Origin of the sequence: Pseudomonas sp. KUIN-1 (assembly GCF_009176725.1) — a bacterium.
In the GTDB taxonomy this organism is placed as follows: Bacteria; Pseudomonadota; Gammaproteobacteria; order Pseudomonadales; family Pseudomonadaceae; genus Aquipseudomonas; species Aquipseudomonas fragariae.
Map to the genome: position 1 here is coordinate 1,198,627 of NZ_AP020337.1, position 230,686 is coordinate 1,429,312.

Genomic DNA, 230,686 nt, shown 5'->3' on the forward strand with positions numbered 1-230,686 from the left:
AGCGCGCCGCTCAAGCGTCTGGGCTCAAGCTTCGAAAGCCAGACTCGCGACCTGATGCATCAGGCGTACGGCCTGGCGATCGGCAAACCGCTGGTACAGCGCGAGCTGTTGCGCTGGATGTTCGTGGTGCTGGAAATCGGCCACGCCATTATCGAGCTGCGCCATGAACAGGCGATTCTGCCAATTCACCCTGCCTACGCCGAGTACCAGCCCTGGCGCATCGCGCTGCGAGTCATGGGGCGCGCCTTGGTGCGCCTGTTCATCCAGCCTGACGCGATCAATCTGCAGCGCTGTCTGCTGGCCGTCGATCAGGCCATCAAACGGGTGCAGGAGGCCGATGAACCCTTCGCCTCGCATTTCGATACGTCGGTGCTGCGCCGGGTAAAAAGCTACCTGCACTTTATCCGCACGTCGCTGCTGGACCCGCAATCGCCGCTGGCCGCTTACAGCGTTGCGCGAACCGCTTCAGGAGTCGTCCATGCCGCCGCGTGAAATAGCCTTCCACGGCCTGTACATGCCGACCCTCACGCTGATCTTTCTGCTGGCCGTGGTTCTGGCATGGGCGCTGGATCGACTGCTGGCCGGTTTTGACCTGTATCGGCATTTCTGGCACCCGGCCCTGCTGCGTCTGAGTCTGTTTATCTGCATCTTCGGCGCGTTGGCGCTGCCCCTTTATCGTTGACGCCTGAGTCGGGAAAAATCTCTGGATGAAAAAGTTCTTCAGTCTGTTTGCCACGTTGCTGGTGCTGGCAATCGCGCTCTGGATCGGTCGCGCGTTATGGGTCGACTACATGGATACGCCCTGGACCCGCGATGGTCGGGTACGCGCCGACATCATCAACGTGGCTGCCGATGTGTCCGGCACCGTGGTCGATGTCCCGGTGCATGATAACCAGTGGGTAAAGCGTGGCGATCTGCTGATGCAGATCGACCCGGAGCATTACCGGATCGCCGTGAAGCAGGCGCAGGCGTTGCTGGCTTCACGCAAGGCGACCTGGGAGATGCGCAAACTGAATGCCAGGCGGCGTGCCGATATGGATGAGCTGGTCATCTCGGCAGAAAATCGTGACGACGCGAGCAACGTTGCCACCTCGGCCCTGGCCGATTACCAGTTGGCCCAGGCGCAACTGGAGGCGGCCGAACTCAACCTGTCCCGCACGCGGGTACTGGCGGCGGTGGACGGTTACGTCACCAACCTCAATGTGCATCGTGGTGACTATGCGCGCATCGGCGAAGCGAAGATGGCCGTGGTCGACATGAACTCGTTCTGGGTCTACGGCTTCTTCGAGGAAACCAAGTTGCCGCACCTGAAAGTGGGTGATCCTGCGGACCTGCAACTGATGAGCGGCGAGGTGCTCAAGGGCCATGTCGAAAGCATCGCCCGCGGCATCTACGACCGTGACAACCCGCAAAGCCGCGAACTGATCGCCGACGTGAACCCGACCTTCAACTGGGTGCGTCTGGCCCAGCGCGTGCCGGTGCGTATCCATCTCGATCAAGTACCGCAGGATGTGTTGCTGGCGGCGGGGATGACCTGCACGGTGATTGTCAGGCCGGTAGACGGCTGATACTTGAGGACGCAGAGCGTCCAGAACGGCATGCCAACGCGGAGCATTGGCACGATAGTGACAAGGCTCGGCTACAGATCAGCGTTCAGCCCAAAGCGTTTTCTCAGGCCCATATCCAGCAGCCCTTTGGGCAGCAACCACGCCATCAGCGGCAGCAGACGTGAGCCGTTGCCCAGGCGCAGCAGGCGTGGCGGATGGGTGTGTTGCACGGCTCTGAGCAGGTCGCGAGCGAATTCGGTGACGGGAGTAGGATTGTCCAGAGAAGCCCTGGCGCGTGCACGAATGCCTTCGCGAATCGGCCACCACGGCGATTGTTCGCTGATCAACTGCTCGGCTTCGTGGCTGGCGTTCTGTGCAAAGCTCGACGCGATCGCGCCGGGCTGAACCTCCATCACCTGTACGCCGAACGGCGCCAGTTCCAGACGCAGTGCATCACTGAGCGCATGCACCGCCGCCTTGGAGGCGCAATAAGCCCCCGCGAACGGCGTGACCAGCACGCCGGATACGCTGCCGATGTTCACCACCAGACCCTTGTTGCGGCGCAGTGCCGGAAACAACGCCCGGGTCACCCCCACCACGGAAAATACATTGGTTTCGAACTGCCGCTGCAAGGCCTGCACACCGCCGTCGAGCAGGGGACCCATCGCGCCATAGCCCGCGTTGTTGATCAACACATCCAGGCCGCTGTGCGCCAGACCGGCGGCCAGTTGCTCCAGCGCCAGGCTGTCGTTGACGTCCAGTTGTACGGCGATGAAACCGGCTGCACTGAGTGCCGCGACATCGTCGGCTTTGCGCGCAGTGGCCCAGACTTCATAGCCGGTGGCCTTGAACGCGTCGGCCAGAGCACGGCCGATTCCGCTGGAACAGCCTGTAATCAAAGCGATGGGCATGGGAGATCCTTGTGGTCAGTCCGAGAAACTGCCTTGTAGATGTTCTGCGCGAAATTCCAGGGTTTGCGGGCGGTACCCGTTGCGCAGTGCCGGCACCGGCACGCAATCCTGCCACGTGCCATTGGCCTGAAGTTCACCGGGGCCGCGATAGCGTGCGGACGCGTAGGTGTTGTCGGTCAGATTCACCGAATCCCCGGGCGCATAGGCCGCGATCCGCCAACGCAGTTCCTGCAGGGTGACCTGATTGGTATTGGTGATGCTGACCTGCAACGGACGATCTGCCGGGCAGCCTTGCGGATCGTAACTCAGGCGGATATCCAGACGCTCAAGCTGGCGTGTTTCCCGACTGTCCTGCCAGATGACGATGGCCGCCACCGCGCCGAGCGCGACCGCCGCAGCCAGCGAGACGGGCAGGGCCTTCGCCGGATAACGGAGCAGAAGGATCAGCCAGGTGAGGATTAACAGGATGCCGATCAACATGCGGCGGGTCTCCAGCAAGATGCAATGTCAGAGATACTACAGACATTGGGCAGGCGTTGACCAATGGGCAAGGCATCGGCGCGGAGAGCGCTGCAGTCTGCCCTTGTTGTTCCACTGTCATAAGTGTCAGTAGGCGCTACGGCCCCACTTATCTAGAGTGTGGGACAGCGCGGAATCTTCCAGCTTCGTCGGACTTATGCAGGTGCCAGTCATGGTTGAACGCTCGATTGCCCTTCATCAGCACACGCCGGCATTACAGTTGGTGGACCCGCGTGGCTTGCCTGTGGCGTCGATTTTGCTGCATCGCTCAAGCATCGACCACGAGCCGGAACTCCGTACCAGCCAGGCGTCATTCGACCTTGCCAGTCGACCTGTCAGCCATTGGGATCCGCGCCTGTGGGCTGATCGGGCACCTGCCAATCTCAGCGTCATTCATTCGCTCGGCGGTCGGGTTCTGGCCAGCGACAGTGTGGACGCTGGCTGGCGAGTGTTGCTGGCGGGGGAGGCCGGGCAGGTAGTGGAAGCCTGGGACGCTCGGGGCGTTGTGCGACGTACTCAGTACGATGCGCTGCTAAGGCCCACCGAAGTTTTTGAAGATGAGCACTGCGTTGAGCGCTTGCTTTATGGCGGCCCTGACTCGACCGCATATAACCAGTGCGGTCAGTTGATTCGTCATGATGATCCGGCAGGTACGCGGCTTGACGATGCGTATGGTCTTTCGGGAAGTGTTATTCGTCAAACGCGGCGCTTTCTGCACTCTGCCAATGAGCCTGACTGGCCCGCGTCGCTGGCCGGGCGTGATGCCTTGCTGGAACCCGGCGACGGCGCAACCACCTGCTGGCACTACAACCCGTTGAACGAAACAATTCGGCAAATCGATGCGCAGGGCAATGTTCAGTTGCTGGATTACACCGTTGCGGGGCAGTTGAAAAACAGTCGTTTGCAACTGAACTGTCAGGCTGAACAGGTTTTGGTCAGTGCCATTCAATACGACGCGCAGCAGCGGGTGGTGTCGGAAACGGCTGGTAATGGTGTGATCAGCACGGCGCTCTATGCCACTGAAGACGGTCGTCTACTGGAGTTGAATGCCAGGCATGGCAATGGGCCGATGTTGCAGGACTTGCTCTACGGCTACGATCCCGTTGGCAATGTCATCCGTATCGAGGACCGCGCTCAGTCAACGGCTTATAACCGCAATCAGCGCATCGACCCTGTTTCGGCCTATGGCTACGACACGCTGTACCAACTGATCGAAGCCACAGGTCGGGAATCAGCGGTCGTCAATCACGGTCCGGTGTTTCCGGGTTTTCAAAGCCCTGCCGACCCTGCGCAACTGGCCAATTACACCCAGACCTACCGCTACGACGCGGGTGGCAACCTGCAACAGCTTACCCATACAGGCGCGCAGTCCCATTCGCGAACGCTGGTGACTGCGCGTTACAGCAACCGCAGTCTGCCGGTGATCAATGACCATATACCCGGTGAAGCTGAAATTGCTGCAGCCTTCGACGCCAATGGCAATTTGCTCGCCCTGCAAGCCGGGCAAGATCTGAGTTGGGATCGACGCAACCAGCTGCAGCAAGTGCGTCCAGTGGTTCGTGAATCCGGCAATGATGACAGCGAACGCTACAGCTACGACGCCAGCGGCCAGCGCCTGCGCAAGGTGCGTACCACGCAGGCCAAAACCATTACCCATACGGCCGACGTGCGCTACTTGCCAGGGCTGGAAGTGCGCACCGATAGCGTCACTGGCGAAACCCTGCACGTTGTTGTGGCCCAGGCCGGTCGCAATAACGTGCGCGTGCTGCATTGGGCGTCTGGAAAGCCCGACGTGCTTGAAAATGATCAGACTCGCTACACCCTGAACGACCACCTGGGGTCCGGCACGCTGGAACTGGACGGGCAGGCGCAGCGTGTCAGTCAGGAAAGTTATTACCCGTTCGGCGGCACGTCATGGTGGGCGGGGCGCAGTGCGATCGAGGCGAGTTACAAGACCGTGCGTTACTCGGGCAAGGAACGCGATGCGACGGGGCTTTATTATTACGGGATGCGGTATTACGCGCCGTGGTTGCAGCGCTGGATCAATCCGGACCCGGAGGGCGTTGAAAGCGGTTTGAATTTTTTTAATTTCAGTGCCAACAGCCCGATTGTGTTTGTCGATATCGGCGGGTTGACACCATTCCCTTTTGAAAAACTAAATAATCCGAAGGTATTGGCAGCAATCCGCAGCGGCTCCTATTTAGAGGCTCAAACTCTAGCTCGTGATGCGCGAGCTTTCAACGATGTAGCATCGATAAATGAGTGGCTGGTTTCATTGATGAGGGTTACAAAAATAAGTGATGCCAAAAGATTTGATAATAGGCTTAATAATACGCTATTGACAATGGATGTGCCGGATAGCAGTATTAAGTTAATCATTAAAAAAGTAAATTTTAGTACGGGCGCTCAGCGTGAGGAGTTGGCTTTTATAGTAAGTCATAAATTAAAGCTAAACCTTGTTCCTCCCACCATCGCCAAGGCAAAAATAGCGGTTCAGCAAATGATCGTAGGTGGGAAAAAAAACACAACTTCGGGAGTTAAGTTTCCGGAAGATGCCAAATTTTTTTACTACCTGGTGAATCAAATAGATGACAATTCAGGTAATCAACTTTGGCGGCAGGACGGCAGTGTGTATCTGATAGATCACGAATCGACGTTCTCAACAATAAACAATCAGGCGTACACGCTTGAAAATATAGACCTTCTGAGCGTTTTTGATGTGGACCGATGGGCCGCATTTAACAGTATTGGAGGGGAGGAGTGGCGGAAGATTATTGCTCAGTCGGGTTCGACATTGAAGGACACGGAAATAGACGCTTTTTTACACCGTGTTGCACAAACAAAAATTTCTGTGCAAAAACATATTGATCAAGGAACGGCTTCTTTTGGGAAAAAGCGAAGTCTTATGCAGCGGGTGCTTAATAAAAAAACCGCCGGATAGCGTTTCTACTACGCGGTGAAGTTTGAGAATGAAATAAATTAAAAACCCTCAACACCTCTCTGTGCATATCAATATACACAAAGAGCCGTTGAGGGCTGTCTCACTTGCAGCTAAAAGCGTCTGTTAGCGAGCGATAGTCTGGGTCTTCACACCCGCTTCCAGCGCGTTCGAACGACCGTAGCTATCTTCGAAACGCTCGATATCGTCTTCGCCCAGGTAGCTACCCGATTGCACGTCAATGATTTCCAACGGGATCTCGCCCGGGTTGTGAGTCTATGTGCCGAGTCAATCGTGATGGTTTCAAGCTGAAAAAGTATTCAGTGCACTACCTGGCAAGTCGGATCAAGGATGACTGAACCATGAATGCTACGAGCGCTGTCCTGCACCGTTACACCCCGCATCTACAGGTGGTAGATCCGCGTCGGCTGCTGACCGGTTCAGTCGTGTTCTGCCGTCTGAAGCCTGCTGAAGAACCGCAGGCCAGGCACAGTCATACGGCCTTTGATGTCGCGGGTCGTCCGTCGATGAGCTGGGATCCGCGCCTGTGGGCTGATCGGGCACCTGCCAATCTCAGCGTCATTCATTCGCTCAGCGGTCAGGTTCTGGCCAGCGACAGTGTGGACGCGGGCTGGCGGGTGTTGTTGGCGGGTGAGGCCGGGCAGGTGCTGGAGGCCTGGGATGGCCGGGGCATTGTGCGACGTACTGAGTACGATGCGCTGCTCAGGCCCACCGAGGTTTTTGAAGATGAGCACTGCGTCGAGCGCCTGCTTTATGGCGGCCCTGATTCGACCGTGTATAACCAGTGCGGTCAGTTGATTCGTCATGATGATCCGGCAGGCACGCGGCTTGATGATGCGTACGGTCTTTCGGGAAGTGTTATTCGTCAAACGCGGCGCTTTCTGCACTCTGCCAATGAGCCTGACTGGCCCGAGTCGCTGACCGGGCGTGATGTCTTGCTGGAACCCGGCGACGGCGCAACCACCTGCTGGCACTACAACCCGTTGAACGAAACAATTCGGCAAATCGATGCGCAGGGCAATGTTCAGTTGCTGGATTACACCGTTGCGGGGCAGTTGAAAAACAGTCGTTTGCAACTGAACTGTCAGGCTGAACAGGTTTTGGTCAGTGCCATTCAATACGACGCGCAGCAGCGGGTGGTGTCGGAAACGGCTGGTAATGGTGTGATCAGCACGGCGCTCTATGCCACTGAAGACGGTCGTCTACTGGAGTTGAATGCCAGGCATGGCAATGGGCCGATGTTGCAGGACTTGCTCTACGGCTACGATCCCGTTGGCAATGTCATCCGTATCGAGGACCGCGCTCAGTCAACGGCTTATAACCGCAATCAGCGCATCGACCCTGTTTCGGCCTATGGCTACGACACGCTGTACCAACTGATCGAAGCCACAGGTCGGGAATCAGCGGTCGTCAATCACGGTCCGGTGTTTCCGGGTTTTCAAAGCCCTGCCGACCCTGCGCAACTGGCCAATTACACCCAGACCTACCGCTACGACGCGGGTGGCAACCTGCAACAGCTTACCCATACAGGCGCGCAGTCCCATTCGCGAACGCTGGTGACTGCGCGTTACAGCAACCGCAGTCTGCCGGTGATCAATGACCATATACCCGGTGAAGCTGAAATTGCTGCAGCCTTCGACGCCAATGGCAATTTGCTCGCCCTGCAAGCCGGGCAAGATCTGAGTTGGGATCGACGCAACCAGCTGCAGCAAGTGCGTCCAGTGGTTCGTGAATCCGGCAATGATGACAGCGAACGCTACAGCTACGACGCCAGCGGCCAGCGCCTGCGCAAGGTATGCACCACGCAGGCCAAAAGCATTACCCATACGGCCGATGTACGTTACCTGCCCGGGCTTGAAATCCGTACCGATACGGCCACTGGCGAAACCCTGCACGTTGTTGTAGCTCAGGCCGGGCGCAATAACGTGCGCGTGCTGCATTGGGCGTCTGGAAAGCCCGACGTGCTTGAAAATGATCAGACTCGCTACACAGTGAACGATCACCTAGGGGCCGGCACGCTGGAACTGGATGGACAGGCGCAGCGTGTCAGCCAGGAAAGTTATTACCCGTTCGGCGGCACGTCATGGTGGGCGGGGCGCAGTGCGATTGAGGCGAGTTACAAGACCGTGCGTTACTCGGGCAAGGAGCGGGATGCGACGGGGCTTTATTATTACGGGATGCGGTATTACTCGCCGTGGTTACAGCGCTGGATCAATCCGGACCCGGCTGGGCTTGAAGACGGGCTTAATCTATACGGTATGTTGAGAAACAATCCGCTCACCTTCATCGACGCTGCGGGAGAAGTCGCTGAAATCCCCAAGCATATTCATTACATCTGGTTGGGCGCTGCGGAACCACTGATGAAGCACCTGGGAGGGATTGAAAACACTTCTGTGCTGAACCCTGACTATCAATTGACGCTGCATCTGCATCTGGACCTGCGAAAGGGTGATGAAACGGAAATAGTTGCAGCGCTGCGCGGGCGAAGGAACGTCCATATTTCCGATCTCAGGGAAGAAGAATTTTTCAGAAAATTCCAGAAAACCCCGTCGTACGAGATTTATAAGGATTTGTATGGGGATGACCCTCGACACTACTCTGCAGCCAGTGACGTGCTTCGCTACAGCTTGATCAACCATTATGGCGGTATTTATTCGGACACGGACGACATGTTCAAGCGCGGTGTCAGGGATACCGATTTCATTCCCAAGCCCAAGAGGATTTTCACGATGCGCCCGACGGACACACCTTGGAACCGGGATGAAATCGTGATTAACAATAATTCGTTCGCGTCACCTGCCAACAATCCGGTGCTGAGCACCTTGGAAAAGGAGATCGTCGACCGGTACAGCGTTTATCGTGAGACTGGCCTTGGCGCAGTGCTCAGTAGCACCGCCGATGTGAATGACAGGATGAGAATCGTTTCTGCTGTCACGGGGCCCAGGGTGTTCACAGAGGTATTGCTTAAAGAGGGGCGCGGGCTGAGCAAGCTGTTTTCAACGATGATCGATCACCATATTAAAGGTAAACCATTAAAAAACCCGAAGCGTTATCAGGCAGAAGCCCAAAAAAGAATGCCACTCTCGAACTTCATAAACATGGGAGGCAGCCACTCATGGAAATAGCGCCGGTGAGGCCGTATGAGCAACCTGAATATGAGAACCATCTGTTACAGGGCAATGATGGTCTGGATCTCACGATAAAAAGCCCTCGACAACACGTTGCGGGTAAGGCTACGCAACGTGTTGCCGAGGGCTGTCTCACTTGCAGCTAAAAGCGTCTGTCAGCGAGCGATTGTCTGTGTTTTCACACCCGCTTCAAGCGCGTTCGAGCGACCGTAGATGTCTTCGAAACGCTCGATGTCGTCTTCGCCCAGGTAGCTGCCCGATTGCACTTCGATGATTTCCAACGGGATCTTGCCCGGGTTGCGCAGGCGATGGACCGAGGCGATCGGGATGTAGGTGGACTGGTTTTCAGTGAGCAGGAACACGTTCTCGTCACAGGTGACCTGCGCAGTACCGGATACCACGATCCAGTGTTCGGCGCGGTGGTGATGCATCTGCAGCGACAGGCAGGCGCCCGGCTTGACGGAGATACGCTTGACCTGGAAACGACCGCCCATGTCCACCGAATCGTAGGAGCCCCACGGACGGTACACTTCGAGGTGGTTCTGGGTCTCGGTGCGGCCCTGTTCGTTCAGGGTGGCGACCATCTGCTTGACGCCCTGGACCTTGTCCTTGTGGGCAATCATCATCGCGTCCTTGGTTTCGACGACCACGATGTTGTCCAGACCGATCACCGACACCAGTTTACCGTTGCCGTGGATCATGCAGTTGCGGCTGTCCTGGATGACGACGTCGCCCTTGGTGACGTTGCCGTTGGCGTCCTTGGCGTTGACTTCCCACAGCGACGACCAGCAGCCGACATCGCTCCAGCCGGCCGACAGCGGTACAACGCAGGCGCGCTGGGTTTTTTCCATGACCGCGTAGTCGATGGAGTTGTCCGGGCAGCAGGCGAAGGTCGAGGAGTCGATTTCAAGCGCGTCGCCGTCCTGCACGCTGCGCTCGAGGGTCAGCAGGCAGGTGTCGTAGATGTCCGGATCATGCTTTTTCAGCTCTTCGAGGAAGCGGCTGGCGCGGAACAGGAACATGCCGCTGTTCCAGTAGTAACCACCGGCTTCAACGAACTCCTTGGCGCGTTTTTCGTCAGGTTTTTCGACGAACTGCGACACGCGGCTGACGCCTTCCGGCAGCAGGGCATCGGCGGTGGACTTGATGTAGCCGTAGCCGGTTTCAGGCTTGTTGGCCGGTACGCCGAACAGCACCATTTCGCCGCGTTCTGCGGCGACGGTTGCCAGTGCCAGTGCACGTTGCAGGGCTTTCTGGTCTTCGATGACGTGGTCGGCTGGCAGCACCAGCATCAGGCCGTCATTGCCTTCATTGACCAGCTTCATGGCGGTCAGTGCAACGGCGGGTGCCGTGTTGCGGCCGAACGGTTCCATGAGGATCGCCTGGGTTTCCAGGTTCAATGCAGCGAGCTGCTCGTTGACGATGAAACGGTGGTCCTTGTTGCAGACCACGATAGGCTCCTGCATGCCCTCGAACACCAGACGCTCCAGGGTTTGCTGGAACAGGGTGTGCTCGCCGGTCAACGCCAGGAACTGTTTAGGGAATTGTTTACGCGAAAGCGGCCAGAGTCGTGAACCACTACCGCCTGACAAGATAACTGGAATCATTTTGTTTCTCCAAAAGCATTCAATTAGGGCTGTACGAGGTGTCTGTCGTTTCTGTCTTGTTCTTGTTCCGCGCGGGCCGGTTCAGTGCTGATGCCCTGAACCGGCCGGCATAATCCGTATTAGCGGGTTGCGACCGGTGGCTTGACCCACACTGGCGAGAGGCTGCTGCCGCTGCCGGTGATGTAGAGCACAGCGGCTTCGCCACGCTCCAGTGCCACAGGTTTCACATCGGTGACTTTCTTGTCGCCGTCGTACAGCGCCAGGCTGACCTTGACCGGGTTGATTTCACGCTCGCCGGTGCCTTTTGCCGCTACAGCCTTGACCACATCGGTCTTGCCGTCAGCGGTTTTCAGGGTCAGGGACTTGTCGCTCAGGTTCTGCACACGAACCAGGGATTTCTGCTTGTTCTTGAACGGTGGCTCTTCGACCAGCTGTGGTTTGCCGCTGGCGTTGTTGACGATGGTGTAATAGTGATCACCGGCCAGTTTCACCGGCAGGCTCTGGCTGCCCAGCTTGGCGGTGTAGTCGCCCTGCGGCATGAAGCTGAACGCAGTGCTGCCCAGTGGCGCCACTTCGTTGAGGTTGGTGTTGCCAACGGTGGCGTTGATTTCGGCGTTGCTGGCGTTGTAGACACGCACGAAGGTCGAGCCTTTTGGTGCGGTCGGGCCGTACAGGGCGGAGTCGCCGGCGAAAGCCTGCAGGGACATCAGGCCCAGACCTGCGGCCATTGCGCAGGTTTTGAACAGGCGTTTTGCGGCCGAACGGTTGGCAGTAGTGTTGAAAGTCATGAGTCAGTCCTCTCAGTTTTGCGCCCGGTTGGGCGACTCGGATTGTTTGGCGTTGAGCGCCACGTTTTCTTGGGTGTCACGCGATTTCTTCAGCTCGGCGATCCACTTCGGATCGAACTCGCCAAGATCGTTGTGTGCCGGCAGGTAGCGCTCCGGGAATTCCCAGATCACCACTTGCGGCGGGGTGTTCTTGAAGGCATCGGTCTGCAGGTACTTGAGCATCGGCAGGATCGGGCCATGGCCGTCTTCGGCGTAGTTGACGACATCGCTGCGCAGCGCTTCTTTCAGGGCGCCGACGAAGTTCCAGTTAGGGTTGGCGCTGTAGCTGGTGCCCACCAGACCCACCGGGATGTCGCTGTCTGCGAACAGTGCTTCACCGCCTGCCGCTTCGCCTGCTACCGGATCGGTACTGCGTTTCTGCAACTCGTCCGGCTTGGGCAGCATGTTGCTGAACAGCGGATCGAGCGGCAGGAATGTAGTCAGGTCACCTTTGTAGGCTTCGGTTCCTTTGGCTTGTGTGACGAACTGCTCAGGTTCGCCTTCCAGTGGCGTTTTCTGGGCAATCGCGGCGCTCAGTTGCTGCGCGGCGACTTCGGCACCCATTGGCGTCCAGTGCGTGTCGGTACGCAGGAAAACCTGGCCCTGTTGCTTGGCAGCTTGCAGCGGCGCCAGCAGGTCCGGGGCAAAGATCCCGGCCTTGGCCACCTGGGCGTGGAACTGCTGATACAGGTCGGCGTGCAGGCTGGCAGGCTTGGTGTTACCGATGTGTTCCGGGTACAGACGGGTCTTTGCCGGAACGATCGCCAGGACCAGCTTGGTGCCCTGTTTTTCCAGTGCGTCACGCACACCCTGAATGATCGCCAGGTTGTCGGCTTCGTTCTGCTCGCCGTTGGCAACCGCGTCGAACTCTTCGTCGGTGTACAGCCACTGGTCCTTGCCGAGCACGACGCCCGGACGACCTTCGTTGAACAGTTTGAAATCCAGCGCCGCCCAGAGGTTGGTGCCCAGGCGCTTGATCGGGAACTCATCGTCGTAATGAGTTTCCGCCGCCTTGGTCCACTTGCCGTTGAGCACAGTGGTTTCCGCCGACGTCGAGAAGGTGCTGAAACTGCGCAGCGACCAGATCCCGAGGACCAGCAGAATGCCCAGAAAGAGGGCGATATAGAGGATTCGTAATGAACGGGTCATATCAGGCTCCTCAGAACTGGAAGTAAAGGAACGGCGAGAAGCTTTGCGCCGAAAGTTTGAGAATCGAAGCCACGAACAGCAGCAGGATCAGTGCGCGCATGGCGTAACGTGGCCAGTCGGCTTCCCAATAGGCCGGTTGCACCTGAGCTTCGCTGCCCACGGTGTAGCCAGGCATATGCAGGCTACCAGGCGCGTCGCCAGGAACTGCCTTGATGGTGCCCGGTTGAGCGGTTGCAGGACCGTCGGCCTTGGTGCTCTTGCCGGTGTCTTTTTCGCGGTTCTGGTAGAAGTCGCGCAGACCGAAGAACGCCAGCGTCAGATAAGCCACCACCAGCGTTGCCACTTGCAGACCGGTCAGGCTGGCGCGGTTCAGTTCCGACAGCTGCCATTCGCCGAAGCTGAACATGGCGCCGTACATACGACCGGCAACGTGCAGGTTTTCAGCGCGGAAGATGACCCAGCCGATGATCACCAGCAGGAAGGTCAGTGCCCAGCGAATTACATTGAAGCTGTAAGGCTTGGTGTTGATACCGACCGCTTTTTCGATCGCCAGCCACATGCCGTGCCAGGCACCCCAGATGATGTAGGTGACGTTGGCACCGTGCCACAGACCGCCGAGCAGCATGGTCAGGAACAGGTTGCGGTAGGTCGCGACCTTGCCGCCACGGTTGCCGCCCAGGGTGATGTACAGATAGTCACGCAGCCAGGTGGACAGGCTGATGTGCCAGCGACGCCAGAACTCGGTGATCGACTGGCTGATGTAAGGCTGTTTGAAGTTTTCCATGAAGCGGAAACCCATCATCAGACCCAGGCCGATGGCCATGTCGCTGTAACCGGAGAAGTCGAAATACAGCTGCGCGGTGTAGGCCAGCGCACCCAGCCAGGCATCGCCAGTGGTCGGGTTCTGCAGGGCGAAGCAGTGGTCGGCGACCACGGCCAGGGTATCGGCGATGAACACTTTCTTGATGAAGCCCTGCATGAAGCGCGTGGCACCTTCGGAGAACTTGTCCAGCGTGTGGGTACGGTTGTTGAACTGGTCGGCCAGATCACGGAAACGCAGTACAGGGCCGGCGATCAGGTGCGGGAAGATCGCGACGAATGCAGCGAAGTCGATCAGGTTGCGCGTGGCCGGGGTGTCGCCGCGGTACACATCGATGATGTAACTGATGGACTCGAAGACATAGAACGAGATACCGATCGGCAACAGCACGTGAGTCAGGATGAACGGTTCCAGACCCATCGAGGTCATGGCTGCGTTGATGCTGTCCACGCCGAAGTTGGCGTATTTGAAGTAGCCCAGAATACACAGGTCCACAATCACGCCAAGCAGCAACCACTTCTGTGCCGGCTTGGTCCGCACACCTGCTGCGCCCACCTTGAGACCGATCCAGTAGTTCCAGACCGTCACGCCGATGAACAGCGCCAGAAAGTCCACTCGCCACCAGGCGTAGAAGATATAGCTGGCAATCAGCAGCAGCAGATTGCGATAGCGTTGCCCGCTCAGGTAGTACAGGCCGAGGAAGATCGGCATGAACAGGAACAGGAACACGTTGGATGAGAAAACCATCCTTATCTCTCCGTTTGTCCAACATTCAAGGGCTCAAAGCCCCCCAAACCCCCGTTGAAATTGGGGGGTAAAACACGTCGCGTTACGGCTTGTCGGTGAAGCAGCTCAGGCGAGGTCCGGTCTTACGGATTTAGCGCCTGGGCGTGCCTCTTCGCGAGCAAGCTCGCTCCCACAAAGAACTCTGTGAATCACGAACCGTCGTTATCGCCCTTGTCGCCTTTCTCGTGCGAGGGGTCGTAGACCTTGGTCAGGTCACCGCCCAGGCGGAACGTCTTGAACGGCTGCTTTTCGTGTTTCTCTTCCAGCACATCCGGGCTGCAGGTGTAGAGCGAGCAGTACGGTTCGAGCCAGGCGAATTTCGGATCTTTCTTCAGGTCCGTCATGTCCTGTTTCTCGCCGTTGTGTTCAGCGAATATCGAAGGGTCTTTGACGCCGGCCAGAACCCGGTCACCCAGACGCTTCAGGGCGCCATTGTTTTCCGGACGCAGATCCACGCCGTTGGCCTGGGCGAAGCTGGCAATCATCGCGAGCGGTGGCAATGCGTAGTTGTGATACGACAGTGCACGCTGACGACGCTTCATCTCGTTGGGCAGGAAACCGTCCTTGTCCACTTGATTGGCAGCGACCTTGTATTCCTTCACGGCCCAGTCGAACAGGTCCTGACGATTGGTGGCGACAGCGGTTGCCATCACTGACCAGGCAGCCCAGTACGAGTGGTTGTTGATCTTATCCAGCGGCAGATTGCTCCAGTCGCTGACCACCTGATCGGCCAGTTTGCTGAACCAGGCTTCGATGATCTTCGCGTCCTGCTGACGATTGGCCAGCGGGTGCGACTCGGAGAACTTCAGGCGCAGGTAGGCGGAGGACATGCTGCCCAGAGCCCATTTGCGCATGGATTTACCGGTGTGGTTGAACTCGCGCGACTCCAGCGCATCGGCCTTGGCCCAGGTGGTCATCATGTTCAGCGCGCAATCGAGTTGTTCCGGACGACCGTCGCGCATGTACTGCATCACGACTTTGCTGACGCCACGCTCAAGGGTGGTGATGTCCTTGGTCGCATCACGGAACGCTTCTTCGGATACCGCATTGAGCGTTGCGCGTGCCTTGTCCGAACCCTCGTACTTGCTGCGGAAGACCAGCTTGTCGGTGTAGGGCTTTGGAATGGCTTCACAACTGAAGTTGTGATCGCCAGTCTTGATTTTTTCGATCGGGGCGTCATAGCCCTTGGGTGGAACCAGTGCGGCGGATGCGCCCGTGGCCCAGGCCATCGATGACAGGATTGCCATCGACAGCAGGGTAGGGCGAATCAGTTTAGGAGTCTGCATAAGTCACCTCATAGTCCGGCTTGAGCGGTGTGTGTCGCAGCGCTCGGGAACACGTTGCGTTTGCATACTTTGGCTTCGACTTTTTGTGGTGCCGTGCCTGCTTCCGGTCCCTGGATTTCCAGCGCCAGCAGTTGCTGGTTGGCCCAATCCTCATCCTCGCGCAATTCAAAGGCGAAGCGTCCATCGGTGTCTGACGTTTCCGGTTTCTCGATTTTCAGATCCTCGTGGCGACCGTTCATGTACCAGAGCCTGGCCTGAAGGACTTTCACCGAGGTGTCGTCAAACTTGATGTCGATCTGATTGCTGCCGTTGCGAATGTCCTTGATGCCATTCTTGCCGTTGACCAACACTTCGTTGGTGCCCGGCTTGAGGGTGGTGCTGGCGCTCATGACGGCAGGCTTGCCTTCACAGCCGTTGTCCAGCAGCGACATCATCTGGCGATAGATGGTCTCCTGATCCAGGCGATACAGCGGCGAGAATTCCCAGATGAGAATTTTCGGCGGACGCTTCTGGAAGTCTTCACTGCCCAGGTACTGCAGCATCGAACCTTCCAGGCCACCACCAGGGAACGCCACGTTCAACACGTCAGCGCCCATGTATTCCTGGAGGAAGCCAGCGAAGTTGTAGTTCTTGCCGCTGTGGCTGGTACCGACCAGGGTGATTTCCGGGTTACCGGAATCGCCGAACAGGTCGCCGTCGCCTGCCTCACCCTTGGGCTCGGTGGTGAACTGGTCCATGTACTGGATCGCGTAGCTGGTGCCGCACAATTGACCCGCCATATTGTGCAAAGTGCCCGTCTTGCCCATGCGTCCGGAAATATGACTTTCGAACTCACGCTTGGGGATGTCGCTGTAACCCGGAACTTTCTTCACGGTTTCGGCAACGATCTTCGCCGTACGCTGCGCGCCATACGGCGTCCAGTGCTGGTCACCGCGGAAGTAGAAATCATGCGCCTGCTGCTCGTTGGTCAACGGCGACAGGTCAGGGACCCAGTAGCCCATCTTGCTGAAGCGGCCGAGCATGGCCTGATAGTTTTTCAGCGCCTTGTCGTAGTCGAACTTGTCGCGTTCGGCCGGGAACAATTTGTTGCGATCCACCAGACCACGGGTCGGCTGATACACCACGACCAGCTCGACGCCTTTGCTCTTGAACGCATCGTGCAGTTCTTTCATGCGGCGATAGCCGGCAGGCGTGGTGTCGAACTCGGTGCGCAGGTCTTCCTGAGTCCGGAACAGCCAGTCGCCCTGGGCCTGGACCAGCGTGGTGAAGTTCTGCTGATAGCGCGTGGTGTAGTTTTTCGCGTCATGCGCGGCCGGGCACAGCGAGCAGCAGGGCTCGGCCTTGAACGTCGGTGCTTGCGAGTCGTCTGCCCGAGCGACACCCGCGGCGGCCATCAAGGCGGCGGTGAGGCTGGACAGGCTCAACAGCTTGATCAGATGTGCGTGCATAACAATACCCTTCCTCATTCCCGCAGCTCGGTCTGGCTTTCGACGGGGTCGATCAATACGGCTTTCTTCTGGCGTACCAGCAGGTCGAGGATTTCGTCCTGGCGCTCACCGAGGACGCCGTTGAGGCTGATACCGACTTCTTTGGTAGGCATCAGCATCGAGACGCGATACAGCTCGACACTCAGTGGCGAGTCGATGGACAGCGGGCCGGAGCCATTGCTGGACAGTTCGCCGCCGACCATGATCAGCGAGACCTGAGCGTCGAACGGATCGAGCTCGATGTCGCGGTCGGTGTCGCTCAGGTCCTTGATGTGGCCGTAGACGCCCATCAGGCCGTTGCCCATGGCGACGTTCTCGTACAGCTTGATGTTCACACTGTTACGTACGCGGATACCGTGGCGGCGGTTGGCGATCACGCGATTGCCCCACAGCAGGTTGTTGCCGCTTTCGTACAGGGTGATGCCGTCGGTGTGGTTCTGGTAAATCTCGTTGTAGGCGACGATGTTGCCGACGCTGTTACGGTCCAGAACCACGCCGGACAATTTGTTGTTGTGGCTCTTGTTGCGGAAGATGAAGCTGTTGTCCACTTCCCGGGAAATGATGATCCCGTGCTTCTTTTTGGTCCCGTAAACGTCGTTTTCGGCGATGATCAGACCGTGCGAGCGGTCGTGCGGGTCAATGCCGTAAATGATGTTGTCGCGGTAGGTGTTGCCCTTGACCACGAAGTCGCGGGTTTCATAGCAGTAGAAGCCGTACCACATGTCCGAGAACTCTGAATCGATGATCCAGCCCGTCGGTTCGGGACGCTTGAGCACCTTCGCGGTGTTGGGCGTGTACTGGGAAATACTGATGCCGTAGGACTTGCTCTGGTCGTAACCCAGGCTCGCCATTTTGGTATTGGCGATCCAGGTTTCCGAGCCACCCCAAGTCAGCAGGAAAGGGCGAAACTCGTCAGGCTTGCGATAGGTCGCCAGGCTGTTGCGGGTTTCACTCCAGCCATTGACCTGAGTGTGAGTGATCAGCATCTTGCCTTCACTGACGATGAACGAGCCCTTTTCCTGAGACAGACGCAATTCCTTGGTCTTGCTGTCGATCTCGAAGGTCCCGGTTTCCTTGATCAGGATCGGCAAGCGCGCCACGTAGACACCTGGCGAGACCTCGTTGAGGAACTGCTTGGGCACCTTCTTGGCCAGGTCCTGCAGGTTCACGTAGCCGTCGGAAATCATGATCGCTTGCGGGATACCGCGCTGACGGTTCACCCATTCGGCCATCTTGTTGTCACCGCCGATGAATTCCTTCAGGCCGGTTTCTTCCATCATCCGCGAAACAGTGACCTTGCCCGGCTTGTTGCGCACGATCTTTTTCAGGGCGGCTTCGGCGGTGTAGCCCTTGAGGTCGGGCAACACCGGCTTGGCCATTTCCAGCGGCGCGGTCGGCGGGCTGGTGATGGTGTAGGTCTTGGCCTGATGCAATTCCTTGACCAGCGCCTTCTGTGCGTCGGGTACGACAGGCGCGTTGGCCAGCGCCACACCGCTGGCCATCAGCAGGGCGCTGGTCAGCAGTGCGCTTTCGAGCAGGGCGTGCGGCCAGTGCCGGCTACGCCCGTTGCTTGTATGACTGTTCATCTCTGGCACTCCTTTGGCGGTTCGCATCAGAAGCGCCAGATGACGTCGACAACAGCGCGGTGCATGTAGCTGTCCACGTTGCTCTGATACGCGTCGCCTGGCTTGAAGACACCTGCGCGCAGGCGCACCAGTGCCGAAGGTTCATCGAACGACTGGCTCAACGAGGCTGGCAGCAGGCCTTGCTTGAAGTACTTGGTCACGACCAGGTCCATTTCCTGACCCAGGTCCTTGCTGCCGTCTTCCAGTGGCAGCGAGCTGAAGGTACCGTCCTGATTGTCGTTCACCGCATTGATGCCCGAGCCGCCGATACCAGTATTGCCGTCCACGCGACGGAACTTGTGGTAGATCAGCGACGCGTCGTATTCCTCGTTCATCTGCCAGGAGGCGAACAGCGAGCCGGTTTCCACGTTGGCCATTTCGCCCTGGAAGGCTTCACCGAAGCGATGGATGCGCGAACGCGTGCCGGTCCAGTTGGAGCGGTTACTTTCCAGACCGTTCTGGACGTAGTCTTTGCTGGCGCGCGAGTAGGCGGCGCCGACTTGCCATTGCGGGTCCAGACGCAGGCGCAGGCCCAGGTCGGTGGCCCAGCCATTCATGTCACGGCTGTTCTTTTCGCCGGCGATGAACTGGTCGTTGGGAGCAGAGGTCACGCCGATTTCGTCGCGCGTTCCGTTCAGCCAGGTCAGGCTGCCCCAGTAGTTGAGCTGATTGGTGTTGCTGCGATAGTTGTAGGCATCGCTGTCAGCCTGCAGGCCGACCCAGGTCAGATCGCCATTGGACGTCTTGTCCAGATCATCCAGCACCTGACCCTGAGACTTGAGCTTGCCGTCGTCAGCACTGTGGTGAGCGCGGATACCGGCCCAGTTGCCTGGTGTCCACTGATAGCTGACCGAGCCGAACAGGTGTTTGCGATCTTCATCGTCAGGTGCCAGTTCGGTCAGGTCGGTGCGGTATTCGCTGAAACGCTGGGCAGCACCCAGTTCAGCGCGCAACAGTGTGGTATCGAACGACCAGTTGATGGCCTCGATGTTGGTGTCGTGCCATTGACCGTCGTCGTTGCGCAGACGCTGACGACCGATTTTCAAAATCTCGCCAGGGTAGGGCGTGAAACCGCTGTAGCCGATCCAGAACTCACGCAGTGCCGCGTAGGTTTTGTCGGCTTCGCGCTCGCTGGCGGTGCCACGCGAAGTCTGGGTGCCGCTGCCGTCGCTGTTGCTCTGCTCCAGCGGGTCGGTCTGAATGATGTCGGTGGCGGTGACCACCTGGCCCATCGCGTAACCGCTCCAGTCGCCGCGCTCGCCATAGACCCAGGGACGCAGGTCCAGGCCCACACCGTTGACGTCGCCGCCCGAACGGGTGCCCAGATCGCGATCATCCTCGGCCTGCGCCGTGGCTTTGATTTCGATACCGAAATTCTGCGGTTGTTCGGTCAGCGCTGCCAGCGTCGGGCAGGCCCACAACAGGGTGAAGCCAAGGCCCATGCCGGCGGCCATCAGGGGATTCAACTTCATAATGCTTCCTCACCGTCTTTTTCTTCTTGCAGGGCCTGCAATGCCATCGCGTTCTGAGTGGCGGTAGCGCCCCGGACTTTTTGCTCGCGTGCCAACAGGTCTTTGGCGGTGGCGAGCTTTTCAGGCGGCAGTTGTGTATTGAGGGCTTCGGCAAGCTCGGTCGCTTGCGGGGTCTGACTGGCCAGCGCCAGTTGCGCGAACACCCAGGCGTTGACCGGGTCGGGCATAGTGCCCTTGCCCTGCGAGAACAGTTGCGCAAGGGCGAAGTCGGCGCTGTTCTGGCCACCACGGGCGGCGGTCAGCAACTCGTCCACGGCCTTTTGCGAGTAGACCTGGCCCAGGTAGCCGCGACGGTAGATCTGACCCAGGTAGTAATGGGCAGAGATTTCCGTTGCGGTGGCTTTCTTCAGGTGCTCCTCGGCCTTGACGGCATCGGGCGTGACCCATTTGCCCTCGTAGTACAGGCGTCCGAGCAGCAGCTCTGCGCGTGGCTGGTCCGCCGCGCGGCCGTTGTTCAGGTATTCCATCATCTTGTTGACGTCGCCCAGTTCGGGGAAGTCGTAAAGCAGTTTGGCCAGCGTGACCCATGAGATCGGGTAGCCCGGCGCAACGCTTTCCAGCAATTGCTGAGCGGTCTTTTCGTCCGGCGTACCGATGGTGGAGTCACCCAGTACGCGCGCGACGCTGTCCACTCGTTGTGCATTGACGCGGCCAGCGGCGTATTCGCTCTTGAGCTTTTCGATCAAGGCCGTGCGTTGCTCGGCCTGGCCGCGTGTCTGGTAGACAGTGGCCAGTTCGACGTAGCAGATATCCGTGGCCGACAGTGCCTGTTTGCAGATGCTCTCGACCTCGTCGAGGTGTTGAGCATAAGTGCCCTGGGTGCGATACAGCAGCACCTGAGCCAGACCTGCTTCCGGATAACCGGCGGCGCGCCACTCGCTGATCTTCTGCTGCGCATTCACTTCAGGGAAGGTGTGCGGGTACTGCAGATACAGCATGGCCAGCGGGATCAGCGTGCCGGATTCGCCATTGGCGAAGGCCTTCTTCAGCAGGCCTTCGGCTTCGCGGTGTTCGGCTTCTGTGGCATCGGGCTTGGCCGCCAGCAGACGGCCCAGGCGCGACTGCGCACGAGGCGACGTCTCTGCTGCAGCACGATAAGTGGCCTCGGCCTGCTTGAGCTGAGCGGGGTCGCGAGTCGCGACCTGAATATCGGCCAGGCCGACTTGCGCGTCGCTATAGCCCAGGTCCGCCAGCTGCCGATAGTTCTGCTCCGCCAATGCCGTGTCGCCGTTTTTCAGGGCTTCATTGGCAAGGCGTTGATCAGGCAGGCCGGCACAGCCGCTCAGGCCGAGCGCGACGGCGAGGCTCAATAGCGTGGGGGTCGACAGGCGTCGTAGTGGGCTGTTCATGGTTACAGACCCGCAGCCATGGCTTTATCGATCAGCCAGTTCACGGACGGGCCGCGATCGCTGACCACTTCGACAGGGCGACCGGCAAGCGAGCTGCTCAGGCTTTCGTCAGGCTTGATCTGCACGCGGATGTCGGTAGACAGGTCGGCGTCGCTCAGGTTAGTGCTGCTGACGATCTGGCCGGTGCGCAGTTTGTCTTCGCCAGCGATCTGGAAGCTGACACGTGTGCCTGGCTTGACATCGTTGAACTGGCGATAGGTGAAGCGTGCTTCAACCGTGGCCGGCGCGTTGCGTGGCACCAGTTGGAAGATCACCTGACCCTTGGACGCGAACTGACCGTCGGCCACCAGTTGGCGAGCCACGACGCAATCGCACGGGCTGGTCATGGTGCCGCTCATCTGCTTGCCATACAGCTCTTCGATCTTGGCCGGCTGCAGGTCTTCACCCGTCAGGCTGCCCTTGAGCATTTCCAGCATGCTGGTGTTGAAGGAGGCCAGCGGGGCGCCTTTGGCAGCTTCGCCGTTCTGGGCGACCAGGCTTTGCACGGTACCTTCACGCGGCATGGTCACGTCCATGCTTGGAATGGTGACCAGGCCGGCCGATGCATGGCTGACGAAGTACAGGCCATAGATCGTCTTGAAGATGAAGCCGAAAGCGGCCAGACCGACAATGAACACGCCCAGGCTGAACGTTACGGCGCGCAGGCGACCCATGGCGCTCATGCCGCCGTCCTTGCCCTTGACCTTGCGTGCCTTGGTGAAGTTGTCGCGCTGCAGCGTGGCCAGCACTTCGCCCAGGGTGACGACTTCGCCGGACAGGTGCGAGGTGATCAGGTGGCGCAGGGTTGCGATGTCCTGAGGTTCCAGGTTCTGGAACTGGCAACCGATGCGGTTGCTGGTGTTGTCGATCGAGCGCACTTGCAGATCGACGTCCATGGCCAGGCCAAGGTTGTCGATGATGAATTGCAGGCGTCCCTTGACGATCTGACCTTCGCTGAATTTCTGCCCGGATGGAGCAACGAAGCTCAGGCCACCGGCCGACAGGTCTTCGACACGTACCAGTGGCGCGTTGGGCTGATCATTCAGCAGGCGCAGCTTGGCAGGGATCTTGATCCGCGCGTGTTGGCGCTGGGCTTCGGATTCATGTACGACGTTCGCATTCACGGCTGTATTCATGGCTATTTTTCCTACTTAAGCAATTAATCCGTTGGCCCGGTCAAACCATCGTCAACAGCACGGCGACGAAGATGGTGCCAGCCGAGAAAGTCATGGTTCGGGACGACCACGTGTTGAACCAGCCCTGAAAGCTGGCCATGTCGCGGCTTAGTTTGGTGTCCTGGCGAGTCCAGGACTGGCGGTCCAGGCGGAAGAAGACATAGATCTTCATCAGCGCACCGACGATCTGGTTGTAATAGAGAATGATCGGGTAGGCAGGCCCGATCCTGTGTCCCGAGAGGGACAGCAGTAGGGTGAGGATCAGGCGGGTCATGCCGATCCACAGCAGATACATCAGCAGGAACGCGCCGCCATACTTGAAGCTGGCGATCAGGGCGACGGTCAGACCGAGAATGGAGGTCCACATCGACACACGCTGGTCAAACAGCACGATGCTGGTGAAGATCCCCAGGCGACGTACGCCCAGACCCAGTGCACGCGAGTTCTGACGCAGGTTGTTGCCGTACCAGCGATACATCAGCTTGCGGCTGGCCTTCAGGAAGCTCTTCTCGGGCGGGTGTTCCACGGTGTTGATCGCTGCGTCCGGCACGTAGAACGTGTCGTAACCCAGGCGCATCAGGCTGAACCAGCTGGACTTGTCGTCGCCGGTCAGGAAGCGGAAGGTGCCCAGACGCCAGTGATTGAGCGAGTCGCTTTCCACGTCGGCAATGAACTCGGGGTCGGTTACCACGGTTGCGCGGAACACCGACATGCGACCGGTCATGGTCAACACGCGTTTGGACAGGGCCATCGAGCACATGTTGATGTGACGCTGAGCGAAACGCAGCTTGTGCCACTCGCTCATGATGTAGCCGCCACGCACTTCACAGAACTCGTTGGTGGTCAGGCCGCCGACATTGTCGAACAACTGGAACCACGGTACGGTCTTGGCGACCACACCTTCGTTGAGCACGGTGTCACCGTCGATCACCGCAACCACGGCACGGCTGTCAGGCAAGTGACGCGAGATGGCACGGAAGCCATAGGCCAGGCCATCGCGCTTGCCGGTGCCCGGAATGCGTACGAAGTCCAGCTTGACGCGCTCTGGCGGATTGAACTTGGCCCACATGCTCTTGACCAGCAGCTCATCGGACATTTCCACCAGCGAGCAGACGATCGTCGTCGGCAGGCCGCAGTCGATGGCTTCGCGGATAACCGAGTTGTAGACCTGTGCGGTGGTCAGCGCGTCGATACGAAAGCTGGTGACCATCAGAAACACATGGGACGGGTCTGCTGCGCTGCCCAGCTTGCGAACCTTGCGGCGCAAGTGCGGGTACACGATGTACAGGAAAATCATCCCGCGCACGAAGTGCGTGATCCCCATCGAGTAGCGCCAGATGCCAACGGCGCCAATCAGGAATATAAAGTTCTTCGACTGTGAGTCGAAGATACTGGTAGGCAATGCCGCGGCAAGGCCCATGAGTAAACTTAAATAGAACAGCCAACCTGCGGCCTGTAACAGGCCGTGCTTGAGCCTCTGCATAATCGTATCCCTAAGTCAGTTGCGAGCCTCAAGCCCCAGGCTGCAAGCACATTGCTTGAGCCTGTGGCCTGGAGCCTGGCGCTTGTGGCTTGCGGCTGATTTACCAGCAGATACCTTCGGCACGACCGTCTTCGCTGGTGGCGTTGGCCATGAAGCCCACCAGATCGATGACGCGCTTGCCTTCAGGGGTCTTGTTGGCGAGGGCGCGGAAACGCTCATCGCGGTTGCCGAGGATAATGACATCGGAGTCATTGATGACCTGGTCGAAGTCCGAGTTCAGCAGCGAGGAAACGTGCGGAATCTTGGATTCGATGTAGTCCTTGTTGGCACCGTGAACGCGTGCATATTCAACGTTGCTGTCAAAGATGCTCAGTTCGAAGCCCTTGCCGATCAGCATTTCGGCCAGCTCTACCAGCGGGCTTTCACGCAGATCGTCAGTGCCGGCCTTGAAGCTCAGACCCAGCAGTGCAACCTTGCGGGTGTCGTAGCTGGCAACCATGTCGAACGCGTTCTGCACTTGCGAGGTGTTACTGCGCATCAGCGAGTTGAGCAGGGGGGCTTCAACGTCCAGGCTGCTGGCGCGGTAGGTCAGGGCGCGAACGTCTTTCGGCAGGCACGAGCCGCCGAATGCGAAGCCAGGGCGCATGTAGTACTGGGACAGGTTCAGCGCCTTGTCCTGGCAGACCACGTCCATCACTTCACGGCCATCGACGCCGACAGCCTTGGCAATGTTGCCGATTTCGTTGGCGAAAGTAACCTTGGTGGCGTGCCACACGTTGCAGGTGTACTTGATCATCTCGGCAACGGCGATGTCCTTGCGGATGATCGGTGCATCGAGTTCTTCGTACAGCGATTGCAGAACGTCGCCCGACGCTTTGTCGAACTCGCCGATGACGGTCATTGGCGGCAGGTCGTAGTCCTTGATCGCAGTACTTTCGCGCAGGAACTCAGGGTTGACGGCGACACCGAAGTCAACACCGGCTTTCTTGCCGGAGCAGTCTTCCAGAATCGGGATAACGACGTTGGCAACAGTGCCCGGCAGTACGGTACTGCGAACCACGATAGTGTGGCGGGTGGCTTTGTCACGCAGGACATAACCGATTTCGCGGCACACCGACTCAATGTAATCCAGTTCCAGATCGCCGTTCTTCTTGCTCGGCGTACCGACGCAGATCATCGACAGATCGGTGGCGCGAATGGCTTCGGCGAAGTCTGTAGTGCCGCGCAGTTTTCCGGTACTGATACCTTTCTGCAACAGCTCTTCCAGACCCGGTTCAACGATAGGTGATTTGCCGTTGTTGATCAGGTCGATCTTGGTGCTGGAAATATCCACACCCACTACTTCGTGACCGCGGGCAGACAGGCAACCGGCACAGACTGCACCGACATAACCCAAACCAAATATGCTGATACGCATCGTATTCTCCTCGATTTTTCACGCCATAGATTGGCTGGATATTAATTTTGGCCAGCAGATGTCACGCGCTATCCCTTACGGCTAACAACGCCGTAGAACTAACGCAGGCATATTTAATGAGTGAGTGCCCAAAACAAGTAAGGCGAACTCAAATGACACTAAGTGCAAGCGGCAAGTAACCTGTCCTTTCGGTCAGGGCCCTGCTCTCCTTGGATGCAGTAAACCACTCCTTGTTCGACGATTGACGGCGGACCTCGGTGAGACTGCCTCTGGCGCTAGCCAGGGCCGTCCTGTTCGAATCCTGCGCGTCGCACCGGGCCGGCGCTTCGCCTGTCTACAACATCAACTAGTGATGTGAGTTTAGTTCTGGTACCTGACACCAGGGTCACCTGGACCTGGCTTCCTTGTCGGTAACTTCCCGTTTCCCAAGGCGACCTGTAAGTGATCTCTTACACGTCAGCCCAGAATTGTTACGGGATGTAGGAGCGTACGAATTCGCATTTAGTTCCTGGCCGCTCGTCCTGATTTGCGAATTTTGGTGTATCCGTTCTGTGACATACGCAGTATCGAGGTGATGGCTTTTTTCTTAAAAGCCTCGAATTGTAAGGGGTTTGGAGGGGTGGCAGTTGAAGTGCCACTACTGCAAAAATCTGAAATGCCACTACTTAAAAAAGTGGAATTTTTTTTTGGAAAAAATTGCACGCCAGTTAAGAGTCGAAAACTTGACGTTTGTCTGGCGTCATGAAGTTGGCATTCGGTGTTGGATCGTAGGACAGGTCGTGTAACAGCGCTCCGTTACACGACGGTTACAGCCTCTAGTCTTCTGCGATGTTGCGCAAAAACACCAACTTGTCGGGGGTCGACTGTTCGCGGTTGTAACGGTAGCCCTGTACATCGAACGCTTGTAATGCTTCGGGATCGTTGATGCGCTCTTCTATAACGAAGCGGCTCATCATGCCGCGAGCCTTTTTCGCATAGAAGCTGATGATCTTGTACTGCCCGTTCTTGAAGTCCTTGAACTCGGTGTCGATGATTCGCGCCTTGAGCGACGAACGTTTGACGGCAGAGAAGTATTCGGTAGAGGCCAGGTTGAGCAGCAGGTCGTCGCCCTGGTCAGCCAGCGCCTCATTCAGCCATTCGCTGATTCGCGTGCCCCAGAAGGCGTAGAGGTCCTTGCCCCGAGCGTTGGCCAGTCGGGTGCCCATTTCCAGGCGGTAGGGCTGCATCAGGTCCAGCGGGCGCAACAGGCCGTACAGACCCGACAGCATGCGCAAGTGCCCCTGCGCGTAGTCGAGCTGCGCTTCGCTCAGCGTTTCCGCTTCCAGGCCCGTGTAGACATCACCCTTGAAGGCCAGCAGTGCCTGCTTGGCGTTGTCGAGGGTGAAGTCCGGGTTCCAGCTGCCAAAGCGCGCCGCGTTCAATCCGGCCAGCTTGTCGGACAGGTGCATCAGTTCGCTGATCTGCGCCGGCGTCAGTTCACGCAGCTGGTCGATCAGCTCTTGGGAATGGTCCAGGTACTGCGGCTGAGTGAAGCGGCCGGTCGTGGGCGGTGTCTCGAAATCGAGGGTTTTTGCCGGGGAAATCACCATCAGCATGAAGTCGTCTCCTTTTATCGTCCGTGGATTCTAGGGGCTGACAGCCTGCGACTCCAGCTATGGTGGCGATAGAGGTCGCTCCGCCGGAGATGGCAGCAGGACCTGCAGCTTTGTATGCGCGCCGACATAAGAAGCCAGGCACATATCAGCTATAGTGGCGCGCTGGTCATGACGTTAATGGTTGATCGAGAGGGCATCGGGTTTGCGTATCGTTTTAGCAGTGTGTGCAGGTCTGTTCTGGCTTCAGGCGCAGGCGGCAGCGCCGGTCATTGCCACCATTGACCGCAGCGTCTGGCCTGAGCGGCTCGAGACGCCGGGGTTGTTCGACGTCGCATCGCGTGCGGAGATCCTCGCCTTTGCCCACGAGCTGTACCTCAGCGAAAAGCTCGACGAGGAAGGCCTCAAGCAGCGCCTCGGCCTGCGCTTCGTCAACGTGCCGTCGTTGAACGTGGTTCGTCATCGGCTGTGGCTGCGTTTGCTGGAGAACTACCAGAACGCGCAAAAGAGCTGCGAGCAGGACGCCAATTTCTGTGTGCTGGTCGAGGACATGGACCAGTTGCGACAGCGCGCCGAGGAATATCAGGTATCCAACGATTCGTTCTATGCCAATTGGGCCAGACCCGGCGCCGCATTCCACCAGCGTTATCTGAACGAGCTGCTGTTCATGGCGGCCCTGTTTCCGCAGACCAGCAGCGAGATCGAGCGTTACAACTCCGATGAGATGAGTGGCGACGAGATGCCGGATCGCACGTTCATGCTCAACTTCGAAAGCGGCCCGAGCCCGGCCGACGGTGGCACCGACTGGCTGGCCGACTTCATGCGCCAGCAGAAAATGACCGCCACTTTCTTTGTGCTGGGCAAGAGCCTTCAGGAGCGTCTCGACAGCACGTCGGTTGCAGGTGTGCAGGCGCTGTATCGCCAGCAGTGTGTGGGCATTCAGGGCTGGGAGTACCGCTCGCACAGCCAGTGGCTGGACTGGCAGGACTCGGTGCGACGCAGCGCGGCATTGGTTCAGCAAGTGTTGCCGGACAACTTCGTGCCGCTGTTTCGCCCACCTTATGGCCATCGACGTGCCGACAGCGGCGACTTCTTCCGCACCGAGCATTTGCGCGTGTCATTGTGGAATATCGATGCTGAAGACGACACCGGACGGCTTTCTGCAGAGCAGGTGGGCGACCGTGTACTGACCCTCATGCTGCTCTGGCGCAAAGGGACGGTGGTATTCCACGACGTGGCCAACAAGGCGCAGTCGGCGCTGCCATTGCTGCTGGCCAATACCGCGCAAAGCGAGTTGATCTGGGACGATTGCCGGAATATCTCTGAAGCGCCCGAGGAACAAGGGCTGCAGAGCAGTGAAGAGCCTGCGCCGGAAGCGGAATGAAGGCAGATTCGGCGTGGGCGGACTTCCGACTTTAAACGTGCCGGGTACGTCCGCCAAGCCCTATTCGTCAGGCTGTGAAATAAACTTCAAAAAACTGTCAAAGAGCTTTTTTCTGTCATCCCTTTTGCTGTATTACGAATACAGACCGCCGAAACCTGCAACACAGGTGGCGTCTTCCAAGACCCACCTTGAGCGACATTTCTGCCCTGCCTGAAGGGGAGAATCCGGCGGCCTTTTCGTGGCGCAGTACTGTCGTGGTTCTGCGTCGCCCGGCTTCTACAAAGGTGAGCGAGTATGGATGACCACGGACGCACCCCTTCCACCAACCAGCCAATCCTTTACGTGCTCGATACCAACGTATTGATTCATGATCCAAACGCACTGCTGAACTTCGAAGAACACCACGTCGCCATCCCCATGACGGTTCTGGAGGAACTGGACAAACTCAAGGCCGGTAAGCATTCGGTTGCTGCCGAATGCCGCCAGGCCATCCGCCTGATCGACAAGACCCTGGGCGAAGCTTCGCCGGAGGAAGTCGAGAAGGGCGTGCCCATCGACCGTGGTACAGGCGTGCTCAAGGGCTACCTGTCGATTTTGATGAGCAAACGCGAGGAACCCAACAGCCTGCTGCCCGAGCACCTGAACGACAACATCATCATCAACCAATTGATTGACCTGCACGCGCGCAACAAGGACTTGAGCGTCGTGCTGGTGACCAAAGACATCAACATGCGCCTCAAGGCGCGCGCTTGCGGCATTGCTGCCGAGGATTACAGCACCGACCAATTGGTCGATGACGTTTCACTGTTGTCGCGTGGCTACCATGACATGACCGGTTCGTTCTGGGACCGCGTCAGCAAGGTCGACACCCGTCAGGAGCGCGGCCGTACCTGGCACCGCGTGCAGCTCACTGAAATGCTGCCGGCGGTTCATATCAACGAGTTCATTGTCGATGAGCAGGGCTTCGTAGGCTGGATCAAGGGCGTCAAGAACGACGAGCTGCTGATTCTCGACATGCACCAGGAGCCTTTGCTGCATCAGGAGGCCTGGGGGCTGAAGCCACGCGACATCTATCAGGGGCTGGCGCTGTTCGCGCTGCTCGACCCGGATATTCATCTGGTCAACCTGTCAGGCGCTGCTGGCTCGGGTAAAACCATTCTGGCCCTGGCCGCTGCCATCGAGCAGACCATGGTCACCAAGCGCTATCGGCGCATCATCGCCACCCGCAGCGTTCAGGGTCTGGATCAGGAAATCGGTTTCCTGCCCGGCACCGAGGCGGAGAAGATGGAGCCATGGCTTGGCGCGATCACCGATAACCTCGAAGCGTTGCACATGGATGACGAAAACACCCATGGCAGTGTCGACTACATCCTCAGCAAGGTGCCGTTGCAGTTCAAATCCCTCAACTACATTCGAGGTCGCAGCTTCCAGCAAAGCCTGATCCTGATCGATGAATGTCAGAACCTGACCCCGCACCAGATGAAAACCATCATCACCCGTGCCGGCGCCGGTTCCAAAGTGGTCTGCCTGGGCAACCTGGCGCAGATCGACACCCCTTACCTGTCGGCCACCAGTTCCGGGCTGACCTACCTGACGGAGCGCTTCAAGGACTTCCCTAACGGCGTGCACATCACCCTGCAAGGCGTGCCACGCTCGATACTGGCCGAATACGCGGAGAGTCATCTTTAGCTGAAAAGCAGCTTTAAGTGGCAAGCTGCAAGCTGCAAGTGGGGAACTACGGTGTAAGTGGGGCCCTCGCTTGTAGCTTGTAGCTTGTAGCTTGTAGCTTGTAGCTTGTAGCTTGTAGCTTGCAGCTTGCAGCTTGCAGCTTGCAGCTTGCAGCTTGCAGCTTGCAGCTGCCACACTTCTTGCTTCTGCCAAGGAGTAACGTTGTGCTCACTCATCTCGATTCCCAGGGTCGCGCCAATATGGTCGATGTCACGGATAAAGCCGTGACGTCCCGAGAGGCGGTGGCCGAAGCTTTCGTACGCATGCTGCCGACGACGCTGCAAATGATCGTCAGCGGTGGTCATCCCAAGGGTGACGTGTTTGCCGTCGCGCGAATCGCCGGCATTCAGGCGGCGAAGAAAACCAGCGATCTGATCCCGCTTTGCCATCCGTTGATGCTCACCAGCATCAAGGTGCACCTCGCCGCCGAGGGTGATGATGCCGTGCGCATCACCGCGAGCTGCAAGCTGGCCGGGCAGACCGGTGTGGAAATGGAAGCCCTGACGGCTGCCAGTGTTGCCGCGCTGACCATTTACGACATGTGCAAGGCGGTAGACCGCGGCATGGTCATCGAGTCGGTCCGGCTGCTGGAAAAGCTGGGCGGCAAGAGCGGTCACTTCATTGCCGATCAGGCACAGGTTTCCTCATGAAGGTTCAGGTTCAGTATTTTGCCCGTTACCGTGAAGTCCTGGGCCTGGACAGCGAGTCCGTTGAAGGCGAGTTCGCCACGCTGGACGCGTTGCGCCAGACGCTGCTGCAGCGCGGCGAGGTCTGGCAAGTGCTTGCCGAACAGAACCTGATGTGTGCTCGCAACCAGGAGCTGTGCAAGCCGACCGAACCATTGGCCGATGGCGATGAAGTCGCGTTCTTTCCGCCCGTGACCGGAGGTTGATGATGAGCGTTCGTGTCCAGGCAGAGGCTTTCGACCCCGGCACTGAAGTCAACGCGCTGCATGCCGCGAATCTGGGCATCGGCGCGGTGGTCAGTTTTGTCGGCTATGTTCGGGATTTCAATGAAGGGCGTGAAGTGTGCGGCATGTTTCTCGAGCACTATCCGGGGATGACCGAAAAGGCACTGGCAAAAATCGTTACCGAGGCCGAACAGCGCTGGCCGTTGCTGCGCGTTGACGTACTGCATCGGGTTGGCGCGCTGGAGCCCGGCGAGCCGATCGTATTCGTCGGCGTTGCCAGCGCGCACCGTCAGGCGGCGTTCGAAGCCTGTGATTTCGTCATGGACTACCTCAAGACCCGCGCGCCGTTCTGGAAGCGTGAAAACACGTCAGAAGGCACGCGCTGGGTCGAAGGTCGTCACAGCGATCACCAAGCGGCTGATCGCTGGAAGTAAGCATCAGGCGTTGCTGCGCACCACGGCCCTGAGCAGATGAGTCGGCGGCGTCTCGCAACTGATCTTGCGGCCCAGTTTTTCCTCGATGGCGGGCAACTGGTAAGAGTCATCCTCGCCGGCAAAACTGATCGACACGCCATCGGCGCCAGCGCGACCGGTACGGCCGATGCGGTGCACGTAATCGTCCGGCACTTCGGGCAGGGTGAAGTTGATCACGTGGCTGATGCCGTCGATGTGAATGCCGCGACCGGCCACATCGGTGGCGACCAGCACGCGGATCTTGCCTTCGCGGAAGCCTTCAAGGGTCTTGATGCGCTTGTGCTGAGGCACATCGCCTGACAGCTGCGCCGCGTTCACGCCATCGCGCACCAGGCGCTCTTCGATGCGTCGGACTTCGTCCTTGCGGTTGGCGAAGACCATCACCCGTTCCCAACCGTTGTCGGTCACCAGGTTGTAGAGCAGCTTGTACTTGTCGGCACCGGCGACGGCATAGATATGCTGTTCGACGTTGTCGCTGGCAACATTCAACGATTCGATCTCGACGATGGAAGGGTCCGTCGTCCACTGCTTGGCGAGGTTCATCACGTCTTCGGTGAAGGTCGCGGAGAACAGCAGGGTCTGGCGCTCACCCTTGTGCGGCGTCTGACGAATGATCTGGCGTACCTGCGGGATAAAGCCCATGTCCAGCATGCGATCGGCTTCGTCGAGGACCATCACTTCGACCATGTCCAGATGCACTTCGCCGCGCTGGTTGAAGTCCAGCAGGCGGCCTGGCGTGGCGACCAGGATGTCGCAGTGGCGTGCTTCGAGTTGTTTGAGCTGCTTGTCGAAGTCCATGCCACCGACGAAGGTCATGACGTTCAGGTTGGTGTACTTGGTCAGGTCGGCGGCGTCCTTGGCGATCTGCACCACCAGCTCGCGGGTCGGAGCGATGATCAGCGCGCGCGGTTCACCCATGTAGCGTTCTGCAGGCGGCGGCGTCTGGGTCAGTTGCTCGATGATCGAGATCAGAAACGCAGCAGTCTTGCCGGTGCCGGTCTGGGCGCGTCCGATCGCATCCTTGCCCTTGAGGGTGAAGCCCAGTACGCCCGCCTGGATCGGTGTGCAGTACGGGAAACCCAGGTCCTGAATCGCGTGCATCAGTTCAGGCGCGAGGTTGAAGTCATGGAAGCGGGTCTTGCCTTCCTGCGGCTCGACGACGAAATCCTCGAGTTTCCATTCCGGGGCGGGCGGTTTGGCTACGCGTTCGCGGCGCGGGCGCTCGGCCCTTGGCTTGTCGGTGCGCGGCGCTCTGGCTTTGGAGGGCTCGCTGGTCGTGTCCAGAGCCTGAGTCTGGACAGCATGATCCGGTGTGTCGCCTGTGGCAGCGGGAGAGGCGGGAATAGAGGTTATCGGAGTAGGCGCAGGCTGCTCAGCCTCGCTCTTACCGAACATCTTTTTAAGTGCTTTGAGCACGGTCATCTCATCAATTGGTTAAGGAATGTACGCCGAGCAGTGTAAAGCAAGAACCGTGCTCGGCGTAGTGCCATCCATGGCGAGCTACAAAAGCGGTCCGTCGCAAGGGGTTCAGAGCGCTTCAGCGAAGCCTTTCAGCCAGCCAGACGCCGATGTCGCGAATTTCCTCCGGTAACACTTGATGCTCCATTGGGTATTCCTGCCATTCAACGGTTACACCCTGGGCGGTGAGATGGTCGTAGACGGCGCGACCCATCGGATAAGGCACCACCGCGTCGTGCTTGCCGTGCAGGCAGTAGGCCGGGATGCGTTGCTGACTCGCTGACAGGGTCATCTCGTTGCTGAATGTAGGGGCATAAGTGGACAGCGCGAGTACGCCGCCCAACGGACCCTGCCAGCGGCGGTAGCCGGCATGCAAGACCACCGCGCCACCCTGGGAAAAGCCGGCCAGGAAGATTCGTGCCGGGTCGATGCCGCTGTCGCGCTGCTGCTCGATCAGGTCCAGCACCTTCTGCGCCGAGGCTTCCATCTGATCATGGTCAATGGCCCTGGCCTCTGAACTCATGGACTTGATGTCATACCAGCTGGGCATTGCATAACCGCCATTGACGGTCAAAGCGCGTGTCGGTGCCTGAGGCAGTACGAAGCGGGTGGTGCGCAACGACTCCTGCAGTGCTTCGGCGACCGGCAGAAAATCATAGCGGTCGGCGCCCAATCCATGCAGCCAGATAACGCAGGCGTCGGCGGGGCTGGAAGGTTCAATGATCAAGGAATCGCTCATGACTGCTCCATTTGTGTGCGCGGGCTCTTTTTGAGCGCATTAATAAGGTGCGCAGGTAGATTAAAAATGAAAGAAGATGTCGCAAGGTTACAAGTTTTTGTCTTGACCTGTCGCTAATTCGACTTAGCCAGCATGCTGGTACGGGCTTTGCTACAGCAGCATTGGAGTCGAGTCGCTCACATCGTTCGGTAACACTATAAGGCTATTACTTATAGCGATCGAAAAGCAGCTCGGGAGTCCATGCGTCAGGATTCGCGGCACGATTCAACCTGTACCGCTCAGGTCCGGGAAAATCATGGGGTTTCAGTCCACGGGGCCGATTCTGAATCATGAAGACGAATGACGGGATGATCCTGCAGGCAATTCATGATTCAGGCCCAGCGTCGCATGACCCAAAAATAAGCCAGCACGGGTCATTAGCGCCTCACAAAGGTGCGACGCGACTGAAACACCTACACAACAAAGAGCAAACTGGAGGTTTTGAATGAAGATGTTGAAATCCACCGTGGCTGTCGTCACTGCCTTGGCCGCATTTGGTGTGATCGGGGCTGCAAACGCCGGTACCACCCTTGACGCTATCAAGAAGAAAGGTTTTATCCAGTGCGGCGTCAGCGATGGCCTGCCAGGGTTTTCCGTTCCAGACTCCACCGGCAAGATCACCGGTATCGATGCTGACGTCTGCCGCGCAGTAGCCGCCGCAGTATTCGGCGACGCCACCAAGGTCAAGTTCAGCCAGCTGAACGCCAAGGAGCGCTTCACCGCACTGCAATCGGGCGAGATCGACATCCTTTCGCGTAACACCACCTGGACCAGCTCCCGCGACGCGGGCATGGGCCTGGTGTTCACCGGCGTGACTTACTACGACGGTATCGGCTTCCTGGTAAACAACAAACTCGGCGTCAATAGCGCCAAGGAACTGGACGGTGCAACCATCTGCATCCAGGCCGGTACCACTACCGAGCTGAACGTCTCCGACTACTTCCGCTCGAACGGCCTGAAATACACCCCGATCACCTTCGACACCTCCGACGAAAGCGCCAAGTCGCTGGAAGGCGGCCGTTGCGACGTACTGACTTCCGACCAGTCGCAACTTTACGCGCAGCGCAGCAAGCTGGCCAAGCCGGACGATTACATCGTGCTGCCTGAAGTGATCTCCAAGGAGCCTCTGGGCCCTGTCGTGCGTAAAGGCGACGAAGAGTGGTTCTCGATCGTGCGCTGGACCCTGTTCGCCATGCTCAACGCCGAAGAAGCCAAAATCACTTCCAAGAACGTCGAAGCTGAAGCCAAGTCGACCAAGAACCCTGACGTAGCCCGTATGCTGGGTGCTGACGGTACTTATGGTCAGGACCTCAAGCTGCCGAAAGACTGGGTCGTGCAGATCGTCAAGCAGGTCGGCAACTACGGCGAAGTGTTCGAACGCAACCTGGGCGAAGGCACCCCGCTGAAAATCAAGCGTGGCCAGAACGCTCTGTGGAATGCCGGTGGCATCCAGTACGCTCCACCTATTCGTTGATTGACCCGGCGCCCGACAGGCTTCCCAGCCTGTCGGGCGTTGTTCTGTTGGATTTTTCCTGGGGCATTTCATGGAAAAGCAAATCGTCGCACCCAAGCAAAAGCTCTCTCTGAGCGATCCGAAAGTGCGCGCGTGGTTATTTCAGATCATCACTGTCGTGGCGGTGATCGCGTTGGGCTGGTTCATTTTCGACAACACCCAGACCAACCTGCAACACCGTGGTATTACCTCGGGTTTCGGTTTTCTTGAGAACAGTGCCGGTTTCGGTATCGCTCAGCACCTGATCGACTACAGCGAAGCGGACAGCTATGCCCGTGTGTTCGTCATCGGCCTGCTGAATACCTTGCTGGTGTCGGTTATCGGTATCGTCCTGGCGACCTTGCTGGGCTTTGTCATTGGTGTCGCTCGCCTGTCTCCGAACTGGATGATCAGCAAGCTGGCCACCGTGTATGTCGAAGTCTTCCGCAACATTCCGCCATTGCTGCAGATCCTTTTCTGGTATACCGCCGTATTCCTCACGCTGCCTGGTCCGCGTCAGGCGCATGGCTATCTGGACATGTTCTTCGTCAGCAGCCGCGGGCTCAACATGCCCAGAGCATTGCCTGCCGAAGGCGCCTGGGCATTCCTGATCAGTCTGGTGGTTGCCGTGATCGCCATCGTGATGATGGTGCGCTGGGCCAACAAGCGCTTCGAAGCCACCGGCCAGCCGTTTCACAAGTTCTGGGTCGGCCTGGCGTTGTTGCTGGTTATCCCCGGTCTGAGCATGCTGATCTTCGGCAGCCCGGTGCATTGGGAGCTGCCGCAGCTGAAGGGCTTCAATTTCTCGGGCGGCTGGGTGCTGATCCCTGAACTGATCTCCCTGACCCTGGCACTGACTATCTATACGGCGGCGTTCATCGCTGAAATCGTGCGTTCCGGCATCAAGTCGGTCAGCCATGGCCAGACCGAAGCTGCTCGCTCATTGGGCCTGCGCCCTGGGCCGACGCTGCGCAAGGTGATCATCCCGCAGGCGCTGCGCGTGATCATTCCGCCGCTGACCAGTCAGTTCCTGAACCTGGCGAAGAACTCTTCGCTGGCAGCCGCCATCGGCTACCCGGAAATGGTTTCCCTGTTCGCCGGTACGGTGCTCAACCAGACCGGGCAGGCCATTGAAGTCATTGCCATCACCATGAGCGTGTACCTGGCGATCAGTATCAGCATTTCCCTGCTGATGAACTGGTACAACAAGCGCATTGCGCTGATCGAGCGGTGAGGAAAAGCGCATGACAACTCATACTTTCAAACCTGATATGCCACCACCGGGCAAAGTGTTCGGCCCGATGGCGTGGATGCGGCAGAACCTGTTCTCCAGCTGGATCAACACCCTGCTGACCCTGTTCTCCCTGTATCTGATTTATCTGGTCGTACCACCGATCATCAGTTGGGCCCTGCTGGACGCCAACTGGATCGGCACGACCAAGGCGGACTGCACCAAGGCGGGCGCCTGCTGGGTGTTCATCGAGCAGCGCTTCGGTCAGTTCATGTATGGCTACTTCCCCAATGAACTGCGCTGGAGGGTCGACCTGACCGCCATCCTGGCGATCGTCGGCGCTGCGCCGCTGTTCATCTCGAAGTTTCCGCGCAAGGCTGTCTACGGTATTGCCTTCCTGGTGATCTACCCGGTTGTCGCGTTCTACCTGCTGCATGGCGGCGCGTTCGGTCTGACCAACGTACCGACCAGCCAGTGGGGCGGTCTGATGCTGACCCTGGTGATCGCCACCGTGGGTATCGTCGGTGCCTTGCCGCTGGGTATCCTGCTGGCGCTCGGTCGTCGTTCCAACATGCCGGCCGTGCGTGTGGTATGCGTGACCTTCATCGAGTTCTGGCGCGGCGTGCCGCTGATCACCGTGCTGTTCATGTCGTCGGTGATGCTGCCGCTGTTCATGCCTGAGGGCATGAACTTCGACAAGCTGCTGCGTGCGCTGATCGGCGTCATCCTGTTCCAGTCCGCGTACATCGCTGAAGTGGTGCGTGGCGGCATGCAGGCCATTCCCAAGGGCCAGTACGAAGCAGCCTCGGCGATGGGCCTGGGTTACTGGCGCAGCATGGGTCTGGTGATCCTGCCGCAGGCGTTGAAGATGGTCATTCCCGGCATCGTCAACACCTTCATTGCCTTGTTCAAGGACACCAGTCTGGTGATCATTATCGGTCTGTTCGACCTGCTCAACAGCGTCAAGCAGGCTACCGCCGACCCGGCATGGCTGGGTATGGCCACTGAAGGCTACGTCTTCGCGGCCCTGGTGTTCTGGATCTTCTGTTTCGGTATGTCCCGCTATTCCATGCATTTGGAACGTAAGCTGGACACAGGCCACAAGCGTTAGGAGTTTTGTGATGAGTGAAGTTATCAATAAGCCTCTGGGCGCTGAAGGCATGATCCGCATGGAGGGCGTACACAAGTGGTACGGCCAGTTCCATGTACTCAAGGACATCAACCTGAATGTGCGCCAGGGTGAACGTATCGTGCTGTGCGGCCCGTCGGGCTCGGGCAAGTCGACCACCATTCGCTGCCTCAACCGTCTGGAAGAGCACCAGCAGGGTCGCATCATTGTCGATGGCACCGAACTGACCTCGGACCTCAAGCAGATCGAGACCATCCGCCGCGAAGTGGGCATGGTGTTTCAGCACTTCAACCTGTTCCCGCACCTGACCATCCTGCAGAACTGCACCTTGGCACCGATGTGGGTGCGCAAGATGCCGAGGAAGAAAGCCGAAGAAATCGCCATGCACTATCTGGAGCGTGTGCGGATTCCGGAGCAGGCCCACAAGTTTCCGGGTCAGCTTTCCGGTGGTCAGCAGCAGCGTGTGGCGATTGCCCGTGCCTTGTGCATGAAGCCGAAAATCATGCTGTTCGATGAACCGACGTCGGCCCTTGACCCGGAAATGGTCAAGGAAGTGCTCGACACCATGGTCGGTCTGGCTGAAGAAGGCATGACCATGCTGTGCGTGACCCACGAAATGGGCTTTGCCCGTACCGTGGCAAACCGGGTGATCTTCATGGACAAGGGCGAAATCGTCGAACAGGCCGCGCCGAACGACTTCTTCGATAACCCGCAGAGCGACCGTACCAAGCTGTTCCTCAGTCAGATCATCCACTGAGTGGACTTCTGCTGAACAAGGAAACCGGGCCCTGTGCCCGGTTTTTTTATGCCTGTCGTTGCTGTGTGGGTTGTATGCAATTGATCTGAACCTTGTATTCGCGATGATTCTCCAACAGGATACCGCCCCCCTGAAAAGGGTCGACATACTTGATGACCGAGAAACTGATGACTGCCAAGGCTCAACTCAGCCCCCAACCGACTGCCGATCAACCTCATTCTGCCTTGAAGCGCCCCTGGCTGTTGCTGCTGGGTCTGGTGCTGGTCGCCCTCAACCTGCGCCCGGCGTTGTCCAGCATTGCGCCGCTGCTTGACACGGTGTCCGACAGCCTGGGCATGTCCGCTGCCGAGGCCGGACTGCTGACCACCTTGCCGGTTTTGTGCCTGGGCCTGTTCGCGCCGCTCGCACCGATCCTCGCCCGCCGGTTTGGCAGTGAGCGGGTGGTCATGGTGGTGCTTCTGACACTGGCTGCAGGCTTGGCAGTGCGCAGTCTGTTTGGTCAGGTCGGGCTGTTTGGCGGCAGCCTGCTGGCGGGTGCGAGCATCGGAATCATCGGCGTGTTGCTGCCGGGTATCGTCAAACGTGATTTTCCGCACAAGGCCGGAGCCATGACCGGTGTCTACACCATGGCCTTGTGCCTGGGCGCGGCCATTGCAGCCGGTTCGACGGTGCCGCTCAGTCAGTACGTGGGTGGCAGTTGGCAGATTGGCCTGGGTTTCTGGCTGGTTCCGGCACTGATTGCCGCCGCATTATGGTTTCCGCAGGCGCGTGAAGTGCATGGCACGCATCGCGATGTTTACCGGGTCCGTGGTTTGTTGCGTGACCCGCTGGCCTGGCAGGTCACGCTGTACATGGGCCTGCAATCGTCGCTGTCGTACATCGTCTTCGGCTGGTTGCCGTCGATCCTCATCGGTCGCGGCCTGACGCCCACCCAGGCCGGCCTGCTGCTGTCCGGCTCGATCATTGCGCAGGTCATCAGCGCGCTGGCGGTGCCTTATCTGGCCACACGCGGCAAGGATCAGCGTCTGGCGATCATGCTGGTCATGTCGCTGACCCTGATCGGTCTGTTCGGCTGCCTGTATGCGCCGCTTGGCGGGCTGTGGGGCTGGGCGATCCTGCTGGGGATCGGGCAGGGCGGCACGTTCAGTCTGGCGCTGGCCTTGATCGTCCTGCGCTCGCGCGACTCACATGTCGCCGCCAACCTGTCGAGCATGGCGCAAGGCGTCGGCTACACCATCGCCTCGACCGGCCCGTTTGCCGTGGGCGTGGTGCATGACATGACCGGCAGCTGGAGCGCGATTGGCTGGATCTTCGCGGTACTCGGGCTGGGCGCCATCATCGCGGGCATGGGCGCCGGTCGGGCGCTGCAGGTGCAGGTCAGTAGCGAGAAGGTTTGATGTTCGATGATTGATGATCGTGCGACCCGGGCTTGAGTTGCTTCAGGTCTGGGTCAGATTGGCCCGTGCCCATTGTTCGGCACGGGTGACGCTCAGCCCTGATTTCGCGTTGTAGGTACTGGCGACGTCCCATGCCACGCCTCGGCCCATGGCAAAGACTGCCCGGTATTTGCGCAGATTGTCATCCGGCATTTCCGTCAGATCAGCTTGCAACTGCGCAACACTCCATACGTGCCGCTCGATGTCGCGCCCCGTGACACGCTCCACCAGATCGGCCAGCCCGGCGTACGTCAATGTGTCGCCAGCGGTGTACACCACCTGATTCACGATGCGCGGCTCGTGCATCACGATGGCAGCAGTCAGCCTGCCAATGTCCTCTGCGGTCGTGACTGTCACGGCAGTATCGAGGCTGCCCAGCGCATTGATCCGCCCGCCTTGCAGATCGACGACACCGAACGCGGGATCGAACAGGAAGCTTGTAAACATGCCGGTCGAAACGATCACCCATTCGGTGCGCTGCTGGGCGCGCAGCTTTTCTCGCACATCGAGTTGTTCATCGAACAGATCCTGAGGGCTGCCCCGGCCGATAAGGTCGTAGTCAACGCCGAACTGCCAGGGCAGGTAGCGTTTTATGCCGGCCTTGAGCGCTGCATCGGTCAGTTTGCGTTGAGTGCCCCGGCCAGCGGCAAACCCCGCACAGCTGATTACCGTGTCGTAGCGCGTCATGACAGTGGCAAGTTCGTCCACGCTGGCAACGGCCAGATCGGCTGTTTCGATGGCAATGTCCAGCGCGCGGATTTCTTCGATTTCCACACGCTTGGCAGGCGCCTGAGTGCTCAAGCTGCTCTGGCGTAGCAGCACGGCAATGCTCAAGCCATGTGCCCCGGCTTTCTCGACCAGCCCTCGCAACACCGCGAGCCCAAGCTCTCCTGCACCTATTACCAGAATGCGTTGTTTGACGTTTGCGTTATCGGCTTGCATGGTGATCCCTTTGGACAGCCTTTCAATTCAGGCGGGAGAGATGCTGGCATGCCTGTCGACATACAAAAAGTAGGCACATCGGTGATACCGGGCGGGCTGGACGCGCAGGAAGTGGTCAGACGCTCCGAAGCGGCCTGTGCTGCGCTCAGCGATGATGAGGATGGTCTCAAGCGTGACATTCTCGGCCACGCCGGTAATCGCTGGTCATTGGGCGTGGTCCATGCCCTTGGCGTCAGCAGCCCTTTGCGCCACGCCCAATTGCGCCGAAAACTGCACGGTGTCACCCAGCGCATGCTCACTCATACCTTGCGCCAGCTCGAACAGGACGGGTTGATCACCCGCCACGACTACCGCGAGAAGCCGCTCAGGGTGGAATATTCGTTGACCGACCTGGGCATGGGGCTGCTGGTACAGATGATTCCGCTGTGGACTTGGGTGATTGAAAATTCGGAGGCGTTCAGTGCGGCGCGAAATCGTTATCTGGACAGGTAAACGTGATGGCTGATGCGCCATCAACCCCTCGCCATTTTCTTCGGCGCCGCTTATCGTGCACGAATAATTCGCCAAGGGATGTGCACGCATGAACTACGAAGAACAAAGTCAGGCCAACAGCGCACTGATCACCCGGTTTTATGAGGCGTTTGCGCAGCTGGATGCCGAGGCGATGAGTGCCTGCTATACCGATGACGTGTTGTTCAGCGACCCTGCCTTTGGTGAATTGCGCGGTGCTCAGGTCGGTGACATGTGGCGCATGCTGACTTCCCGGGCAAAGAATTTTTCGGTGGTCTTCGATCAGGTGCGAGCCGATGACCAGACTGGCAGTGCGCACTGGGTGGCGACGTACCTGTTCAGTCAGACCGGGCGCACGGTGGTCAACGATATTCAGGCCCGTTTCGTGTTTCGTGATGGCAGGATCTGCGAGCATCGCGATCATTTCGATATGTGGCGCTGGTCGCGCCAGGCCCTGGGTTTGAAGGGCCTGTTGCTTGGCTGGACGCCTTTGGTGCGCAACGCCGTCAGGGCTCAGGCGCTCAAGGGCCTGAAGACCTTTTCAGAGAGCCGCCGTGCCTGAGGTCGCCTGCACCGCCAGTGCGTCGACTGCCGAACAGGCGGTCGGCAAACCCTGGTTTGTCTATCTGGTGCGCGCTGCCAACGGCTCGCTGTACTGTGGCATCAGTGATGATCCGCAGCGGCGGTTCGCTGCGCACCAGAGCGGCAAGGGCGCGCGCTTTTTCTCTTCGAGTCCGGCAATGGCGCTGGTCTACGTTGAACAATGGCCCAGCAAGGGCGAGGCGTTACGCCATGAGCGGCTGATCAAGAAGCTCAAAAAAAGCGCCAAAGAGGCGTTGGCTGCCAGCTACGTAATGTCACCGATCCATGCGCGTGATGGTGTCCCATCAGTTTGAGGTCGTGGGCGGCCAGGGTACTGCGGGTTAAGCTGTGTTTTTCCCATGTGCACAGAGGCTGAACATGTCCGAGTTGATCCTTCACCACTACCCCACGTCGCTGTTCGCCGAAAAAGCCCGTCTGATGCTGGGTTTCAAAGGCCTCACATGGCGTTCGGTGACTATCCCTTCGATCATGCCCAAGCCTGACCTGACTGCATTGACCGGCGGTTATCGCAGAACCCCGGTATTGCAGGCCGGAGCGGACATCTACTGTGATACGGCACTGATGGCGCGGCGTCTGGAGCAGGAAAAAGCCTCGCCAGCGTTTTACCCGAAGGGGCAGGAGTTCACGGTTGCCGGCCTGGCCGCCTGGGCCGATTCGGTGCTGTTCATGCATGCCGTGAGTCTGGTATTTCAGCCTGAATCAATGGCTGTGCGCTTCGCCAAGGTGCCGCCAGACGCCGCCAAGGCCTTCGTCGCCGACCGTTCGACGCTGTTCAACGGCGGCACTGCGTCGCGCCCGCCTGTGGAGCAGGTCAAACACCAATGGCCGACCCTGATGTCGCGCCTGGAGCTGCAACTCTCGCACGGCGGCGATTTCCTGTTCGGCGTACCGTCGATTGCCGATTTGTCGGTCGCTCATACATTGTGGTTTCTCAAGCAGACGCCGGTGACCGCACCCTTTGTCGATGAGTATCCGAGTGTCAGGGCCTGGCTTGATCGTGTGCTGGGTTTTGGTCATGGCACGTTCAGCGACCTGAGCTCGGCAGATGCCATCGAAATCGCCAGAAACGCCACGCCTGCGCCATTGCCCGATGAAACTCTCGTCGATCCAAATGGCTTCAAGGCAGGTGACAAGGTTGCGGTTTCTGCGGTCGACTATGGCGTCGAAGCGGTTGAGGGCGAGCTGGTATTTACCGGCCGCGAAGAGCTGATCCTGCGCCGCGAGGACGAGCGTGCCGGTGTCGTGCACGTACACTTCCCGAGAATGGGCTATCGGATCGAGAAGCGCTGAGGTTCAACGATGCTCTGCGTCGCAAAGAGGACGCTGAGCGTTGGCACGCTAGCCAGGCGGGTTACTTCAACGCCGCCAGTATCTGGTCCGGGTCAAACCCCCGGATCAGTGTGCCGTTGACGTCGATCAGCGGGATGCCTCTGCCACCCAGCGCTTCATAGGCCTTGCGGCCTTCTTCCGACTTCTCGATGTCGAACTCCTGATACGCAATCCCCTTGCTGTCCAGAAAACGCCGGGTCTGCTTGCAGTAGCCGCACCAGTCAGTGGCGTACATCACCACTTTCGCCTGGCTGTAGCTCTGTGCGACGTCTGCCGGGGGCGGGTTGACAAAGTGCTCGATCCTGCCCCAGTTCTGGTAAATCACGACCACCAGCATGATCAGGGCAAACTTCTTGAGGGTACGCAGCAGCATCTCGGTTACCGTCGCTTCAACTGGTCGGTCAGTTGCGTCGGCAGCCCTTTGATGATCAGGGTACCGGCGCTTTCGTCGTATTCGATCTTGTCGCCCAGCAGGTGCGCTTCAAAACTGATCGACAGGCCCTCGGCGCGGCCGGTGAAGCGGCGGAACTGGTTGAGGGTGCGCTTATCCGCCGGTATTTCCGGGGACAGGCCGTAATCCTTGTTGCGAATGTGATCGTAGAAGGCACGCGGACGCTCTTCGTCGATCAGCTCGGACAGTTCCTCCAGGCCCATCGGTTCGCCCATCTTGCTCTGACTGCTGGCGTAGTCGACCAGGGTCTTGGTCTTCTCGCGGGCCGATTCTTCCGGCAGGTCTTCGCTTTCGACGAAATCACTGAACGCCTTGAGCAGCGTGCGGGTTTCGCCGGGGCCATCCACGCCTTCCTGGCAACCGATGAAGTCGCGGAAGTACTCGGAAACCTTCTTGCCGTTCTTGCCCTTGATGAACGAGATGTATTGCTTGGACTGCTTGTTGTTCTGCCACTCGGAAATATTGATTCGGGCGGCGAGGTGCAACTGGCCAAGGTCCAGGTGCCGGGACGGGGTCACGTCCAGTTCGGCATTCACTGCCACGCCTTCGCTGTGGTGCAGCAGGGCGATGGCCAGGTAGTCGGTCATGCCTTGCTGATAATGGGCGAACAGCACGTGGCCACCCACTGACAGATTGGATTCTTCCATGAGCTTTTGCAGGTGCTCGACTGCCATTCGGGAGAACGCCGTGAAGTCGCTGCCGCCGTCGATGTATTCCTTCAGCCAGCCACTGAATGGATGTGCGCCGGACTCGGGATGGAACAGGCCCCATGCCTTGCCCTGTTTGGCGTTATAGCTTTCGTTGAGGTCGGCCAGCATGTTCTCGATGGCCTGGGACTCAGCGAGTTCGGAGTCGCGTGCATGGAGAACAGCGGGCGTACCGTCGGGTTTCTTCTCGATCAGGTGGACGATGCAGTGACGGATCGGCATGGGCTTCTCGGCTGAAAAAGGTGAAGAGCGTGCAGCTCGTTGCAAGATGCCCAGTGTAACGCACGCATGCGCCTGATGGCCCCGGACGGGCTGGTTTTCGCCAGCAGCGAGTGTTTGCTGGATGTTTTTTGTGCAATTAACATTAAAACCTGACCAAAAGGATAGGTAGAGGCGGATATTTGCCCGGCTCTGTGCTAGTTTTGCGCGGTCTTGCGCACTTAGCGCGTCAAGCGTGCAGTTAGCGCACACGTAGGTCGAACCATTACCCGGTTTCAGTATCTACACTTTCGCGATTAATCGTGGCTGCTAGCGGGTGGCCAGGTTCGTTGCCTGGCCACGGGCCGACGTTGCGCTCTGCAATCCAAATGAATTTGATAGGGAAGGAACACCACCATGGCTCTTACTAAAGACCAATTGATCGCCGATATCGCTGAATCTATCGAAGCGCCAAAAACCACCGCGCGTAATGCTCTTGAGCAATTGGGCCAAATTGTTGCCGACCAATTGGAAAACGGCGTGGAAATCACTTTGCCAGGTATCGGCAAACTGAAAGTTGCAGAGCGTCCAGCTCGCACTGGCCGCAACCCTTCGACTGGCGCTGCCATCGAAATCGCTGCCAAGAAAGTTATCAAGTTCGTACCAGCCAAAGTGCTGACCGACTCGATCAACAAGTAAGCAACCGCTTGCTGTGAAAAAGCCGTGCACCGGTTAACCGGGCACGGCTTTTTTGTGGGCGCCTGATTGGACACCTCCCGCAAAGTCGGACGCAGAGCGTCCAGAACGGTCCTCCAGACGCCTATCGTTCCTCACGCTCCACAGCGTGGGAATGCCTTGCGTGACGCTCCGCGTCACAGATCTGTGCCGCACTGCATACTCAAGAGAGGACGCAGAGCGTCCAGAACGGCATGCCGACGCGGAGCGTCGCACGATAGTCGAGATTACGGCATGCCGACGCGGCGTCGCACGATAGTTGAGATTATCGTTCCTCACGCTCCAGCGTGGGAATGCCTTGCGTGACGCTCTGCGTCACAGATCTGTGCCGCACTGCATATTCAAGAGAGGACGCAGAGCGTCCAGAACGGCATGCCGACGCGGAGCGTCGCACGATAGTCGAGGTTAAGGCATGTCGCTGCGGAGTCGCACGATAGTCGAGATTACGGCCTGCCGACGCGGCGTCGCACGATAGTTGAGATTATCGTTCCTCACGCTCCAGTGGACTGCCCCCCGAAAGTTGGACAGTTTTAGCTCGCCGCCTGAGCCCTGTATTTTACGGGGCTCAAGCCGTTTAGCTTCAGCTTGATGCGGTCATTGTTGTAGTAGCGGATGTACTCATCCAGACCTGCCTTCAGCTCTTCTATGCTTTCAAATCGTTTCAAATAGAAAAACTCGGACTTCAGCGTACCAAAGAAGCTTTCCATTGCGGCATTGTCCAGGCAATTTCCCTTACGCGACATGCTTTGCTTCACGCCCTTGACCGCCAGCTTTTGACGGTACTGCGCGTGTTGATACTGCCAGCCCTGATCCGAGTGCATCACAAGCTTCGGCTCGTCCTGCAACTGCTGGAGAGCCTTGTCCAGCATATTGGTGACCAGCTCAAAGCACGGCCTGGTAGACACTTCGTACGCCACGATCTCACCGTTGTACAGGTCCATCACGGGCGAGAGGTACAGCTTTCGATTGGCCACTTTAAACTCGGTCACATCGGTCACCCATTTCTGGTTCGGGCGTTGCGCCGTGAACTTGCGCTCCAGCAAATTCGGCGCAATTTTCCCGACGGTGCCCTTATAGGAGCGGTACTTCTTGGGTCGCACAACTGATCTCAGGCCCAGTTCAGCCATCAATCGCTCCACAACCTTCTTGTTGACCAACGTGCCTGAGTTGCGAATGACCGCCGTGATACGCCGAGCCCCATAAAGACCTCTCTCCTCGTGATAAACACGCTCTATCTCCTGCTTCAGAGCTGCATCTGGATCGGGTCTGGATTGCACCTGAGCCTGATAGTAAAACGTGCTGCGCGCCAGGCCCGCCAGCGTCAGAAGGGCGCACATCGGAAACCGGTTCCTCAGTTGTTTGACGATCAGGGCTTTTTCTTTTGCCGTCGTTGCTGCTCCTTCAACTCTTCCAACTTTTTTAGGTAAGCGTTCTCCATGCGCAGGTATTCAAGCTCGGCCATTAACTGGTCGCGTGTCTTGTGCGTATCGTCAGCGGTTACGGGTTCGGTGGGATAAGGCTTCTTGGGCATGGCAGCAGGCTTTCTTCTTGTGGGAACACGCGGGGCTAGACCGTCACTGTAATGCTGCTGTTCCCAAATGACTATTTGGCCAGGATCACCAATACCAAAATGCGCTGCGGTCTGGCGAAGCGACAGCCCGTGCTCGCGCTTGTGCTCAAGCACTGAGCGTTTGAAGGCTTTACTGTACCGAAGACCAGGCTTGCGATGGCCTGTGTGCCCATGGCTCTTGTAATTGGCGACCCAGCGTCGAAGCAGGCTGAAATCGATCGAGAACTGACTGGCCACCTTGCGAAAGCCGATGTTGCCTTCAAGGTACGCTTTGACGACGGGGAGTTTGAATTGCTCTGAATACTTGGCCATTTGAACACCCCCATTAGGTCGGATTGGTGTCCAACTTCTTGGGGGCAGTCCACAGCGTGGGAATGCCTTGCGTGACGCTCTGCGTCACAGAACTGTGCCGCACTGCATACTCAAGAGAGGACGCAGAGCGTCCAGAACGGCATGCCGACGCGGAGCGTCGCACGATAGTCGAGGTTAAGGCATGTCGCTGTGGAGTCGCACGATAGTCGAGATTACGGCCTGCCGACGCGGCGTCGCACGATAGTCGAGATTAGGCGCTTGTTCACGATAGTCGAGTCAGCCTGGTGCGCGCTGTGCCTTGTCGAGGAAGGTCCAGGCCACAAAACGGCTTTGCTTCTGGCCCTGGCCCATTTCCACTACCTTCACTTCCAGCGCGCCGGCTTTTTTCAGGGCGCTGTGGATCGGCGGCAGGTTGGAGGCCTTGGACACCAGTGTGCTGAACCACGCCACCTGGCTCGGCAGCAAGGCGCTTTCCTGGATCAACTGCGTTATGAAGCCGATCTCGCCGCCGTCGCACCACAACTCCTGCGACTGTCCACCGAAATTGAGCACCGGCAGCTTGCGCTTGGGATCAGCCTTGCCCAGCGCCCGCCACTTGCGCTGGCTGCCACGCTGCGCTTCTTCCAGCGAGGCATGGAAGGGCGGGTTGCAGAGGCTGACGTGGAAGCGTTCGCTGCTGTCGAGCAGCCCGAGCAGGATCTGCTTGCGATTGGCCTGCTGGCGCACGCTGATGGCCTTGCTGAGGCCGTTGGCCTTCACAATCGTGGTGGCTGCGGCGATGGCGGTGCTGTCGATGTCCGAACCCACGAACTGCCAGCCATAGTCGCTATGCCCCAGCAACGGGTAGATGCAATTGGCGCCAGTGCCGATGTCCAGCGCCTTGATGGAGGCGCCGCGTGGTATCACGCCTTCGTTATCTTCGGCCAGCAGGTCGGCAAGGAAGTGCAGATAGTCCGCACGCCCCGGAATCGGCGGGCACAGGTAATCGGCCGGAATGTCCCAATGGGCGATGCCATAGAACGCTTTGAGCAGCGCGCGGTTGAACACCCGTACCGCCTGCGGATTGGCGAAGTCGATGCTTTCCTTGCCGTAAGGATTGAGGATCACGAAGGCTGCCAGCTCGGGGCTGGATTTGATCAGCTTCGCAAAGTCGTACTGGCCCTGATGCCGATTGCGCGGGTGCAAGGTGGCCTTTTCACGCGGCGCAGCAGGTTTGGCTGGCCGCTGAGGCTTCTTGCGCGGTGGTTTGCGGGTATCGGTCATGGGTTCGATGTCAGCCGTGAGGTTGAGTTGCCTGGCTTATTCGCGAGCAAGCGCAGCGTCGCCTTTGGCGTAGTACGCGTTGCTCGCGAATAAGTCAGTACAGAAGTTCAGATAACAAAAAGCCAGCCCATGATCGGGCTGGCTTTTCTGGCCACCTTACAGGCTGGCGATGCGTGCGTGTTGCTCGGCCAGCTTGCCCAGTGCCTGTTCGGCTTCGGTCAGCTTGGCGCGTTCCTTGGCGATGACTTCAGGCGGTGCCTTGTCGACGAAGGCGGCGTTGGACAGCTTGCCGCCGACGCGTTGCACTTCGCCTTGCAGGCGCTGGATTTCCTTGTCCAGGCGCGCCAGCTCGGCCCCTTTGTCGATCAACCCGGCCATCGGCACCAGCACTTCCATGTCACCGACCAGGGCGGTGGCGGACAGCGGTGCTTCTGCGCCTTCGGTCAGTACGGTCATGGATTCGAGCTTGGCGAGCTTCTTGAGCAGGTAATCGTTTTCGCTCAAACGGCGCTGGTCTTCGGCGCTGACGTTCTTGAGGAACAGTTGCAACGGCTTGCCCGGACCGATGTTCATCTCGCCACGGATGTTACGCACGGCGAGCATCAGGCCCTTGAGCCATTCGATGTCGTCTTCGGCCGCCTGATCGATGCGTGCGTCATTAGCCACCGGCCAGGGTTGCAGCATGATGGTCTTGCCTTGCGCACCGGCCAGCGGCGCGAGGCGCTGCCAGATTTCTTCGGTGATGAACGGCATGAACGGGTGCGCAAGACGCAACGCCACTTCCAGAACGCGAACCAGTGTGCGGCGTGTGCCGCGCTGACGCTCGACCGGCGCTGTCTCGTCCCACAGTACCGGCTTGGACAGTTCCAGATACCAGTCGCAATACTGGTTCCAGATGAACTCGTACAACGCCTGGGCGGCGAGGTCAAAGCGGAACTGATCCAGCTGGCGGGTCACTTCGGCTTCGGTGCGTTGCAACTGCGAGATGATCCAGCGATCAGCCAGTGACAGTTCGACCGCTTCGCCGTTCTGGCCGCAGTCTTCGCCCTTGTCCAGTACGTAGCGCGCCGCGTTCCAGATCTTGTTGCAGAAGTTGCGGTAGCCTTCGACGCGGCCCATGTCGAACTTGATGTCGCGACCGGTGGACGCCAGCGAGCAGAAGGTAAAGCGCAGGGCATCGGTGCCATAGCTGGCGATGCCGTCGGCGAATTCCTGGCGGGTCTGCTTCTCGATCTTTTTCGCCAGTTGCGGCTGCATCAGGCCACTGGTGCGTTTCTCTACCAGCGTTTCGAGGTCGATACCGTCGACGATGTCCAGCGGGTCAAGCACGTTGCCCTTGGACTTGGACATCTTCTGGCCCTGGCCATCGCGCACCAGACCATGCACATAGACAGTCTTGAACGGGACTTGCGGCGTGCCGTCCTCGTTCTTCACCAAGTGCATGGTGAGCATGATCATCCGGGCGACCCAGAAGAAAATGATATCGAAGCCGGTGACCAGCACGTCGGTGGAGTGGAAAGTTTCCAGTGCCTTGGTCTTTTCTGGCCAGCCGAGCGTGGAGAAGGTCCACAGGCCCGAGCTGAACCAGGTGTCGAGTACGTCGTTGTCCTGCTGCAGCGCGATTTCCGGGCCCAGATTGTTCTTGGCACGCACCTCGGCTTCGTCACGGCCGACGTAGACCTTGCCGGACTCGTCGTACCACGCCGGAATGCGGTGGCCCCACCAGAGCTGACGGCTGATGCACCAGTCCTGGATGTCGCGCATCCACGAGAAGTACATGTTTTCGTATTGCTTGGGCACGAACGCGATGCGGCCGTCTTCGACAGCGGCAATCGCAGGTTCGGCCAGCGGCTTGGTGGAGACGTACCACTGATCGGTCAGCCATGGCTCGATGATGGTGCCGGAACGGTCGCCTTTCGGCACTTTCAGCGCGTGATCATCAACGCTGACCAGCAACCCGGCGGCGTCGAACGCGGCAACGATCTGTTTGCGCGCTTCGAAGCGATCCAGCCCGGCATAGGCTGCAGGCAGCCTGCCGTCGACGCTTTCGTTCAGCGTGCCATCGAGGTTGAACACCTGAGCGGCGGGCAATACGTTGGCATTCTTGTCGAAGATGTTCAGCAGCGGCAGGTTGTGGCGCTTGCCGACTTCATAGTCGTTGAAATCGTGGGCCGGGGTGATTTTCACGCAGCCGGTGCCGAACTCGGGATCGCAGTAATCATCCGCGATGATCGGGATGCGGCGGCCTACCAGAGGCAATTCGACGAACTTGCCGATCAGCGCCTTGTAGCGCTCGTCCTGCGGGTTCACCGCAACGGCGGCATCACCGAGCATGGTTTCCGGGCGCGTGGTGGCCACGATCAGGTAATCCAGACCTTCGGCGGTCTTTGCGCCGTCAGCCAGTGGATAACGCAGGTTCCACAGATGACCCTTATCGTCGTGGTTCTCCACTTCGAGGTCGGAAATGGCGGTGTGCAGCTTGGTGTCCCAGTTGACCAGGCGCTTGCCACGGTAGATCAGGCCGTCTTCATGCAGACGCACGAAAGCTTCCTTTACCGCTTCGGACAGGCCGTCGTCCATGGTGAAGCGCTCGCGGCTCCAGTCGACGGACGAGCCCAGGCGGCGGATCTGGCGGCTGATGTTGCCGCCGGACTCGGCTTTCCATTCCCAGATCTTGTCCAGAAACTTCTCGCGGCCCAGTTCATGACGGCTTACGCCTTGCGCTTCGAGACGACGCTCGACCAGCATCTGCGTGGCGATACCCGCATGGTCGGTGCCCGGTTGCCACAGCGTATTGCGGCCCTGCATGCGACGGAAACGGATCAGTGCATCCATGATCGCGTTATTGAAACCGTGGCCCATGTGCAGGCTGCCGGTGACGTTCGGCGGCGGGATCATGATGGTGTACGAGTCACCCACGCCTTGCGGAGCGAAGTAGTTCTCGGACTCCCAGGTCTGGTACCAGGAAGTTTCGATGGCGTGCGGCTGGTAAGTCTTGTCCATGCGCGGCGGGAACCTGTGGCATTGATTCGGAAACCGGTAAGTATAGACCTGACGGCCAGCGACAAGCCACAGGAGCAGCTGTGAGCTTCAAGCTTCAAGCTGCAAGCTGGTAGTTCTGTCAGTAGGCGGCGTGTCTTCCAGACGGCATGATCGGTATTCAGACTTTACCTGCAGGGCGGACGCTGCCATGGACGATACGCCTGAAGGCAGACGCGTGCTGTGTCGATATCGCTATGACGCGCTGGACCGGGTTGCGGTTGTCGATCCCGATGCACAGGAAGCAGTGTCGCGGTTCTATCAAAAGAAACGTTTGACGGTCGAGATACAGGGTGCAATGCGCCGTCGTGTGTTTCTCGGTGAAGACCGTTTGCTGGCGGAATATCAGGTTGACGGCGCTGCCGAGCGAGTGGACCTGCTGGGCACCGACAGGCAAAGCAGTGTGCTGCATGCCCTGAGTTCAGAGGGGCGGCAGCCGCTGGCTTATAGCCCTTACGGACATCGCGCGCAGGGCGGCCCGTTTTCCGGCTTCAACGGCGAGCGCGCGGACCCTGTGACCGGGCATTACCTGCTGGGTAACGGCTACCGCGCGTTCAACCCGGTGCTGATGCGTTTCAACCGACCAGACTCGCTGAGTCCATTTGGACGGGGAGGCCTGAATGCGTATGCCTACTGTCAGGGGGATCCGGTTAATCGGAGTGATCCGGGTGGGCACGTCGGGGTCCACATACTCTTTCTCGACAAGTTACCGGACCTGGCGCTTGGCAGAATATTCAGGCACTTGTCTTTCAAGGATATGGCCGCAGTGAGTGGAGCGTCTAATACATTGAATGAGAGAGGAGCCGGGCTGATAGCCTTGCAGTTAAATAAGCGTTTTGTAGACGCCAGTGACCCAGGCGTACTGTCGAACCTTCGCAGCGCTATAAAAAGCGAAACGGGTGTTTTGCCCAGTGTATTCAAGAGTGAAGACTTCAAAACACGATTTGATGAGGTCGTGGCGAACGCCAGCCAAAAAATGAGTGATCGAATCAAGGAGGCCAAGCATGCCGAGCAATCATTCTCTGATAAATTCACGGGTAAACCCAATACCAGTTACGACGATTTCAAGAAAGCATTGGTTAGTAAGCGCAAGGAGCACGAAGGGTCTCTCGAAATGCTGCTAAATATTAATAGAGATGTGGCTAGACGCACGACGCTCATGGGAGCCTGGTACACCCAAATTGGTCTCAAGGGGAAAATGGAGCGGCGCGTAGCAGATATCCGCTCCCTATTGAATACTCCCTGACAGCGTCTCTATGTGCGTGTATTCCGGACTCCTGATCACACGCTCACTTCTGCTGCTGCGCCAATAACCGCTCCAGCCTTGCCTCCAGCCGGCGTTTGATTTCGTTTTCGATATGCGGGGCGAAGTCGTCGATGACGTCCTGCATGATCAATCGCGCGGCTGCGCGCAACTCGTTGTCCAGGTGCAGCAGTGCATCAGGGTTGGGCAGCGCTTGCGGCTGGGCTGCCTGCTGCGCCTGCGGGGCGGGTGCTGTGTGCGCATCAGGTGTCAGCGTCGGGATGTCGTCTTCGTCGAAGTCCTGTTGATAAGCCGCGTCGGGGCGAGCGCCGACAACATCGAACAACAGGGGAATCTGACCTTCGGGACGAGCTGTGTCGTTCGACTGGGGGGAATGTGCGGGGTCATCGCCGAGCAGTTGGCGGATCGACTCGAGGTCGTTCAGCAAGTGCGCGGATTCAGCTTTTTTTGAAGTATCCATCGTGTCCTCAAAGGCGCTGCAGTCGGTGATCTTGCGGAGGATAGCCCTGTTCGCGGTAGGAACGGAAACTCTCGCGTGCGGCAAGACGTATGGCCGGGTCTTCGACAACGACTTCGGCCACGCGGGCGAAACGTTTGAAGAAGGCCGGAATGCTCAGGTCGAGATTGACCAGCAGGTCGCTGTGTTCGCCCGAGTCGTCGCCCAGACCCAGTACCACGGCCGCATCGTGATCGCTCTCGGCGTCGCCATGGGGCAGGAACACTTCGCCTCTGAAACGCCAGAGCCGGGCATCGAGGTCCTCACGCTGCGCAGCATCGCTGCAATGCAGATAGACCTTGTGACCCAGGCGCCAGGCCTTTTCCGTCAGCTTGCAGGCAAAATCCAGGCGGGCCGCAGGATCGGCGCTGGGCAGGATGTAGAAGTCGACTTGAGTCATGTGGGTTCCAGAACCGGAGGCGTATCGACTGTGCAGCCGATACGCCAGGGTCTCTTTCTTATACGCCGGCGCGGTCGAGCAGGTATTGGGTCAGCAGCGGAACCGGACGCCCGGTGGCGCCTTTTTCCTTGCCGCCGCTCAGCCATGCAGTGCCGGCGATGTCCAGGTGAGCCCAGTGGTAGGCCTTGGTGAAGCGCGACAGGAAGCAGGCCGCGGTGATGGTGCCGCCTTTCGGGCCACCGATGTTGGCAATGTCGGCGAACGGGCTGTCGAGCTGCTCCTGGTACTCATCGAACAACGGCAGCTGCCAGGCACGGTCATCGGCCTGTCTGCCCGCGTCGAGCAACTGATTAATCAGCGCGTCGTTATTGCCCAGCAGGCCGGAGGTATGGCCACCCAGTGCAACGACGCAGGCGCCGGTCAGGGTTGCGATATCGATCACCGCCTGCGGCTTGAAACGCTCGGCGTAGGTCAGTGCATCGCACAGCACCAGACGGCCTTCGGCGTCGGTGTTGAGGATTTCGACGGTCTGGCCGCTCATGGTCGTGACGATGTCGCCCGGACGTGTCGCAGTGCCGCTCGGCATGTTTTCGGCACAGGCCAGAATGCACACCAGATTGATCGGCAGCTTCAATTCGAGCACCGCACGCAGGGTGCCGAACACGCTGGCTGCGCCGCACATGTCGAACTTCATCTCGTCCATGCCCGAGGCAGGCTTGATGCTGATGCCGCCGGTATCGAAGGTGATGCCTTTACCGACCAGCACGAATGGCTGGTCGCCTTTTTTGCCACCCTGGTAGTTCATGACGATGAGGCGCGGCGGCTGGGCGCTGCCCTGTGCTACCGCGAGGAACGAACCCATGCCCAGATCGGCCAGTTTCTTCTCGTCGTGGACTTCCACTTTCAGGTTCTTGTGTGCCTTGCCCAGTGCCTTGGCTTCTTCGCCCAGGTAGGTCGGGTGGCAGATGTTCGGCGGCAGATTACCCAGGTCGCGGGTCAGCGCCATGCCAGTGGCGATTGCCTGAGCGTGAGTCGAAGCGCGTTCGACGTCGGCCGCCTTGACCTTGTCGGTCAACAGGGTGATTTTCTTCAGGGCACGAACTTCGGCTTTCTGGGTCTTGAAGCGGTCGAAGACGTATTCGCCGTCGGCCAGGGCTTCGACCAGCAGACGAGCCATGCCATAGGTGTCGCGGTTTTTCACCGACAGGTCATCGAGCGCAATCGCTGCATCGGTGCCGCCCAGGCCCTTGAGGCAGGTGAGCGCTGCGCCGACGATCTTTTTCAACTGACGGTCCGACAGCTCGTCTTCCTTGCCGGTGCCGACCAGCAGAACGCGCTCGGCCTTGATGTTGGGCAGATTGTGCAACAGCAGGCTCTGGCCGACCTTGCCGGCCAGATCGCCGCGCTTGAGGATCAGCGAAACGGCTCCGCCGCTGAGAATATCCACAGTTCTGGCAGCACCGGCCAGTACACGGCTTTCACCGACGGTGACCACCAGCGTTGCGGTTTTCAAGGTTTCTGGGCTTACGCTTTTAACAACCAATTCCATGTGGGGTCCCCGAATAGACGATGAGAGTCGCAATATGAATGTCGTACGCAGCATGGCCCGAGTGTTTTCAGGGGCGATGCCTGCGCTAAGCCTTGCAGTTTGACCCCGCTGCACGACTGCTGACAACCCCGCAGAGCTGCCTGTCTGGCGTCTATGTGAGAACTATCCCCGGTGCGCAGTGACAGAAACACACAATCACAGGATAATGCCGCATATTTTTTGAGGCCCACGCCTTTTGTCGGCGTGAAGCTCTGGTTGCCGTGGCTCACAAATTTTCCCTGTTTGGCTGCCTGAGCCTGACAACTCTGGAGTGTCTGGTTTGATTGTCTTCCGTTATCTGTCCCGAGAAGTGCTGCTTACCTTGAGTGCGGTCAGCGCCGTACTGCTGGTGTTCATCATGAGCGGGCGCTTCATCAAGTACCTGGCGCAGGCCGCGTCCGGTGCGCTCGATCCTGGCGTACTGTTCCTGATCATGGGCTTCCGCCTGCCGGGCTTTCTGCAGGTTATCCTGCCGCTGGGCCTGTTCCTCGGCATCCTCATGGCGTACGGACGGCTGTACCTGGAAAGCGAGATGACCGTGCTGGCCGCAACCGGCATGAGTCAGCAGCGCCTGCTGGCTATCACCATGGGGCCGGCCACGCTGGTGGGTCTGCTGGTCGCCTGGCTGAGCTTCAGCCTGGCTCCACAGGGTGCCACACAATTTTCGCTGCTGATCAATCAGCAGGACGCCATGACCGAGTTCGACACGCTGGTGCCGGGCCGTTTTCAGGCGCTGCGTGACGGTACGCGTATCACCTACACCAAGGAGCTGTCGGAAGACCGCTCGCAACTGGCCGGCGTGTTCATCTCGGAAAAGCGCATGTCCAGCGACAAGAGCAAGGACAACGGCATCACCGTGCTGGTCGCGGAGAAGGGCCACCAGGAGGTACGGCCCAATGGCAGTCGCTTTCTGATCCTCGAGAACGGCTATCGCTATGACGGCAATCCGGGGGCTGCCGACTACCGCGTGATCAAGTACGACACCTACGGGGCGATGCTGCCCAAGCCGGAAATCAGTGAGGAAATCACCGACCGTGAAGCCATTCCGACCAGCGAGCTGATCGGCAACCCGGCACCGCGTTCCGTGGCCGAGCTGCAGTGGCGTATTTCGCTGCCGCTGTCGGTGTTCATCGTGACCTTGATGGCCATCCCGCTGTCGCGGGTCAATCCGCGTCAGGGCCGTTACCTGAAACTGCTGCCGGCGATCCTTCTGTATATGTCTTACCTGGCCATTCTGATTTCTGTGCGCAGTTCGCTGGAGAAAGGCAAGCTGCCGCTCAGCCTGGGGATGTGGTGGGTGCATGCCATCTACCTGTCCATCGGCCTGCTGTTGTTCTATTGGGAGCCTCTGCGCCTGAAGATGGCGAGTCGTCGCAGCGTCACGGAGGTGACTCGTGGTCAAGCTTGATCGATACATTGGCAAAAGCGTCCTGCTGGCGATTCTCGCGGTTCTGGGCATCATTCTGGGGCTGGTCTCGCTGTTCGCGTTCATCGACGAGATGGGCGATATCAGCGACACCTACACACTGGCGGATGCGCTCAGCTACGTCATGCTGACGGCGCCACGTCGCGTCTACGACACCTTGCCGATGGCCGCCCTGATCGGTTGCCTGATCGGTCTGGGTACGCTGGCCAGCAGCAGTGAGCTGACCATCATGCGTGCGGCGGGCGTGTCCATCGGGCGCATCGTCTGGGCGGTCATGAAGCCCATGCTGGTGCTGATGATCGCAGGCGTGCTGGTCGGCGAGTACGTGGCCCCCTATGCCGAGAACCAGGCTCAGGCCGCGCGCTCGCTGGCCCAGGGCTCAGGTGATGCGCAGAGTGCCCGTCATGGTCTGTGGCACCGCCAGGGTGATGAATTCATCCACATCAACACGGTTCAGCCCAATGGCCTGATGCTCGGTGTGACACGTTATCGTTTCGACGACCAGCGCCACATGCAGACCTCCAGCTTTGCCAAAGAAGCCAACTTCAAGACCGATTACTGGGAATTGAAGGACGTCACCACCACGCACTTCAATGACGGCCGCACCGAGGTCATCAACACCCCGGTCGAGCGTTGGGACGTGGCGTTGAGCCCGCAACTGCTGAGCACGGTAATCATGCCGCCCGAGTCGCTGTCCATCAGCGGCCTCTGGAGCTACGCGCATTACCTGGCTGATCAGGGCTTGAGCAATGGCCGCTACTGGCTGGCGTTCTGGACCAAAGTCCTGCAACCGGCGGTGACCGTCGCGCTGGTGTTGATGGCGATCTCGTTCATCTTCGGCCCGCTGCGCTCGGTTACGCTTGGGCAGCGCGTGTTCACCGGTGTAGTGGTGGGCTTTACCTTCCGCATCATTCAGGACCTGCTCGGCCCATCGAGTCTGCTGTTCGGTTTCCCGCCGTTGCTGGCGGTGCTGCTGCCAGCTGCCGCCTGTGCGCTGGCCGGAGTACTTCTGTTACGCCGAGCCGGATAATGCATCAGCCGGACTGAAAAAGCCGACCCCTGGGTCGGCTTTTTTATGGGCGCTTGCTAATCCCGCATGCAAAAAAGCCTCTGGCATCGCTGCCAGAGGCTTTCTTGTAAATGCGTGGTGCGTCGTTCTCAGCCTTCGGCTTGAACTTCGTCAGCCTGCATGCCTTTCTGGCCCTGAACTGCAACGAAGGTAACTTTCTGGCCTTCTTTCAGGCTCTTGAAGCCGTTACCCTGAATAGCGCGGAAGTGTACGAACAGATCCGGCCCGCTCTCAGGAGTGATAAAACCAAAACCTTTTTCGTCGTTGAACCACTTGACGGTACCGCTCTGACGTTCAGCCATTTTCTTATTTCCTTGACGCTTGACTTGAATTGGTTACAGCCTCTTTCGCATGAAAGAGCACTGGGGCTGGTTGCAGGAAGTAAGAAACGTAGAACGGGTTGTAGCAAACCTAGAGCTACTGCCCAGGTCCAGATTCGGCGACCCATGCAAACACAGTCCGGAAACTCTACGCCAACTCTCGTTGCAAATACAACCCCCTTGCCTGGCTCCCTGTTTTCGGGGCTTTGGCCTTATACCTGCAGGGTTTGCATCGCGTGCACGGTGTTTGATCCGTCATAACATTTTGCACTTTATAGGTGCATTTTTTGCATATATGACAGGCTGTTCATGCGGCTGAAATACTCACGAAACACTGCAGGGGAACAGTGCCCCAGCAACACCGAAGTGTTGCTGTTTTTTTGACGCCGCTATTTAGCCGCGGAAGTAACGTTGCGCAACGAAAGGCATTTTTGCGACGAGCATCGGTACTTTCTTGCCGCGCACCATTGCCCAGACAGGTGTATTCAGCGTTGTGTAATCGTTATGCAGATAACCCATTGCCAGTGGGCCAGCCAGCGAAGGGCCAAAACCGCCGCTGCATACCGTGCCGATAACCGCGCCCTGTTCATCGACGATCTCGGTACCTTCGCGCACGGGCGTGCGCTCCTGCGGAAGCAGGCCGACTCGCTTCTTGCTGACACCGCTCTGTTGCTGGGCAAAGATGCGCTCGGCTCCCGGGAAGCCGCCTGCACGCGCACCGTCGGCGCGACGCACTTTGGAAATCGCCCATAGCAGACTGGCCTCGATCGGCGAGGTCTGCGTGTCCATATCATGGCCGTACAGGCACAAACCGGCTTCCAGTCGCAGCGAATCACGTGCGCCCAGGCCAATAGGCGCCACTTCCGGTTCTTCCAGCAGGCGGCGTGCCAGGGCTTCAGCCTGTTCGGCAGGCACCGAAATTTCATAGCCGTCTTCGCCGGTATAGCCCGAGCGACTGACATAGCATTTGACGCCCAGCAGCGTGACGCTGGTGAACTGCATGAAGGTCATTTTGGCGACTTCCGGGGCGAGGCGTGCCAGTACGGTCACAGCGGCCGGCCCTTGCAGCGCGAGCAGGGCGCGTTCTTCAAACAGTGGTTCGATCTTGCAATGCCCGGCCAGGTGCCTGCACAAGTGCGCCAGGTCCTGATCCTTGCAGGCCGCATTGACCACCAGCATCAACTGGTCGTTACCGAGATTGGCAACCATCAGGTCATCGAGAATGCCGCCGTTCTCGTCGGTGAACATCGCGTAACGCTGCATGCCGACCGGCAGGTCAATGATGTCTACCGGCACCAGGGCTTCCAGCGCCTTGGCGGCGTCTGCACCGGTGAGGCGAATCTGGCCCATGTGCGAGACATCGAACAGACCGGCCTGAGCGCGGGTGTGCAGGTGCTCTTTCATTACGCCCGCCGGGTATTGAACAGGCATGTCGTAACCGGCGAAGGGCACCATCTTCGCGCCGAGTTCGCGGTGCAGGGCGTGCAGGGGAGTGGTCAGCAGTGATTCTGTGGACATGTTCGATTCCTTGTTGAGCGGGTCATACCGGTGGCACTGCCTGTGCGTGCAGCGCAATCAGGCAGTGCCAGGCAGCGGCTGTCACGCTTCCTGATAGTTCTCGATGGACGGGCAGGCGCAGACCAGGTTGCGGTCGCCGAAGACGTTGTCGACACGACCGACCGGAGGCCAGTACTTGTTCTCGATCAGTGAATCGACCGGGTACACCGCCTGTTCGCGGCTGTAAGGATGGCTCCACTGGCCGACGATTTCGGCAGCGGTGTGCGGCGCGTTTTTCAGCGGGTTGTCATCCTTGTCCAGGGTGCCGTTTTCAACTGCGCGGATTTCTTCGCGGATCTTGATCATGGCATCGCAGAAGCGGTCCAGTTCTTCTCGGGATTCACTCTCGGTCGGCTCGATCATCAGTGTTCCGGCGACCGGGAACGACATGGTCGGGGCATGGAAGCCGAAGTCGATCAGGCGCTTGGCCACGTCGTCGACGCTGATGCCGCTGCTGTCCTTGATCGGGCGCAGGTCGAGAATGCACTCGTGCGCGACCAGGCCGTTGCTGCCGGTGTAGAGCACCGGGTAATGCTCCTCCAGACGGCGCGAGATGTAGTTGGCGTTGAGAATCGCCAGTTGCGAAGCGCGCTTGAGGCCTTCACCGCCCATCATGCGGATGTACATCCAGGTAATGGGCAGAATGCTGGCGCTGCCGAACGGTGCCGCGCAGACCGCGCCTTCCTTGCGCTCCATGCGGGCATGACCGGGCATGAACGGGGCGAGATGGGATTTCACGCCGATCGGGCCAACGCCCGGGCCGCCACCGCCGTGGGGGATGCAGAAAGTCTTGTGCAGGTTGAGGTGCGACACGTCGCCGCCGAACTTGCCCGGTGCGCACAGGCCAACCATGGCGTTCATGTTTGCGCCATCGATATAGACCTGGCCACCGTTGTCATGAACGATGCCGCAGATTTCGCGAATGCCTTCTTCGAACACGCCGTGGGTCGACGGGTAGGTGATCATGATCGCCGCAAGCTGGTCGCGATGCTGAACGGCCTTGGCGCGCAGGTCTTCGATGTCGACGTTGCCACGTGCATCACAGGCGGTCACCACGACGCGCATACCGGCCATGTTGGCAGTCGCCGGGTTGGTACCGTGCGCCGAGGAAGGGATCAGGCAGATGTCGCGATGTTCGTCGCCACGGCTCTGGTGATAGGCGCGGATCGCCAGCAGCCCGGCGTATTCGCCCTGCGAGCCGGCGTTCGGTTGCAGCGAGATCGCGTCGTAACCGGTTGCGGCACAGAGCATGGCCTCCAGCTCATCGGTCAGTTGCTGGTAGCCGGCGCTTTGCTCGGCCGGAGCAAACGGGTGCAGGTTGCCGAATTCGGCCCAGGTCACCGGGATCATTTCGCTGGCGGCGTTGAGCTTCATGGTGCACGAGCCCAGCGGAATCATGGTGCGATCCAGCGCCAGGTCCTTGTCGGCCAGCTTGCGCAGGTAGCGCATCAGCTCGGTTTCCGAGTGATAGCGGTTGAACACCGGGTGGCTGAGGATCGCTGACTGACGCAACAGCCCGGCCGGCAGGCGTGACTGCACGCTGTCTGCCAGCGCGGCGAAGTCCGGCAGGCTCTGGCCGTCGCTGGCAAAGATTGCCCACAGCGTTTCGACGGCCGACTGCGAGGTGGTCTCGTCCAGTGACAGACCCAGACGCTGGTCATCGATTTCGCGCAGATTGATGTGCCTGGCGCGTGCGGCGGCATGCAGTGCAGCGGTTCTGTCGCCGGTGTGCAGGGTCAGGCTGTCGAAGAAAAATGCCTGCTCGGCCTTCAGGCCCAGCGCGCTCAAGCCTTCGGCAAGAATCGCGGTCAGCTGGTGAACACGATTGGCGATCTGTGTCAGTCCGCGTGGACCATGGTAGACGGCGTACATGCTGGCGATGTTGGCCAGCAGCACCTGTGCGGTGCAGATGTTGCTGGTGGCCTTTTCGCGACGAATATGCTGTTCGCGGGTCTGCATGGCCAGGCGCAAGGCCTGCTTGCCGTGACGGTCCACCGACACGCCGACCAGACGGCCCGGCATGTCACGTTTGAACGCATCGCGGGTCGAGAAGTAGGCCGCATGCGGGCCACCGAAGCCCAGTGGCACACCGAAGCGTTGCGCGCTACCAATCGCCACGTCAGCGCCGAATTCGCCTGGCGGGGTCAGCAGGGTGAGGGCCAGCAGGTCGGCAGCCACGGCGACCAGTGCGTTGGCCGCGTGGAAGCGTTCGACCAGTTCGCGGTAATCGAACACGTCGCCATTGCTGGCCGGATATTGCAGCAGTGCGCCGAAGTAATCGCCGACATCGCCCAGCTCGTGCTCATCGGCCACGACCACGGTAATGCCCAACGGCTCGGCGCGGGTACGCAATACATCCAGGGTCTGCGGGTGGCAGTGGCTGGACGCGAAAAACTGTTGGCTGGCCTTGTTTTTGCTCAAGCGTTTGCAAAAGGTCATTGCCTCGGCGGCGGCGGTGGCTTCGTCGAGCAGAGAGGCGTTGGCAATCGGCAGGCCGGTGAGGTCGCTGATCAGTGTCTGGAAATTGAGCAATGACTCCAGGCGGCCCTGGGAAATCTCTGGCTGGTAAGGCGTGTAAGCGGTGTACCAGGCCGGGTTTTCCAACAGGTTGCGCAGAATCGGTGCTGGCGTGTGGGTGTTGTAGTAACCCTGGCCGATGTAGGTCTTGAACAGCTGATTCTTGCTGGCGATGGCCTTGATGGACGCCAGCGCATCGGCTTCGCTCTGCCCGGCAGGCAGGTTCAGAACGCTGGTGCCCTTGATGCTTTCCGGGATAACGCTTTCGCTCAGCGCTTCGATGGAATCGAAACCCAGTGTTTGCAGCATGGCCAGCTCGTCAGCCGCGCGCGGGCCAATGTGACGGGCAATGAATTCGTTGGCAGTGGTCAGTTCGATACGGTCAGTCATGGCGTGCTCCTCAGGCTTCGGCGTTGGCTTTGATCAGGCGGTCGTAGGCGTCCTGATCCAGCAAGCCGTGAATGGCGTTGGCGTCTTGTGGAACGAAGCGAAAGAACCAGCCCGCACCGAGGGCATCTTCATTGACCAGCTCCGGCGTGGCATCGAGGGCGGAATTGACCTCGACGACGTCACCGTCCAGCGGCATGTTGATGCTGCTGGCGGCCTTCACCGATTCCACCACCGACACTTCAGCGTGTTGAGTGTAGGCCTGTAAATCCGGGAGCTGCACGAAGACCACATCGCCCAGCGATTCCTGTGCGTAGGGCGTAATGCCGACCGTCACGCTGCCGTCGGTTTCGGCACGCAGCCATTCATGGTCAACGGTGAATCGCAAATCGCTCATACAAACTCCTCGGAGAACAGGGCTCGCGCAGCACGCGAACAATATGAGCCATGACCTAGCAATTTAGCGGCCATGTTTTATTTTTCTTTTTAAATCAATGGTTTGTATGTTATTTGGCTACGCTTGACGATATCGGGTGTAGCGAAAACGCTACGGTCGTCAGGTATTTGAAAATACCTGACTGATCAAGGCCTTGATGCGTGGGGAGTGAGCTGTTTTGGAGCGAAATCGTTACGTTGGAGCGTTTTCGTTACGATCGGGCCGGCATGATTGCACCCGGCTACCAATGGCTATCACCCGGAACCCGTCGCTAGCGCGTCGGCAGTTACCCGACGCGGCTTGCCGGTGAGCACAAAAACGCTTCGAGCTCTTCAAGCGGCAGTGGCTTGCTGATCAGATAGCCCTGAATTTGATCGCAATGGTTTTCGCGCAGGAACGCCAGTTGCTCTGGGGTTTCAACCCCTTCGGCGATCACCTGCAGGTCGAGGCTGTGAGCCAGCTCGATGATGGCTCTGGCGATGGCCGCGTCCTGTGGGTTGCTGGTCACCTCGCGAATGAATGCGATGTCGATTTTCAGCTTGTCGATAGGGAAGCGGCGCAGGTACGCCAGGCTTGAATAGCCGGTGCCGAAGTCGTCGATGGAAATACTCACGCGGTTGGCTCGCAGTGCTCCCAGGGTGGCGATGGTGTGTGCGGTATTTTCCATCAACGAACTTTCTGTCAGCTCGACCTCAAGCCACTGCGGCGCAACATTGTGTTTTTCGAGGGCCTGACGGATGTCGGCAACCAGGCTGCTGCTGGAAATCTGTTGCCCGGAGATGTTGACCGCGACCTGAAAAGAGCCCAACCCGGAGCGTTGCCAGCGCGCAATCTGGGCGCAGACGCTGTCGACCACCCAGTTGCCGACTTCACCGATCAGGCCGAGGCTTTCCAGTACGGGGACAAATACGGCAGGCGAAACGCCTGGATGACCAGGGCGTGGCCAGCGCAACAGCGCCTCAAGTCCGCAGATACGGTCGTTGTTCAGGTCCAGCTTGGGTTGGTAGACGATTTCGAAGGCCTGGTTGCGCACCGCTTCGCGCAGCGCGGCCTCAAGGTCCAGACGGGCCGAAACGTCGGCGTTCATCTGCGGCGTATAGAACCGGTAGTTGTCCGGGCCGATCTTTCGAGCGCTGTTCATGGCGGTGTAGGCATGTCTGATCAGCTCGCGCGAGTCTTCGCCATCCTCCGGGTACAGGGCAATGCCGATGCTGGCGGTCATGACCAGGCTCTGGCCTTCTATGCGGAAGGGCGCTCGCAATGCGTTGCGGATGCGTTCGAGCGTTTGCCGGGTATCCGCCTGGCCGGGACGAAGCATCAGAATCAGGGCGAACTGATCGCCGTCCACGCGGCCGAGGGTGTCGCTGGCATTCAGGCAGTTCGACAGTCGGCGGCTGACTTCCAGCAGCACCTCATCGCCCAGCACATGCCCCCAGGTTTCGTTGATGTTCTTGAAACCGTCGATATTGACTGTCAATGCCGCCAGCTTCCAGCGACTGATGGCCGCCTGGGTCATGCCCATTTGCAGGCTGGTAAAAAACAGATCCCGGTTGGGCAGGCCGGTCAGCGTGTCGTAGTGGGCCATGGTCAGCAGGCGCTGGTCGCTTTCCTTGCGCCGGGTGATGTCGCGCACGATGCCGACGATGACCCAGTCCTCGCCGGTTCGGTAGGCCTGGCGATGGATTTCGACCTCGACATCCCGGCCGCTCTTGTCGCGAATCTGGGTTTCCAGCGGTTCGCTGGGGCCTTTGCCGGCGATGATCTGGTCATACACGACCTCAAGCTGCTCCATGGACGTCTCGCCCAGTTCCGCAGGTGTCTTGTGCGACAGCTCCTCGGCGGTGTAGCCCAGCAACTGGCAGGCCCGGCGGTTGAATTCGATCAGGCTCATGGTGTTGCGGTTGATCAGGAAGATCGCGTCTTCGGAGGCGTCCATTACCGTGCGAAAACGCTCGAGATCGATGGTGCGCTGCTGCAACTGATCTTCGAGGATCAGGCTGTGGCTCTTCAGGTAGTCGCCGAACGCCTTGAGACGCAGCAGGTTACGCACGCGCAGCCACAGTTCGGCGCTGTCCACAGGCTTGTTGAGGTATTCCTCGGCCCCCGCTTCCAGCCCTGAAAGACGGGAACTCTGGTCGTCGAGTGCCGAGAGCATGATGATCGGTATATTGGCGGTGCCCTTTTCGGCCTTGAGCTGGCTGGCGACTTCATAGCCGTCCATGCCCGGCATCATGATGTCCAGCAGGATCAGGTCGGGTGCCTGTCGTTTGACCATGGCCAGCGCCAGCTCGCCTGATTCCGCCGTCAATGTCCGGTAACCCTGGTTCTGCAAGAGAACCTCCAGCAGGTCCCGGACATGGACGTCGTCATCGATAATCAGGATGGTCGCGGCGCTCTCGGTCATATCGAATGCTCAGGTAATGGGCTGTTGAGGCAGATTTTTTTCCAGCAGGGTGTCGATGACCCGGTACAGCTCCTTGTAGCGCAACGGCTTGATGACATAAGCGTTGCAGCCCGCCAGGCGGATCTTCTCCTTGTCTTCCTTCATGGCCATCGCGGTCAGTGCGACCACCGGGATCGCGGCGGTGCCGGCGTCTTTCTTCAACAGCGCTGTGGCGGTCAGGCCGTCCATTTCCGGCAGATGGATGTCCATCAGGATCAGGTCGGGCTGACGTTCGCGAGCCAGTTTCAGGCCGGTTTCGGCATCGACGGCCGACAGCACAGTGTGCCCGGCGCTGGTCAGCAATAGCTCTGCCAGACGCATGTTCGCCGCATTGTCTTCAATGATCAGGATCTGGGCCATCGCGCCTCCGCTGATTCAGGTGAGCGGATGGGCAGCCAGACCACGAAGCGTGCGCCGAGGTCCTTCACGCTGGCGACCGCGACGCAGCCGCCATGAAGTTCGGTCAGTTGCTTGACCATCGCAAGACCCAGTCCGGTGCCTTCGAATTTGCGTGCCAGGCCGCTGTCGATCTGGCTGAACGCCTTGAACAGCTTGTTCATGTCGCTTTGGGCGATGCCGATTCCGGTGTCGCTGACACTCAGTTCCAGAAACTGCTCACAGTCACCGGACGCAAGCGCAAACCCGTAGGTCGGCCAGTCGCCATCGATAAGACCTGCCTGGGAAGCCGGCACCAGTCGCACCGCCAGCGTCACCCAGCCACCGGGCTCGCTGAATTTCACGGCGTTGGCCAGCAGGTTGTAGACGATCTGCTTGGTCTTGCGTCGATCGAGCTCAAGCTCACCGAATTCGGCCTCTGTTTCCAGTTTCAGCTGAATGTGTTGCAGGGCGGCTTGCTCACGCACGATCAGCAGGCTGTTGCTCAGCAGTTCGTCCAGATCGACCGACTCGAGCTCCAGCGTCATCATGCCGGCCTCGACCTTGGACAGGTCAAGGATGTCGTTGATCAGCGACAGCAGGTGCTGGCCGCTGTTGAAGATATCGCCGATGTAGCGTCGCTGGGCATCGGTCATGTCGCCGACCATGCCGTCCCTGAGTGCCTCGGAGAAACCGATCACGGCGTTGAGCGGGGTGCGCAGCTCGTGCGACATGGTGGCAAGAAACTCGGACTTCATGTGGCTGGCGTGTTCCAGCTCGATATTCTTTTCTTCCAGCGTTCGCTCGAAACGCTTGCGCTCGGTCACGTCACGGGCTGCGGCGAAGACCCCCTTGAGCTTGCGGTCACGGTCATGAAAGGTCGCGGCGTTGTAGGACACCACGGTTTCAGTGCCGTCGTAGGCGCGCACGGTGAGTTCGTAGTCACTGACCTTGTGCTCGCTGAGCACGCGCTTGATGGCGGCATCGGCACTCGCCGGGTCGGTGAAGAAGTTCTTGCAGGGCGCGCCGATCAATTCGTCGCGGGTGCGCCCGGTCAGCGCCATCATCTGCTTGTTGACGTCGGAAATGATGCCTTGCGGGTCGGTCATCATCAGCGCATCGATGTTCGATTCGATCAGCGAACGGGTATAGAACTGTTGGTCCCGCAAGCGCTGATCGAGCAAGGCCTGAGCTTCTTCCTCCTGCTTGCGCGCGGTGTTGTCGGTGCCGATCAGCAGATAACCGATGATGGTTTCGGCGCTGTCGCGCAGTGACGTGACCGAGACCATGGCCGACAGGCGGCTGCCATCCTTGCGGATGTAGGTCAGTTCGTAGATGTCTTCGATGCCGCGCGAAGCCTTGAATACCAGGGCTTCGAAACCCGGCGTGATGGGCGTGTTGAGTTCATGGCTGAGGGCCGCCGCGCGGATGATGAGCTCGGCGGGGTCGGAGATGTCCGCAGGTGTGATCTTGTCGACCACGTCTTCGGAGTGATAGCCGAGCATCCGTTCGGCGCCGACATTGAATATCTGGATAACGCCGTGCTCATCGGTTGCGATGCTGGAGAAGTAGGCGCTGTTGAAAATTGCGTCCTGCAGCGCGCCGGTCTTGAGAAGGATTTTCTGACGGCGAGATTCGACGATTTTTTCAGCGCGAGACTGAGCGTCGACAAGCGGGCGGTCCACTGGCGAGGTTGGCATATGACTTCCCGGTACTACCTGACCTTTTTGCCATTACGGCCGTAATCACACTACGGACATCCATTCAAATGGATGATAAGAGGTTCATGGACGATACCAGATCGTTATCGGCAAACTAGTTATTAAATGAATCCTTTCGGAATATATTTTCGATGAGCGACTTCAATCGACTAACGCTTGCCAGGAATTCCATATTTTCGCAGGCGATGAGCGATGGCGGTGTGCGAAGTATGCAGGCGATTGGCCAGTTGGCGGGTGGAAGGGTAATCCGCGTAAAGCTTTTCCAGCAGATTCCGCTCGAAGGCTTCGACGGCATTTTCGAGGCTGTCGATCGGGCTGTCGTTCTGGCGCGCCACTGCGGTGCCGGCGATATCCAGGTCGCCTATATCCACTTGAGTGTGTTCGCAGATGGCAGCTGCGCGAAAAATCACATTCTGTAATTGCCGCACATTGCCTGGCCAGCGGTTGCCGAGCAGTGCAGGGTAGGTGCCGGGTGCAAGTCTGCAGACCGGGCGCTGAATCTGTGCGCATGCCTGCTCCATGAAGTATCGGGCCAGCAGCAGAATGTCCTGACCGCGCTCGCGCAACGGTGGAACCTCAAGATTGAGGACATTAAGGCGGTAGAACAGGTCTTCACGGAAGGTGCCTTCGCTGACCATCTTTTCCAGATCGCGGTGGGTGGCGCTGAGAATGCGCACATTGACCCGTACTTCGCGATCGCCACCGACGCGCCGGAAGCTGCCATCGTTGAGAAAACGCAGCAGTTTGGCCTGCAGATAGGGTGACATTTCGCCGATTTCATCGAGAAATACGCTGCCCTGGTTGGCCAGCTCCATCAATCCCGGTTTGCCGCCACGCTGTGCCCCGGTAAACGCTCCCGGGGCGTAGCCGAACAGTTCGCTTTCGGCGAGGTTCTCCGGCAACGCCGCGCAGTTGAGGGCCAGAAACGGTTCGCCGTGGCGTGCGCTGCTGGCGTGACAGGCCCGGGCGACCAACTCTTTGCCGGTGCCGGTTTCGCCCTGAATCAGCAGCGGTGCGTCCAGCGCCGCCACCCGTTGCGCGCGTGCCTTGAGAGTGCGGATGGCGGCCGAGTCGCCGAGCAGAGCGTCGAAACCTTCGGCGTGATCATGGTGCAATGCCGACAGGCGTTCGCCGATTCGGCTGGGCAGGTACAGGGTAATCAGCGCACCGGCCTCGGTGATCGGCGTGGCATCCAGCAGCAGTGCTTCACCATTGAGGGTGATCTCGCGCAGCGGCAGGCGAAAGCCGTTTTCCAGCAACGCGGCGTGCAGACTGGGGTCACTGAACAGCTCACCGATCGATTCACCCGCTGGCTCCCTGCCGATCAGTGCAATGAGTGCCGGGTTGGCCAGCAGCACGTGCCCGGCGCTGTCCAGTGCCAGCACCGGATCGGTCATGGCGGCGAGCAACGCGTCCAGCTGCAAGTGGCGACGCTGACCCGGAAGGATGTCGACCACGGTGATCGCTTCCACACCACGGACCCGAAACAGCGCGTCCTTGAGCTCTTCGAGCATTTGATGGCTGAGCGTCGGCGCATCGATGTACACGTTGGGCGGTACCATCTCCACCGCGTCCAGATTCAGATTGCGTCCACCCAGAATCGCCAGCACTTCCTGGGTGATACCGACGCGGTCGATGAAGCTGACATGGATGCGCATGAGGCGTTGACGGTTCGCGAATGAGAAGGCGGCAAGTATGCCTTGTGGCGGCCGGTTTGGTGAAATCTGCTGGTGTCCTTGCAGACACCTGTCACTCCTCACGCTCCTGCAGGCACCTATCGTTCCTCACGGCCCAGTGGAATGCCCTTCGTGACGCTCTGCGTCATGGATTTATGCCATGCCGCCTATTCAGGCGAGGACGCAGAGCGTCCAGAACGGCATACCCACGCGGAGCATGGGCACGATGGTGTTTTCCGATGCCTGATTCCTCCCGTGACTGCCCGTTGGTGTCCTTGCGCACACCTATCGTTCCTCACGCTCCAGCGTGGGAATGCCCTTCGTGACGCTCCGCGTCATGGATTTATGCCATGTCGCCTATTCAGGCGAGGACGCAGAGCGTCCAGAACGGCATACCCACGCGGAGCATGGGCACGATGGTGTTTTCCGACGCCTCATTCCGCCCGCTACTGTGCGCTGGTGTTTTTGCGCACGCCTATCGTTCCTCACGCTCCAGTGGACTGCCCCCAAGAAGTTGGACACCAATCCGACCTAATGGGGGTGTTCAAATGGCCAAGTATTCAGAGCAATTCAAACTCACCGTCGTCAAAGCGTACCTTGAAGGCAACATCGGCTTTCGTAAGGTGGCCAGTCAGTTCTCGATCGATTTCAGCCTGCTTCGACGCTGGGTCGCCAATTACAAGAGCCATGGGCACACAGGCCATCGCAAGCCTGGTCTTCGGTACAGTAAAGCCTTCAAACGCTCAGTGCTTGAGCACAAGCGCGAGCACGGGCTGTCGCTTCGCCAGACCGCAGCGCATTTTGGTATTGGTGATCCTGGCCAAATAGTCATTTGGGAACAGCAGCATTACAGTGACGGTCTAGCCCCGCGTGTTCCCACAAGAAGAAAGCCTGCTGCCATGCCCAAGAAGCCTTATCCCACCGAACCCGTAACCGCTGACGATACGCACAAGACACGCGACCAGTTAATGGCCGAGCTTGAATACCTGCGCATGGAGAACGCTTACCTAAAAAAGTTGGAAGAGTTGAAGGAGCAGCAACGACGGCAAAAGAAAAAGCCCTGATCGTCAAACAACTGAGGAACCGGTTTCCGATGTGCGCCCTTCTGACGCTGGCGGGCTTGGCGCGCAGCACGTTTTACTATCAGGCTCAGGTGCAATCCAGACCCGATCCAGATGCAGCTCTGAAGCAGGAGATAGAGCGTGTTTATCACGAGGAGAGAGGTCTTTATGGGGCTCGGCGTATCACGGCGGTCATTCGCAACTCAGGCACGTTGGTCAACAAGAAGGTTGTGGAGCGATTGATGGCTGAACTGGGCCTCAGATCAGTTGTGCGACCCAAGAAGTACCGCTCCTATAAGGGCACCGTCGGGAAAATTGCGCCGAATTTGCTGGAGCGCAAGTTCACGGCGCAACGCCCGAACCAGAAATGGGTGACCGATGTGACCGAGTTTAAAGTGGCCAATCGAAAGCTGTACCTCTCGCCCGTGATGGACCTGTACAACGGTGAGATCGTGGCGTACGAAGTGTCTACCAGGCCGTGCTTCGAGCTGGTCACCAATATGCTGGACAAGGCTCTCCAGCAGTTGCAGGACGAGCCGAAGCTTGTGATGCACTCGGATCAGGGCTGGCAGTATCAACACGCGCAGTACCGTCAAAAGCTGGCGGTAAAGGGCGTGAAGCAAAGCATGTCGCGTAAGGGAAATTGCCTGGACAATGCCGCAATGGAAAGCTTCTTTGGTACGCTGAAGTCCGAGTTTTTCTATTTGAAACGATTTGAAAGCATAGAAGAGCTGAAGGCAGGTCTGGATGAGTACATCCGCTACTACAACCATGACCGCATCAAGCTGAAGCTAAACGGCTTGAGCCCCGTAAAATACAGGGCTCAGGCGGCGAGCTAAAACTGTCCAACTTTCGGGGGGCAGTCCACAGCGTGGGAATGCCCTTCGTGACGCTCCGCGTCATGGATTTATGCCATGTCGCCTATTCAGGCGAGGACGCAGAGCGTCCAGAACGGCATACCCACGCGGAGCATGGGCACGATGGTGTTTTCCGATGCCTGATTCCTCCCGCTACTGCCCGCTGGTGTTCTCCAGGCCTCGGCTGCGCTGGCTTACTCCAGATGCTCCGGTTTAACCGGGTCGCCTGACTTGGCGTGGAGTTTGTCGCGAATGTCCGCGAACATTCGGTCATAGTCCTTGTGCTGGGCGATGGGCAGTGCGGCCGAGTTGGGCAAGCCGTGCCTTATCGCGATGCGACTCGCGTCATGGGCGAAGTTGAAGGCAAGGTCACGGGGCAACTGGAATTGCTCCTCGAACGGCTTGCCGTTGATTTCGCCCTGCATGGTGAAGTGCATGGACGTGCCTTGCTTGGGATCTTCCTCCACGTTGTAGCGCAAGTGGATGTCATAGCTGATATCCGACGGTTGAAGCGCCACGTGGGTGAGGTGCAGATGGCCTGGCTCGTACATGAAGTGACTCCATCAAGGGGTGAGTGTGCTCAGTCTGACACTGACCGAGACAGGACGGTTCAGCCTTGCGCAGGGTGCCACGCGCATCATGCCTGCGCTCAACGCTCTATCTTGTCCGGCTCCGGCCTCGACCAGATCCATAGATTGCCCAGCGCCATCCCCGTGAGTGCCAGGTACAGCCACCAGGCATGGCCGATCAGGCTCAGCATCACCACGGCACAGACAAGCATGCTGATGGTAGCGCTGATCTTGGCCTTGCGCGCGACCAGTCGGCCGTTACGCCAGTTGTACAGTATCGGTCCGAACACCCGGTGATTTTCCAGCCAGGCGTTCAGTCGCGGCGAACTGCGTGTTGCCGCCCAGGCGGCCAGCAGAATGAACTCGGTGGTTGGCAGGCCGGGAACGAAGATCGCAACGATGCCTATGCCCAGCGCGGTGTAGGCGAGGATGCCGTATAAAAGGCGTGAAAGTCTTGAGCCGGGTGGTTTGTACGTCATGGTCTCTACAGGCAGGTTCGGGGAGCCCGGCCAGCTTAACAGCACCGGGCGCTTTTTCATGCCTGTGCCATGTCTGTAACGGGAGCATCGGCGTAGGCGCACTGCAGCAACACGTTGAAACGCTCGAATGCGGCGATGGCGCCGCGATCGAGTTCTGCTTCCTGTTCGGCAGTCAGTGGCAGTTCATCAAGCGTTCGGACAAAGGCTTTCCAGCCTGCAGCCCGGCCTCCGGCAGGCTCGCCCAGGTGCCGCGCGCCGAAGCTGTCGCTCAGGTTCAGGGCCTGGGCACGTTTGATCAGGAATGCTGCACCAAGCTTGGAGCCCTCGGAGACGAACAGCCAGCCGAGCGCTTCAGCGCTGCTCGGCTTTTGTACCGCGCCCGCCACCGGCAGGGGAAGGTCCATGTTCAGGTCGGCAAGGTCTGCTCTGGCCTGTTCGGCCCGGCAGCGGGCCGGCAGGTCGCTGATGATCGTTTGAAGTGTGGGGTCGCTGTACAGGGGTTGCAGCTCTTTCTGGAACAGGTACTGGGCAACCACGAAGCGCGAATAGCTGGCCAGGGTGTCAAACGGCGCATGTGCCTTGACCGCCTTGTCGAGCTGTTCATGCAGCGCGTGGGTGATCTGGCTCAGGCGTTGCGAACGCAGGGTCGGTCGGTTCTGATCAAGGGGCATCGTAGTCTTCCTTGCTGAAAAAAGGCTTGTTGAATAGACGAACAGTCAGGCCCGAAAGCGTAAAAAAAGCCTGCCGCTCGATCATCCAGCGGCGGGCTTTCAGAGACGTTCGGGCTCAGATGTCCCACACCACGTTGACGCTGAAATTGCGTCCCGGCTGGGTCAGGCGATCGAGGTTGGCGGGTGCGGTTACGCCGGCTTCTCCCACGCCGTCGTAGCCGCGCACATCGTCCCAGCGCCAGTATTTTTTATCGGTCAGGTTGTACAGGCCTGCGTTGACGGTCACGTCATCACTGACCTTGTAGTAGCCGGTCAGGTCCAGAATGCCGAAGCCCGGTGTCCTGAACTGGCTGGAGGTGCCGTCCGGCGTGTGGAAGTTGCTGTCATCCACGCGGTTCTTGCGCTTGACCAGAGTCCAGCTCAACAGACCGCCGTAGTGATCGCGGTCATAACCGAGCCCCATGACACCGGTCAGCGGGTTGACGCTGTTGAGCGGCTCGCCCGTGTCGTCGTTGCGGCCGTGCAGATAGGCGACCGAGGCCTGGCTGTAGAGACCGTTCGGCGCACCCAGGCTGTCGAGGTTCAGACGGCCTTTGAGTTCGGCGCCTTTGAGGGTGGCGTGGCGTATGTTGTTGGACTGGAAGGTGAGTTCGCTGTAGCCGGGAGTGATGGCGTCTTCGTTGATGAAGTCGCGGTACTTGTTGTAGAACACCGCGATGTCGAACGAGCCGGACTCGAAGCGACCGCGCAGCCCGGTTTCGTAACTTTTACTCGTTTCGGGCTTCAGGTTCGGATTGGGCTCGACCACGTACCCGGCGGTCGGGTTTGCGAAGCGTCCGTACAGTGACTTGGCTGAAGGCGTGCGGAAGCCCTCGGCATACTGGCCGTACCACGTGTAGGCATCGCTGAGTGCGTACGTCACGCCCAGCTTGGGCGACAGGCGATGCCAGGTTCGCGTTTCATCGTTCGCCTGGTCTGGGTCGGTCAGGCTGACCGACCTGAGGAATTGCGAGGTGAATGTCGGATCAAGCCGGGTGTGGTCGTAACGCACGCCGGGCAGGAAGGTCCAGTCATTCCAGCTGATCTGATCCTGCGCGAACAGCGCGTAGCTGGTGATGGTCGGGTCGGGGAAATCACTCGTTGCGGCCAGCCGGTCGCTCGGGCTGTCTGCACCGACAGCGCGGCAGGAGCCGAAGACTCGCGCACAAGTGCCGCTGCCGCTGCGCAATCCGGTCACTTTCTGGCGCTTGATCGTTGTCCCGTAGGTCAGCACGTGGTCGGTGCTGGCAACGGAGAATGCCTTGTCCAGCTGGGCATCGAACACCCACTGCTTTTCCTGATACTGCGTGTCGCGTTCACGAATGACATCGCGGGAGAACGGAAAGTAACGTTCCCGGGTGCTCTGATCGGTTTTCGCGATCTGGTAGTTCAGGCTCCACTTGACGTTGTCGACCAGCAGGCTGCCGAGTGCAAAGCTGTTTTCGATCCCGAAGCGTTCGCGGGTGATGGTGTCGTTACCCTCGCGCGACTGATACATCCCCAGGCCGCTGCCGTTGGTGAATGGACCGCCGACTGCGCTTTTCAGATTGCTGTCGCGGTCGTCCTTGTACTTTTCATAGGCCAGCGCCAGACGCGAACCGTCGCCGTAATTCCAGCCCAGTTTGCCCAGCACATTGGTACTGCGCGCATCCTCAGGGTTGGCTTGCGCGCGGCTCAATCCGCTACCGCCGGTGCTGCCATAGGATTCGGTTTCATGGCCATTGCGCTGGCTGAGGTGCAGCAAGCCGTCGAACTCGCCCTGACGGCCTGCGACGGTGGCCGAGTTGAGCCAGCTTTCGTCTGCCGAGCTGTAGCCGGTTTTCAGCCGCGCGCCGACATTCCTGCCGGGCTTGATGATGTCGTCCGGGTCCAGTGTGTAATAGCTGACCACACCACCAATGGCGCTGCTGCCGTACAGGGCCGAGGCGGGACCGCGGAGGATTTCCACGCGTTTGACGATCTCCGGGTCCACATAGTTGCGGTGAGTCTGTGCATAGGGACCGGTGAAAAAGCTGTCGGGCACCTCGACGCCGTCGACCTGGGTCAGGATCCGGTTGCCGTCGATGCCGCGAATGTTATAGCCGGTCGTGCCCGCACGCTGGCCTGCGCCACCCACCGAGACCCCCGGCTCGTAACGCACCAGGTCGCGGAGCGTGTTGACGTTGTCGCGGTCCAGTTCCTCACGGGAATGTACGCTGACAGTGCTCGGCACCGTGGCGACATCCTGGGCCTGGCGTGTGGCGCTGACAGTGATCTGATCCAGCGCCATGACGCCAGCGGTGGGCGCGCGTTTTTCCAGCACGATGCTGTTGTTGCCCAGATTGCGGTAGCTCAGCGAGCTTCCGGAAAGCATGCTGTCCAGCGCCTGGGCAGCGCTCAGTTCCCCGCTGGCCCCAGGGGAGATGACGCTTTGGGCCAGGCCCGCCGACATGCCTGCCTGCCAGCCGGTCACGCGGCTGAACTCGTTCAGCGCCGACACCAGGGGTTGCTGACTGATCGAGAAGGGGTAGGTGCCCGCCGGGCGTGTCGCATGAGTACTTTCACTGGCAGCACTGGCGTTTGTCAGCTGCAGACTGGCGCCCAGTACCGCAAGCGTAAGCAGAGAAAGCGTAAGCCTTGCGCGTTGTCGGGCGACAGGCGTGAACGTGGATGACATCGGTAGCGCTCCCTGGGGTGTTGCTCGTCATAGTGTTTACAAGCTGTTTCACAATGAGAATCAGTTGCATTGGCTATGACTAGACGAACGGCCAGTCGCTATCGAGTAAAAAAACTTTTCTTCAGTTGAGAATCACCAGCGCGGGCATTTCGTGAATGCTTGCCGACGTGATCTGCGCCAGCGAACGCACCACGTCGAGCGGGTTGTCCAGGCGATAATTGCCGGTTACGGCAACACGGTCCAGTTGCGCATTGGTGCTGACGATCCAGCCTGGGTAGTAACGGCGCAGCTCAGCCAGTACGTCGCCCAGCGGGGAGTTGTCGAATATCAGTCGGCCCTGCACCCAGGCCAGGTCCCGGGCCGGGTCAAGCTTTTCACGCTGCCCAAACCCGTCAGGCCCCACGCGAACGCTGTCTCCAGCGCCCAGACTGAGGCTGGAGTCGCCATGGCTGGCGTGCACGTCGACAGCGCCGCGTTGCACGTGTACCTGCGCGACGCCGTTCAGGTAGCGCACCGAAAACGCGGTGCTGTTGGCGCTCATGCGCACCGGGCCTGCTTCGATTTCCAAGGGCAGCCCGGGCCTGGGCGTGACATCGAAGAAGGCTTCACCCTGGTACAAGCGGGCAGAGCGCTGTTTTTCTCCGACCTGACTGGAGAAAGCCGAATCAGTATTGAGCAGCACCTTCGAGCCGTCCGCCAGTTCCAGGCGCTGGCGTTCACCGACGACCGTCAGATGATCGGCCTGGAGGCGCAAGGGCAGATTGCTGAAGCTGAACAACCCCAACAGCAGCACCGCAGCAGTGGCCAGAGGTTTCCAGTGGGAACGGGCACGCTGCCATGCCGAGCGCTTGCGCGGTGGTGCGATATTTTCGGCTGCGTACCGAACCGGCTGCGAGCTCCAGAGCGTCCGGGCCTTCTCGAATGCGCGAGCGTGGTCGGGATCGGCATTCAGCCATTCCTGAAAACGCGCCTGATGCGCATCGTCTGCGCCTTCCAGCTCGATCAGCCAGGTCAGGGCCTGATCCATTGCAGCGTTGCTCAACACGTCCTGCGCGATCGCGTGCGGACGTTCTGTTTTCGGGGCCACGGTGTTCCTCGGCAATCCTGAAACTGTATCGATATGAGTGTGGCAGCGTGCGGCAGGGTTCAGGGTGGGTCAAGCCTGGAAAGGACGCCTATGCAGATCGCCATGATCAGTTTCAATTCTTTTTGTACGGTACTGGCAGAGACCTGCAACTGCTCGGCAATTTCCAGATAGCTGCGGCCATCGAGGCGGCTGAGGGTAAAGATTTTCTGCTGGCGCGGGCTCAGCGTGCTCAGACTGGCGCTCAGGTTCTCCAGCAGGCGCTTGGCGTGTGCAGCATCTTCGGGCGAGCCCAGCTGGGCCACGACATTTTCGAGCCGTGCAGGCGACACGTCTTCGAGCATGGTCCGGCCGTGGATGCGCCGCGCACGCAAATGATCCAGCGCCAGGTTGCGAGCGGTCTGGAAAACGAAGGGTTCAAGATGAGCGACCGGGTGTTCGGTCAATGCACGGCTGACGCGCAGCCAGGTTTCCTGAAGCAGGTCTTCAGCAGCGCTTTGATTGCCAACCATGCGTTGCAGAGTACGTAACAGGACCGGGCGCTGGGCCAGAAACACGTTGTTGAAGTCTGAGTGCGACACGAAGGAGCCCGACCGGAGATTCGAGCAAATGATAATGCTTCTCATCTTCTGGGCGGGTCAAGCCTGGATCTGTAAATATTTGTCCGCCAGAGGCGCGCTCAAGACCGCGCGAGGACGCCCGAAGCCGCATGCCCACGCAGTGCATGGGCATGAGAGCAGGCGCTTGTCTGGACGTCTGTCCTTTACTGCGCGTTATGCAGTGCCAGGCAGTTGTCGAGCATGCGATTGGAAAACGCCCATTCGTTGTCGTACCACGACAGTACCTTGAGCAGCTTGCCGCTGACCTTGGTGTGGTTGGCGTCGAAGATCGACGACAGCGGGTTGTGGTTGAAGTCGTGGGAGACCAGCGGCAGCGTGTTGTAGCCGAGCACTTTGGAGTGCTGACTGGCTTCTTTCATCAGCGCGTTGACTTCATCGGCGGTGGTTTCGCGCTTCAGGGTCACGGTCAGGTCGACCAGCGAAACGTTGATGACCGGTACGCGTACCGCCATGCCGGTGAGTTTGCCTGCCAGTTCCGGCAGCACCAGACCTACCGCTTCGGCAGCGCCGGTCTTGCTCGGGATCATCGACTGCGTGGCCGAGCGGGCGCGGTACGGGTCGGTGTGATAGACATCGATCAGGTTCTGGTCGTTGGTGTAGGCATGAATGGTGGTCATCAGACCGTTTTCGATACCCAACTCGCGATGCAGCACTTGAGCGACCGGTGCCAGGCAGTTGGTGGTGCACGAGGCGCTGGAGATGATCTGGTGCGACTGGCGCAGCGTGTCGTGGTTGACACCATAGACGATGGTGGCATCGGCACCGCTGGCTGGCGCGGAGATAATCACCTTGCGGGCGCCGGCGGTGAGGTGCGCGGCAGCCTTGTCACGGCTGGTGAACAGACCGGTGCATTCGAACACCACGTCTATGTCCTGCGCTTTCCACGGCAGCTCGGCCGGATTGCGAATGGCACTGACCGAAATACGGTCACCATTGACGGTCAGGCTGTCCTTGTCGCACTCGACCGTGCCGCTGAAAGGGCCGTGTACGGTGTCGAAGCGCAGCAGGTGTGCGTTCATTTCGCTGTCGCCAAGATCGTTGATGGCGACGACCTGCAGGTCCTGGCGGTAGCCTTGGGTATACAGTGCGCGTAGGACGTTGCGGCCGATGCGGCCAAAACCGTTGATTGCGATACGAAGAGTCATACAGCCGTCCTTCTGAATTTGTTGTTGGAATTACAAGATTATTCTCATAGAAATAGAAAACAAGCCTTTTTAGTGGCAATATTTTGTTTTATCTACAACTACAAGCCTGAAAGGCCCTCCCAGTTGATCGAGATCAGGGTTTTGCTCCCTGACAGTCACTGCTCGAAAACCGGAGCCGTCTTTACGGGTGACCTTAGACGTTAGCCTGGAGTTCATCACATGCATCCCCGCGTCCTTGAAGTAACCGAGCGTCTCATCGCCCGCAGTCGCGATACCCGTCAGCGCTACCTTCAATTGATTCGCGGCGCAGCGAGCGATGGCCCGATGCGCGGCAAGCTCCAATGCGCCAACTTTGCCCATGGCGTCGCCGCCTGCGGACCGGAAGACAAGCAAAGTCTGCGTCTGATGAACGCCGCCAACGTGGCCATCGTCTCTTCCTACAACGAGATGCTCTCGGCGCATCAGCCCTACGAACACTTTCCAGCCCAGATCAAACAGGCTTTACGTGACATTGGTTCGGTCGGTCAGTTTGCCGGCGGTGTGCCGGCCATGTGCGATGGCGTGACCCAGGGTGAGCCGGGCATGGAGCTGGCCATTGCCAGCCGTGAAGTGATTGCCATGTCCACGGCGATTGCCTTGTCACACAATATGTTCGACGCCGCCATGATGCTGGGCATCTGCGACAAGATCGTCCCCGGCCTGATGATGGGCGCCTTGCGGTTCGGTCATCTGCCGACCATTTTCGTGCCTGGCGGGCCGATGGTTTCAGGCCTCTCCAACAAGGAAAAAGCCGACGTACGGCAGCGGTATGCGGAAGGCAAGGCCACCCGCGAAGAGTTGCTCGACTCGGAAATGAAGTCGTATCACGGTCCGGGAACCTGCACCTTCTACGGCACCGCCAACACCAACCAGCTGGTGATGGAAGTCATGGGCATGCACCTTCCCGGTGCTTCGTTCGTCAATCCCTATACGCCCTTGCGTGATGCGCTGACGGCCGAGGCGGCCCGCCAGGTAACGCGTATGACCAAGCAAAGTGGCAGCTTCATGCCGATCGGCGAGATCGTCGACGAGCGCTCGCTGGTCAATTCCATCGTTGCGCTGCACGCGACTGGCGGCTCGACCAACCACACGCTGCACATGCCGGCCATTGCCCAGGCCGCCGGCATTCAGCTGACCTGGCAGGACATGGCCGATCTGTCGGAAGTGGTACCGACCCTCAGTCACGTCTACCCCAACGGCAAGGCCGATATCAACCACTTCCAGGCGGCAGGCGGCATGTCGTTCCTGATTCGCGAGCTGCTGGCTGCCGGCCTGCTGCACGAAAACGTCAACACCGTGGCCGGTTATGGCCTGAGCCGTTACACCAAAGAGCCGTTCCTGGAAGACGGCAAACTGGTCTGGCGTGAAGGGCCGCTCGAAAGCCTCGATGAAAATATCCTGCGGCCGGTTGCCCGTCCGTTCTCGCCGGAAGGTGGCCTGCGGGTCATGGAAGGCAACCTGGGGCGCGGCGTGATGAAAGTGTCCGCCGTGGCTCCGGAACATCAGATCGTCGAAGCGCCGGCCAAGGTGTTCCAGGATCAGAAGGAACTGGCCGATGCCTTCAAGGCGGGTGAGCTGGAGTGCGATTTCGTCGCGGTGATGCGCTTCCAGGGGCCGCGCTGCAATGGCATGCCCGAGCTGCACAAGATGACGCCGTTTCTGGGGGTCCTTCAGGATCGCGGGTTCAAGGTTGCGCTGGTCACCGATGGACGCATGTCAGGCGCCTCGGGCAAGATCCCGGCGGCGATTCATGTCTGCCCGGAAGCGTTCGATGGTGGCCCATTGGCTCTCGTGCGTGATGGCGATGTGATTCGTGTGGATGGTGTAAAAGGCACGTTACAAGTTCTGGTCGAAGCGTCAGAATTGGCCGCCAGAGAACCGGCCATCAACCAGATCGACAACAGTGTCGGCTGCGGTCGCGAGCTTTTTGGATTCATGCGCATGGCCTTCAGCTCCGCAGAGCAAGGCGCCAGCGCCTTTACCTCTAGTCTGGAGACGCTTAAGTGAAGTTGGCCCTGGTCGGTGATATAGGCGGTACCAATGCACGTTTTGCCATTTGGGAAAACAGCACGCTGCATTCTGTCCGGGTATTCCCGACCATTGACTACGCGGGTCCGGAGAAGGCCATCGAAGTCTATCTGCAGGACCTGGAGCTGCAGCGCGGCGATATCGGTCATGTATGCCTGGCGGTCGCCGGACCGGTCGACGGTGATTTTTTTCAGTTCACCAACAGCCACTGGCAATTGAGCCGCGAGGCGTTCTGCGCCGACCTGCAGGTCGATGAACTGCTGTTGATCAACGACTTCACCGCCATGGCGCTGGGCATGACCCGGCTCAAGGACGATGAATACCTGACGGTCTGCCACGGTGTCGGCAAGCCTGACCGGCCGCGCGTGGTGGTGGGGCCGGGGACCGGGCTGGGCGTCGGTACGCTGATCAAACTCGAAGGCAGTCGCTGGATGGCGTTGCCGGGCGAGGGCGGGCATGCCGATCTGCCCATCGGGACTGCGCGCGAGGCGTTGCTGTGGACACGGCTGATGGCCGAACACGAGCATGTCAGCGCCGAGGTCGTGCTCAGCGGTGCCGGCTTGCTGTTGCTGTATCAGGTCAGTTGCGCGCTGGACGATATCGAGCCGGTGCTCAAATCGCCTGCGGCGATCACCACCGCCGCGCTCTCGGGCGACCCGGTAGCCGCGGCAGTGCTGGAGCAATTCTGCGTGTTTCTCGGCAGAGTGGTCGGCAACCATGTGCTGGCCCTGGGCAGCCTCGGCGGGGTTTATATCGTCGGTGGCGTGGTGCCTCGTTTTACTGAGTTCTTCATCAACAGCGGGTTCAAGCGCGCCATGGCCGAGAAGGGCGTCATGAGCGACTATTTCAAAGGTCTGCCGGTGTGGCTGGTAACGGCCGAATACCCTGGCCTCATGGGGTCGGGCGTGGCCCTGCAACAGGCGTTTGGTGCGCAGATCTGAGCGATATGGCATAACAACAAGAATTCACAGCCAGACAAGGACGCTTCAACTTGAGCCCAGTCAGTAAATCGATCCTGTTGGTGGATGACGATCAGGAAATTCGCGAGTTGCTGGACACCTACCTGAGCCGCGCCGGTTTCCAGGTGCGCACGGTGGGTGATGGCGCGGATTTCCGCCGGGCGTTCAATGACCAGCCAAGCGACCTGCTGATCCTTGACGTCATGCTGCCCGATGAAGACGGTTTCAGTCTGTGTCGCTGGATCCGCCAGCATCCGCGCCAGCCGCATGTGCCGATCATCATGTTGACTGCCAGTTCTGACGAGGCCGACCGGGTCATCGGCCTGGAGCTGGGAGCCGATGATTATCTGGGCAAGCCGTTCAGTCCGCGCGAGCTTCAGGCGCGCATCAAGGCGCTGTTGCGACGTGCCCAGTTCGGTCAGGAGCGTCCGGGTGGCGATGTGATCCTGTTTGATGAGTGGCGACTGGACATGGTCAGCCACCGGCTGTTTCACAATGACGGCGAAGAGGTGATTCTGTCCGGCGCCGACTTCGCACTGCTCAAACTGTTTCTCGACAACCCCCAGCAGATTCTCGACCGCGACACCATCGGCAACGCCACGCGTGGGCGAGAGCTGATGCCGCTGGAGCGGATCGTCGACATGGCGGTCAGCCGCCTGCGCCAGCGTCTGCGCGACACCGGCAAGTCGCCGCGTCTGATCCGTACCATTCGTGGCAGTGGTTACCTGTTGGCCGCGAACGTCAACTCGCAAGCGGGCAACGGCTATTAAACCGACAGGGGCAGGCGCGAAGAGAACCGGCCTGCCGCTGCCGCGCTCGTTGCTGGGCCGCATGTTGCTGCTGACCTTGCTGGCGGTTCTGCTGGCTCAGGCGCTGTCCAGCGTGATCTGGCTGTCACAGCTACGTGCCACGCAGATGGAGGGCCTGGTAACCAGTGCGCGCAGTCTGGCGTACTCGATGGCGGCCAGTGTCAGCTACTTTCGCTCATTGCCGCTGGCTTACCGGCCGATGGTGCTCGACCAGTTACGCAGTATGGGCGGCACACGCTTCGTGGTGTCACTCAACGATCATCCGCTGGACATGCAGATCATGCAGCCCACTCCTCGCAAGCAGGCGGTGCTGGACGTGGTGGGCGAAGTGCTGCGCCAGCGTCTGGGCAATGGTCCGGACATCACCGTATGGTTTGCGCGGCCCGAAGATCTGCGGATTTTCAACAGCGGCCTGAAGCTCGACGAGTTGCCGCGTTCCTGGGCCCATTACGCGCTGACGCTTGAGCCGGTGAACCCGCCGGTGCTGGTCACGCAAATCGAAATGGCGCCCGGCGAGTGGTTCTACATCGCCTCGCTACTGCCTGAACCCTACACCTCGCTGGAGGAGCAGGAACTGCCCCTTCAGCAAGTGTCGTTCATTGTCCTGACCAGCGCATTTCTGCTGTTGTTCATCGGGTTGCTGGTGCATTGGCAGAGCCGTCCGCTCAAGCGCCTGGCGCGGGCCGCACGGGACATGTCGCTGGGCGCGGATGTCGAGCCTGTGGTCGAGGGCGGCGGCAGCGAAGTCATCGAGGTCAGCCGGGCATTCAACGCCATGCGCACGCGGATCAGCCGCTACCTGACCGAGCGAGGCCAGTTGTTCAGTGCCATCTCCCATGATCTGCGTACGCCCATCACGCGTTTGCGCCTGCGGGTCGAGTTGCTCGAGGATGAGCAACTGCAACGCAAATTCAGTCGCGATCTGGACGAACTGGAATTGCTGGTCAAAGGCGCGCTGCAGTGCGTCAAGGACACCGATATCCATGAAAACATCGAGCCGGTGGACCTCAATGCGCTGCTTGAATGTCTGGTCGAACCCTGGCTGCTCGCTGATGGCAATGGACGTGTCACGCAGCAGGGTGAGGCACAGGCTGCCTATTCAGGCAAACCGCTGGCGCTCAAGCGCTGCATCGGCAACCTGATCGACAACGCGCTCAAATACGGTGACCGCGCGCACCTGAAGGTCGAAGACGATGCCCACGCGTTCGTGCTGCATGTCGACGATGAAGGCCCTGGCGTTCCCGAGCAGCGCCTTGAGCACGTTTTCGAACCGCATTTCCGCCTGGCAGGCAATCAGCAGCAGGGCTACGGCCTTGGCCTGGGCATCGCTCGCAACATTGCCCACAGTCATGGCGGCGAAGTCAGCCTGCAGAACCTGCGTGACGGAGGGTTGCGGGTAACGTTGTACCTGCCGAGAACTGCGGAATGACTGGTTGGGAAGTGGCTTTTGGCTAATGGTTGCAATCGGATTTAAATTGTCACCATCCTGTGACAATTGCGCGTCCCTTCGTTACTGTCGGCGCGTCAGGCTTGGTTAGACTCCCACGAAGCGCAAGCACCAGACTTGCTCATGCATAACAACAAGAAAGGTCAATTCGATGAATTCCATGTCACGTCTCGCTGTTGTCATCTCTCTCGCTTCGTTGTTCCCTCTGAGCGCTAACGCCGCTGACTCCAAAGGCACTGTTGAAGTGGTGCACTGGTGGACGTCGGGTGGCGAAAAGGCTGCAGTCGATGTTCTGAAAGCTCAGGTTGAAAAGGACGGCTTCGCCTGGAAGGACGGCGCCGTTGCAGGCGGCGGCGGCTCCACGGCCATGACCGTGCTCAAGAGTCGCGCGGTTGCCGGCAATCCTCCTGGTGTGGCCCAGATCAAAGGCCCGGACATTCAGGAGTGGGCCTCTACCGGTCTGCTCGATACCGAGGCGCTGAAAGAGGTCGCCAAGTCCGAGAAGTGGGACTCCCTGCTGGACAAGAAAGTCTCCGACACCGTGAAGTACGAGGGCGATTACGTAGCCGTGCCGGTGAACATTCACCGCGTCAACTGGTTGTGGATCAACCCTGAAGTCTTCAAGAAAGCCGGTATCGACAAGGCACCCACTACGCTCGAAGAATTCTACGCCGCGGGCGACAAGCTGAAAAAAGCCGGCTTCATCCCGCTGGCGCATGGCGGTCAGCCTTGGCAGGACAGCACCGTGTTCGAAGCCGTTGTGCTCTCGGTCATGGGCGCTGACGGTTACAAGAAAGCCCTGGTCGATCTGGACAAGGATGCGCTGACCGGTGAAGGCATGGTCAAGTCGCTTACCGAACTCAAGAAAGTCGCGACTTACATGGATGCCGACGGCAAGGGCCAGGACTGGAACCTGGAAGCTGCCAAGGTCATCAATGGCAAGGCCGGCATGCAGATCATGGGTGACTGGGCCAAGAGTGAATGGACCGCGGCCAAGAAGGTCGCCGGCAAGGACTACCAGTGCGTAGCCTTCCCGGGCACCGACAAGGCGTTTACCTATAACATCGACTCGCTGGCCGTGTTCAAGCAGAAAGACGAGGGTACGACTGCCGCACAGCAGGATCTGGCCAAGGTCGCCATGGGTGAGGACTTCCAGAAGGTCTTCAGCATCAACAAGGGGTCGATCCCGGTTCGTGAGGACATGCTGTCCGACATGAGCAAGTACGGTTTCGATTCGTGTGCGCAAACTGCTGCGAAGGACTTCCTGGCTGATTCCAAGACCGGCGGTCTGCAGCCAAGCATGGCGCACAACATGGCAACTACGCTGGCAGTGCAGGGCGCGTTCTTCGATGTGGTGACCAACTACATCAACGACCCGTCAGCCGATCCGGCAGCAACCGCCAAAAAGCTGGCCACTGCGATCAAATCTGCCCAGTAATTCGTTTTTAACCGCCTTTAACCGTCGTCCGCAGTGTTGAAATCCCTGGTTGATTTCACCTGCGGCTGCGGCCTGGATTCGATATACCGCATGGGATACTCCCGATGAGCTCTGTCGCTGCGAACAGCAAAGCCTCGCCAATGGATGCGCTGCAACGCTGGCTACCAAAACTGGTGCTGGCCCCCAGCATGTTCATCGTACTGGTGGGGTTCTACGGCTACATCCTCTGGACATTCGCACTGTCGTTCACCAACTCGACGTTCCTGCCTTCCTATAAATGGGTCGGCCTGGCGCAATACGCGCGTCTGATGGACAACGATCGCTGGTGGGTGGCAAGCAAGAACCTCGCGGTCTTTGGCGGGATGTTCATTGCAATCAGCCTGGTGATCGGGGTCCTGCTGGCCGTCCTGCTGGACCAGCGGATTCGTCGCGAGGGCATGATTCGTACTATCTACCTGTACCCGATGGCGCTGTCGATGATCGTCACCGGTACTGCCTGGAAATGGTTGCTCAACCCTGGCCTGGGCCTGGACAAGATGTTGCGCGACTGGGGCTGGGAAGGTTTCCGTTTCGACTGGCTGATTGATCAGGACCGCGTTGTGTACTGCCTGGTCATCGCAGCGGTATGGCAGTCCTCGGGCTTCGTCATGGCGTTGTTTCTGGCGGGGCTGCGTGGCGTCGATCAGTCGATCATTCGCGCGGCGCAGATGGATGGCGCAAGTCTGCCGATGATCTACTGGCGCGTCGTGCTGCCAAGCCTGCGTCCGGTATTCTTCAGTGCCGTGATGATTCTCGCGCACATTGCGATCAAGAGTTTCGACCTGGTAGCCGCGATGACCGCCGGTGGCCCCGGTTACTCATCCGACCTGCCGGCGATGTTCATGTATTCCTTCACCTTCAGCCGCGGCCAGATGGGCATGGGCTCTGCCAGTGCCATTCTGATGCTCGGCGCGATCCTGGCGATTCTGGTGCCGTATCTGTATTCCGAGCTGAGGACCAAACGCCATGACTAGTCATGTTGGCAAACCGGGCATCAGCTTCAGTCGTGTTCTGATTTACGCGGTGCTGATGCTGGCCTGTCTGATTTATCTGGTGCCGCTGGTGGTGATGCTGTTCACCAGCTTCAAGACCCCCGAGGACATCGGCACCGGCAACCTGTTGAGCTGGCCGAGCGTAGTGACTGCAATCGGCTGGATAAAAGCCTGGGATCTGGTCGATGGCTACTTCTGGAACTCGATAAAAATCACCGTTCCGGCCGTGATCATCTCCACCGCAATCGGCGCGCTCAATGGCTATGTGCTGTCGATGTGGCGTTTCAAGGGCTCGCAGCTGTTCTTCGGTCTGTTGCTGTTCGGTTGCTTTCTGCCGTTTCAGACCGTCCTGCTGCCGGCATCCTTTACGCTGGGCAAGATGGGCCTGGCCAACACGACCACCGGGCTGGTGTTTGTTCATGTGGTCTACGGGCTGGCATTTACCACGCTATTCTTCCGTAACTACTACGTCAGCATTCCCGACGCGCTGGTCAAGGCTGCACGACTGGACGGTGCCGGTTTCTTCACCATCTTCGGGCGCATCATTCTGCCGATGTCCACGCCCATCGTGATGGTCTGCCTGATCTGGCAGTTCACCCAGATCTGGAACGATTTCCTGTTCGGCGTTGTGTTCTCCAGCGGCGAGTCTCAGCCGATCACTGTGGCCCTGAACAATCTGGTCAACACCAGCACAGGTGCCAAGGAATACAACGTTGACATGGCGGCGGCGATGATTGCCGGCCTGCCGACACTGCTGGTCTACGTACTGGCTGGCAAGTATTTCCTGCGTGGGCTCACGGCCGGCGCGGTCAAGGGGTAATCATGGCGACTCTCGAATTACGCAACGTCAACAAGACCTACGGCAGCAACCTGCCGGACACACTCAAGAACATCGACCTGTCGATCAAGGATGGCGAGTTTCTGATTCTGGTCGGTCCATCGGGCTGCGGTAAATCCACCCTGATGAACTGCATTGCCGGTCTGGAAAGCATCAGTGGCGGCGAGATTCTGATCGACGGCCAGGACGTCAGCGGCACCAGCCCCAAGGACCGCGACATTGCGATGGTCTTTCAGTCCTACGCCCTGTACCCGACCATGAGCGTGCGTGAAAACATCGCCTTCGGGCTGAAGATCCGCAAGATGCCGCAAGCCGACATCGACGCTGAAGTGGCGCGCGTTGCCAAGCTGTTGCAGATCGAGCACCTGCTCAATCGCAAGCCGGGCCAGATGTCCGGTGGCCAGCAACAGCGTGTCGCGATGGGTCGTGCCCTGGCACGTCGACCCAAGATCTACCTGTTCGATGAGCCTCTTTCGAACCTCGATGCCAAGTTGCGCGTCGAGATGCGTACCGAAATGAAGTTGATGCATCAACGCCTCAAAACCACCACTGTGTATGTGACCCACGATCAGATCGAGGCCATGACGCTGGGTGACAAGGTGGCGGTGATGAAGGACGGTATCGTCCAGCAGTTCGGTACGCCCAAGCAGATCTACACCGATCCGGCCAACCTGTTCGTCGCCAGCTTCATCGGTTCGCCGCCGATGAACTTCATCCCGCTGCGCCTGCAACGCAAGGATGGCCAGTTGATCGCTGCGCTCGACAGTGGCCAGGCGCGTTGCGAACTGCCGGTGGGCGTGTCCGATGCAGGCCTGGAAGATCGAGAAATCATTCTCGGTATTCGCCCTGAACAGATTATGCTGGCCGGCGCTGAATCGACCGGGCTGCCGACCATTCGTGCCGAGGTCCAGGTGACCGAGCCGACCGGTCCGGATACGCTGGTGTTCGTCACGCTCAACCAGAGCAAGGTCTGCTGTCGCCTTGCCCCGGATGTCGCACCACAGGTGGGCGAGAGCCTTACCTTGCAGTTCGATCCTGCCAGGGTGCTGATTTTCGATGCCCAGAGCGGCGAGCGTCTTGGGGTGTTGGGAGCGCGGCAGGCGGCTGAACGGGAAAACAATGTGTCACCGGTCGAGCCGCAAGTGATAAATTGATTCAGCAATGAGCACCGCTGGCTGGCCGTTGGCTGCCAAAACGCACGGCCGATCAGCGAATACAAGGCAGTGAATGAAGCAACATGTCTACCAAAGCTAATAACAATAAAACGAGGATTGATGGGATGAAGAAGATCAACAAAGGTAAATCGCTTTCCCGGCTCCAGTTGGTATGCAAGCTGTCGGCGTTGGGTGCAATGGGTCTGGCCGGCAGCGTTCACGCCGCCGAGCCATTTGCCGCTGATTCACCCTGGATGACGGGTGACTGGGGTGGCAAGCGCACCGAGTTGCTGGACAAGGGTTATGACTTCTCGCTGGAATACGTTTCCGAGATGGCCAGCAACCTGAAGGGCGGCTACAACGATGACACCACCGGTCGTTACAGCGACCAGTTCGCGCTGGGCATGAAAGTCGATTTGCAGAAGGTGCTGGGCTGGCAAGACGCGGAGTTCAAGCTGGCAATCACCGAACGTAGCGGTCGCAATATCTCCAATGACCGTATCGGCGATCCTCGCGCCGGTACACTCAGCTCCTCCCAGGAAGTCTGGGGCCGTGGTCAGACCTGGCGCCTGACGCAGATGTGGATCAAGCAGAAGTACTTCGACGGCGCGCTGGACGTCAAGGCCGGTCGCTTTGGTCCGGGCGAAGACTTCAACAGCTTCCCGTGCGACTTCCAGAACCTGTCGTTCTGCGGCTCGCAGGTCGGTAACTACGTTAATACCTGGTACAACTGGCCTATCAGCCAGTGGGCGTTGCGCATCAAGTACAACATCACGCCTGAAGTCTATGCCCAGGTTGGCGTGTACGAGCAGAACCCGTCCAACCTGGAAACAGGCAACGGCTTCAAACTCAGCGGCAGTGGCACCGAAGGCATGATTCTGCCGGTCGAACTGGTCTGGACTCCGTCCTTCAACTCGTTGCCCGGTGAGTACCGTGTCGGTTACTACAAGAGCACGCCAAACGCCAACGATGTCTATGAAGACGTGAACGGTCAGCCGCAGGCCTTGACTGGCGCAGCGTTCAAGTCGCACAGCAGCAAGCATGGCTGGTGGGTCGTGGCTCAGCAACAACTGACCACTCATGACGGCGACGCCTCGCGCGGCCTGAGCATCTTTGCCAACGCCACCGTGCATGACAAGGCGACCAACTTCGTCGACAACTACCAGCAGATCGGTTTCACGTACAAAGGTCCGTTCAACTCGCGTCCGAAAGATGACATCGGTATCGGTTTTGCCCGTATCCACGTCAACGACGATGTGCAGGATCGCGTGCGTCTGGCCAACCAGATCAGCGGTATCAACGACTACGACAACCCTGGCTTCCTGCCGGTTCAGAGCACTGAGTACAACTCTGAAATCTACTACGGCTTCCATGTCACCAACTGGCTGACCGTGCGTCCCAACCTGCAGTACATCAAGCATCCTGGTGGCGTAGATCAGGTTGATGATGCGCTGGTAGCGGGCATCAAGATCCAGTCGAAGTTCTGAGTATTGACTGACGCGTAACGCGATCAAGGGTCGTGTGTGCTTTGCGGGCAGCCTGGCTGCCCGTTTTTTTATGGCTTGATCCTTTTATTTTTCAGGGACGCGATTGGCGATGACCACTCACGACGCGCAACTGCCTGAACATCCCTTGCAACGCTTCTTCCGATCCCGACGGGCCAGACCTACTTTCGAGTGGGAGCGCCATCAGCTGCGCGAGGTACTGGTCATCGACCACCCGCAATGTCAGGCCGTATTCAGTCGTCAGGGTGCGCAATTGCTGCACTTCCAGCCGCAGGGCCAGAAACCCTGGCTCTGGTGTGCCGCGCAGTGGCCCCAGGTGGGCGCCATTCGTGGAGGCGTGCCGGTCTGCTGGCCATGGTATGGTCGACATCCCGGCGAGAGCGGCTGGCCGGCGCACGGCTGGGGACGTTTGCTGGACTGGAAACTGATCGACAGCAGTGAGAGTGAGGAGGGCGTGAGCCTGCACTGGCGCTTGCAATTGTGGGACTGGCAGGTCGATCTGCATGCCGAGCTGGGGCAGAGCATGGAGCTGCGTTTGAGCACGTGTCACGAGGACAGCGAGCCGTGTCACTTCAGCCATGCGCTGCATGTTTATTGGCGGATCGGTGATGTGGCTGAGGTCGCGCTGGAGGGGCTCGACGGCGCACAGGGTTATGACCAACTCAGCCGCCAGGCCTGTCAGCAACAGGGCGAACTGCGCGTGGCGGGCGCCTGCCAACGCGTATTCGAACACGCCGGCGCCGTACAGCTCCAGGACCCGATCTGGCAGCGCAGGCTCAACATCGACACCGGCGACAGCACCAACACCGTCGTCTGGCACCCCGGCAGCCGACCGCTCCTCGGCGTATGCGGCAGCGAAATTACAGGCTTTGTCCGCGTCGAAGCGGCCTCAGGCTCCGGCGACACCTTCAGCCTGCGGCCCGGAGAACACGTGCAGCTCAAACTGCAAGCCAGCCTGGCGGGGTGAGTTGCATGTGACGCAGAGCGTCGGCACGATAGTCAAACCCCGATGGCACAGACGACGCAGAGTGCGACGTAAGTGACGGCTGAGTCCTGGCGCTGATCCGGGGGTAGCCTGGCAGGACGCCAGGCTAGCCGCACCGGGCCCAGAGTGTGTAAAAACCAGCCCAAGTATCGGCTGCGCGTAGCGCAGACGATACTTGGCTAGCCGGAACGCCTTGAAAGTCCTGCCATCGCTCTAATCCGCCCTTAAGGCCGTTAATAGCGCTTTACAGCCCCTTTTATCGGGCGCAATGGAGGCTTTTCAAGCCGCCAGCGCTTTTACAAGATTCTGCGTGCCGAGGATGTTCATTACCCGCTTCAAGTTATAAGCAAGCACGTTCAAACTCATTTCGGTGCTCACTCCGCCAAGCCGTCGCGTCAGAAAATGCGTTGCACCCATCCACTGCTTGAGAGTCCCGAAGGGGTGCTCGACGGTCTGCTTGCGGATGGTCATTACCTGCGGCGCGTTAGCCAGGCGGGCCTGCATTTCTTCCAGTACTGCCTCATGTTCCCAGCGCCGAATTTTTCGCTCTCTGGCCGGTGTGCATTGCGCCTTTATCGAGCAGGCCTGGCAGTTGGAGCGCCAGTAAACGTCCAGCTTCTTGCCCTTGTCGATGTAAGAGTTGCGCCAGATCAGCACTTGATTGGCGGGGCAGACGTACACATCGTTGTCCGCGTCGTAAACAAACTCGTCATTGCCGAAACGGCCATCAAATTTGGCCCGCGAGCTCAGCGTTTTTGGCACATAAGCTGTGATCCCTGCCTCGTGACAGGCCAGGATTTCTCCGCTTTTGTAATACCCGCGGTCCGCCACCACCGACAACGATTCGACTTGCATCACCTCACGGGCCTGCTGGGCCATCGAACTAAGTTGATCAAGGTCGTGACCCACATTGATCACCTCGTGCGCGACGATCAAATGGTGCTTGGTATCCACCGCGGTCTGTACGTTGTAACCCACGATACCTTTTCCCCCACTGCTCATCATTGAGCGCGCGTCCGGATCGGTCAGCGAAATTTGTTTGTCCGGGGATTCTTCAAGCTGTACCTCGATGGTCTGCAACGCCTTCATTTGCTCCTTCAATTTGGCGATCTTCTCCTCTAGGCCGCCTTTGGGGCCTGCGGTCTTGGGCTCTTCCCGATCAGCCGCATCCAGCCCCTTTAGATAAAGGGCAATGCTTGATTCAATCTCTTCCATCCGACGCTTCAGTTTGGCACTGGTGAAATTGCGATCGCGGTGATTGACCGCCTTGAATTTACTGCCATCGATGGCAACGAAATGCTCCGAGAAAAGCCCCAATTGTTGACACAGCACGACAAACTGCCGACAGACTCCTCGAATGCCCTTTGCGTTGTCTTTGCGAAAGTTGGCGATGGTCTTGAAATCCGGCATCAGGCGACCGGTCAACCACATCAGCTCGACGTTGCGCTGCGCCTTGCGCTCAAGGCGTCGGCTTGACTGGATACGGTTGAGATAGCCGTAGATGTAGATCTTCAGCATGACTGCAGGATGGTAGGCCGGTCGGCCCGTTTCAGCGGGGACAGCGCTTTCAAAACCCAAGGTGATCAGGTCGAGCTCATCCACAAAGACATCGACAACGCGCACCGGATTGGTGTCGCTGACGTAATCGTCGAGACTCTCGGGAAGCAAGGTACTTTGACCTCTGTGTTCACCTTGAATGAAGCGTTTCATGGGCAACCCTTGCAATGAAATCCTGGGGAATCATAGCAAAGGTTTACCTTGGGTTTTTACACAGTCTGGGCCATGGATGGCCCGTTGCGGCGACCCCCGGATCAGTGCCAGGGCGAAGGAACCCGACGAAGTCGGGCCGGAAACGGAGCGAGGACTTTGCTTACTTTGGTCCCTCAAAGTAAGGCGCCGTAAGGGCGCAAAGGTGACCTGAGCAGAACCTCAATCCACCTGACAAAGAAAAACCGCCGTGTGACGCAGAGCGTCACGAACTGCATTCCCACGCGGAGCGTTGGAACGATAGTCAACGCGTTCTTCCGATCACACCCAGTCAGCCCTGATCCTCGATCGGATAACGGCTGTCATTCAGACTTTCCTTGATCTTGCGCAGATGCGGCTGGAAATCGACGCCGCGGCGCAGCGTCATACCCGTGGCCAGCACATCGAGCACAGTCAACTGAATGATCCGCGACGTCATCGGCATATAAATATCCGTATCTTCCGGCAGAGGAATGTTCAGACTCACCGTACTGGCCTGAGCCAGCGGCGAACCGGCTGCCGTCAGCCCCAGCACCGACGCGCCGTTGGCCCTGGCGATACGCGCCACCTCCACCAACTCACGGGTACGGCCCGTATACGAAATGATCACGAACAACTCGCCGGTATGAGCCACCGATGCAATCATCCGCTGCATCAGCACATCGGCATGCGCCGTCACCGCCAGATTGAAGCGAAAGAATTTATGCTGCGCGTCCAGGGCTACCGGCGCGGAGGCACCCAGCCCGAAAAAATGGATCTGCCGCGCCTGGATGAGCATGTCCACAGACTTGCTGATCAAAGCCGGGTCCAATTGCTGGCACGCGCTGTCCAGTGACGCGATGGCGCTGCCGAAAATCTTCTGGGTATAGGCCTCCGGATTATCATCGGCTTCCACCGCACGGCTGACATAGGCCGCGCCGCTGGCCAGGCTCTGGGCCAGTTGCAGCTTCAATTCCGGATAGCCACTGACACTGAACGAACGGCAGAAGCGATTGACCGTCGGCTCGCTGACCTTGGCGGCCTGGGCAAGCGCTGCAATGCTCAGCCGCGTGGCCATCTGCGGGTTGAGCAGGATGACCTCGGCCACTTTGCGTTCGGCCTTGTTCAGCTCGTCGAGTCGGCCCTGGATTTGCTCCAGGAGGTTTCTTACGCGGTCCATTCAAAGTCCTTGTCGGGGCTGATTTACCAACGGTTTTGCCTTGGGCTTTTATTAGCCCTTTAGCCTGTAGCAAAGGTGGCCTATCGTACTGAGGGCCTGTGTTGATCACCACTGGAATATGCTTTCAGGCAGAATGTTGTGGTTATTACTACATATGGCCTTGAGTAACGCCTTTAAAAAAGGTATTTGTAGCCTAACTTGATAAAAGAACCAACATTATGCCCTTGATTACGGTTGAACCGTGCACATTTGCCCTGTTTGGTGCCCTGGGGGACCTTGCGGTACGCAAGCTGTTCCCGGCTCTTTATCAGCTTGATCGCGCTGGACTGCTGCATGAAGACACAAAAATTCTTGCCCTGGCGCGTGAACCAGGCGACGAAGAGTCGCATCTGGCGTACATCGAAAAATCCATGCGCCGCTTCATTCCCGAGACGGAGCTGGAGCCGGACAACCTGAGCCGCTTTCTGGCGCGTCTCAGCTATCTGCATGTCGACTTTCTCAAGGCCGAGGATTACGTTGCGCTCGCCGAGCGGGTCGGCAATGCCGAAACCCTGATCGCCTATTTCGCCACACCGGCCTCGGTCTATGGCGCCATCTGCGAGAACCTCGCGTCGGTCAACCTCGCCGAACGCACGCGTGCCGTACTGGAAAAACCCATCGGCCACGACCTGGCCTCTTCGCGCCGGGTCAATGACGCCGTCGCGCAGTTTTTCCCGGAAAACCGCGTTTATCGCATCGACCACTATCTGGGCAAGGACACGGTACAGAACCTCATCGCTCTGCGCTTCGCCAACAGCCTGTTCGAAACCCAGTGGAACCAGAACCATATTTCGCACGTAGAGATCACGGTGGCCGAGAAGGTCGGCATCGAAGGCCGTTGGGGCTACTTCGATCAGGCCGGCCAGCTGCGTGACATGATTCAGAACCACCTGCTGCAGCTGCTCTGCCTGATTGCCATGGACCCTCCAAGCGACCTGTCGGCCGACAGTATCCGTGACGAAAAGGTCAAGGTGCTCAAGGCACTCGCACCCTTCACCCCGGAGCGTCTGGCGACCCAGGTGGTGCGTGGCCAGTACACCTCCGGCTACAGCGAAGGCAAGGCGGTGCCTGGCTATCTGGAGGAGGAAAACTCCAATACCCAGAGCGATACCGAAACCTTCGTCGCGTTGCGTGCCGATATCCGCAACTGGCGCTGGTCGGGTACGCCGTTCTATTTGCGCACCGGCAAACGCATGCCGCAGAAGCTGTCGCAGATCGTGATCCATTTCAAAGAGCCGCCGCACTACATCTTCGCGCCTGAACAGCGTTTGCAGATCAGCAACCGCCTGATCATCCGCCTGCAGCCTGACGAAGGCATCTCCTTGCAGGTGATGACCAAGGATCAGGGCCTGGACAAGGGCATGCAGCTGCGCAGCGGTCCCTTGCAACTGAATTTTTCCGACACCTACCGCAGCGCTCGTGTCCCCGACGCTTATGAGCGGTTGTTGCTGGAAGTCATGCGTGGCAATCAGAACCTGTTTGTCCGCAAAGATGAGATCGAGTACGCCTGGCAATGGTGCGATCAATTGATCGCTGGCTGGAAGAAGGCGGGCGATGCACCCAAGCCTTACCCGGCCGGAACCTGGGGGCCGATGAGCTCCATTGCCCTGATTACTCGCGACGGGAGATCCTGGTATGGCGACATGTGACCTCAAGCTGCCAGCAGGGCTGGTAGCACACGATTTCGACACGGCGCAGCAACTGGCCGATGCACTGGCCGAAAATGTCGCCGAGCGCCTGAAGCAGGCGATCAGCGATAACGGTCTGGCGACGCTGGTGGTGTCCGGTGGACGCAGCCCGGTCGCCTTCTTCCAGAGTCTGGCGACACAACCGCTGGAGTGGTCGAAGGTGGTCATCAGTCTGGCGGACGAGCGCTTCGTGCCGACCGAACATGCCGACAGCAATGCCGGCCTGCTGCAGCGCCACTTGCTGCAGGGGCCTGTGGCGAAGGCCAGGTTTCTCGGCCTGTACAGCGTTGCGAGCAGTGTCGAGGAAGCCGCGCAGGCTGCCGATCAGGCCTTGGCCGAGCTGCCACCCATAGATGTACTGATTCTGGGCATGGGCGACGACGGGCATACCGCATCGCTATTCCCCAACAGCCCGAATCTGAGCGAAGCCCTTGATCTGCAAGGCGAGCGCCGCTGCCTGCCCATGCTCGCACCGAGCGTGCCGCACCAGCGCCTGACCCTGACCCGCCGCCTGCTGGCGTCGGCGCGCTCACCGATTCTGTCGGTGTCCGGTCAGGCCAAACTCGACACCCTGCGCACCGCGCTGGCAGGCGATGACCTCGCCGAAATGCCGGTACGTGCCTTTCTCAACCCGTCTCTCGAGATTTACTGGTGCCCATAAGCCCCGATAAGCCCCACAAACAAAGGAACCGTCGCCATGACACAGAACGAAAATAATCAGCCGCTGACCAGCATGGCGAACAAGATTGCCCAGATCGACGAACTCTGCGCCAAGGCGAAGATTCTGCCGGTGATCACCATCGCCCGTGACCAGGACGTACTGCCGCTGGCCGATGCACTGGCCGCTGGCGGCATGACTGCGCTGGAAGTGACCCTGCGCTCGGCGTTCGGCCTGAGCGCCATTCGTATCCTGCGTGAACAGCGCCCCGAGTTGTGTGTGGGCGCGGGGACGATCCTGGACCGCAAGATGCTGGCCGACGCCGAAGCGGCCGGTTCGCAGTTCATCGTGACGCCCGGCAGCACGCAGGAACTCTTGCAGGCGGCGCTCGACAGCCCGCTGCCTTTGCTACCCGGCATCAGCAGTGCCTCGGAAATCATGATCGGCTACGCCATGGGCTATCGCCGTTTCAAGCTGTTTCCGGCCGAGATCAGCGGCGGTGTGGCAGCGATCAAAGCCCTTGGCGGGCCGTTCAACGAGGTGCGTTTCTGCCCCACTGGCGGCGTTAATGAGCAGAACCTCAAGAGCTACATGGCCCTGCCCAACGTCATGTGCGTGGGCGGCACCTGGATGATCGATAACGCCTGGGTCAAGAATGGCGACTGGGGGCGTATCCAGGAAGCGACTGCGCAGGCCATGGCGCTGTTTGACTGATTTTCAGGATTTCGGCGTCAGCCCCTTGCGGCTGATTCCGACAAGGAAGTTGTTGTTGGTTGTATGGCTTTTCGGTGCTCCCTGGTCCGGAGCACCGTTTTTTTCTCCCCGGACCTTCTCTTCGTTTTTACCCCTTGTCCTTGAACGACTGACTTGGACGCGTGCGCAACGGGTCCAATAGCGCGCCAAGGCCGTTGTGATCGATTTCCTGCATCAGCGCCAACAAGCCGCCCAACTCTCCTTTGGGAAAGCCTTCGCGGGCGAACCAGTTCAGGTAATGCCCTGGTAAATCAGCGATCAGCCGGCCCTTGTATTTGCCGAACGGCATTTCCTGTGTCACCAGCAACTTGAGTTTTTCCGGGTTCATTCGCGATAAGCCTGCGTTTCTGTCTCAGCTTGTACGATACGTGCATTCTGCATGCAGGCCAAACCGCAGATCATGCAGAAGTCACGAACGGGCAAATGTGAAAATTTCGTAAGTCATTGATATTAAATAATTATTTTCATTTCAAAAACTGGCACGGTGTCTGCAATTACCTATACATCGAACACTTTCGTATCAACCTGCCATTAGGAAATTATCAAATGACTGATATCAACAAAGAAACGATCTCTATCCTGAATGACCTGATCGAAACCAGCAAAGACGGTGAAGAAGGTTTCCGTACCAGCGCAGAACACGCAAAAAGCGCCCAGGTAAAATCGTTCCTTGCAAACCGTTCTACTGAAGTCGCTGCAGCCGTTCGTGAACTGCAAGCTGAAGTGACCGCACTGGGTGGCAAGCCTGAAGATTCTTCCAGCGTATCTGGCGCACTGCACCGCGCATGGGTCAACCTGAAGTCGATGGTTACTTCGGACGACGACAAGGCCGTTCTGGAAGAAGTTGAAAAAGGCGAAGACGTTGCCAAGAAGGCTTATCGCGAAGCGCTGGAAAAAGCCCGCGCCAATAACGTTTCCACTAACGTTATCGCGCTGATTGAAAAGCAGCAGGCTGGCGTTCTGGCCAACCACGACAAGGTAAAAGCACTGCGTGACGCAGCACGTGCAGCCCATGCCGCATCGTAATTCGATGCCTCAGCGGTAACCGAAAAAACGCCAGCCAGTCTGGCGTTTTTTTATGCCCGAAGGCAGCCGGTCAAACCTGATCGGTGACCTTTCTGGCAACCGAGCTGCGGTACTCGACCCGGTTACGCCCATTGTCCTTGGCCTGATACAGCGCCTTGTCGGCCACCCCGAAAAACGCCTCCAGTTTATCTCCCTGACGAACGACCTCCGAAGCGACCCCGATGCTCACGGTGATGGGATGCTCGGCATTCCTGAACAGCGGCAGTGACTCTGCGGCCTTGCGAATTTTTTCCGCGATCAGCATGGCGCCCGGCAAGTCTGTTTCCGGCAGCACCACCACGAACTCTTCGCCGCCATAGCGCGCCACCCGGTCGCCCGGACGGCGGATGCAGTATGAGATGGTCTGCGCAATCAGACGCAGCGCCTCGTCCCCGCCCTGATGGCCGTGACGCTCATTGAATGCCTTGAAATGGTCTACGTCGATCATCAGCAATGACAGCGGCTTGCCAGAGCGTTGCGCTCGGGCCCATTCGGTCTCCATGGCCTCGTCGAGCTGGCGGCGGTTATCGAGCCCGGTCAGACCATCTGTCGCGGCCAGGCTGGCCAGCGCATCTTCGGCACGGTGGCGTCTTCGCAGTTCGCGACACAGCAGCCAGGTCAGCCACAGAATGCCCAGACACAAAACGCTGGTGGCCGAGCCGACCAGCCAGGCATTGCGCCGCCAGACGGCATACACCTCATCCTCGGACTGCCCGATGACGACGATCAGCGGCAGGTTGCCGACTCGGGAAAAGGTATACAGCCGACGAGCGTTCAACTGCGTCGACATCGCGGCGAAGCTGCCATCGCCTTCCTGAAGGATGCGCTGAAAGTTGGGGCTGTGGCTGTAATCCTTGCCGATCAGATCCTGGCCTTCCATTTCCGGGTAGCGAACGATCAGAATGCCCGAGGTATTGATCAGGTTGATGCTGCTTTCACTGCCCAGGTTCTGGCTCATGAACAGGTGCTTGAAATACACCAGGCGCATCGCCGCACTCACGATGCCCATGAACTCACCGTTGGGTCCTGATATACGACGGCTGAAACTGATGCACCAGTCCTTGTAGCCCCAGCGCGTCTTGTACGGCGCGCTGACATGTAGCGTCAAAGAGCGGTCGGTTGCATGGTCCTTGAAATAGGCGCGGTCAGAAAAGTTGTCCTGTCGAGGAATGACAGATAAAGAATCAGCCAATATCTCGCCGCGGTTATCGAGCAATACCAGATCGCCCTTGTAAGAGGCGGCAGTGGCGCGATCAAACAGTACAAGTTGGCGCAGTTCAGGCGACAGTTGCTGAAGGTCCGGACGCTGCCACGCACTGATCATACCCTGCAGGGAAGAGTCGTAAAGTTCTGCGTTACGCATGACGTCGGCATCAATCAAACGCACGATATTGGATGCTGCACGTGCTGCTGTCTGTGCTGCGTCGTCGCGCTCCCGGGCCAGTAGAGACGCCACGATCGCCAGAATGGCGAGCATTGAAACCGAGCTGCCGAAAATCAATATCAGTTCCGGACGGGTCCATCTGAGCCGGGCTTGCCGAGAAAACGCAAACACCATCATCGGTTGTTCTACCTGCAGACGAATGATTCTTGATAATCGGTTAATAAAATTATCAGTTATTTGGGGAACTTAATGACGCGTGTATAACACGCTCCTTATAGCCTCATATGAAGGGAATGTGAATAAAGCAAGTGTATTTAAAATGCTGCGAACAGGCGCACATTGAGGGCCGTGAAAACGGTCAGTGCAGTCAGTATTTTCAGGTGTCAGCGGGGCAGCTGGATGCCGAAAGTATTGGCGCCCTTGTCGCTGTTCACGAACACGGTGCCGCCATGCATCAAGGCAATCGCCTTGACGATGGCCAGCCCCAGGCCGTGATTGGCGCCGCTGTTGCTGCGTGAGGCATCCACCCGATAAAAGCGCTCGAACAGTCTGGGTAAATGTTCCTGAGCGATGTGTACGCCCGGATTGGTCACGCTGACAGTGACATGGGCATCGCGCGATTCGATGTTGACTTCAATGGCCTCGCCAGCGCCGGTGTGCTGGACGGCGTTATGCAACAGGTTGATCAGCGCTCGGCGCAAGTGGGATTTTTCAATCGGCGCGCTGGCGTCGCCGTTGACACGGACTTGCACGTGCGCGTCTTCCAGAATGAAGTCCAGGTAATCCAGCGTTGTAGCGACTTCTTCAGCCAGTGAGGTGCAGGTCTGTGCCTTGACCCTGGTGCCCTGATCGGCGCTGGCCAGAAACAGCATGTCGTTGATGATCGAGCGCAGGCGCTCCAGCTCTTCGAGATTCGACTGCAGCACCTCGAAATAATGTTCGGCAGAGCGGCCGCGGGTCAGCGCTACCTGGGTCTGACCGATCAGATTGGTCAGCGGCGAACGAAGCTCGTGTGCCACATCGGCATTGAACGACTCCAGCCTCGAGTAGGCTTGCTCGACGCGTTCAAGCGTGGAGTTGAATGAGGCGACGAATTGCTCGAGTTCCGGCGGCAGCGGCGACAGCTGCAAGCGTCCGGACAGCCGTGGCGGGGCGAGCTTCTGGACTTCCTGCGAGAGGCTGGTCAGCGGTCGCAGGCCAATTCGCGCGACCCAGTAGCCCAGCGCCGACGCGAGCAGAATGCCCAGCGTGGCCAGGCTGATCAGGGCGACCAGCAGCGAGTGTTGCGTGTGCCAGAACGTCTCGGTGTCGATGGCGGTCAGAAAGCGCAGTGCCGGACGCTGTTCCTTGGCGGGAAACTCGCTGACCAGCACTTTGAACGAAAACGGATGATCTGCCAGTCTCAGGTCGTGCATGCCCAGCGGCCCGTGCGCAAAACGACGAATGTCCGCACCGGGATTGCCGAACTCGTAGAGCGGATTGTCACTCACCACCCAGAAGCGCAGGCGCTTGTCCTCTTCGCTGAGCAAACTGAGCTTGTTCTTGATCTTGCCCCAGTGCTCCGGGTTGCCGAAACGATTGACCGCCGATTCCAGCACGCTGTAGCGCGCATCCACTTCCGCGCGGGGCAGCAGGTCGAGGCTCTTGTCGACCTGCAGGTACAAGGCCCAGCCGATCAGCAGGAACACCACCAGTGCCACCAGCGCGAACATCCCGCTCAGGCGTAAAGCAATCGAATCAACCCGCACTGCGGTTCTCCAGCACGTAGCCCATGCCGCGAATGGTGTGCAGCAGCTTGTGCTCGTGAGGGCCATCGAGCTTGGCCCGCAAGCGCTTGATCGCGACTTCGACCACATTGGTATCGCTGTCGAAGTTGATGTCCCAGACCATCTCGGCGATGGATGTCTTGGAGAGAATGTCGCCCTGACGTCGGGCCAGCACGCTGAGCAGCGAAAACTCCTTGGCGGTCAGGTCCAGGCGCAGGCCGGCACGGGTCGCCTTGCGGCTGATCAGGTCTATCCACAGGTCGGCGATGGTGATCTGTACCGGTTCATGGCCACCGCTGCGCCGGGTCAGGGCCTGCAGACGGGCGACCAGTTCCAGAAAGGAAAACGGTTTGCCCAGGTAATCATCCGCGCCTTCGCGCAGGCCGCGAATGCGGTCGTCGACCTGCTCGCGTGCGGTCAGCATGATCACGGGTGTCTGTTTGCGCGCGCGCAACGCACGCAACACACCAAAACCATCCAGGCCCGGGAGCATCACATCGAGAATGACGATCGCATGGTCATTCTCCAGCGCCAGGTGCAGGCCTTCGATCCCGTCGCGCGCCACGTCCACGGCATAGCCCTGTTCGGTCAGGCCCCGACGCAGGTAGTCGGCGGTTTTCTCTTCGTCTTCGATAATCAGCACGCGCATTGGGCGACTCTCACTTGTGCAGGGCCGGCGCCGGTGCGGCGGGCGCCGGGTGGCGTCGATGAAACAGCCGCTCCAGTTGCAGATAAATGACCGGCGTCGTGAACAACGTGAGCATCTGGCTCACCAGCAGGCCGCCGACCACGGCAATACCCAGCGGCTGACGCAACTCGGCACCGACGCCGAAACCGAGCATCAACGGCAGCGCGCCGAGCAGGGCGGCGAGGGTGGTCATGATAATCGGTCGGAAGCGGGTGATACAGGCCTCATAAATGGCCTCGTGCGACGTGAGACCCTGCTCGCGCTGGGCCTGCAGGGCAAAGTCCACCAGCAGAATACCGTTCTTTTTGACGATACCGATCAGCAACACCACGCCGATCAGGGCCATGATCGAGAAGTCCTGGCCCATCATCCACAACAGCAACAATGCGCCGATACCTGCCGAGGGCAGGGTGGAGATGATGGTCAGCGGGTGCACGAAGCTTTCATAGAGCACGCCCAGAATGATGTACACCGCCACCAGCGCCGCTAGGATCAGCCACGGCTGGTTGGCCAGCGAGCTCTGGAACGCCTGTGCCGCACCCTGGAAGCTGCCGATGATCGAGGCGGGCATGCCGATCTCGTTCTTGGCCTGATCGAGCATGCGCACCGCATCGCCCAAGGCGACCCCGGGTGCCAGGTTGAACGACAGGTTCGCCGCCGGAAACATCCCGTCATGGCTGATCGATAACGGTCCCATGCGCGGCGCACTGACCTTGGCCAGCGCCGACAGCGGCACCATTTCGCTGGTCAGCGGTGAGCGCAGGTAGAAGTACGCCAGGCTTTCAGCCTTGCCGCGCTGCTGGGCGTCCAGTTCAAGGATCACCTTGTACTGGTTGACTTCCGTCTGATACTCGCTGATCTGCCGCTGGCCGAACGCGTCGTACAGTGCCTGGTCGACATCGGCCGTGGTCAGGCCGAATCGCGCGGCAGCGCTGCGGTCGATGTCGATGTGCGTGACGCTGCCGCCCAGTTGCAAGTCGTTGGACATGTCGCGAAACGCCGGGTTGCTGCGCAGCTTTTCAGTCAGCCGTTGCGTCCAGGTGTTGAGCAATTCGCCGTCGTTGCTCTTGAGCACGTACTGGTACTGACTGCGGCTCGGGCCGGAGCTGAGGTTGATGTCCTGCCCGGCGCGCAGGTACAGAACGATGCCCGGGACCTTGGCCAGTTTGGGGCGCAGGCGGTCGATGAACTCACTGACCGACACATCGCGTTCGGCACGTGGCTTGAGCGAGATCCAGAAGCGGCCGTTGGCGATGGTCTGGTTGCTGCCTGAAACACCGACCGAATGCGAGAACGCCAGCACCGCAGGGTCCGCGCCGACGATCTTTGCCAGTTCCAGGTGTTTTTCCACCATGTCCGGGTAGGAGATGTCGGCAGCTGCCTCGGTGGTCCCGAGTGCAAAAGCGGTGTCCTGGACCGGAAAGAAGCCTTTGGGGATGAGGATGTAACCGACCACTGCCAGCGCCAGGGTCAGGCCGAACACGCCAAGCATCAGCCGCTGATGGGCCAGGGCCTTGCGCAAGCCACGCTCGTAGGAGGCGAGCAGGCGTTCACCGAACCCCGGTTTCTGATGCGGGTGATGGGTGGGCGCGCGCATGAACAAGGCGGCCAGGGTCGGCGCGAGGGTCAGGGAGACGACCACCGAAATAAGGATGGTCGCGGTTGCGGTCAGTGCGAACTCCTTGAACAGTCGCCCGACCACGCCGCCCATGAACAACAGCGGAATGAACGCCGCCACCAGTGAGAAACTGATCGACACTACGGTAAAGCCGATTTCCCCTGAGCCCTTTATTGCGGCCTCGCGCATGCCCTGACCGGCTTCGAGATGACGGTGGATGTTCTCGACCACCACGATGGCGTCGTCCACCACGAAACCGACCGCGACCACGATGGCCACCAGTGTCAGGTTGTTCAGGCTGAAACCGAACAGGTACATCATCGCAAAGCTGGCTATCAGCGAGACCCCGAGTACCGCACTGACGATCAGGGTGGCTGACAGTTGGCGCAGGAACAGCGCCATGACCGCGACCACCAGCAGCACCGCTATCATCAGGGTCATTTCCACTTCATGCAGCGAGGCACGGATGGTACGGGTGCGGTCGTTGAGTACCGAGACATCGACGCTGGCCGGGAGCATTTCCTGCAAGCGTGGCAGTTCACCCTGGATACGGTCCACGGTGTCGACAATGTTGGCGCCCGGCTGGCGGAAGATGGCGATGTTGACGCCTTGCTGATCGCCGGACCAGGCCTTGACGTAGGCGTTTTCCGAGCCCGCGACCACCCGTGCCACATCCTTGAGCTGGACGGGTGCGCCGTTCTTGTAGGAAACAATCAGTTGCGCGTAGTCCTGCGGCTTGAACAACTGGTCGTTGGAAGACAGGGTCGAAATACTGTCCTTGCCGTACAGGGCACCCTTGGCCAGGTTAAGGCTGGTCTGTTGCACCGCCAGGCGAATATCGGCCAGGGTCAGTCCCAGCGCAGCCAGTTTCTCGGGAGCGGCCTGAACACGAATCGCCGGACGTTGCTGACCGGTGATGAAGACCTGGCCCACGCCTTCGATCTGGCTGAGCTGGCGCGCCAGAATGGTTTCGGTGACGTCGCTCAGTTCTGTGCCGGGGATCAGGCTGGAACTCACGCTGAGGATCAGCACCGGGCTGTCGGCCGGGTTGACCTTGCGCCAGGTCGGCAGACTGGGCAGGTCGGCCGGCAGGCGTCCGGCTGCGGTATTGATGGCGGCCTGCACTTCCTGGGCCGCAGTGTCGATGCTTTTGTTGAGCGTGAATTGCAGCGTCAGGTTGGTGGAGCCCAGTGCGCTGCTGGAGGTCATCTGGGTCATGCCCGGTATCGCACTGAACTGTACTTCCAGTGGCGTGGCAACCGAAGACGCCATGGTTTCGGGGCTGGCGCCGGGGAGCTGCGCGGTGACCTGGATGGTCGGGAATTCCGCTTCCGGCAACGGCGCGATCGGCAGCCGTGGAAAGGCAATGACCCCCAGCAGTACCAGTGCGAAGGTCAGCAACAAGGTGGCCACCGGGTGGTCGATGCACCACGCCGATACCGAGCCCCGGCCGTTCATCGTGCGGGCTCCACTTGCGCGCTCGCGACATCCGCAGCAGGCGCGCTGATCACTTCGACCGTTGCGCCGGGGCGTAGCCGCGACTGGCCGTCGCTGACCAGTACATCGCCAGCACGCGGCCCGCTGATCAATGTCTGTTCGCTGTCCTGATAGAGCACTTTGACGGGTACGACTTCTACCTTGTTATCGGCAGTGAGCCGATAGACGAAGTGCAGGTCAACGCCGCGCTGCACCACTTGTGGCGGCACTTTCAGCGAGTTGAGTTCGATACCGGTCTGGATCTTCACGGTCACCAGTTGCCCCGGCCAGAGTTGCTCGCCGGGGTTTTTGAATTGCGCCTTGGCGCGGATCGTACCGGTGCTTGCCGACACCTGATTGTCGATCAATGAAAGCGTGCCTTCACCCAGCAGCAGGCCGTTGGCCGCGCCGTCGCCCTGATACGCCTTGACGGTCGCAGCGTTACGTTCGGCAATCAGCCCCTGCAGGGTCGGCAACATTTGCTGTGGCAGGGAAAACTCCACGGCAATCGGGTCGATCTGGGTCACTGAAAACAGCCCTGCAGCATCGCTGACGCGCAGGAAGTTGCCTTCATCGACGTTGCGAATACCGACCCGTCCCGTCACCGGCGAGCGAATCTGGGTGTAGGACAGCTGCACCTGTGAGGCGTTGATGCTCGCTTCGTTGCCTTTCGCCGTGGCTTCGAGTTGCCTGACCATTGCCTGCTGTTGGTCGAATGTCTGCCGCGAGATGCCATTGTCCTGGGTGAGCTGGCGATAGCGCTTGAGGTCCAGTTGCGCGACGTCCAGCTGCGCCTTGCTTTGCGCCAACTGGGCACGCGCCTGCTCCTGCGCGGCCCGGATAGAGCGGTCATCCAGCGTTGCCAGCAGGTCCCCGGCCTTGACCTGCTGACCTTCCTTGACCAACACACGCGTCAGCACCCCATCCACCTGGGGGCGGATCACCACGCTTTGCAGCGACAGCACCGATCCGATCCCTGTGACGAAACGCGGTACGTCTTCAAGGCTGACCGTGATCACTTTGACGGGCACAGCGGCAGCGGCATTTTTGGGGAGTGCGGCCGGGCGTGTCAGTTTCCAGCCGGCAATCGCCGCACAGGCGATCACCAGGACGACGGCGGTGACGGTCAGGGTCTTTCTGCGCATATGAAGAAAACGCCAAATGTCGGTACGGGAGAGATGTTTTTTACAGCTTCCTTATAGCCTGCAAACCCGGTCAACAGAATGACTTTCAGCTGTCAGGTTTGTCAGAAAGCCTCCAGCGGGTGTGGCGTGCAGTCAAGAAAAGTCGGAATCGGACGATATCTATGTTGAAGAGATAGTTGTCCAGATGTTTATAAAGTCCTAGGAGTTTTCCTACATTTTCCTAAGTAGGTTTCTGGCAGGTCATTCTCTCATCAACTTAAATTATCGTATGAGTCTATGAATGGAGTACGCCATGAGCAGTCAGAAATCGAACGGAAAAGTGATGGTGAAGTTACGGTCCCTTGATAAACGTTTGTGGGTCGCAATCCTGTCGACGTTGCTGCTGGCTGCTCCCGGTTTGTCATGGGCAAAGGACGGTGCAATTACGTTGCGTGGCAGTATTGTCAACAGCAGTTGCATGATTTCCAGTACAGAGATGGCGGCGCCCAGTGTTCATTCGCGAACGCTGGAAGTTGCACCCGGGGTCACTATTCATGTGAGCACCGAACGCAATGTCTGTGGTGAGCAGGCAATGCCCTTCGTGACGCAGTATCAGGTGCTGCCTGCCGCCGTGTTAATCGACGGAGAAGCCCTGCAGGCAAGTGCTGCAGTGGTCACGTTGAGCTATCAGTAACTACCGGTCTGTCGTGTTTTCTCGTCCGGACTGTCACGCTTTCAAGGGGCAGTCCAGTGCCTGTAAAGTTTGAACGATACATAACCTCGGCCACAGTGAAGGCGTCGGCAGTCTGTGCCTGAGTAAGGGCGCGCTTCTGTATTGAAAAGGGTTTTTATCAGTGTGCAAGGCACCACTTATAATTATTCCTACAGACCTGTCCTGCGTGTTGTGTTGTGTTGTCTGCGGGGTGAAAGTTATCGAGCTGACAGCACTGAAATCGACCTGGCTCTATAGTGCTCACCGTCCGATAGCGGGCACACACGAAATAACACAAGGAAGGTCGTTAGCATGAAAAAGCTTTCTCTTACATTGGCAGTTCTGGGCGTAATGGGCGCTGGCATGGCAGGTACCGCCAGTGCGGCGAACAACGGCACAATGGTCTTCAACGGAACACTGACCAATATCTCCTGCGATGTGGGGCCGGGCACGGGTGTCAGTACGGGGACCAACCCTGGCGAAATCAATATCGACCTGGGCAACGTGTCCTTCTCCGATATCGGTGTATCGAGCGAAAGCCGATTCGAAACGGCTTCCCCCATCCAGTTGCTGGTCAACTGCAGTGCGGGTGCCGACCAATACAACATGGTGAAGATGCGCCTTATTGCCCGTAACGGCAGTGGCCTGGACAACAACGACGCGAAACTCCTGCGCACCACCGGTGCGGCAGATGGCGTCGGTATCGGCCTGCTCAATGCCTCCAGCGTGTTGATGGATCTGAGCGGCGACGAAACCGTCGACACCACACTCATCAAGGATGGCGCCAGCGGTGCCACCGCTGAAATCAATTTTGGCGCGGTGTATGTGCTTAACGGCACGCCCACCAATCCGGGCAATGCCGACGGCTTTCTGCCGTTCGTGATGGATTACGAGTAATCGTGTCGGACAGGGCGGGCCGTGCTCGCTCTGTCCTCTACCGAATTCAAGGCGAACGCCAGCATGTTTTCCGATTTTTTTCGCTACACGATGCTTGTTGCGTGGTTGTTCTGCGCATCCACCGTTCAGGCGGGCATCGTATTGAATACAACGCGAGTCATTTACCAGGGCAACGACAAAGAGGTCAGTCTGGGGGTGCACAACAGTGGCGGGGGGGAGATTCTCCTGCAGTCCTGGCTTGAATCTCCGACGACGGCGGCCAGCAATAACGAAGGGCTGCAGAACCTGCCGTTTATTGTCACACCCGCGCTTGCGCGTATGGCCGGTGGTGGCAGGCAACTATTGCGGATCATTCATTCCGGTACTGACATGCCCACCGATCGTGAGTCGGTGTTATGGCTCAATGTTCAGGAAATACCCCAGAGCGCAGCAGAAAACACGCTGCAGATCGCGGTACGTCAACGCATAAAAGTCTTCTTCCGGCCTGATGGTCTGCAGGGTGATCCACAGCAGGCGCCGGAAAAACTGAACTGGCAACGGGTCGATGACACCGGTGTGCAGGTCGAAAATCCCGGCCCCTACCATGTCTCCATGCTCCGGATTTCCATACGTCAACATGACACTGAACTTGCCCTTCTGGACAGTCAGATGCTGGCGCCACATCAGCGTCTGCGTATTCCGTTACAGCACACACCGGCAAGTGCGCCGTTGGTTCTGAGTTTCGTCAGTCTCAATGACTACGGCGGACAAGTGCCTTATCAGGCAACCCTTGGCAACAAACAACCGGTTAACGCCGGCAAGGCGTCGCCCCGATAAGCTGGCGCATCCACTGTCAGCGTTCACTATTCAAACCGTCGGGCCTCAGTGACAAGACAGCCCGGCAGACCTGCGTCTGTGTAAAAGGATTGCACGGCGCGCGCGACAGCCGAAGTAGAGTGAAGACCGCTATGGAATGGCGCAAAGAAGTTAATAAGGGAGTTATTGCCCAGTGCGCGCTCCCTCACCCCCGACGCGGTGCGCTGGGTATCGGTTTCGGATTGACGTTGATGTGTGCGGTCAGCGCGTCGGCCGCCTCGTCGGGTGGCGACGGGGCAGTCAGGTTCAATACGGCGTTTATCCAGGGAAGCGATCAGCCGGCTGACCTTCAGGAGTTTCTGCGCTCCAATAGTGTATTGCCGGGTATTTACCGGGTTGATATCTACGTCAATCGCAAGCTGAGCGGCAGGCGGGATATCCGCTTTTTGAAAAGTCCGCTATCAGGCCTGATCGAGCCCTGCCTGTCGCTCGAGATGCTGCAGAGTTTTGGTCTGGACTTGAGCCGTCTGCCGCCAGGTGAGGCATCTGCCCAGGCCTGTTTCGACCTGCCCGCGCGTGTCGCATTTGCCCGCGTCGACTATCAGCCCGGTGCGTTGCGACTGACGATCAGTGTGCCGCAAGCGGTGATGTCACGCGGTGCTCGCGGTTATGTGTCGCCGGAGCTTTGGGACCAAGGCGAGACCGCAGGCTTTATCAACTACAACTTCAATGGCAGCCGGCGGCGTAACAAGGGCCTGGAAACGGAGCAGTACTACGTGGGGCTGCGAAACGGGCTGAACGTCGGCGCTTGGCGTTTGCGCAACGAGTCCTCTCTGGTCGGCGGCAGTGACAGGCCCTGGCGTTATCGCAGCAATCGTACCTTCGCGCAGCGTGACATCACCACCCTGAAAAGCCAGCTCACGCTGGGCGAGACGTTCACCGATTCGCAGGTATTCGACAGTGTCCGCTTCAGGGGCGCGGCGCTGGCCTCTGACGATGGCATGCTGTCTGACAGCGAGCGGGCCTATGCCCCGGTCATCCGCGGGATTGCCGAAACCAATGCGACCGTGGAAGTTCGCCAGAACGGCTTTCTGCTCTACAGCGGCAGTGTGTCGCCCGGGCCGTTCGAGATTGCCGATATCTATCCCAGTGGCTCCAATGGCGACTTGTCGGTGTCTGTCATCGAAGCCGACGGGCGTGTAAGAACCTTCACTCAGGCCTACGCGTCGCTGCCGATCATGGTTCCCGCAGGCTCGTTGCGCTACAGCCTGGCCGGTGGGCAGGTCGACAACAACGACGATCAGCAGGCCTCTCCGGCATTTGCCAGTGCGGCCCTGATCTACGGTCTTTCCGAACGGATTACCGGGTTTGCCGGGGTGCAACTGGCCGAGGATTACCAGGCCGCGAACATAGGCACCGGGATCAACACCGGGCTGGGCGCGGTGTCGATGGACCTTACCCGCTCGGTCAGCAAGGTGGATCAGCGGGCGCGCAGTGGCCAGAGCCTGCGCGTGCGTTATGCCAATACGCTGGATGTCACCCACACCACGTTGGCAGTGGCCGGTTATCGATATTCGACCGAGCAATACCGGACCCTGAACCAGCACGTCAGCGACAGCGGCGCGCTGCGGCAATTGCGGGCCTCTGGGCTGGCGCGGGATCGGCTGGAACTCAGCATCACTCAGATAGTGCCTGGCCAGTCGGCGTCGCTGAGCCTGACGGCGTCCGAGCAGCGCTACTGGAACCTGTCCGGCAAGACCCGGCAGCTTTACCTGTCCTATAACGCGGCCTGGTATTCGCTCAATTACAGCCTGTCCATCGAACGCAACGAGGATTTCGGGCGAAGCGGTGACGCGAGCACCGACAATCGTGTTGCCCTGAGCGTGACCCTGCCGCTCGGCTCCAGCCCCGGCTCGTCGCGACTGTCTTTCAACGCGGTGCGCGGCAGCCGCGGCGAGTACAACGCGCAGGCCGGGCTCAACGGTCAGGTGCCGGGCGACCGCGACACGTTCTATTCGGTACAGGCTGGACGTGACAGCAGCTCCGGCAGTTTCGGCGCAGGCAAGGTCAGCACCAGCACGGCGTTCGGCCGTTTCGAGGCCGGTTATAGCCAGGGCCAGGACTACGATGCATTCAGCCTGTCCGCCGCAGGGTCGCTGGTGGCGCATGCCGGTGGCGTGAACCTGGGGCAGACCTTGGGAGAAACCTTTGCTCTGGTTCAGGTGCCCGACGTCGGTGGCGCCCGCTTGAAGTCGTTCAGTAACGTCGAGACCGCCGGCAACGGCTATGCGGTTTTGCCCTATGCGCAGGCCTACCGCACCAACTGGGTCAGCCTGGATACCCGGCAACTGGGCGCTGATGTCGATCTGGAAAACGCTATTACCCAGATCGTGCCGCGCAGGGGCGCGATACCGGTGGTGCGCTTCAAGGCCAATGTGGGCCGCCGGGTCCAGTTCGAACTGGTGCGCGTCGATGGCAGCAAAGTGCCGCTGGGTGCCAGTGTCGAAGATGAGCAGGGCAGGGCGCTGGCAGTGGTCGATCCCGGCAGTCAGGCGCTGGTGCTCAGCGAGCAGGATGCCGGCAGCCTGTGGGTGCGCTGGTCAGATCAACGTTGCCAGGCGACATTCTCGTTACCGCCCAGAGACCCGTCGCGAGCCTACGAGCGGATCAGGGTGGTATGCCGATGAGCGCTTTCGCTGGCTCATGCAAGGCGCTGTTGACGGCTGTGCTGTTGACGAGCGGCCTGGCGGCGCACGGGGCTGTTTCGCTGAGCGGAACGCGGCTGATTTTCGACGGGCAGTATCGCGAGGTCACGCTCGAGGTGCGCAATCGCGGCAAGTCCGAGGCACTTTTACAGGCCTGGCTCAGTGACGCAGTGGATGACGACGACGCCCCGGGTGAGCTTCGCAAGGCGCTGCCATTCGTGGTCACGCCACCGCTTTCACGCCTGCCGGTGGGCGGCAGGCAGACCTTGCGCGTGCTCTATCAGGGCACAGGCATGCCGCAGAAACACGAGTCGCTGCTGCATCTTTACGTGCTTGAGATACCCCGACGCCAGGACGGTGCGGGGCAGTTGAACATCGCCGTGCGCCAACGCATCAACGTGTTCTACCGGCCCCTCGGCCTTGACGGTGATCCGGCCGACACTCCCGCGCGGCTGCTGTGGACACTGACTCATGACCCGTCGCGCGCCTTGTTGCTGACGGTCAGTAACCCGACGCCCTATCACGCTGCCCTGCAAGCGCTGCGTATCGACGGGGTGCAGCTTGGCGATCATCTGTTGCTGGCGCCGGGCGCACAGGTCGCGATGGTTGTGCCGGCGAGTGTCGAGCGCTCTGCCACACATCGTTTTTCCTACCAGGCGCTGACCGACTACGGCGGCCGACGGATCCATTGCGCACAGCTCACCGGGCAGACGGCCACTACCGCCAGGCTGCCGAACAACAATTCCATTCAGGACGAATGCTGATATGAAACATCTCTCTGCCAGAGGCTGGCTGCGATCCCTCGCCGTGTTGTTGTTACTGCATCCGGCTTCCACCTTCGCGCTGATCTGTACCACTCAAGGGACGGGCGAAACCGAAATTCACGATGACCTGAGCAGTACGGTGGCAATCCCGGAGTCGATTCCCGACGGGGAAGTGGTATGGCGTTCCGAACCTCTGAACGTTCAGGTCGAATGCGCCACAGAGGGCTGGCAGTCCGAAGCGCAGGAGATTTTTATCTACCTGAATCCGGACAATCGTTCGATCGGTCAGGGGATTCGTGCCGGAATGACGTTACAGGGTATCGATCACATCCAAGGCAGTGGACGAGTGAGTACCGGCAGCTACCTGCCGATGTGTCGCGAGGGTGAGAACACGCTCGAAAACTGCCCGAAGGTGCGTTTCAGCCTGGCGTTTTCGGTATTCATCCAGAAGTTCGGCGCTACACCGCCCTCCGGTTTGGCCAGTGACCTGCTGGATTACCGGTTCTTTCAACTGGGCGGCGCGACAGACCCGAGTCGGCTGTCAGGGCGCAGCCTCAGTTATGTGATCAATAACCTGCGGGGGCTGAGGTTCGTGGCCTGCGATGCCGATCTGCAGGTGCTCCCGGAAACCGTGGAATTTGGCGACGTTGCGATACACCAGGTGGCGATTGGCAAAGTGACTGCTACCCAGACATTCTCCCTGCTGACCAGCCGCAGCTGTGATTCGCCGTTCAGCATTGATGCGCGTTTCAGGCCGGTGACAGGCACTCTGTCTGGCGAGCTGCTGATCCCCGTCGGTAATGATTCATTGGGGATACGCATTACCAGCGCAGTAAACGGTCAGCCGCTACGTTACAACGAGCCATTCCATCTGGCGGAATTGCTCGGCGAAACCAACACAGCCAGGGCGGACTTCAATGCCGAACTGCTGTGGAACACCAACATGCCAAGGCCCGGACCGTTCAATGCCGAGGTGATGGTCGATCTGTTCTACAAATGACGGCGACAGGAGGCTCGGGCGGTTGTGCGGCGATTAATGTATGCTGCGCGGCCGCGGGCATTTGCCCGGCCAATTCGACTTTCTGGTGACACCATGACCACGCCTGAACAACCTCCTGTTCAAGACGCCGCAGCCGACTCCGTCGCAGACACTGAAAAGAGGGCTGTCATTGCGCCTTTCAGCTTTCCGTTCAAGCCTTCGGAGTTTGCCCAGGCCAAAAAAGAGCCGGCGTGGCATCAGAAAAACAACAAGCACGGCCACCACAAGACCCCGGGCGTCGCGCCGGCTGGCACCCGCAGGTCGATGGGCAAGCGCTGATTGCCTGAGAGATCCTGTCAGGCCGCCTGCAAAGGAATGAACAGGTAGGAAACCGGCTGCCGGTCAGTCACCTCGGCACCTTCCTGTTGCAGGGTGTCCAGAACGTGCTGGCCGGCGACGTGAAATTCCCACTTCGAGCCTTGGGCTTGCCCCTCCTGTGCAGGGTTTTTGACCTCTTCGATGGCGGCAGCAAACGCGCCCATGTCCGGCAGGTAGGCGACGAAACCGTTGCCCTTGAGGGCGGTGGTGCGAATGCCCAGCTTCTGGCAAATCAGCTGTTTGGTGTCTATTTCATCCCGATCGGCCTGACGCGACCGTTCGATCAGGTCTATCAACTGCGTATCGACCAGCCTGTCGTTAACGATAAGGTCCGGACCCTGCTCCCAGGACTCTGGCGGGCAGCCCTTGTTCTCCGGGCGCAACGGAATGTGTGGATTGATCTCCATCGGATAGATCCGGCACACCAGTGGCCGGCGCTCGTAGATACGACACAGGTTCTTCTCGTCAAGATTCCGGCAGCGCCCGACGTTGTAGGCTGCGAAGGTGATCGCCACAAAGGCTGTCGTACTGCCACTGCTGACCTCGGTCGAGCGACGGCTGGCATGGGTGAGCTGCGCCTCGGAAACCCCATAACCATTGCTCAAAAATGCCTCGGTCAGCACGATGACGTTGCCGCCATCGGCCGCCCACTGCGCGGCTTCGTTGAGCGTCAACGGTACGTGATGGTCGGTGCAACAGCCGCCACAACCCACGCAGGAAAACTTGGTGTCCATTATCTCGATGACCCGTCCAACAGGTAGGCGGCAAGCGACAACAATTGGTCACTCACTCGCTTGATGTGTCTCGGGAAGCAAGTTGCGCGCCAGTCGCCGGGCCGTGAACAGCGGGTTCAGGCTGCAGGAATGTCGAAACGCTTGAGATAGGCCAGTGCGGATTTTTCGTAAAGCCGCCGCGCCGCCAGGTTGTTTTCCATGACGTGAAGGTCGACAGCTGCTTCATTGCGCGTATGCAGGTGGGCGAACAAATGATTGAGCAGGGCGTAGCCGATCCCGCTGTGTCGCACATCAGGGTGCACAACCAGGTCCCTGATGAATGCGCTGGTCCAGCACACGATCACACCGACTACCGTTTCGTCACGCATGGCCAGAAAGCACAGCGACGGATCGCATTCGGGATCGTGTTCGAATGCAGCCAGCCAGTCCGGATAATCCGCCACACAGCCTGCGGCGCTGCCATAACCCAGAGTCAGCAGGCGGTGAACCTCTGCGGCTCGCTCAAGCGTGAAGGGATGTGGCTGGATGCCAGGCGGCCAGGCCGGGATGGGCACTGGCACTGCAAGATCCCGACGCATCAGCCAGTAATGCGCGGCGGATGCATCGGTCAGGTTCGGACGTTGTGTCGCCGTGCGCTCAGGGATCAGAGCCCTTGGGCGACCACCGTACGTGCGGCCTCGATCAGGCATTTGGTCAACTCGGGTGACGAGAACTTGGTCAGCACGGCATTGGCCCCGGCGATCTGTGACTTCTCGCTGTTCATCGCGCTGTCGAGCGAGGTGTGCAGCAGAATGTACAGATCACTGAAGTCCGGCGTATCCCGGAGCGTGCGGGTGAGGGCATAGCCGTCCATCTCCGACATCTCGATATCGGACACCACCACGTTGATCTGTCGCGCAGTACCCTGCAGGTCGAGCAGAACGTCGATAGCCTCTTTGGCACTGCGCGCCGTGTGGCATTCGAGGCCGAGATTGCGCAAGGTAATGATCGACTGCTGCAGGGCAACCTGACTGTCATCGACGACCAGAATCCGCGCCTTGCTCAGCAGTTCCGCATCCTCTTTGGCCAGCTCCGTCGACTGCACGACGATCTGTGCAGGGGCGATGCCGTGGATCACTTTTTCGATGTCCAGTACTTGCACCAGCACGCCGTCGACCTGGGTGACCCCGGTGATGAACGACTTGCTGCTAGACCCGTAGGGCGGCGGACGGATATCGGTGGTCAGGCAATGCACAATCTTGCTGACGGCCTGAACGTGCAGGCCCTGTTTCGAGCGGCTGACATCCGTGACGATCAGGCAGCCACCGTCGGGATCGGCCAGTGGACGCTCGCCGATCGCACGACTCAGATCGATAACCGACAGTGACGAGCCACGTAGCGTCGCAATACCTTTGACGTGTGGGTGCGATTCGGGAAGATGGGTCAGAGGCGGGCAGGGAATGATCTCGCTGACCTTGAGCAGGTTGATCGCCATCAGCTTGCCGCTGCGCAACGTGAAGAGGAGCAGCGAAAGTGAATCTGCTCGGACGTTCTTGGACATATGAACCTTCTGGCTGTAGGTATTTCGTCGCCTGGTAGCGGCAAACAACTTTCTATGACAGGTTATCGACCTGCGGCCGGCAGGCTTGAGGATTTTTAACCGACAGCCGAGCGCGTCCGTTCGCTTGCCATTGAAAGCCGTCGCACCCCACCACGGCGGGCCCGACAAACTGGCTGCCCATGTGCCGATAGTGGCAGTCTGGCTTCGGTTGCGTCAAACCGGGAGAGGGCGGCACATTGTCGCTCTCTGCCTTCCGACGACCTGCGTCGCGGTTTCGCACGCCATAGTGCTTTGACAGAAAGGCACCCTGCGACAAAATACCGCAGCTATATATAGAAGAAGAGCTGCGACAAACTGACGCACCCTTCTATATATAGAAGGGCTTTGCACCCGGTTCCTGCAAAAGCGTCCTGCCGGTTGTGGATGTGCTGCCGCGCAGACCACCTGACCGGCAAATGCGTCCGTATGGCTGGCCAACGCTTGAGTTGCCGAATCAGACAGATGATCATCGCGCACGTCTTGGCGCAGTCGGGCCGTACCTCCGTTCAGGCTGCGAACGCTGCATGGCGTTGACCAACCCTTTCATCAGTTCAGTAAGGTATGTGAATGAGCGACAACACGTTGTACCTGAGACGCGAAAAGCGCTTTCTGGTTTTGCTGGGTATTATCTGCCTGGCCCTGATCGGCGGCGCCCTGTACATGCAGGTCGTCCTGGACGAAGCGCCTTGCCCGCTGTGCATCCTGCAGCGTTACGCACTGTTGTTCATCGCCATTTTTGCGTTCATTGGCGCCGCCATGCCCGGGCGTCGCAGCGTCACGGCGTTTGAAACCCTGGTGACCCTCAGCGCTCTTGGCGGCATTGCCGCTGCCGGCCGGCATGTCTGGATCCTTGCCCATCCGTCCGACAGTTGCGGTATCGACGTGTTGCAGCCGATTGTCGATGGCCTGCCATTGGCTACACTGTTTCCTACAGGGTTCCAGGTCGGCGGTTTCTGCACCACGCCATATCCGCCGGTTCTCGGATTATCACTCGCGCAATGGGCGCTGACGGCTTTTGTCCTGACCGCAGTTCTGGTACCGGCGTGCATCATTCGCAATCGCCGCAAACCTTACTAACTTCAGGGGCTTTCGCTAAAAACGCCCCGTGAATACGGGGCTTTTTTCGAGTACGATGAGGCGTTTGGAGGACGATTGTTACGCATATAGAGAATAACTGTTACAAAATTAGGCATAGTCATTAAAAATTTACGTATCTACAATCCCCGTCACTTGTCGTTCAGCTTGGCCGAACGATCAGCATTTTGAGGCTTGGAGCGTCCCCTGTGCACTCTGAACAGGCAGCGCAACGCTTGCCTCTGAGGGCGTATAATGGCCGCGTCGAAAGCGTCTGCCCGAAGTTTTGGGCAGTTCCAGCAACTCAAAAAACAAGAATCCATAGCTAAACCCGGACTTGTCGATACGCCGCTGTGCGTACTGGCGGCCCTTGTTCAATTCAAAAAAATTAGCCGGCACTGGCAGGGCGAAGTGTTGGCGGTCGAAACCCAACTGCACCGCGCAAGCTGCTTTTAGAGGTCGTGAAATGAGTAAAAAAAGGTACCCCAGGTTTTTTGGCTTCTTGGCCCTTTTCTGTATGCTTTTGCTCAGTGGATGCGATGGCGTACCTCTGCTCGATCCAAAAGGGCAGGTGGGTATCGAGCAGCGGAACCTGATCGTAATCGCAACGTTGCTGATGCTGATTGTCGTGATCCCGGTCATCCTGATGACCCTGATCTTCGCCTGGAAGTATCGCGCATCGAACAAGGCTGCCAAGTACACGCCGGACTGGTCTCACTCCACCAAGATCGAAATCGCAGTCTGGGGCGTACCCATGCTGTTGCTGGTCTTCCTGGGGTACATCACCTACGTCTCGACTCACTCGCTGGACCCTTACCGTCCGCTTGATTCGGACGTCAAGCCGGTCACCATCCAGGCGATCTCGGTTGACTGGAAATGGGTATTCATCTACCCGGACTACGGCATTGCCACAGTCAACAAGATCGTGTTCCCGGCCAAGACTCCGATCAACTTCCAGGTGACCTCGGACAGCGTGATGAACTCGTTCTTCATCCCGGGTCTGGGTGGTCAGATCTATGCGATGGCGGGCATGCACACCAAGCTGCACCTCATCGCCAACGAGAATCACGAATTCAACGGTATTTCGGCCAACTACAGTGGCGCAGGCTTTACCGGCATGAAGTTCAAGGCCATCGCTACCAGCCAGGCTGATTTCGACAGCTGGGTCAGCGAAGTCAAGAGCTCGCCCAAAAAGCTTGGCACTGCCGAATACGCCGAGTTGATCAAGCCAAGCGAACGCAACCCTGTCGAACTCTTTTCCTCGGTCACCCCGAACCTGTTCCAGATCGTCATCGACAAGTATGAAGGTATGAATCCGGGCAAGAAGGTTGTTGCTGGTGAGAAGGAAGTAGCCGGTGAGGCTGGTGCGGAAAAAGGCAAAAATTCAGCTGCTGGGGCAGAGGAGTAAACGATGTTTGGCAAATTAAGTCTGGAAGCGGTGCCGTTCCACGAGCCCATAGTCATGGTGACACTTGCCATGATCGCGCTCGGCGGCATTGCGGTTGTCGGGTTGATCACCTATTTCCGCAAGTGGACGTACTTGTGGTCTGAGTGGCTGACCTCTGTCGACCACAAGAAAATCGGCGTGATGTACATCGTCGTTGCCATGGTCATGCTGCTGCGCGGTTTTGCCGACGCGATCATGATGCGTACCCAACTGGCGATGGCCCAGAACGGTTCCGAAGGGTTCCTTCCGCCTGAACACTATGACCAGATCTTCACCGCTCACGGTGTGATCATGATCATCTTCATGGCGATGCCGTTCTTCACGGGTCTGATGAACATCGTTCTGCCTCTGCAGATCGGCGCTCGCGACGTGGCGTTCCCGTTCCTGAACTCCCTGAGCTTCTGGCTGCTGGTCGCAGGTATGCTGCTGATCAACATCTCCCTGGGTGTCGGTGAGTTCGCCAAGACCGGCTGGGTCGCGTATCCGCCTCTTTCCGGGTTGCAATACAGTCCTGGCGTAGGGGTTGACTACTACATCTGGGCGCTACAGTTATCCGGCTTGGGTACGACGCTGACGGGGGTCAACTTCCTCGTGACCGTGCTGAAGATGCGTACCCCTGGCATGAAACTGATGGACATGCCGATCTTCACCTGGACCTGCACCTGGGCAAACATCCTGATCGTGGCTTCGTTCCCGATCCTGACCGCTACCCTGGCGTTCCTGACCCTTGACCGCTACCTGGACTTCCACATTTTCACGAACGAAATGGGCGGTAACCCCATGATGTACGTGAACCTGTTCTGGGCGTGGGGTCACCCTGAGGTGTACATCCTGATCCTGCCGGCCTTCGGCGTGTTCTCGGAAGTCATCTCGACGTTCTCCGGCAAGCGTCTGTTCGGCCACAAGTCGATGATCTTCGCCTCCGGTGCGATCTGTATCCTGGGCTTCATGGTCTGGCTGCACCACTTCTTCACCATGGGGGCGGGTGCCAACGTCAACGCCTTCTTCGGTCTGGCGACGATGCTGATTGCGATCCCGACGGGTGTGAAGCTGTTCAACTGGCTGTTCACCATGTATCAGGGCCGTCTGCGCTTCACTGCACCGGTACTCTGGACCCTGGGCTTCATGGTCACCTTCTCGATCGGCGGCATGACCGGCGTTCTGTTGGCGATCCCGGGTGCTGACTTCGTGCTGCACAACAGCCTGTTCGTAATCGCTCACTTCCACAACGTCATCATCGGCGGTGCGGTATTCGGTTACATCGCCGGCTTCGCGTTCTGGTTCCCTAAAGCGTTCGGTTTCACCCTGAACGAGAAGTGGGGCAAGGCAGCGTTCTGGTTCTGGATCGTCGGCTTCTTCGTCGCATTCATGCCGCTGTACGCGCTGGGCTTCCTGGGCATGACCCGTCGTCTGAACGCTACCGACATGCCAGAGTGGAACATCTACCTGGACGTCGCGCTGTTCGGCGCCGTGCTGATTGCCATGGGTATCGCTTCGCAGCTGATCCAGCTGTTCGTGAGTATCCGTGACCGCGACAACAACCGCGATCTGACCGGTGACCCATGGAATGGCCATACCCTGGAATGGTCCACTTCTTCGCCTCCACCGTTCTACAACTTTGCCGAGCTGCCAAAAGCTGACGACATCGATCCGTTCACCGATGCGAAACGTGCCGGTACCGCTTACAAGGTTCCTGCCCGCTACTCGGCGATCCACATGCCTAACAACACGGCTACCGGCCTGTACATGGGTATGTTGCTGACGGTCTTCGGCTTCGCATTCATCTGGCACATCTGGTGGCTGGTAGGCGCAAGCCTGGTCGCGACCATTGCAGTCTTCGTTGCTCACGCTGTCCGTGACGACCAGGGCTACATGGTGCCTGCTGAAGATGTAGCGCGTATTGAAGGTGAGCATCACAAGGTCCTGGCGGCCAACGGTGCATACACTCCTGTCAAGTCCTCGCTGGAACAGGTTTAAACAATGTCAAATATTGCAATCAACTCCGGAGCCCACGATCACGGTCACGACCATGATCATGGGCATGACGATCACCACGACAGCGGTGGCATGACGGTCTACGGCTTCTGGCTGTACCTGATGACCGACTGCGTATTGTTCGCCTCGTTCTTCGCGGTGTACGCCGTGATGGTCAACAGTGTCGCGGGCGGCCCGTCGGGCCAGGACATCTTCCTGCTGCCATTCGTGGCAGTGGAAACCGCGTTCCTGTTGGTCAGTAGTATCACTTACGGCTTTGCCATGCTGGCACTGTACAAGGGCAATAAGAGCCAGGTACTGGGCTGGCTGGCACTGACCTTCCTGTGCGGTGCTGCCTTTATCGGCATGGAAATCTATGAGTTCCATCACCTGATCGAAGAGGGCTACGGTCCGAGCCGCAGCGGCTTCCTGTCAGCGTTCTTCGCGCTGGTAGGTCTGCACGGCGCCCACGTGACCAGTGGTCTGATCTGGATGGCGATCATGATGTTCCAGGTCCAGAAGAAGGGCCTGACCAACACCAACAAGACGCGCCTGAGCTGCCTGAGCCTGTTCTGGCACTTCCTGGACGTTGTCTGGATCGGCGTGTTCACCGTTGTCTATCTGATGGGAGCTTTGTAATGTCAAATTCGCATCACTCCGCTGAAGACAATAGTCACGGCTCAGTGAAGTCGTACGTCATCGGTTTCGTACTGTCGATCATCCTGACCGCCATTCCGTTTGCCCTGGTGATGTCACCTTCACTGCCGAAGGACATGACGATCGCAATCGTTCTGGTCTTCGCGATCATCCAGATTCTGGTGCACCTGCATTACTTCCTGCATCTGGACTTCACGAGCGTGCAACGTAACAACGTGATGGCCTTCGCCTTTACCACGATGGTTATCGTCCTGCTGGTCGGCTTGTCGCTGTGGATCATTTTCAGCGTCCACCGCGAAATGATGGCGCATTGAGGAATACCAGATGTCACTGAAGCACTTTATCCAAATCACCAAGCCGGGGATCATTTTCGGTAACGTGCTTTCGGTGGCAGGTGGCTTTTTTCTGGCTTCCAAGGGAAATATCGATTTCGGCGTGTTCCTCGCTGCAGTCATCGGTACTTCCCTGGTCGTTGCGTCCGGTTGTGTGTTCAATAACTGCATCGATCGCGATATCGATCAGCGAATGGAGAGAACCCGTAACCGGGTTCTGGTGCAGGGCCTGGTTTCACTGAAACTGGCGCTGCTCTACGCAACCCTGCTCGGTATTGCAGGCGTTGGCCTGCTGTACACCGAGGCCAATCCCTTGGCCGCACTGTTTGCAGTGATCGGGTTCGTGATCTACGTCGGCCTTTACAGCCTGTACCTGAAACGCAGATCCGTTCACGGCACGCTGGTGGGCAGTCTCTCGGGGGCCATGCCGCCGGTGATTGGCTACTGCGCAGTGAGCAACAGCTTCGACTTTGCGGCCCTGACGCTACTGGTGATGTTCAGCCTGTGGCAGATGCCGCATTCGTATGCGATCGCCATCTTCCGCTTCAACGATTACCGTGCTGCGAAGATCCCGGTTCTGCCTGTCAAGCGCGGCATTCTGGTCACCAAGCGCCACATCATGCTCTACATCCTGGCGTTCCTCGTGGCGACCCTGATGTTGACCGTCGGTGGCTATGCGGGCCTCAACTACCTGGCTGTCGCAGCGGGTATGGGCATGTACTGGCTGTACATGGCCTGGAAGGGCTACAAGGCCGTTGACGATACTGTCTGGGCTCGCAAGCTGTTCGTGTTTTCGATCTTCACCATTACTGCCTTGAGCGTGATGATGTCGGTCGACTTTCAGGTGACAAAAGAATTGCTGGTGACTTACGCCTTCTGATTCCACTTGATACGCGACCTGATAAACCCCGTTCTGCGAAGAACGGGGTTTTTTTTGAGTGTCGATCTACACTGGTTGAAGGAAATGGCATGCCGATAGTTTTTTGGCGGCTGTAAACGCCTGTTTGCAGGGCGTTTTTGACCTTTCATGGAAAAACAGGAGCGCTTGCCCCATGATGTGCCGTTTTCAAGCGACCCGTTACAGATATCCGGTTTCCGAGCCCGTCAGGGCTGATCATGATTATGGCTGCTATCCATGATGTCTTCAGAAAGTCAAAACCTCTCGCCCAGCCCTTTGGTTTCCATCGTAGCCCCTTGCTACAACGCCGAGCGATTTCTTGAGGTCGCGATTCAGAGCATCTTTGCTCAGGACTACAAGAATTTCGAGGTCATCGTCGTCGACGATGGTTCTACCGACAACAGCATCGCCATGCTCGAGTCCCTGCAGCAACGCTATCCGTTCCAGCTCTACCGCCAGGCCAATCAGGGCGTCAGTGCTGCCCTCAACCATGGTCTGCGTTACGCCAAAGGCGTTTACCTTTCCACGCCGGACCTGGATGACATCATGCTTCCCTCTTCGGTGCGTATCCGTGCCGAGTACCTCGATGAGCATCCCGCAGTAGGCTGTGTCGGCGCATTGGTCAGCTACATGGATGGTGACGGCAAGGAAATAAAACGTCAGTCGCGCGATTACATCGAGCGGCTGACGTTCGACGACATATTGCGCGACGCGGTGGTCGTCGGTGCGCCGGTTGCTCTGTACCGCATGAAGGCCATCAAGGATGCAAACGGTTATGACCCGCAGATAAAGGTTCAGGATTTTCAGGCGACACTGAAAATCGCTCATCTGGGCTATGAAATTCATGTGCTCCCCGAGATCGTCACGCGCTATCGACGTCACCCGAACAACCTTTCACGCAAGTACAAGGTGTTGCTTGAGGCTGACCTGAAAAGCATCGAGCCTTATCGGGATCATCGCGAATACCAGAGCGGTCGAACTCAGGCCATCAACAAAGCCTTGAAATACGCCGCGGTCGCGGACAAGCGATATGCCTGGAGTCTGTTGTTTTCCATCCCATGGAGGCAGATCAACAGAACGACCTTGCGGCGCTGCAAGCGTTTGCTGTTGAGCTATCGATAAGTGCGGCCTGGCTGTCCAAAAATAATGTGATTGAAGATATGAAATTCATCGAGCTGTTGAAAAATAGAAAAATACGCAAACAGTTGCGCAAGATGGACAAGCTGGACAGGCACGCCGAAAAAATTAGATTGAAATACCCGCGTGCGGTAGTCGGCGTCGGGACTTATGGCATTCCGGATATTGTCGACTTCGGTGACGAATCGGTGTTCAGGGTTGGGGCTTACACCTCCATTGCCGAGGGCGTGAAAATTCTACTGGGCGGTGAGCATCGCACTGACTGGATTACGACGTACCCATTCCCGGCGATGGTCGGGCAAGTCGCAGATATTCAGGATTACGCGCCAAGCAAGGGCGATGTAGTGATCGGCAGCGACTGCTGGATTTGCGCCAATGCAACCATTGTGTCGGGTGTCACCATCGGCCATGGCGCCATTGTCGCGGCAGGTGCGATGGTCGTTCGGGACGTGGCTCCTTATTCGGTGGTGGGCGGCAACCCCTGCAAATTCATCCGTTGGCGATTCGACGAGGACATTCGCCAGTTGCTGCTCCAGGCAGCCTGGTGGGACTGGCCTGTTGAAGAGGTCAAGTCCGTCGCACGAACATTGTGCAGTTCGGATATGGACACATTTATCGACTATATCCGCCAGCGCCAGGCATCGCCGCCGCTACCGGTCGGGTGACCGCTGGACTCATGAGGCGTCTGCCCGCATGTCTGCTTCAGAAATGCCATGTCGGTTTGCATTTATTTCGAGCCTCATGGCCTGAATGATCTGGCAGAATAAGGCATTGGCCTGACTCGACCAGGCAGTCGCTAAAATGATAGAGGGCGTTATGAGTCAAGAAAGCATCAACTGGGACACTCTGGGTTTTGACTACATCAAGACCGACAAGCGCTACCTTTCTCATTGGCGCGACGGTGCCTGGGATCAGGGCTCACTGACCGAGGACAACACGCTGCATATCAGCGAAGGGTCGACCGCGCTGCATTATGGCCAGCAGTGCTTCGAGGGCCTCAAGGCCTACCGCTGCAAGGATGGCTCGATCAATCTGTTCCGTCCCGATCAGAACGCCCAGCGCATGCAGCGCAGCTGCTCCCGTCTGTTGATGCCCCACGTCCCGACCGATGTCTTCATTGAAGCCTGCAAGCAGGTGGTCAAGGCCAACGAACGCTTCATCCCGCCTTACGGTTCTGGCGGCGCGCTGTACCTGCGCCCGTTCGTCATCGGTGTGGGTGACAACATCGGCGTGCGCACGGCGCCTGAATTCATCTTCTCGATTTTCTGCATCCCGGTGGGCGCCTATTTCAAGGGGGGCCTGAAGCCGAACAATTTCGTCATCTCCGGCTACGACCGCGCTGCGCCCAACGGTACAGGTGCAGCCAAGGTCGGCGGTAACTACGCCGCCAGCCTGATGCCCGGTTCCGAAGCCAAGAAGCACAGCTTTGCAGATTGCATCTATCTCGATCCGCAGACCCATTCCAAGATCGAGGAAGTGGGCTCGGCCAACTTCTTTGCCATCACCAAGGATGATGTGTTCCTGACGCCCAAGTCGCCATCGGTGCTGCCGGGTATCACCCGCCTGTCGTTGATCGAACTGGCGAAATCCCGTCTGGGCCTGACGGTCGAAGAGGGTGATGTGTTCATCGACCAGCTCGGCGAGTTCAAGGAAGCCGGCGCATGCGGTACGGCTGCGGTCATTACTCCGATCGGCGGGATTTCCTACAAGGACAACCTGCACGTGTTCTACAGCCAGACCGAAGTCGGTCCTGTGACTCAGCGTCTGTACAAGGAGCTGACCGGCGTTCAGTCCGGTGACATCGAGGCGCCAGCCGGCTGGATCGTCAAGGTGTGATGAGCTGACCCGGATCGTTCCAGCGTCGAACGCTGGAACGATCATTGACCACAGGTTCAGGCTTCAGGTGTTTTTTCTTCCTCAAGCGGCTCTTTCGCCGGCCCCAGCACAATCGCCAGATGCCGCAAGTCGTCGACCTCCAGGCTATAGCTCTTGCCTGAAGGGCTCAGGGTGACGGTTCCCAGCGCATACACCGTGAAGAACTTCACGTCCTCCGCATGGCTCAGCAGCTCACTGATGTAGCGGCTGGAGCGATAGGCCTGCATCTGCGCAGGCGACACGTAGAGCGTCACCAGTTTGCCGTCGAGACGGTCGAAGAACCTGAACTTGAAACCCAGCCCGTATCGCTGTTCGATCAGACCGCCGCCGAACAGCACCCGTCCGTTATCGCCTGATTGTGCGTATTTGATATGGCGAAAATACGAGCGCAGCGACACTTCGCCCTGGCCCGGAATTTTCAGTTTCAGCAGCTTGAAGTCTTCCAGTGACAGCTCAGCCTTGGCCTGCCGATAACTGTCCACCAACCGTTCCAGGTTATTGGTGCGGGTCTCGCTGTAACGGGGCACCTTCGGCGTAGCAGGCTCTATTGGCGGATTGGCAGCGGGTGGACGTTGCACCGGTGCGCCAGCCTTTTCCAGGCCGGACTTCTCCTTGGCCGGCTCCTTGATCGTCGGGTCGAAAACGTCGATGTAATCATCCAGTTTGCGCTTGGCCTTGCGCAGACGCGTCTGGACATCGGTTTCTTCAATCGGGTCTGCGGCCTTGTCGTCTTCGTCCTCGTCCACCCATTCACAGCCCGGCGAGTGGTCGTAATGCGGATTGGCACGGAAGTGCGCGGCGACAAAGGTCGGGTTGTCCTGAGGCTTCACGTCGTAGCGCACGCCCGTCACTTTGGCACCCAGCGCCCGGCAGGCTTCGTTCGAGCAGAGAAACTCGAAGCGCGTACGTGGTGGCTCCTGGGAAAAGTATTCGCGTCGGGCAGCGGCAATCGACAGCTCTTGCTGCAGTTCAACGCAGAATGCGCGGGTGATGGGCTTGCTGGGCTTCATGCGGATCGTCCTTGTACATTCAGGACAACACGCTATTTCAGGCGTAGAGCGCTTGCAACAAAATATGTGAAATGGCGTGAAAAACGGCGGGCAGGGCGGGATAAATCAAATACCCGGCTGCACCCTTTGCGCTATGACGCAAGGGGTGCAAAGGGTGCAAATTGAATCAGGACAGGCGGAAGCGTCCCACGATGTTGTTCAGGTCCAGCGCCAGCGTTGACAGCTCTCGACTTGCACTGGCGGTCTGTTGCGCGCCAGACGAAGATTGCGCCGAAAGGTCACGGATGTTCATGAGGTTGCGATCCACTTCCCGGGCGACATGGGCCTGCTGCTGGGCCGCACTGGCGATCACCAGATTGAGATCATTGATCTCGCTCACGGCAGCGCTGATGACGGTCAGAGACTCGTTCGCGCCCTCTGCAATGCCAAGCGTTTCGCTGGCCAGCTCGGTGTTGCCGCGCATGGAGCCTACTGCGCGTTCGGTGCCGTTCTGAATATTGGTCACCAGACGTTCGATTTCGCTGGTGGATTGCTGAGTGCGGTGAGCCAGAGCACGCACTTCATCCGCCACCACGGCAAACCCGCGTCCAGCCTCGCCCGCGCGAGCCGCTTCGATCGCCGCATTGAGCGCCAGCAGATTGGTCTGTTCCGCAAGGCCCCGAATAACATCCAGCACCTTGCCGATGTCGCGGGACTGACCTGCCAGCTCGCCAATCAGGGTCGCGGTTTTCTGCACATCCGTGCTCATGGTGTTGATTGAGGTCACGGTCTTTTTGACCAGCCCCAGACCGTCTTGCGCGGCGCTGGTCGCATTACTGGACGAGCGCGCCGTATGCTCGGCATTGCGCGCGACTTCTTCCACTGCGCTGGTCATTTCATTGACTGCGGTGGCGGCCTGGTCGATTTCGTTGTTCTGACGCTGGATGCCTTGCACACCGTCTTCGGTGATTGCAGTCATCTCTTCGGCAGCGGCGGCCAGTTGAGTTGCAGAACTGGAGATCTGCTGCAGGGTGTCGCGCAATTGAGTCTGCATCGCAACGACCGCAGCAGCAACGCTGGAAGTGTCATTGGCGCTGATGTTGATCGTGCTGCTCAAATCGCCTCGGGCGATGGTGCGTGTGATCGTCGCGACGGTGCTCGGTTCGCCCCCAATGGCTGACAGGATGCTGCGTATGGTCATGAGGGTCACGATCACGCCCAGTATCGCGATTGTCAGCGTGGCGGCGATGGACAGATTATTGGCTTGAGTGGCGCTTGATTCCTGCGCATCGAAACGCTCGCCCGCACGTTGCTTGCCTTGTTCGCGCAGCGTTTGCAGGGTCTTGAACACCTGCTCGGCAAAGGGTTTGACTTCGGTGCGGTTAATGTTGGTGGCGGCGGCGATATCACCGGTCTGGATCACGCTGGTCTGGTGCCGCATGCCGTCCCGCAACTTGACATAGCCACGCTGCAATTGTTGGGTCAAGGTCACATCAAGGGTTTCTGCGGTGTTCTTGCTCAACTGGACGGTCAGCTCATCCAGCTTGCTGAAGGCCGCTTCGTTTTCATTCTTCCAGCCTGCCGTCTGCTCCGGGTTGCCGATGGCGATCATGCGTAAAATATTGATATCCACCCGCGTAAGCGCACCATCGATATTGTTGACCGCTTCCGTAGCCAGAAAATCTCTGTTGTAGAGGGCGTCGACATTCGCGGTGGATGTCTTGAGCGTCTGGATCATGAAAACCGACAGCACGATAAATGCAGCGATGATGGCAAATGTAGACGCCATCAGCCTGTTTTTTACGGTCATGCCGCTGGTAGCTGTCGTTTGAATCTGGGACATGGGATTTCCCTGTGAAAGCCTATTGATGGCCTCGTCAGTAATACCGAGGAACAAATAAGTATCGGCGTAGAAAATCCTGACTTTAGGTGATGGCTAAATAATATCTATCAAGGGGTGGCGGGTACTGCCAGCCACTCGCTCAGCGCCTGCTGATACTCGCCAGTGGCCTTGCTCAGGTGCAGCCACTGATCCACATAGGCTTTCCAGGCGACATCGTCGCGTGGCAACAAATAGGCTTTTTCGCCGTATTGCATGTAGCGGGTCGGGTTGACGGCACACAGGCCCGGCATGCGTTTCTGCTGGTAGAGCGCTTCGGAAGCATCGGTGATCATCACGTCAGCTTTCTTGTCCAGCAGCTCCTGAAAGATGGTCTTGTTGTCATGAAATGCCAGCGACGCCTTTGGCAGATGAGCGCGAGCGAAGGCTTCATTGGTGCCACCGGCAGGTTCGATCAAACGCACAGAGGGCTGGTTGATCTGCTCGACAGTCTGATACAGGGCCTGATCGGCGCAGCGGACCAGCGGGATTTTGCCATCGACGTCCAGCGTGTTGCTGAAAAACGCTTTTTTCTGGCGTTCCAGGCTCACCGAGATGCCACCCATACCGATGTCGCATTTACCGGCCACCATGTCCGGCATCAGGTTTTTCCACGTCGTGGGCACCCACTGCACGTTCACCCCCAGGCTCTTGGCCAGTGAGCGGGCCATGGTGATATCAATGCCTTCGTATTCGCCGTCTTCGCGCAGCAGGGAGTAGGGCTTGTAGTCGCCAGTGGTGCACACAGCCAGCTGGCCAGCCTGCAGCACCTTGTCCAGATGCGAGGTGTAGTCCTGAGCCTGAGCCATGCCTGTGATGCCCAGCAACAAGGCGGTCAGGGCGCTGTATTTAAGATTCATCATGAGTCTGGATACTCGCAGCGGTGCAGTCGGTTTTATTGAAGTCGACAGATTGCTTCATTTGTCAGGCCGATGTGAAGCTGTAATCAAAACATGCCGTTGACGGGGCAGCGTAAATCAGGGGTTGAACATTTCGTAAAAAAGCGTAATGTTGTCCTCCATGATTCTTGAGCAAATCAAAGCGGTCGGCAATGACACTCGCATGTTGATCATGGAGTGGCTGAAAAACCCGCAAGCCCATTTCCCTCCCCAGGACCACGGTGATCCGGCGATAGGCGTGTGCGTGTCGCACATTCAGGCCAAGGCCAACCTGTCGGCTTCTACCACGTCTGCGCATCTGGCCATCCTGCAACGTGCCGGGCTGGTTCAGGCCACGAGGATTGGCAAGTGGACCTATTTTCGCCGTGACGAGCAGGCCATCGACCGGTTTGCCGACAGGCTCAAGAAAGAACTCTAGGCTTTGAGCGTTATTTATACATTTCGTCATTTTGCGTAATGTTGAATTGATAGGAGATTGACCATGAGCAATACAACCATCTATGTGCAGGCTGGCGGCGGCTACGATCAGGTCAGCGTGGGCGAAAGCGAAGTGCTTGCACCGAAAGCCGGTGAGATCACTGTGCGTCTGCACGCCAACTCGCTCAACTATCACGACTTTGCGGTCGTCACCGGCATGTGGGCACCAACGGAAAAACGCATTCCCATGGCCGATGGTGCAGGCGTAGTCACCGCAGTAGGCGAGGGCGTCAGCGAGTTCGCGGTTGGCGACTCCGTGGTCAGCACGTTCTTCCCGGAATGGATCAGCGGCGAGCCGCTGGTTGAAGGTTTTGTCACGGTGCCGGGTGATGGCGTCGACGGTTATGCCCGTGAGCAGGTGACTGCCCGTGCTACCTCGTTCACCCTGGCGCCAAAGGGCTACAGCCATGCCGAAGCGTCCACGCTGACCACCGCTGGCCTGACCGCATGGCGTGCGCTGATGGTCGATGACGCGTTGAAAGCCGGCGATACCGTTCTGGTACAGGGCACTGGCGGTGTATCGATTTTCGCGCTGCAATTCGCCAAGATGGTCGGTGCGACCGTTATCGCGACGTCGTCGAGTGATGAAAAGCTGGAGCGTCTGCAAGCCATGGGCGCCGACCACCTGATCAACTACCGCAAGGACAGCAACTGGGGCGAGACTGCCCGCAAGCTGACCGGCGGCCGTGGTGTTGATCACATCATCGACGTGGGCGGTCCATCGACCCTGCAGCATTCCATGAATGCGGCACGGGTCGCTGGCCACATCTCGGTCATCGGCATTCTGAGCGGTGTTGCCGGTCAACTGGAGTTCGTCCCGGCGCTGGTCAAACAGCTGCGCATGCAGGGCGTGCTGGTCGGCAGTCGCACCCAGCAACAGGACATGATCCGTGCCATTGATGCCAACGGCATGCGTCCGGTCATGGACCGTTCCTTCCCGATGACCGACATCGTCGAAGCGTTCCGTTATCAGGAAACCAATCAGCATTTCGGCAAGATCTGCCTGGATATCTGATCCGCAACACTGTGCTGTTAACTGAGCACAGGTGAACAGCGCTGGCCTGCCGACCCTGGTGTCGGCAGGTCAGTCGTGAAGTCTTGCATTACTTTCCCGGCGATCCCCGCTCATTTCCTTGCATCAAGTTCGCAGGTCTGTGGTCACATCCTCTGTGGCATGAAAGACGTTCGCGCTGTGCAGCGTCAGCGCTGCCTGGCGCCACGTTCACTTCGATTATCAGATCAGGGACGCATTGAATTATGAAACCTCACCTTTTGCTGGGTCTGCTTGGCGTTTTCTCTTTCGGTGTTCAGGCTGCATCGCTGGACGTTCCGATCAATCTGGTCAGCGCTGACGGCGCCCCCAAACCTGTCGGCAGCGTTACGGTAAGCGAAACCCAATACGGCTTGCTGTTCACTCCGAATCTGAAAGAGCTGCCTGCGGGCATCCACGGTTTTCATGTGCATGAAAACGGCAGTTGCGAAGCGGGTACCAAGGACGGCAAGAAGGTCGCAGCCCTCGCGGCTGGTGGGCACTTCGACCCGGCCAAGACCGGCAAGCATCTGGGGCCTTACGCCGATGGCCACTTAGGCGATCTGCCTGCGCTGTACGTGGCTGCTGACGGCACCGCGAGTTATCCGGTGCTTGCCCCACGCCTGAAGAAGCTCTCGGAAATCAAAGGCCATGCGCTGATGGTTCACGCCGGCGGCGACAACCATTCCGACCACCCCGCACCCCTGGGCGGTGGTGGTGATCGTGCTGCCTGCGGCGTGATCTGATGCAGCGTGCCTGCATCCGTTTAGGGTGCAGGCGCGCCAATGGTTAAAGCTTTCTTTATCGCCTGAGTAAGTCGGGCGCTGCGCCGTGCTCCGTTTGTCTCGGCGCTGAGCAATCACGCGCGCTTGAGTGCACCCCCATGATGCATCGCCGAATGACCGGTCTTGTCGCTCTTCACTTCGTACTGCGGATCGTCCTTTGAAGCGGGCCGATGTTTGCCCATGAACTCCACGTCCTGCACATGTACTTTGGTGACTTTGCCATGCACCTAGCCTGCCTCGGAGTTCCAGTGTACGGCGTCGCCAACTTTGAATGCGGTGGTCATTCAGATGTCCTCGAGTGGGGAGCGACTGATCTGCAGCGTTCGCTCGGTACTGTTCGGAGTGTTCGGCGCGGCAAGAATTCACTGCGGTTGATCATGTGGTTGGCCTTTATCTTGCTCATGTATCTGCAGTCCGTTATCAAGGAAATGATTACATGAGGAAGTGGCTTACAGGCGCACAGATTACCAATGATCAAACCCGGGCTGTTATTGACGGCGTCCTGCAACACGGCCGCGCATTGTCCGAGGCGAAAGAGGAAAACAGGGATTCTCGCATCATTGCTCTTGGTGTAAGTTGAAAAGCTTGCTGATCAAACGATCAGAACATTCGCGCTTTGCTTGCCAAGGAATGCCTTCAATAATGAATCTGTCACTCAAAAAACTGGCTGCCTCCACCTTGATCCTGGCCAGTCTCTCGTCGTTCACCAGTCTGGCAAACGCCACTGTCACTGCACAACAGAGCGCCGTCATCCTCAAGACGTTCAGTGATACGTCGGTAAAGGATTTCAGGCAGTTTCTGAACAGTCTGGCCAACGCTGATGTGGTTAAAACTGCCGATTTTGGCCCGGCCATCAGTGCCTTTCTCGATAACAAACCACTTTCCGCAGCGCAACAAAACGATATTCATCGCCTGCTCGGACTGTATACCCGCATGAAGTACGGCAGCGCGGCGACTGAAACCCTGCGTGAGCTGGTGGCGATTCCCACGGTTCGTGTCGACGGCGTTGCCCAGCACGAAAACCCGGCGTTCATAAAGATTGCCGACAAGATCAAGAGCCTTGCCGAAGGCTTCGATCTGAAGTTTCGTAACGTCGATAACCGTGTGTATGAAGTGTCGCTCGACGGGGCCAGTGATGAAGTGGTGGGCATTCATGTGCATGCCGATGTTGTACCGGTCACGCTGGACAACTGGGTCTTGCCTGACGGCACTCGTCTGGACCCGTTCAAGGTGACGTTGATCGGTGATCGCATGTACGGGCGCGGTACCGAAGACGACAAGAACGGTATTGTGGTGGCGCTCTATGCCATGAAAGTCATCAAGGAAGAAAAACTGCCGCTGGCCAGAAACTTCAAGCTGCTGATCGATACCACGGAAGAAACCGCCGGCGACGCCATCCCTTACTATTTTGAGCGTAACCCGACGCCGGCCTACAACCTGGCGCTGGATGGCGGTTATCCCGTTGTGATCGCAGAAAAAGGTTACGGCACGGTCATGGCCAGCTTTGCCCGACGCCAGGCAGAAGGCGAGGGTGCCGAGATCGTTTCAATGACCGGGGGTATGGCCACCAATCAGATTCCATCGAAGTCGGTCGCCACTCTGCTGACCGACAAACCTGCCGAGCTTGCTGCCAGTCTGCAACAGGCCGGTGCCGAGTACGTGAAAAGCAATGGCGGTGACTTCGAGGTCGATGCCAGGGTCGACGGCAAGGACGTCAAACTGACCGTGACCGGCGTATCCGCACACTCATCGGCGCCCCAGTCCGGGGTCAATCCGGTCGCGAGGATGCTGGATTTCATCAACAGCCTGCAGGGCAAGGTGGCGCTCAAACATAACCAGATCACTGACGCTGCTCGCTATGCCGCCGACAACTGGGGGCTCGATTACCTGGGCAGCAAGTTGGGCGTCGGGTTCTCCGACGACTTCATGGGGCCTCTGACCGCATCACTGACGTACGTCGCAATGGATGAAAAGGCATTCAAGCTTGCGGTCAATCTGCGCGTGCCGAAGGGCAAGTCCCCACAGGTGCTCAAATCCGAAATCGCCGAAAAGCTGGCGGCCTGGAGTACGAAAACCGCGATCAAGCCAGCGTTCGACTATTCCATTGCCGAGCCGATGTACCGCAATCCCGAGGGTGAGTGGGTCAAGGCGCTGCTCGCTGTCGCCAGTGAAAATCTCGGTATGGAACACACCTTTGGCACGTCGGCTGGCGCGACGTCGGTCCATTCATTACCCAACGGTGTGCAGTTCGGTCTGGCGAGACCCGAAGTCAAATACACCGGTCATACGGATAACGAGTTCAAGACCACCGGGCAGTTCTTGCTGGATCTGCAGATCGTCACCGAGATGATGGGGCGTATCGGACAACTGCCAAAGCTCTGACACGATTTCCGGGCCTGTTGCAATGACAGGCCCGGGTTCAATGCGCAGGCAAACGAGGCGGGCAACGAGTAAAACCAAGTCTTGGTCTAAGCGCATTCCACCCGGTTGCGGCCCAGGCGCTTGGCCTGATAAAGCGCCTTGTCTGCACGCTGAATGAGGCTGGCAGCCGTTTCCCCGGCGCTGAGCTCTGCAACGCCCAGAGAAATGGTCACCGACCCGGTTTCCGGAATCACCAGGCTTTCGACGCTGTTGCGAATGCGTTCCGCGAGTTCGGCAGCCTGTTTCAACGAGCTGTCGGGCACCAGGATCAGAAACTCTTCTCCTCCCCATCGAGCGGCGACATCCAAGAGGCGGATACGCTGTTTGAGGATGGCCGCAACGCTGGTGATTACGCTGTCCCCGGCAGGATGGCCGTACCGGTCATTGACCGCCTTGAAATGATCGATATCGCAGATGATCAGGCTGAACGGCTTGCCCGACATGCTCACCGCAGGTATTTGCCGCTCAAGCGTATGCTCGGCCGAGCGACGATTATCCAGCCCGGTCAGCGGATCGCTGTGCGCAATCTCCAGCAACTTTTGTTCACGGCCCAGGCGTGTGGTCACATCCTGGCTGATGCTGACGTAATGGGTGATTGCGCCCTCCAGATTACACAGTGGAGAAATGCTGTGTTCCGCATAGAACAGCGAGCCATCCTTGCGCTTGTTGATGAAGGTCGTGCGAAGCGGGGCGCCACTCTTCAGCGCTTCCTTGAATTGCGCATAGAACGCCTCATCGTGTTTTCCAGAGCTCAGCATTCGCGGGTTTTCGCCGAGGATTTCGCTGCTGCTGTAGCCAGTGATCTGCTGAAAGGCCTCATTGGCAAACACGATGGTGGAATTGCAGTCGGTGATGATAATCGGATCAAGCGCAGCGTTCAGCGCCTGCGCCAGCAGGTGTTGCTCACGCTCGGCGCGGATGCGCGGGCTGATGTTCTGCTGCACAGAGACAAAGTTGCATACCGTACCGGCATCGTCGCGCACGGGAGAAATTTTCCACTCGACGATGTAAGGACTTCCGTCCGCGCGGTAATTGACCGTCGACCCTTCGAAAAAAAGACTTTCGCTCAGGCATTCGCGCATCCGCTCGATCACTTGGGGATCGGTGTCCGGGCCTTGCAGGATCCGTGGCGAGGCTCCGATCAATGCCTCGGCCGTGTAGCCGGTCATGGCGCAGAATGCCGGATTGACGTACACAATGAAGGGGCCGCCATTGGCCAGATTGGCGTCGGTGATCAATACGGCATTGAATGACTGTTCAACAACTGCTTCAAGCAAGGCAAGACGCTGGCTGGATGAGGTCATCTGATTTCCTGTCGAGTGATCCGTTAATTGATCGCGGCTCTGATCAGATAATGTGTGACGCAATGCCGGTTGGACGATGGATGCCGTGGGTTGGACCGCAGGCACTGAGCACTGGTTGCACAGGCACTATACCTCCATGAATAAACGGGTGCATAACGCCCCCATGCAGCGCCCAAGTATCTGACCGGTTTGGCAAATATTAACTGCGACGCGATGTCGCATTCCGGTATCGTTCGGTCAATTGAAACTAATTGTTTCTGATTCTTTCGAGGAGTGCGCTGAAAAGCACCCTGAAAAAACGAACGCCAGGAGGTCCGCGTTGGATTTGTCGTCTGCTGCCTGGGTGTTTCACGACACCCGCCTGATTATCTGCTGCCTGATTGCCATCGCCACGATCATCGTGCTGATCAGCGCCACCAGGTTGCCCCCCTTTCTCTCCATTCTCGTCGGCACGTTCATCGCCGGCATCGGCGCAGGTTTGCCAGCCGAGGCTGTCGCAAAGGCCTTCAGCAAAGGCGCGGGCAGCATTCTCGGCGAGGCCGGAATCATCATCGCGCTGGGGGCAATGCTTGGCGCGCTGATGGCCGAGTCGGGGGCTGCGGATCGCATCGCTTCCACTTTGCTCAGGCTGGGCAAGGGCCGCACGTTGCCGTGGATAATGGCGCTGGTGGCGATGGTCATCGGCTTGCCGCTGTTCTTTGAGGTTGGTCTGGTGCTAATGGTGCCGATCATCTTCGTCATGGCGCGTCAGTCCGGTCAGCCGCTGCTGAAAATCGCGATTCCGGCACTGGCGGGCATGACCACCTTGCATGCCCTGATGCCCCCGCATCCCGGCCCGTTGATTGCGGTCAGCGCGTTGCATGCCGATCTGGGGCTGACCATGCTGCTGGGGCTGTGCATTGCCGTGCCGGCAGTGATTCTCGCCGGCCCGCTGTACGGCAACTGGCTGTCCGGGCGCATGCACGTTGAAGAGCCCGCCGAGCTGGGTGAGTTGTTCAGTGCCAAGCCTGAAACCAGCCGGCAGCCTGGGTTTGGCATCTCGCTGCTGATCATCCTTTTACCGGTGATCCTCATGCTCGGCAGCACCTTTGCCAAGATAGCGCTGGAACCTGAAAGCAACATCGCGCTGACCTTGAAGTTTCTAGGCGAGCCCCTGGTGGCGCTAGGCATCGCGGTGCTGGCGGCAACGGTTTGCCTGGGCTGGGCCAACGGGCTTTCCCGTGAGCACGTCGGCGGTACATTGCGCAAAAGCCTCGCGCCCATCGCTGTGCTGTTGCTGACCATCGGCGCGGGTGGTGGTCTGAAGCAGACGCTGCTGGATGCCGGTGTCAGCCAGACCATCAGCAAGGTGGCAGAAGGTGCGCACATGCCTTATCTGCTGCTCGCCTGGCTGATTGCCGTGGCACTGCGTCAGGCCACCGGGTCTGCGACCGTGGCGACCACGACGACGGCGGGTATCCTTGCGCCGATGATGGCCGGGCTGGCGCCGGTGCAGGCATCGCTGGTGGCGCTGGTGATCGGTGCCGGCTCGGTGTTCTTCTGCCACGTCAACGATGCAGGCTTCTGGATGGTCCGCGAATACTTCGGCCTGCAACTCAAGCAAACCATCTGGGTCTGGTCGGTGTTGCAGACCATCGTGTCGGTGGTCGGGCTGGTCGGGACATTGCTGTTGTGGCACTGGCTGACGTGAAATGCTGCGGAATGGCCGGGAGTCAGTCCGGCCCATCAACGTCGGCGTAAATCAGGCAGTGCATTCGGCTGCGGACTTGATGATATGCAGCAATGCCTCTGAGCGCATCGGCCTGTTCAGCAGATAACCCTGAAAGTAAGGGCAGCCCATTTTGCGCAGCAGGTTGTATTGTTCTGCTGTCTCCACACCTTCCGCCGTGATATCCAGGTTCAGCGCTCGTCCCAGCGACAGGATGCTGCTGACAATGGCTTCGCTGCGCTCATACGTCATCATTCGGGACACGAAGGACCGATCGATCTTCACGGCATCGATCGGGTAACGGTCGATGTAGCCGAGCGAGCTGTAACCCGTGCCGAAGTCATCCAGCGCCACTCTCACGCCAAGCTGCCTGATCTGCCGGAGAATCTCCGCGATCGCGTCAGGCTGATAGAGAAACACCGACTCGGTGACCTCGATCTGCAGTTGTGTAGCAGGCAGGCCGGTGGAGGCAATGATCCGTGTTACCCGATCGACGAATCCGGGATGGCTCAACTCTTTTCCGGACACGTTGACATTGAGCCTGAGGTCCAGATGAGAGAACTCCTTGCGCCAGGCCTGCACTTCGCTGCAGGCTTTGTGCATTACCCAGGCACCCAGCTCATGAATAATCCCCAGGTCTTCGGCAATCGGGATGAACGCATCGGGAGAAATGATGCCCATGGTGGCATGGTTCCATCTGACCAGGGCTTCGACCCCGACCAGGTGTTCACAGTTGCCGCTGTAGATCGGCTGATAAAAGACCAGGAAATCCTTGTCTTCCAGTGCCTGGCGCAACGCGTTCTGAATCATCAGCGTGTCGATCGCCGCCTCGCGCATTGAGGTGTTGAAGATGCTCCAGCGTCCTCGGCCCTGTTTTTTCGCGGAGTACATGGCCACATCGGCGTCACGCAGCAACTCTTCGGGCTTGGTATGACTTTCGCCTGCGCTGACGATGCCGATGCTGCAGGAGATGAAAATGTCCTGGCCTTCGATCTGGATTGCCGTGTTCAACTGGCTCACGATGCGTTCAGCCATTTTTACGGCAGTCTCCGGCTGATCCTTGCCCATCAGCAGGATCGCAAATTCGTCGCCGCCGATTCGCGCCAACACATCATTCGAGCGAACGCAGGTCTGCAATCGGTTCGCGACCCCCTTGAGCAACTGGTCACCGGCCAGGTGCCCCATGCTGTCGTTGACCACCTTGAAACCGTCCAGGTCCAGAAAGAGTACCGTTGCCCGTTCGTAACGAGACTTACGGGTTTCAAATGCCGTGGTCAATTCGTTCATCAGGTAAGCGCGGTTGAACAGTGAGGTCAGCTCATCGTGAAAAGCGATATAGGTCAGCTCTTCGGACATGCGCTCGCGTTCCTCCAGCCGGCTCTGTAACGCAAGCTTTTCCTCCCACTCCAGACGAGCTCGCTGAGCCAGTTGCTGAGATTCCTTGCGCTCGGTGATATCGCGCTGCACGGATACCCAATGGGTGAACCAGCCTTTTTCGTTGGCCACCGGCACAATGCTCAACTCGACCCAGAACTGGCTGCCATCCTTGCGGGTGTTGAGCAATTCGACTTCAACCGGTCGCCAGTGACTGAGAGCCTCGCGAATAATGTCCAGCGTTGCCCGACTGGTGTCCTCACACTGCAGGATCCGGGGCGTGCGGCCTATGACTTCCTCTTCCGTGAAGCCGGTAATTGCCAGAAACGCAGGGTTGCAATAGACGATACGCGGGCCGGGCAGATCGATGGGTTCCGCTTCGGTGATAAGAATCGCGTCATTGGCGTTGATGACCACCGATTCAAGCAAGCGCAGGCGTTCGAACGAGGTGACCAGCGGATTGTTGGCCTCGGGATCACGTCCCGGTTGCAGGTAGGTACGAATATGAACCGCCTGGGCCTGCAGCGCATAGCGTTGCGCAGCGCTCAGCACCATTGCGCCATCGCTGTTGCTCAACAGCATCGCGCCCAGCAACTCATGCCTGAAGCCACGGATAGCAACGTAGATCAGGGTAGTCCCCGGGCTGTTGGTCTGGATCGCATTCGCCGGACTGTCCTGACCGACCAGCACCACGTCGCCATACGACGAGACCATCCTCAACCATGCCTCATCCGCTTTGAGCAGGCTTTGGCCGCAGCTGACCAACTGTTCCCAGCCTGTAGCGCTGGATACCATCAGCAAAGCGGCGGTGCACGAGGCGGAGTGAGCAGCGGCCTGCAATACCTTGGCAACATCTTCAACATTCGTCGGTATGACGTGGTCGTGCTCATAGCCCTGTGGGTTCATCGATCGCTATTCCTGAATGGCTTGCATGTGTGGCCCGGATCATGTTCGGCAGCGCATAAGCCGTGGACCCGTTCCGTGGACCTCTTCCAGCTGCGCGGAGAGATGGTCTGATGGGTTCAGCTGATTTTTCAGCCAGGACCACGTACAGACTTGATATTGCTAAGAGACGTTTAGTCGAGGCGACGACTGACCCATTGCATAACGAGCCAGACTGTCAGTCACCGGCCGAATAAACAGTGGAGGTTCATGTATTAATACAGCAAATACAGGCTGATGCCTAAGTGCTATTACGCGCTAATGCTTACGACAGGGCAGGTTTCAAAAGGTTGCATGGGAGGCTGGATGTCCGGATGGGCTGATTGATGCGCCTCAATTCAGTGGGCTCTTGCTTGCGGTTTTGTCTAAGTACTTTCGCCCACATCATGATCCGTCAGACCGTGGCGCTTCTCATGATTGGTAACACTGACGAGTATCGGTTGGTGTCGAAAAAAGCGTTTTCGGTCTATGATCTGGCCATTGAGGTTACGCTGAACATGCTGACGAGGAGGATTAATGCCTAGATCTTCAGAAGATGTACTGTCCGAAGAAGCTATTCAGGAGCTGGAAGCTCAGATTCCGGCCAAAGCGTCCCTTGCCACCAGAATGGCCTATGAGAAGGCAAAATCCTCCGGGCAGACAGTGTTGCTGTCCAAAGGAGGATTTATCGTCGCCGAATGTGCGGACGGCACTGAAGAAGTCGTTTGTGCCTCCACGCCGAGACGCAAGGTAGCGACCGGCTCCTTCAGGATCGGCCCAAGGTCCGCTACCAGTGCCCGTACCTAGGCTACGCGTATTTGCCGGCCCTAACGGTTCAGGCAAGAGCACCATCAAGCGCATACTTGATCCTGACCTGATTTACATTTACGTCAATGCCGACGACCTTGAGCGTGAGGCGGGCGATAATGGGTTTATAGATCTTTCCCCTTTTTCGATTGAAGATGATCAGCAAGCTTTCCGGGCGTTTTTCTCCTCGCACCCCCTCATTGAAAGAGAACGGTTGGCTTGTCAGGCTGAGCATTTCTTCATCACCGCCCAATCGCTATTGATTGAAGGCATCACATTCACTTCTTACCACGCCTCGGTCGTTGCTGATTTCATCAGGCATCAATTGCTTGTTCAGTCCGCCAGCTTCACGTTTGAGACAGTCATGTCGGACCGTTCCAAAGTGGAGTTCATCAAAAAAGCCAAGGCGATGGGATACCGGACTTATTTATATTTCGTTGCCACTGAAAACCCGAGTATCAATATCAACCGGATCGCGATTCGTGTTGGCGAGGGCGGGCACAATGTCACCCCTGAGAAAGTGCATGCCCGTTATCACAGATGCCTGGCGTTACTGCCGGAGGCTATCCAGGCAACGAGTCGAGCATACTTGTTTGATAACTCTGGAGATACTGCAGAACTCGAAGCAGAAATCACAGACGCTTCGATTGTCGAATACAAAATTGACGAAGTCCCGGAGTGGTGCAAAGTGGCCATTGAAGGGCTTGAACGGCTTATCGATCCGGAACCTTAGAAGTGCGCTTTATCGCAGTACAAACTCTTGACTGCCCACCGCAGGGCGCACAGGCGCTCACGTATCAGACCTGCCCCCCAGAAGTTTTGATTTGAAGCGTAGAAACCTCACGCCTCATACCGCCGCCGCGCATCACTGAGCATGGAGATCGTCAGTTTGCGTACTTCCAGTTTGCTGATCTCTACATGGGAACGCAGCAGCAATAAGGCTTCGTCACGTTTGCGCGCCTGAAGGGCATTGAGGATCGCGGCGTGTTCGAGGTAGGTATGTTCGATACGCGCGCTTTTGAAGAAGTCCAGGCGGCGCACAATACGGATGCGCTCGGTCACTTCCTGATGGATGCGGGCCATTTCCAGGTTGCCTGAAGCGGCCACCAGTTGGGTGTGGAACTGTTCATCGAGGTCGGCGACCACTTGCATATCTATCTGCCAGCAATCGCGATCGATCAACCAGTGCTGGCGCAGAATAGTGAGTTCCGGATGCACTTCGGCGCAGGCACAGATGCGCTCGACCGCCGCGCACTCCAGCACGATGCGCAGATCGTAGAGCTGGTCGATCTGGTTGAAATCCAGAGGCTTGACTGACCAGCCACGCCGGAACTCGACGTCCAGGTAGCCTTCGCGTTGCAGGCGGTAGAGTGCGTCACGCACCGGCGTTCGCGAGACCTGATAACGGTCGGCCAGTTGGGTTTCGGTGAAGCGGTCGTAGGGCAGCAGGTAGAAGTCGAAAATCTCCTGCTTGAGCCGCCGATAGACGTCTTCAGCCAGCGCGTTGGTGGTGTTCGGGGAATTCAAGGGCGTGGCTCCAGGCTGCTCAGGTCAATGCTGACATGTGCGGCAACGACTTTCCAGCCGCCATCCAGCCGCGCCCAGGTCTGCATCTGCCGGCCAAGGCGCTGGGTGACGCCATCATGAAACTCGGTACTGACCGTGGCGAAGTCTTCACCGAAGGTGCTCACAACGGTGCGCAGCAGCGTGCGGCCCGGTCCCACCGGCTGACACTGGCGTCGATAGCGCGCAATCGTCTCGGCGCCATGCAGGTTCTCGGCGACGCCGTAGCGGACGGTCTGTTCGGAATTCCAGAAATACGCATCCAGCGTGCTCAGTTCATTGGCCAGCAGGGCGCGTTCGTAGTCGTGAAAGGCGTGGGTCACTTCAGCGACCACGTGGGGGAGGTTGATGTCCATCAGTGTGTGCTCCTTGTCTGCAGCGCCTGCTCCAGGTCCGTCAACGAGGCAACCCGGCCGACGATCCCGCCTTGTGCGGTGATCATCTCCAGCGTGGCCTTTTTGAACGCAGGGAAGTAGCTTTCGGTCGCGTCCTCGATCAGCAGGCAGCGATAACCCCGGTCATTGGCTTCGCGCATGCTGGTCTGCACGCAGACTTCGGTGGTGACGCCGGCAAAGATCAAATGGGTGATCCCGGCTTGGCTCAGCCGCTGCTGCAGGTCGGTGGCGAAGAACATGCCTTTGCCGGGTTTGTCGATGACCCACTCGTCAGCGAGTGGTGCCAGGGCGTCGATAATCTGATTGCCGGGTTCGCCGCGAATCAGGATGCGCCCCATGGGGCCGGGATCGCCGATGCGCAGGCCCGGCGAGCCATGGTCACGTTTGGCTTGCGGGCAGTCGGCAAGGTCCGGGCGGTGTGATTCGCGGGTATGGATCACCGTCATGCCTTCATCGCGCGCCAGCGTCAGCAGGCGTTGCACGGACGGTACGATGGCCTGCAACGGTGCGACGTCGTTGCCCAGTGCGGCACCAAAGCCGCCGGGTTCGAGGAAATCGCGCTGCATGTCGATGATCACCACAGCGGTACGGGACGTGTCGAAGGCGAAGCGGTCAGGGCGCGCATTGACCTTGTTCATGCCGATTGCCCCGCGAGATGCTCGGCCCCGGCCATGTGTCGGCCCAGCTCGGTACGGTCGGCGTCCGCTGCACGGGTTTCAAACACCAGTTCGCCGTCGTGAATGACCACGATACGGTCTGCCAGGCTCAGCAGCTCGTCGAGGTCTTCACTGAGCAGCAGGACCGCTGTGCCGCTGTTGCGAGCGTCGATCAGGCGCTGGTGAATGAGCGCGACACTGGCGAAGTCCAGACCGAATACCGGGTTGGCGACGATCAGCACCGCGACGTCGTGGGTCAGTTCACGGGCCAGTACAGCGCGCTGCACGTTACCCCCGGACAAGGTGCCGATCGGCCGGTCAGGGTCGTTGGGCGACACCTGGAACTGCTCAATCAGGCTGCGTGCCTGCACACCTGCTGCGCGACGATCCAGACGCCAGCCCTGGCGGCAGAGAGGCGGCTGGTCGAAATTGCGCAGGGCCAGGTTGTCAGCCACGCTGAACGTGCCGATGCAGGCGTTGCGCAGGGGCTCTTCAGGCAGGCTGAACACGCGCAGGCGCTGCATCTGTTCACGCCGTGCGTGGTAAGGCTGACCGTCGACCGCTATCTGCCCGGCGCTGAAGGCGCGCTGGCCGAGCAGCGCTTCGGTGAGTTCACGCTGACCGTTGCCGGAGATGCCTGCAACCCCGACGATTTCACCCGGGTGAACGGCCAGAGACAGGTTTTTCACCGCCAGCGTGCCTTTGTCGCCAGGCACATCCAGGCCTGTCACCTGCAACTGCGGCGGGCGGGCCGCCATCACCGGGCGCTCGCTGCTCACCCCGCGTACCTGTGCGTCGCCCATCATCCACGCCGCCATCTGTTGCGTGGTGGTGTCAGCCACTGCCGCGCTGCCCACCCAGCGACCCTTGCGCAACACAGTGACGTCATCGGCGTAGGTGCTGACTTCGCGAAACTTGTGGGTGATCATCAGGACGGTCAGTTCGCCACGATGCGCCATCGCCTGCATCAGCCCCAGCACCTCGTCGGCTTCCTGCGGCGTGAGCACCGAAGTCGGTTCGTCGAGAATCACCAGCCGGCGCTCCAGATACAGCTGCTTGAGGATTTCCAGTTTCTGCTTTTCGCCGGCCGCCAGGCTGCTGACCGGACGATGGATGTCCAGACGAAAAGGCATTTTTGCCATGAACGCTTCCAGGCGCTGGTGCTCGCTGGCCCAGTCGATACGCCACGGCAGATCGCCGCGCGACAGCACCAGGTTTTCCGCCACGCTCAGGCCCGGCGCGACGGTGAAGTGCTGATACACCATGCCGATCTGCAACTGATGAGAGTCGCGCGGGGTGCGAATTTCGTGTTCGCGGTTGTTGATCAGAATGCTGCCCGACTGCAGCGGGCTGTAGCCGATGATGCCTTTGACCAGCGTACTCTTGCCGGCGCCGTTCTCGCCGAGCAGGGCATGGACGGTGCCGGCGCGGACCTTGAAGGACACCTCGTCGAGCGCGCAAAAACTGCCGAAGTATTTGCTCGCACCAATCGTCTCAAGGCTCGGGGCGCGCATGTTCATGCTCCCAGCAGGTCGCGAAGCATCGAGGAATGGCCGACCGCACCGAACACGCCACCCTGCATTTTGACCATGCTCAGGGCCGCCGCATGGTTGTCAGGGTCGGTCGCCCCGCAGCAGTCTTCCAGCAGCAGGCACTCGAAGCCACGGTCATTGGCTTCGCGCAGGGTGGTGTGCACGCAGACGTCGGTGGTGATGCCGGTCAGGATCAGATTGTCGATGCCGCGAGTGCGCAGAATCAGTTCCAGATCGGTGGCGCAGAAGGAGCCTTTGCCGGGCTTGTCGAGCACGATTTCGCCGGGCAGCGGTGCCAACTCGCCAATGATTTCCCAGCCCGGCTCGCCACGCACCAGAATCTTGCCGCACGGACCGGGGTCGCCGATTCCCGCGCCGATGCGCTGCGAGCGCCAGCGTTTGTTGGCGGGCAAGTCACTGAGGTCCGGGCGATGACCTTCGCGGGTATGGATGATGGTGAAGCCCAGCGGGCGCATTGTGGCGAGCAGCGCCTTGATCGGCTCGATGGGCGCACGGGTCAGCGCCAGATCGTAACCCATGCTGTCCACGTAGCCGCCGACGCCGCAGAAGTCGGTCTGCATGTCGATCACGATCAAGGCCGTGTTGTGCGCATGCAATTGCCCGTTCCAGGGCCAGGGGTAGGGCGCCGATGCAATATGACGTTCGCTCATGGCGTTACTCCTTCCAGCTGCCGGGGGTGGGTTTGAAGTCGCGCTCGGGGGCCGCAAAACCGCACGAGCTGCCATCGGTATGCACGACATCGTCTTCCCACGGCAGACGGTACTGACCTGCGCTCAGATCGTGCATGTAGGTGTAAGGGCAGTCGCGTGCGCCGCCCTTGACCGCCACATAGCCGCGATGCCCGAATTGATAGATGTTGTTTTCCACGCCCCAGTGCACACGGGCTTCGCGGACCAGGTCGGGGCGCAGTTCGCAGCAGACGATTTCGTCGGCCCGGCCGCCCCCTTCGGCCATGATCGTGCCGTCGAAGTCGACAAACATCGCCTCGCCCATGGAGTCGAACGTGCCGTCGGAGCCGCACATGCAGACGCTTGCGGTCTGCATCAGGTTGGTGAAGGCGTTGCTCTGATTGGTGATTTTCCACGAGTGGCGGATCGGTGCGGTGTAACCCGCGGTGCGCAGCATGATGTCGGCGCCCTTGTAGGCGCACTCGCGGGCCATTTCCGGGAACATGCCGTCATGGCAGATGATCAGCGCCAGCTTGCTGCCGCGCGGTCCGTCGCAGACCGGAATACCCAGATCGCCCGGCTCCCACGGTTCGACCGGCACCCACGGGTGCAGCTTGCGGTAGTACAGGCGGATCTCTCCAAGGTCATCGACGATCAGGCCACTGTTGAACGGGTTGCCGTGCGGGTTGGCTTCCATGATCGAGAAGCAGCCCCATATCCGGTGCGTCTTGCACGCCTCGCGCAGTGCCATGACTTCCGGGCCGTCGAGGCTGCACATGATCTCCGGCGCCGTGCTCATCGACAGGCCGTGCAGCGAGTATTCGGGGAATACGATCAGATCCATGCCCGGATTGCTGCGCCGAGCCTTGGCAACCATGCCGACCACTTTCTGCGTCTGCATCCACAACGCCTCGCGCGTATGCGGATCGGGCAGCGCCAGTTGCGCCAGGCCGATCACCACGCCATTGGGCGACTTGTTCAAACCACCAAGACCACTGGCCATGCAATGTCTCCTCGAAAAAAGATCAGTTCATCGCGTCAGGCTGAGTTCGCCCGGCGCGCCGTTCAAAGTGCGACCACGGCGACAGGTGGCGTACATCACCACCAGCGTCAGCGCATAAGGTGCTGCGGCAAACAGGTAATAGCCGGTGCTGATACCGACCGCTTGCAGGGCCGGGCCGATGGCACCGGCAGCGCCGAACAGCAACGACGCCCACAGACACGCCAACGGGCGCCAGCGGGCAAAGATCACCAGCGCCACGGCCATCAGCCCCTGACCGCTGGACAGCCCTTCGTTCCAGCTGCCGGGGTAGTAGAGCGACAGATAGGCACCGCCGATACCGGCCAGCCCGCCGCCCACCGCAGTGGCCACGATGCGTACCTTGAGCGGTCGATAGCCCAGCGCCTGAGCGGTTTCGGCATGGTCGCCGACCAGACGCAGCATCAGCCCCCAGCGCGTGGTGCGCAGCCCCCAGTGCAGCACGAACGCCAGCGCTGCACCGACGAAGAACAGCACATTGATGTTCAGCGCCGAGCGCACGCGTTCTTCGCTGCTCCAGGCACCCAGCGCCAGTGAAGGCAGCATGGGCGCCTGTGGCTGGATAAAGGCTTTGCCGAGAAAGAACGCCAGGCCGGTGCCGAGCAGGATCAGTGCGATGCCGAACGCGATGTCGTTGACCCGTGGCAACGAGCACGCCAGCCCATGCAGCAGGCCCAGCAGAATGCCGACCCCGGCAGCCGCGCCGACGCCCAGCCACGCCGAGCCGCTCAGGCACGCGACGGCATATCCGGACATGGCACCCGCGACCAGAATGCCCTCCAGCCCCAGGTTGATCCGGCCGCTCTTCTCGGTCAGGCATTCGCCCAGGCTGACGAACAGAAAAGGCGTGCCGACGCGGATGGCGCCGGCCAGCAGGGCGAGCAGAAAGGTAGTCAGGTCGATATCAGCCATGTTGCAGTGCTCCCTTGTCGAGCGGCGCAGGCGCCGCCGTCAGCCTGATCTTCCAGGCGGCGATACGTCCACCCAGGGCTTCCCAGAGCAGCAGATTGGTGAACAGCAGACCTTCAAGAATCAGCGTGGTGGCGTCCGGCAGACCGAGCCGTCGTTGAAGCAGTCCGCCACTGGCCTCCAGCCCGCCAAGCAGGATGGCGCAGACGATAATGGCCAGCGGATGATGGCGAGCGGCGAAGGCGACAAGGATGCCGCTGGTGCCGTAGCCTGCGATCAGTGCGGCGTTGGCGCTGCCTTGCACCGCGGTGACCTCGAACATGCCGGCCAGGCCCGCCGCCGCACCGCCCAGCAGGCAACTGAGCATGATCAGCCGGTCCACGGGCAAGCCGATCATCAGCGCAGCCCGCACGTTGCCGCCGACCACGGCGAGGGCAAAACCCTTGACGCTGTGGCGCACCAGCACATACGCCAGCAGACAGGCGACGACGCCCGCCACCAGTCCCCAGTGCACCTCGAAACTGTCGCTGATCGTGCCGATCATATAGGCATCGTCCAGCGGCGGCGTCGAAGGCTTGTTCAGGCTTGCCGGATCGCGCAGGGGGCCTTCCACCAACTGCCGGAACAGTGCCAGGGCGATGTACGAAAGCAGCAGGCTGCTGATCGTTTCATTGACCCCGCGACGCTGGCGCATCCAGCCACTCAGACCAATCCACAGTGCGCCCACGGTCATTGCTGCGACGGCCATGCAGGCAAGCATCAAACCGGCTGGCAGATCGCTGAGCCACAAGGGTGTCACTGCGGCAGCCAGGCCGCCCAGTACCAGCGCGCCTTCACCGCCGATGATGATCAGCCCGGCCCGTGCGGGCAGGGCGACGCACAGCGCGGTGAGCATCAGCGGCGCGGCGCGTTGCAAGGTGTTTTCCAGGGCGAACCACGAGCCGAAGGCGCCTTCGCCGACCAGGTGCAGCGCCTGCCAGGCAGGCTTGCCCTGAACCGCCAGAAACAGCCCGAACAGCACGCACGAGGAAAACACCGCCAGCAGCGTAGGCAGCCCCGGCAACAACGCGCTGGCCAGGCGGCGCAGACTTATCGATGAACTCATGAATGTTCCTCAGAGCTGGCCAAGCACGCCTTCGACCAGGTAATTCATGCTCTCCAGAGCAATGTCGGTCTGGCCTTGGGCAACACCATCGGCAATCACCACGTTGCCCTTGTTGTCCTTGAGCGGGCCTTTGAAAATCACGAACTGACCGGCCATCATCTGCGCCTTGATGGCATCGGCTTTCTGCCTGGCGTCGGCCGTGACCGCAGGCCCGTAGGCAGACGTCTTGACGAAGCCTTCCTTCAGCCCGCCGCGCAGGAAGTTGATCATCGGCGCGCCGCTCTGGGCTGCCGCGACGTGAGCACGATAAGGCGTCTCCCAGTTCCATTCGGCCCCGGTCAGGTAGCCCTTGGGCGCCAGCGCAGCCTGGCTGGCGTGGTAGCCACAGGTCATCACGCCGCGTTTTTCAGCCGTCTCGACGATGACCTTGGGCCCGTCGACATGGCAGGTCAGTACGTCACAACCCTGGTCGATCAGGCCGTTGGCGGCCTCCGCTTCCTTGACCGGTAGCGACCAGTCACCGGTGAAGATCACCGTGGTGACGATGCTCGGGTCGACCGAGCGGGCACCCATGGCGAAGGCGTTGAGGTTGCGCAGCACCTGAGGCACTGGTTTGGCGGCGACAAAACCGAGCTTTTTGCTCTTGCTCATGTGCCCGGCGATCACCCCGTTGAGGTATTGCGCCTCGTCGATGTAACCGAAAAAGCTCCCCGCGTTCATCGGGTCGCGACCTTTCTGCCAGAGACCGCCGCAGTGCGCGAAACGGACGTCGGGGTACTTTTTGGCGACCTTGACCACATGCGGTTCGAAATAGCCGAACGAGGTCGGGAAAATCAACGTGGCGCCGTCCTGACGGATCATGGCTTCCATGGTCTTCTGTACGGCCACGGTTTCCGGAACGTTCTCTTCCTCGATCACTTTGACGTTGGGCAGTGTCTTGATGATGGCCGCTGCCTGGGCGTGGGCCTGGTTGTAACCAAAGTCGTCGCGAGCGCCGACGTAGATAAAACCCACTACCAGCGGCGCATCGGCTGAATAGGCGCGACCGAAAGGCAGCGCTGCGCTCAGGCCGATAATGCCCGCCAACTTGATGAAACTGCGACGATCAACATTCGACATGTGTGCTACCTCGGGTCATTGAGCGATGGAAGATGTGTGCGCGGCGCGGTAGGCGCGCCAGCCTTTGTAGTCAGTGATGTCCAGCGCGCCTTCAAGGCCGCCAGGCTCACAGATGAAACCCTTGACCCACTGGCCGTCGGCCAATTGCAGCGAGCCGATGCCCAGTGGCGCGGGAATGGCTGCGACGAAAGCGCCGAACTGGTTCAGCGGCATTTCCCAGACTTCTATCTCGATGCTCGCGCCCTGTTCAGCGACGCGCACCAGTCCCGGCTTCGGCGGCGACGTTTCTGCCAGCGCATACAGGCGGTAATCCGCGCTGGTGGTTGTGCTGCGCAGCAAGCGAGCGCCACCTTCAAGCAGTTGCCAGTTGAGCGGTTGGCCGACCAGATGCGCGCCGACGACCGCAACCTGTACGGTCGGGCTGTTATAGGGCAGGGGAGCCATTGCCACGGCGTCACGCTGGTCAGCCTGGCCGAACAGCGACTGCCAGGCGGCGGCGATCTCTGCCAGGCGTTGATCGGCACCGGCCGGGCCAATCAGCGTGATACCCGCAGGCAGCCCGTCCGCGCGACGATCTGTCGGGATGGCGATGGCGCACATGTTCATCAGGTTGACGAAGTTGGTGTAATAGCCGAGCTGTGAGTTGAGCGCGACCGGGTTGCCGAGCACCGCTTCGATGGTCGGCATGCACGGCGCGGTTGGCACCACCAGCACATCGATGTCGGTCAGCAGTTGCTGCGCAGCGCGGGTCAGCTCTGCCAGGCGATAGCGCGCGTTGAACGTGTCCACGGCGTCGAATGAATCAGCGCTCTGCACAATGCCGCGCACCACGGGATGAATGTCGGCCGCGTTGCTGGCGAAGAATTCGCCGATGGCAGCGCGGCGTTCCGCCACCCACGGGCCTTGATACAGCAGGGCAGCTGCCTCGGCGAACACGTCGAACTCGATAGCGCTGACCGTCACCAGCGGGTCGTTTTGCAGGGCTTCCAGAGTTTTGAGGTAAGCCGCCTGTGCCTGCTCATCGCCGAAGAACTCGCAGTGCCGCGCGACGGCGACACGCCGAACCCTGCGCTGCACCGGCAATGCCTGCACGGCCACACTGGACGCATCCAGCGGGTCGTAAGCTGCAATGACCTGCGCCACCTGCCAGGCTTGCATCACATCGTTGGCAAAGATGGATGGGCAGTCCAGCGTGCGGCAGGCAGGCACGACCCCGCGGCTGCTGAACAGGCCAAGGCTGGGCTTGAGCCCGACGATGCCGTTGAAGCCGGCTGGCACGCGGCCTGAACCTGCGGTGTCCGTGCCCAGTGCAAAACTGACGTAGCCACGCGCTACCGCCACTGCCGAACCGGAACTCGAACCGCCACTGACGTAGGCCGGATCATGCGCATTGCGTACCGCGCCGTAAGGCGAGCGGACGCCCACCAGGCCTGTGGCGAATTGATCGAGATTGGTCTTGCCCATCAGGATTGCGCCGCTGTCGAGCAGCAGCTGCACAACGTGAGCATTGTCCTCGGGTACGTAGGCGAACGTCGGGCAGGCAGCCGTGGTCGGCATCTGCGCCACGTCGAAATTGTCCTTGACCGCAAAGGGCACGCCGAACAGCGGCAACCGGTCATACAGCGCATCGCCCATTTCTTCGGCGATGCCCTCCAGCGCCTTTGCCCGCTCGACAAGCTGTGCCAGGGGAACGCGATGAATCCAGACCTCTGCCCGGTCATCCGCATCAATATGCGCAGTCAGGGTATGCACCAGAGTCGTCAGCGTGGTTTCGCCGGAGCGGAGCGCCGACTGAAGTTCAGGAATATCGAGTGCGGTCATGGTGGTGTTCATTCATGTATACAAGATGAACTGACGCGTTTGCACGTTATGGGCCAACGTCGGCCGGAGGGCGATTTACGGCGGGATTACTGGCTATTGGCGGTGAGTTGCGCTGCAATCATGCGTCATGTGTGCGCTTGAATGCGTCTGTGTGCACAAAGATGGGTCGTGTCAGCCGCAGGGCGAATAGTATCGCCGCACGGCTGACATCAATGCGGGTTTCTCAGCTCTCGCAGAACCTGAGCCGGTTACCGAACGGGTCGCAGACTTCCAGTACCTTCCCCCAGCCTTGCTGAACAATATCCGGGCGGGCATAGCCGTACTGCTTGCCGATCAGCTCATCGCGCAATTGCTCGATGTTCTGCGTCGGAATGAACACCGCCGCACCTGGACAGGCGTCACCGTGATGCTCGGAGAGGTGCAGGTTCAGCCCGTTACGGCTGATGCCTAGATACAACGGCAGATCCGCTTCGAAGCGGTGTTCGAATTCGATGCTGAAACCGAGAAAGTCGATATAGAACTCACGCGCTTTGCGTTCATCGAACATCCGCAGGATCGGGATGGCGCTGGTGAAGGTCACGGTGGCTGGCTCGGTCGTGGGCATGGCTATTCCTTTATTTGAAATGATGGGCGTGCAGTCATTGATGCCGATGCACGCATTTATGCTATGCGGGCTGCTTTACCGGGAACGAGACGAACGGTTTTATTTCCTTGAGGACGAACATGCTCTGCATTTCCTTGATGCCGGGTAATCGTCTGACCACGGTCATGGCGAAGTCAGCAAAGGAATCCAGATCGGGCGCTACGACCTGAAGCAGGAAGTCCGCATCGCCACCGATGCTGTAGCACGCCACTACATCTTCCAGCTGCATGACTTCCTTCTCGAATTTTCTGGCCTCGGCCTCACTATGACTGTCGATGCTGATACGAATGAACACCATGACGCCAAGCCCGATCTTGCGGCGGTCCAGTACGGCTCTGTAACCCTGGATATAGCGATGTTCTTCCAGCTGCCTGACCCGTCGCCAACAGGGCGAGGCAGACATGCCGATCTGGTCGGCCAGGGTCTGGTTGGTGATACGGCCATCCTGCTGCAGCGCCGTGAGGATCCTTACATCTATCGGGCTTAATGTCGGTTGGGTCATAAATACCGTTACTCCTCATGTTGCAGGAAATTTATACCGGTTTTAGCCATCCAGCTAGTAAGAACAGATGATTCTTTCCGCGTGGAAACACGTAATATTTTTCGACACAGGGGTTTGCCTTCTGGATCTCAAGCAAGCTCATTAATCAGCGTCAAGTCTCAAGGAGTGCAACATGCTTGATCTGACTCAGGTTCTTACGTATTCGGCAGCGTTGGGTATTGCCGCCGCCATTCCTGGCCCCGGTATGGCAGCGCTGGTCGCACGGAGTGTCAGCGGCGGGGCGGTGTCAGGCTTTTGCCTGCTGTCCGGGCTGATCCTCGGTGACCTGACCTATCTTTCATTTGCAGTATTTGGCCTTGCCATGATTGCCGAACACTTCAATGCGTTGTTTCAGGTAGTGCGATGGGGGGCCGCGATTTATCTGTGCTACCTGGCCTGGCAGTTCTGGTTCGCAGATCATCAAGCCATAGAAATCGGAAAATCAGCGAAGAAAAAAGAGTTGCTGTCCGCGGCCGCGTCCGGACTGACCATTACCTTGGGCAACCCCAAGACCATTGCCTTTTATCTGGCGCTTTTGCCGTTGGTCATCAATCTTGAAACGGTCTCTTTGCAGACATGGGGGCTGGTTCTGGTGCCGCTGACGGTGCTGGTACTGCTGGCGGTCGGGGCCGTGTTCATATTTGCCGCCTTGCGCATTCGACATTTGCTGTCGAGTGAGCGTGCGCAAAGAAAACTGTTTCGCGGTGCGGCGGCAATCATGGTCGCGGCAGCAGCTTCGATGCTGGTGCGCTGATCTGCCTGGAGGGTAGATGAGGCCGTTGATGGCCTCATCCGGTCGCCGTTACAGCTCTTTCTTCAGATGCTTTTCGATCTGCTCCAGCGACTTGCCCTTGGTTTCCGGCAGGCACAGGAACACGAAAATCAACGAGCCAATGTTGATGGCGGCGAAGATGAAGAACGTCGGGTTGCCGATGGTATCGACTGCGATCGGGAAAGTGAACGCTACCGATGCGTTGAACAACCACTGCATCGATACGGCCGTGCCGGTCAGCAAACCGCGCACCTGCATCGGGAAAAGTTCTGACATCAGCAGCCAGTAGACCGGCGAGATGCACATCTGCATGAACAGCAGAAACACCAGAATGCAGGCCAGGGCGGTATAGCTCTGGGTCATGTTCTGCGGCATGAACTGCAACACGCAACCGAGTGCTGCCTGCATCAGAATGACGATGACCAGACCGGTCATCAGCAAATGCCGACGCCCATAGCGGCCGATGGCCCAGATGCCCAGCAAGGTCGCGATGACTGACACCACGCCGTTGCCGATCGTCGCCGTCAACGCAGCGTTGGTGCCCATCCCGGTGTTCTTGAGAATGATCGGCGTGTAGTACATGAACGCGTTCACCCCGGTGAACTGCGCGGTAAAGCCCAGACCTACACCGATCAGCAGCAACTTGATGACCCAGCGCTGACGCAGCAATTCTCTTGCTTTGGGACGATGACGAGCTTCTTCGTCCTGCGCCTTCATCTCGTCGACTTCGCGCTGTGCGTCCTGTTTGCTGGGGCGCAGTTGCTCCAGCACGTCCTGCGCTTCGTCGAAACGGCCTTTGGAGGCCAGCCAGCGTGGCGACGCGGGTACGAAGAACGTACCTACCAGCAGCAACACCCCTGGCACCATGGCGACTGCCAGCATGTAACGCCAGATCCCCGGTGTATGCAGCAAGGCGGCCATGACCGCACTCAGCACATAGGCGAGCAACTGGCCGCTGACGATCATCAGTTCGTTTCGGCTGACCAGCCGCGCACGCCGTGACGGGCCTGCGATCTCGGCGATGAACACCGGCACTGTTGCAGAGCCGCCGCCCACCGCGATACCCAGCACGAAGCGCGCGGCGATCATGAACGGAATGGACGGTGCAATGGCGGTGCCCAGTGCGCCGGCGATGAACAGCACTGACAGCAGGCGTAATGTGAGGCGGCGTCCGAAGCGGTCGGAGATATAGCCGCTGGCAAGCGAGCCGAACGCGGCGCCGACAATCAGTGACGCGGTAACCATCCCTTCGCTGTACGCATCCAGACCCAGGCCGCCCTGGTCGGCGGGCAGGGTCATGAACGGCAGGGCGCCGGCGATGATGCCAGTGTCATACCCGAACGCCAGCGCGCCCATGGTCGCCACAAGCACGGAGATAAAGATGAGTCGATTCGATGCAGCGCGTTGCCGGCCTTGCTGACCCGCCGCTGCTGAGGTGCTACTAGAAGACATGAATCTGAAGTCCTTGGCTTGAAACCAGCGTTGCGCCAGTACATGGATGTCACGCTTAGGGCGATGTCGGTCGCGCTAGTTCCCTACAACCCCACTCAGGATTGCATTTTTGGCGAAAGCCTTGAGCATGGGGCTGCTGAAACGATTAACTTTTTCTTGTCCTGATGACTGGATTTGTCTCTTTTTCCGTCATTGAGACTCAGTCTTTGGTGATGGCAAGATCGTCGGGGTCTGGTCGGTCATTGATAAAGCGGCAGTGGAACGCGAGCTTCGTGGCGAACCAGCGGGTGCTTCGAGTGACAGAGGCGCCTGAGCGAGTCGGGTACGTTCATCGAACGTAAAATCATTTCAGGGCACTCCGGGGTGGTAGCGCAGTCTTTTTTAGACACTCTCACCCGGCGGAGCCCGACATGATCACTGTCCATCACCTGAACAACTCACGTTCGCAGCGTATTTTGTGGCTGCTCGAAGAGCTCGACCTGCCCTACGAAATCAAACGTTATCAGCGCGACCCGAAAACCAACCTTGCGCCACCCGAGCTCAAGGCGGTGCATCCGCTGGGCAAATCACCTGTCATCGAAGATGGTCCGCACGTCGTCATTGAGTCCGGTGCCATTGTCGACTACCTGATTCGCCGCCATGGCGACGGTCGCCTGCAGCCGGACCCTGCCAGCGCTACTTACGACGAATACGTGCAATGGCTGCATTTTGCTGAAGGTTCGGCGATTCTGCCGCTGATGCTCAACCTGTACGTCGGACGCCTGGGTGACGCGGGCGCGCCGCTGCATCCGCGTATCCAGTCGGAGCTGGCCAACTATCTGGGCTATCTGAATGAGGCTTTGGGGCTGACGCCATATCTGCTTGGCGACGAGCTGAGCGGCGCGGACATTCAGATGAGCTTCATTGGCGAGTTCGCCAAGGCCCAGGGAATGCTGCAGTCCTACCCGAATGTGACCGCATGGGTTGAAAGACTGCAGGGCAGACCTGCGTACCGCAAGGCTTTGGAGCAGGGCGGCGAATATTCCTTTGCCAAGTAACCGCCGTGCCTGAAGCGCTTGCGCCGCACGATATTCGGGCTGATCGCTCCTCACGCTCCAGCGTGGGAATGCAGTTCTCGACGCTCTGCGTCGCAAGAGGACGCAGAGCGTCCGGAACGGCATACGACGCAGAGCGTCGCACGATAGTTGCGATGATCGTTCCTCACGCTCCGCGTGGGAATGCAGTTCTCGACGCTCTGCGTCGCAAGAGGACGCAGAGCGTCCGGAACGGCATACGACGCAGAGCGTCGTACGATAATTGAGATGATCGTTCCTCACGCTTCAGAGTGTAGATGCAGTTCTTGACGCTCTGCGTCGCAAGAGGACGCAGAGCGTCCGGAACGGCATACGACGCAGAGCGTCGCACGATAGTTGAGATGATCGTTCCTCACGCTCCAGCGTGGGAATGCAGTTCTAGACGCTCTGCGTCGCAAGAGGACGCAGAGCGTCCGGAACGGCATACGACGCAGAGCGTCGCACGATATTCGGGCTGATCGTTCCTCACGCTCCGCGTGGGGATGCAGTTCTCGACGCTCTGCGTCGCCAAGAGGACGCAGAGCGTCTCACGATGGCGCTGACATGGAGGATCAGCCTTCAGACGGGCGGGTCGAGTCCTGATCCGCTTCGGCCGCCAGCTTCAAGCGGTCGGCCTTGCTGATGTATTTGTCTTTGCTTTGCGGGGCCAGTTTGGCGCTGGCCTTTTTGGCATGGGCCTTGAGCAACTGCTGGATTTTCTTGCGACGATTCATGTTCTTCAACTCGTTTGCACAGGCGCGAATCATAGCAGTTTGCCTGTCGCGCCATGCCTATGCCTACCCGCCGTTCTCAACCATCTGCCACAACGACGCACCGACGCCGGTAATGCTCTCGCCGGCAATCAGGCCAGCCGCTGCGGTGATGGCAAAGCGTTCGGTCAGTGACGGCCAGCGACAGTTCACCAGCCAGGTGAGCACTGCACCGAGCGCCATCATCAACGACACCGAGGCGGGAAGCACGAAGGCCAGGCCCAGTGCTGCGGCGCTGGGCAGGTACCGGGCGCGATGCGCGGGCAGTGTGCTGTCGAGGATACCCAGCAGCAAGCCGGCCAGACCGCCGATGAAAATCGCCCAGCGGATGCTCGCCGACAGCGAATCCAGACCGTGCGTCAGGGTCTGCGCCACGGCTTTCCAGGTCGCCACCGCCGGGGCTGGCCACTCCTCGGTGAGCAGCATCGATTGCGGGTCCGGGATCAGCGCCATATAAGCCAGAACCCCGACGATACTGCCGACGAAAATCCCCAGTGTCTGGGCAATCAATTGCTTGCGCGGCGTGGCGCCGATCGCCCGGCCTACCTTGAAATCGTTCATCAAATCGGTGCATTGCCCGGCTGAACCGCCGGCTGTGTTGGCGCTCATCAGGTTGATCGGCAACTGACCGGGCGCGACGATGCCGAAGCTCAATTGCGATAACTGCCCGATTGCGCCGATGGGCGGAATACCCGTGGCACCGACCACGCGCGCCGCAACGGCCGCCAGGCAGATCGCCAGAGGAATGGTCAGCAAGGCCATCCACAGATTGATACCGAACAACAGTGCCTGCAGGCTGACCACCAACAGGATCGCCAGCGCAAACCCGGCGGCCGGCCCGGGCTTGGGCATTGACCAGGGCGTCCCGCCGCTGGCCTTGGTGGAGGCGTGCAGTGTCCACAGACGGATGGCCAATGAGGCCAGCGTCGAACAAACCATCAGGCTCACGCCCGGCCACAGCAACCATTCCACCAGCGCGGCGAACTGCGGGCCGCTGCTGTCGGCCGGTAACGTCACCAGCCCCTGTTCCAGCAGCCACGGCGCCAGGCCACCCCAGGCCAGCAAGGCACCGATCAGCAGGGTCAGGCCGACGCGAATACCGATAATCGCCCCAAACCCCACCAGCAGCAGCGAAGGGTCAGCGGTAAAAGTCAGGCGCTCCAACTGAGCGCTCGGCGACCAGCGCGGGAACGCCCATATGAACGTGTCGACCCACTTGGCCAGCGCTGACAGCAACGCGGTACTGAGCAGCACCTTCAGGCGCGTCGCAGCTTCACGGCCGTGATTGTAGATGTGCAGGAGGGTTTCCAGAGTGGCCATGCCTTCGGGGAATTTCAGCGATGCGTCATTGAGCAGTGACGGGCGCAAATACCAGGCAATCCAGATCCCCAGAAAGCTCACCGAGAAAACCCAGGCGATCATCGGGATGGCATCCAGTTGCTGACCCGTCAGCAGGGTATAAGCCGGAATCGGCGCGACCAGCCCGCCGGAAATGATCGACGCAGCGGCGGAGGCGACAGTCTGATTGATGTTGCTCTCATGCAGCGTCCACGGCAGCTGCCCGGAAGAGCGCTTCGACAGCCCTTGCCAGATCGCATAACCGATCAACAGCGCAATGATCGACATGTTGAACGACCAGCCGATCTTCAACCCGGCGTACACATTGGAAGGCGTCAACAGAATACCGAGCACAACCCCGGTAAGTACCGCGCGTAGACTGAGCTCACGCTCGACAGGGCTGGCAAGAGGGGTCGATGGTGAGGTCGAAAGCATGCGAATTCCTTTCGGCGATGAGACAAGGCGACCTATAAAGTGAGCGCCATATCGGCCGAAGGTTCATATGGCAGGCATCGTTGTGTGGTGGCGTCCGCCACTGAGTCTTTACGCAGCAGATCGCTGAGTGCTCAGCCGCCAGTGTCGATTTACCGGATGCGATCTTGACGCACAGGAGGTGAAGTTTCGTGGCTAGCATCGAGGCGTATCCTTTTCCAGTCGTAAGCTGTGCATTCCTGAACAGAGGTGAGCCCATACCCAGCGCGAACCTGTCAACCAAGCACATTCAGCCCATCATTGAAATGGCACTCGCGATCATTACCGCAACATGCGCGTCATTCTAGTCGCATAACCCTGCGGCGATCATCCTGCACACGGCCCGGGCAATATCTTGCGTTGCCTGCGCGGTCTGTTCGCCTGGCAGCTGATCGAACATATGCGGCACGCCCGGGTAGACATGCAATTCCACCGGCACCCCCGAGCGCGACAGGGTCAGCCCGAATGCCAGGTCCTCTTCCAGAAACAGATCGAGTGCGCCAACGCAGATGAAAGTGGGGGGTAGATCGCTCAGGTCGGTGGCCAGTGCGGGGGAGAACAGGGCCTTGCGATCATCGTCTACTGCGTAGGCACCGCGCAGGCACTCCCAGCAAAAATGATTGGCCTGACGCGACCAGCTGAAAGTGCCGGTAGTCGGGTTGGTTGGCGGAGTGTCGGGCGTGCCTGTGCGGTGATCCAGCATCGGGTAGATCAGCACCAGGCCAGCGATGGTCCGCAGACCTCTGTCTCTTGCCAGCAGGGCGAGCGCGGCAGCAAGCCCGCCGCCGGCGCTGTGGCCCATGATCACCAGATTGCTGGTGTTCATGCCCTGCGCCGCTCCGTTGCAGAATATCCATTCCAGCGCTGCGTAACAGTCCTCCAGCGGGATCGGGAACGGATGCTCGGGGGCAAGCCGGTAATCGACGGCAATGACGATTGCCTGGAGCTCGACGGTCAGCTTTGCGAGGTCATCATCGGCCATCTCCGGGCTGCCCAGTACAAAGCCGCCGCCATGGATATACAAAATGACCGGGAGGTCGGTGTGAGGGTGTGAAAGGTCCGGGCGATAAACACATAGCCTGATGCCATTGTCCGGATCGGAGGAGGTCCAGTGTTGCTCGCCGCGCGCTGTGGCGGCGGTGGCCCAAGTGGCGCTGACGCGAGCCCTGATGTCGGCAAGGGTGTGCAGCGTCCAGTTGCTCGACGGCTCGTCCATGAACCAACGATAGGCCGGGTCCAGTAATTCATTGGCGTTCAATACGTGCTCCCGAGGCGCAGGGAGATCAGCCCCTGCGCCGGCCAGTGCTTAAAGCCACGCCTTGATTTGCGTACAGACGGCGGGCGTGGAAATGCCATAACGGTCATGCAGTGTAGGCAGCGCGCCAGCGTCGAGAAAAGCGTCCGGCAAGGCGATCTGCCTGAACGTGGGCGTCACGCCATTGCGCAGCAGCACCGTCGCCACTGCCTCGCCCAACCCGCCAATGACCGAATGGTTTTCGGCCGTCACCACCAGCCGGCCCGGCTTTCTGGCTTCAGCGAGTATGGTCTGTTCGTCCAGCGGTTTGATGGTGGGTACGTGCAGCACTGCCACGTCGATACCGTCGGCCTGCAGCTGCTTGGCCGCTTCCAGTGCGCGCATGGTCATCAGGCCGGTGGCAATGATCAGCACGTCGTTGCCAGTGCGCAGTGTTTTGGCTTTGCCGATCTCGAATGTGTAACCGTACTCGTCCAGCACCAACGGCACATTACCGCGCAGCAGGCGCATGTACACCGGGCCCTGATGCGCTGCGATCGCCGGTACGGCCTGTTCGATTTCCAGTGCATCACAGGGGTCGACGATCATCAGGTTGGGCATGGCGCGAAAGATCGCCAGGTCGTCGGTGGCCTGATGGCTGGGCCCGTAACCGGTGGTCAGGCCCGGCAGACCGCAGACGATCTTGACGTTGAGGTTGTCTTCGGCAATCGCCATACAGATGAAGTCATACGCGCGTCGGGAGGCGAACACCGCATAAGTGGTCGCAAACGGTACAAAACCTTCTCGGGCCATGCCGGCCGCTGCGCTCATCAGCAACTGTTCGGCCATGCCCATTTGATAGAAACGTTCGGGATGCGCCTTGGCGAAGATATGCAGGTCTGTGTATTTCGACAGGTCAGCCGACAGCCCGACGATGTCCTGACGTTGCTCAGCGAGCGCCGCCAATGCATGGCCGAACGGAGCCGGGCGAGTGGCCTGACCCTCCGACGCGATAGATGCGATCATCGCCGAGGTGGTCAGTTTTTTCTTCGTGGCGCTGGACGGAGTCGGTGTGTAATTGGCAGAGCTCATACGGTTTTCCCCTCGTCGAGGTTATTCAGTGCGACGTCCCATTCATGCTCATCCACACGGATGAAGTGGGTCTTTTCACGGGTTTCCAGAAACGCCACGCCCTTGCCCATTTTTGTGTCGCAGATGATCACCCTGGGCTGCGTACCGTCGTGCTGGCGCGCGTTGTCGAAGGCTGTGACCAGCGCCTCCAGATCGTTGCCATCGACCCGTTGGGTAAACCAGCCAAACGCCTGCCAGCGATCGACAATGGGTTCGAAAGCCAGTACTTCACTGGAGTGGCCATCGGCCTGCTGATTATTCACATCGATGATCGCAATCAGGTTGTCCAGCTTCCAGTGCGAGGCGGACATGGCCGCTTCCCAGGTGGAGCCTTCGTTCAGCTCGCCATCCGACAGCAGGTTGTAGACGAAGGCACTGGAGTTCTTGCGCTTCAAGCCCAGGCAGGCCCCCACCGCAATGCCCAGCCCATGACCCAGTGAGCCGCCGGTGATTTCCATGCCGGGGGTGTAGGTGGCCATGCCAGACATGGGCAGTCGGCTGTCGTCGGAGCCGTAGGTTTCCAGCTCATCGAGCGGGATGATTTCGGCCTCGATCAACGCCGCGTACAACGCAATGGCGTAGTGGCCGATCGACAGATAAAAACGGTCGCGCTGTTCCCATTCAGGGTCTTCAGGGCGGTAGTTCAGCGCGTGAAAATAGGACGCGGCGAGCAGGTCCGCAGCGCCCAGCGCCTGTCCGACATAACCCTGGCCCTGAACCTGGCCCATGCGTAACGCGTGTCGGCGAATGTTATGAGCACGCTGCGCCAGCGAGGTGGAAGGCGCAGATAAAGTAGTGGCTGTCATGGTGATTACTCCGTTGACTCAACGATTGACCGAGGCGGCAGGGATGCGCAGTACCAGATACGCGCCGATGAACAGCACGCCGGTAATCAGGTACATGCCGATGGCGCTTGAGCCGGTCGTGGTGGTGATCCAGCCGATCAGATAGGGCGAACAGAAGCCCGCGAGGTTGGCGAAGCTGTTGATTCCAGCGATCCCGGCGGCTGCCGATACCCCGCCCAGCAGGGTGGTGGGCAACATCCAGAACAGCGACGATGCCGAGAGAATGCCCGCTGCGGCGAGGCACAGGCTGAGCACCGACAGCAGCAGATTGCCGCCGAACAGCGCTGCCAGGCTGAGCCCGAGGGCGCCTGCGATCATCGGGCCGACCAGGTGCCAGCGGCGTTCTCGATGCTTGTCGCCGCTGCGCCCCATCAACAGCATCACGACGATTGCGCACAGGTAGGGAAGGCTGGTCATCAGGCCGATATGCAGCGGGTCGGAAACGCCTGCATTGCGAATCAGCGTCGGTAGCCAGAAGGTGATCGCGTACTGGCCCATCACCACGCAGAAGTAGATGCACGCCAGCAACCACAGACGCCTGTCACGAATGAAGGCGCCTACCGACGCGTGTACCACTTTCTGGCTGTTGTCCTCTTGCAGCTCCTTGTTGACCAGTTCCTTCTCTTCAGCGGACAGCCATGTCGCCTGATGCACGCCATCCTTCAGATAGCTCAGTACCAGCAAGCCGACGATCACCGTCGGGATCGCTTCGAGGACGAACATCCATTGCCAGCCGGCCCAGCCATGAACGCCTGCGAAGCGGGTCATGATGTAGCCGGACAGCGGGCCGCCGATCATGCCGGACAGCGGGATGGCGATGAACCACAGCACGGTCATGCGCGCGCGGCGATAAGAGGGGAACCAGTACGTCAGGTACAGCAGCAGACCGGGTGCCAGACCGGCTTCCGCCACTCCGAGCAGAAAGCGCAGGGCGTAGAACTGCCAGGCGGTTTCGACAAAGGCGAAGAGCGCGGAAATGATCCCCCAGGAGATCATGATACGGGCGATCCAGCGTCTTGCGCCGACCCGGTGCAGGATCAGGTTGCTGGGCACCTCACAGAGGAAATAGCCGATGAAAAACATGCCTGCCCCCAGCCCGTAGACGGTTTCGCTGAAGGCCAGGTCGTTCATCATCTGCAGCTTGGCGAAGCCGACATTGACGCGGTCCAGGTACGCGCACAGGTAGCACAGCATCAGGAACGGCATCAGTCGCCAGGCGGTCTTGCGGTAGGCATTGGCGCGCGTGGTCGAAACCGCGTCGAGAGTCATGGTGGTTATCATGATGGTCTGATCTCTTGTTTTTATAGACCGCCAGGCAACCGCCTGGCGTATCGTCGATCCAGAACAAACACAGGCTGTTTGCCAGCCCGTCCACTCGCGATCAGTGGATCAGCATGCCGCCGTTCACATCCAGCGTAATACCGGTGAGGTAGGACGACAGGTCGCTGGCCAGAAACAGCGCGGCATTGGCCACATCTTGCGCTGCGCCCAGACGGCCCAGCGGGATGCCATCGATGATCGCGTGACGTCGCTCGTCCTGCATCAGACCGCCCGTGATGTCGGTATGGATCAGGCCGGGGGCAATGGAATTGACACGTACCTGATCGGGGCCGAATTCTCTGGCCATTGCCTTGCCAAGGCCCAGTACGCCGGCTTTCGCTGCGCTGTAGTGAGGCCCGCCGAAAATGCCGCCGCCGCGCTGGGCGGAAACCGAAGACATGCACACGATACTGCCCGAGGACTGGGCCCGCATGGTCGGGATCACTGCCTGCGACATGAGCAAGGTGCCGCGCAGGCTGACGTCGAGCACCTTGTCGTAATCGGAAGGGCGGATGTCCAGAGTCTTGATGGGCTGAGTGATACCGGCGTTATTCACCAGGATGTCAATGCGACCGTAGTGCGCGATGACTTTGCTGACGGCCTCGTGAACCTGTTTTTCGTCGGCGACGTTGGCTGCCAGGCCCAGATGACCTTCGCCCAGTGCGGCGGCGGCATCGCGTGCCGCGGACTCGTCGAGATCGATGATCACCACGCGTGCGCCGTGGCTGGCGAAAGTGATCGCGGTTGCGCGACCGATACCGCGCGCCGACGCGGCGCCAGTGATCACAGCAATTTTGCCTTGAAGTAGCATGAGAGGTACCTCTGATTATTGTTATGGGTTCGATTCGGGTGATCGATGACTTCAGAGTGTTCCCGGTGCCGGTCCTGAGCAATGCCGCAAAAATCACTGGATGCTGAAAAAAATTCACCTCTCGTCAATTCGGCCGGTGAGTGGTTGAATGAACGAAATTCAAATAATCGGACACAGCGGAGCATTCATGCGGCCTGATGACGATGCACCTCTGAGCCTGCCACCGCTGAAAGCACTTCAGGCCTTCGAGCAGACGGCGCGCTTCGGCAATCTGGCCAGGGCCGCCGAAGTGCTGGACCTGACGCCGTCGGCCGTCAGCCACCAACTGGCCCGGCTGGAGGCCTTGATTGGCCGCCAGTTGTTCGTTCGGGCCGCCCGTGGTGTGACCCTCACACCGGTGGGCGAGCAGTATCTGAAAGATGTCTCTGGAGTGCTGCACAGCCTCACTGTCGCCACCGAGCGTGCCACCAGCGATGTCAGCCTCGATTGCCTGCGTCTGCATTCTGCGCCCAGTTTCGGGCTGCTGTGGCTGATGCCGAGGCTGGAAGCCTTTCGGGTAAGCCACCCGGACATTCAGATCAACCTGTCGTGTTCCTACGAGTCGCTGCATTTCAGCAGGGACAAGATCGACGTCGATATCCGCCATGGCAGGCCGAACTGGCCGAGCTATGAAGTGCGCACCTTGCGTGATGAGAAGTTTGCTGTGCTGGCGTCCCCGCAATTATTGGCGCGCCGCCCGATAGAGAGCGCCGCAGGCTTGCTCGACCGCGAACTGATTCTCTCCGAGGCCACCTTGTTGAAGTGGCCTGAATGGTTTGCCCGGCATGGCTTGGCTCGCCCGGAAAAACCCTACGCGCTGAGTTTTGACCGTTCATACATGACACTCGAAGCGGCCAGTCATGGATTGGGTTTTGCGCTGGAAAGTACGCTGCTGGCGCAAAAGTACCTGGCCACGGGGGAACTGATCGAAGTCGCTCCCCACGCCCTGACTGCACCGGTTGCAGCGCACCATCTGGTATTCCCCAAGGCGCACTCCAGCTTCCCCAGAGTCAGGCGATTTCTTGAATGGATGGAAAGCGAACTGGGGCAGGGATTTGTGTTCTGAACCACACTGTCTATGGTCCTGCAATGTGATGCCGAGCGTCTCGCATGACGTGCCAACGCTGGGACATCGGCACGCCAGTCAAACGCTCTAAACGACCAGTCGATGCGGTTGCCAGGCGCTGCCCTGCTGGTCTTGCGAGTCAATTACCAGACTTTGCCTGGCCGGTGCATCAAACATCGAGCGCAGATTCTTTTCGATGGTGTTGCACAGGTCTTCCATGCGAATCCGGTGCTGGCTGGCGCCGAACGGGGCTTGCAGGTCAGTACCGATGCGGTCCATTGCCAGCAGCATGCAGCCGACGACCGTCGAGATTGCCGGGGTGAACCAGCCCAGGGTGGTCACCATGCTCAGCGGCATGATGATGCAGAACAGGGTACTGAACAGTCTGGGAAAATAGACGTACGGGTAGGGCAGCGGCGTATTGGCGATGCGCTCCATGCCGCCCTGGCAGTTGGACAGTTCGACCATGGTCGACTCCAGTCGCGCCAGGCGGATGCTGTCGATTCGCCCTCCGGCAAACTCTTCGGAGATCATGGCTGCCGAGCCGTTGAGAATGTCATTGGGAAAGTTATTGCTCTCACGCGCGCGTTGAATCTCGGAATGCGATAACAGCCCTTCGAGTTTTGCTGTGCTGACATCGCCTTTCAGATGAGCGCGCAGTGCCCGCAGGTAAGCCACGTGACGATTGAACAATACTTCTTTCACCGGGTTGCCACGTTCATTGGCGCTGCCTTCAATCAAGGTCAGTACCTGGCGGCCATAGCTGCGCGAGCTGTTGACCATCGCGCCCCATAGCGTGCGCGCTTCCCACCAGCGGTTGTAGGCGCTGGAATTGCGAAAGCTGATCAGTACGATAAGCGCCGAGCACAACAGCGTAAGCGGCATCAGCGGGAGATCTATCCCCGCACCCTGGATCAACATGAAGTCCATGGTCACGGCCACGTCCCAGAGCAGAAGCCAGAACAATGACCAGCCAACGTAGGTGACCGTTCTGCTGATGCACCGCCATTTTTTTTCAAAAGGACCAGACATTGCGGCACTCCTTTGCTGGGTTGGAAGGGGTTTGGCGCGGTCAATCAACACACCACGCCGCAAACTTACTGACCGAGGCTTAAAGCTCGCTTAATTCTCCATGGTGGCGAAACAGTCACGCCTGTCTTGACCATGGCGACCCCTACCAACAGCTGGAACCCCCGGCACTGTTGCGACCACACAGCCTTGTCGGTCCTCTTCGCTGACGGGCCCCCGGACGTTTGCAATTGCTATCACTCTCGGACCGACGCCTCATTGCCTTGCCTGTTCGCAAGCAAGTCGTCCGGCCAGACTCGTCTCGGCGCGTTGCTACGCAACTTAAGCAATAGAGAGGGAGTTTCAATGCACATCAACCGAACCTGCAGCTCGCAGCCCAGCATCGAGCTGGAGCGCTTTTATTCCGCATCGCAATCATTGGCCTCCAGTTCCGTACGCGAGCTCAGCCCTGCCGAACACGCTAATCTGCAAGCCATTACCGATTACCTGAAAGATCATGTATTCGCTGCGCACAAACTGCCGTTGAGTGAGTCGGCCGTCGATCAGGATGCCGTTCATGCGCACAACGAGCAACTCGACAACATCATCGATGCTCGCGCCAGACGCTTGCTGGACGAGGGCGAAACGCCTGCCACCATTGCCGACACCTTCGCCAAGGCGGAGAAGTTCGACAGGATGGCAACCACCGCTTCGATCACGCTGCGCGCCACGCCGTTTGCCGCTGCGTCGGTGCTGCAATACATGCAGCCTGCCATCAACAAGGGCGACTGGCTGCCGATGCCGCTCAAACCCCTGACGCCATTTGTGTCCGGGGCGCTGTCCGGGATCATGGATCAGGTCGGCACTACGGTCATGAATCGCGCCACGGGCAACCTGCACTACCTGAGTACCCCGCCTGAGAAACTGCATGATGCGATGGCGGCTTCCGTGAAGCGTCATTCGCCGGGTGTCATGCGTCAGGCGGTGGATCTGGGTATTGCCATCCAGGCTTACAGCGCGCGAAATGCGGTGCGTACCGTGCTGGCGCCAGCACTGGCATCCAGACCCGCCGTGCAGGGTGCGGTCGACATCAGCGTGTCGGCGGCAGGTGGCCTGGCGGCCAACGCGGGGTTCGGCAATCGTATGCACAGTGTGCAGGCGCGTGATCACTTGCGCGGCGGTGCGTTCGTGCTCGGCATCAAGGACCAGGAACCCAAGGCAGACTTGAGTGAAGAAACCGACTGGCTCGTGGCTTACAAAGCGATCAAGTCAGCCAGCTACTCCGGCGCGGCGCTGAACGCAGGCAAGCGGGTGGCTGGCCTGCCGCTGGACGTCGCCACCGACGGCCTGAAAGCGGTGAGAAGCCTGGTGTCGGCCACCGGTCTGGCGCAAAACGGGCTGGCCCTGGCAGGCGGCTTTGCCGGCGTGGGCAAATTGCAGGAGATGGCGACCAAAAATATCACTGATCCGGCCACCAAGGCGGCGGTCAGCCAACTGACCAATATGGCCGCCTCGGCAGGCGTTTTTGCGGCCTGGACCACCGCAGCGGTCGCAACCGATCCCGCGGTGAAAAAAGCTGAGTCGTTCTTGCAGGATACGGTCAAATCGGCGGCGTCGAGTTCGACCAGCTATGTAGCTGACCAGACTGTCAAGCTGGCCAAGGCGGGCATTGACGCGAGTGGTGAGGCGATTGCTGCGACGGGGGCATCCTTGCTTGACACATTACGTCGTCGCAATGCTCGTGAGCCGGACATCGAAGAGGGTGGCATTGCAGCGGGTTCACCGAGCGCGGTGCCGTTCCAGCCAGGGCGCTCATAAGCGTTTCGACCCATAGCCGGTAAAGCAAAGGGGCGCCTTCCACGGAGTGCGCCCCTTTGCTTGTTTCTCATGTATGCGTCGTATCAGAGCTCGGTGTGCTGGGTAGACGCCTTGGTCTTGTCATAGGCGTGCTTGACGTCGGTCATGGCGATGTCGCCAGTGGCCAGTTTCAGATCGTCACTGTCGCTTTTGACGAGTGCGAACTTGCCATGGGTCGCGTCCACGCCATTGAGCTCGACACTCATGTCATCAAACTGCTTGCCACCATTGGTGCGGACCAGCGTACCGAAATCGGTGGCCTTGAAACCGTCGACTTTCAGGTGGGTATCGGCATTGAGCTGAATGACCTTGTCATCGGCACCGTTGGCGCTGCTGTTAGTGATGTTCAGGTTGGTGACCTTTGCGCCGCCTTCGCCCTTGACCGTGATCATGTCTTCACCGACGTTCTGGGCGTGCACGTTATCAATGGTGACTTGCTCCGAGTTTTTGGCATTCACGTGGATGCCGTCGGCTTCGTTCTCGCCCAGGTTCACGTTTTTCAGCACAGCGCCTTCGGCCAGTTCGAACAGGGGCTTCTGATGTTCGTCCTGATCGCCGGTGCCCATCGACTTGTCGGCGGTAAAGGTTGCACCGTGGCCGTCATACACCTGGCCAGCACCGACTTTGATGGTGTCTTTCACGACATTGACGTCACCGGATTGCTCAAGGGATTCCGTTGTATCCGAAACCGTGGTGTTGCCCGAGCTGCGGCCGGGATTGGCCAGTTGCGGGGTGACTTGAGGCGTTACACCATCACCGCCGTCGCTTCCGTTGTCGGTCGAAGGTGCGCCGCTGCCGTCTGCGCCAGTCGACACATAACTACCGCCGCCGTCACCTTCAGTGGTCGGGGATGTACCGCCACCACCGTCACCTTCAGTGGTCGGGGATGTACCGCCACCACCGTCACCTTCAGTGGTCGGGGATGTACCGCCACCACCGTCACCACCCGTCGCCGCCTTTGTGCCGCCGCCCTCGTCACCGCCTGAAGCCTCCTGAGTACCACCGTCACTGCCTTCGGCCGATGGCGTACCGAGTCCTCCCTCGTTTTGAAACGGGTCTTGCCACTCGTTGGAGTCCTGACCCGTGTCCTGTTTTTTATTGAGGTTCATGAGCATTTGCAGCAGCGATGTGACGAGTGCACTGAGCAGCTTGACGACGTTGGATTGAGGGTCAGTTGCAGCGCTGCTGTCGGTGGGGTTTTGAACCGTATTGTCGGGCTGTCCGAAGCTGACGTCTTTCTGTCTGGCAGTGTCGAACAGCAGGGCACTCGGGTCGACGGCCTGTGCAGTGCTCTCATCGCTGAACGTATTGGTCTGCGGACTCTTGCCGCTCAGCGCCGAGAAGTCCAGCTGGGTTGAAGCGGGTTGGTAGGAGGTGGATGAGTTGATACCGATGCTCATGGTGCTTTACCTCGATGGGATGGACATATGAACCAGCGTCGTCTTCCGGATTTACCGGCGTTGCTCGCCGCGTCCTTGTCGGGTTCTATAGGTCGATGAGGACTCTGCCTTGGCGTTGCCGGAAGTGAGTGGCAACACGGGGGGATGGGTTCCCGTTTGTGTGCGTTGACGGACGATGATCCCGATGCACCGCTCTGGAGAGTCACCTCGCCCCAAGGAACCAAAACCCCTTGCCCTCCGACTCAGTGCGTACACGCCAGCAAAAAAATGGTGTGGACCCACATCGCACTCAGAGGCCGTGAAATGAACAGAAATGATGCATATCACACGCTTATCAGTGAGATTTGCGCGCTCAGTCTGATCTCCGAACCTGAACGTTTTTACGAGTCAGCCAATTTCAAAATCAGCGACGTCGACTTCACCCTTCACTATCAGGACCGCGACGAGGGGCGTGCGATTCTCATCTACGGGGATATGGGCGCGCTGCCCGCGCGCAATCGTGACAGCGCCTTGCTGGCGTTGATGGACATCAACTTTCATATGTTTTCGGGGGCCCACAGCCCGGCTTTCTCCTGGAATGCCCAGACCGGCCGAGTGCTGCTGATGGGATCGATAGGCCTTGAACGAGCGACAGCCGAGGGCGTGCTGTTGCTGATGAAGTCCTTTGCCGACCTGGCCAGAGAGTGGCGCGAGCACGGTTTCATGGGGCCGGTGGGTGCTGCGGGCGCCCCGGTCAATATGCCTGCTTCTCAGGCAACCACGCGTGACACTCCTGCGAGTTCCGGGAGGTTCCAATGATTGGCACACGAGTCGGCGGATCAGGCAGTACCGAAATCGTTCAGGCGAACCAGCCGCAGCCGTCTGCCGCTGTCGCCCAGGCTCATCCACACGCGGTAAGCCCGAGCAGCAACCCGCCGCTGACCGCCAGCCAGTCGGCCGCGCAAGCGCCGGAAAGCTCGGCGGCCGGTGCCGCTCGCCTGCCAGTCGCGCCGCGACATCTGCCGACATTGGAGAAGTTTCGTGCCGAACAGCCCACCGTACAAGGCACTTCCACGCCGACTATCAGCGCTAACGCGGCCCTGCTGATCGGCAGTCTGTTGCAGTCTGAAAAACTGCCCTTCGAGGTCATGGCCGCCCGTTTGTCGCCTGAGCGTTATGCGTTGCAGCAGTTTCACGGCTCCGATTTACAGCAAATGCTCGGACGATTCGCTGAGCCAGGGCATCTGCCAGGCAAGGCCGAGACCGAACAACTGATCAAGGGCTTTGCCCGGTCGCTCGCAGACCAGCTGGAGCACTTCCAGCTCATGCATGACGCGACGGCTGAGGCATTCGGCCCCGGAGGGCTGCGCGACCGCAACACACTGGCGGTCAGTCAAGCGGCGCTTGGCGAATACGCCGGTCGGGCGAGTAAATCCATCGAAGCGGGGCTGAACCACAGTCTCGCGGTGCTGGACGAGCGCATCGCCGCGCTGGACAGCCAGTTGGAGGGCGCCACTGAGGACAGCAGACCGGTTTTGCTGATGGACAGGCAGGCGCTGGAAACGGCCAGGGCGATGCTGAGCGACCTGCACGTCGACTTCTGCAAATCGCCTGAAGCCAAGCGGTTGAGTGCCGTTGCCGCTCACACGCAAATGGATGCTCTGATCGACAAGCTGAACGTTGATCGCAGCTCGGTCGGCGGCTGGAAGGGGATCGGTCCGATCGTCGCGGCAGCGGTGCCGCAGTTTATGGTGTCCATGCTCCACCTGGGGTATATCCGCACGGCCACCAGTGACGCGATGAAAGATGCCGTTCCCGAAAAAAGCGCCGACGCCAGCATGAAGAGGGCCCTGGCCGTAGGACTGACTGCCGGGGTGGCTCACGAGGGCGTTACCAACCTCTTGAAGCCGATGGTGCAGGCCGGGTTTCAGAAAGCCGGCCTCAACGAGCGGCTGAATATGGTGCCGCTCAAGGGTATTGATACCGACTCGGTGATTCCCGACCCTTTCGAGTTGAAGAACGACAACGGCGCACTGGTCAGAAAAACGCCTGAGGAAGCCGCTGAGGACAAAGCCTTCGTCGCAAGCGAGCGAGCGGTTTTGAATCAGAAAAAGGTTCAGGTTTCGTCTACCCATCCACTGGGTGAGATGATCCCCTACGGCGCCTTTGGTGGCGGGCAGGCGGTACGCCAGATGCTCAATGATTTCAATCTGCTCAATGGCCAGACCCTGTCGGCCAGAGCGGTGACCTCCGGGATCGCCGGGGCCATATCAGCCACCACCCAGACCATTGCACAGCTGAACTCGACCTATGTCGATCCGCGCGGGCGCAAGATCCCGGTCTTCACCCCGGACCGCGCCAATGCCGACCTGGGCAAGGACCTGGCCAAAGGCCTGGACCTTCGCGAACCGGCGGTACGCACCGCGTTCTACAGCAAGGCTGTTTCAGGTGTGCAGAGCGCAGCGCTGAACGGCGCGCTACCATCGGTTGCCGTCCAGCCCCAAGGTGCATCCGGCACGCTCAGCGCGGGGAATATCATGCGCAACATGGCGCTGGCGGCAACCGGTTCGGTGTCTTACCTGTCGACCCTGTATGCCAACCAGTCGGTCACGGCCGAGGCCAAGGCCCTGAAAGAGGCGGGCATGGGCGGCGCAACGCCAATGGTAGCTCGCACTGAAACCGCCCTGAGCAACATCCGCCATCCGGACAGAGCTTCACTGCCGCATACGTTCCAGCCGGATACCCTGGGTGGCGTCCCCAGGGCCGTGGAAAACGCCTATCACATGGCCCGGGGCGCGCTGCAATTACCGACCCAGGTGGTGGTCGATACGGTGCGTGTCGTGGAAGACGGCGTAGCAAGCGGGGTGTCCTCGTTGCGCGATGCACACAAACCAGCGGAAACATCATCGCCAACAGCTGATGACGCCGCTGCTGTCGAACTGACGGCGATGGAGGAGGGCCGCCGACGCTGATGAAAGCAACCAGGGCTGAGCCTTTCTTTTGGAACCGACAGCGCCAGGCAGCCACTCACTGCCTGGTCAGCTCAGGCTTTCTTAAAGGACTATGACAATGAATACCTCGCAACACGAGTTCTCCCGTTTCATCACTGCGCTGGGTGCCCAGCTTGGCACTTCGCTTACCTGGCAGAACGGGGTATGCGCCCTGTATGACAGCCAGGACAACGAAGCCGCCGTCATCGAGTTGCCCGAGCACAGTGAGATGGTCATCTTTCATTGCCGTGTCGGGCGCTGCCCGGAACGTTCTGCCGATTTGCAGCAGTTGTTGAGCCTGAACTTCGATGTCGCCCGCTTGCACGGTTGCTGGTTTGCCGTCGATCAGGGCGATGTGCGCCTGTGTGCGCAACGTGAGCTGGTATCGCTCGATGAGCCAGCCTTTTGCGACGTGACGCGTGGCTTTATTGCTCAGGCTCGCGAAGCCCGCGCATTTCTGCACGCCTGAACAGACGGGGTTGCCCGCCAACGCGCCGCTTCCATGCGGCGCTTTTTACGGTGTTTCAACTATCAGCTTTTGACTTCGAAGCCCGACAGTTTCAACTCGCCTGCCGCCTCTTTCAGCGACGCCGAGGGCCGCGACAGTTCCCCGTCGAACGTGTAGCCGATGGGTTTGTCCTGATCTTCGCCATAGATGAAATTGATCCGCCCGAGGGGCTTGTTCACGCTCAACGACGCGCCGCTATTGTAGCTGATCAGTGGCGTGGGTGACGTGAAGTTCTCGGTCTGCCGTGGGGTATGGAACACCACCAGCCTTTTGATCCTCATGTTGTTGCGATTTTCCAGAAGGCCGGAGAGTTCGGTCTGCGTCAGCGTACCCCTGCGGCTGCCTTCGTCGATCTCGTCGATCAGCGAGTCTTTCGGTTCAAGGCGTATCCGGGCGAGGGTGCCCTGGCTGTTTTCAAGCTGCTTGACCATGGCGCTGAGCGTCGGGTCCTGACGCATATACTCGGCGACTCTGGCCGCATTGCCTGGCGCACTGGCGTCACGTAACGAACCCATGATTCTGGTGAGGATACTTTCCTTGCTCAGGCCGGACAGGCTGGTCTTGCTGGTTTCGAAGCGGGCATTGTCCAGCACACTGTGATTGTTGATCGACGCTTCGTGTTGCACGCCTGCCCGTTTCAGGTCTCGAAGCGCCTTGTATTGCGTGTCGTTCTGCGACGGTCTCTCGGCAAACAGCGCTTTGAGCCCGTCAAGTCGTGCCTGAATGGCCTGCTCAGGGTTCATGTCGACGTAAAGAGCGTTCAGCGGATTCTGCAGCTCTGCAAGGCGGGCTGTCGTGGCTTTGTCCTTGAAGGCTGCACCGAGACTTTTCGACAGTTTGTCCAGGCTCTCGGTGGTCATCGGGGTCGCTACGTTAAAGCGGAACTTGACCCGTTTGACGGTTTTGTCATCAATGGTCACGTTCGCTGCGACCCCCAGGTTATTGGCCGCCGATTGAGTCGCCGGTGTCGGTCCGGCGGCGGAGGTCGGGGTCGCTGTGGAGTTGCTATGCGTGCCACTGATCTGCCCTCGTGCCTGCCCGCCGAAGATCAGGCTGTTGAAAAAGCGCGGCCGGTTCTTGCCGCCGTCGCGCAGTTCTGTCTTGTCGTTCTTCTGGGTCAGTGAGTAATCGGTGTAGCTCAGCAGATTGACCGTGACATTCGCCGCCACGCCCAGACGCGCAACCGCAGAAAGCGGCGCGCTGTCGGCCTCCGACAGGCCGAAGCCGACGCGCATATCAGCGCTGAAGCCTGTGGTGATATCGAAATTGAAGCGGCGCGCTTCATAGGTTTCGTGGTCCTTGACTTTGTTCAACAGCTGCAAGGGGTTGAGCTTGCCTTCGAACAGGTCATCGACGAACCCGTCGATTTCGTCGTCCGCCACATTGAAGATCACCCCGGCACGCTGGCTGGCGGCAGCGGTTGCGGTCACGTCTGCGCCAAGACGGAAGTTCGGCGTCATCTTGCGGTTGTTACCGATATCGACGCTGCGGGCAGGGTGGTTTTCGTCGAAGAACCCCGGCCAGTAATCCTTGCCGCCGCCCACGCCGCCGTTGACATTGCCGGCCGCTTCTCTCGTCAGGTACAGGGTCACGCCGCCTTCGCAACGTTCGGCACTGAAGAGGTAGTTGCGATTGCCGGTAGCGCCGGCGTTCGGCCACGGGCCTGTCGACTTGTCGGCAAGGACGACCCACGGGCTGGTCAGGTTCAGCCCGTAACTGCGTTGCACGCCGATTTCATCGTCGCCGTGCTCCAGGTTTTTGAGCATGGCCTTGAGCGTGTCGGCCAGTTCGGACTGATTCTGGCTGCCGGTTGCCGCGCGCATATTGACGCTGACCGCGTGGTCGGATTTTTTGAGTGCGTTCGAGAACGCCTTGACTGCGTCATACGCGCCTTCCAGTGCTGCGTTATCGGTAAAGCCCATATCGGTGACCTGCTTGACCGGGTTCTCGCCATAGGTCACATCGCGTAACGAGGTCAATTCCGCTTGCAGCCTGGGCAGGTCGCTGCTGCGTGCCAGTAGCTCAACCTTGCCGATCAGCGCGCCGAGGTCGTTCAGGGTGACCAGATCCAGCGCCAGGCGGGCCTTGCTCAGCCCGTGATCTTCGTTGGCATCGCGGCGTTGGCCCAGGCCGATATCGGTCTTGGTGTGAGAAAGCTTCACCCCGTTGTCTTTCAGCAGCTTGAGCGTTCTGGCCGTCGGGTTTTCTGCGGACGGGGCGATCCGGGTCAGGGCGTCATCCAGCTCTTTGACGAAATCATGGCCGGAGCTTTTGAAGTTAAGTATTGATCCCAATTCGGCCAGTTTTTTGCCGAGCTGGGTGCGTTTCGACGGTTTTGCCAATGCGCTGTGCTGGTTGAGCACACCGTCGTTCTGTTTCAGGTTCTTGAGCTTGCCGTAATCCTTGCCAATGTTTTCCAACGCAGTCCTGGCGTGCTTTTCCAGTTCGTCGCGGAATACTTCGAGTTCTTTTGCCAGCTCAGCGCCTTCAGGGCCAAGCTGCAGGCGCGCAATTCGCGCTTTCAGATCGTTGCCCGGGGTCGGCGGTGCGCCAGCGGCTTCATGAACCAGTTCAAGTTGTTTGAACGCGATCAGCTCTTTTTTGTAGAGCTCCTTCAGGCCCTCGCGACCATGATAGCGATGCTGGATGTTGTTGCCGACGTTCTTCATCCAGCGAGGCGGTTCCAGCGTGTGCTTGTAAACGTTGGCGCGAATGGCCTCGCTGGCGGTGGGGCGATTGCTTTTCTCCATGCCGCTGCGCCCGAATGCATTGATGTCCAGATTTGCTGTCAACCCGGTGCCTGGAATTCGCCAGGTCTTGTGCGCGCGCGTGATGCGGTTGTAAACGTCGTTCAAGCCGTTTTTTTCTACGGGACGCTGTTCGAACGCTTGCCACTGCCCCTCTTTGAGTTGCATCAGGCCTTGACCGGCGGCGTCCTCGACCTGGACGCTCAAGCGATTGTCATCATTGCTGTACAGCGCTTTGACCGGTTGCCCGTCGGGCGCTGCCAGCGGCGTCCATTTGGCGGCCAACTGGCCTCCGAATCGGGTTGCCTGCCATGCCTCTCTGGGCATGCAATACAGCTTGCCGGTGCTGCTCAGCGTGTAAAGATTATGCTTTTCGTCCAGGGCCAGATCTTTGATGTCTCCGTCAATTGCGGAGGTATCCAGATCAATGGGTTTGTGGTCCTTGCTATGGGCCGTCAGTCTGTTCTGATCATCGAGCGCGACAAAGCGCTTGTCGCTGACCATGGCAAAGGCGGTCACGACCCGATTCTCCAGCCCTGCGATTTCCTTGCCCATCGCCACCTTGGTCGAGCGCGCTATCTGGGCCAGTGCCGTATTGTGGTCGAAGGCGACATTGGGGTGTTTAGGGGCCACGTCGAGCCTGAGCAGCTTGCCACCTTTCAACACGTAGGCGTTGCTGTCGGCTCCGCGCTGCAAGCGATCGACATCCTTGATGCCTGCGTCTTTCCAGCACTGCGGCGTCGCGTCCCAACGCTGGATGCGACCGGCGTTCAGACCGACCAGTCCGGCACGGTCGAGGTGCAGGCGATCGGCACCGACGGGTGCTGGCATAACCGTCAGGCCGCGTGTGTTGTCCAGGACCAGCGCATTGGTCAGATTCCAGCCACTTTCCAGCTTCGCACCCTGCTCGTCGAGCGCATGGGAGTGCACCTCGCCCTGACGATTCCTGATCAGTGCGTGCACGCGACCGTCATCGCCGCTGATGAATCCGCTGACGCTGTTGTGGCCGCCCATTGGTTGATCGTCCAGCCTGTAGCCGGCCCGTTCTGGCATCAGGCGCAACGTTGGCTCGTTGCTTTCGAAGGCGCTGCGATCAGTGCTGTAAAGCCTGCCCTGCGTGTCGGCAATAAATAGCCTGTCGTTGCTCAGGGCGACTTCGGCGGCCTGTGCCTGACCACCGTCGAGTTCCAGGGTTTTGGTTTTTTTCGGGGTCAGCCCACCAATCACCGGGCTCATGTCGGTGAGCAGGACGGTCTGCACATCCGAGCCGCTGAGCAGTGCCGCGGTATCGTCAGGTGCGACCGAAAATGACTTCAGGTCGTTGAAATCGGCATGCGGCATGAACGGGCTGGAGAGATCGACGACAACATCGTCACTTTTGGCGTAGACCGAGCCGTTGCCTCCGGTTATCAGGCGGTTGAAGGCGATGTCCTCGATTTCATCCACCGGCTTCCAGCGTGCGGCGAGCGGTTCGAACTGGTACAGCCGGTCTTCGTGCACGCGCAGGCGGTCGCCGTTGGTGGTCTGATGGACGTCGGTGAGGTGGGCGATATGGGCCTTGCCTGGCAACTCCTGGCTGCGCCGCCCGTCAAGGGTGTCGAGATGAATGTGATTTTCTTCACGCTGCATGTTCACCGGCGGAGGTTTCCCGCCTGCCACCGGCAGTGTTGGCTCGCTGCTGCGGATGACCGCCAGCGAGCTGTCACCTTGCGCCAGATGCAGCAGATGCCCGTTGGCTTGCAACAGTTGATGGTCCTGCACGCCTTGCTCACTCTGCTGCGCCAGATAGGTTTGTCCGGGCTTGGCGAGTATGTCGTTCAGCAAAGCGGCCATGCCGGGCGTCTTGAATGAAGAGAAATCCGGCTTGCCATCGGCACTCAGCCTGATAGTGGCCTGTGGTCGCGTATCGCGTATCAGTTGCTCGCTCCTGAGCTCGGAGCGCCCGCCGGTGCTACTTTCCAGCCCGGTATTGCGGCGTGCGAGCGGCCCATCAGGATCGTCGGCTTGGGTACCGGAACTGCTAGCCGTGTTCGGGTCTACAGGCTGCATTGACTGGCGTGTGCCATCGGGGCCTTGCAGACGGCCGCCGGGGTTACGGCGTTCACGCATCGCGCTGGCGACCGCCTCTTCGTCAGTCATGGGCTCTGCGGCTAGCTGCTCTGAGGCGCTGCGTGTGAGCTGATCCTGCGGAAGATTGAACGTGACACGGCGATTGTTGCGGGGGGCAGTGTCTGCCCGCGTCGATCCTTGTTCTATTTCATGCTTCGTCGTTCCTGAGGTGTTCGCACGGGTGCGCAGAATTGACTTGGGGGGAGGATCGTTGCGCGGCGGCGGGTTATCTGGCAGACGAGTGTCACGACTGGTGTTTCTGCCCGCCTCGCGACTGGAGCGCGGTGGTGAGCTTGAGGGGGGTTGCGTACTGGGCGGTCTGGCTGCCGACTGCCGGGGTGCCCTGGATTTCTGGAACACCTTACCGACGCTTTTCAGCAGCCGTTTTCCCATACTGCCCAGCGAATGTGAGGAGCGCTGGGTCGGCTGTTCGGTTTGCTGCCGGATATTTGAAGGGTTGTCGGCTCTTGCTGTCGCTTCTGGCGCAATGACGTTTCCGGTATTGCGGTTGACCGTTGGTGCCTGCACGGTGCATCTCCCTTTCCATTTGCCGCCCGACGACGGCGATTGTGTAACCCTTTTGAAAAGTCCTTCAGCTCCTGTGTGGCATGGGGAAGGCACCGGTTCCACAGAAAAACAGCTGGCTGAAACGTTTCAGGCTTGTGCGTACGCAAGCGAAATACGCCTTGCACGGAACTGGAAAGGCGGGCGTGCCACGTAGGGGGACACGTTCAGGACATTCCGCACATGGCCGCCGTTGCCCTCCACGTTTCGTCTCCTCGTTTGCTGGCTCGTTCGGTACAGATCGCCGTTCTGGCCCTGGGGGCGCTGTGTGTGGGCTGTCAGTCAGTCGATGACTCACCGTCGCGCCTGGACCGCTTGCCGCGACTGGTCGCCGGGCTGGGGTATCGCTCGGCCGACGCGCAGGCCGACCCCCTGGCTGCAACGACTGTTGCCGATTTGCCCGTCTACAACGGCGAGGACGTTTGGCAACGGGTGGCGCAGCGATGCCGGCTGGTGGACGGGCAGGGCGTCAATGAACGTATCGCTCGCCAGCGTGACTGGTTGCTGAACAATCGCGGTTTTCTGACCGGGGCCAGCAAGCGCGCCACGCCTTACCTGCATTTCATTGTCGAACGTCTCGATGAACGCAACATGCCACTGGAACTGGCGCTGCTGCCCATGATCGAGAGCTCCTACAATCCCTTGGCCAACTCCCCGGCGGCGGCAGCGGGCCTCTGGCAGTTCATCCCGTCTACCGGTCGCCAGTTCAACTTGAACCAGAGCGCTACCTACGACGCCCGCCGCGATGTTGTCGCGTCAAGCAAGGCGGCGATGGACTATCTGACTCGCCTGCATGATCAGTTCAATAACGACTGGCTGTTGGCACTGGCGGCCTATAACGCAGGCGAGGGCACGGTTGCACGAGCGATCGACGCCAACCGTCGACGTGGCATGCCTGTCGACTACTGGCATTTGAATTTACCCCGGGAAACCCAGGACTACGTTCCGCGCCTGCTGGCACTTTCGCTGGTGGTGCGCAATCCAGGCGCCTACGGCGTGCAACTGACGCCGGTCGCCAACATGCCGTATTTCGATGTGGTTGAGCTCAACCACACGGTAGACCTGACTCAGCTCGCCGCCACCACCGGGGTAGACGAGGCACAGTTGTTGCGCCTCAACCCGGCATTCCTGCGAAAAAAGACCCCGGATGGCCCGGGACGTTTGCTGATTCCCAAGACCCACACGCAGGTGTTGACGGCAGGTATCGAGCGGATCACCGGAGAGTCGCCGACAACCGCTGTCATCCCGGCAAGTCCCGGAAAGCGTGTGATCGAGCGTCAGCCAGCGTCACAGGTGGCCGAGCGCGCTCCGACGCCTGAACCGTTGCAGGCACCAGGGCGCGAGCAGACGGCAGGCCTGATGCAGGTGCTTGAGCGCGAGCCGGCACCGGAATCGGTGCAGCCGGTCAGGCGTGAACCGCAACCGAAAGTCGTCCAGGTTGCCAGGCAGGAGCCCTTGCCCGGCCCCGCGCAACCCGTTCAGGCTGCCGAACAGGTAACTGTGTCCGACCCCATCCAGCCTGCGCGTCAGGCGTCGTCGCAGGCGACAAACGAGCGTTCGCTACTGGACCGCCGGATACAAAAGAGGCTGTACATTGATGACCGTTCGTCGCCACGCAAGCGCGACGAGATCGCGTATCGCGATGAGCCGCGTGAGCTGCCGAACGGTCCTCGTGTCGTGGTGTACGCCAGCGATCCACGCCAATAACCTCTCGATTTTTTTCTCCTGAGCGCTTAAAGCACCTGAAAATTGCCCTTTTTTAGTGCTTTTTCGCGTTCCCAGCGCGTGCCCGAAACCTTCGAATAAAAAATTTTGCCCCTTTTTTTGCCTTTATAGGGACGTAAAAAGGGTGGCGGACCAAGCTTTACCAAATATGTTTCTCAATGGCTCACACAAACTTTGTAAAGAATTGTAAGGAAATACTTACACATTTTTTGAAACAATCTCAGTGATGATGAGGTATCAGCGCTGCTTATTGTGAGAGGCGTTCATAACGCTATAAGCCTGGATTGCCAGATTGTCCTACAGTGAATCCTTTCAGCGACTTAGCCATTTTCAAAACCTGCAAATACGCATTCTGAAAAGGCCACGCGTTCGGATTACCGAATGCATGGGTGGCAAAAAGCTATCGCGAGATGAGCCCAAAAAATGGGAGGGTTATGGATCCAACCAGATCAGAGATGCGCCATCGTTCGGAAATCCGACTGTGGTCTTGTTTGTATTAGTCCAGTTGTCGGGTTCTGTCTTGCAACCGATTCTCCCTATTTGGACGTGTGGAGTAAGTTGAACGTCAACTGGTTTTTACATGAGTGTGTTAGTTGTGAGTGTGTGGAAAGTTAATACAATACGTTCGTACAAATGACTGTTTTGGTGTGCTCATCTTTTATGGCTGTAAAGAACTAACGTGCTGCGGCGCCTATTAAGTGTGCTGCCAGGTTCATGGCGTGGCTATCTGTTTTTTCTGCGATTGGCAAGTTACAAATTTTTCTATTTCATTATGACTCATGATCGGGCATACGGCTGGATCCCCCGCAGCCACGGGAGCTGCAGCGACGAATGGTCAGCGTAAGCCTATGATAGTTTTGGAATAAGTATATATTGATAGTGTCATTTTAAAGCGCTTTCGCTATACCGAGTGAGTCTTTAGGTTCTGGTGCTACTTGATAGTCATTCTCGAATTTGTGAAATTTTTCACAGTCCGTGGGGAACTAAATGACTATATGTGTGCCTTGTAAGACGTGGTATTAATATCCCGCCTCCCTCCCGCCATGAGAGTGATCGATGAGCACAGACATTGATAACGACGTTCTAACGTGTTGCAACGTAACTGCATTATCGGCCGGTCATCAAATTGTAATGAACAGCGTGCTAATGGATATGGACTTGCTTCTTTGCGGAGAAACCGGCACCGGCAAAGATACCCTGGCCAGCCGGATTCACGAGCTGTCGAGCAGGACCGGGCCTTTTGTCGGCATGAACTGTGCGGCCATCCCCGAATCGTTGGCAGAGAGCCAGTTGTTCGGAGTGGTCAATGGTGCGTTCACCGGCGTGTGTCGGGCTCGCGAGGGCTACATCGAAGCCTCCAGCGGCGGCACCCTCTATCTGGATGAAATCGACAGCATGCCGTTGAGCCTTCAGGCCAAGCTCTTGCGGGTGCTGGAAAGCAGGGGCGTCGAGCGACTCGGCTCGACCGACTTCATACCACTGGATCTGCGAGTGATTGCTTCGGCCCAGCGTCCGCTGGATGAACTGGTGGAACAAGGACTTTTTCGTCGTGACCTGTTTTTCAGGCTCAATGTGCTGACACTGCAGTTGCCGGCCTTGCGCAAGCGTCGCGAGCAGATTTTGCCATTGTTCGACCAGTTCACCCAGGACGTCGCCGCAGAATCCGGCCGTTCCGTTCCAACGCTCGACAATCGACGTGTACAGATCCTGTTGAGCCATGACTGGCCCGGCAACGTGCGCGAACTGAAGTCGGCTGCCAAGCGATTTGTCTTGGGGTTGCCGTTGCTGGGCGCTGAGCCGGTCGAAGCGCGTGACCCGGTAACAGGGCTGCGCATGCAGATGCGCGTCATCGAGAAAATGCTCATTCAGGATGCCTTGAAGCGACATCGGCACAATTTCGACGCTGTGCTCGAGGAGCTCGAGCTGCCCCGGCGCACCCTCTACCACCGCATGAAAGAGCTGGGTGTTGCTTCGCATATCGACCTGGTAGCCGAGTCCTGAATCGCTGCTGCGCTCGCGCAACGCTGATGCCATTGGAGTCATGAAATGAATCTCGATGATGAATTTGACGATCACCTGGATGCGGAGCGCGTACCCAATCTGGGGATCGTCGCCGAAAGTATTTCGCAGCTCGGCATTGATGTCTTGCTGTCGGGCGAGACCGGTACCGGTAAAGACACCATTGCCCGGCGCATTCACAACATGTCCGGGCGCCAAGGTCGTTTCGTCCCGATGAACTGCGCAGCCATTCCGGAATCGCTCGCCGAGAGCGAGCTGTTCGGAGTGGTGAGTGGGGCCTATACCGGCGCCGACCGCTCCCGAATGGGCTACATCGAGGCGGCGCAGGGCGGAACCTTGTACCTGGACGAGATCGATAGCATGCCGCTCGCCCTCCAGGCCAAGCTGCTGAGGGTGCTTGAAACCCGTGCACTGGAGCGTCTGGGTTCGACCTCCACGATCAACCTGGATATCTGTGTGATTGCCTCGGCCCAGGCCTGTCTGGACGACGCCGTCGAAGAGGGGAAGTTTCGGCGCGACCTGTACTTTCGCCTGAACGTGCTGACCCTCAAACTGCCGCCGCTGCGCGATCAGCCCGAGCGTATCCTGCCGCTGTTCACCCGTTTTGTGGCGGCGTCGGCCAAAGAACTGAGCGTCCCGATTCCCGATGTATGTCCGTTGCTTCAGCAGGTACTGACGGGGCATCATTGGCCCGGCAATATCCGCGAGCTCAAGGCCGCTGCAAAGCGCCGTGTGTTGGGCTTTCCTCTGCTCGGGGCTGACTCGCAGACCGAAGAGCACCTGGCGTGCGGGCTCAAGTTCCAGCTGCGAGCGATCGAAAAGGCCTTGATTCAGCAAGCGCTCAAGCGCCACCGCAATTGCATCGACGCGGCCAGCCTGGAGCTCGATATCCCACGTCGTACGCTCTACCGCCGCATCAAGGAATTGAGCATCTGATTTTTTGCAGAAGATCTGGAACCGATTCGCGGACACCGGCCACCTAGCTGTACCAAGCAATTACGCTGGTACAGACGAAGGGGTATGACGTTATGACTATCATGAGTTCTCTGGCGGGTGCAGGTCGCGGTGTCGTCAACACGATCGGTGGTGCCGCTCAGGGCATCAACAGCGTAAAGAGCAGCGCCGACCGTAATGCTGCACTGGTGAGCAACACCGGCAGCACTGACAGTATCGACGCGACCCGTTCCAGCATCAGCAAAGGCGATGCAAAAAGTGCCGAGCTTGACGGTACCGCGAACGAAGAGAACGGCCTGCTGCGCGAATCGAGCATGCTGGCGGGCTTTGAGGACAAGAAAGAGGCGCTTTCCAACCAGATCGTCGCAAGCAAGATCCGGAACTCGGTCGTCCAGTTCTGATTTCTTGAAGCCCCTTCGTGCCTGAGGGGGCTGCTACTTTGAGGAGGTTGTGATGCAGAGTCTCAGTCTTAACAGCAGCTCGCTGCAAACCCCGGCAATGGCCCTTGTCCTGGTGCGTCCTGAAACCGAGACGACTGGCGCCAGTTCGTCGAGCAAGGCGCTTCAGGAAGTTGTCGTGAAGCTGGCCGAGGAACTGATGCGCAACGGTCAACTCGACGACAGCTCGCCATTGGGCAAACTGCTGGCCAAGTCGATGGCCGCGGATGGCAAGGCAGGCGGCGGTATCGAGGATGTCATCGCTGCGCTGGACAAGCTGATCCATGAAAAGCTGGGTGACAACTTCGGCGCGTCTGCGGACAACGCCTCGGGTACCGGACAGCAGGACCTGATGACTCAGGTGCTCAATGGCCTGGCCAAGTCGATGCTCGATGATCTTTTGACCAAGCAGGATGGCGGGACAAGCTTCTCCGAAGACGATATGCCGATGCTGAACAAGATCGCGCAGTTCATGGATGACAATCCCGCACAGTTTCCCAAGCCGGACTCGGGTTCCTGGGTGAACGAACTCAAGGAAGACAACTTCCTTGATGGCGACGAAACGGCTGCATTCCGCTCGGCACTCGACATCATTGGCCAGCAACTGGGTAATCAGCAGAGTGGCACTGGCGGTCTGGCGGGGACGGGTGGAGGTCTGGGCACTCCGAGCAGTTTTTCCAGCAACTCGTCCGGTGTGAAGGGTGACCCGCTGATCGACGCCAATACCGGTCCCGGTGACAGCGGCACTACCAGTGGAGAAGCGGGGCAACTGATCGGCGAGCTTATCGACCGTGGCCTGCAATCGGTATTGGCCGGTGGTGGACTGGGCACACCCGTAAACACCCCGCAGACCGGCACGGCGGCGAATGGCGGACAGTCCGCGCAGGATCTTGACCAGTTGCTGGGCGGCTTGCTGCTCAAGGGCCTTGAAGCGACGCTCAAGGACGCCGGACAAACCGCTACCGACGTGCAGTCGAGCGCTGCGCAAATCGCCACCTTGCTGGTCAGTACGCTGCTGCAAGGCACCCGCAATCAGGCCGCGGCCTGACCGACACCCGCCTGACGGAGAACTCACGTGACCATTTCCCACCTTGGTAATGTTAAAAGCATCTCGCCGGAACTCGGGCAGGATGTGCCACAGGGGCTCGTTTCAGAACCGGCCCAGGCGGATGTCGACATCTTCACCGCTGCCACGCAGCCGGACGGCGTTTCGAGCGGAGCGCCGCTTTCCGAGCATATCGCCAGCGCAATTTCCGGCGGTCTGGGCGAAACCGAAAAAATGTCTCAGCAAGCAATGCGGTCGATGAAGAAAGCCTCCGGGACTGGAGATGCGCTGGATATCGCGGCGATGACCAGGACCCTGTCGCAATGCTCGTTGCAGACTGCGCTCACGACCAAGGTGGTGAGCAAGACTGCGCAGGCGCTCGACAAGCTGACTAACTTGCAGTAGAGGTTTCCGTGAAATTTCTGAGCGCAGGGCTGCTGCTGATTTGCATGGTATTGCTCGGCGGCTGCAGTGATGAAACCGATCTGTTCACCGGCTTGTCCGAGCAGGACTCCAACGAGGTCGTTGCCCGTCTTGCCGATCAGCATATCGACGCGCGTAAACGTCTGGAAAAAACCGGCGTTGTCGTCACCGTCGCGACCAGCGACATGAACCGCGCCGTCAGGGTGCTCAATGCTGCCGGCCTGCCACGCCAGTCTCGCGCCAGTCTGGGGGATATCTTCAAGAAAGAAGGGGTCATTTCGACCCCGCTCGAAGAGCGCGCCCGCTACATCTATGCCCTGTCTCAGGAACTCGAAGCGACGCTTTCGCAGATAGACGGCGTCATCGTTGCCAGGGTGCACGTGGTACTTCCGGAACGCATCGCACCGGGTGAACCGGTGCAACCTGCCTCTGCTGCGGTGTTCATCAAACACTCCGCAGCGCTTGACCCGGACAGCGTGCGTGGGCGCATTCAACAGATGGTCGCCAGCAGTATCCCCGGCATGTCGACGCAATCGGCAGAGTCGAAAAAGTTTTCCATTGTGTTCGTACCGGCTACCGAGTTTCAGGAAACCACGCAGTGGGTCAGTTTCGGACCGTTCAAGCTGGACAGCGCCAATCTGCCGTTCTGGAACCTGATGCTTTGGCTGGTACCGGTTGGCCTGGCGGTGTTGTTGCTGATCATCGCGCTGCTGTTGCGCAGTGACTGGCGCGCCTCGGTCCTTGGGCGGATCGGCCTTGCCGGCCGTAGCCGCTCGACCGTACCGGCGCGCGCCTGATGGACCTGACCGCCGAGGACTATTGGACTCAGTGGTGGTGCAACCCCTGGCCTTGGGCGCATCCAGGCTGGCAAAGCCGGTTCGCTGAGCGCTGCGGACTGACCGTCAGCGACTGTGAAGCGCTCATGGTCAGCCGTCACGGCGTGTTTCTGCAGAGTGTCGGCATCATGCCAAGTCAACCGCCAATGCCTGCAGAGCCGGTGTTGAACTGGCTGGCGCTGACACCCGCGCAGCGTGATCAGGCGCTGGATCTGGCGCAGCGCATCTGTTTTTCCCGTAACGAAAGCGACGGCGATGACGGGCAGTGGTGCTGGGCGCTGACCAAGGCGTTGCGCCCTGGTGTCTGGCTGGAGCTGGAGCATGAAGATGCGCGCTTGCTGTTGGGTGCCTGGCTCGGGCCTGAGTATTGGTCGCGATTGCGTCTGGCCTGGGCGCCCGATGAGGTCGCCGAGAGGCCTTGCGCGGCCCCCGAAAATAAACTTCAGACGCTGTGGCAGGCTGTTCTATGGCGTGTCACCGCGGCCTGAATATCCGCTTCCCTCTGCATCAGGAATTCGCACCATGCTTGCCAAACGCAGTATTACCCTGACTGCCGACGCGGTGCTGCCCGAGCCGGTATTGCGCCGTGAATACATCGCCAACAGCCTGCTGGCTCGCGATATTCTGACTGACGCGCAACGTCAGGCGGAGCAGATGCTGGTACTTGAGCAGGCTAAAGCCGATCGTCGGCATCAGGAGGCGCTTGCGCAGTTCTGGGAGCGCGCCAATGCCTTTCTGGACGAGCTGCACGTCCAGCGCGAAGCCTTGCAGCAGCAGGCCATGACTGCTGTAGAGGAGCTGCTGACTGAGGCATTGAGCCAGTTACTCGACGAAACGACCCTTGCCGAGCGTGCTCGGGCACTGGTCAGGAACCTGGCAGCCAGCCAGCTTAACGAAGCAGTGGCCACACTCAGCGTTCATCCGGAGATGGCCGAGCCGGTCGCCGAATGGTTGGCAGAGAGCCGTTTTGCCGAGCACTGGGCGCTCAAACGGGATGCGACGCTGGCCACTGAAAGCCTGCGCTTGAGCGACGCCAACGGCGCTTTCGAAATCGATTGGGCAACGCTGCGCAATGGGCTGGCAGGCGCGGAGCCGGCTGCCTGAAACAGACTCTTGCGGCGAAAATGGAACCGCTCCACCTGTTTGCTCCACTCAAGGTTTGAACCTTTCTGATGGAGTATCAGGACATGATAAATTTCAAATCCCTGCAAAATAACCTCGATTCCACGCTCACCCGCGCGTTGTCCGACGTGGATGACGTGCTGGACGGGGGCAATGGGCATTTCACCGCCGACGACATCGATGCCTTCAGTGAGGCGAGCCAGCAGGCTGCGGTCAGCTCCAACATCGCTGATCAATGCCAGCAGGCTGGTTATAAAATGACCAAAAATGTCATCGATGGATTTCAGTGAGTTCGAGGAGGTCGTCGGCCTGTGGCGTGATCAGCGTCCGGCGAGCCCGCTCGACTGCTGGGTCGACGACGCCAACGCACGGCTGGAAAGGGTGGGTGGCGGAGTCCGTTGCAGCATCGAGTTACTCGACCCCTATGACGCCAACGACCCTCAGCGTATCGAAGCATTGCTCAGTCACGGCGGTGCCAGCCTGGCGTGCGCCTGTGACGGCGCGTTCGCCATCGATCCGCAAACGCGCTGCATGGTGCTGGTCAGCTGGATGCCTGGCCCCTGCAGCCTTGCCGATCTGCTGAACCGTCTGGAAAGCCTGGCCAATCAGCGCGCGGCCTTGCTCAGCCTGATGCACACCACTCTGGTCAATTCCGTGCCCGCCTTAGCCGGGCGCACGACCCTCAATCACCGGCAACCGGGAGTTTGAAATGCGCAAGGCCTTGATGTGGTTGCCTTTATTGTTGATCGGGCTGTCCCCCGCCACGTGGGCGGTGACCCCCGAAGCCTGGAAACATACGGCTTACGCCTACGATGCCCGGCAGACCGAGCTGGCGACAGCGCTGGCCGACTTCGCCAAGGAATTCGGCATGGCGCTGGATATGCCGCCCATTCCCGGGGTCCTTGATGACCGGATACGCGCTCAGAGCCCGGAAGAGTTTCTCGACCGCCTGGGCCAGGAATATCACTTCCAGTGGTTTGTGTATAACGACACGTTGTACGTCAGCCCCTCCAGCGAGCACACCTCGGCACGCATCGAAGTGTCATCCGACGCGGTAGATGACCTGCAGACTGCCTTGACCGATGTAGGGCTGCTGGACAAGCGCTTCGGGTGGGGGGTACTGCCGAACGAGGGCGTGGTTCTGGTTCGTGGCCCGGCAAAATATGTGGAACTGGTGCGCGATTACAGCAAGAAAGTCGAAGCGCCGGAAAAGGGCGACAAGCAGGACATCATCGTATTCCCGCTCAAGTACGCCAGTGCCGCGGACCGCACCATTCGCTATCGCGATCAACAACTGGTGGTCGCCGGGGTGGCCAGTATTCTCCAGGATTTGCTGGATACCCGTTCTCGTGGCGGGTCGATCAATGGTATGGATCTGCTGGGGCGAGGCGGTCGCGGTAACGGCCTGGCGGGCGGTGGCAGCCCGGACGCTCCGAGTCTGCCGATGAGCTCCAGCGGCCTCGATACCAATGCGTTGGAGCAGGGCCTCGATCAGGTGCTGCACTATGGCGGCGGCGGCAAAAGCGCTGGAAAAAGCCGCTCTGGCGGTCGGGCCAACATCCGTGTAACGGCCGATGTCCGTAACAACGCCGTGCTGATCTACGACTTGCCCTCGCGCAAGGCCATGTACGAAAAGCTCATCAAAGAGCTGGATGTTTCGCGCAACCTGATCGAAATCGACGCCGTGATCCTCGACATCGATCGCAACGAGCTGGCAGAACTGTCCAGCCGCTGGAACTTCAATGCCGGGAGTGTCAACGGGGGCGCCAACATGTTCGACGCTGGCACCAGCTCCACCCTGTTCATTCAGAACGCCGGCAAGTTCGCTGCCGAACTGCATGCGCTGGAAGGTAACGGTTCAGCCTCGGTGATCGGCAACCCGTCCATTCTTACCCTTGAAAACCAGCCGGCCGTGATCGACTTCAGTCGCACCGAATACCTCACCGCGACGTCGGAACGCGTGGCCAATATCGAGCCCATCACCGCAGGCACCAGTCTGCAGGTGACTCCGCGCTCGCTGGATCACGATGGCAAGCCTCAGGTGCAACTGATCGTCGATATCGAGGATGGTCAGATCGACATCTCCGACATCAATGACACGCAGCCAAGTGTGCGCAAAGGCAATGTCAGTACCCAGGCCGTCATAGCCGAACACGGTTCACTGGTCATCGGCGGTTTCCATGGCCTTGAAGCCAACGACAAGGTCCACAAGGTTCCGTTGCTGGGCGACATCCCCTACATCGGCAAACTGCTGTTCCAGTCCCGCAGCCGCGAACTGAGCCAGCGCGAGCGCCTGTTCATTCTGACGCCAAGACTGATTGGCGACCAGGTCAACCCGGCTCGCTATGTGCAGAACGGCAACCCTCACGATGTCGATGATCAGATGAAAAGGATCAAGGAACGGCGTGACGGCGGTGAGCTGCCTACCCGCGGCGACATTCAGAAAGTCTTCACGCAGATGGTCGATGGCGCTGCGCCAGAGGGCATGCATGATGGCGAAACACTGCCCTTTGAAACCGACAGCCTGTGTGACCCGGGCCAGGGCCTGAGCCTCGATGGCCAGCGCTCGCAATGGTATGCACGCAAGGACTGGGGTGTGGCCGTCGTGGTAGCGCGTAACAATACCGAAAAACCGGTGCGCATCGACGAGAGTCGCTGCGGTGGTCGCTGGGTCATCGGCGTCGCCGCCTGGCCCCACGCATGGCTGCAACCGGGCGAGGAGAGCGAAGTGTATATCGCGGTACGTCAGCCACAGATATCGAAAATGGCCAAAGAGAGCCGGCCATCACTGCTCCGGGGGGCAAAGCCATGAAGATCAGCAGCGTTGCAGTCGTGTTGGTGGTGTTCGCTACCCTGACCGGGTGCGCCACACACGGTTGTTCGGGCACTGCCTGCAAACGTCCGGACTCCACCAGCCGCGAACTGGTCATCTGGTGGCCCCCGGACATGCGTGACGGTCTTGACGATCAGGACCACGAGCGCGATTACACCGTCGTGAAGTTAAGGGACTAGACATGATTGAGGTCGAGGAGAAAACAGCGTTCTACTACAACGTTGCGGCACAGAGCCCTGCGGTCTGGCCGGTGGCAAACGGAGTCTCCTTCGTCAGCCGCCGCGAGCACCATGACTGGGGCATTGCGCTGCACATCGAGGGTCGAGCGCTGCGTCCCGAACAACTCAGAGAGGCGCTGCAACTGAGGTTTTCAGAAGCCGAACGATTCAATGACTACTTTCTGTTCCTGGATATGCGGCGTGATTTCGTCGTGTGGCACGCGGTGAGCGACGCCCCCCATGCCGTCACCAATCTGGATGATATCCGCCGAAACGAACTGATACTGGCAGGCCTGGATCATCTGGCTTAGGAGATAACACCCGAGTGAAAAAAAGACCGCCCCAGTGCAGATGGGGCGGTCTTTTTTTGGGGCAGCTGAAAGCTGCGAGCGGCAAGCCTCAAGCAGTATTGGGGCATCTTGCAGGACGCAGTCAGTAGCAGGAGATAATACGCAGGGAATGGGAGAGGGCTGGTGCATAAGCAACCACCAGGCTCTGTACGTAAAGTGGCTTCGCATCGGTGATGCTGCGTTAAAAACAGGCTCGAGCGCGAGTCCGATCGGAATGCTCATTTACAACACGTAGAGTCGAACGCGACCCCGGCCGTTCCTCGCCTGTTTTTGCCTTGCCTGACCTTCGCTCCCCGATTGTTCGTACAGAGCCTAAAGTCAGTAGGTCAAGATTGCAAAGTGGTATGAACCCCTCGACGTAGTTCGGGACCTGATTTCAGATTCATATCCGCTTTAATGAACAGTATTTGATTGACCTGAAAGATGAGTGATCAACTCCCTACCGTACTAACATCCACAACATACGTGGGCTATCTTTTCGGGCTGACGGTAAGCCCGTCAGCTATTGCATAATCTAATCTATTGCGCAAATGCCATGACGGGCTCCCAGTAGGTGAATGGGGTCTAGATAATTCGATGCGCTCCATTGGACCTCAGCGGTTTGCTCACAACGTGCCGTTGGAGTTCTCGCACAGCATCCTGGTTTTTAAGAACACCTTGATAGAAGGCCGTCGCCCAATTATTAGGGTATGGATCGCATTCTCGCTCGCTGAGCCTGGACTCAAATATAGATTTTATATCGCAGGGCTTGCTCTGGGCAATCCTGATCCAATGGCGGTATTGTTCATCGCAGTAGTCCACGATTCGCTGCTTGATATGCAGGTTTTTTAAGTGGGAACTTATTCTCTTCTCATCAACATCTGTAATGCTTTCTGGAATACTGAAGGCCGGTGAGAAAACAAGCTTTCCCTCCACGATCGTTACCTCAATCTTAAACCTCAGTGTCGACAACGCAGGGCTATAAATAGGATGAAGAAAGAACGACTGATTTTCATGTTCACAAAAATATTTCACCCCTTTTATTGGAGCGCAGTCACGGCATTGAGGCACAAGATTATCAGAAAAAATCGAGTATTCCGGCCAACGCTCTTTCGGTAAGAAATGGTCGAGCGTTTCCGGCGCTCGAGGAAATCCACAATAGGGGCACTCATCCAGCGTATGATCATGACGGCGAGCCTCTAACAGTGTCTTTAACGCCGCTGGAGGGCGCTCATAAAAGTCTATCAGTACGTGGCCAGAAAGTGAGATCCCGCTTTTTCGTGGCTCTGTTTGATAGTCCTCAATAAATCCGTCAAACTCTTCATAGCGCTCGCGAACGGCATACTTAATAAATCCAAGTATGGCAGTGTTTTTTTTAGCTGAGCCAATAGCCAATTCAAACCAAGAGCAACCCGGTCCAGTGCGAAGGTATGAGAGGTCCTTCATTTCGGCCTCCGCTCAATATCCGGCTCCACATCATTCTCACCCGCGATAAGTTTACCGCTCAGATACGCCAGTGCCTCGTCTCCTACCTTGGGACCGAGCTTCTCAAGGGCCTCCTCGGGACTCGCGCAATCGGCGACAGCTTCGTCAATTGAGTCTTCGTAGGGCTTGCGCGTCTGATAGTCATCAAACGCCAGTCCCATGATGACTTCCACGGTCTGACCAAATGTTTCAAAATTGGGTCTCGAAACATCTGTCCTATCCTCCACCTTTCGCAGCACCGAAATCGCAGACCGCTCTACCTCTCGCGCTAATATCGTCGAATGCGTAGCAATGATCGCGTTGGATTTTGTCGCGGCAAGCAACTGCTTCAGCATATCCAAAAGCCCGACCTCCATTGACGGGTGGAGATACAGTTCTGGCTCGTCAAGGATGAGCAGGCTCTCCTCGTCCACTTCGGCGACTAAGTTCGGCAGCAGGTAGGAATAGATGGTCTGCCCGGAACTCAGAGGAACCGTTCTATCTCCTTTTAGGAATTCGATACCCGCCGCGTAATTAAAATCCTTGCGCGTAGCGAGACTCAGCCGTACCGCTTCCGTGGTGCGGCTAAGCACTATCGACGAATCATCTGAATTGAAAACTTGAACTGCATCAAAATCAATGGAGTGGGACAACGTATCAAACAGCAGCTCGAAACGGCTACCGCCAGTCCATTCGTTATCTGCATCATATTGAACGATACGATGGAGTGCTCGAGCGCTACTTTCTTTAGGCCACGTCAGGGAAAACTTACCCTCAGGGTCACGGAAACCAATGTAGACATATTCATTGACCAGTCGCCTGCGTCGTTCTTGCTCATCTTTAGCTGTCAGATCACTTTCGTGACTGTCGTCAGTCTGGGCCATGGCTTGGTTTGGCAAGGCATTTGACAGCTCAACCTCGGTTTTGAACGACTCAAAGGGTGAATAGGCTGCCACAATGACTTTATGGAAGAAGGGCCAGCTCTCAGCATGTTTTTCCACTCCCGTAACCAAATCTATCAAGTGGCGGAGGACGTGGCTTTTTCCGACACCGTTCCGGCCAATGAGTAAGTTGATATTGGTACGACCTAACTGCCTGGCGTTGTCAAAATTAAATTCGACAGCGTCAAAGTTATCCGGAAGCCCCTCCAGCTTGAACGAGAACTGTTCCTGCGCTTCATAGCTGCCTAGCGCTATCTGATAGCCTTTTTTTAAGATGGCCTTAGCAAGGCGATCTCTGAACAGGGACAGCTCGAAACCCTCCCAGTTTGAAAAATCTCCGTACGCATGCAGATTATAACTCCCGTCACAAATCTGACGCAGGTAGTCTTCTGCCCTCTGGGGAATGAGAGCGTGGATCCTACGATAATAATCAATGTCGGATGATAGCGAGACCACCTTTTTATGATCCAACAGTTTCGTAATTCGAACGCTTTCTCCGACTTTATCATGGGATGTTAAAAAATAAATTGAAGAGTCATCATAACCATTCACAAGTAACTTGGTGCGCCCCAAGGACTCGCGCCTGCCATGCTCTACATGATAGACCTGAAAGGTGACGATATAACCAAAGTCATCCCAGGCCTTGGAATAATAGGTGCCAATGTGATCTTGCAGTAGATGGATGCCATCAATGTTGTCAATGTTAAGTGCGGTTGAAAAGTAAAACTCTATCCCTGGCATGCATAAGTCCTTTTAAAAATTTTCCCAACTACTTTAAAACAGCCTACGCTTGGCAATATTTCACTGCAAGCCCTTTGCAATGCATCAAGCGGGTGCCCCATCGCCGACTATACTGACCTCTCAGCATAGCGCGCAATGGTATTCAAACGACCCCTTTACTATCCGCCAATCGTCCAGCCCAATTAGAACGACGCTTTATCATCCAGGTTGAGTCTCTGTGCAAGCGTCAACTGACCCACCGCCGACACCTGGTATGGATTGCCACTATCAATCATTCAAGGCGCTTTCATGGCATACACAGCTCCCGAGGGGCTTAGTCCTAATACAACGATTTACCGATACATGGACCTGGCCACACTTCTCCTTGATTCGTCAGCGACTCCTGTTCTTCGCGGAGGTCAGTCATGAAGGCCTCCTCGAGGGGATGCTCATGGATCTGGATAGTTTAATGGACAGTGGCATGGCAGAGATGCTCGAACATGCCGTAAACAAGTACAGCTGCATTTTGGTTCGTCAGTGGACAATAAGCCATCACAGCTCGACTTCAACCTGAATCACCTCATCGGTGACTTCGTCCAGTTGCCGAACCACTTTGTAGATGTGACCGACAGCTTGCAGGGTGGGCCGGGGGATATATTTTCCGACCTTGGAGCGGTACAGCGTCCTGGTCAGCCAGATGCTCTGCACCACCGGGATGCCGGCTTTTTTGGCGCGGGCAATCAATGCCAGGGCTTCCTCGTCTTCACCTTTGCAATGAATCAGCGGCAGAGGCGTTTCGCCTGGTCGGTAATACAGGGCCACCGCGTAGTGCGTCGGGTTGACCAGCAGCATGTCGGCGTCTTCCACCGGCTTGGGCGCAGCACTGGGCTCCTGATTGAGGATCTCCTGGGCAAGTTGCCGACGATGGCCTTTGACGTGGGGGTCGCCTTCCGATTGCTTGTACTCTTTCTTGATGTCCTCGTGGCTCATGCGCAGTTTTTTCGCATGGAAGTATTTCTGCATTGCGAAGTCGATCATCGCGATCGCCAGCAGCAGCCCCAATATCACTCGCAAAATATGCCTGAACAGCTCGACCAGGGCATGCCAGTAGGTCGTCAGATCGCTGTTGGCCAGCAACACCAGGGTGCCCAGCACAGGTTTGACTTGCACATACAGCGTCGCGCCGATGGCAATGGCCTTGAGCACACTGAGCAGCAGGTTGAGCAGGTTTTGCCCGGAAAACATCTGTTTGGCGTGGGAGAACGGGTTGATCTTGTTGGGATCGATTTTCAGCGCCTTGGGCGCGAACAGAAAACCGATCTGCATCCAGCTGCTGATCAAACGCATCAGCATCGCTATACCGACGCTGCACAAGGTAAAGCTGAGCAGTACCGAGAGTCCTTCGCTGGCGATCAGCTCGACCGACGCGGCAAAGCTGCGGTCGATGCCTTGAAAGGACAGCGACAACAGCGCCTCCAGTCGGTTGACGCTTTCATCAGCCAGGGCCAGGGTAATTTCACTGACGGCCATCAACACCAGCAGTTTGCCGAGGTCCTGACTCTGCCCGACCTGACCCTTTTCCCGCGCGTCGCGCAGTTGCTTGGGCGTGGCCTTTTCGGTTTTTTCGCTCACGGCACTTGCACCAGAAGCGTCAGTAGCGACTTCAGATCAACCAGCTTCAACAATTGACCGGTGCCCAGTTCCAGCAGCGTCGGCAGATAGATCAGCAGAAAAGCGAGGCCGGCCATACTCTTGGCCGGCATGGCGAGGATCGAAACGTTCAGCTGTTGCGCATACAGACCAATGATCGCGAACGCCGCTTCGATCAACAGCAGCAGCGCAATGAAGGGCGCCGCATACAGCAGCATGTGCTGCATCGTCTGGTTCAACTGCTCCAGAAAGACATCCAGGCCGCCAGCGTTCATGCCCGGCATCCAGGCCGTCGGAGGCCAGACGCTGTAGCTGTCCCAGATGATCTGAGTCATCAGTGAAAGCCCCCCGGTGAGGATTACCAGCATGATCAGGGTTTCTTGAAACAATTCGCCCAGTGGCGTGGCGTCAGGGCCCAGCGCCGGGTTCAACTGGCCACCGCTGAGCGCACCGCGCTGGCTGTCGAGCAGCGCGCCCACCGAGGCGAACATCCAGAATGGCGCATACAGCAACAGCCCCAGTAGCGTGCCGAGTACCGCTTCCTTGATCAGCAGGCCGCCGATTGCGAACCAGTTGTCGTCGAGGGACTCCAGAGCCTTGCTGATGGCCGGTGCCGGGATCATCGCCATCACCGCCACGACGGCATAACGCAACGGGCCTTTCAGGTATTTGAAGCAAAAGGCTGGCACCAGCAGCATGCAGGGCATCAGCCGCGCCATTGCCAGTCCCATGCCCAGCATGAATTGAAAGGCGCTGTGCGCGTCGAAGGGCATTTAGTGACTGACCCCGGAGCGGGCAATCAGGTCGAAGGCCATATTGATGAACTCGATCAGCTCGACGCCGATCCAGCGGCCGGTCATGGCCAGGGTCAGTCCGACGGCGCCCAGTTTGATGCCGAAGGGCAATGTCTGATCCTGAATCTGCATGAGTGCCTGCAGCAGCGAGGTGACCACACCCACCAGCACCGCAACGGCCAGCGGCGGGGCGGTCAGGATGACGACCAGAAACATGCCTTGCTTGAACAACGCCAACGCTTCCATGACCGCCTCACATGTAGGAATAGAACAGGCTGTCGAGCAGACGCGACCAGCCCGATACGAGCACGAACAGCAGCAGTTTGAGCGGCAGCGACAGTGTCATCGGCGAGACCATCTGCATGCCCAGTGCCAGCAACAGGTTGGAGACAATCAGGTCAATGACGATGAAGGGGATATAGATCAGAAAACCGATCTCGAAACCGGCCTGCAATTCCGACAGCACAAAGGCCGGGATCGCCAGCAGAATATCGTCTTTGCTGGCCTGATCGGCCATTTCCTTGGGCCACATGCGCTGGGTATTTTCCAGCAGGTGGGCCACGACGTCCGGATCGGTGTTGCGTGTCATGAAGCGTTGCAGCGGCTCGATGACGACTTTGAGGCTGCTCTGCAGTTTGTCGGCGTTGCTCAGTTCCAGCGGGTGTTCATGGACCCGCTGCTGTATGTCATGCGCCACCGGAGCCATGACGAACATCGTCGCGGCCAGGGCGATGCCATACAACGCCATGTTCGGCGGTACTTGCTGAACGCCGATCGCATTGCGGGTGATCAGCAGCGTCATGGCGATCTTCAGAAAGGCGGTACAGACGATCAACAGGAACGGGATCAGCGACAGCGAGCCGAGAAACAGCGCCAGCATGATCGGGTTGATGCCCTCCATGATCATGAGCGCGCCACCAGCCGGGTAATCTGCAAACCGAGGCGGCCTTCGACGTCGACCAGTTCGCCTTCGGCAACCACCTGCTCGCCATGGCACAGCGTGGCGTGGCCTGGCGCGATGCCGCTGACTTCGAGAATGGTTCCGGCGTCCAGTCGGCGCAGTTCGGCAAGGGTTAATCTGAGCTCGCCGCAGCGCAAGGTCAGGTCCAGCTCCAGTGAGTCGAGCATCGGCGACTCATGGTGGTCTCCTGACTGCTCTTCATGCTCCGGTTCGTCCGCATACCCGAATGCCTGCTCGGCGTGTTCGTCGTCATGCGGTTGCTGATCAGCCTGTTCAGGCACCGGTTCTTCATAGTCGTCGAGCATCTCGACGTCGTCCTGATACAGATCTTCAGTACTCATGGTGACTGTGCTCCTCATGACTGAGCTGCAGAAAAAGATGCTGTGCCTGTTGGTCGGTGCAGGCCGCCCATTGACGGCCAGCGAGTGTCACGGACCCTTGTCCGGCGCTGTCGAATCGGCAGCGGGCAGGCAGCACGACGTCACCGGGGCGTAGCGCGGCGATTTGTTCCAGTGTCAGTGACAGTTCGCCGACGATCAGCGGTGTCGCCACCGACCAGGATTGGTCCACGTCACGCTTCAAGACTTGCCAGTCAGCCGAACCCAGAAGCCTGAGCAGGGTGGCGGGTGCGGCGTGCAGGTGGGCATCCAGTCGTTCGCTGCCCAGCCGTACGTGAACCCGGCAGCCGATGGCCGGCTCGGTCGGGGCGTCGGAAAACGGCGCAACAGGCGCCAGCAGGTCGGCAATCACCGGGCTCAGGCGCTGGTTGAATAGCTGCCAGTACCAGGCCTGGTGCTCGCCGCCAAGCGAGAAGGGTATTTCGCCCAGCAGGCTGAGCAACGCTTCGGCATCGCTCAGCAGCAAGGGGCCGACCGCAGTATTCAACCAGACACCGTCTGCCGGTATCCGCGCGTCTTCGAGCTGCGGCAGCAGGCTCAGTTCGGCGTGTTGACCGCGGGTGCTGAAGCCCAGGCGCCGTCCGGCGCCGAGTGCGCGGGTGGCTTGGGCCAGCAGGGCGTCGACCTTGCGCAGACGCAGGGCGCTCATGCTGTGAAGTCTTCATGCATGTCCAGCTCGACATCCTGCCCGAGTGCCTGCGCCAGCGAGTCCCGGCATGCGCCGACCTGGCCCTGCAAGCGCTTGAGAACGTCACGTCGGCCAAAGCCCAGTTGAATGCTCCAGCGGTTTTCGGATTTGCTGGCGTTGACCCGCACGCTCCCCAGATTGGGCATGAGCAGGCTGAAGGCCAGCGGACCGTCCGGCTGATCGGGCAAACGCTGCGCCAGCTCGTCGATCAACTGCGTCGGTACGTTTTCGGATTGTGCAGAGAAGGCCACACCGCTGCCTCCGAAGCCCTGCTGATCCGGCTCTTCACCTACCTGCGGTATCAGCAGTTGCGAGAAGAACATGCCGTCGGCGCTCATCGGGCTGTCGGTGACTGAACGGTTCAGCGCGAAACGAACCTTCTGTACATCGCCGCGAGGCGCCCCGGCAAAGGCTGGCGGCTGGTCATCGGACCTGTCGGGTTGACGCAGCGAAGGCAGGGCGCGTGAGGTGGCCGGCGGGGCACTCGGCACGGGTGGCGCTTTGGCAGGGGTTTTGATCGGTGCGGTCATCGTCACTTAACCTTCTTCGTTGAGCGTCTCCTCCATGCAGGCGAGTTTCTCGACCGCGCGCTGAGACGCCTTGGCTTGCAGCCGTTTCTGTTCAAGCAACGCCTGTTGTTCAGCTACTCGCATTTGCTGTTGCTCCACGTCCTGGCGGATGTAAGCCAGGCGGTCGAGCATGGTTCTTTCCTTTTCGTGCCAGCCGTCGACATCAGTCAGGCTGAGCGTCTTTTGCAAATGCGCATGGGACAGACTCTCGCGGCGGCGCTTATGGTTGTCGCGTTCCTGATTCAGCGACGCCCTGGTCTCTGCTAAGTGGTCGAGCATCGATTTCAGTTCCAACTGCGCCTGGCGATGGGCGCGCTCGGCACTGGCCTGACGATGTTGGCGCAGTGGCGTGAGCAGCCCGATCACCTGCTGCAGAGCGACCTGTTGCGGGTCGTCTTCCAGTGGTTCGTCCATGGCTACTCCGGCAGTTGAGAAGTGAGTTGCAGCAGCCTGTCGAGGGTTTCCTGCAACGGCACGGGTTCACGCAGGTCCTGGCGCAGAAACGCGTTTATAGCCTCGTTCAGTTGCACGGCGCAGTCGGTGACCGGGTCGGCCCCGGCCTGGTATTCACCCAGGCGCAGGAGCATTTCCACTTGTTTATAGGCGGCCAGCAACTGACGCAGGCGATTGTTCGCCCGTTGATGTTCGCGACCGGTGACGTTGCTCAGAATCCGGCTGATGCTGGCCGACACATCGATTGCCGGGTAGTGCCCGCGTTCAGCCAGTTTGCGCGACAGTACGATGTGCCCGTCGAGCAACGAGCGCACTTCGTCGGCGACCGGATCGTTCATCGAGTCCTGTTCGATCAGTACCGTGTAAAGCGCGGTGATCGAACCGTTTTCGCTCATCCCGGCGCGTTCCACCAGGCGTGGCAGCAGGGTGTACACCGAGGGCGGCAGACCGCCGCGCCCCAACGGCTCGCCCGAGGCAATGCCGATTTCCCGTTGCGCGCGGGCGAAGCGGGTCAGCGAGTCGAGCAGCAACAACACTTTCTGGCCGCGGGCGCGAAAGGCTTCGGCAATGGCGGTCGCGGTGAACGCAGCGCGGGCGCGCTCCATGCTGGAACGATCGGATGTCGCACAGACCAACACCGAGCGGCGGCGCAGGGTTTCATCCAGTTCATGGTCGAGAAACTCGCGCAGCTCGCGGCCCCGTTCGCCGATCAGGCCGAAAACGATGACGTCACAATCCATGTTGCGCGCCAGTTCGGCCATCAGCGTGGTCTTGCCGCAGCCTGCACCGGCGAACAGCCCGACACGCTGGCCTTCGCCGAGCAGGATCGCACTGTCGATGGCGCGTATCCCGGTGGGTAACGCTCGGGTGATACGCGGTCGCTGGGTCGGCGGCAGGGCGTCGGCGATCACCGGCAGCGTCGTGCGGCGGTCCTCGGGGCCGGCGAAAGCACCGAGGCAATCGCCCATCAGCGGGCGCCCGAAACCGTCCAGTACACAGCCGAGCAGGCTGTCATCGACGCCGATCCGGTGTGCCACACCCAGCGGGCGGATCGGCGCGCCGACCTGAATACCGTCGGGTGGGCCCAAGGCACTGAGCAGCGTGCATTCCTGGGTGAAGCCGACGATTTCGGCCAGCAGCAACGAGCCGTCGGCTTTGCTCACTTCACACAGATCGCCGACCTTGGCCGACGGAATCTTGCACTCCAGCAGAATCCCGCGCACGGCGCTGACCCGGCCAATGACGCGCACCGCGCAGTACTCGCTCAAACGCCTGGCGTGGGCGTCTTTCCACAGGTTCAGTGCTGCATTCACCAGTTCACCTCGATATGGCGATTACCGTCGAATTGCAGACGCTGATTGTCGATACGGGTGAGGCGCAGGCCATCCACTTCATCGCCTACGTACACACGTCGACCGTCGGCAGTCACCAGGTGCGCATGCGGCCCGGTCATGATCTGAACCACCACAAAGGGCAGGGTGTTGCGATTGCTGCCCACGTTGTCCAGAACGGTGACCGGCGAGTCGTACAGGGCCTTGAAGCGCTGAAGCATGCGCTGGTAGACCAGCAGCGATTCTTCTTTCAGATCGCCGTTGAGAATCAGCCCGTCGGGCGTCTCTTCCACGCTGACGTCGGTCAGCAGACGGTCGCTGAGCATGGTGCTCAACTGGTGGCGGACGGCATCTGCGCTGCTCAGGCGTATGCGGTTGTCGGTCACAGGGTTTGCCGCCCTGGCTGGCGCCTTGGGTGTATCGGGCGAGGCCTCTGTCGTGGCGGCCGCCAGGTGTGCCGGGCTCTGATCCATCGCAATAGCGGGCGGGCGAGTCAGGCTCCAGGCGCTGCCGATGACGCCCACCAGCAGCCCGGCGATGATGCCTGTGGTGCGGTTGAGAAACTGCGAGCGGGACTTGACCTTCTCCAGCGGCACGTCGTTGCGTGCCGGCCCGGATTCGGCCTCAGGCTGTTTGGGAATCACGGCGGGCACCGAGGGCCACTCATCGCCTGCAGGCGAAACGCACAGCCACACCGAACCCAGCATGAAGGCGTTATTGAGCGTCAGGTCGATGCTCGGCCGGACGTTGCCCTGTTCGTCGCAGACCGCGCCTTGTTCAGCGTTCAGTGTCCAGTTGTCGTCGACACGTTGCAGGCGGCAATGCAGGCTTTCCACGCCCGCATCGTCCAGCGCCAGATCGTGTTGCCCGGCAGAGCCAATCGACCATTGCTCACCGATCAGCGGTAATGCCGCGCCTTGGTGCTGGCCGTTCAGTACGCGTAATTCAAACATCTGAAAGTCTCCGTGCATTCAGGCCTTGCAGGCTCAGGCAGCGTGCTCGTTGTCCAGCGCCTCGAGATCGTCTTCAAGGTCGAATCGACCCATGACCTTGACCTTGGCCGCGTTGCTGATTTCCGCGAAAGATAGTACGGGTACATGGTAGAACTCCTCCCTCAACAAGGTACGCAGAGGGCTGCGCAGATCCTGTGCCACCAGCAGAACCGCCTGTTCGGGAGCTCGTACCGGGAAGGCAATGTGCAGCTGTTGCACGAGCATCTGGCTGATCTCGTTGCTCAGCGCGAAGAATGTTTCGGTTTGCGTCTGGCGCAGGCCATCACGCAACAACCCCTCGCTTTCCGGCGTCAGCAGCCACACTTGCAGGCCTTCGGCACCGCAGTACTGGTGGTAGATCTGCGACTTGAGCGCAATGCGCACATAGTCGGTCAGCACATTGGTATCGCGTTCATGCTGACAGTGCTCGATCAGGGTTTCGGCAATGACCCGGATCGCCCGCAGCGGCACACACTCCGAGGCCAGGCGTTGCAGGACAGCCGAGAAGCGCGTCAGGGTGAGGACCCGTTGCATTTCCTGAGCGAGTTCCGGTTGCTCGGACTCCAGCCAGCCGAGGATGGCTTTGGTTTCCTGCAAGCCGATGAACTGCGGCGCGCAGGACTGCAATGCGCGCTCCATGCGTTCGATGATCAGGGTCGTGGAACTGACCGGGTTCAATTCGCCGGACTGCTCGGCAGGCAGCCAGACCCATTGATCTTCCTGGCGGTCGGTATTGCCCGGGATGGCTGCCGGAAGGTTTTCACCTTCCAGCTGGCGCGCTTCCACGGCGACATGGCTCTGTGTGAAGGTGGCCTTGAGCATCGGTACGTCATAGACGGTGAAGCGAAACTCGTCCGGTGCAATGTCATCGACGTGCTCGATGATGAACGAAGGCAGGGTCAGGCCGTACTGCACCACCAGACGGTTGCGGCGCTTGCGTATTTCGCTGACCAGCGCTTCGATCTGCGCGCTGTCCTGACCGGGGTGGAATTGCAGCACAAACTGGCGGCTGGGCGAGAAAGTACGCAGGTCTTCCTTGCCGTTCATTTCTGGCGCCACAGTGGCTGTACGTTGCTCATCGGCCTTGGGTTTTGCCCGTTGCAACTGCAGCAGTCCACCGGCACCGCAGATGATCGCGATGGTGATGAAAACACCGGTCGGCATTCCCGGCAGTGCAGCGAAGCCGAGCATGGCCACCGAGGCGATGATCCAGGCCTTGGGCTGGCTGGTAATCTGCTCGGCGATCTCGCGGCCGATGTTGGCTTCCACACCCGCCTCGGTGTTGGGCACGCGGGTGATGATCATGCCGCTGGTCACGGAGATCAGCAGGGCCGGAATCTGCGCGATCAGACCGTCACCGATGGTCAGTACGGTATACAGCTGCAAGGCGTCGCCCGCCGCCATGTTGTGCTGAAGCACACCGATGGAAATGCCGCCGATCATGTTGATGGCAACAATGATCAGGCTGGCGATCGCATCGCCGTTGACGAATTTCATGGCGCCGTCCATCGCACCGAACAACTGGCTTTCCTTGTTCAGTTCGGCGCGTCGTTTACGGGCCTCGTGGACGGTGATCAGGTTGGCGCGCAGGTCACTGTCGATGGACATCTGCTTGCCGGGCATCGCATCCAGAGTGAACCGCGCACCGACTTCGGCGACCCGTTCCGAACCTTTGGTGATCACCAGAAAGTTGACCACCGTCAGGATCAGGAAGATCACCAGACCCACCGCCAGGTTGCCGCCCACCACGAACTGCCCGAACGCCTCGACGATGTGCCCGGCGTCCTGGTTGAGCAGAATCAGCCGCGTGGTGGAAACCGACAGGGCCAGGCGAAACATCGTGGTCAGCAGCAGCACGGCAGGGAAGGTCGAGAACGCCAGTGGCCTGGGCAGGTGCATCGCCAGCATGATCAGCAGGCAGGAGATGCAGATATTCACGGCGATCAGCACGTCGATCAACCCGGTGGGCAGCGGCGTGATCATCATGAACACGATGGCGATCACAAAAAACGCACCGACCAGTTCCGAGCGGCGCATGGCCGACAGCGCGACCATGTTCAGAAAGTTGATGACCCGGTTCATCAGGCAAGCCCCTCGTATAGTTGCTTCTGTTCCTTCTGCGTAAGCTCGGCCATCAGCGTGAGTAGATTATTCAGCGCGGCCTGGCGGCTTTTCAGGTCCCGCCAGAGCAGGATCGGCAACTGCATCAGCATCGGCCGCAGGCCATTGAGAAAGGCCAGCTGGTGTTCGAGCCTGTTGCCCCCGATGTGCTGGGTCAGTTGCAAGGTCTGATTCACATTCATGCCATTGGCCGTCAGGGTCAGCATGTGTTTGAGGAAGGCCGGCGGGTCCACCGTCAGTTTGGGATTCTTTTTGCGCATGCGCCCCAGCAGATGTTCGCAGCCGCGCAGCAACGTAGTGACATGGCGCGCGGTGGTCAGGCCATGCATCAGCGTGCGCAGTTGTTCATGGGAAGCCGACGGGGTAATCGCCGAAAGATCGTCGGCGATGGCGATGCGCATGTCGCGCAGGTTCAGGTCGAACTCGCCGGGTTCCTGTTGCTCGCCAATCAAGGCTTCGATCAAGCCCGTGACATTGGGTTGTCCGGAAACCGCTACGCCATACAGATTGCGTAAGGCAGTGCGGCGCTTGTTATCGATGTTCTGGCGCCCGAAGGCTCTTGCGGTATTGATTCCGGCGCGGGTACGCGGGCCGAATTGGCGGCGCAGATGTTTAAGCGTCTGGGTCAGCGCTACATATTCTGCTTCCGCCCCATCGTCTTCTGCCTGTTTACGTGCCGCCTGCAACACCACGTGAGCCTTGGCAGCGTCGCCGTCAGCGAATTCCAGAACCTGTTCCAGATCGGCGTCGTTGTCCTGCAGCAGTTTTTTGCGCAGCAGTCTGGCGGCGTTATCCAGCCCGGTGTCGCTGGCGCTCATCAGCAACTGATAAAGCTCGCCCAGCTTGACGGCCCGCGACTGCAGCGCGTTCCTGCTCGCGATCAGTTCTCGCTCACGCAGGATCCGGCTGTGCTGCACCAGTGCTGCGGCGAAGCGCGAAACCTGCAGTGACGAGGTGCCTTTTTCATCAGGCAACCCGCCGCCGGGAATCGCTCGCGCAGCCGGCGTGATGGCGCGGATTGGCGCTACCGGACGAATGGGCAATGTAGGCGGGGCGACAATTTTCATAGGACGATTCTGGGCCTGGTGTGACCGCTGAGTGGGTCGTCGACCCGGTTCGGTTCCCTGGTGGCGAAGGCTCATGCGTTTGTGCCAAAAGCTGCAGAGCTAAAAATCGTGTTGCGCAAAAAAATGTATTACAAAGAATTTCATATTTTAAAATATTTATACAAATCATGTGGTTATGATTATTTTTGGATTGGCATGGTTATCGCTATAGGACTTGCACTCCATCAATTGAGGCAAGCCCATGCTCCCGAATCTTGTGATCCTTGATGCAACCGAACCACGCCAACCATCGTCGTCCGCCGGTATCCGGCAATTGACGGCCGATCAGGTCCAGATGCTCAGAGCGTTCATCCAGAAGCGGGTGAAGAACGCTGATGATGTGGATGACATCCTGCAATGCGTGTTTCTCGAGGCGTTACGCAATGAGCACAAGTTTCAGCACGCCAGCAAACCGCAAACCTGGTTATGTGGCATTGCGCTGAATCTGATCCGCAATCACTTCCGCAAAATGTATCGCCAGCCCTATCAGGAAAGCTGGGAAGACGAAGTCCATACCGATCTGGAGTGGAACGGCGATATCACCCATCAGGTAGACGGTCACCGACAGCTGGCACGCGTCATAGAGGCCATCGATTGCCTGCCGACGAACATGCAGAAGGTTCTGGAAGTTTCGCTGGAAATGGACGGCAATTATCAGGAAACCGCCAACACGCTCGGTGTTCCTATCGGCACCGTCCGCTCCCGACTGTCCCGGGCGCGGGTGCAGCTCAAGCAACACATAGACCCGTTCGCCTGAGTGGTCATCTATCTGGAACCAACTTGCACGTAAAACCACACAGTTGCCATCCCTCACCACTTGGATGGCAACCATGCGTATATCCAGTTCTCCCAGTCCTGCCCTCGGCAGCATCGTGAATCAACCCACCTCTGGCGAACTGGCTGCTGAGACGCCATTGGCCAAAGCTTCGCTTACGCAGGGCAGCGCAGGTGGTGGTCAGGCTTTTGTGCAGTTCGGCCAGGCCAACGACAGCCCCTCTTCCTTTTCGGGAACCGAGCAAAGCGGTTCATCGCTGATGAGTCTGCTGACTCGCAGCAGCAGCAGTGAAAGCACCTCCAGCGTCGATCAGGACAGTGATCAGGTGTCCCCGATGACATCGGTCTCGGCCACAGCGAGCTCGGCATCCACGGCGGCCTCCAGCCCGGCGAATGCCCCGAGCGCTACCGATGCAGCGTTTCTCGATAACTCCGAATATTCCTCGCCCGAGGCGCTCAAGCGCTGGGAGCCGATGGTTGCCAACCTGCCGCCCGAAGAGCGCGAGCAGGCGGCCAAAGAACTCAACCGGCCCATCGCCGCAGCGTGGATGGCCAGAGAGGATGGTCCCAATGCCGAAAAGGCGATGGCGTTCATCAATGCCAACCCTGCGTTGAAGACGGCGGTGGACGTCGGCAAGGATGGCGGTAATGCGGATGGCAAAATCACCAACAAAGACCTCAAGGCGTTCGCCAAAAACATGGAGAAGGCGGCCGACAATGCCGACAAGGATGTGGCCAAGTACATGGAAGATAACCCCGGCGCTGATCCTCAATCGCTTGAAATGGTGCGCAGCGCAGCGGTGATGCGCGCCAATATGCCGTTGGCGACGGCAGCCGACCCTCATCATGCCGTCGGGGCGGCGGACAAAACCGATGTCGATGGTAATGTCAGCGCCGAGGGTCTGAAAGCGCTGATTAAAAGTAACCCCGGGTTGTCAGGTACGCTCAAACAGTCGTCCAACATGTGGTCGCAGGCGGGCTTCCTCAGCCAGGTGGATGAAGCCGGGCTGACCGGGCGCAAGAAGGCTGCGCATAGCCCCGACCAAGTGTTCGATGCGTCCAATATGAGCGAGTGGATCAGAAAGAGCGCCCCCAAAAATGGTGGCCAGTTCGCCAGCATGCTCAGCGACGCCGCGACGTTGAATTCGGTAGCCGGTATCGATATCAGCAAGCTCAACGCGCAGGTGTTCGAGAAGCCCAAGGCTTACACCGGCGCGCAGAAAGCCGCTGTGATGATCAAGTTGCAGCAGACTCAGCAAAGCGTGATAGCCGGGCGGGATTTGCGCAATACCGAGAAGACCGAGGCGGGCCTTAACGAGCGAATCGCCCAGTTGCAAGCCGATCCCGACGTTCAGGAGTACCTCAACAAAAGCATTCCTGAACAGGAGCGCAGTCTGGTGCGCAGCGATTCAGCGCTGCAAAAGGCTGTGACTGAGCAGGCTCAAAACGTCAACAGCGGAAAGGCTTTGCAGACCGACATGGCAACCGCGGACAAAGCGGTCGACAAACACAACCCCAACCCCGATTACAGTGGCGCCATCACCGGCCTGTCGGCTCAACTGCAACTGCAAAAAGACCTTTTTCCCGATGCTCAGGTGCCCACTGCCCAGCAAGTCTTCAACAACCAGCCTGATGAACTGCAAACGAAGATCGCCGACTCCTACGTTCGCAATTTCAGCGAGGGGGGCGCTCTGAAACAACTGCTTGGCCAGAAAAAGTCTGACGCCGGCGAGTCTTTGCAAACCGCAGATAACCAGAAAGCGGCGTATGAAAGCGTGCTCCCCGCTGATTTCGTTAATGATGAGCGTGAGAGCTACACGGCCAGCACCTTGTCCGAACTGCAGAACTCCAAAAAAGGCCGCAAGTTGCTGGAGGGCAAGACCGATGAAGAGGGCGGCCCTTCGCTGGCCGAGCAGCTCGCCGAGCAAGGTATCGGAGGCAAGGCATTCAACTCGGTCATGGGCTTTGCGTCAGTGTCTGACAGGCTCGCCAGCGGTGACAAGCTGGGCGCTGCTCAGGGCATCATCGACAGCTCCAGGTTGGGCGCGGAGGCAATCAAGGGCGGCATAGACACCGGCGCGAAAATGATGGGCCGTGAGGCGTCCGCCGGCCTTGGTCGTCTGGGCGGACAGATGATCGGCCGTGCCGTCGGCCTGGTTGCCGGCGAAGCCACAGGACTTGCTGCAGGCGCAGCGCTGGGCGCTGCAATCCCGGTCATCGGCTGGGCCATCGACGGCGCCATGGCGTTGGGTTTTGGTATTTCGGCGATTATCGACGCAGTCAAAAAGCACAAGGCACAGAAGGCGTTTGATCATAACGTTGACCCGGTGCTGGATCAGTTCGGGATTGACAGGGCGCATTGATTGAATTGAATCGGCTCAGACGCCTTGAATGCTGAGCCTTCATTTTTACAGATCCGTGTGGGCTGTTTAATCGGCCGCATGAAAGTTTATGGACAGCGTTAGCGCTAGACGCTAAAAAACCGAGGCTATTTGACAAATATCGGCCTTTTGTCAGGCCTGACATTAAATTAAACAGTTAGAAAAGGTGAGCCCGAAGAGTTGCGTATCGTCAAAAGCATCTGTCATTTCTTCGGACAGCTTTCGCGCATCATATACAAACTCTCCAGAGGCATCCTCTGTCCATCAACGAGCCAGGACGCCAAGGTGCGGTGAGCTTCAGGGGCCCCAAGTGAGCAGATTGATGCCTTGCCAGCAGGCGTTAGTAGGAGTGGCCCGATGGCCTGATCCGCATTTTAACAGGGACGATGCGCCCCACCAGATGGAGTATGGAGAATCGTTCTACCATAAAAGCCGAGAGCTTGGTGCGTCGGTCGCCAATGGAGAGATAGAAACGTTTCAGGAGTTCTGGAGTGAGGCTCGTGATTGGAGAGCTTCCAGAGCAGGCCAAGATGCTCGACTTTTTAGTTCATCGCGTGATCCCAACTCTTCACGGGCGTTTGTTACGCCTATAACTGGACCATACGAATTTTTAAAAGATAGATTCGCAAACCGTAAAGATGGAGAAAAGCATAAGATGCTGGATTTTCTCCCACACAGCAATACGTTTAGGTTTCATGGGAAAATTGACGGTGAGCGACTTCCCCTCACCTGGATCTCGATAAGTTCTGATCGTCATGTCGACAGAACAAAGGATCCTTACCAAAGGTTGCGCAACCAAGGCATGAACGATGTGGGTGAGCCTAATGTGATGTTGCACACCCAAGCCGAGTATGTGCCCAAAATTATGCAACATGTGGAGCATCTTTATAAGGCCGCTACGGATGCTGCATTGTCCGATGCCAATGCGCTGAAAAAACTCGCAGAGATACATTGGTGGACGGTACAAGCTGTTCCCGACTTTCGTGGAAGTGCAGCTAAGGCTGAGCTCTGCGTGCGCTCCATTGCCCAGGCAAGGGGCATGGACCTGCCGCCGATGAGACTCGGCATCGTGCCGGATCTGGAAGCGCTTACGATGCCTTTGAAAGACTTTGTGAAAAGTTACGAAGGGTTCTTCGAACATAACTGATCGTTGCAGCGTTACTGGCGTTTGAACGCTGCCAGTAACGTACTGCGCTGCTTATAATGAGACGGGCCAACGTTCCATTTGTGTGGAACGTTGGCAGTGATTGGTTTGAGTAAGCTTTTCCAGGTACGACGAGTGCAGCGAAGTAACAATGAGAATTCACAGTTCCGGTCATGGCATCTCCGGACCAGTATCCTCTGCAGAAACCGTTGAAAAGGCCGTGCAATCATCGGCCCAAGCGCAGAATGAAGCGTCTCACAGCGGTCCATCAGAACATCCTGAATCCCGCTCCTGTCAGGCACGCCCGAACTACCCTTATTCGTCAGTCAAAACACGGTTACCCCCTGTTGCGTCTGCAGGGCAGTCGCTGTCTGAGACACCCTCTTCATTGCCTGGCTACCTGCTGTTACGTCGGCTTGATCGTCGTCCGCTGGACCAGGACGCAATAAAGGGGCTTATTCCTGCTGATGAAGCAGTGGGCGAAGCGCGCCGCGCGTTGCCCTTCGGCAGGGGCAACATTGATGTGGATGCGCAACGCTCCAACCTGGAAAGCGGGGCCCGCACGCTCGCCGCAAGACGCCTGAGAAAAGACGCCGAGACGGCGGGTCATGAGCCGATGCCCGAGAACGAAGACATGAACTGGCATGTGCTGGTTGCCATGTCGGGTCAGGTGTTCGGGGCTGGCAACTGTGGCGAACATGCCCGTTTATGTGGAATAGAAAGTCAACACCATGATGTGCTCCTTAGCTCACCGTCTCTGGCTGGCTTGATAAGTGGGATGACCATCATTCATGGAACCACGGTAGCTTAGCTGACCACTCAAGGGCGTTTAATCCAGAAGCCTTCCTAAGCATTAAGGAGAACATCACGATGGGAATTTGCGTTTCCAAACCTAGCGTCCGGCATGACTACAACGAGGATTATGGGAGAAATTATGGCGCTGATACCGCCCAAGCTTCTTCGAACACTTCAAGTTCCGACAGCGAATGGGAGCAATCCCCTCCGCACTCGCCTAGGCAACCTGTAGCTGCTGACATACCCGATAGAGCCAAGGACAAGATTTCAGCGCTACGCGAGTCGTACTACAGATCACAGATGAATTCAAATCCGGATCTCTTGCATTATGCAAAAAACATACTCGACAACATAGAATACCGACAGTCCAACATTGATACACTTCAACTTGACGCTCAAAACCTAGGTTCGCTTGCTGCAGCTTATAATACAAGCTTCTCACAACTTAACCTGCATTGTTTCGACTCGCGCATCGCATTCCTAGATCACCTGCAAAGTCATAATGAGCCAGGCGCGTGGCGTGGTGTTTTTCGGCTAAATCCGCCCTCACTTCATCATGTTGCTGTGGACGTACGTAACCACTCCAATGGTCAAAAGACGCTGATTGTATTGGAGCCCATTACCGCCTATAAGGATGATGTTTACCCTCCTGCCTACTTACCGGGTTATCCTCAACTGCGCGAGGAGGTCAATACGCGATTTCGAGGAAATGCTAAAATGTCTGTCATAGAGACTGATGCACAACGTTCATGGCACGACTGTGTCATATTTTCGCTTAACTTTGCTTTGTGCGCCTACCAAAAAGATAGTGCCTTTGATAGCCTTCATGAAAAACTGGCTGAAAGTGGCTATTGTTTTCCAGGAAATGAAGATAGCCGATCGCGACTTGCCAGAGGCATAGAATTGATTGACGGAAAGCAAGTGCTGCCTGCCGTATTTTATAAACATGCGCATTCCCGAGGGACAGTGACTGCCGTAGAGAACGCTCAGCCCCACATAGCAAACGACAATGTCAGCACAAATCGGTCATCGTCCGGAGAAACGTTAAATGAACGTGCTGAGGCATTCCGCGTCCATCGGGAGGGGGGTGATCCAGAAAACTATAGTATGTCTATCGAGTCGTCCCGGGCGCGAAAGATAAGGAAAGCCCTAGAGAGCCAATAATAAGATGCACTGACTCATTTAGATGGGTCTCCCTGAGAGAAAAGACATGCAAGGGAGCCGCTGACTTATTCAATAACCAGTTATTGCCTCGTTATAAATCAAGGTCTCCAAAGCGTTCTCGGGGCAAAAAACGAATAAATCAGCGGCTCCTTGGGACGCGCACGATTACCGGCTTTTATTCGCCTCGATTTGACTGGGCGTTCTGCCATCCGGCGTCGGTACGTCATCGAGCTTGCGTATAAGCCCATTCAATTTTTCCAGGTCACCTTCAACAACAGCCCGCTCGTCGGCCGTCAGGGGCACGGCCTCCAGGTAATGTCCGATAGATGCTCTACCTTCCAAGGCCTGTGCTCTGGCGCTGGCTTTGGGAATATTAAAATCACAGCCGGCACACGCCATTCGATGGGGGCAACTGCTCCAGAACGGATTTGAACAGTACGAATCGCCCAGATCATAAAAGGTATAGGGGTCAGATGAATGGCGCGCGATTACGTCGTGGTCGATAAGCACTGACTCCATGTGCGACATTTGATCCGCTTTGACAAATGATGCCGCCAGCTTGGTGGGGCGGATGCGGATGTAATGGAGCGTAGAACTGGGCGAACTGTGCCCAGACCACTGCATTAGCTCCATAAGCGACATACCCTGTGGAACACTCGCCAATGCAGTCACGACCGAGGCGCGCCCCCGATGGCTGGTAATACGACCCCGACTGTCGTCTAGCGGGACACCGGCCTTTGCACATAGCATCGGGATAATCGTGCGGTTGATGACTCCCGCGCCCATGCGCTTACCCCGAAACTGAAACAGGTAACTGACCCTCTCCCCGGTTCGTTCATCCACAAGCGGTGCCTGGTTCACCGGTCTTTCTTGAAGCCAGGCGTCGATTCGCTCTTTAACCACCACCGCCACGGGTTTGACAAAAGCCTTGAACGTCTTGCTGGCTATAGCGAGCTTTGCCTACGGTGCATCGGCTCAGGAAAAAGGACGCGCTGGCGATGAAAATATTCATCTGGCTGCGCAGAGCGGGGAAGATCATGTCTGGGCTGAAACGGATGATTCCAGCGCTGGCTCTTCGCCTATTGTCATGGACCCCTGGTCAAACGGTCCTGCCGTTTTTGCAGAGGACAGTCGGTTTGCTAAAGATAGGCGCGCGGTAGAGCGAACGGATTCGTTCACGCTTTCAACCGCTGCCAAAGCAGGCAAGATTACACGAGAGACAGCCGAGAAGGCGCTGACCCAAGCGACCAGCCGTTTGCAGCAACGTCTTGCTGATCAGCAGGCGCAAGTCTCGCCGGTTGAAGGTGGTCGCTATCGGCAAGAAAACTCGGTGCTTGATGATGCGTTCGCCCGACGAGTCAGTGACATGTTGAACAATGCCGATCCACGGCGTGCATTGCAGGTGGAAATCGAGGCGTCCGGAGTTGCAATGTCGCTGGGTGCCCAAGGCGTCAAGACGGTCGTCCGACAGGCGCTAAAAGTGGTCAGGCAAGCCAGAGGCGTCGCATCTGCTAAAGGTATGTCTCCGCGAGCAACCTGAAAACCGGTTGAGTATGCGTGGTATTCAGGGCATACGGAAAGTACGCGCGGCAGGACGCGACAGCATTTTTCATGACTTCGTAATTGTTTAATGGTATCCGCGCCACAAACCCCACCTGGCAAAAAATGAGGATGTGGTTTAACGAGGCATCTCTGGCGAGCAGTTCCACGGCAATAGGGCTTCGTAGTCTTCTACCGACGAGGCATGTGGCAAACGCTCAAGTACGTGGCGCAGCCACGTATAAGGCTCTTGGCCGTTGAGTTTGGCGGTCTCGACCAAGCTATAGATCTGGGCGCTGGCTGTGGCGCCTTTGGGCGTATCGCTGAACAGCCATGCTTTTCTTCCTATGGCAAACGGCCTGATTGCTCTTTCGGCAGCGTTGTTATCGATGGGTAAAAAACCAGCTTCGATATAACGCTCCAGCCGGGTCCAGTTGTTGGCCAGATAACTCACCGCTTTACCCAAGGCACTTTGCGACGTGACCTGCGGCTGCGTTTTTTCCATCCATGCTTTCAGCTTCGTCAGCTCAGGCAGGCTTTTTTCCTGACGACCGATGTAACGCTGCTCATCGCTGACATCCTTGAGTTCACGCTCGATGCCGTACAGTTTGTTAATGCATGCCAGTGCAGCATCGGCGCGGCCCGTCTTGCCTTGGGGCTGCACTTTCCTTGCCTCCACGAACTTGCGTCGTACATGGGCCATGCACGCCAGACGTTCTACACCCGGTTGCAACGCCAAAGCGTTATAGCCTGCGTAATCGTCGGTCATCACGTAGCCACGATAACTTTCCAGCAGGCGCAGCGGCACTTCCTGCGCACGGCTGGTGGTGTAGTCGAACAGGACGACTTTTCGGTCTGGTGGTCCGCTGGCCTGTACCCACATCCAGGATTGGCTGGTTGGGTCACGATCCGGCTCTTTTAGTACCTGGACTCGGGTTTCATCGCAGTGGATAAACGGGCTTTCGAATAATCGATCACGCATCAAATTCAAAAGTGGCTGGAAGTGCTCGCTGCACTGGATTACCCAGCGTGCCAAGGTTTGGCGCGGTATTTCGATACCATGTCGACTTAGTACCGTTTCGAAACGATGCAGGGGCAAACCGTCGACATATTTGGTGGTCAGCAGCATGGCCAGTACGCTCGGACTGGCCATGCTCTTTTCGATCAACTGAGCCGGCTTGTCAGCCGTGACCGGTGCCGTTTCACAACCGCGGCAAACCGTAGACTTTGCGGATATGTTTGATCACGCGAATCTGCATCGGCACGATATCCAGCTGTTCACTGGTTTCTTCGCTGATGACATGCTTGCGGCAACCGCAGGCACAGGTCAGTTCGTGCTCGGGCAATTCGTGAATGACTTCGATGCGGGGAAGATCAGCCGACAGTGGCTTGCGTTTACCACGGCGTTTGACCGGTGCAACGACCTCTTCGTCGGCGTCGCCGACGGGAAGCATCGGCTCGCTTTCAGGTTCGTTGAATAGCGCGAGTTGCGGCGTGTTGGGTTCGACCGTCTGTTCGGACTTGCGACCAAAGATACGGTCACGCAACAGCTTGATCTGTTCTTTCAGATCAACGATGTGGGTGGCGTAAGCTTCTTTGGCGTCCTGGGCTTCAAGCAGCATCTGCTTAAGCAAAACAGGATCGTCAGGGAGGTCGTCGGGCATCAATTTCATGCCCTGGATTATACCCGTCAGGCGACAAATCGTGGAGTCAAAACCTTGTGAGGACGGTTGCGCCAAAGATCAAAACCGTCGAGCAACCAGTTCAGTTCCTGAACTGTCAGCACGATGGCTTCGTCTGTCTCATCGGGAGACGTTTTGAAACGCTCGGACTCCAGACGCTTGAGCCAAAGGCAGAAGCCGTTGCACTCCCAGTAAAGGATTTTCACCCGGTTACGAGGACGATTCAGAAAAACAAAAAGCACGGGGTCGAATACGGCAACTTTGATGTCCAGCTCAACCAGTGCGGCCAGCCCGTCGATTGATTTTCGAAAGTCCACAGGCGTGGGGTAGAGGTACACTTTTTCGACTTTGGCGTCGGGTCGCATCATGAGGTGCTGGCTCCTGAAAAGAATCGGGAGCACAGCATCAAGCTTCAATGGCCGGTTTGGAATGTGGGGTTCATGAGGCGCTTACTGAGCAAGCCGAGCCTCGACTCGTTCCTCCTGCCTCTTGAGGTGACAACCTTTATTCTTCTCGAACACCTGTCCTCGGACAAAACGCGCCAACCGTAAGGCGCGTTTTTTCAGAGGACGTGAGTCAAGGCTTGGCCCGGACCCTGTTTGCGGCAAGGAAGTCACCTGCTCTCTTTATTTTCTGCATTCTGAAACCTTCAATAGAGGTAACGTGCTGACCGGCAGATCGTTGCGCCCGGTAGGCACGGTTTCTGTGTAATAGCGTTTCCATATGCAGACCGCCCTGGTCTTTAGTGACGGTGGTATCTTTTTCCGGGTGATTCTCCACTAAGCTTTTTGACTGAGCATGTTTCAAGAAGGTCGCCGGGATAGGCACCTGCTTTTCTCCATTGTGCAGACGGGCGGTATATTCTTCGTGATGTTTAAAAGCTTTCAGGGCGTTATTAAGCGCAAACATGGTGCAGTCAGTTTTCGAGTATTGAAGAAAATTTCCTACCATTTTGATTTTGACGTTGCCTAATGCTGAAAGTATTTCCCTTTCTGCAGCATCTATAATGTTCCCAGGGGCAGACTCAAAGCCGACAATCGACGGTCGATGGCCGTATCTCAGTTGGATATCCAAGGCTATATGGTGGTCTGGCATCTTTTTGAATGGGGGGTAAACAACCCGCATACTCAGCGATTGCTTGTTTTTTTGAATATCCCTGTTTTGCTCTTTTATCGCCTGGTAACAGTCTTTATGACTTTTGAATGTATGCAGATTCAAGCCGGGATTTCTTGTATTTTCCGCTTTGGCGAACAGCGGCAGTAACTTGATATCTCCTTGCGTAATATTGGAGTTCGGACCTTCACCCTTTTTCACTTGGTTACAGACCATTACGGCATATTCATGCAGATCCTTATCACGCAAAGCTAACTGGGCCAGGTTAATCGGTTCCATCTTCTCCAGTAGGCGCTTAGGTATTGCTTCGGGCTTCTCAGGTATAGCATCTCCCCGTGATGCTTTCGGTGAGTTCAGCATCATAGTATGAAAATTTTCCAGCTCAGAATGGTTCCGCCCGCCGGCGAGGCGAAATTGTAAAAGGGCGGACGACGAAGGCATTGAACCTTCAGCCTGCGGAGTATCATTCGCGCCGGATGAGCTGGCCCCTGATTCATATCTTCCTGCCGCGCGCGCGTTTTGCGGTGATGTCGCTGTCTGGTTGGCGTTGTATCTGATATCCGTTGGCAGCGCATCCTGACGTCGCAGACGTCTGCCCTCGCCACGCTGTAGCGGTGGGTTAGTTACCGATGATGACGAAGCGCTTTCAGTGTTCTCTGCCTGAGTCCCCTGACGTCTGTTCGGACCTGAGATATTCATCGAATAGTCCCCGCCATGGTTAGCATTAAACCGGCTTTCGTCAGCCTGGTTGAGGAGGCGAGCGGAGCAGAATGGCCATGCAGTAACTTTGCCCGCCATATTTTCGCCACTTCGATCATCTGAACGCAGGCGCTGACAAAGTGATCCTCATCAATCCGTAACGGATCAAACCGCTGAAAAAGCAGCACTTCATTATTTTTTTCGTCCAGCCCGAAGGCCGCCCCATCGCTGGACCCATAATGAAAGAGGTTGGCGGCCAGAATATCGCTCAGAAGTGTGCTGCTGGCTGGAGTAGAAAGCGTGCCCACGCACAGATAAACAAACAGCGTATTTTGCTGTTCAATCCGTTCCAGCGTCATGTCCAGTTCGTTGACCTTCAGACAGCACAGGTGATTCGCATCCAGAGAAAGCGGTCTACTTTCAAGCCTTATCGCCAACGCATTCAGCAAGTCTTGTATCGTCATAATCGGAACTCTGCAGGTCAGGAAAATGTGCACCAGCCGCTATCGAGGCCAAACCTCGCCCTGTCATGGCCAGGTCCTGTCCGGCTGGCCCGGTGCTCTATTACTGATCGTTGAGTGGTTGAGGCCTTTAGTCAGTTCCCCAGGCATTGATCGACTCAATGAAAGATCTTTTAGGGGGCGCCTTAGAAAAAGGATTTTAAAGTACGTTAAGCTGAACTGATTTTAGCTGTTGTAATGGCCGGAATCTTGGCGACGCCAGCTAGGGCATTCCTAACCGGTCCAGCCTAGCAAGCTCTTCAGTGAATCCGTAAACGGCGTTTTTCAGCGCCTTGAATCGCTCATTCGCTGCCAGAATCGCTGTTTTCGTACCAAATCGGCGGGGGTTGGCAACCACTTGGCCTAGTAGTCCGGGTCGAGAGTCGGCGGGCAGGCCCGCAGCGGCTCGATCGCGTCCTGATGGCTCATGCCTCTGGCCAGTAGCGTGTCGATTTCCTTCCCGATCTGATCGCGGCAGGCTGCCTGGTAGAGCAGGGGCCGGCTGTGAGCGATCTGGTTTAGCGCTCGCTGAATCGGCTTGGGTAGCGTTTCAGGTTTGGTGATGCTCATGTTTGCAGTCCTCGCGGACCGGTAACGGAACCGCCAAAGCTTCGAGCCGCCACGTGTGACCTCAAGGCAAAGGCCAGCGGTAGCCGTCAGACAGTAGAGTTTTTCGCGGGGCTTTGCGGTACGAGCGGCTGTGTCAGTGAGAGCCAAGACAAACCCTCTGGGCTGGCGCTGGCGCTGGCGGGGGATTTTCCCGTCAGAGTGTGAGTGGAAATCTGGACCGAACTCGATCTACTCACAATAAACTGGGCTTACAAGGGATTCGCTGGGAACGCTGGGCACAAAAAAACCGGCTCGTGGGCCGGTTTATCTGGTGTTCCGGGTCTGGTTGGGACCTCTGGATACTGCTATGTGGTGCCCCGAGGGAGAATCGAACTCCCACTTCTTTCGAAAACGGATTTTGAATCCGCCGCGTCTACCAATTCCGCCATCAGGGCTCAATGGCGGCGAAGTATAAGGATGAGTTTTCTGTTGGTCAACAGGGATTTACGCAGGTTTTTTACTAATGCCGTCAAACCGGATAAACTTCCCGGCCCTGCTAAACGAACCCGATCATGCGCGTCGCTGACTTTACCTTCGAACTCCCCGATTCCCTGATTGCTCGCCATCCACTGGCCGAGCGTCGCAGCAGTCGTCTGTTGACCCTCGATGGGCCGACGGGTGCGCTGGCACATCGTCAATTCACCGATTTGCTCGAGCATCTGCGCCCGGGCGACTTGATGGTGTTCAACAATACCCGGGTCATTCCCGCACGCCTGTTCGGGCAGAAAGCCTCCGGCGGCAAGCTGGAGATTCTGGTCGAGCGCGTGCTGGACAGCCATCGTGTGCTGGCGCATGTGCGCTCGAGCAAGTCGCCCAAGCCTGGCTCGTCGATTCTGATCGATGGCAGTGGCGAGGCCGAGATGGTGGCGCGCCACGATGCGCTGTTCGAGTTGCGCTTCGCCGAAGAAGTGCTGCCGTTGCTGGAGCGTGTCGGCCATATGCCGTTGCCTCCTTATATAGACCGTCCGGATGAAGGCGCGGATCGCGAGCGCTATCAGACCGTTTACGCGCAGCGTGCGGGTGCGGTGGCTGCGCCGACTGCCGGCCTGCATTTCGATCAGCCGCTGCTCGAGGCGATTGCTGCCAAGGGCGTTGAAACCGCGTTCGTCACTCTGCATGTCGGCGCAGGGACGTTCCAGCCGGTGCGCGTCGAGCAGATCGAAGATCACCACATGCACAGCGAATGGCTGGAAGTTGGCCAGGACGTGGTCGACGCCGTCGCCGCGTGCCGTGCACGGGGCGGGCGGGTGATTGCCGTCGGGACCACCAGCGTGCGCTCGCTGGAGAGTGCCGCGCGTGATGGCGAACTGAAGCCGTTCAGTGGCGATACCGACATCTTCATCTATCCAGGCCGGCCGTTTCACGTGGTCGATGCCCTGGTGACCAATTTCCATTTGCCTGAATCCACGCTGTTGATGCTGGTTTCGGCGTTCGCCGGTTATCCCGAGACGATGGCGGCCTACGCGGCGGCCATTGAGCACGGCTACCGCTTCTTCAGTTACGGTGATGCGATGTTCATCACCCGCAATCCCGCGCCGACGGCCCCACAGGAATCGGCACCAGAGGATCACGCATGAGTCGCACCTGTCGTATGTCTTTCGAGTTGTTGACCACCGATGGCAAGGCCCGTCGCGGTCGGCTGACCTTCCCGCGTGGTGTGGTGGAAACCCCGGCGTTCATGCCGGTGGGCACCTATGGCACGGTCAAGGGCATGCTGCCCCGTGATATAGAGGCGACCGGCGCGCAGATGATTCTGGGCAACACGTTTCACCTGTGGCTGCGTCCGGGGACCGAAGTCATCAAGGGCCACGGCGACCTGCACGATTTCATGCAGTGGAAGGGGCCGATTCTGACCGACTCCGGCGGTTTTCAGGTGTTCAGCCTGGGCGCCATGCGCAAGATCAAGGAAGAGGGCGTGACGTTTGCCTCGCCGGTCGATGGTGCCAAGGTGTTCATGGGGCCGGAAGAGTCGATGCAGGTCCAGCGTGATCTGGGTTCGGACGTGGTGATGATCTTCGACGAATGCACACCGTACCCGGCCGACGAAGATGTGGCGCGTGTCTCCATGGAGCTGTCGCTGCGCTGGGCCAAGCGTTCCAAAATCGCCCACGGCGAAAACACTGCCGCGCTGTTCGGCATCGTTCAGGGGGGCATGCACGAGAACCTGCGCAAGCGCTCGCTGGAAGGCCTGGACGAAATCGGTTTCGACGGTCTGGCGATTGGCGGTCTGTCGGTAGGCGAACCCAAGCACGAGATGATCAAGGTGCTCGATTACCTGCCGGGCCTCATGCCGGCAGACAAACCTCGTTACCTGATGGGTGTAGGCAAGCCGGAAGATCTGGTCGAAGGTGTGCGCCGTGGCGTCGACATGTTCGACTGCGTGATGCCGACCCGCAACGCTCGCAACGGCCATCTGTTCACCGATACCGGTGTATTGAAAATCCGTAACGCGTTCCATCGTCACGACAATTCGCCGCTGGATCCGACCTGCGATTGCTACACCTGCCAGAACTTCTCGCGCGCTTATCTGCATCACCTGGACAAGTGCGGGGAAATGCTGGGGAGCATGCTCAATACAATCCACAATTTGCGGCACTACCAGCTGCTTATGGCTGGTTTGCGCGAGGCTATTCAACAGGGTACATTGGCCGCCTTCGTCGATGCCTTCTATGCCAAACGCGGCCTTCCAACGCCGCCTCTGGGTTGAAACAGAACGAGTTTTTCCTGCTTTTTATACTAATTATGTAACTGGAGCGACAAATGAGCTTTTTCATCTCTCCCGCTTTTGCGGATGCTGCTGCACCGGCTGCCGGTCCTGCGGGCAGTGGTTTCGAGTGGATTTTCCTGGTCGGCTTTCTGGTCATCTTCTACCTGATGATCTGGCGTCCACAGGCCAAGCGTGCCAAAGAGCAGAAAAACCTGCTGGGTAACCTGCAGAAAGGCGACGAAGTTGTCACCAGTGGCGGTATCGCGGGCAAGATCAACAAAGTGACCGATGACTTTGTGGTCATCGAAGTGTCTGACACCGTTGAGCTGAAAATCCAGAAGGGCGCCATCGCGGCCACTCTGCCTAAAGGCACCCTGAAAGCGATCTGAGCAACAACTTTTTACCCATCGACGGGGCGCGCAAGGCGCCCCGCGTTTTAAGCGGGCGGCGTGATGCTGAACAAATACCCTCTGTGGAAATACGTACTGATCCTGGCGGTGCTGGTGGTCGGTTTTATTTATTCCGCACCCAATCTCTACCCTGATGATTCTGCCATCCAGATCAGCGGCGCAAGCACTGCGCTGCAAGTCAATCAGGCGGACGTGGATCGTGCAGCCAAGGCGCTTGCCGATGCCGGCATCTCGGTCAAGGCTTCTTCTCTGGCCGAGAATGGCAAGGGCGGTTTGTTGCGTCTGAGCAAGCAGGAAGACCAGTTGCCAGCCAAGGATGTCGTGCGCAAGGCGTTGGGTGACGACTATGTCGTTGCACTGAACCTGGCGCGTACCACGCCGACCTGGTTGCGTAACCTGGGTGCAAGCCCGATGAAGCTCGGTCTCGACCTGTCCGGCGGTGTGCACTTCCTGCTGGAAGTCGACATGGACAAGGCGATCGATGCACGTCTGAAAGTCTACGAAGGCGAAGTCAAATCCCTGTTGCGCAAGGAAAAGGTGCGTTATCGCAGCCTGCCGCAGCTGGGCAATGTGATTCAGCTGGGCTTCACCGACGATGCAGAGCGCGAGCAGGCGCGTGCACTGGTGCGCAAGACCTTTACCGATTTCGAAATCACGCCTGCCGAGCTGAACGGTATCCCTGTACTGCGCATGGCGCTGACGCCGGCCAAGCTGGCCGAGATTCGTGAATACTCGATCAAGCAGAACCTGACCACCGTCCGTAACCGGGTCAACGAGCTGGGCGTTGCCGAGCCGTTGGTTCAGCGCCAGGGTGCCAACCGCATCGTGGTCGAGTTGCCGGGTGTGCAGGATACGGCCGAAGCCAAGCGTATTCTGGGCAAGACCGCCAACCTCGAATTCCGTCTGGGTGCAGGCCCGGATGATTCGAAAGGCACCACCGAGATGTTCGAATTCCGCGAAGGCGGTCGTCCGGCAGCGGCGGTGGAGCGTGGTCTGATCATTACCGGTGATCAGGTGACTGACGCCAAGGCCAGCTTCGACGAGCATGGTCGTCCACAGGTGAACATCAACCTCGATGGTCATGGTGGCGAACTGATGAGCCGTGCAACCCGCAGCAATGTGGGACGCAGCATGGCGGTGATCTTCATCGAACAGCGTCCGACCACCACCTACACCAAGCAGATGGTCGACGGTGTCGAGAAAGACGTGCCGGTGCAGACCTTCAAGGAAGACAAGAAAATCATCAGCCTGGCGACCATCCAGTCGCCACTGGGCAGTCAGTTCCGGATTACCGGTCTGAACGGTCAGGGTGAATCTTCCGAGCTGGCGCTGCTGTTGCGTGCCGGTGGTCTGGCGGCACCGATGTACTTCGCCGAAGAGCGCACCATTGGTCCTAGCCTGGGTGCCGACAACATCACCAAGGGTATCGACGCTTCCCTGTGGGGCATGCTGTTCGTCTCGATCTTCATCATGGCGATCTACCGTTTCTTCGGTCTGATCGCGACTGTCGCACTGGCCCTGAACATGGTCATGCTGCTGGCCTTGATGTCCTTGCTGGGGGCAACGCTGACCCTGCCGGGTATCGCCGGTATCGTGTTGACCATGGGTATGGCGGTGGACGCCAACGTGCTGATCTTCTCGCGGATTCGTGAGGAGATCGCCAACGGCATGACGGTCCAGCGTGCTATCAACGAAGGTTTCGATCGTGCCTACACGGCGATCCTCGACGCCAACCTGACGACGCTGCTGGTCGGCGGCATCCTCTTTGCAATGGGCACCGGCCCGGTCAAAGGGTTTGCGGTGACCATGTCGCTCGGGATCTTTACCTCGATGTTCACGGCCATCATGGTGACCCGCGCTATGGTCAACCTGATCTACGGCGGTCGTGACTTCAAGAAGTTGTGGATTTAAGGGGCTGCCATGTTACGTACCATCAACTTCATGGGCGTTCGCAATGTTGCGTTCGCCATCACGATGCTCCTTACCGCACTGGCGTTGTTCAGCTGGTTCCATAAAGGGCTCAACTTTGGTCTGGACTTCACCGGCGGTACGCTCATCGAGCTGACCTACGAACGTCCCGCCGACCTGGGCAAGGTCCGTCAGGAGCTGGTTTCGGCGGGCTATCACGAAGCCGTTGTACAGAGCTTCGGCGCCACCACTGACTTGCTGGTGCGCATGCCGGGTGAAGACCCGCAACTGGGCACTCAGGTTGCCGAGGCGCTGCGCAAGGCCGGTGCCGATAACCCGGCAGTGGTCAAGCGTGTCGAATTCGTCGGCCCGCAGGTGGGTGAAGAGCTGCGCGATCAGGGCGGCCTCGGCATGCTGATGGCGCTGGGCGGTGTTCTGATCTACCTGGCATTCCGCTTCCAGTGGAAATTCGCCGTCGGGGCGATCATCTCGCTGATCCACGACGTGGTGGTGACGATGGGTATCCTGTCGTTCTTCCAGATCACCTTCGACCTGACGGTGCTGGCGGCGGTGCTGGCGATCATCGGTTACTCGCTGAACGACACCATCGTGGTCTTCGACCGGGTACGCGAAAACTTCCGCCTGCTGCGCAAGGCTTCGCTGATCGAGAACATCAACATCTCCACCACCCAGACACTGCTGCGCACCATTGCCACCTCGGTTTCGACCCTGCTGGCGATCGTGGCATTGTGGGCATTTGGCGGCGACAGCCTGGAAGGCTTCTCCATCGCGTTGTTCATCGGTGTGCTGGCGGGTACCTACTCGTCCATCTACATCGCCAACGTGGTGCTGATCTGGCTGAACCTGACCACCGAGGACCTGATTCCTCCAGTGGTCGTCGAGAAGGCTGACGACCTGCCGTAGATCCGGCCATCATAAAAAAGGCGCGAGTGCTGAACTCGCGCCTTTTTTTATGCTCCAAGGCTAGGCATTGCGCAGCCATGCTGCGTTTCGATTGGTCAGGAGGTTCAAGTGAACAAGTCTATGCTTGTTGGTGCTGTGTTAGGTGCTGCTGTCGTGACTGCTGGCGGCGCCGTTGCCACCTATAGCTTGGTCAAGGGTGGTCCTGAGTATGCGGATGTATTGGCGGTAGAGCCGATCAACCAGCAGATCAAAACCCCCCGTGAAGTTTGCAAGGACGTAACCGTTACCCGTCAGGCGCCGGTCAAGGACCAGCATCAGATCGTCGGTAGCGTGATTGGCGCGGTTGCCGGTGGTTTGCTCGGCAATCAGGTCGGCGGTGGTAATGGCAAGAAAATCGCCACGGTCGCGGGCGCGCTCGGCGGTGGGTATGCCGGTAACAAGGTTCAGGAAGGCATGCAGGAGCGTGACACCTACACCACTACGCAGAACCGCTGCACGACGGTCAACGATGTGAGCGACAAGGTTGTGGGCTACAACGTCAAATACAAGTTGAATGAGAAGGTCGGTCAGGTTCGTATGGAGCGTGATCCGGGTAGCCAGATTCCGGTCGACAAGAACGGTCAGCTGATATTGGGTCAGGCGCAATAACGCCAGTCGCTGAGTTTCACAAGACATAAAAAAAACCGGCTTGCGCCGGTTTTTTTATGCCTGCCGCTTAACGCTTGAGCGAAGCTGGCAGGTGCGGTGCGATCGCGGTCAGAACCGCCTTGAAGCACTTGGTATTGCCGGCAACGATGTGGCCTTTCTCGAGGAAGTCGTGACCGCCGGTGAAGTCGCTGACCAGGCCGCCTGCTTCCTGAATGAGCAGGGCGCCCGCAGCCATGTCCCACTCGGACAGGCCTGACTCCCAGAACGCATCGAAGCGACCAGCAGCAACATAAGCCAGGTCGAGGCTGGCAGCGCCTGCGCGGCGGATGCCGGCGGTCTGGCCTACCAGGCTGCGGAACATACCCAGGTAGTTCTCGATGTTGTCCATCTGGTTGTCACGAAACGGGAAGCCGGTGCCGAGCAGGGCGCCTTCCAGGCTCTTGCGCTGGCTGACGCGCAGGCGGCGACCGTTCAGGGCTGCGCCACGACCACGGCTGGCGGTGAATTCTTCCTGGCGGACCGGATCGAGAACCACGGCGTGCTCGAGGCGGCCGCGGTATTTGCAGGCGATGCTGACAGCAAAGTGCGGGATGCCGCGAACGAAGTTGGTGGTGCCGTCCAGTGGATCGATGATCCACAGGTAGTCGGTGCCTTCGCCGCTGCCTTCGTGCAGGCCGCTTTCTTCGCCGAGAATGCCGTGAGTCGGGTAGGCCTTGCGCAGAGCGGTGATGATGCTTTGCTCGGCAGCGCGGTCGATCTCTGTGACGTAGTCTTTGGCTTCTTTTTCGTCAACCTTGATGGTATCCAGGCGCTCGATGGAGCGGAAAATCAATTCGCTGGCGCTGCGGGCGGCGCGCAGCGCGATATTCAGCATGGGCTGCATGGATAATTCACCTAAGGTTGTTAAAGAGAGCCGGGCATTCTATGGGCTGATTCGAATTATTTCCAGCCTTGCGTTGTTACGGTTGTCGGGTTCGTGTGTGTTTTTTTGCGTCCGGCGCGGTCGCTTCTGCGGTTGCGGTCCGCACAGCTTCATAGCGTTAGCCGAGCCGTTTCTGTAAGATTTGCCCCCCTAATTCGTGTCAGTGAGCGTTCGCTTTGTTGCAGAACATTCGTGTTGTCCTGGTCGGCACTACCCATCCCGGAAATATCGGCGGGGCGGCTCGCGCCATGAAAAACATGGGGCTTTCGCGTCTGGTGCTGGTCGATCCGCGGATCTTCCCTTCGCCCGATGCCGATGCGCGTGCGTCCGGCGCTACCGACATCCTCGAGGGCGCGCAGGTGGTGGCGACCCTCGAAGAAGCGCTGGTCGGCTGCCGTCTGGTGCTGGGCACCAGCGCGCGGGATCGAAGCCTGCCGTGGCCCATGCTGGATCCGCGCGCCTCGGGTGAAAAAGTCATCGAGCAGGCCGGTGAGGGCGCCGAGGTGGCGCTGGTGTTCGGTCGTGAGCACGCGGGCTTGACCAACGAAGAGCTGCAGCGCTGCCACTTCCATGTGCACATCCCGTCTGACCCTGTGTTCAGTTCGCTCAATCTGGCGGCTGCCGTACAGGTGCTCAGTTATGAGGTGCGCGTGGCCTGGCTGGCTGCGGCGGAGCAGGGCGAGGCTTCCAAGCCCGCCTCGGCGCACAATGCCGAGCTGGCGACGATGGACGAAATGGAAGGTTTCTACACCCATCTTGAGGCCACGCTTGTGGCTATCGGCTTTCTTGATCCGGAAAAGCCGCGGCATCTGATGGCCCGGCTGCGCAGACTGTACGGGCGTAGCGAAGTCGAACGTTCCGAGCTGAGTATCCTGCGCGGTGTGCTCACCGAAACCCAGAAAGCCGCACGCGGTGAACCCTACAAGCGAAAGGATCAGTGATGTTCGAGCGTCTGCGAGAAGACATTCAAAGCGTGTTCCACCGCGATCCCGCAGCGCGCAACGCCTTTGAAGTCCTGACCTGCTATCCGGGGATGCACGCGATCTGGCTGCACCGCTTCGCCCACATTCTGTGGCGCAACGGCTGGAAATGGCCAGCGCGGGTAGTCTCGAACTTCGGCCGCTGGATGACCGGTATCGAGATCCATCCGGGTGCGCGCATCGGTCGCCGCTTTTTTATCGACCACGGCATGGGCATCGTGATTGGCGAGACCGCCGAGATCGGTAACGACGTCACCCTCTATCAGGGCGTGACCCTGGGCGGCACCAGCTGGAATGCCGGCAAGCGCCATCCGACGCTGGAAGACGGTGTGGTGGTCGGGGCGGGTGCCAAGGTACTTGGGCCGTTCACTGTCGGCGCCGGCGCCAAGATTGGCTCCAACGCAGTGGTCACCAAGGCTGTGCCTGCGGGCGCAACCGCAGTGGGCATCCCGGGGCGGATCATCGTCAAGTCGGACGACGAGGTTGAGGCCAGGCGCAAAGCCATGGCCGAGAAGCTCGGCTTCGACGCGTACGGTGTCAGTGCAGATATGCCTGATCCGGTCGCGCGCGCCATTGGCCAGCTGCTTGACCATTTGCAGGCTGTCGACGGCCGTCTTGAAGGCATGTGCGATGCGCTCGGCAGGCTTGGCAGCGATTACCGCGCCAAGGAGCTGCCGGAGTTGCGCGACGAGGTTTTCGACTGCGTCAAGGACTGCCAGGAAGGCAAGGTCGGCTAGCGCTCACGACGGGCAAGGTGCGTGCCATTACGCCGCACCTTTGCTATGATGCAGCCCGCACTTTTCGCTAATCCCGACTGTTTTACTTGGTCTAATAGTTGACTCTTTTACTCGGGAATAGCATACTCGCTCTCATTCCGAACCTCTGCGGTATACGCCATGCGACTGACTACTAAAGGCCGATACGCTGTAACAGCCATGCTTGACCTGGCGTTGCATGCGCAGAACGGGCCAGTGTCTCTGGCCGACATCTCCGAGCGGCAGGGTATTTCCCTGTCCTACCTCGAGCAGCTGTTCGCCAAGCTGCGTCGCGGCAATCTGGTTTCCAGTGTTCGTGGTCCGGGTGGTGGTTACCAGCTGTCGCGCGACATGAAAGGCATCCAGGTTGCTCAGGTTGTCGATGCAGTCAATGAATCGGTCGATGCCACGCGGTGTCAGGGTCTGGGCGATTGCCATGCTGGCGATACCTGCCTGACCCATCACTTGTGGTGCGACCTGAGCCAGCAGATTCACGAATTTCTAAGCGGTATCAGCTTGGCGGATCTTGTCACTCGCCGTGAGGTACAAGAAGTTGCTCAGCGCCAGGATATGCGCCGTGGTCATAATCACATGTCGCAACTGGGTAAGATCGAAACGTCCGCCGTCGAATGAACGCAGATGAATGAGCGGTGCGCCTGCCTGATAGGAGAGCTTCAATGAAATTGCCAATTTACCTCGACTACTCCGCGACGACCCCGGTCGATCCGCGCGTCGCGCAGAAAATGATCGATTGCCTGACCGTCGAAGGAAACTTCGGCAACCCGGCCTCGCGCTCCCACGTCTTTGGCTGGAAAGCCGAAGAAGCGGTCGAGAACGCCCGTCGTCAGGTCGCTGATCTGGTCAACGCCGATCCGCGCGAAATCGTCTGGACCTCGGGTGCTACCGAATCCAACAACCTGGCTATCAAGGGTGTTGCGCATTTCTATGCCAGCAAAGGCAAGCACCTGATCACCTCCAAGGTTGAACACAAGGCTGTCCTCGACACCACTCGCCAGCTGGAACGCGAAGGTTTCGAAGTGACCTACATCGAGCCCGGTGAAGACGGTCTGATCACGCCTGCCATGATTGAAGCGGCACTGCGCGACGACACCATCCTGGTTTCGATCATGCATGTGAACAACGAGATCGGCACCATCAACGATATTGCCGCGATCGGTGAACTGACCCGTTCGCGCGGTGTGCTGTTCCACGTCGATGGCGCGCAGTCGACCGGCAAGGTTGAAATCGATCTGGCCAGCCTCAAGGTTGACCTGATGTCGTTCTCTGCACACAAGACCTACGGCCCAAAAGGCATCGGCGCGCTCTACGTCAGCCGCAAGCCACGTGTTCGCCTGGAAGCGACCATGCACGGCGGCGGTCATGAGCGGGGCATGCGTTCCGGTACCCTGGCGACCCACCAGATCGTCGGCATGGGCGAAGCATTCCGCATCGCCAAGGAAGAAATGGCTGCTGAAAACGTGCGCATCAAGGCACTCAGCGATCGTTTCTTCAAGCAGGTCGAAAATCTGGAAGAGCTGTACGTCAACGGCAGCCTGACTGCCCGCGTACCGCACAACCTGAACCTGAGCTTCAACTATGTCGAAGGCGAGTCGCTGATCATGGCACTCAAGGATCTGGCGGTATCGTCCGGTTCGGCCTGTACTTCGGCCTCGCTTGAGCCTTCGTACGTGCTGCGTGCCCTGGGTCGCAACGATGAGCTGGCGCACAGTTCGATTCGTTTCACCTTCGGCCGGTTCAGCACCGAAGAAGAGATCGATTACGCCGCGCAGAAGGTTTGCGAGGCTGTCACCCGGCTGCGCACACTTTCGCCGCTGTGGGACATGTTCAAAGACGGCGTCGACATCTCCAAGATCGAGTGGGCGGCGCACTAATTTAAAGTCGCCTCCAATACAGGTCATGGGCAATTGCGCGTGACCTGCAGAGCGGCTCCCTGATGTGAGAGGAATAGAATCATGGCTTACAGCGAAAAGGTCATCGACCACTACGAAAATCCACGTAACGTCGGCAAGATGAACGCGGAAGATCCTGACGTCGGCACCGGCATGGTCGGCGCTCCTGCGTGCGGCGACGTGATGCGCCTGCAGATCAAGGTCAACGAGCAGGGCGTTATCGAAGACGCCAAGTTCAAGACCTACGGCTGCGGTTCGGCCATCGCGTCCAGCTCCCTGGCGACCGAGTGGATGAAAGGCAAGACTCTGGATGAAGCAGAGACCATCAAGAACACTCAGCTGGCTGAAGAGCTGGCACTGCCGCCAGTGAAGATTCACTGCTCGGTACTCGCTGAAGACGCCATCAAGGCCGCCGTTCGCGACTACAAGCAGAAGAAAGGTCTGCTGTAAGCGGGCTTTTCAAGAGAAGCTTGCAACAGAGTCAACTGCAACAGGCTAATGCAACAGGCTAAGGAGTTCCGATGGCTATCAGCATGACAGAAGCTGCCGCTAACCACGTACGACGTTCCCTCGAGGGGCGCGGCAAGGGTGACGGCGTTCGTCTGGGTGTTCGCACCACAGGCTGTTCAGGTCTTGCCTATGTGCTCGAGTTCGTCGATGAGGCGGCCAGCGAAGACACCGTGTTCGAAATGCACGGCGTCAAGGTGATCATTGACCCGAAAAGTCTGGTCTATCTGGATGGCACCGAGCTCGACTTCGTGCGCGAAGGGTTGAACGAAGGCTTCAAGTTCAACAATCCCAACTCGCGCGGTGAGTGCGGCTGTGGCGAAAGCTTCAACGTCTGAGGCTTTTATTGTGGGTACTCCCTGTCACTTCGCCCTGTTTGACCTCAAGCCCGAGTTTCAGCTTGATCTTGACCAACTGGCCACGCGCTACCGTGAGCTTGCGCGCAACGTGCATCCGGATCGTTTTGCGGATGCCCCCGAGCGTGAGCAGCGTGTGGCGCTGGAGCGCTCGGCCAGTCTCAACGAGGCCTATCAGACCCTGAAAAGCCCGCCGAAAAGGGCGCGTTATCTGCTGGCAATGAACGGCAACGAAGTGCCGCTCGAAGTCACGGTGCATGATCCCGAGTTTCTTCTGCAGCAGATGCAATTGCGCGAAGACCTCGAGGACTTGCAGGACGAGGCTGATCTGGCCGGCGTCGCGACCTTCAAGCGTCAGCTCAAGATCGCTCAGGACGAACTGAACCAGAGCTTCGCAGCCTGTTGGAATGATGCTGCACAACGCGAGCACGCTGAAAAGCTGATGCGGCGTATGCAGTTTCTCGACAAGCTCTCTCACGAAGTGCGCCAGTTAGAAGAGCGCCTCGACGATTAACCCCGCGCGGCTTCGGCCGCGCGCCAGTGATTATTCTGAACAGCATGGCTTTACTGCAGATCGCCGAACCCGGCCTGAGTCCTCAACCGCACCAGCGTCGTCTGGCTGTGGGTATCGACCTGGGCACTACCAATTCTCTGGTTGCTGCAGTACGCAGCGGCCTGTCCGAACCGCTGGCCGATGCAGAGGGGCAGGTCATTCTGCCGTCTGCCGTGCGCTATCACGCTGATCGTGTCGAAGTAGGGCAGTCAGCGAAGATCGCCGCCTCCCAGGACCCGTTCAATACCGTTCTATCGGTCAAGCGTCTCATGGGCCGTGGTCTGACCGACGTCAAGCAACTGGGCGAGCAACTGCCGTACCGGTTCGTCGGCGGTGAGTCGCACATGCCGTTCATCGACACCGTGCAGGGGCCGAAAAGCCCGGTCGAAGTGTCTGCCGACATCCTCAAGGTCCTGCGCCAGCGCGCAGAAGCCTCGCTGGGTGGCGAGCTGGTAGGCGCGGTGATCACCGTTCCTGCCTACTTCGATGATGCTCAGCGTCAGGCGACCAAGGACGCTGCCAGACTGGCGGGACTCAATGTACTGCGCCTGCTCAATGAGCCTACGGCTGCGGCGGTGGCCTACGGCCTGGATCAAAAGGCCGAAGGTGTGGTTGCCATCTATGACCTGGGCGGCGGAACCTTCGATATTTCGATCCTGCGCCTGACCGGTGGTGTGTTTGAAGTACTGGCCACTGGCGGCGATACCGCTCTGGGTGGCGATGACTTCGATCATGCGATAGCCAGCTGGATTGTCACGGATGCCGGTCTGTCAGCCGATATTGATCCTTCCGCGCAGCGCAGCCTGCTGCAGGCTGCCTGCTCGGCCAAGGAAGCGCTGACTGACGCCGAGTCTGTCGAGGTCGTCTACGGCGAGTGGCGTGGCACGCTGACGCGCGAGGCGCTCAATGCGCTGATCGAACCTATGGTTGCGCGCAGCCTCAAGGCCTGCCGTCGTGCGGTCCGTGACACCGGTATCGAGCTTGAAGAAGTCGAGGCGGTGGTCATGGTCGGCGGTTCGACCCGTGTTCCGCGAGTGCGCGAAGCGGTGGCCGAGCTGTTCGGTCGTCAGCCGCTGACCGAGATCGACCCGGATCAGGTGGTGGCCATCGGGGCTGCGATCCAGGCCGATACCCTGGCCGGCAACAAGCGTGACGGTGGCGAACTGCTGCTCCTCGATGTGATTCCGCTCTCGCTGGGGCTGGAAACCATGGGCGGGCTGATGGAGAAAGTCATTCCGCGCAACACCACCATCCCTGTGGCACGTGGTCAGGAATTCACCACATACAAGGATGGCCAGACGGCCATGAAGATTCATGTCCTGCAGGGCGAGCGTGAATTGATCAGCGACTGTCGTTCGCTGGCGCGCTTCGAACTGCGTGGCATCCCGCCGATGGTCGCGGGTGCGGCAAAGATTCGTGTCACCTTCCAGGTCGATGCTGACGGTCTGCTCAGCGTTTCGGCGCGTGAAATGGGCTCGGGCATCGAGTCGAGCATTCAGGTCAAGCCGTCCTACGGGCTGACCGATGACGAGGTCACTCGCATGCTCAAGGATTCCTTCGAGTATGCCGGCGACGACAAGGTCGCTCGTGTGCTGCGTGAGCATCAGGTTGATGCCGAGCGTCTGCTCGAAGCAGTTCAGGGTGCCCTGGACGCCGATGGCGAGCGTCTTCTCGACGAGGAAGAGCGCCTGGTCATCAATCTGCAGATGAACGAACTCCGTGAACTGATGCAAGGCACCGATGGTTATGCCATCGAGCAGCAGACCAAGCGTCTGTCGCAGGTGACCGATGCATTTGCTGCCCGACGCCTCGATTCGACGGTAAAAGCCGCACTGGCCGGGCGCAACTTGAATGAGATTGAGGAATAACTGATGCCGCAGGTGATTTTTCTGCCCCACGCCGAGCATTGCCCGGACGGGCTGGTTGTAGAAGTGGAGCCCGGCACGTCTATTCTCGACATTGCCCACGAGCACCACATCGAGATTGAAAGCGCCTGTGGTGGCGTGTGTGCGTGCACTACCTGCCATTGCGTCATTCGCGAAGGGTTCAATTCGCTGAATGAAGCCGATGAGCTTGAAGAAGACATGCTCGACAAGGCGTGGGGGCTGGAGCCGCAGTCGCGTCTGTCCTGTCAGGCCATTGTCGGCAACGAAGACCTCACCGTCGAAATACCCAAGTATTCGCTCAACCATGCCGCTGAAGCGCCGCACTGATTCAAGGATTGCTCATGAGTCTCAAATGGGTTGATGTTCAGGAAATCGCCATCCAGCTGGCTGAAAGCCACCCGGAGGTAAATCCGCTCACCGTGAGCTTCCCCAGGCTGCGTGGTCTGGTCATGGCCTTGCCTGAATTCGATGACCATCCGGACCGCAGCGGGGAAAAGGTCCTGGAAGCGATCCAGACATTGTGGATCGAAGAGCTGGATTGACGTTCAGTAACGCGCGCAGTTAGGCAATACACCAGAACCCGCGTATAATTCGCGGGTTTAATTTTTCGCTTCAATCACTGCTTCTGGAGTTTCACCATGGCTGTTCAACGTACTTTCTCCATCATCAAGCCTGACGCCGTTGCCAAGAACGTAATCGGCGAGATCACCACTCGTTTCGAAAAAGCCGGTCTGCGCGTTGTCGCTTCCAAGCTGAAGC

The 230,686-nt window shown here is 58.9% G+C and carries 204 protein-coding genes, 1 tRNA gene and 9 pseudogenes (2 of these 214 running past the window's edge); 107 read left to right on the forward strand and 107 right to left on the reverse strand.

Annotated features, from left to right (window positions below; translation table 11 throughout):
- The 3 genes in view from KUIN1_RS05785 to KUIN1_RS05795 are tightly spaced (at most 25 nt apart) and all read left to right on the forward strand, a layout consistent with a single transcriptional unit that may run on beyond the window.
- On the forward strand, positions 1-492 hold the 3' portion of the coding sequence (locus tag KUIN1_RS05785) for an FUSC family protein (RefSeq protein ID WP_103754067.1). The gene continues 1,698 nt to the left of window position 1, outside the view; the window shows 492 of its 2,190 coding nt (coding positions 1,699-2,190); its start codon lies off the left edge, out of view; its stop codon occupies positions 490-492.
- Positions 479-682 carry a DUF1656 domain-containing protein gene (locus KUIN1_RS05790; RefSeq protein WP_004406774.1) on the forward strand — a complete coding sequence of 68 codons (204 nt, stop codon included), beginning with the start codon at positions 479-481 and terminating at the stop codon, positions 680-682. The genes KUIN1_RS05785 and KUIN1_RS05790 overlap by 14 nt, the downstream gene beginning before the upstream one ends.
- Before the next feature lie 25 nt (positions 683-707).
- Positions 708-1,568 (forward strand): efflux RND transporter periplasmic adaptor subunit, encoded by an 861-nt coding sequence (locus KUIN1_RS05795; protein WP_011266790.1) that lies wholly within the window; start codon positions 708-710, stop codon positions 1,566-1,568.
- Between the two features lie 71 nt (positions 1,569-1,639).
- Here the strand turns inward: KUIN1_RS05795 and KUIN1_RS05800 are convergent, their stop codons facing one another.
- Both KUIN1_RS05800 and KUIN1_RS05805 read right to left on the reverse strand, forming a co-directional pair.
- A complete protein-coding gene (locus KUIN1_RS05800; protein ID WP_011266791.1) occupies positions 1,640-2,458 on the reverse strand; it encodes an SDR family oxidoreductase in 819 nt (272 codons plus the stop codon).
- A 15-nt stretch (positions 2,459-2,473) separates the two neighbouring features.
- Positions 2,474-2,938 (reverse strand): hypothetical protein, encoded by a 465-nt coding sequence (locus KUIN1_RS05805; protein WP_004406770.1) that lies wholly within the window; start codon positions 2,936-2,938, stop codon positions 2,474-2,476.
- 211 nt (positions 2,939-3,149) lie between these two features.
- On the opposite strand from KUIN1_RS05805, the gene KUIN1_RS05810 reads away from it, so the two are divergent.
- A complete protein-coding gene (locus KUIN1_RS05810; RefSeq protein WP_232060016.1) occupies positions 3,150-5,918 on the forward strand; it encodes an RHS repeat domain-containing protein in 2,769 nt (922 codons plus the stop codon).
- Positions 5,919-6,041: 123 nt separating this feature from the next.
- Here the strand turns inward: KUIN1_RS05810 and KUIN1_RS05815 are convergent.
- A pseudogene (locus KUIN1_RS05815) lies at positions 6,042-6,214 on the reverse strand (mannose-1-phosphate guanylyltransferase/mannose-6-phosphate isomerase); the annotation flags it as partial.
- Positions 6,215-6,277: 63 nt separating this feature from the next.
- Between KUIN1_RS05815 and KUIN1_RS05820 the strand changes: the two are divergent.
- Positions 6,278-9,061 (forward strand): RHS repeat-associated core domain-containing protein, encoded by a 2,784-nt coding sequence (locus KUIN1_RS05820; protein WP_152091882.1) that lies wholly within the window; start codon positions 6,278-6,280, stop codon positions 9,059-9,061.
- Positions 9,062-9,219: 158 nt separating this feature from the next.
- Here KUIN1_RS05820 and KUIN1_RS05825 read toward each other — a convergent pair whose 3' ends face one another.
- The 13 genes from KUIN1_RS05825 to yaaA all read right to left on the reverse strand — a co-directional run bounded on the left by KUIN1_RS05825 (position 9,220) and on the right by yaaA (position 27,241).
- Entirely contained in the window at positions 9,220-10,671 is a 1,452-nt protein-coding gene (locus KUIN1_RS05825) for a mannose-1-phosphate guanylyltransferase/mannose-6-phosphate isomerase (protein WP_003415201.1), read from the reverse strand.
- A 119-nt stretch (positions 10,672-10,790) separates the two neighbouring features.
- Positions 10,791-11,459 carry an alginate O-acetyltransferase AlgF gene (locus KUIN1_RS05830; RefSeq protein WP_024640264.1) on the reverse strand — a complete coding sequence of 223 codons (669 nt, stop codon included), beginning with the start codon at positions 11,457-11,459 and terminating at the stop codon, positions 10,791-10,793.
- 12 nt (positions 11,460-11,471) lie between these two features.
- Positions 11,472-12,647, reverse strand: coding sequence for an alginate O-acetyltransferase (locus KUIN1_RS05835; RefSeq protein WP_011266794.1), 1,176 nt, complete (start codon positions 12,645-12,647; stop codon positions 11,472-11,474).
- Between the two features lie 10 nt (positions 12,648-12,657).
- Positions 12,658-14,214, reverse strand: coding sequence for an MBOAT family O-acyltransferase (locus KUIN1_RS05840; RefSeq protein WP_004406766.1), 1,557 nt, complete (start codon positions 14,212-14,214; stop codon positions 12,658-12,660).
- Positions 14,215-14,402: 188 nt separating this feature from the next.
- On the reverse strand, positions 14,403-15,539 hold the full coding sequence (locus KUIN1_RS05845; protein ID WP_024643138.1) for a mannuronate-specific alginate lyase: 1,137 nt from the start codon (positions 15,537-15,539) through the stop codon (positions 14,403-14,405).
- An 8-nt stretch (positions 15,540-15,547) separates the two neighbouring features.
- Positions 15,548-16,987 (reverse strand): alginate O-acetyltransferase AlgX-related protein, encoded by a 1,440-nt coding sequence (locus tag KUIN1_RS05850; protein ID WP_003408874.1) that lies wholly within the window; start codon positions 16,985-16,987, stop codon positions 15,548-15,550.
- Positions 16,988-17,001: 14 nt separating this feature from the next.
- Positions 17,002-18,612: a mannuronan 5-epimerase AlgG gene (gene algG / locus KUIN1_RS05855; RefSeq protein ID WP_024649717.1), complete on the reverse strand. Its 1,611-nt coding sequence runs from the start codon at positions 18,610-18,612 to the stop codon at positions 17,002-17,004.
- A gap of 26 nt (positions 18,613-18,638) precedes the next feature.
- Entirely contained in the window at positions 18,639-20,123 is a 1,485-nt protein-coding gene (locus KUIN1_RS05860) for an alginate export family protein (protein WP_024643136.1), read from the reverse strand.
- On the reverse strand, positions 20,120-21,532 hold the full coding sequence (gene algK, locus KUIN1_RS05865) for an alginate biosynthesis TPR repeat lipoprotein AlgK (protein ID WP_011266798.1): 1,413 nt from the start codon (positions 21,530-21,532) through the stop codon (positions 20,120-20,122). Before algK ends, KUIN1_RS05860 begins: the two co-directional genes overlap by 4 nt.
- Before the next feature lie 2 nt (positions 21,533-21,534).
- Positions 21,535-22,707 carry an alginate biosynthesis protein Alg44 gene (locus KUIN1_RS05870; protein ID WP_152091883.1) on the reverse strand — a complete coding sequence of 391 codons (1,173 nt, stop codon included), beginning with the start codon at positions 22,705-22,707 and terminating at the stop codon, positions 21,535-21,537.
- 40 nt (positions 22,708-22,747) lie between these two features.
- Positions 22,748-24,229, reverse strand: coding sequence for a mannuronan synthase (gene alg8 / locus KUIN1_RS05875; RefSeq protein ID WP_002552255.1), 1,482 nt, complete (start codon positions 24,227-24,229; stop codon positions 22,748-22,750).
- Between the two features lie 100 nt (positions 24,230-24,329).
- Positions 24,330-25,646 (reverse strand): nucleotide sugar dehydrogenase, encoded by a 1,317-nt coding sequence (locus KUIN1_RS05880; protein WP_116892044.1) that lies wholly within the window; start codon positions 25,644-25,646, stop codon positions 24,330-24,332.
- A gap of 815 nt (positions 25,647-26,461) precedes the next feature.
- Positions 26,462-27,241 (reverse strand): peroxide stress protein YaaA, encoded by a 780-nt coding sequence (gene yaaA, locus KUIN1_RS05885; protein ID WP_011266801.1) that lies wholly within the window; start codon positions 27,239-27,241, stop codon positions 26,462-26,464.
- 202 nt (positions 27,242-27,443) lie between these two features.
- Here yaaA and KUIN1_RS05890 point away from each other — a divergent pair, with 202 nt between their 5' ends.
- The 5 genes from KUIN1_RS05890 to moaE all read left to right on the forward strand — a co-directional run bounded on the left by KUIN1_RS05890 (position 27,444) and on the right by moaE (position 31,694).
- Positions 27,444-28,622: a polysaccharide deacetylase family protein gene (locus KUIN1_RS05890; RefSeq protein ID WP_058822489.1), complete on the forward strand. Its 1,179-nt coding sequence runs from the start codon at positions 27,444-27,446 to the stop codon at positions 28,620-28,622.
- A gap of 294 nt (positions 28,623-28,916) precedes the next feature.
- Positions 28,917-30,311, forward strand: coding sequence for a PhoH family protein (locus tag KUIN1_RS05895; protein WP_003365383.1), 1,395 nt, complete (start codon positions 28,917-28,919; stop codon positions 30,309-30,311).
- A gap of 203 nt (positions 30,312-30,514) precedes the next feature.
- Positions 30,515-31,000: a cyclic pyranopterin monophosphate synthase MoaC gene (gene moaC, locus KUIN1_RS05900; RefSeq protein WP_003341741.1), complete on the forward strand. Its 486-nt coding sequence runs from the start codon at positions 30,515-30,517 to the stop codon at positions 30,998-31,000.
- Positions 30,997-31,242, forward strand: a complete 246-nt coding sequence (gene moaD / locus KUIN1_RS05905) for a molybdopterin converting factor subunit 1 (protein ID WP_004406746.1) — start codon at positions 30,997-30,999, stop codon at positions 31,240-31,242. The genes moaC and moaD overlap by 4 nt, the downstream gene beginning before the upstream one ends.
- Before the next feature lie 2 nt (positions 31,243-31,244).
- Positions 31,245-31,694, forward strand: a complete 450-nt coding sequence (moaE, locus tag KUIN1_RS05910; RefSeq protein WP_004406744.1) for a molybdopterin synthase catalytic subunit MoaE — start codon at positions 31,245-31,247, stop codon at positions 31,692-31,694.
- Positions 31,695-31,697: 3 nt separating this feature from the next.
- On the opposite strand, the gene rhlB is transcribed toward moaE, so the two are convergent.
- Together rhlB and KUIN1_RS05920 are read right to left on the reverse strand one after the other, a co-directional pair.
- Entirely contained in the window at positions 31,698-33,155 is a 1,458-nt protein-coding gene (rhlB, locus tag KUIN1_RS05915) for an ATP-dependent RNA helicase RhlB (RefSeq protein ID WP_161806391.1), read from the reverse strand.
- Between the two features lie 115 nt (positions 33,156-33,270).
- Positions 33,271-33,930, reverse strand: coding sequence for an alpha/beta hydrolase (locus tag KUIN1_RS05920; RefSeq protein WP_116831138.1), 660 nt, complete (start codon positions 33,928-33,930; stop codon positions 33,271-33,273).
- Between the two features lie 484 nt (positions 33,931-34,414).
- Here KUIN1_RS05920 and KUIN1_RS05925 point away from each other — a divergent pair, with 484 nt between their 5' ends.
- The 5 genes from KUIN1_RS05925 (at position 34,415) to KUIN1_RS05950 (ending at position 39,975) form a co-directional block, all read left to right on the forward strand.
- Positions 34,415-35,443, forward strand: a complete 1,029-nt coding sequence (locus tag KUIN1_RS05925) for an amino acid ABC transporter substrate-binding protein (RefSeq protein ID WP_116886565.1) — start codon at positions 34,415-34,417, stop codon at positions 35,441-35,443.
- 70 nt (positions 35,444-35,513) lie between these two features.
- Positions 35,514-36,695: an amino acid ABC transporter permease gene (locus KUIN1_RS05930; RefSeq protein WP_011266807.1), complete on the forward strand. Its 1,182-nt coding sequence runs from the start codon at positions 35,514-35,516 to the stop codon at positions 36,693-36,695.
- A gap of 10 nt (positions 36,696-36,705) precedes the next feature.
- The gene (locus tag KUIN1_RS05935; RefSeq protein WP_011266808.1) at positions 36,706-37,803 is read left to right on the forward strand and encodes an amino acid ABC transporter permease; all 1,098 of its coding nucleotides are present in this window, start codon (positions 36,706-36,708) and stop codon (positions 37,801-37,803) included.
- A 10-nt stretch (positions 37,804-37,813) separates the two neighbouring features.
- A complete protein-coding gene (locus KUIN1_RS05940) occupies positions 37,814-38,578 on the forward strand; it encodes an amino acid ABC transporter ATP-binding protein (RefSeq protein WP_103754061.1) in 765 nt (254 codons plus the stop codon).
- A gap of 167 nt (positions 38,579-38,745) precedes the next feature.
- Entirely contained in the window at positions 38,746-39,975 is a 1,230-nt protein-coding gene (locus KUIN1_RS05950; protein WP_024652199.1) for a CynX/NimT family MFS transporter, read from the forward strand.
- Between the two features lie 42 nt (positions 39,976-40,017).
- Here the strand turns inward: KUIN1_RS05950 and KUIN1_RS05955 are convergent, their stop codons facing one another.
- Positions 40,018-40,956, reverse strand: a complete 939-nt coding sequence (locus KUIN1_RS05955; RefSeq protein WP_032656271.1) for an aromatic alcohol reductase — start codon at positions 40,954-40,956, stop codon at positions 40,018-40,020.
- Positions 40,957-41,004: 48 nt separating this feature from the next.
- Between KUIN1_RS05955 and KUIN1_RS05960 the strand changes: the two genes are divergently transcribed.
- The 4 genes from KUIN1_RS05960 to KUIN1_RS05975 all read left to right on the forward strand — a co-directional run bounded on the left by KUIN1_RS05960 (position 41,005) and on the right by KUIN1_RS05975 (position 43,359).
- Complete coding sequence (locus KUIN1_RS05960) at positions 41,005-41,448, forward strand: winged helix-turn-helix transcriptional regulator (protein ID WP_011266811.1); 444 nt, start codon at positions 41,005-41,007, stop codon at positions 41,446-41,448.
- 88 nt (positions 41,449-41,536) lie between these two features.
- The gene (locus KUIN1_RS05965; RefSeq protein WP_004406721.1) at positions 41,537-42,028 is read left to right on the forward strand and encodes a nuclear transport factor 2 family protein; all 492 of its coding nucleotides are present in this window, start codon (positions 41,537-41,539) and stop codon (positions 42,026-42,028) included.
- On the forward strand, positions 42,021-42,362 hold the full coding sequence (locus KUIN1_RS05970) for a GIY-YIG nuclease family protein (RefSeq protein WP_024652202.1): 342 nt from the start codon (positions 42,021-42,023) through the stop codon (positions 42,360-42,362). The genes KUIN1_RS05965 and KUIN1_RS05970 overlap by 8 nt, the downstream gene beginning before the upstream one ends.
- A 64-nt stretch (positions 42,363-42,426) precedes the next feature.
- A complete protein-coding gene (locus KUIN1_RS05975; protein ID WP_096134925.1) occupies positions 42,427-43,359 on the forward strand; it encodes a glutathione S-transferase family protein in 933 nt (310 codons plus the stop codon).
- Between the two features lie 61 nt (positions 43,360-43,420).
- Here KUIN1_RS05975 and KUIN1_RS05980 read toward each other — a convergent pair whose 3' ends face one another.
- The gene (locus tag KUIN1_RS05980; protein ID WP_004406715.1) at positions 43,421-43,771 is read right to left on the reverse strand and encodes a glutaredoxin family protein; all 351 of its coding nucleotides are present in this window, start codon (positions 43,769-43,771) and stop codon (positions 43,421-43,423) included.
- 5 nt (positions 43,772-43,776) lie between these two features.
- On the reverse strand, positions 43,777-44,778 hold the full coding sequence (yejK, locus tag KUIN1_RS05985; protein ID WP_011266815.1) for a nucleoid-associated protein YejK: 1,002 nt from the start codon (positions 44,776-44,778) through the stop codon (positions 43,777-43,779).
- A gap of 393 nt (positions 44,779-45,171) precedes the next feature.
- On the opposite strand from yejK, the gene KUIN1_RS05990 reads away from it, so the two are divergent.
- Positions 45,172-45,453: an HU family DNA-binding protein gene (locus tag KUIN1_RS05990; protein ID WP_004406710.1), complete on the forward strand. Its 282-nt coding sequence runs from the start codon at positions 45,172-45,174 to the stop codon at positions 45,451-45,453.
- Between the two features lie 566 nt (positions 45,454-46,019).
- Here KUIN1_RS05990 and KUIN1_RS06000 read toward each other — a convergent pair.
- From KUIN1_RS06000 to KUIN1_RS06015, 3 genes are all read right to left on the reverse strand, one after another.
- Positions 46,020-47,371 (reverse strand): IS3 family transposase gene (locus KUIN1_RS06000; RefSeq protein WP_152091884.1). Its coding sequence is split into 2 segments (ribosomal slippage): positions 46,020-46,912 and positions 46,912-47,371, totalling 1,353 coding nucleotides; the frame shifts between segments, so codons are not numbered across the junction.
- A 276-nt stretch (positions 47,372-47,647) separates the two neighbouring features.
- Positions 47,648-48,634, reverse strand: a complete 987-nt coding sequence (gene rlmF / locus KUIN1_RS06010; RefSeq protein ID WP_004406708.1) for a 23S rRNA (adenine(1618)-N(6))-methyltransferase RlmF — start codon at positions 48,632-48,634, stop codon at positions 47,648-47,650.
- Between the two features lie 156 nt (positions 48,635-48,790).
- A complete protein-coding gene (locus KUIN1_RS06015) occupies positions 48,791-51,637 on the reverse strand; it encodes a valine--tRNA ligase (protein ID WP_103714731.1) in 2,847 nt (948 codons plus the stop codon).
- A gap of 187 nt (positions 51,638-51,824) precedes the next feature.
- On the opposite strand from KUIN1_RS06015, the gene KUIN1_RS06020 reads away from it, so the two are divergent.
- Positions 51,825-52,919: an RHS repeat-associated core domain-containing protein gene (locus KUIN1_RS06020; protein WP_103714733.1), complete on the forward strand. Its 1,095-nt coding sequence runs from the start codon at positions 51,825-51,827 to the stop codon at positions 52,917-52,919.
- Positions 52,920-52,962: 43 nt separating this feature from the next.
- Here the strand turns inward: KUIN1_RS06020 and KUIN1_RS06025 are convergent, their stop codons facing one another.
- From KUIN1_RS06025 to KUIN1_RS06035, 3 genes are read right to left on the reverse strand one after another with little or no spacing between them, the layout of a single operon-like run.
- Positions 52,963-53,397, reverse strand: coding sequence for a hypothetical protein (locus KUIN1_RS06025; protein ID WP_024660495.1), 435 nt, complete (start codon positions 53,395-53,397; stop codon positions 52,963-52,965).
- A 7-nt stretch (positions 53,398-53,404) separates the two neighbouring features.
- Positions 53,405-53,833, reverse strand: a complete 429-nt coding sequence (locus KUIN1_RS06030; protein WP_002552284.1) for a DNA polymerase III subunit chi — start codon at positions 53,831-53,833, stop codon at positions 53,405-53,407.
- Between the two features lie 58 nt (positions 53,834-53,891).
- Positions 53,892-55,382 carry a leucyl aminopeptidase gene (locus KUIN1_RS06035; RefSeq protein ID WP_032656277.1) on the reverse strand — a complete coding sequence of 497 codons (1,491 nt, stop codon included), beginning with the start codon at positions 55,380-55,382 and terminating at the stop codon, positions 53,892-53,894.
- Between the two features lie 319 nt (positions 55,383-55,701).
- Here KUIN1_RS06035 and lptF point away from each other — a divergent pair, with 319 nt between their 5' ends.
- Positions 55,702-56,829, forward strand: a complete 1,128-nt coding sequence (gene lptF, locus KUIN1_RS06040; protein ID WP_003316899.1) for an LPS export ABC transporter permease LptF — start codon at positions 55,702-55,704, stop codon at positions 56,827-56,829.
- The gene (lptG, locus tag KUIN1_RS06045; protein WP_004406700.1) at positions 56,816-57,877 is read left to right on the forward strand and encodes an LPS export ABC transporter permease LptG; all 1,062 of its coding nucleotides are present in this window, start codon (positions 56,816-56,818) and stop codon (positions 57,875-57,877) included. The genes lptF and lptG overlap by 14 nt, the downstream gene beginning before the upstream one ends.
- A 128-nt stretch (positions 57,878-58,005) precedes the next feature.
- Here lptG and KUIN1_RS06050 read toward each other — a convergent pair whose 3' ends face one another.
- The 8 genes from KUIN1_RS06050 to KUIN1_RS06085 all read right to left on the reverse strand — a co-directional run bounded on the left by KUIN1_RS06050 (position 58,006) and on the right by KUIN1_RS06085 (position 69,330).
- Positions 58,006-58,218 (reverse strand): cold-shock protein, encoded by a 213-nt coding sequence (locus KUIN1_RS06050; RefSeq protein ID WP_003365337.1) that lies wholly within the window; start codon positions 58,216-58,218, stop codon positions 58,006-58,008.
- A gap of 411 nt (positions 58,219-58,629) precedes the next feature.
- The gene (gcvT, locus tag KUIN1_RS06055; protein ID WP_104683772.1) at positions 58,630-59,754 is read right to left on the reverse strand and encodes a glycine cleavage system aminomethyltransferase GcvT; all 1,125 of its coding nucleotides are present in this window, start codon (positions 59,752-59,754) and stop codon (positions 58,630-58,632) included.
- Between the two features lie 81 nt (positions 59,755-59,835).
- Positions 59,836-62,700 (reverse strand): aminomethyl-transferring glycine dehydrogenase, encoded by a 2,865-nt coding sequence (gcvP, locus tag KUIN1_RS06060; RefSeq protein WP_032656281.1) that lies wholly within the window; start codon positions 62,698-62,700, stop codon positions 59,836-59,838.
- A gap of 10 nt (positions 62,701-62,710) precedes the next feature.
- Positions 62,711-63,094 (reverse strand): glycine cleavage system protein GcvH, encoded by a 384-nt coding sequence (gene gcvH / locus KUIN1_RS06065; RefSeq protein ID WP_032656283.1) that lies wholly within the window; start codon positions 63,092-63,094, stop codon positions 62,711-62,713.
- A gap of 325 nt (positions 63,095-63,419) precedes the next feature.
- Positions 63,420-65,537, reverse strand: coding sequence for a putative bifunctional diguanylate cyclase/phosphodiesterase (locus KUIN1_RS06070; protein WP_054092515.1), 2,118 nt, complete (start codon positions 65,535-65,537; stop codon positions 63,420-63,422).
- A gap of 9 nt (positions 65,538-65,546) precedes the next feature.
- Positions 65,547-65,936 (reverse strand): response regulator, encoded by a 390-nt coding sequence (locus KUIN1_RS06075; protein ID WP_004406684.1) that lies wholly within the window; start codon positions 65,934-65,936, stop codon positions 65,547-65,549.
- The gene (locus KUIN1_RS06080) at positions 65,921-67,651 is read right to left on the reverse strand and encodes a PAS domain-containing sensor histidine kinase (protein ID WP_011266825.1); all 1,731 of its coding nucleotides are present in this window, start codon (positions 67,649-67,651) and stop codon (positions 65,921-65,923) included. Before KUIN1_RS06080 ends, KUIN1_RS06075 begins: the two co-directional genes overlap by 16 nt.
- Positions 67,652-67,821: 170 nt before the next feature.
- Positions 67,822-69,330, reverse strand: a complete 1,509-nt coding sequence (locus KUIN1_RS06085; protein WP_058822476.1) for a sigma-54-dependent transcriptional regulator — start codon at positions 69,328-69,330, stop codon at positions 67,822-67,824.
- A gap of 566 nt (positions 69,331-69,896) precedes the next feature.
- Between KUIN1_RS06085 and KUIN1_RS06100 the strand changes: the two genes are divergently transcribed.
- Positions 69,897-71,248, forward strand: a protein-coding gene (locus KUIN1_RS06100) for an IS3 family transposase (protein ID WP_116892774.1) whose coding sequence is annotated in 2 segments (ribosomal slippage) — positions 69,897-70,356 and positions 70,356-71,248 — 1,353 coding nt in all. Because the reading frame shifts where the segments join, the coding sequence is not laid out codon by codon here.
- Between the two features lie 212 nt (positions 71,249-71,460).
- On the opposite strand, the gene KUIN1_RS06110 is transcribed toward KUIN1_RS06100, so the two are convergent.
- The 7 genes from KUIN1_RS06110 to gap form a co-directional block, all read right to left on the reverse strand.
- On the reverse strand, positions 71,461-71,817 hold the full coding sequence (locus KUIN1_RS06110) for a DUF5064 family protein (protein ID WP_002552307.1): 357 nt from the start codon (positions 71,815-71,817) through the stop codon (positions 71,461-71,463).
- Positions 71,818-71,915: 98 nt separating this feature from the next.
- The gene (locus tag KUIN1_RS06115) at positions 71,916-72,374 is read right to left on the reverse strand and encodes a YbaN family protein (protein WP_004406667.1); all 459 of its coding nucleotides are present in this window, start codon (positions 72,372-72,374) and stop codon (positions 71,916-71,918) included.
- The gene (locus KUIN1_RS06120) at positions 72,371-72,985 is read right to left on the reverse strand and encodes a biliverdin-producing heme oxygenase (RefSeq protein ID WP_057457986.1); all 615 of its coding nucleotides are present in this window, start codon (positions 72,983-72,985) and stop codon (positions 72,371-72,373) included. Before KUIN1_RS06120 ends, KUIN1_RS06115 begins: the two co-directional genes overlap by 4 nt.
- A gap of 115 nt (positions 72,986-73,100) precedes the next feature.
- Positions 73,101-75,680, reverse strand: coding sequence for a TonB-dependent receptor (locus tag KUIN1_RS06125; protein WP_116887067.1), 2,580 nt, complete (start codon positions 75,678-75,680; stop codon positions 73,101-73,103).
- 121 nt (positions 75,681-75,801) lie between these two features.
- Positions 75,802-76,767, reverse strand: a complete 966-nt coding sequence (locus tag KUIN1_RS06130; protein ID WP_011266828.1) for a FecR family protein — start codon at positions 76,765-76,767, stop codon at positions 75,802-75,804.
- 59 nt (positions 76,768-76,826) lie between these two features.
- On the reverse strand, positions 76,827-77,345 hold the full coding sequence (locus KUIN1_RS06135; protein WP_003415260.1) for an RNA polymerase sigma factor: 519 nt from the start codon (positions 77,343-77,345) through the stop codon (positions 76,827-76,829).
- A 182-nt stretch (positions 77,346-77,527) separates the two neighbouring features.
- Entirely contained in the window at positions 77,528-78,529 is a 1,002-nt protein-coding gene (gene gap / locus KUIN1_RS06140) for a type I glyceraldehyde-3-phosphate dehydrogenase (protein WP_005891405.1), read from the reverse strand.
- A 219-nt stretch (positions 78,530-78,748) separates the two neighbouring features.
- Here gap and edd point away from each other — a divergent pair, with 219 nt between their 5' ends.
- The 10 genes from edd (at position 78,749) to KUIN1_RS06195 (ending at position 90,744) form a co-directional block, all read left to right on the forward strand.
- On the forward strand, positions 78,749-80,575 hold the full coding sequence (edd, locus tag KUIN1_RS06145; RefSeq protein ID WP_004406660.1) for a phosphogluconate dehydratase: 1,827 nt from the start codon (positions 78,749-78,751) through the stop codon (positions 80,573-80,575).
- The gene (locus KUIN1_RS06150; RefSeq protein ID WP_011266830.1) at positions 80,572-81,537 is read left to right on the forward strand and encodes a glucokinase; all 966 of its coding nucleotides are present in this window, start codon (positions 80,572-80,574) and stop codon (positions 81,535-81,537) included. The genes edd and KUIN1_RS06150 overlap by 4 nt, the downstream gene beginning before the upstream one ends.
- A gap of 50 nt (positions 81,538-81,587) precedes the next feature.
- Entirely contained in the window at positions 81,588-82,325 is a 738-nt protein-coding gene (locus KUIN1_RS06155; RefSeq protein WP_011266831.1) for a response regulator, read from the forward strand.
- A 61-nt stretch (positions 82,326-82,386) separates the two neighbouring features.
- Positions 82,387-83,793 carry an ATP-binding protein gene (locus KUIN1_RS06160; protein ID WP_024660500.1) on the forward strand — a complete coding sequence of 469 codons (1,407 nt, stop codon included), beginning with the start codon at positions 82,387-82,389 and terminating at the stop codon, positions 83,791-83,793.
- A gap of 169 nt (positions 83,794-83,962) precedes the next feature.
- Entirely contained in the window at positions 83,963-85,249 is a 1,287-nt protein-coding gene (locus KUIN1_RS06165) for an ABC transporter substrate-binding protein (protein WP_024652783.1), read from the forward strand.
- A gap of 104 nt (positions 85,250-85,353) precedes the next feature.
- Complete coding sequence (locus KUIN1_RS06170; protein WP_003314048.1) at positions 85,354-86,262, forward strand: carbohydrate ABC transporter permease; 909 nt, start codon at positions 85,354-85,356, stop codon at positions 86,260-86,262.
- Positions 86,255-87,100 carry a carbohydrate ABC transporter permease gene (locus KUIN1_RS06175; protein WP_004406653.1) on the forward strand — a complete coding sequence of 282 codons (846 nt, stop codon included), beginning with the start codon at positions 86,255-86,257 and terminating at the stop codon, positions 87,098-87,100. The genes KUIN1_RS06170 and KUIN1_RS06175 overlap by 8 nt, the downstream gene beginning before the upstream one ends.
- A gap of 2 nt (positions 87,101-87,102) precedes the next feature.
- Positions 87,103-88,272 carry an ABC transporter ATP-binding protein gene (locus tag KUIN1_RS06180; protein WP_011266834.1) on the forward strand — a complete coding sequence of 390 codons (1,170 nt, stop codon included), beginning with the start codon at positions 87,103-87,105 and terminating at the stop codon, positions 88,270-88,272.
- A 125-nt stretch (positions 88,273-88,397) separates the two neighbouring features.
- A complete protein-coding gene (locus KUIN1_RS06185; RefSeq protein WP_011266835.1) occupies positions 88,398-89,759 on the forward strand; it encodes a carbohydrate porin in 1,362 nt (453 codons plus the stop codon).
- 109 nt (positions 89,760-89,868) lie between these two features.
- Positions 89,869-90,744: a D-hexose-6-phosphate mutarotase gene (locus KUIN1_RS06195; RefSeq protein WP_116887068.1), complete on the forward strand. Its 876-nt coding sequence runs from the start codon at positions 89,869-89,871 to the stop codon at positions 90,742-90,744.
- A gap of 297 nt (positions 90,745-91,041) precedes the next feature.
- On the opposite strand, the gene KUIN1_RS06200 is transcribed toward KUIN1_RS06195, so the two are convergent.
- The gene (locus tag KUIN1_RS06200; protein WP_116887060.1) at positions 91,042-92,472 is read right to left on the reverse strand and encodes an IS1182 family transposase; all 1,431 of its coding nucleotides are present in this window, start codon (positions 92,470-92,472) and stop codon (positions 91,042-91,044) included.
- Between the two features lie 328 nt (positions 92,473-92,800).
- Positions 92,801-93,667 carry a MurR/RpiR family transcriptional regulator gene (locus KUIN1_RS06205; protein WP_002552324.1) on the reverse strand — a complete coding sequence of 289 codons (867 nt, stop codon included), beginning with the start codon at positions 93,665-93,667 and terminating at the stop codon, positions 92,801-92,803.
- Between the two features lie 218 nt (positions 93,668-93,885).
- Between KUIN1_RS06205 and zwf the strand changes: the two genes are divergently transcribed.
- Genes zwf through KUIN1_RS06220 form a run of 3 tightly spaced genes read left to right on the forward strand, consistent with a single transcriptional unit; the run spans position 93,886 to position 96,766 of the window.
- Complete coding sequence (gene zwf, locus KUIN1_RS06210; RefSeq protein ID WP_011266836.1) at positions 93,886-95,355, forward strand: glucose-6-phosphate dehydrogenase; 1,470 nt, start codon at positions 93,886-93,888, stop codon at positions 95,353-95,355.
- On the forward strand, positions 95,342-96,055 hold the full coding sequence (pgl, locus tag KUIN1_RS06215) for a 6-phosphogluconolactonase (RefSeq protein WP_116886525.1): 714 nt from the start codon (positions 95,342-95,344) through the stop codon (positions 96,053-96,055). The genes zwf and pgl overlap by 14 nt, the downstream gene beginning before the upstream one ends.
- Positions 96,056-96,091: 36 nt before the next feature.
- Positions 96,092-96,766 carry a bifunctional 4-hydroxy-2-oxoglutarate aldolase/2-dehydro-3-deoxy-phosphogluconate aldolase gene (locus tag KUIN1_RS06220; protein ID WP_011266838.1) on the forward strand — a complete coding sequence of 225 codons (675 nt, stop codon included), beginning with the start codon at positions 96,092-96,094 and terminating at the stop codon, positions 96,764-96,766.
- A 127-nt stretch (positions 96,767-96,893) separates the two neighbouring features.
- Here KUIN1_RS06220 and KUIN1_RS06225 read toward each other — a convergent pair whose 3' ends face one another.
- Entirely contained in the window at positions 96,894-97,133 is a 240-nt protein-coding gene (locus KUIN1_RS06225) for a DUF3820 family protein (protein ID WP_152091886.1), read from the reverse strand.
- Positions 97,134-97,351: 218 nt separating this feature from the next.
- On the opposite strand from KUIN1_RS06225, the gene KUIN1_RS06230 reads away from it, so the two are divergent.
- Positions 97,352-97,831 carry a PA2169 family four-helix-bundle protein gene (locus tag KUIN1_RS06230; protein ID WP_024651215.1) on the forward strand — a complete coding sequence of 160 codons (480 nt, stop codon included), beginning with the start codon at positions 97,352-97,354 and terminating at the stop codon, positions 97,829-97,831.
- A 70-nt stretch (positions 97,832-97,901) separates the two neighbouring features.
- On the opposite strand, the gene KUIN1_RS06235 is transcribed toward KUIN1_RS06230, so the two are convergent.
- From KUIN1_RS06235 to KUIN1_RS06255, 5 genes are all read right to left on the reverse strand, one after another.
- A complete protein-coding gene (locus tag KUIN1_RS06235) occupies positions 97,902-99,431 on the reverse strand; it encodes a sensor domain-containing diguanylate cyclase (protein WP_004406640.1) in 1,530 nt (509 codons plus the stop codon).
- A gap of 206 nt (positions 99,432-99,637) precedes the next feature.
- The gene (locus KUIN1_RS06240) at positions 99,638-101,002 is read right to left on the reverse strand and encodes a heavy metal sensor histidine kinase (protein ID WP_024660810.1); all 1,365 of its coding nucleotides are present in this window, start codon (positions 101,000-101,002) and stop codon (positions 99,638-99,640) included.
- Positions 100,992-101,669 carry a heavy metal response regulator transcription factor gene (locus tag KUIN1_RS06245; RefSeq protein WP_003314062.1) on the reverse strand — a complete coding sequence of 226 codons (678 nt, stop codon included), beginning with the start codon at positions 101,667-101,669 and terminating at the stop codon, positions 100,992-100,994. The genes KUIN1_RS06240 and KUIN1_RS06245 overlap by 11 nt, the downstream gene beginning before the upstream one ends.
- A 10-nt stretch (positions 101,670-101,679) precedes the next feature.
- A complete protein-coding gene (locus tag KUIN1_RS06250) occupies positions 101,680-104,784 on the reverse strand; it encodes a multidrug efflux RND transporter permease subunit (protein ID WP_024651219.1) in 3,105 nt (1,034 codons plus the stop codon).
- The gene (locus tag KUIN1_RS06255) at positions 104,781-105,947 is read right to left on the reverse strand and encodes an efflux RND transporter periplasmic adaptor subunit (RefSeq protein WP_116886524.1); all 1,167 of its coding nucleotides are present in this window, start codon (positions 105,945-105,947) and stop codon (positions 104,781-104,783) included. The genes KUIN1_RS06250 and KUIN1_RS06255 overlap by 4 nt, the downstream gene beginning before the upstream one ends.
- A gap of 292 nt (positions 105,948-106,239) precedes the next feature.
- On the opposite strand from KUIN1_RS06255, the gene KUIN1_RS06260 reads away from it, so the two are divergent.
- The 7 genes from KUIN1_RS06260 to KUIN1_RS06290 all read left to right on the forward strand — a co-directional run bounded on the left by KUIN1_RS06260 (position 106,240) and on the right by KUIN1_RS06290 (position 113,117).
- Positions 106,240-106,620 carry a hypothetical protein gene (locus tag KUIN1_RS06260; protein ID WP_116886523.1) on the forward strand — a complete coding sequence of 127 codons (381 nt, stop codon included), beginning with the start codon at positions 106,240-106,242 and terminating at the stop codon, positions 106,618-106,620.
- A gap of 330 nt (positions 106,621-106,950) precedes the next feature.
- The gene (locus KUIN1_RS06265; RefSeq protein WP_011266843.1) at positions 106,951-107,535 is read left to right on the forward strand and encodes a fimbrial protein; all 585 of its coding nucleotides are present in this window, start codon (positions 106,951-106,953) and stop codon (positions 107,533-107,535) included.
- Positions 107,536-107,598: 63 nt separating this feature from the next.
- Complete coding sequence (locus KUIN1_RS06270; protein WP_024642498.1) at positions 107,599-108,351, forward strand: fimbrial biogenesis chaperone; 753 nt, start codon at positions 107,599-107,601, stop codon at positions 108,349-108,351.
- Positions 108,352-108,554: 203 nt separating this feature from the next.
- Positions 108,555-111,017 carry a fimbria/pilus outer membrane usher protein gene (locus tag KUIN1_RS06275; protein WP_172980090.1) on the forward strand — a complete coding sequence of 821 codons (2,463 nt, stop codon included), beginning with the start codon at positions 108,555-108,557 and terminating at the stop codon, positions 111,015-111,017.
- Positions 111,014-111,799, forward strand: a complete 786-nt coding sequence (locus KUIN1_RS06280; RefSeq protein WP_116866403.1) for a fimbrial biogenesis chaperone — start codon at positions 111,014-111,016, stop codon at positions 111,797-111,799. The genes KUIN1_RS06275 and KUIN1_RS06280 overlap by 4 nt, the downstream gene beginning before the upstream one ends.
- Position 111,800: 1 nt before the next feature.
- Positions 111,801-112,799, forward strand: coding sequence for a fimbrial protein (locus KUIN1_RS06285; protein WP_004406627.1), 999 nt, complete (start codon positions 111,801-111,803; stop codon positions 112,797-112,799).
- A 93-nt stretch (positions 112,800-112,892) separates the two neighbouring features.
- Positions 112,893-113,117, forward strand: a complete 225-nt coding sequence (locus KUIN1_RS06290; protein ID WP_004406626.1) for a hypothetical protein — start codon at positions 112,893-112,895, stop codon at positions 113,115-113,117.
- Positions 113,118-113,134: 17 nt separating this feature from the next.
- Here the strand turns inward: KUIN1_RS06290 and KUIN1_RS06295 are convergent, their stop codons facing one another.
- The 3 genes from KUIN1_RS06295 to KUIN1_RS06305 form a co-directional block, all read right to left on the reverse strand.
- A complete protein-coding gene (locus KUIN1_RS06295; RefSeq protein ID WP_004406625.1) occupies positions 113,135-113,890 on the reverse strand; it encodes a YkgJ family cysteine cluster protein in 756 nt (251 codons plus the stop codon).
- A 116-nt stretch (positions 113,891-114,006) separates the two neighbouring features.
- Positions 114,007-114,468 carry a GNAT family N-acetyltransferase gene (locus KUIN1_RS06300; protein ID WP_116866395.1) on the reverse strand — a complete coding sequence of 154 codons (462 nt, stop codon included), beginning with the start codon at positions 114,466-114,468 and terminating at the stop codon, positions 114,007-114,009.
- 65 nt (positions 114,469-114,533) lie between these two features.
- Positions 114,534-115,430 carry a chemotaxis protein gene (locus tag KUIN1_RS06305; RefSeq protein WP_003408993.1) on the reverse strand — a complete coding sequence of 299 codons (897 nt, stop codon included), beginning with the start codon at positions 115,428-115,430 and terminating at the stop codon, positions 114,534-114,536.
- Between the two features lie 606 nt (positions 115,431-116,036).
- Between KUIN1_RS06305 and KUIN1_RS06310 the strand changes: the two genes are divergently transcribed.
- The 10 genes from KUIN1_RS06310 (at position 116,037) to KUIN1_RS06355 (ending at position 124,824) form a co-directional block, all read left to right on the forward strand.
- The gene (locus tag KUIN1_RS06310; RefSeq protein ID WP_024642500.1) at positions 116,037-116,546 is read left to right on the forward strand and encodes a disulfide bond formation protein B; all 510 of its coding nucleotides are present in this window, start codon (positions 116,037-116,039) and stop codon (positions 116,544-116,546) included.
- A gap of 252 nt (positions 116,547-116,798) precedes the next feature.
- Positions 116,799-116,999 (forward strand): hypothetical protein, encoded by a 201-nt coding sequence (locus KUIN1_RS27455; RefSeq protein ID WP_003314077.1) that lies wholly within the window; start codon positions 116,799-116,801, stop codon positions 116,997-116,999.
- A gap of 10 nt (positions 117,000-117,009) precedes the next feature.
- On the forward strand, positions 117,010-117,951 hold the full coding sequence (gene cyoA / locus KUIN1_RS06320) for a ubiquinol oxidase subunit II (RefSeq protein WP_011266850.1): 942 nt from the start codon (positions 117,010-117,012) through the stop codon (positions 117,949-117,951).
- Positions 117,952-117,954: 3 nt separating this feature from the next.
- Positions 117,955-119,967: a cytochrome o ubiquinol oxidase subunit I gene (gene cyoB, locus KUIN1_RS06325; RefSeq protein WP_011266851.1), complete on the forward strand. Its 2,013-nt coding sequence runs from the start codon at positions 117,955-117,957 to the stop codon at positions 119,965-119,967.
- A gap of 3 nt (positions 119,968-119,970) precedes the next feature.
- Positions 119,971-120,603 (forward strand): cytochrome o ubiquinol oxidase subunit III, encoded by a 633-nt coding sequence (locus KUIN1_RS06330; RefSeq protein WP_011266852.1) that lies wholly within the window; start codon positions 119,971-119,973, stop codon positions 120,601-120,603.
- Positions 120,603-120,935, forward strand: coding sequence for a cytochrome o ubiquinol oxidase subunit IV (gene cyoD / locus KUIN1_RS06335; RefSeq protein ID WP_003409003.1), 333 nt, complete (start codon positions 120,603-120,605; stop codon positions 120,933-120,935). Before KUIN1_RS06330 ends, cyoD begins: the two co-directional genes overlap by 1 nt.
- A gap of 10 nt (positions 120,936-120,945) precedes the next feature.
- A complete protein-coding gene (gene cyoE / locus KUIN1_RS06340) occupies positions 120,946-121,833 on the forward strand; it encodes a heme o synthase (RefSeq protein ID WP_003314082.1) in 888 nt (295 codons plus the stop codon).
- Between the two features lie 255 nt (positions 121,834-122,088).
- Complete coding sequence (locus tag KUIN1_RS06345) at positions 122,089-122,973, forward strand: glycosyltransferase family 2 protein (RefSeq protein ID WP_024642501.1); 885 nt, start codon at positions 122,089-122,091, stop codon at positions 122,971-122,973.
- A 38-nt stretch (positions 122,974-123,011) separates the two neighbouring features.
- Positions 123,012-123,653 (forward strand): CatB-related O-acetyltransferase, encoded by a 642-nt coding sequence (locus KUIN1_RS06350; RefSeq protein WP_103714763.1) that lies wholly within the window; start codon positions 123,012-123,014, stop codon positions 123,651-123,653.
- A 151-nt stretch (positions 123,654-123,804) separates the two neighbouring features.
- Positions 123,805-124,824, forward strand: a complete 1,020-nt coding sequence (locus KUIN1_RS06355; protein WP_003314085.1) for a branched-chain amino acid aminotransferase — start codon at positions 123,805-123,807, stop codon at positions 124,822-124,824.
- A gap of 56 nt (positions 124,825-124,880) precedes the next feature.
- Here the strand turns inward: KUIN1_RS06355 and KUIN1_RS06360 are convergent, their stop codons facing one another.
- The 4 genes and pseudogenes from KUIN1_RS06360 to KUIN1_RS06370 all read right to left on the reverse strand — a co-directional run bounded on the left by KUIN1_RS06360 (position 124,881) and on the right by KUIN1_RS06370 (position 128,594).
- Complete coding sequence (locus tag KUIN1_RS06360; protein WP_011266855.1) at positions 124,881-125,873, reverse strand: hypothetical protein; 993 nt, start codon at positions 125,871-125,873, stop codon at positions 124,881-124,883.
- 166 nt (positions 125,874-126,039) lie between these two features.
- Positions 126,040-126,906, reverse strand: a pseudogene (locus tag KUIN1_RS28525) (methyl-accepting chemotaxis protein); the annotation flags it as partial.
- A gap of 255 nt (positions 126,907-127,161) precedes the next feature.
- Positions 127,162-127,695, reverse strand: a pseudogene (locus KUIN1_RS28530) (MCP four helix bundle domain-containing protein); the annotation flags it as partial.
- 107 nt (positions 127,696-127,802) lie between these two features.
- Positions 127,803-128,594, reverse strand: coding sequence for a transporter substrate-binding domain-containing protein (locus tag KUIN1_RS06370; RefSeq protein WP_011266856.1), 792 nt, complete (start codon positions 128,592-128,594; stop codon positions 127,803-127,805).
- A 145-nt stretch (positions 128,595-128,739) separates the two neighbouring features.
- Between KUIN1_RS06370 and KUIN1_RS06375 the strand changes: the two genes are divergently transcribed.
- From KUIN1_RS06375 to sodC, 3 genes are all read left to right on the forward strand, one after another.
- The gene (locus tag KUIN1_RS06375) at positions 128,740-129,048 is read left to right on the forward strand and encodes an ArsR/SmtB family transcription factor (RefSeq protein ID WP_152091888.1); all 309 of its coding nucleotides are present in this window, start codon (positions 128,740-128,742) and stop codon (positions 129,046-129,048) included.
- Between the two features lie 63 nt (positions 129,049-129,111).
- Positions 129,112-130,122, forward strand: a complete 1,011-nt coding sequence (locus tag KUIN1_RS06380; RefSeq protein ID WP_003365244.1) for a zinc-dependent alcohol dehydrogenase family protein — start codon at positions 129,112-129,114, stop codon at positions 130,120-130,122.
- 242 nt (positions 130,123-130,364) lie between these two features.
- A complete protein-coding gene (sodC, locus tag KUIN1_RS06385) occupies positions 130,365-130,883 on the forward strand; it encodes a superoxide dismutase family protein (protein WP_011266857.1) in 519 nt (172 codons plus the stop codon).
- A 113-nt stretch (positions 130,884-130,996) separates the two neighbouring features.
- Here the strand turns inward: sodC and KUIN1_RS06390 are convergent.
- A pseudogene (locus tag KUIN1_RS06390) lies at positions 130,997-131,206 on the reverse strand (DUF2945 domain-containing protein).
- Positions 131,207-131,564: 358 nt separating this feature from the next.
- Between KUIN1_RS06390 and KUIN1_RS06395 the strand changes: the two are divergent.
- On the forward strand, positions 131,565-133,304 hold the full coding sequence (locus tag KUIN1_RS06395) for a dipeptidase (protein WP_024651227.1): 1,740 nt from the start codon (positions 131,565-131,567) through the stop codon (positions 133,302-133,304).
- Between the two features lie 86 nt (positions 133,305-133,390).
- Here the strand turns inward: KUIN1_RS06395 and KUIN1_RS06400 are convergent, their stop codons facing one another.
- The gene (locus KUIN1_RS06400) at positions 133,391-134,647 is read right to left on the reverse strand and encodes a sensor domain-containing diguanylate cyclase (RefSeq protein ID WP_004406604.1); all 1,257 of its coding nucleotides are present in this window, start codon (positions 134,645-134,647) and stop codon (positions 133,391-133,393) included.
- 319 nt (positions 134,648-134,966) lie between these two features.
- Here KUIN1_RS06400 and KUIN1_RS06405 point away from each other — a divergent pair, with 319 nt between their 5' ends.
- On the forward strand, positions 134,967-136,337 hold the full coding sequence (locus KUIN1_RS06405; RefSeq protein ID WP_004406603.1) for a GntT/GntP/DsdX family permease: 1,371 nt from the start codon (positions 134,967-134,969) through the stop codon (positions 136,335-136,337).
- Positions 136,338-136,388: 51 nt separating this feature from the next.
- Here the strand turns inward: KUIN1_RS06405 and KUIN1_RS06410 are convergent, their stop codons facing one another.
- On the reverse strand, positions 136,389-138,635 hold the full coding sequence (locus KUIN1_RS06410) for a putative bifunctional diguanylate cyclase/phosphodiesterase (protein WP_011266860.1): 2,247 nt from the start codon (positions 138,633-138,635) through the stop codon (positions 136,389-136,391).
- A 552-nt stretch (positions 138,636-139,187) separates the two neighbouring features.
- On the opposite strand from KUIN1_RS06410, the gene KUIN1_RS06415 reads away from it, so the two are divergent.
- Together KUIN1_RS06415 and KUIN1_RS06420 are read left to right on the forward strand one after the other, a co-directional pair.
- Positions 139,188-139,457: a hypothetical protein gene (locus KUIN1_RS06415; protein ID WP_004406599.1), complete on the forward strand. Its 270-nt coding sequence runs from the start codon at positions 139,188-139,190 to the stop codon at positions 139,455-139,457.
- Positions 139,444-140,190: a zeta toxin family protein gene (locus KUIN1_RS06420; protein WP_011266861.1), complete on the forward strand. Its 747-nt coding sequence runs from the start codon at positions 139,444-139,446 to the stop codon at positions 140,188-140,190. The genes KUIN1_RS06415 and KUIN1_RS06420 overlap by 14 nt, the downstream gene beginning before the upstream one ends.
- 107 nt (positions 140,191-140,297) lie before the next feature.
- Here KUIN1_RS06420 and KUIN1_RS06425 read toward each other — a convergent pair whose 3' ends face one another.
- The 12 genes from KUIN1_RS06425 to KUIN1_RS06480 form a co-directional block, all read right to left on the reverse strand.
- Entirely contained in the window at positions 140,298-140,984 is a 687-nt protein-coding gene (locus KUIN1_RS06425; RefSeq protein ID WP_004406597.1) for a GntR family transcriptional regulator, read from the reverse strand.
- Positions 140,981-141,376, reverse strand: coding sequence for an oxalurate catabolism protein HpxZ (gene hpxZ / locus KUIN1_RS06430; protein ID WP_004406596.1), 396 nt, complete (start codon positions 141,374-141,376; stop codon positions 140,981-140,983). The genes KUIN1_RS06425 and hpxZ overlap by 4 nt, the downstream gene beginning before the upstream one ends.
- A complete protein-coding gene (locus tag KUIN1_RS06435; RefSeq protein ID WP_004406595.1) occupies positions 141,376-142,053 on the reverse strand; it encodes a cysteine hydrolase family protein in 678 nt (225 codons plus the stop codon). The genes hpxZ and KUIN1_RS06435 overlap by 1 nt, the downstream gene beginning before the upstream one ends.
- Positions 142,050-143,591 carry an ABC transporter ATP-binding protein gene (locus KUIN1_RS06440; RefSeq protein ID WP_162886029.1) on the reverse strand — a complete coding sequence of 514 codons (1,542 nt, stop codon included), beginning with the start codon at positions 143,589-143,591 and terminating at the stop codon, positions 142,050-142,052. The genes KUIN1_RS06435 and KUIN1_RS06440 overlap by 4 nt, the downstream gene beginning before the upstream one ends.
- Positions 143,588-144,274: a biuret amidohydrolase gene (gene biuH, locus KUIN1_RS06445; protein ID WP_116886521.1), complete on the reverse strand. Its 687-nt coding sequence runs from the start codon at positions 144,272-144,274 to the stop codon at positions 143,588-143,590. Before biuH ends, KUIN1_RS06440 begins: the two co-directional genes overlap by 4 nt.
- A gap of 4 nt (positions 144,275-144,278) precedes the next feature.
- On the reverse strand, positions 144,279-145,295 hold the full coding sequence (locus KUIN1_RS06450; RefSeq protein ID WP_103714773.1) for a formamidase: 1,017 nt from the start codon (positions 145,293-145,295) through the stop codon (positions 144,279-144,281).
- Between the two features lie 27 nt (positions 145,296-145,322).
- Entirely contained in the window at positions 145,323-146,243 is a 921-nt protein-coding gene (locus KUIN1_RS06455; RefSeq protein ID WP_004406591.1) for an ABC transporter permease, read from the reverse strand.
- Positions 146,236-147,345 (reverse strand): ABC transporter permease, encoded by a 1,110-nt coding sequence (locus KUIN1_RS06460; RefSeq protein WP_004406590.1) that lies wholly within the window; start codon positions 147,343-147,345, stop codon positions 146,236-146,238. The genes KUIN1_RS06455 and KUIN1_RS06460 overlap by 8 nt, the downstream gene beginning before the upstream one ends.
- Positions 147,346-147,354: 9 nt before the next feature.
- Complete coding sequence (locus tag KUIN1_RS06465; RefSeq protein ID WP_004403015.1) at positions 147,355-148,464, reverse strand: BMP family ABC transporter substrate-binding protein; 1,110 nt, start codon at positions 148,462-148,464, stop codon at positions 147,355-147,357.
- Between the two features lie 15 nt (positions 148,465-148,479).
- Positions 148,480-150,285, reverse strand: coding sequence for an allophanate hydrolase (atzF, locus tag KUIN1_RS06470; RefSeq protein ID WP_162886028.1), 1,806 nt, complete (start codon positions 150,283-150,285; stop codon positions 148,480-148,482).
- A gap of 223 nt (positions 150,286-150,508) precedes the next feature.
- A complete protein-coding gene (locus tag KUIN1_RS06475; protein ID WP_004406588.1) occupies positions 150,509-150,889 on the reverse strand; it encodes a glyoxalase superfamily protein in 381 nt (126 codons plus the stop codon).
- 61 nt (positions 150,890-150,950) lie between these two features.
- Positions 150,951-151,430 carry an Lrp/AsnC family transcriptional regulator gene (locus KUIN1_RS06480; RefSeq protein ID WP_011266867.1) on the reverse strand — a complete coding sequence of 160 codons (480 nt, stop codon included), beginning with the start codon at positions 151,428-151,430 and terminating at the stop codon, positions 150,951-150,953.
- 172 nt (positions 151,431-151,602) lie between these two features.
- Here KUIN1_RS06480 and KUIN1_RS06485 point away from each other — a divergent pair, with 172 nt between their 5' ends.
- A complete protein-coding gene (locus KUIN1_RS06485) occupies positions 151,603-152,223 on the forward strand; it encodes a LysE family translocator (protein WP_004406576.1) in 621 nt (206 codons plus the stop codon).
- A 48-nt stretch (positions 152,224-152,271) separates the two neighbouring features.
- Here KUIN1_RS06485 and KUIN1_RS06490 read toward each other — a convergent pair whose 3' ends face one another.
- Positions 152,272-153,693 (reverse strand): sugar porter family MFS transporter, encoded by a 1,422-nt coding sequence (locus KUIN1_RS06490; RefSeq protein WP_004418871.1) that lies wholly within the window; start codon positions 153,691-153,693, stop codon positions 152,272-152,274.
- Positions 153,694-153,898: 205 nt separating this feature from the next.
- On the opposite strand from KUIN1_RS06490, the pseudogene KUIN1_RS06495 reads away from it, so the two are divergent.
- Positions 153,899-154,006, forward strand: a pseudogene (locus tag KUIN1_RS06495) (ester cyclase); the annotation flags it as partial.
- A 97-nt stretch (positions 154,007-154,103) separates the two neighbouring features.
- The gene (locus KUIN1_RS06500) at positions 154,104-154,730 is read left to right on the forward strand and encodes a glutathione S-transferase family protein (RefSeq protein ID WP_004406575.1); all 627 of its coding nucleotides are present in this window, start codon (positions 154,104-154,106) and stop codon (positions 154,728-154,730) included.
- Between the two features lie 587 nt (positions 154,731-155,317).
- On the opposite strand, the gene KUIN1_RS06515 is transcribed toward KUIN1_RS06500, so the two are convergent.
- The 8 genes and pseudogenes from KUIN1_RS06515 to KUIN1_RS06550 form a co-directional block, all read right to left on the reverse strand.
- On the reverse strand, positions 155,318-155,479 hold the full coding sequence (locus tag KUIN1_RS06515; protein WP_011266868.1) for a DUF2986 domain-containing protein: 162 nt from the start codon (positions 155,477-155,479) through the stop codon (positions 155,318-155,320).
- A gap of 63 nt (positions 155,480-155,542) precedes the next feature.
- Positions 155,543-157,288 (reverse strand): OPT family oligopeptide transporter, encoded by a 1,746-nt coding sequence (locus tag KUIN1_RS06520; RefSeq protein WP_116886526.1) that lies wholly within the window; start codon positions 157,286-157,288, stop codon positions 155,543-155,545.
- 97 nt (positions 157,289-157,385) lie between these two features.
- Positions 157,386-157,487: pseudogene (locus KUIN1_RS28535) on the reverse strand (ATP-binding protein); the annotation flags it as partial.
- A 141-nt stretch (positions 157,488-157,628) separates the two neighbouring features.
- Entirely contained in the window at positions 157,629-158,582 is a 954-nt protein-coding gene (locus KUIN1_RS06530) for an alpha/beta hydrolase (RefSeq protein ID WP_024651690.1), read from the reverse strand.
- A 48-nt stretch (positions 158,583-158,630) separates the two neighbouring features.
- Entirely contained in the window at positions 158,631-159,650 is a 1,020-nt protein-coding gene (locus KUIN1_RS06535; protein ID WP_103714971.1) for a transketolase family protein, read from the reverse strand.
- Entirely contained in the window at positions 159,647-160,495 is an 849-nt protein-coding gene (locus tag KUIN1_RS06540; RefSeq protein ID WP_024651692.1) for a transketolase, read from the reverse strand. The genes KUIN1_RS06535 and KUIN1_RS06540 overlap by 4 nt, the downstream gene beginning before the upstream one ends.
- A gap of 18 nt (positions 160,496-160,513) precedes the next feature.
- Positions 160,514-161,815, reverse strand: a complete 1,302-nt coding sequence (locus KUIN1_RS06545) for an MFS transporter (RefSeq protein WP_024651693.1) — start codon at positions 161,813-161,815, stop codon at positions 160,514-160,516.
- A gap of 100 nt (positions 161,816-161,915) precedes the next feature.
- Complete coding sequence (locus KUIN1_RS06550; RefSeq protein ID WP_024651694.1) at positions 161,916-162,665, reverse strand: SDR family NAD(P)-dependent oxidoreductase; 750 nt, start codon at positions 162,663-162,665, stop codon at positions 161,916-161,918.
- A gap of 187 nt (positions 162,666-162,852) precedes the next feature.
- Here KUIN1_RS06550 and KUIN1_RS06555 point away from each other — a divergent pair, with 187 nt between their 5' ends.
- Complete coding sequence (locus KUIN1_RS06555) at positions 162,853-163,770, forward strand: LysR substrate-binding domain-containing protein (RefSeq protein WP_024651695.1); 918 nt, start codon at positions 162,853-162,855, stop codon at positions 163,768-163,770.
- An 87-nt stretch (positions 163,771-163,857) separates the two neighbouring features.
- Here KUIN1_RS06555 and KUIN1_RS06560 read toward each other — a convergent pair whose 3' ends face one another.
- On the reverse strand, positions 163,858-164,802 hold the full coding sequence (locus KUIN1_RS06560) for a bestrophin family protein (protein ID WP_024651696.1): 945 nt from the start codon (positions 164,800-164,802) through the stop codon (positions 163,858-163,860).
- 342 nt (positions 164,803-165,144) lie between these two features.
- Between KUIN1_RS06560 and KUIN1_RS06565 the strand changes: the two genes are divergently transcribed.
- Positions 165,145-166,596 (forward strand): type III effector, encoded by a 1,452-nt coding sequence (locus KUIN1_RS06565; protein WP_152091889.1) that lies wholly within the window; start codon positions 165,145-165,147, stop codon positions 166,594-166,596.
- 83 nt (positions 166,597-166,679) lie between these two features.
- Here the strand turns inward: KUIN1_RS06565 and KUIN1_RS06570 are convergent, their stop codons facing one another.
- Entirely contained in the window at positions 166,680-168,035 is a 1,356-nt protein-coding gene (locus KUIN1_RS06570) for a pectate lyase (protein ID WP_152091890.1), read from the reverse strand.
- Between the two features lie 303 nt (positions 168,036-168,338).
- Here KUIN1_RS06570 and KUIN1_RS06575 point away from each other — a divergent pair, with 303 nt between their 5' ends.
- From KUIN1_RS06575 to KUIN1_RS06585, 3 genes are all read left to right on the forward strand, one after another.
- The gene (locus KUIN1_RS06575) at positions 168,339-168,833 is read left to right on the forward strand and encodes a CesT family type III secretion system chaperone (protein WP_011266873.1); all 495 of its coding nucleotides are present in this window, start codon (positions 168,339-168,341) and stop codon (positions 168,831-168,833) included.
- On the forward strand, positions 168,830-170,986 hold the full coding sequence (locus tag KUIN1_RS06580; RefSeq protein ID WP_011266874.1) for an effector protein hopM1: 2,157 nt from the start codon (positions 168,830-168,832) through the stop codon (positions 170,984-170,986). Before KUIN1_RS06575 ends, KUIN1_RS06580 begins: the two co-directional genes overlap by 4 nt.
- 97 nt (positions 170,987-171,083) lie before the next feature.
- The gene (locus tag KUIN1_RS06585) at positions 171,084-171,473 is read left to right on the forward strand and encodes a type III secretion system chaperone (protein ID WP_011266875.1); all 390 of its coding nucleotides are present in this window, start codon (positions 171,084-171,086) and stop codon (positions 171,471-171,473) included.
- A 62-nt stretch (positions 171,474-171,535) separates the two neighbouring features.
- Here the strand turns inward: KUIN1_RS06585 and KUIN1_RS06590 are convergent, their stop codons facing one another.
- On the reverse strand, positions 171,536-176,896 hold the full coding sequence (locus KUIN1_RS06590; protein WP_152091891.1) for an AvrE-family type 3 secretion system effector: 5,361 nt from the start codon (positions 176,894-176,896) through the stop codon (positions 171,536-171,538).
- Between the two features lie 219 nt (positions 176,897-177,115).
- On the opposite strand from KUIN1_RS06590, the gene KUIN1_RS06595 reads away from it, so the two are divergent.
- From KUIN1_RS06595 to KUIN1_RS06660, 14 genes are all read left to right on the forward strand, one after another.
- Positions 177,116-178,639: a lytic transglycosylase domain-containing protein gene (locus tag KUIN1_RS06595; protein WP_116800199.1), complete on the forward strand. Its 1,524-nt coding sequence runs from the start codon at positions 177,116-177,118 to the stop codon at positions 178,637-178,639.
- A gap of 1,074 nt (positions 178,640-179,713) precedes the next feature.
- The gene (gene hrpR / locus KUIN1_RS06600; protein WP_011266877.1) at positions 179,714-180,658 is read left to right on the forward strand and encodes a transcriptional regulator HrpR; all 945 of its coding nucleotides are present in this window, start codon (positions 179,714-179,716) and stop codon (positions 180,656-180,658) included.
- A 45-nt stretch (positions 180,659-180,703) separates the two neighbouring features.
- Positions 180,704-181,612 carry a transcriptional regulator HrpS gene (hrpS, locus tag KUIN1_RS06605; RefSeq protein ID WP_024651703.1) on the forward strand — a complete coding sequence of 303 codons (909 nt, stop codon included), beginning with the start codon at positions 180,704-180,706 and terminating at the stop codon, positions 181,610-181,612.
- A 92-nt stretch (positions 181,613-181,704) separates the two neighbouring features.
- Complete coding sequence (locus KUIN1_RS06610; RefSeq protein ID WP_003314134.1) at positions 181,705-182,031, forward strand: Hrp pili protein HrpA; 327 nt, start codon at positions 181,705-181,707, stop codon at positions 182,029-182,031.
- A 52-nt stretch (positions 182,032-182,083) separates the two neighbouring features.
- Positions 182,084-183,115 carry a type III secretion system effector HrpZ gene (hrpZ, locus tag KUIN1_RS06615; RefSeq protein ID WP_011266879.1) on the forward strand — a complete coding sequence of 344 codons (1,032 nt, stop codon included), beginning with the start codon at positions 182,084-182,086 and terminating at the stop codon, positions 183,113-183,115.
- A gap of 27 nt (positions 183,116-183,142) precedes the next feature.
- Positions 183,143-183,517, forward strand: a complete 375-nt coding sequence (gene sctI / locus KUIN1_RS06620) for a type III secretion system inner rod subunit SctI (protein WP_003314135.1) — start codon at positions 183,143-183,145, stop codon at positions 183,515-183,517.
- 8 nt (positions 183,518-183,525) lie between these two features.
- Positions 183,526-184,332 carry a type III secretion system inner membrane ring lipoprotein SctJ gene (sctJ, locus tag KUIN1_RS06625; RefSeq protein WP_011266880.1) on the forward strand — a complete coding sequence of 269 codons (807 nt, stop codon included), beginning with the start codon at positions 183,526-183,528 and terminating at the stop codon, positions 184,330-184,332.
- A complete protein-coding gene (locus KUIN1_RS06630; RefSeq protein ID WP_011266881.1) occupies positions 184,332-184,859 on the forward strand; it encodes a type III secretion protein in 528 nt (175 codons plus the stop codon). Before sctJ ends, KUIN1_RS06630 begins: the two co-directional genes overlap by 1 nt.
- Positions 184,860-184,893: 34 nt before the next feature.
- Positions 184,894-185,475 (forward strand): type III secretion system stator protein SctL, encoded by a 582-nt coding sequence (gene sctL / locus KUIN1_RS06635; RefSeq protein WP_011266882.1) that lies wholly within the window; start codon positions 184,894-184,896, stop codon positions 185,473-185,475.
- Between the two features lie 83 nt (positions 185,476-185,558).
- Positions 185,559-185,783 carry a type III secretion protein gene (locus KUIN1_RS06640; RefSeq protein ID WP_003314139.1) on the forward strand — a complete coding sequence of 75 codons (225 nt, stop codon included), beginning with the start codon at positions 185,559-185,561 and terminating at the stop codon, positions 185,781-185,783.
- Positions 185,761-186,201, forward strand: coding sequence for a type III secretion system protein HrpG (locus tag KUIN1_RS06645; RefSeq protein WP_004418828.1), 441 nt, complete (start codon positions 185,761-185,763; stop codon positions 186,199-186,201). Before KUIN1_RS06640 ends, KUIN1_RS06645 begins: the two co-directional genes overlap by 23 nt.
- 1 nt (position 186,202) lies before the next feature.
- Positions 186,203-188,305: a type III secretion system outer membrane ring subunit SctC gene (sctC, locus tag KUIN1_RS06650; RefSeq protein ID WP_054092891.1), complete on the forward strand. Its 2,103-nt coding sequence runs from the start codon at positions 186,203-186,205 to the stop codon at positions 188,303-188,305.
- Entirely contained in the window at positions 188,302-188,505 is a 204-nt protein-coding gene (gene hrpT, locus KUIN1_RS06655; RefSeq protein ID WP_003314144.1) for an HrpT family type III secretion system protein, read from the forward strand. The genes sctC and hrpT overlap by 4 nt, the downstream gene beginning before the upstream one ends.
- Positions 188,506-188,507: 2 nt before the next feature.
- Positions 188,508-188,855, forward strand: a complete 348-nt coding sequence (locus KUIN1_RS06660) for a negative regulator of hrp expression HrpV (RefSeq protein ID WP_003339817.1) — start codon at positions 188,508-188,510, stop codon at positions 188,853-188,855.
- Positions 188,856-189,458: 603 nt separating this feature from the next.
- On the opposite strand, the gene KUIN1_RS06665 is transcribed toward KUIN1_RS06660, so the two are convergent.
- The 14 genes from KUIN1_RS06665 to sctW all read right to left on the reverse strand — a co-directional run bounded on the left by KUIN1_RS06665 (position 189,459) and on the right by sctW (position 203,022).
- Positions 189,459-190,319 carry an HNH endonuclease gene (locus KUIN1_RS06665; protein WP_024659974.1) on the reverse strand — a complete coding sequence of 287 codons (861 nt, stop codon included), beginning with the start codon at positions 190,317-190,319 and terminating at the stop codon, positions 189,459-189,461.
- Positions 190,316-192,019 carry an AAA family ATPase gene (locus KUIN1_RS06670; protein WP_152091892.1) on the reverse strand — a complete coding sequence of 568 codons (1,704 nt, stop codon included), beginning with the start codon at positions 192,017-192,019 and terminating at the stop codon, positions 190,316-190,318. The genes KUIN1_RS06665 and KUIN1_RS06670 overlap by 4 nt, the downstream gene beginning before the upstream one ends.
- A 531-nt stretch (positions 192,020-192,550) precedes the next feature.
- A complete protein-coding gene (gene sctU / locus KUIN1_RS06675) occupies positions 192,551-193,630 on the reverse strand; it encodes a type III secretion system export apparatus subunit SctU (RefSeq protein WP_004406538.1) in 1,080 nt (359 codons plus the stop codon).
- Positions 193,627-194,421, reverse strand: a complete 795-nt coding sequence (gene sctT / locus KUIN1_RS06680; RefSeq protein WP_003339813.1) for a type III secretion system export apparatus subunit SctT — start codon at positions 194,419-194,421, stop codon at positions 193,627-193,629. Before sctT ends, sctU begins: the two co-directional genes overlap by 4 nt.
- Positions 194,422-194,688 (reverse strand): type III secretion system export apparatus subunit SctS, encoded by a 267-nt coding sequence (gene sctS / locus KUIN1_RS06685; protein WP_004406535.1) that lies wholly within the window; start codon positions 194,686-194,688, stop codon positions 194,422-194,424.
- A 7-nt stretch (positions 194,689-194,695) separates the two neighbouring features.
- A complete protein-coding gene (gene sctR, locus KUIN1_RS06690) occupies positions 194,696-195,349 on the reverse strand; it encodes a type III secretion system export apparatus subunit SctR (RefSeq protein WP_152091893.1) in 654 nt (217 codons plus the stop codon).
- On the reverse strand, positions 195,346-195,744 hold the full coding sequence (locus KUIN1_RS06695) for a FliM/FliN family flagellar motor switch protein (RefSeq protein ID WP_024638522.1): 399 nt from the start codon (positions 195,742-195,744) through the stop codon (positions 195,346-195,348). The genes sctR and KUIN1_RS06695 overlap by 4 nt, the downstream gene beginning before the upstream one ends.
- Positions 195,734-196,450, reverse strand: a complete 717-nt coding sequence (locus KUIN1_RS06700) for a type III secretion system protein (protein WP_024651708.1) — start codon at positions 196,448-196,450, stop codon at positions 195,734-195,736. Before KUIN1_RS06700 ends, KUIN1_RS06695 begins: the two co-directional genes overlap by 11 nt.
- Positions 196,447-197,019, reverse strand: a complete 573-nt coding sequence (gene hrpP, locus KUIN1_RS06705) for a type III secretion system protein HrpP (protein WP_011266889.1) — start codon at positions 197,017-197,019, stop codon at positions 196,447-196,449. Before hrpP ends, KUIN1_RS06700 begins: the two co-directional genes overlap by 4 nt.
- A gap of 6 nt (positions 197,020-197,025) precedes the next feature.
- Positions 197,026-197,472, reverse strand: coding sequence for a hypothetical protein (locus tag KUIN1_RS06710; protein WP_004405163.1), 447 nt, complete (start codon positions 197,470-197,472; stop codon positions 197,026-197,028).
- Positions 197,473-197,474: 2 nt separating this feature from the next.
- The gene (hrcN, locus tag KUIN1_RS06715; protein WP_011266891.1) at positions 197,475-198,824 is read right to left on the reverse strand and encodes a type III secretion system ATPase HrcN; all 1,350 of its coding nucleotides are present in this window, start codon (positions 198,822-198,824) and stop codon (positions 197,475-197,477) included.
- On the reverse strand, positions 198,821-199,795 hold the full coding sequence (gene sctD, locus KUIN1_RS06720; RefSeq protein ID WP_024651709.1) for a type III secretion system inner membrane ring subunit SctD: 975 nt from the start codon (positions 199,793-199,795) through the stop codon (positions 198,821-198,823). Before sctD ends, hrcN begins: the two co-directional genes overlap by 4 nt.
- Before the next feature lie 33 nt (positions 199,796-199,828).
- Positions 199,829-201,916 (reverse strand): type III secretion system export apparatus subunit SctV, encoded by a 2,088-nt coding sequence (gene sctV / locus KUIN1_RS06725; RefSeq protein ID WP_011266893.1) that lies wholly within the window; start codon positions 201,914-201,916, stop codon positions 199,829-199,831.
- Positions 201,916-203,022 (reverse strand): type III secretion system gatekeeper subunit SctW, encoded by a 1,107-nt coding sequence (sctW, locus tag KUIN1_RS06730; RefSeq protein ID WP_024651710.1) that lies wholly within the window; start codon positions 203,020-203,022, stop codon positions 201,916-201,918. The genes sctV and sctW overlap by 1 nt, the downstream gene beginning before the upstream one ends.
- A gap of 241 nt (positions 203,023-203,263) precedes the next feature.
- Between sctW and hrpL the strand changes: the two genes are divergently transcribed.
- The 5 genes and pseudogenes from hrpL to hopZ2 all read left to right on the forward strand — a co-directional run bounded on the left by hrpL (position 203,264) and on the right by hopZ2 (position 209,319).
- The gene (gene hrpL / locus KUIN1_RS06735; protein ID WP_011266895.1) at positions 203,264-203,818 is read left to right on the forward strand and encodes an RNA polymerase sigma factor HrpL; all 555 of its coding nucleotides are present in this window, start codon (positions 203,264-203,266) and stop codon (positions 203,816-203,818) included.
- Between the two features lie 73 nt (positions 203,819-203,891).
- On the forward strand, positions 203,892-206,198 hold the full coding sequence (locus tag KUIN1_RS06740) for a type III effector HrpK domain-containing protein (protein WP_172980037.1): 2,307 nt from the start codon (positions 203,892-203,894) through the stop codon (positions 206,196-206,198).
- Between the two features lie 184 nt (positions 206,199-206,382).
- Positions 206,383-207,363 (forward strand): XopAH/AvrB family type III secretion system effector, encoded by a 981-nt coding sequence (gene xopAH, locus KUIN1_RS06745; RefSeq protein WP_032636100.1) that lies wholly within the window; start codon positions 206,383-206,385, stop codon positions 207,361-207,363.
- A gap of 427 nt (positions 207,364-207,790) precedes the next feature.
- Positions 207,791-208,069 (forward strand): annotated as a pseudogene (locus KUIN1_RS28335) (type III effector); the annotation flags it as partial.
- A gap of 161 nt (positions 208,070-208,230) precedes the next feature.
- The gene (gene hopZ2, locus KUIN1_RS06755) at positions 208,231-209,319 is read left to right on the forward strand and encodes a type III secretion system YopJ family effector HopZ2 (protein WP_080269152.1); all 1,089 of its coding nucleotides are present in this window, start codon (positions 208,231-208,233) and stop codon (positions 209,317-209,319) included.
- Between the two features lie 165 nt (positions 209,320-209,484).
- On the opposite strand, the gene KUIN1_RS06760 is transcribed toward hopZ2, so the two are convergent.
- Entirely contained in the window at positions 209,485-210,231 is a 747-nt protein-coding gene (locus tag KUIN1_RS06760) for a tyrosine-type recombinase/integrase (protein ID WP_024651715.1), read from the reverse strand.
- A gap of 16 nt (positions 210,232-210,247) precedes the next feature.
- Between KUIN1_RS06760 and KUIN1_RS06765 the strand changes: the two genes are divergently transcribed.
- Positions 210,248-210,859 carry a type III effector gene (locus KUIN1_RS06765; RefSeq protein WP_232060017.1) on the forward strand — a complete coding sequence of 204 codons (612 nt, stop codon included), beginning with the start codon at positions 210,248-210,250 and terminating at the stop codon, positions 210,857-210,859.
- Positions 210,860-210,997: 138 nt separating this feature from the next.
- On the opposite strand, the pseudogene KUIN1_RS06775 reads toward KUIN1_RS06765, so the two are convergent.
- The 7 genes and pseudogenes from KUIN1_RS06775 to KUIN1_RS06805 all read right to left on the reverse strand — a co-directional run bounded on the left by KUIN1_RS06775 (position 210,998) and on the right by KUIN1_RS06805 (position 215,856).
- Positions 210,998-212,531 (reverse strand): annotated as a pseudogene (locus KUIN1_RS06775) (IS66-like element IS684 family transposase).
- A gap of 17 nt (positions 212,532-212,548) precedes the next feature.
- Complete coding sequence (tnpB, locus tag KUIN1_RS06780; RefSeq protein WP_024652104.1) at positions 212,549-212,908, reverse strand: IS66 family insertion sequence element accessory protein TnpB; 360 nt, start codon at positions 212,906-212,908, stop codon at positions 212,549-212,551.
- A gap of 208 nt (positions 212,909-213,116) precedes the next feature.
- Positions 213,117-214,352, reverse strand: a complete 1,236-nt coding sequence (gene hopZ3, locus KUIN1_RS06790; protein ID WP_152091895.1) for a type III secretion system YopJ family effector HopZ3 — start codon at positions 214,350-214,352, stop codon at positions 213,117-213,119.
- Positions 214,349-214,816 carry a type III secretion system chaperone gene (locus KUIN1_RS06795; protein WP_024652106.1) on the reverse strand — a complete coding sequence of 156 codons (468 nt, stop codon included), beginning with the start codon at positions 214,814-214,816 and terminating at the stop codon, positions 214,349-214,351. Before KUIN1_RS06795 ends, hopZ3 begins: the two co-directional genes overlap by 4 nt.
- A gap of 399 nt (positions 214,817-215,215) precedes the next feature.
- Positions 215,216-215,422: a hypothetical protein gene (locus KUIN1_RS28540; RefSeq protein WP_024652107.1), complete on the reverse strand. Its 207-nt coding sequence runs from the start codon at positions 215,420-215,422 to the stop codon at positions 215,216-215,218.
- Positions 215,420-215,569: pseudogene (locus KUIN1_RS28545) on the reverse strand (Arm DNA-binding domain-containing protein); the annotation flags it as partial. The gene KUIN1_RS28540 and the pseudogene KUIN1_RS28545, both read right to left, overlap by 3 nt.
- A 202-nt stretch (positions 215,570-215,771) precedes the next feature.
- Positions 215,772-215,856, reverse strand: a tRNA-Leu gene (locus KUIN1_RS06805).
- A 117-nt stretch (positions 215,857-215,973) separates the two neighbouring features.
- On the opposite strand from KUIN1_RS06805, the gene queA reads away from it, so the two are divergent.
- The 6 genes from queA to KUIN1_RS06835 all read left to right on the forward strand — a co-directional run bounded on the left by queA (position 215,974) and on the right by KUIN1_RS06835 (position 222,058).
- Positions 215,974-217,038 (forward strand): tRNA preQ1(34) S-adenosylmethionine ribosyltransferase-isomerase QueA, encoded by a 1,065-nt coding sequence (gene queA / locus KUIN1_RS06810; protein ID WP_004406511.1) that lies wholly within the window; start codon positions 215,974-215,976, stop codon positions 217,036-217,038.
- A gap of 14 nt (positions 217,039-217,052) precedes the next feature.
- Positions 217,053-218,168, forward strand: a complete 1,116-nt coding sequence (gene tgt, locus KUIN1_RS06815) for a tRNA guanosine(34) transglycosylase Tgt (RefSeq protein ID WP_172980091.1) — start codon at positions 217,053-217,055, stop codon at positions 218,166-218,168.
- 53 nt (positions 218,169-218,221) lie between these two features.
- Positions 218,222-218,557 carry a preprotein translocase subunit YajC gene (yajC, locus tag KUIN1_RS06820; protein WP_002552468.1) on the forward strand — a complete coding sequence of 112 codons (336 nt, stop codon included), beginning with the start codon at positions 218,222-218,224 and terminating at the stop codon, positions 218,555-218,557.
- Positions 218,558-218,620: 63 nt separating this feature from the next.
- Positions 218,621-220,489 carry a protein translocase subunit SecD gene (gene secD, locus KUIN1_RS06825; protein WP_004406506.1) on the forward strand — a complete coding sequence of 623 codons (1,869 nt, stop codon included), beginning with the start codon at positions 218,621-218,623 and terminating at the stop codon, positions 220,487-220,489.
- A gap of 9 nt (positions 220,490-220,498) precedes the next feature.
- Positions 220,499-221,410 (forward strand): protein translocase subunit SecF, encoded by a 912-nt coding sequence (gene secF, locus KUIN1_RS06830; RefSeq protein ID WP_004666079.1) that lies wholly within the window; start codon positions 220,499-220,501, stop codon positions 221,408-221,410.
- A gap of 108 nt (positions 221,411-221,518) precedes the next feature.
- A complete protein-coding gene (locus tag KUIN1_RS06835; RefSeq protein ID WP_003421912.1) occupies positions 221,519-222,058 on the forward strand; it encodes a glycine zipper 2TM domain-containing protein in 540 nt (179 codons plus the stop codon).
- A 67-nt stretch (positions 222,059-222,125) separates the two neighbouring features.
- On the opposite strand, the gene suhB is transcribed toward KUIN1_RS06835, so the two are convergent.
- Complete coding sequence (suhB, locus tag KUIN1_RS06840; protein WP_003314166.1) at positions 222,126-222,941, reverse strand: type III secretion system regulator SuhB; 816 nt, start codon at positions 222,939-222,941, stop codon at positions 222,126-222,128.
- A gap of 215 nt (positions 222,942-223,156) precedes the next feature.
- Here suhB and trmJ point away from each other — a divergent pair, with 215 nt between their 5' ends.
- The 11 genes from trmJ to ndk all read left to right on the forward strand — a co-directional run.
- Complete coding sequence (gene trmJ / locus KUIN1_RS06845; RefSeq protein ID WP_024642821.1) at positions 223,157-223,921, forward strand: tRNA (cytosine(32)/uridine(32)-2'-O)-methyltransferase TrmJ; 765 nt, start codon at positions 223,157-223,159, stop codon at positions 223,919-223,921.
- Positions 223,921-224,697 (forward strand): serine O-acetyltransferase, encoded by a 777-nt coding sequence (gene cysE, locus KUIN1_RS06850; RefSeq protein WP_003365098.1) that lies wholly within the window; start codon positions 223,921-223,923, stop codon positions 224,695-224,697. Before trmJ ends, cysE begins: the two co-directional genes overlap by 1 nt.
- Positions 224,698-224,856: 159 nt before the next feature.
- Positions 224,857-225,348, forward strand: coding sequence for a Fe-S cluster assembly transcriptional regulator IscR (gene iscR / locus KUIN1_RS06860; RefSeq protein ID WP_002552474.1), 492 nt, complete (start codon positions 224,857-224,859; stop codon positions 225,346-225,348).
- A 44-nt stretch (positions 225,349-225,392) separates the two neighbouring features.
- Positions 225,393-226,607: an IscS subfamily cysteine desulfurase gene (locus KUIN1_RS06865; protein ID WP_003365095.1), complete on the forward strand. Its 1,215-nt coding sequence runs from the start codon at positions 225,393-225,395 to the stop codon at positions 226,605-226,607.
- Between the two features lie 81 nt (positions 226,608-226,688).
- On the forward strand, positions 226,689-227,075 hold the full coding sequence (gene iscU / locus KUIN1_RS06870) for a Fe-S cluster assembly scaffold IscU (protein ID WP_002552476.1): 387 nt from the start codon (positions 226,689-226,691) through the stop codon (positions 227,073-227,075).
- Positions 227,076-227,146: 71 nt separating this feature from the next.
- A complete protein-coding gene (gene iscA, locus KUIN1_RS06875) occupies positions 227,147-227,470 on the forward strand; it encodes an iron-sulfur cluster assembly protein IscA (RefSeq protein WP_003365093.1) in 324 nt (107 codons plus the stop codon).
- 10 nt (positions 227,471-227,480) lie between these two features.
- Entirely contained in the window at positions 227,481-228,002 is a 522-nt protein-coding gene (gene hscB, locus KUIN1_RS06880) for a co-chaperone HscB (RefSeq protein ID WP_003339753.1), read from the forward strand.
- A 44-nt stretch (positions 228,003-228,046) separates the two neighbouring features.
- Entirely contained in the window at positions 228,047-229,909 is a 1,863-nt protein-coding gene (gene hscA / locus KUIN1_RS06885) for a Fe-S protein assembly chaperone HscA (RefSeq protein WP_104723927.1), read from the forward strand.
- A gap of 3 nt (positions 229,910-229,912) precedes the next feature.
- Positions 229,913-230,254, forward strand: coding sequence for an ISC system 2Fe-2S type ferredoxin (fdx, locus tag KUIN1_RS06890; protein ID WP_003314175.1), 342 nt, complete (start codon positions 229,913-229,915; stop codon positions 230,252-230,254).
- A 14-nt stretch (positions 230,255-230,268) separates the two neighbouring features.
- Positions 230,269-230,469 carry a Fe-S cluster assembly protein IscX gene (iscX, locus tag KUIN1_RS06895; RefSeq protein ID WP_003415412.1) on the forward strand — a complete coding sequence of 67 codons (201 nt, stop codon included), beginning with the start codon at positions 230,269-230,271 and terminating at the stop codon, positions 230,467-230,469.
- Between the two features lie 96 nt (positions 230,470-230,565).
- Positions 230,566-230,686: the start of a nucleoside-diphosphate kinase gene (gene ndk, locus KUIN1_RS06900; RefSeq protein WP_002552482.1), read on the forward strand. Its footprint extends 305 nt past the window's final position; only the first 121 of its 426 coding nucleotides appear in the window; the start codon lies at positions 230,566-230,568; its stop codon lies beyond the right edge, outside the window.

Bases quoted from the DNA above. Each gene is read 5' to 3' on its own strand.
- KUIN1_RS06015 (WP_103714731.1), bottom strand. From the start codon at position 51,637: ATGGACAAGACTTACCAGCCGCACGCCATCGAAACTTCCTGGTACCAG.
- KUIN1_RS06435 (WP_004406595.1), bottom strand. From the start codon at position 142,053: ATGAACAAGGTCAATGCGCGCCCTGACCGCTTCGCCTTCGACACGTCC.
- tnpB (WP_024652104.1), bottom strand. From the start codon at position 212,908: ATGATGCGACCCGACGCCAAAGTCGAAAAAGTGTACCTCTACCCCACG.
- KUIN1_RS06630 (WP_011266881.1), top strand. From the start codon at position 184,332: ATGGACCTGACCGCCGAGGACTATTGGACTCAGTGGTGGTGCAACCCC.
- cyoA (WP_011266850.1), top strand. From the start codon at position 117,010: ATGAGTAAAAAAAGGTACCCCAGGTTTTTTGGCTTCTTGGCCCTTTTC.
- yajC (WP_002552468.1), top strand. From the start codon at position 218,222: ATGAGCTTTTTCATCTCTCCCGCTTTTGCGGATGCTGCTGCACCGGCT.
- KUIN1_RS06245 (WP_003314062.1), bottom strand. From the start codon at position 101,669: ATGCGCGTGCTGATTATCGAAGACGAAGAGAAAACCGCCGACTACCTG.
- sodC (WP_011266857.1), top strand. From the start codon at position 130,365: ATGAAACCTCACCTTTTGCTGGGTCTGCTTGGCGTTTTCTCTTTCGGT.
- KUIN1_RS27455 (WP_003314077.1), top strand. From the start codon at position 116,799: ATGGCCGCGTCGAAAGCGTCTGCCCGAAGTTTTGGGCAGTTCCAGCAA.
- KUIN1_RS06465 (WP_004403015.1), bottom strand. From the start codon at position 148,464: ATGTCGAATGTTGATCGTCGCAGTTTCATCAAGTTGGCGGGCATTATC.
- KUIN1_RS06035 (WP_032656277.1), bottom strand. From the start codon at position 55,382: ATGGAATTGGTTGTTAAAAGCGTAAGCCCAGAAACCTTGAAAACCGCA.
- KUIN1_RS06565 (WP_152091889.1), top strand. From the start codon at position 165,145: ATGCACATCAACCGAACCTGCAGCTCGCAGCCCAGCATCGAGCTGGAG.
- KUIN1_RS05965 (WP_004406721.1), top strand. From the start codon at position 41,537: ATGAACTACGAAGAACAAAGTCAGGCCAACAGCGCACTGATCACCCGG.
- KUIN1_RS06165 (WP_024652783.1), top strand. From the start codon at position 83,963: ATGAATTCCATGTCACGTCTCGCTGTTGTCATCTCTCTCGCTTCGTTG.
- KUIN1_RS06460 (WP_004406590.1), bottom strand. From the start codon at position 147,345: ATGAGTTCATCGATAAGTCTGCGCCGCCTGGCCAGCGCGTTGTTGCCG.
- sctW (WP_024651710.1), bottom strand. From the start codon at position 203,022: ATGAAAATTGTCGCCCCGCCTACATTGCCCATTCGTCCGGTAGCGCCA.
- KUIN1_RS05805 (WP_004406770.1), bottom strand. From the start codon at position 2,938: ATGTTGATCGGCATCCTGTTAATCCTCACCTGGCTGATCCTTCTGCTC.
- KUIN1_RS06710 (WP_004405163.1), bottom strand. From the start codon at position 197,472: ATGGACGAACCACTGGAAGACGACCCGCAACAGGTCGCTCTGCAGCAG.
- moaD (WP_004406746.1), top strand. From the start codon at position 30,997: ATGAAGGTTCAGGTTCAGTATTTTGCCCGTTACCGTGAAGTCCTGGGC.
- hrpZ (WP_011266879.1), top strand. From the start codon at position 182,084: ATGCAGAGTCTCAGTCTTAACAGCAGCTCGCTGCAAACCCCGGCAATG.
- KUIN1_RS06300 (WP_116866395.1), bottom strand. From the start codon at position 114,468: ATGCGTCGGGATCTTGCAGTGCCAGTGCCCATCCCGGCCTGGCCGCCT.
- KUIN1_RS06115 (WP_004406667.1), bottom strand. From the start codon at position 72,374: ATGAAAAAGCGCCCGGTGCTGTTAAGCTGGCCGGGCTCCCCGAACCTG.
- KUIN1_RS06120 (WP_057457986.1), bottom strand. From the start codon at position 72,985: ATGCCCCTTGATCAGAACCGACCGACCCTGCGTTCGCAACGCCTGAGC.
- KUIN1_RS05795 (WP_011266790.1), top strand. From the start codon at position 708: ATGAAAAAGTTCTTCAGTCTGTTTGCCACGTTGCTGGTGCTGGCAATC.
- hrpT (WP_003314144.1), top strand. From the start codon at position 188,302: ATGAAGATCAGCAGCGTTGCAGTCGTGTTGGTGGTGTTCGCTACCCTG.
- sctD (WP_024651709.1), bottom strand. From the start codon at position 199,795: ATGTTTGAATTACGCGTACTGAACGGCCAGCACCAAGGCGCGGCATTA.
- cyoE (WP_003314082.1), top strand. From the start codon at position 120,946: ATGTCACTGAAGCACTTTATCCAAATCACCAAGCCGGGGATCATTTTC.
- tgt (WP_172980091.1), top strand. From the start codon at position 217,053: ATGTCTTTCGAGTTGTTGACCACCGATGGCAAGGCCCGTCGCGGTCGG.
- KUIN1_RS05895 (WP_003365383.1), top strand. From the start codon at position 28,917: ATGGATGACCACGGACGCACCCCTTCCACCAACCAGCCAATCCTTTAC.
- KUIN1_RS06415 (WP_004406599.1), top strand. From the start codon at position 139,188: ATGCCTAGATCTTCAGAAGATGTACTGTCCGAAGAAGCTATTCAGGAG.
- KUIN1_RS06250 (WP_024651219.1), bottom strand. From the start codon at position 104,784: ATGAACGGCCGGGGCTCGGTATCGGCGTGGTGCATCGACCACCCGGTG.
- KUIN1_RS06220 (WP_011266838.1), top strand. From the start codon at position 96,092: ATGACACAGAACGAAAATAATCAGCCGCTGACCAGCATGGCGAACAAG.
- KUIN1_RS06455 (WP_004406591.1), bottom strand. From the start codon at position 146,243: ATGGCTGATATCGACCTGACTACCTTTCTGCTCGCCCTGCTGGCCGGC.
- KUIN1_RS06295 (WP_004406625.1), bottom strand. From the start codon at position 113,890: ATGGACACCAAGTTTTCCTGCGTGGGTTGTGGCGGCTGTTGCACCGAC.
- KUIN1_RS06865 (WP_003365095.1), top strand. From the start codon at position 225,393: ATGAAATTGCCAATTTACCTCGACTACTCCGCGACGACCCCGGTCGAT.
- KUIN1_RS06640 (WP_003314139.1), top strand. From the start codon at position 185,559: ATGATAAATTTCAAATCCCTGCAAAATAACCTCGATTCCACGCTCACC.
- KUIN1_RS06490 (WP_004418871.1), bottom strand. From the start codon at position 153,693: ATGTCTTCTAGTAGCACCTCAGCAGCGGCGGGTCAGCAAGGCCGGCAA.
- hrpL (WP_011266895.1), top strand. From the start codon at position 203,264: ATGCTCCCGAATCTTGTGATCCTTGATGCAACCGAACCACGCCAACCA.
- KUIN1_RS06305 (WP_003408993.1), bottom strand. From the start codon at position 115,430: ATGTCCAAGAACGTCCGAGCAGATTCACTTTCGCTGCTCCTCTTCACG.
- KUIN1_RS06380 (WP_003365244.1), top strand. From the start codon at position 129,112: ATGAGCAATACAACCATCTATGTGCAGGCTGGCGGCGGCTACGATCAG.
- pgl (WP_116886525.1), top strand. From the start codon at position 95,342: ATGGCGACATGTGACCTCAAGCTGCCAGCAGGGCTGGTAGCACACGAT.
- KUIN1_RS05820 (WP_152091882.1), top strand. From the start codon at position 6,278: ATGAATGCTACGAGCGCTGTCCTGCACCGTTACACCCCGCATCTACAG.
- KUIN1_RS06175 (WP_004406653.1), top strand. From the start codon at position 86,255: ATGACTAGTCATGTTGGCAAACCGGGCATCAGCTTCAGTCGTGTTCTG.
- KUIN1_RS05950 (WP_024652199.1), top strand. From the start codon at position 38,746: ATGACTGCCAAGGCTCAACTCAGCCCCCAACCGACTGCCGATCAACCT.
- KUIN1_RS06540 (WP_024651692.1), bottom strand. From the start codon at position 160,495: ATGACAGCCACTACTTTATCTGCGCCTTCCACCTCGCTGGCGCAGCGT.
- KUIN1_RS05880 (WP_116892044.1), bottom strand. From the start codon at position 25,646: ATGCGTATCAGCATATTTGGTTTGGGTTATGTCGGTGCAGTCTGTGCC.
- KUIN1_RS05920 (WP_116831138.1), bottom strand. From the start codon at position 33,930: ATGAGCGATTCCTTGATCATTGAACCTTCCAGCCCCGCCGACGCCTGC.
- iscR (WP_002552474.1), top strand. From the start codon at position 224,857: ATGCGACTGACTACTAAAGGCCGATACGCTGTAACAGCCATGCTTGAC.
- KUIN1_RS06205 (WP_002552324.1), bottom strand. From the start codon at position 93,667: ATGGACCGCGTAAGAAACCTCCTGGAGCAAATCCAGGGCCGACTCGAC.
- gcvP (WP_032656281.1), bottom strand. From the start codon at position 62,700: ATGACTGACCGTATCGAACTGACCACTGCCAACGAATTCATTGCCCGT.
- KUIN1_RS06550 (WP_024651694.1), bottom strand. From the start codon at position 162,665: ATGCTACTTCAAGGCAAAATTGCTGTGATCACTGGCGCCGCGTCGGCG.
- KUIN1_RS06485 (WP_004406576.1), top strand. From the start codon at position 151,603: ATGCTTGATCTGACTCAGGTTCTTACGTATTCGGCAGCGTTGGGTATT.
- KUIN1_RS06610 (WP_003314134.1), top strand. From the start codon at position 181,705: ATGACTATCATGAGTTCTCTGGCGGGTGCAGGTCGCGGTGTCGTCAAC.
- KUIN1_RS06670 (WP_152091892.1), bottom strand. From the start codon at position 192,019: ATGCCAGGGATAGAGTTTTACTTTTCAACCGCACTTAACATTGACAAC.
- cyoD (WP_003409003.1), top strand. From the start codon at position 120,603: ATGTCAAATTCGCATCACTCCGCTGAAGACAATAGTCACGGCTCAGTG.
- KUIN1_RS06195 (WP_116887068.1), top strand. From the start codon at position 89,869: ATGACCACTCACGACGCGCAACTGCCTGAACATCCCTTGCAACGCTTC.
- KUIN1_RS05935 (WP_011266808.1), top strand. From the start codon at position 36,706: ATGACAACTCATACTTTCAAACCTGATATGCCACCACCGGGCAAAGTG.
- KUIN1_RS06290 (WP_004406626.1), top strand. From the start codon at position 112,893: ATGACCACGCCTGAACAACCTCCTGTTCAAGACGCCGCAGCCGACTCC.
- zwf (WP_011266836.1), top strand. From the start codon at position 93,886: ATGCCCTTGATTACGGTTGAACCGTGCACATTTGCCCTGTTTGGTGCC.
- KUIN1_RS06585 (WP_011266875.1), top strand. From the start codon at position 171,084: ATGAATACCTCGCAACACGAGTTCTCCCGTTTCATCACTGCGCTGGGT.
- KUIN1_RS06180 (WP_011266834.1), top strand. From the start codon at position 87,103: ATGGCGACTCTCGAATTACGCAACGTCAACAAGACCTACGGCAGCAAC.
- KUIN1_RS06280 (WP_116866403.1), top strand. From the start codon at position 111,014: ATGAGCGCTTTCGCTGGCTCATGCAAGGCGCTGTTGACGGCTGTGCTG.
- KUIN1_RS06545 (WP_024651693.1), bottom strand. From the start codon at position 161,815: ATGATAACCACCATGACTCTCGACGCGGTTTCGACCACGCGCGCCAAT.
- KUIN1_RS06440 (WP_162886029.1), bottom strand. From the start codon at position 143,591: ATGAACATGCGCGCCCCGAGCCTTGAGACGATTGGTGCGAGCAAATAC.
- KUIN1_RS06400 (WP_004406604.1), bottom strand. From the start codon at position 134,647: ATGACCTCATCCAGCCAGCGTCTTGCCTTGCTTGAAGCAGTTGTTGAA.
- KUIN1_RS06125 (WP_116887067.1), bottom strand. From the start codon at position 75,680: ATGTCATCCACGTTCACGCCTGTCGCCCGACAACGCGCAAGGCTTACG.
- hopZ2 (WP_080269152.1), top strand. From the start codon at position 208,231: ATGGGAATTTGCGTTTCCAAACCTAGCGTCCGGCATGACTACAACGAG.
- KUIN1_RS06555 (WP_024651695.1), top strand. From the start codon at position 162,853: ATGCGGCCTGATGACGATGCACCTCTGAGCCTGCCACCGCTGAAAGCA.
- sctR (WP_152091893.1), bottom strand. From the start codon at position 195,349: ATGATCATGGAGGGCATCAACCCGATCATGCTGGCGCTGTTTCTCGGC.
- hrpS (WP_024651703.1), top strand. From the start codon at position 180,704: ATGAATCTCGATGATGAATTTGACGATCACCTGGATGCGGAGCGCGTA.
- KUIN1_RS05980 (WP_004406715.1), bottom strand. From the start codon at position 43,771: ATGCTGCTGCGTACCCTCAAGAAGTTTGCCCTGATCATGCTGGTGGTC.
- hrpP (WP_011266889.1), bottom strand. From the start codon at position 197,019: ATGACCGCACCGATCAAAACCCCTGCCAAAGCGCCACCCGTGCCGAGT.
- sctV (WP_011266893.1), bottom strand. From the start codon at position 201,916: ATGAACCGGGTCATCAACTTTCTGAACATGGTCGCGCTGTCGGCCATG.
- suhB (WP_003314166.1), bottom strand. From the start codon at position 222,941: ATGCAGCCCATGCTGAATATCGCGCTGCGCGCCGCCCGCAGCGCCAGC.
- KUIN1_RS06575 (WP_011266873.1), top strand. From the start codon at position 168,339: ATGAACAGAAATGATGCATATCACACGCTTATCAGTGAGATTTGCGCG.
- KUIN1_RS06645 (WP_004418828.1), top strand. From the start codon at position 185,761: ATGTCATCGATGGATTTCAGTGAGTTCGAGGAGGTCGTCGGCCTGTGG.
- hopZ3 (WP_152091895.1), bottom strand. From the start codon at position 214,352: ATGAATATCTCAGGTCCGAACAGACGTCAGGGGACTCAGGCAGAGAAC.
- KUIN1_RS06520 (WP_116886526.1), bottom strand. From the start codon at position 157,288: ATGCTTTCGACCTCACCATCGACCCCTCTTGCCAGCCCTGTCGAGCGT.
- sctL (WP_011266882.1), top strand. From the start codon at position 184,894: ATGCTTGCCAAACGCAGTATTACCCTGACTGCCGACGCGGTGCTGCCC.
- KUIN1_RS06360 (WP_011266855.1), bottom strand. From the start codon at position 125,873: ATGAAGCCCAGCAAGCCCATCACCCGCGCATTCTGCGTTGAACTGCAG.
- KUIN1_RS06255 (WP_116886524.1), bottom strand. From the start codon at position 105,947: ATGCGCAGAAAGACCCTGACCGTCACCGCCGTCGTCCTGGTGATCGCC.
- KUIN1_RS05840 (WP_004406766.1), bottom strand. From the start codon at position 14,214: ATGGTTTTCTCATCCAACGTGTTCCTGTTCCTGTTCATGCCGATCTTC.
- KUIN1_RS05835 (WP_011266794.1), bottom strand. From the start codon at position 12,647: ATGACCCGTTCATTACGAATCCTCTATATCGCCCTCTTTCTGGGCATT.
- KUIN1_RS05940 (WP_103754061.1), top strand. From the start codon at position 37,814: ATGAGTGAAGTTATCAATAAGCCTCTGGGCGCTGAAGGCATGATCCGC.
- KUIN1_RS06200 (WP_116887060.1), bottom strand. From the start codon at position 92,472: ATGAAACGCTTCATTCAAGGTGAACACAGAGGTCAAAGTACCTTGCTT.
- secF (WP_004666079.1), top strand. From the start codon at position 220,499: ATGTTACGTACCATCAACTTCATGGGCGTTCGCAATGTTGCGTTCGCC.
- KUIN1_RS05930 (WP_011266807.1), top strand. From the start codon at position 35,514: ATGGAAAAGCAAATCGTCGCACCCAAGCAAAAGCTCTCTCTGAGCGAT.
- KUIN1_RS06265 (WP_011266843.1), top strand. From the start codon at position 106,951: ATGAAAAAGCTTTCTCTTACATTGGCAGTTCTGGGCGTAATGGGCGCT.
- KUIN1_RS06535 (WP_103714971.1), bottom strand. From the start codon at position 159,650: ATGAGCTCTGCCAATTACACACCGACTCCGTCCAGCGCCACGAAGAAA.
- KUIN1_RS06450 (WP_103714773.1), bottom strand. From the start codon at position 145,295: ATGGCCAGTGGTCTTGGTGGTTTGAACAAGTCGCCCAATGGCGTGGTG.
- KUIN1_RS06740 (WP_172980037.1), top strand. From the start codon at position 203,892: ATGCGTATATCCAGTTCTCCCAGTCCTGCCCTCGGCAGCATCGTGAAT.
- KUIN1_RS06580 (WP_011266874.1), top strand. From the start codon at position 168,830: ATGATTGGCACACGAGTCGGCGGATCAGGCAGTACCGAAATCGTTCAG.
- KUIN1_RS05850 (WP_003408874.1), bottom strand. From the start codon at position 16,987: ATGCACGCACATCTGATCAAGCTGTTGAGCCTGTCCAGCCTCACCGCC.
- KUIN1_RS06160 (WP_024660500.1), top strand. From the start codon at position 82,387: ATGTTGCTGCTGACCTTGCTGGCGGTTCTGCTGGCTCAGGCGCTGTCC.
- KUIN1_RS06395 (WP_024651227.1), top strand. From the start codon at position 131,565: ATGAATCTGTCACTCAAAAAACTGGCTGCCTCCACCTTGATCCTGGCC.
- KUIN1_RS06185 (WP_011266835.1), top strand. From the start codon at position 88,398: ATGAAGAAGATCAACAAAGGTAAATCGCTTTCCCGGCTCCAGTTGGTA.
- KUIN1_RS06500 (WP_004406575.1), top strand. From the start codon at position 154,104: ATGATCACTGTCCATCACCTGAACAACTCACGTTCGCAGCGTATTTTG.
- sctC (WP_054092891.1), top strand. From the start codon at position 186,203: ATGCGCAAGGCCTTGATGTGGTTGCCTTTATTGTTGATCGGGCTGTCC.
- rlmF (WP_004406708.1), bottom strand. From the start codon at position 48,634: ATGACCGATACCCGCAAACCACCGCGCAAGAAGCCTCAGCGGCCAGCC.
- KUIN1_RS06695 (WP_024638522.1), bottom strand. From the start codon at position 195,744: ATGAGTACTGAAGATCTGTATCAGGACGACGTCGAGATGCTCGACGAC.
- iscX (WP_003415412.1), top strand. From the start codon at position 230,269: ATGAGTCTCAAATGGGTTGATGTTCAGGAAATCGCCATCCAGCTGGCT.
- KUIN1_RS06595 (WP_116800199.1), top strand. From the start codon at position 177,116: ATGGCCGCCGTTGCCCTCCACGTTTCGTCTCCTCGTTTGCTGGCTCGT.
- KUIN1_RS06665 (WP_024659974.1), bottom strand. From the start codon at position 190,319: ATGAAGGACCTCTCATACCTTCGCACTGGACCGGGTTGCTCTTGGTTT.
- rhlB (WP_161806391.1), bottom strand. From the start codon at position 33,155: ATGACCGTGCTCAAAGCACTTAAAAAGATGTTCGGTAAGAGCGAGGCT.
- secD (WP_004406506.1), top strand. From the start codon at position 218,621: ATGCTGAACAAATACCCTCTGTGGAAATACGTACTGATCCTGGCGGTG.
- iscA (WP_003365093.1), top strand. From the start codon at position 227,147: ATGGCTATCAGCATGACAGAAGCTGCCGCTAACCACGTACGACGTTCC.
- KUIN1_RS06330 (WP_011266852.1), top strand. From the start codon at position 119,971: ATGTCAAATATTGCAATCAACTCCGGAGCCCACGATCACGGTCACGAC.
- KUIN1_RS05975 (WP_096134925.1), top strand. From the start codon at position 42,427: ATGTCCGAGTTGATCCTTCACCACTACCCCACGTCGCTGTTCGCCGAA.
- yaaA (WP_011266801.1), bottom strand. From the start codon at position 27,241: ATGCTGATGGTGATTTCCCCGGCAAAAACCCTCGATTTCGAGACACCG.
- KUIN1_RS28540 (WP_024652107.1), bottom strand. From the start codon at position 215,422: ATGAGCATCACCAAACCTGAAACGCTACCCAAGCCGATTCAGCGAGCG.
- KUIN1_RS06350 (WP_103714763.1), top strand. From the start codon at position 123,012: ATGAAATTCATCGAGCTGTTGAAAAATAGAAAAATACGCAAACAGTTG.
- KUIN1_RS06410 (WP_011266860.1), bottom strand. From the start codon at position 138,635: ATGAACCCACAGGGCTATGAGCACGACCACGTCATACCGACGAATGTT.
- KUIN1_RS06110 (WP_002552307.1), bottom strand. From the start codon at position 71,817: ATGTACGAGCCAGGCCATCTGCACCTCACCCACGTGGCGCTTCAACCG.
- moaE (WP_004406744.1), top strand. From the start codon at position 31,245: ATGAGCGTTCGTGTCCAGGCAGAGGCTTTCGACCCCGGCACTGAAGTC.
- KUIN1_RS05845 (WP_024643138.1), bottom strand. From the start codon at position 15,539: ATGCAGACTCCTAAACTGATTCGCCCTACCCTGCTGTCGATGGCAATC.
- KUIN1_RS05990 (WP_004406710.1), top strand. From the start codon at position 45,172: ATGGCTCTTACTAAAGACCAATTGATCGCCGATATCGCTGAATCTATC.
- KUIN1_RS05925 (WP_116886565.1), top strand. From the start codon at position 34,415: ATGAAGATGTTGAAATCCACCGTGGCTGTCGTCACTGCCTTGGCCGCA.
- atzF (WP_162886028.1), bottom strand. From the start codon at position 150,285: ATGACCGCACTCGATATTCCTGAACTTCAGTCGGCGCTCCGCTCCGGC.
- queA (WP_004406511.1), top strand. From the start codon at position 215,974: ATGCGCGTCGCTGACTTTACCTTCGAACTCCCCGATTCCCTGATTGCT.
- KUIN1_RS06080 (WP_011266825.1), bottom strand. From the start codon at position 67,651: ATGCCAACCTCGCCAGTGGACCGCCCGCTTGTCGACGCTCAGTCTCGC.
- KUIN1_RS06270 (WP_024642498.1), top strand. From the start codon at position 107,599: ATGTTTTCCGATTTTTTTCGCTACACGATGCTTGTTGCGTGGTTGTTC.
- KUIN1_RS06025 (WP_024660495.1), bottom strand. From the start codon at position 53,397: ATGGATACTTCAAAAAAAGCTGAATCCGCGCACTTGCTGAACGACCTC.
- KUIN1_RS05810 (WP_232060016.1), top strand. From the start codon at position 3,150: ATGGTTGAACGCTCGATTGCCCTTCATCAGCACACGCCGGCATTACAG.
- KUIN1_RS06370 (WP_011266856.1), bottom strand. From the start codon at position 128,594: ATGATGAATCTTAAATACAGCGCCCTGACCGCCTTGTTGCTGGGCATC.
- cyoB (WP_011266851.1), top strand. From the start codon at position 117,955: ATGTTTGGCAAATTAAGTCTGGAAGCGGTGCCGTTCCACGAGCCCATA.
- KUIN1_RS06700 (WP_024651708.1), bottom strand. From the start codon at position 196,450: ATGAGCGCCCTGCGTCTGCGCAAGGTCGACGCCCTGCTGGCCCAAGCC.
- KUIN1_RS06030 (WP_002552284.1), bottom strand. From the start codon at position 53,833: ATGACTCAAGTCGACTTCTACATCCTGCCCAGCGCCGATCCTGCGGCC.
- KUIN1_RS06560 (WP_024651696.1), bottom strand. From the start codon at position 164,802: ATGTCTGGTCCTTTTGAAAAAAAATGGCGGTGCATCAGCAGAACGGTC.
- edd (WP_004406660.1), top strand. From the start codon at position 78,749: ATGCATCCCCGCGTCCTTGAAGTAACCGAGCGTCTCATCGCCCGCAGT.
- KUIN1_RS05790 (WP_004406774.1), top strand. From the start codon at position 479: ATGCCGCCGCGTGAAATAGCCTTCCACGGCCTGTACATGCCGACCCTC.
- KUIN1_RS06375 (WP_152091888.1), top strand. From the start codon at position 128,740: ATGTTGTCCTCCATGATTCTTGAGCAAATCAAAGCGGTCGGCAATGAC.
- KUIN1_RS05825 (WP_003415201.1), bottom strand. From the start codon at position 10,671: ATGATTCCAGTTATCTTGTCAGGCGGTAGTGGTTCACGACTCTGGCCG.
- KUIN1_RS06050 (WP_003365337.1), bottom strand. From the start codon at position 58,218: ATGGCTGAACGTCAGAGCGGTACCGTCAAGTGGTTCAACGACGAAAAA.
- KUIN1_RS06170 (WP_003314048.1), top strand. From the start codon at position 85,354: ATGAGCTCTGTCGCTGCGAACAGCAAAGCCTCGCCAATGGATGCGCTG.
- KUIN1_RS06570 (WP_152091890.1), bottom strand. From the start codon at position 168,035: ATGAGCATCGGTATCAACTCATCCACCTCCTACCAACCCGCTTCAACC.
- KUIN1_RS06260 (WP_116886523.1), top strand. From the start codon at position 106,240: ATGAGCAGTCAGAAATCGAACGGAAAAGTGATGGTGAAGTTACGGTCC.
- KUIN1_RS06310 (WP_024642500.1), top strand. From the start codon at position 116,037: ATGAGCGACAACACGTTGTACCTGAGACGCGAAAAGCGCTTTCTGGTT.
- gap (WP_005891405.1), bottom strand. From the start codon at position 78,529: ATGACTCTTCGTATCGCAATCAACGGTTTTGGCCGCATCGGCCGCAAC.
- KUIN1_RS05960 (WP_011266811.1), top strand. From the start codon at position 41,005: ATGCCTGTCGACATACAAAAAGTAGGCACATCGGTGATACCGGGCGGG.
- fdx (WP_003314175.1), top strand. From the start codon at position 229,913: ATGCCGCAGGTGATTTTTCTGCCCCACGCCGAGCATTGCCCGGACGGG.
- gcvH (WP_032656283.1), bottom strand. From the start codon at position 63,094: ATGAGCGATTTGCGATTCACCGTTGACCATGAATGGCTGCGTGCCGAA.
- biuH (WP_116886521.1), bottom strand. From the start codon at position 144,274: ATGAGCGAACGTCATATTGCATCGGCGCCCTACCCCTGGCCCTGGAAC.
- iscU (WP_002552476.1), top strand. From the start codon at position 226,689: ATGGCTTACAGCGAAAAGGTCATCGACCACTACGAAAATCCACGTAAC.
- hrpR (WP_011266877.1), top strand. From the start codon at position 179,714: ATGAGCACAGACATTGATAACGACGTTCTAACGTGTTGCAACGTAACT.
- hscA (WP_104723927.1), top strand. From the start codon at position 228,047: ATGGCTTTACTGCAGATCGCCGAACCCGGCCTGAGTCCTCAACCGCAC.
- KUIN1_RS06285 (WP_004406627.1), top strand. From the start codon at position 111,801: ATGAAACATCTCTCTGCCAGAGGCTGGCTGCGATCCCTCGCCGTGTTG.
- algK (WP_011266798.1), bottom strand. From the start codon at position 21,532: ATGAACAGCCCACTACGACGCCTGTCGACCCCCACGCTATTGAGCCTC.
- KUIN1_RS06020 (WP_103714733.1), top strand. From the start codon at position 51,825: ATGGACGATACGCCTGAAGGCAGACGCGTGCTGTGTCGATATCGCTAT.
- KUIN1_RS06235 (WP_004406640.1), bottom strand. From the start codon at position 99,431: ATGATGGTGTTTGCGTTTTCTCGGCAAGCCCGGCTCAGATGGACCCGT.
- KUIN1_RS05800 (WP_011266791.1), bottom strand. From the start codon at position 2,458: ATGCCCATCGCTTTGATTACAGGCTGTTCCAGCGGAATCGGCCGTGCT.
- KUIN1_RS06230 (WP_024651215.1), top strand. From the start codon at position 97,352: ATGACTGATATCAACAAAGAAACGATCTCTATCCTGAATGACCTGATC.
- KUIN1_RS06660 (WP_003339817.1), top strand. From the start codon at position 188,508: ATGATTGAGGTCGAGGAGAAAACAGCGTTCTACTACAACGTTGCGGCA.
- algG (WP_024649717.1), bottom strand. From the start codon at position 18,612: ATGAACAGTCATACAAGCAACGGGCGTAGCCGGCACTGGCCGCACGCC.
- KUIN1_RS06475 (WP_004406588.1), bottom strand. From the start codon at position 150,889: ATGCCCACGACCGAGCCAGCCACCGTGACCTTCACCAGCGCCATCCCG.
- KUIN1_RS06070 (WP_054092515.1), bottom strand. From the start codon at position 65,537: ATGACCGAGAGCGCCGCGACCATCCTGATTATCGATGACGACGTCCAT.
- hpxZ (WP_004406596.1), bottom strand. From the start codon at position 141,376: ATGGACATCAACCTCCCCCACGTGGTCGCTGAAGTGACCCACGCCTTT.
- KUIN1_RS06085 (WP_058822476.1), bottom strand. From the start codon at position 69,330: ATGCGCATCCATGTCAGCTTCATCGACCGCGTCGGTATCACCCAGGAA.
- KUIN1_RS05955 (WP_032656271.1), bottom strand. From the start codon at position 40,956: ATGCAAGCCGATAACGCAAACGTCAAACAACGCATTCTGGTAATAGGT.
- sctT (WP_003339813.1), bottom strand. From the start codon at position 194,421: ATGCCCTTCGACGCGCACAGCGCCTTTCAATTCATGCTGGGCATGGGA.
- KUIN1_RS05870 (WP_152091883.1), bottom strand. From the start codon at position 22,707: ATGAATACAGCCGTGAATGCGAACGTCGTACATGAATCCGAAGCCCAG.
- cysE (WP_003365098.1), top strand. From the start codon at position 223,921: ATGTTCGAGCGTCTGCGAGAAGACATTCAAAGCGTGTTCCACCGCGAT.
- KUIN1_RS06480 (WP_011266867.1), bottom strand. From the start codon at position 151,430: ATGACCCAACCGACATTAAGCCCGATAGATGTAAGGATCCTCACGGCG.
- KUIN1_RS05830 (WP_024640264.1), bottom strand. From the start codon at position 11,459: ATGACTTTCAACACTACTGCCAACCGTTCGGCCGCAAAACGCCTGTTC.
- gcvT (WP_104683772.1), bottom strand. From the start codon at position 59,754: ATGTCCACAGAATCACTGCTGACCACTCCCCTGCACGCCCTGCACCGC.
- KUIN1_RS06075 (WP_004406684.1), bottom strand. From the start codon at position 65,936: ATGGCCCAGATCCTGATCATTGAAGACAATGCGGCGAACATGCGTCTG.
- KUIN1_RS06225 (WP_152091886.1), bottom strand. From the start codon at position 97,133: ATGAACCCGGAAAAACTCAAGTTGCTGGTGACACAGGAAATGCCGTTC.
- KUIN1_RS06515 (WP_011266868.1), bottom strand. From the start codon at position 155,479: ATGAATCGTCGCAAGAAAATCCAGCAGTTGCTCAAGGCCCATGCCAAA.
- yejK (WP_011266815.1), bottom strand. From the start codon at position 44,778: ATGCCGATCCGTCACTGCATCGTCCACCTGATCGAGAAGAAACCCGAC.
- KUIN1_RS06355 (WP_003314085.1), top strand. From the start codon at position 123,805: ATGAGTCAAGAAAGCATCAACTGGGACACTCTGGGTTTTGACTACATC.
- KUIN1_RS06345 (WP_024642501.1), top strand. From the start codon at position 122,089: ATGATGTCTTCAGAAAGTCAAAACCTCTCGCCCAGCCCTTTGGTTTCC.
- sctS (WP_004406535.1), bottom strand. From the start codon at position 194,688: ATGGAAGCGTTGGCGTTGTTCAAGCAAGGCATGTTTCTGGTCGTCATC.
- KUIN1_RS06795 (WP_024652106.1), bottom strand. From the start codon at position 214,816: ATGACGATACAAGACTTGCTGAATGCGTTGGCGATAAGGCTTGAAAGT.
- alg8 (WP_002552255.1), bottom strand. From the start codon at position 24,229: ATGCAGAGGCTCAAGCACGGCCTGTTACAGGCCGCAGGTTGGCTGTTC.
- KUIN1_RS05860 (WP_024643136.1), bottom strand. From the start codon at position 20,123: ATGAAGTTGAATCCCCTGATGGCCGCCGGCATGGGCCTTGGCTTCACC.